Raw genomic sequence first — 228,838 nt, 5'->3', positions numbered from 1 at the left:
ATAGCCAGGGCGGAAGCTGTAGCTCCTGGTACAGGGGATCCCCGACAACACGGCGCGGTAGTGTTCCGCGCGGCTGCTGCGGATAGTCATCTTCGTTATCAGAAAACCGGACTTAAACCCATCAGGGATGGGGCCTGTAGGGTTAAACATAATGCCCGGCTGAAGTTCGGGATCGCTGGTGGTTGCCCCCAGAACACTCTGGCTGTTCAGTAGACGCTCATAGCGCAACCTTGCGTAAAACGTAGCCGTTTCCGCCTCTGTGCCATAACAGTCACCATCAGTGAGATAGGGATCGGCGTAGTGATAGTGTTGCCCGAAAGTGATGCCCTGAGGAATGTCACTCATTTCAATGGTTTTATCCGCCTGCGGTGAATGCGGTTCGCGGTAGTTGTAGGTGCGAACCAGCACGTTTTTAGGGATCAGGTCGTGCTGTTCTTCCAGATCGGTTATGTATTCGGCATAACTGGTCATGCCAGAATGGCGGACATAAGGCACCTGTTTGTCGCAAAAGCGGTAACGGCGGTCAGAATCGCCGAAAATAACCACAGTTTCAGCCTTCACTTTGTCGTGATTCTCTAAGCGGAACCAGATCCCCACTTCAGCCAACAGCCGGCGGATAAACTGCAGATCGGTTTCTTTCCACTGAACGATCATTTCCCGACGCAGATAGTTGTGGCTCAGTTGGTCAAAATCGATGTTGTAGCCTTCAAAGTGACCACTGTCCTTCATTAGCTTTGTGACAAGCTCCGGGACCGTCATGTTCATGTACACGGCGGAACGATAGTTCTTATCCAGCAGCGCCAGCTCATGCTCCAGCACACATTCATACAGGGCTTCATCACCTGAAGACTTAAGGCGGGAAAATTTGGTGATCGTGCCATTGATCTGCCGTACCGGCAGCCAGGGCGTTTGCCCTTGCCAGGCGGCTTTTGGATTGGGGGCACGCAGAATAAATTCAGCCATCTGGTTAAGGACGGCATCAATGGCAATGTTCTGATCCGGACTGGTAAAGCGGATAGTATAGCGCCAGGACTCGCTCAATCCCTCTGTTCCAGTAAATGAATGAACATCAGGAATAACGTTTTGATTATGGGGAAAGTACAGTAAATATCGGTTTAAGGTCGTCTGTTGCTGGAGTAATTCGGATTGCCCTTCCATTGTCAAACATCCTTTTAATTAACGGTGGCTTTATTTCAATATTACACCCCTATTGATAATTAAAATATGATTCAACCCAGCAAAACCAGGCGCCAAAAACTTAATAACATTCACCAAAGAAATTAATAAATATAAAGCAATCAACAAGCAAATATAAAATGGATTATTTATTTACAAAAGGAAAATGAAAGTGAAGCCGAATTATATAAGCACCATGATAAAAAATTATTAATCATTATTCTAATAAGCAGCAGAACGCCTGAGGAAATGACATGGCAACAAAATACAGTATTTTACCAAATTACCCTGTTCATCGGGTGGCAACTAGGCCTCATCCGGCCGATGGATGCCGCGCGATTATCGCCGGGCAAGCGCAGCGCCGCCCGGCAAAACAGTGCGCTCTGATCCACTCCCCCACAGCAGAGAGAGCAAACGCACGCAACGGTAACCTGAGTTACCGTTTTGCCTTTACATCGAATATCCCGGCTTCTTAATCAACTCGTCCAGCTTCGGGCCAATCTCCGTATCCCACACCTGCGTTTTCCAGTCGGCTTCCTGAACCTCGTTCAGGGCCACAGAAATAGAACGATCTTTACTGTTCAGATGGCGGGTAATCACCTCGGCGATATCTGCGGCCAGGGCGGTTTTTTGCTCGTCGTTCAGGTCACGGGGAAAACATTTAATATCTACGTGTGGCATGTGCAGGCTCCTTTTGAGTAAGCGTTTCAGACTAGCAGAGAATATCGTTCGCTTTTAGCACCTTGTGCAGTTTCGGGAGCTTGCACACGCTATCGGCAATTGCCGTGATGTTCGGCGTATTAGCGGCAAACCAGTCCGGGCGTGGCCCCCAGGTACGCATCACACACAGATAACAGTCGATAAGGGTAATCTGCTCGCCAAAGGTATAGGGCGTGGCTTTAAGGTGATTATCCAGCCACAGGTAGAGCGATTTGCGGTATTCGCGGCAGCTTTGTTGCAGCTGTTCCGGGGCGTCTGGCGCCCAGCGTTCCGGGTAATCGGCATAGGTAAAGGTGGGATAGACGTTGGCCACCAGCCAGATCAGCAGGCGCTGGAACTGCTGGCGATCCGCGTGCCCGACGGGCGGTGCCAGATCGGGACAGCGATCCAGCACCAGCAGCGCAATGGCTGCCGTTTCCGTCATGATCTCGCCGTTTTCCAGCTCCAGGGTCGGCACCTGGCACAAGGGGTTGAGTTTTTCGAGAAGTTCACGGGTTTCGCCGGGCTTATCAAACCCGTCAACGTTGATGAACTGATAGGGAATGTCGGCCAGGGTCAGCATGACTTCACTGATGGCTGAACCCCAGCCAGGGACGCCATAGACTTTGATCATCGGTAACACCTCAGTCAAAGCCTTAAGTGTAGAGCAGCCTCAGTAGGTTATCCCGGGCGGGTTGACCACCGATTGCGCCACCGCTTCGCCCTGCTCGCCCCAGCGCGCCAGCACCTTCTGGTAATCACCCCGCTGGATGGCGCCGTCGAGCGCGGCCTGCAAGGCATACACCAACTCATTCCCCTTTTTGGTGGTGGTGGCGACGTACGCTTTTTTCGGCCCTAAGCCCACCACACGGGTTTTGCCGGTCAGGGCCTCTTTATAGGCCGAGACCGACTGCGGGCCGAAGAACACATCTGCCCTGCCGGACTGAATATAGAGATTGCCGGAGGCGTCGTCAGTCAGGTAGACCGGCAGCGCAGGCTCGCGCCCGGCATTTTTATTCTCTTCGTTCCAGCCCAACAGAATGCGCTCCTGATTGGTGCCAGAGCCGACAATCACCGTTTTACCCGCCAGATCGGCGGCCCCCTTAATCGACTGCACCTCGCTGGTAGACTTTACCGAAAAGGCCAGCGAATCGACGCGATAGGTGGCGAAATCAAACTTCTGTTTACGCTGCTCGGTCACCGCAATGTTCACCAGCGCCACATCATAGCGCCCGGAGGTAATGCCGAGCGGCCAGTCCTCCCACGCCGTCGGCACCAGCTTAAGCTTCAGCCCGAGACTGCCCGCCAGCAGTCGGGCGATATCCGGGTCACTGCCAATGCGGGTGCGGTTATCGCTGGCCAGCAACGCCAGCGGCGGTGAGTTCAGGGCTGAAATGGCGACGGTTAATGTACCCGGTTCGACAAATTTGTAGTTCGCCGGGATCTTCGCCACCGCCTGCGGGTCTACCGATACCGGCAGCGGCTGCTCGTTAGCTTTAAAATCGATGGCGGCGTGGCTGGTCGACGCCGCCATGAATAGCGCCAGTAATCCTTTTTTCATCTTCTCTCCTTAGAGCACTTTCGACAGGAACTGCCGTGTTCGGGCGTGGGATGGGCGGTTCAACACCTCGTCGCTGCTGCCCTGTTCCACGATTTTGCCATCCACCATAAACACCACCTGGTCGGCCACTTCCCGGGCGAAGCCAATCTCGTGCGTGACCACCACCAGCGTCGTGCCGGAGCGGGCCAGCTTTTTGATCACGTCCAGCACCTCGCCCACCAGTTCGGGATCGAGCGCCGAGGTCGGCTCATCAAACAGCATCACTCGCGGGCGCAGCGCCAGCGCGCGGGCAATGGCGATGCGCTGCTGCTGCCCGCCGGAAAGATGGCGTGACCAGGCATCGGCTTTATCGCGTAGCCCCACCACGTCCAGCAGATCGTAAGCCCGCTCTACCGCCTCTTTACGGCTCAGCTGTTTATGCGCGATGGGCGCTTCGATCAGGTTCTCCAGCACCGTCAGGTGCGGGAACAGGTTGAAGTTCTGGAACACGTAGCCGACGTTAACCCGCTGTTTGAGGATCGCGTTCTCCTTCAGCTCGTACAGCGTGTTGCCCTCCCGCCGATAGCCAATGTAATCCCCGTCAATCTGGATAAAGCCTTCATCGACCCGCTCCAGGTGGTTAATGGTGCGCAGCAGCGTGGATTTACCGGAGCCGGACGGGCCGAGGATCACCGTTACCGAGCCGGGCGGGATCTCCAGCGAGACGTTATCCAGCGCCTTGTGGCGACCAAAGAATTTGCTGACGCCAGTTATCGAAATATGTCCTTCAGGAGAGGCTTGCATGGACAGGCTCCTGTGTGGTTTGGGTGGTAACGGAACGGGTGCGGGTTGCGCGGGTGGAGTTCACCGCCGAGCGGCGCTCGCTGCGGGCCAGGGCGCGCTCAACCAGATGTTGGATGGCGGAAAGGACGGTAGTGATCACCAGATACCAGACGGCCCCCACCATCAGCAGCGGGATCACCTCCTGGGTGCGGTTGTAGATCATCTGGATGGTGTAGAACAGCTCCGGCATCGCCAGGACGTAAACCATCGCCGTGCCCTTGGCGAGACTGATGATTTCGTTAAATCCGGCCGGCAGAATGGTGCGCAGCGCCTGCGGCAAAATAATCCGCAGAGTGCGACGCGAGGCCGGTAAGCCCAGGGCCGCTGCCGCTTCATACTGGCCGTGATCGACCCCGAGGAAGCCGCCGCGAATGATCTCCGCCGTATAGGCGCTCTGCACCAGCGTCAGCCCGACCACCGCGGTGGAGAATTGCCCCAGCACATTGATGGTCTCAAAGCTGCCCCAGGTAATGCCGGTGAACGGCACGCCGAGGGACAGGGTGTCGTACAGATAGGAGAAGTTATAGAGGATGATCAGCACCACAATCAGCGGTAGGGAGCGGAACAGCCAGATGTAACCCCAGGCGAGACTGCTCAACAGCCAGGATGACGAGAGCCGCGCCAGCGCTAACAGGCCGCCGATCACCACGCTGAGCGCGGTGCCAATCAGGGTCAGCAGCAGCGTCTGCCCCACCCCTTCCAGGATCACCGGGTCGAAGAACCAGCGCGCAAACACGCTCCACTCCCAGCGGGGGTTAAAGGCCACTGACTGGATCACCACCGCCAGTACAAACAGCGCCACGATCGCGCCCACCGTGCGCAGCGGGTAGCGCGCCGGGACCACTTTGATGGTTTCAACGTTGTTCATGGTCGTTCCTCATGCCGATTTACTGAACGTTTCACGTACCAGCGTTTTGGTGAAGCGCAGCCGTCCGTCGAACGGCGGCTGGCTGTACTCTTCCGGGTCGCGGGACAGGTCGAACTGGGCCGTGTAGCCCTGGCTTAGATAGAGTCGCACCGCCTCCGGCTGGCGAAAGCCGGTGGTGAGGTAGATCTGGCTGTATCCGGCCAGTATCGCCCGGCGCTCCAACTCCTGTACCACCCGGGCGGCAAGCCCCTGCTGGCGCAGGGATTTGTCGGTCCAGATCCGTTTGATCTCGGCGGTCTGGGCATCGAAGGGTTTATAGGCCCCGGTGGCGATGATTTTTCCGTCGCGCTCCAGCACAATAAACAGCCCCTGCGGCGCCAGATACCACTCGGTCAGTTCGACCTCCGCATCTTTAGAGAAATAGTCGCCGTAGCGCGCCGCGTACTCTCCGAACAGCCCATTAATGATGGGTTGAAGATCGGCGTCTTCCGGCGAAACATCACGAAAAAGGTCGCGCATAGGTTCTCCTTAGTCACCAAGGCCAGCCGGGTTAACTTCGGAACTCGGGATACGCTCCACGCCTTCACCCCAGCGGTTCAGCACCTTGTCGTAGTCACCGTTCTTGATTACGCCGTTGAGGGCAGTCTGCACCGGCTCCGCCAGGCCGCTGCCTTTTTTCAGGGTCACGGCGATGTGCGCCGCTTTCGGCCAGCCGCCATCCACGCTGCCCACCAGCTTCGTTTTGCCGTTGAGGGCCGCTTTCCATGCGCCGATCACGTTCGGGCCAAAGTAGGCGTCAGCCCGACCGGACTGTAGCGCCAGGGTCTGGGCGGCATCGTCTTTGGTGTAGATCGGGGTGAAGGGCTTCAGCCCATTCTTTCGGTTTTCCGCATCCCACGCCAGCAGGATCGCCTCCTGGTTGGTGCCGGAACCCACGATAATGCGCAGCCCGGCGATGTCTTCCGCCGTCTCCAGTTTCTTGATCGGGCTGGAGGATTTCACGTAGAAGCCCAGCGAATCCTTCCGGTAGGTGGCGAAATCGAACTTCTCTTTACGCTCTTTGGTCACGGTGATGTTGCTGATCGCCGCGTCATATTTCCCGGAGGTCACCCCCAGCGGCCAGTCCTCCCAGGAGGTGGGCACCACGTTCAGCTCCAGCCCGAGGCTATCCGCCACCAGACGGGCAATGTCAGCCTCGCTGCCGATCAGGGTTTTGTTGTCATCGGCAAACACCGTCAGCGGCGGCTGGCTCAACCCGGCAATCGCCACGGTGAATTTCCCCGGCACCACCGGCTTAAAGCTGGCGGGCAGCTGGGCGATGGCCTGCGGGTTTTTGGCGGTGTTGATCGGCGTTTTGTTAGCCTCAAGGCTGACCCCGGTGCCGTTAATATTGACGTTCTCTGCCCAGACGGCAGGGGTAAAGGCCAGCGCGAGCGCCAGAATAAGCGATGATTTTTGCATGGCAGGTTCTCTTATTGTTGTGTGAACTGATTGGCGGGTTGCTCTAATCCCAGGCTCTCACGCAGCGTGGTGCCGGGGTATTCGGTGCGGAACAGACCGCGCGCCTGCAACAGCGGTACCACCTGGTCAACGAAACGCGGGAAGGTATCCGGGGTGCCGCCCTGGATGATGAAACCATCTGCGGCATAGCCTTCAAACCACTGCTGAAGGCCGTCCGCCACCTGTTCCGGAGTGCCGGAAAAACGTGGGCGCGGCGAGGCGGCTTCCAGCGCCACCTGGCGCAGGGTTAAATTGCGCTCCCGGGCGTTGCGCTTGATCTCATCGGTAGTGCTGCGGAAGCTGTTTTTCCCCAGGTCGCCAATGTCCGGGAAGGGTTCATCCAGCGGGTACTGGCTGAAGTCATGGTGCTCAAAATAGCGGCCGAGATAGTTCAGGGCATCGTTGATGGAGACCAGCGCCGCCGTGGTCTGGTACTGCTGCTCCACGTCGTCGGCGTCCTTCCCGACGATCACGCTCACCCCCTGGAAGATGTGCAGCTCATCATTGCTTCGCCCATGCTGTTTCAGCTGGCTTTTCACGTCGTGCCAGAACGCCTGGGCTTCTTCGTAGGTGTCATGATGGGTAAAGATGGCGTCGGCATGTTTTGCCGCCAGCTTTTTGCCGTCGTCCGAGGCACCGGCCTGGAAGACAATCGGTCTGCCCTGCGGCGTGCGGCCGATATTCAGCGGCCCGGCCACCTTAAAGAAATCGCCATGGTGATCGAGGGTGTGCAGCTTTTGCGGATCGAAGAACTGCCCGGTCTCTTTGTTGCGCACAAAGGCATCGCCCTCCCAGGAGTCCCACAGCCCTTTCACCACGTCGAGATATTCATCGGCGATGCGGTAACGCAAGGCATGCTCCGGGTGCGTGTCGCGGGAGAAGTTCTTAGCGGAGCCTTCCAGCGGCGAGGTCACCACGTTCCAGCCCGCCCGGCCATTGCTCAGGTGATCGAGGCTGGCAAACTGGCGCGCCACGGTAAACGGCTCGCTGTAAGAGGTGGACAGCGTCCCCACCAGCCCCAGCCGTGAGGTGACGGTCGCCAGCGCCGACAGCACGGTCAGCGGCTCAAAGCGGTTGAGAAAATGCGGGATCGACTTTTCGTTGATGTAGAGGCCATCGGCGACAAAGATAAAGTCGAGCTTCCCCGCTTCGGCCTTCAGGGCCGTCTCTTTAACAAAATTGAAATTGATGCTGGCATCGGCAGGTGCCGCCGGATGACGCCAGGCCGACATGTTCCCGGAGGCGCCATGCAATATCGTGCCCAGTCGCAGCTGTCGTGTTGCGGACATATTCACTCCTTACCCTTAAAGTTGATTCAGTGCTTTTTCCGCAAGTCGGGCGAAATAGCGCGCGGCGGGTGCAATTAATGCCTCGTCCGGGTTAAAGGCCGGATGATGCAAACCATACTGGCTGGCGCTGCCGATGCTGACGAAGGCCCCGGGGATCTGCTGCAAATAGACGGCGAAATCCTCCCCACCCATGTGCAGCTCGGCCTGCCGGGTTTCATAGCCGCTCTCGCTGGCCACTGAGGTGGCAAATTCCGCCCAGTTGGCGTCATTGACCAGCGCGGTGGGCCCGGCATACCAGGTGATATCAATTTGCGCGTTGAAGGCGCTGGCAAACCCGGCGGCGATTTCAGCCACCCGGGCCTTCACGTTTTGCTGCACTTGCGTGCGATGCGTGCGCAAGGTGCCCTCCAGCTCGACGCTCTCGGGCAACACGTTCCAGGTATTGCCGCCGGTAATGCGCGTCACGCTCAGCACCACCGAGTCGAGGGTGTTGACGTTGCGGCTGGCAACGCTTTGCAGGGCGGTCACCAGCTGGCTGGCGAGCAGAATGGCGTCGTTGCCTTCATGTGGACGGGCGGCGTGCGCCCCTTTGCCGGTAATACGGAACACGAAGCGATCGACGTTGGCGTAAAAAGGGCCGCCGCGTGTGGCGAAACTGCCCACCGGCAGACCAGGTTCGTTATGCATGCCGAAGATGGCGCTAACGTCGCGCAAAGCCCCGGCGCGCACCAGGCTTTTGGCACCGCCGAAGTTCTCTTCCGCAGGCTGGAACAGGATCCGCACCCGGCCATTAAGTGAGGCCTCCCGCGCTTTAAGCGTTAAGGCCGCGCCGAGGATCACGCTGGTATGGATGTCATGGCCGCAGGCATGCATCACGCCAGGACGTTGAGAGGTAAAGGCTACGCCGCTGCGCTCCTCAATCGGCAAGGCGTCGATATCGGCGCGCAGGGCAATCTGTTTTTCGCCCTTGCCCACTTCCGCAACCACCCCGGTTGCCAGGTCATAAGGCAGGACGGTGATCCCGGCCTCCCCCAGCCACTGGCGCAGGCGGGCGGTGGTTTGCACCTCTTCGCCGGAGAGTTCAGGGTTCTGGTGCAGCTCGCGACGCCAGGCGATCAGCTGTTGTTCGAGGCTCATACCGCCACCTCCCGCTATTCCCGGGCCTGGGCCAGCAGGCGCAGAGATTGCACCCGGGCAGCCCCGTCAGCCACCGGGGTATCAATGATGAACTCATCAATGCCCCACTGCTGATGCAGCGCCTCCAGTTGCCCGATCACCGACTCCGCGGTGCCCACCAGCAGAGACTGGGCGCGGCGGGCGATGCGTAGCGGCTCGCTGCCTGCCTGACGGGCAAAGGCGTAAGCCTGCTCTTCGCTGGCGACCGTCACGCGCTGGCCATTGGTCAATTCTACGCCCCACACTTCGACAGATTTCGCCAGTGCCTCGGCCTGCGCCTGGGTCGGGGCGACGATGGCCTGCACCGCGACAATCACCTCTCTGAGGCTATGCTCGCGCCAGGTGCCGATCACGTCCCGCAGCAGTTCAGGATCGCCATTCAGATGAGCGGCGAAAACGAAGTCCCAGTCGAGGCTGGCAGCAAGGCGCGCGCTCTCCGCGCTGGCACCCAGCAGAAAGCCAGCCGCCGCCACCTGCGGTAACGGCGTGGCGCGAACGTCCTCGTCTGGTGAGCCCGGGGAGATCCAGCCTTTCAGCTGCGCCAGTTGGGCGGCAAAATCGCCCTTCTCCTGCTGGCTGAGGCCGATTTGAAGCGCCCGGGTTGAAAGCGGCAGACCGCCAGGCGCTTTGCCGACGCCCAGATCCACACGACCGGGGGCAATGGCGGCCAGCAGGTTGAAGTTTTCGGCGACTTTGTAGGGGCTGTAGTGTTGCAGCATTACCCCGCCGGAGCCGACGCGAATGCGTTTGGTCTGCCCTAGGATCCAGGCGATCAGCAGTTCGGGCGACGGGCTGGCCAGTTGCGGGGTGTTGTGGTGTTCGGCAATCCAGAAACGGTGATACCCCAGGGTTTCTGCCTGCTGAGCCAGGCTCAGCGTACGTGCTAACGCATCGGCGGCCGTTTCGTTTTCTGCGACAGGACTTTTATCCAGGATGCTGATTCGCCATGACATGTTGCAATCTCGTTTGACTAAACATGTCGCCATTATTAAGGGGCGATTTCACCGCTGAGAAACAATTAATTTACATTTGGTTTGCCGGATTTCAGATATAAGGCGCCAGGTTAGCGTGAGGCACGAAGCTCTGCGATCAGCGCGTCAGCCTGATGACGGGAGGTGATACGCACGAAGCGAATATGGGCAAAGGCGGGGTTTTCCATGTCCGCTTCATAACGTGCGCGATTGCTGCGCCAGGTTTTCATCGTCCACAGCAGGATCGACTCGCGGCTGAAAAAGGAGCGCCGAAAACTTTCCCGGTTGCCAGTGCCGGGCCACAGCTCCTGTTGGGTCCAGGCGCGTTTTGCCGCCCGCGTCACCGCCTGGCACAGGGTACGGACAAAGCCGTAATCCACCCACACCACCAGATCGACGTTGCGCCATTTTACCGGACGGGTGCGGTTGTAGTTGCCGTCCAGCACCCAGCCAGGGCTGGCGTTGAGCACTGTTTCGAGCCTGGCGAACAGGAAGTGATCCGGTGTGCCCTGCCAGTCAGGCAGCCAGTACAGGGTGTCCATTTCGATATAAGGGAGCGCCAGTTCGGCGGCCATTCTGCGGGCCAGCGTACTCTTACCGCTGCCGCTGGTGCCAACAATATTGATTTTCATCACATTTCCTGCTGAGATGGAAAAACCGGGCCAACAATCATAATGTTTTATGAATGTTAATGAAACACGATATCGGCAGTCTGGTTTTTGCCACGGATTCATTATTTCCTTAATATTTACCTTAAGTCACATTAATTCCCGCCCGCGCTGTTTTTTATCCCACGCGCATTGCAATTTGATTACATAAGCACAGATTAATACGAAAAAATAGTTAATTCCGGCGCTTTCTAATTCATTGAAGATTGTGGAGAATACGCCAGCCGTAATATTAAAGAATAAAACCTTAACCTTGCCTGACTCTTTTTCGGGCGGCTTCTCTTTTACTCAGACATCACCATGGAGTTATTCATGAGGCGTAACAATCACGTTACACAAAACGAGTATTTGCTTAACGAAGGTTCGACGCTAATGTCGACCACCACTATTCAGAGTCATATTACTTACGCCAACTCTGCCTTTATTGATGCCAGTGGTTATAAAGAAGAACACCTTATCGGTGAACCGCATAATGTGATTCGCCATCCTGATATGCCCGCAGAAGCCTTTGGCGATATGTGGTATACCCTGCAACAGGGCGAGAGCTGGACCGGGCTGGTTAAAAATCGCCGTCGCAACGGCGATCACTACTGGGTGCGGGCCAACGTTACGCCGGTCTACCAGAACGATACGCTCACCGGCTATATTTCGGTGCGTAATATTCCCGAGCGCCATGAAATTGATGCCAGTGAGGCGCTTTATCAGCGGGTGCGAAATAACGAAATAAAAGGCCATCGTTTTTATAAAGGCGTGCTGGTGCGTCGGGGAATACTCTCTTTTCTTTCAATATTCAAACGGCTCAGCACCGCGAAGCGGGTTAATTACTCCGTTGGTATTACCGCCCTGCTCGCCCTGGCGCTTCCTTTATTACTTCCGGGCGGGGTAATACAGAGTGTTGGCCTGGCGCTGCTGTTTATTTTGCTGGCGTTATTTCTTAATGCCCAGATATGCCGCCCGGTGAAAACCATCGTCAAACAGATGCAGCGCGTGGTCTCGGGCCGCAAAACCGACTATACCCATTTCGATCGGGTCGATGAGATTGGCTTGATGATGCGGCTGGTCAATCAGTCCGGCTTAAACCTCAACTCGCTGGTGGATGATGTCGGGACGCAAATCAGCGGCATCCGCGAGATTAGCCAGCAGGTCGCCAGAGAAGGTGATGCCCTGCAGACCCGCTCGGAAGAAACTTCTGGGGATCTGCAGCAGACGGCCGCAGCGGTGGAAGAAATTGCCAGCGCGGTCAAACAGACCGCCCAGACGGCGGAAGAGGCGATCACGATGGCCGACCAGACCAGCGCCAGCGCGTACCGCGGCGAAGCGGTGTTGAAGCAGACCATCGACGTGATGCAGTCGGTGTCACGGGATAACGGCCAGATTGTCGATATCATCGCCGTAATCGACCGTATCGCCTTCCAGACCAATATTCTGGCCCTGAACGCCGCGGTGGAAGCCGCCCGTGCCGGAGAGGCAGGACGCGGTTTTGCCGTGGTCGCCGCCGAGGTGCGTAATCTGGCCCAACACTCTGCTTCTGCGGCAAAGGAGATCGCGTCACTTATCGAGAAAAACGTCGCCAGCGTTAACGCCGGGGTAAATATGGTCGAGCAGACCGAAACCCAGTTGACCGCCATGATGGGTAATGTGTTGAATATGTCGGCTCTGATTAAGGAGATCGGCCACGCAACCCAGGAACAGACTCAGGCGCTGTCCCTGATTAACGAGTCGATTTCACGTATCGGGGTGATGACCCATAACAACGCCGGGATGGTGGAGCACGTCACCCAGGCGGCAAATCATCTCACCCAGCGCACCACCCGTCTGCAACAGGCGATTGCGGTGTTCGGCGGCTAACGCCGCAGCAAAAATGGCTAACCCGGCGAAAAGGTCATATCTTTTTAAAGCGATAGTCGCTGCCGGGAGGCCTGGATGAAAGCAGATAAGAAAACCTTAGCTGTCTCGTTACTCGCCTGGGGCGCACTCTATTATCTGCTGGGCTGGATCTCATTAAACCTTGACGGCCCGGAAAGCCGGGTGGCCTTTATCTGGCTGCCGTCGGGCGTGGCCGTCGCCGCCTTCCTGATCACCGCGCGAAAGCAGTGGCTCGCGCTGTTGCTCACCCTGTTCCTCGCCCGCCTGATGCTGGGGCTGACCTTTCACCATACGTTTCACGTCTCGCTGGTGCTGGCGCTGTTTTCCCTGACCAGTCACCTGGGCATCGCCTGGTGCGTGCAGCGGTTTTCCCGCGGCTACGATCGGTTGCATCACATCGTCACCTGGGTGATCTCCACGATTGTTATCAGCGCCCTGGCCGCACTGGCGGGCGTAGGCTGGCTTTCCCTGCTGGCCGGGAACTGGCAAATGCAGTGGCTGTGGATCGCCTGGAGCGCCAACGTCACTGGCACGCTGTTTGTCACCCCGCCGCTGATGGGCCTGCTGGCACCGACGAATAAAGAGATGCGGCAAGCATCGTTACCCGGTGTTTGTCTGGTGTTCGCCGTGTTGCTGGCGACCCTGTGGATCTTCAGCGATGTGCCTGACCGCAGCGACAACATCGCCCTGATCTACGCCCTGGCCTGCCTGCCGTTGGTTCTGCTGACGGCCGCCACCGTTATCTGCAGTAATCGCCTGGCCTCACTGGCGTTTATTCTTTTTAGCGCCGTGGTGCTCTATGCCTCCTGGCGCGAAACCGGCCCCTTCTATTTTGCCCGGCTGGCAGCGGAAGAGTCGGTTTTACTGGCGCAGTCTTATCTTTCCGCCGCCGCTCTGCTGCTGGTGTTTATTCGCGCCCAGAAAACGCAGAGCACCGCGATGCGTCAAACCCGGACGATGGCGTACTCCCTTGATCCCGAAACGGGCCGCCTCGCCTGGGATCCCGATGCGGACCCTTCCCTTACTGCCGCCTTAGCCCCGGTTAACAGCCGGGACGCGCTGCTGGCGTGCCTACCCGATGCGCAACAGCAGGCCCGGATGGCCGCGCGCTGGCAGGCGGTCGCGAATGGCCAGCCTGTCGCTGAGACGTTTCATTTTACGCTGGCGATTCCCGGTCATTCGCCCATCACCTTAACAGAGCGAAATATGCTGATGATGACCGACAAAGATCGCCCGGTGATTGTCGCCTTCTGGGCTGAAGACAAGGGAAGCCTGTTTCACCCAGCGCCGCAGGAGGAAGGTTAACCATGCTACAGATCGCTTTTTTACTTGCCGGGGCGACATTTGTCCGCAAAGCGGCCCCCTTTTTTATGGTGGCAGGGTTGCTCTGGGGCGGGCTGGGGCTGGCCATTTTTCTTGATGGTTTGCAGGGCGGGCTGCACTTCCCCCTGCACGTTTTTGGTCTGTTTTTGCTGCTCGACAGCCTGGTGTCGCTGGCGCTCGGCTCCGCGGCCAAAGGCACTCAGCGGGGGATTTTTTACTTTAAGGGCGGCGTATTTCTGCTGATCGCCATTCTGATTTTATCGGGTCGCCATGACGGTACCCTTGTGCTGGCCATCGTGTTTGGGATTGCGTATTTCATTACCGGCCTGTTTACCATCGCCTCTGCGGTGGTGGTACGCTTCACCCACTGGCGTCGCGCCCTGCTGTCCGGGGTGTTGCAAATCCTGTTTGCCATTTTCCTGTTCCTGCCTTTTCCGACAGAACATGACGGCACCGTGTCGCAGTTTATCGGTATGGTGATGCTCACCGGCGGAGTGCATTCCGTGATCCTCTCCTTACGGATGCGCCAGATCCGCCACGGCCGCTCGGTGTTCGATATTCTCGCCCCGCAGACCCTGATGATCGGCCCGCGTGAGGCCCTGCCGCAGGATGTACAGCGCACGCCAGGGGATCAACTGATCGTCCACGTCTGGACCCCGGAAGGGTCCGCTAAACAACAGACGCTCCCGCGCCCGGTGATCAACCGCTACATCGCTGCGGTCGATGCCAACGGGGTGATCTCCACCGGTCATGCGGCGCTGGAAGTCCCGCCGACGCTCTATATCAGCCTCTACCCGGCGGCCGAGATCGACCGTTCGCCGTCGGAGTTTTTTAACCTGCTGAAGGCGGTGGAAGCCAATACGGTGGCGGGCAAGTATCAACCGGACTACCGCTTTGAAGCCAATATGTGGTGCGAGTCCGACCGCAAAATCCACTTCTCCACCTTCAATGCGGCCTCATTGACCAGCTTCTGGACGCAATACCGACAAACCGAAACCTACAACCTGACCTGGCGCAACTGTTCCAGCAGCGTGGCCTACGCCCTGGAAGCCGCTCTGGACGGTGCGCTGAAAGAGCGCTGCTCCCGGGGCGGCTTTATGCGGCTGCTGTTTATCCCTGAGTTGTGGATTGCCGCGCAGTTGCGTAAGCGCGCCACCAACATGGCCTGGACGCCCGGGCTGGTGCTGGACTATACCCGGGCGCTGCATGCCGTGGTTCACCCCACAGACGTGTCGCTGATCCACCTGCTCAAAAAGCGCTGGTTTACGGCTGCGGATACTGGTCGTCAGTGACCTTCTCCAGCCAGTCCACCGGGCTGCCGTCCACCGCTTCCGCGATGGCGATGTGGGTCATTGCGGTTTGCGCGCAGGCACCGTGCCAGTGTTTGACACCCGGGGGGATCCACGCGATATCACCCTGATTGAGCGCTTCTGCCTCTTTGCCCCACTCCTGCAGCCAGCCGCGTCCCTGGGTGACGATCAGCGTTTGTCCCAGCGGGTGGGTATGCCATGCGGTACGCGCCCCCGGCTCAAAGGTAACGGTCGCCCCGCCCACTTTCGCCGGCTCGGTGGCCTGAAATGGCGCGTCGATGCGCACGGTGCCGGTAAACCAGGCCTCGGGGCCACGGACTGAGGGTAATGAACCACTGCGGATAATTTTCATGCTACCTCCTCGTTTGCTGTGGACTAAACAGTAGCCTAAGACCGGGACGAGGATTAGACTGCATAATCAGAAAGGAACCATGAGCCAGATTCATATATCGGGAGCGCTGCGATGCTTAAAGATAATTTTAACGACCTGCTGTCATTTATGGTGGTCGCCCGGGAGCGCAGTTTCACCCGCGCAGCGGCCCAACTGGGCGTATCGCAGTCAGCCCTCAGCCACGCCATGCGGAACCTTGAAGCTCGTCTTGATATGCGCCTGTTGACCCGGACCACCCGCAGCGTGGTGCCCACCGAAGCGGGCGAACAGCTGTTTACGCGCCTCAGCCCGCACCTGCTGGAGATTGAACAGGAGCTAACCGCCTTGCGCGACATGCGCGACAAACCGGCAGGCAATATCCGTATTACTGCCGGAGAGCACGCCATGACTGCGGTCCTGTGGCCGGTGTTGAAACCCTTTATGCTTCAGTACCCGGATATCAATGTGGAAGTGACGGTGGATAACGGCCTGACGGATATTGTCGACGGGCGTTTCGATGCCGGGGTGCGCCTGGGCGAACAGGTGGCGAAGGATATGATTGCGGTGCGGATTGCCCCGGACATGCGGATGGCCGTTGTCGGCTCCCCGGGTTATTTCGCCCGGCACGGAGAGCCGCAAACCCCCGAGCAACTGGCCGATCATCGCTGCATTAATATGCGTCTGCCCACGCGCGGGGGTCTTTATGCCTGGGAGTTCACCCGTGATGGGCGGGAGATCCGTGTGCGGGTGGACGGGCAGTTAACCCTGAATAACCTGCCCCAGCGCCTGGATGCTGCTGAGGCTGGCCTGGGTCTGGCTTACGTCCCGGAAGATACGGTCCAGGACGCTATCAGCCAGGGCCGACTGGTGCGGGTGCTGGAAGCCTTCTGCCCGGCGTTTGATGGCTACCGTCTTTACTACCCCAGCCGCCGCCAGCACACCACCGCCTTTTCCCTGCTGGTCGACGCGTTACGTCGAACCTAGTTTATTTCCCGACCCGTGCCTGCAAGTGTTGCGGATAACGATCGCCTACCACGTCAATGTTCGCCAGCGTCTGGTTGATGTGGTTCAGCGCTTCTGGTGACAACGTCACGCCTGCCGCGCCGAGGTTCTCTTCCAGTCGGTGCAATTTTGTGGTGCCGGGGATCGGCACAATCCATGGCGCTTTCGCCAGCAGCCATGCGAGGGCCACTTGCGCAGGCGTCGCGCCCTGCTCTGCTGCCAGCTGCTGCACCACCTCTACCAACTGCTGGTTGGCCTGACGCGCGGCTTCACTAAAGCGCGGCACCTGGTTACGAAAATCACTGCTGTCAAAGGTCGTGGCAGCGTTAATCGTCCCGGTCAAAAAACCTTTCCCGAGTGGGCTGAACGGCACGAAGCCGATATTCAACTCTTGCAGCAGCGGCAGAATGGCCTGCTCCGGCTCGCGCCACCACAGGGAATATTCACTTTGCAAAGCGCTCACCGGATAGATCGCGTGGGCGCGGCGGATGGTTTCCACGCCGGCTTCCGACAGGCCAAAGTGCTTCACTTTGCCTTCAGCAATCAGATCGGCAATGGTACCCGCCACCTCTTCAATCGGCACATCAGGATCGACACGATGCTGGTAATAGAGATCGATAACGTCCGTTTTCAGTCGTTTTAACGACCCTTCCACCGCCGCGCGGATATGTTCTGGCCGGCTGTTAAGCACCTGGCCGGGCTGTTCGCAATCAAACCCGAACTTCGTCGCAATCACTACCTGGTCACGCACCGGGGCCAGGGCTTCCCCCACGACATCCTCGTTGAGATACGGGCCATAGATCTCGGCGGTATCAAAGAAGGTCACGCCTTTATCCACCGCGGCACGAATCAGGGCGATGGCCTGCTGTTTATCCGTGGCCGGACCGTAGCCGTGGCTCAGTCCCATGCAGCCGAAGCCAAGCGCTGAGACCGTTAAGCCATTTTTACCCAGTTGCCGTTGTTGCATTTTTCACCTCAAGGGTCGTTGTCTGATCGTCTCTACTGTAGGCACATTTATTTATGCGTACTACAGCCGACAAATGCTTGTGGTTATGAGCAGGATTCATAAATCGTGGCGGCGAAAAATTTAGTTCGATACATATCACTTTCACTCCGTTATTTTTTGCGTCGATCATTAATTGCAGGTAGGATGCTTCGCCATGTTTTTGCCTTATCCATACGCAGAATGACTGGAAAGGCAGCGCATTTCCGTGCATGAGCAATCGTTTGTATTGCGACTGCCGGGTACGGACATCATGAGAGTGATTTTGACAGGTAAACAGGTAACTCAATGAAAACAAGCAATAAAAGCGCAGCCGATCATCACGCTGCGAAACGTCGCTGGCTGAATGCCCACGAAGAGGGCTACCACAAGGCGATGGGCAACCGTCAGGTGCAGATGATCGCCATCGGCGGCGCTATCGGTACGGGGCTGTTTTTAGGTGCAGGCGCCCGTCTGCAAATGGCTGGCCCGGCCCTCGCACTGGTCTATCTGGTGTGCGGTATCTTCTCCTTCTTTATCCTGCGTGCCCTGGGCGAACTGGTGTTACACCGTCCCTCCAGCGGCAGCTTCGTCTCCTACGCCCGTGAGTTCCTCGGTGAAAAAGCGGCCTATGTTGCAGGTTGGATGTACTTCGTTAACTGGGCGATGACCGGGATCGTGGATATCACCGCGGTAGCGCTGTACATGCACTACTGGGGCGCGTTTGGCGATGTGCCGCAGTGGGTGTTTGCCCTTGGCGCGCTGGCGATTGTCGGCACCATGAACATGATCGGCGTGAAATGGTTCGCCGAGATGGAGTTCTGGTTTGCGCTGGTTAAGGTGCTGGCGATTGTCATCTTCCTGGTCGTCGGTACGGTATTCCTCGGTAGCGGCAAACCGCTCGACGGTAACATGACCGGCTTCCACCTGATCACCGATAACGGCGGTTTCTTCCCGCACGGCCTGTTGCCAGCGCTGGTATTGGTCCAGGGCGTGGTGTTCGCCTTTGCCTCCATCGAGCTGGTGGGTACGGCGGCGGGCGAATGTAAAGATCCAGAGAACATGGTGCCAAAAGCGATCAACAGCGTGATCTGGCGTATCGGCCTGTTCTATGTCGGCTCCGTCGTGCTGCTGGTGCTGCTTCTGCCGTGGAACGCCTATCAGGCGGGACAAAGCCCGTTCGTCACCTTCTTCTCGAAGCTCGGCGTGCCTTACGTAGGCAGCATCATGAACATCGTGGTCCTGACCGCGGCACTCTCCAGCCTGAACTCCGGCCTGTACTCTACTGGCCGTATCCTGCGCTCCATGTCGATGGGCGGCTCTGCGCCGAAGTTTATGTCGAAGATGAGCAAGCAGCAGGTGCCGTATGCGGGCATTCTGGCGACCCTGGTGGTCTACGTCTTTGGCGTGTTCCTGAACTATCTGGTGCCATCGCAGGTATTTGAGATTGTACTGAACGTTGCGGCACTGGGCATCATCGCCTCCTGGGCCTTTATCGTGGTGTGCCAGATGCGTCTGCGCAAAGCGATTAAAGCAGGCACCGCGGCGGAAGTGAGCTTCAAAATGCCGGGCGCCCCGGTGACCTCCTGGCTGACCCTGCTGTTCCTGTTCAGCGTCCTGGTTCTGATGGCGTTCGACTACCCGAACGGCACCTATACCATCGCCACTATCCCTCTGCTGGCCGTCCTGCTGGTGGCTGGCTGGTTTGGCGTGCGTAAGCGCGTGCATGAGATCCACAGCACCGCGCCGAAACACCCGGACGATGAAAATCGTGACAGTCCGCTGGTGGAAGAGACGTCCAGATAAAAAACAAAACGGTCACTCAGGTGACCGTTTTTTATATGTGCTCCCCGCTTTTCCCGGCGGCGCTGCGCTTGCCCGGCCCTAACGGGCCTGCGCAGGAACCCGGGCAATCACCTTAATTTCGAAATCAAATCCAGCCAGCCAGGTTACGCCCACGGCTGTCCAGTTCGGGTATGGCGGATGGGGGAAAATGGCCTGTTTGACCTGCATGATGGTTGCAAACTGATTTTGCGGATCGGTATGGAAGGTGGTGACATCGATCAGATCATCAAACGTACACCCCGCCGCGGCCAGCGTCGCTTTCAGGTTATCGAACGCAAGTTGCACCTGAGCGGCAAAGTCCGGCTCCGGCGTGCCATCGGCGCGGCTGCCCACCTGGCCGGACACAAACAGTAAATCGCCGGAACGGATGGCGGCAGAATAACCGTGTTCTTCATAAAGAGCATGTCGGTTGGCGGGGAAAACCGGTTCGCGCTGGATCATAAGGTATCCTGTACATTATCAAGGGTGAAAAACGTAAAGCGCAGCGCATACGAATGCTTTAATATACGCGGCGTATGTCAAATTAATCACACATACGCCGCGTATGTCAAATGAAGATGGAGAACCTATGGTTGTTAAACGCCGCAGCGAAAAGATGGAAGAGAACCGCGCAAAACTGCTTATGGCAGCGCGAAAAGCCTTTGCCGAGAAGGGCTTTGCCGCGGCATCCATGGATGAACTCACCGCCAGCGTGGGCCTTACCCGCGGGGCGCTCTACCACAATTTTGGAGATAAAAAGGGGCTTCTCGCCGCCGTTGTCGCCCAGATGGACGGCGAAATGGCGCAACAGGCGAAGGCTGAGGCCGCTGATGCGGGAGATGACTGGGAGAAACTGCTAGCGGAAGGCGTCGCCTATATCAAAATGGCGCTCGACCCTGAAGTGCGACGAATCGTTCTGCTTGATGGTCCGGCGTTTCTGGGCGATCCCGCTCAATGGCCGGGGCAGTTGAGCTGCCTTGAATCCACCCGCCAGACCCTTACCCAACTGCTCGAACGCGGCGTGATCAAAACCGTGGACGCTGACGCCGCGGCCTATATGTTAAACAGCGCCGCCATGAATGCCGCGCTTTGGATAGCAGCCAGCCCGGACCCGCAGAAGGCGCTACCGGCGATCATTGCGGTGTTCACGGAGCTGGCAAGCGGCCTGTGCCAGCGTCCGCAATAACATGAGTGTATATCGGCACTCTTTGCCCGGCGGCAGGCGGTCCTGGCTCTCTCCCTAACCCACCGGGCTGAAAGATCCCCAGTAATTTTACTGCCCTCAAAGCAATAAAATCATCACAGTATTTTAAAAGACTTACAGCGACTCCCCTGTCCGGCTGAAAATCGACGAAGCGTTTCCGTAAGGCCGGGGCGAGGCGCAGGGACGCGCCGAGAGGGCATAGCCTGCAGGGATGCAGGCTGGTGCCCGACCCGAAAGCCTGGAGGAATAAGCTGAGTGCACCGCGAAGCGGCGATTTTCCTGGCCGGGAGCCGGGATTGTGAAGGGGGCGGCGGCGAGCCCCCTTCACACGTTCACGGGTGACGCGGCTGGCAGAGAAGTGCAGAACCTAAGGTGAACGGAACCGCCACCTGAGGCGCATGTTCCCCTCACCCCAACCCTCTCCCCATAGGGGAGAGGGAGCTGACCGTGCCAATATCAGGAGAGGGAGCCGACTGTGCCAGTATCAGGAGAGAGAGCCTATCGTGCCAGTATCAGCAGAGGGTACCGACCGTGCCAATATCAGGAGAGGCAGCCGACTGTGCCAGTATCAGGAGAGAGAGCCGACTGTGCCAGTATCAGGAAAGGCAGCCGACCGTGCCAATATCAGGAGAGGCAGCCGACCGTGCCAGTATCAGGAGAGGCAGCCGACCGTGCCAGTATCAGGAGAGGCAGCCGACCGTGCCAGTATCAGGAGAGGGAGCCAATCGTGCCATTTTTTTGGGGGGGATCCCTCTCCCAACGGGAGAGGGAAAACAGGCCTTACAGCGCGATACGGATCACGTCATCCGGCTGGGTGGCTTCCTGCTGGCGGGAAGATTTCTGCTTCACCGTAACGAACAGGGTTTTACCGTCGGCGGAGAGCGCCAGGCTGTTCGGGAAGGTCGGGGTGTCGAGGGTTTTGGTCACTTTGTAGGTTTTCGCATCGATCACGCTCACCTTGCCCGCTTCACGGTGGGTGACGTAGGCTTCATCGCGAGCCGGGTTAAACAGCACCGCCAGGGATTCCGGGGCGGACACTTTGCTGATGACGCTGCCGTCTTTCAGGGAGATCACCAGCACTTCCGGCTGCTTAGAGTCGGTAATGAAGGCGCGCTGGCCTTTCACATCGAGGCTCAGGTTCAGGTAGAAGTGCTCTTTCCCGTCGTCCTGCAGTTTTTTGCGCGCGATGATTTTGTGGGTCGCGGTGTCGATGGTTAGCAGCTCGCCGTCACCGTTGGTGGTGTACAGGCGCTTAGCCTGCGCATCCAGCGCCAGGCCGGTGCTGAACTTGCCGGTGCCGGTAATGGTCTCTTTCAGCTTCAGCGTTTCGCCGTCCACTGCCCAGATCACGCTCTCTTTACCGATGCCGGTGATATAGACGGTATTGGTGGTGTCATCTGCCACCAGCTCACGCGGCTGCAGCGGTTTAACGGTTTCGCTGCGCTTACGCTCGTCGAGCACCAGACGGCCCTTCACGTCACCGGTTTTCGCGTCAATCGCCGTTACGGCACTGTTGGTAGTGTTACCGAACCACAGCGTCTGGGTGGCGTTGTTGATGGTCGCGCCAAAAGGTTTCAGATCGCTATGAATGGCCTGTGTCACTTCCAGCGTCAGCGGATCGAGACGGTAAACCACCCCACCCTTGTCGGTTTTGCGGCTCTGCGTGGTGGCGACCCACAGCGCGTTCTCCTGCTGGCTGACGGCCATCTCATACGCGCCTTTACCAACCGCTTTACGCAGCATCTCTTCGGCGGCATGAACATTAAAGGTCCCGGCAATCAGCAGCGAACCTAATAACAGTGAGCCACGCAGACGCGGCGAGCACAGGTGACGTAAATTCATAACAACTCCCTTTTAACGTAAATGGTATCGCTGACATCGCTTCCGGCCGACAAAGTCATCGCTTCGCCTGATTATGGATGAGAATAGTAATCATTATTTATCGCAATGTGGAGTAATTCTTGATCGTCACAGGCCTATCCGCTGATTTAACCTACACTTTGCTTAACGCTATGTGCTGTTATGGTTTTCAATATATTTACAAAAGATTTACCATACAGGCACATGTTCCATTTGGTTCGTTCTTTCCTTAACCGGTTGTATTCATGAAAATCATTTCTGCCCGTAAGGTTTCACTTCCTCTGTTGTTGGTTCCCGTTATTTTTTCTCCCGTCGCCGCTATGGCGGCAGAAGAGCAAACCATGATCGTCAGCGCGTCGCCGCAAACGCTCTCTGAGTTGGATACCCCTGCTGCGGTTAGCGTCGTCAATGGCGATGATATACGCCAGGCCACGCCGCGTATTAACCTCTCCGAATCACTCGGCAGCGTGCCGGGGCTGCAGATCCAGAACCGCCAGAACTACGCTCAGGATCTCCAGCTTTCCACCCGCGGTTTCGGCGCCCGCTCCACCTTCGGGGTGCGCGGCATTCGTCTTTATGTGGACGGTATTCCGGCCACCATGCCAGACGGTCAGGGGCAAACCTCGAATATCGATCTCAACAGCATCGAAAGCGTGGAAGTCCTGCGCGGGCCGTTTTCCGCTCTGTACGGCAACGCCTCGGGCGGCGTGATTAATATGACCACCGAAACCGGACGTCAGCCCACCACCGTGGAGGCCAGCAGCTATTACGGCAGTTACGGTAGCTGGCGCTACGGCATGAAGGCCACCGGCGCGATGGGCGACGGCACCCAGCCTGGGGATGTGGATTACACCGTCTCCACCACCCGCTTCACCACCCACGGCTATCGCGATCACAGCGGAGCGCGTAAAAACCTCGCCAACGCCAAACTGGGCGTGCGCATCGATGACGCCAGCAAGCTGAGCCTGATCTTTAACAGCGTCGATATGAAAGCCAACGATCCCGGCGGACTGGACTATCAGGAGTGGCGGGATAACCCACGCCAGTCCCCGCGCGGGGATCAGTACAACACCCGCAAAACTATTAAGCAGACCCAGGCGGGCCTGCGCTATGAGCGTCAGCTGAGCGCGCAGGACGACCTCAGCGTGATGGCCTACGCGGGCGAACGTGAGATGACCCAGTACCAGTCAATCCCCTACCAGCCGCAGCTGCGGCCAACGCATGCTGGCGGCGTGATCGACATGCAGCGCCACTATCAGGGGATCGACACCCGCTGGACCCACCGTGGGGAGTTGCTGGTGCCGATGACGTTCACCACCGGCCTGAACTACGAAAACCTGAGCGAAAATCGTCGCGGGTATGAAAACTTCGTGATGAACAACGGCGCGCCGGATTATGGCGTTAAAGGGGCGAAACGCCGCGATGAGCGCAACCTCATGTGGAACGTCGATCCCTACCTGCAAACGAACTGGCAGCTGACGCAAAAGCTCTCCCTCGACGCGGGTGTACGCTACAGCTCCGTGTGGTTCGACTCAAACGATCACTATGTGCAAGGAGCCAACGGGGATGACAGCGGTGAGGCCAGCTACCACAAGTGGCTCCCGGCAGGCGCGCTGAAATATCGCGTCACCGATGCCTGGAACGTCTATGCCGCTGCTGGCCGTGGTTTTGAAACCCCGACCATCAACGAACTCTCCTACCGTTCCGACAACCAGAGCGGCCTGAACTTCGGCCTGAAGCCATCCACCAACAATACTTATGAGGTGGGAAGCAAAACGCGGATCGGCAATGGCCTGTTCACTGCGGCGCTGTTCCGCACCGACACTGACGATGAGATCGTTGTCGACGCCAGCTCAGGCGGGCGCACCAGCTACAAAAACGCCGGTAAAACCCGTCGCCAGGGGATGGAACTTTCTCTTGACCAGCAGTTTGCCGAAAACTGGAAGCTGAAAATGGCCTGGACCTGGCTGGATGCGACCTACCGCAGCAACGTGTGCGGTGCTGCAGACTGTGAGGGCAACCGGATGCCAGGCATTGCGCGCAATATGGGCTATGCTTCCTTTGGCTGGCAGCCTGAAGAGGGCTGGTATGCAGGATCGGATGTGCGTTACATGAGCGATATCGAGGCCGATGACGAAAACACCGCCAAAGCGCCCTCTTATACTGTCGTAGGGCTGAACACCGGTTATAAGCTGAATGTGGGTAACTGGGGAATGGACGTCTTTGGCCGCGTGGATAATCTGTTCGACAAAGAATATATCGGTTCGGTCATCGTTAATGAGTCTAACGGACGTTATTACGAGCCAGCGCCAGGACGTAATTATGGCGTCGGTTTGGCAATCTCTTACCGCTTTGAGTAATTAATTTTCCCGGCAGGCGATCGTCTGCCGGGAATAAACAAGCGAAGCGGTAATATTAAAAAAGAGCGTTTCGCGGACGGTTGCGTATTACGCTAAATATTGCTGCATGATCAGGCTGTTCGCTTTGTCCACGACGTCGGCGACAGCCGCGCGGCACCGTTCCACATCACGTTTTTCCAGCGCGTCGAGTAATTCATCGTAGCGATAGCTGGCAGCGGGCAGGTCGATGTCCTGATCGTGAAAGTAATTAAAGCAGGGTCCGATCCGCATCCACAGCTGTTCGATCAGCGCGCACAGGGTAGGCATTTCTGCCTGCTTGTACAGGGTAAAGCGGAAGATGCGGTTTGCCTCCAGGGATTTCTCCACATCGTTGCTGCTCATGGCGTCGTGAAACGCCTCACTGAGTTTACGAAGCTCATCAAGCTTGCTGTCCGTCATGCGTTCGCAGGCTGCGGCAACCGCCATCATCTCCAGCTCCCGACGGATCCTGTTGACTTCGTCATACCCTACCTGAGTCACTTCTGGCACCAGAAAAGCCTGAGCCGGTGCAGCGTGTAAGACGCCTGCGGAGACCAACCGCAGTAATGCTTCACGAACCGGAGTGATACTGGTGCCTAATTTATCGGCAATCTCTTTCGTCACAAGACGTGACCCTGGCCTGAGTGAACCGGCAATTAACGCCCCTTTAAGCGCCACTTCAACCTGAGTCGTCAGACTCATGCGCTGCGCTTTTTCTATATTATCCAAATCAAGCATGTTCAATTCCTGTAACAGATGCAAAACGCCTTTTCCCAATGGGCAAAAGGCGTGAAGCGACGCGTGATGATATATCCTGTATCTGCATGCCTGGTATTCTTGACCGCATAAAAACAGAACTAAAATTAATAAATTTCTTTAGGTATCTCATCCGTCTTTTTTGCGGATGAGTTATTGTAGACATGTATTATTAAAGACGTTATTCGGATTTTTGCATAGCCCTTAAGGGCGGTTTTACCCGCCCTTACAAGTACTATTCGTTATCCTTCGCGACGCGTATCACGACTTTGCCGAAATTCTTACCTTCCAGCAGGCCGATTAGCGATTCTGGTGCATTGTCAAGCCCATCAACCACTTGCTCCCGATAGTGGATTTTGCCTTCGTTAACCCAGCGGCCCATCTCCTTTTGGAACTCTTCAATGCGATGTCCATAGTCCTGGTTGATGATAAAGCCCTGCATACGAATACGTTTTTTCAGTATCGTCCCCATCAGCAAGGGCAGTCTGTCCGGGCCTTCCGGCAAATCGGTCGCGTTATATCCACTCACCAGACCGCACACCGGAACGCGCGCGCCGGTGTTTAACAGCGGCAGCACGGCGTCGAACACCTTCCCGCCGACGTTTTCGTAATAGACGTCGATCCCGTCCTGGCAGGCCTGCGCCAGCTGGTCGGCGAAATCGTCGGCATGGTGGTCGATACACTGGTCAAAGCCCAGCACCTCGGTTGCGTGGCGGCATTTCTCCGCCCCACCGGCAACACCCACGACCCGGCAGCCTTTCAGCTTGCCAATCTGCCCGACAGTTGCGCCCACCGGACCGGTCGCGGCAGCCACCACCAGCGTTTCGCCCTCTTTTGGCTGGCCAATATCCAGCAGACCCATGTAGGCCGTAAATCCCGGCATGCCCAGCACGCCTAACGCCCAGGAGGGGTGCTGCGGGTTATCACCCAGCTTGACCAACCCGCTGCCGTCGGAGACGTCATACTCCTGCCAGCCGCTGTAGCCGAGTACCCATTCACCGGCGGTGTAGTCCGGGTGGTTCGACTGCTCGACGCGGCTGACCGTGCCGCCCACCATCACCGCGCCAATCTCAACCGGTGGCGAGTAGGACGGCGCATCGCTCATGCGGCCACGCATATAAGGGTCCAGCGACAACCAGATGGTACGAAGCAGGATCTGCCCGTCAGCAAGCGCAGGCACAGGTTGTTCTTCCAGACGGAAATTGTCGGCAACCGGCGCGCCCTGTGGACGCGAGGCGAGAACCCAACGACGGTTTGATACAGAAGGCTGACTCATAACTCACTCCATTTTACACAAATGTCCTTAGAGACTAGCTGTAGATCCCTCTGCCTGCCTTTGCATTATGAGCCGGATTGATTGAGCCGCACGACCAGATACACGCAGGGTTCAGGGCTTTCATTGATAAAACGGCAGTCGTTCGGCGGACCCAGTTCCAGGCAGTCCCCGGCACGCATTTCGTGCCGGGTATCGCCTTCCTGAAAGACCAGTTCGCCCGACTGCAGCCAGATCAGCTGACGTGCAAGGGCATAAGAAGAGGCAGGCATGGGCACATCGCTGCCAGCGGGAAGTTCAACCTGCACCAGGTCGATAGGGAGATCGCTGCGCGGTGAGACGTGACGCCGCAGATAGTGCGTTTGCGGGTCGCGCCAGACCGGTTGGTTGGCAAAACGCAACAGCTTACCTTCCTGCAGTTCCGCACGGGCAATAAGCGTAGACATGCTGATGCCAAACGCGCCGGAGAGCCGGGCCAGCATCGTGGCCGTCGGGCTGCTCCCTGAGCGTTCAATTTTATGGATCATCGCCCGGGAGACACCGGCGCGTTCCGCCAGCTCGCTCAGCGACCAGCCGCGGGATTCGCGTTCCAGTCGGATGCGGGCGCTGATCCGTTCATTGATATTGTCTGGCATAGTATTCATCGCGTAATACTATAGTGTAAGTAATGGATTACAAGGTGCTTTTTTCATAACAAAAAGATATGGCTTATAGCGTAGCGATAAGTCAGCCAACCTGTGTAATATTGTGACGTTATGTACCACTATAGTGAACACACCCACCCAGAGGATCTCCATGATTATTCGTCACGCCTGCAAAGAGGATTGCGCCGCCATCGGTGAAATCTACAACCATGCGGTTCTGCACACCGCCGCGATCTGGAACGATGCCACGGTCGATACCGATAACCGTATTGCATGGTTTGAAGCGCGTCAGCTGGCCGGCTATCCGGTGCTGGTGAGCGTGGAGAACGAGGTGGTGACGGGCTATGCCTCATTCGGTGACTGGCGCGCATTTGATGGCTTCCGTCATACCGTTGAGCACTCGGTATATGTTCACCCCGGTCATCAGGGCAAAGGCATTGGCCGCGCGCTGATGAAGGCTTTGATCGCGGAGGCGCGCCACATTGGCAAACACGTGATGGTGGCGGGCATTGAAGCGCAGAATAGCGCCTCCATTCATCTGCATGAGACCCTGGGGTTTGTGACCACCGGCCAGATGCCGCAGGTGGGCACCAAGTTTGGCCGCTGGCTCGACCTGACCTTTATGCAGCTGCAGCTGGACGATCGCACCGACCCGGACGCCATCGGATGAATCAGTCCCTGACGCTGGTGTTTCTGGTGGCGGCAGGCATTGGCCTGGTGGTGCAGAATACCCTGATGGTGCGCATCACCCAGACCTCAAGCACCATTCTTATCGCCATGCTGCTTAACTCGCTGGTGGGGATTGTGCTCTTTGTGTCGATCCTGCTGATTAAAAACGGTGTTGCCGGGTTCAGCGAGCTGGTGCATACGGTGCGCTGGTGGACTTTAATTCCCGGCCTGCTGGGATCGTTTTTCGTTTTTGCCAGCATCAGCGGGTATCAGTATGTCGGGGCGGCCACGACCATTGCGGTGCTGGTTGCCAGCCAGTTGATTGGTGGCCTGGTGATGGACGTGGTGCGCAGCCAGGGCGTGCCACTGAGGGCGCTGATTGGGCCGGTGTGTGGCGCAGTATTGCTGGTGATTGGCGCCTGGCTAGTTGCACGGCGCCAGTTCTGACGTCAGAGGATCACCCCGCCTTTGGTCAGGCCCTCCTGGCGGGCTTCCTGCTCCTCTTTATAGTGTTTGCCGTGATGGGCGATGGTCGTGCGCAGACGTTGCTGCTGAACATAGCGATCTTCACGGCTGAGTTCGTTGTCTTCGCTTAATTCAATCAGCAGTTCGTTCATATGCACGATCACGCTTTCGGCTACCGCCGCATCCACGCGGGCAATGACGTCCTCTAAATGTGACATTGTCACTCCTTAGTTGTTGGCCCGGCGGGTTACGCTGGCCGGGCCTGGGATTTATGCCCTCTCCCCGAGGGGAAGAGGGGTCAGAGTGAAGGGTTAAGACCGCACTCCACTCAGTTTAATTTCGCCTTCGAGAAATCGCTTCCCATCAGGCTCACGCTATATCCGCTGACGTTGCTGCGGGTAGCATAGAAGGTTTTGCCGTTAGCCAGAGCAATCCACGGGGCCTGCTGGTAGAAGATCTCCTGCGCCTGGCTGTAAAGTTTCGCACGGTCTGCCGGATCGCTGGTGAGCTTCGCTTTTTTCACCAGGTCATCATAGCCCTTGTCGCACCAGCGTGCGGCATTGGAGCCGGTTTTAATACTGTCGCAGCCCAGCAGCACATCGGCAAAGTTATCCGGGTCGCCGTTATCCGACATCCAGCCAAACAGCGCGCTGTCGTGCTCGCCTTTACGCATCCCGGAGAGATATTCGCCCCATTCATACGAAACGATTTTCGCTTTAATGCCCACCTTCGCCCAGTCGTTCTGGATCATCTCGGCAATGCGGCGTGAGTTCGGGTTGTACGGACGTTGCACCGGCATTGACCAGAGCGTCACTTCCGCCCCCTGCTCCAGCCCGGCCTGTTTCAGCAGCGCTTTCGCTTTTTCAGGATCGTAACCGTAGTCTTTTAAATCTTTATTAAAGCCCATCATATTCGGCGGGATCGGCGATTTCGCGACCGTACCGGAACCGAGGAATACCGCATTGATAATGGCGTTTTTGTCGGTGGCGTAGTTCAGCGCCTGGCGCACCAGTACGTTATCAAACGGCTTTTTCTCGGTGTTAAACGCCAGATAGCCGACGTTCAGCGCATCCACCGAGTGCAGGGTCAGATCTTTATTCTTCTTGATCACATCAAACTGCACCGGCGATGGCGCAGGAATGATTTGGCACTCATTGGTCTGCAGCTTCGCCAGACGGGTTTCGACGTTAGGCGTAATGGAGAAGATCAGATGTTTGGTTGGCACCGCGCCATCCCAGTAGTTCGGGTTAGCCAGATAACGGATCAGCGAGTCGGTTTTATACTGCTGAAGCACGTAAGGGCCGGTACCGATCGGCCAGGTATCGACATTCTCCGGGGTGCCTTTCTTCATCATCGCGTCGGCATATTCCGCAGACAGGATCGAGGCGAAGTCCATCCCCCAGTCGGCAAGGAACGCGGCATTTGGTTCACTCAGCACAAACTGGACGTGGGTGTCATCCACCTTCTTCACCTCCTGGATCAGTTTATCCAGGCCGACGTCATTGAAGTATTCGTAGTTGCCCTGTGACACCTTGTGATACGGATGATTAGGGTCTTTCTGACGCAGCACCGAGAAAATAACATCATCGGCATTGAAGTCGCGGGTCGGTTTAAAGAATTTGTTGCTGTTGAACTTCACCCCTTTGCGCAGGGTAAAGGTATAGGTTTTGCCATCCGGTGAGATGGTCCAGGATTCCGCCAGCGACGGCACCGGCGTATTTTTCACCGGATCAAAATTAATCAGACGGTTATAAAGCACCTGCGAGCTGGCGACAAAGGTCGGGCCGGAGCTGGCAATCTGCGGGTTAAACGACTCAGGCGAGGCCTCTGAGCAGTAGATAATGGTGTCGTTATTGGCCGCCCATGCGGCACCTGCCGGCAACAGCGCGCTTAATGCCAGCGCGAGGAGAGTTTTCCCTGTGGACATAGTTATTACCTGTTTGGTTTTATTATATGGAATGGTAATAACAGCACAGCCACTGTTCCCTGGCAAATAACGAAACACTATCAGGTTATTCTAAAGCAGTTATTTCCGCTGATTTTCTCACCAGCAGCGAAACAGTGATTTGCCTTAAGGTACATTCAACGTCAAGCACTTTCCGCGGCCTCAATGCTGTAAGAAATCGCCCCTTTTGCCGTCTCTTCTGCCGTTTGCTTGCCCTCAGATTTCGTAAAGTAGACGCGTGAAAAAGTCTATGGGACCAAATCGTGGCAAAAACCCTTTTACGCAGCGGCAATCTTGATGATTTTCAGGCCGTTGGCGGCGGCGGACAGGCCGTATTTGAATCAGCATTGCAAATCCGTGAGGCCCTGCGCCTGCGCAAACAGCAGTCGATCGTCGAAACCCTGGCGATCCCGCAGGTCAATGATGAAGGCGACCGGGTTGACTGGTACTCCCCCACGGAAGGCACCGTTATCAGCTGGAAAGCCGCCGATGAAGATGCGCGCTTCCGGGCGCTGCGCCTGCTGGAAAGCACCCTGTCCAGCGTGGAGTCCCTGAGCAAAAAATCGCTCCAGTCGCCAAAAACCGCCCAGCAACTGTTTGGTTCCCTGCTGTCAAAAGCGTTTCAGTTCCCGGGGGAGAACTTCCTGTTCCTGGTGGATGGCAAACCGGTGATCACCTTCTGGGGTTTTGTAAATCTCAATGAAAATGCGCGCGAGGATGTTCTCGACTGCCTGCGCGCCTCCCTGCTGCCGGTTCCAATGCCTGCCCCGGTTGAGGAGCCAGAACCCGAGCCGGAACCGGCTCTCGTCTTTGAAAAAGCCGATGAACCGCTGGTTGCCGCCCCGGCGAAGGTCCATATCACCACTGACGATCTCTACGAGGCGCATCCCGCCCCGGTGATGACCCCTCGCGAGCCAGCGCCAGAGCCGGAACCGACCCCGGTGGCCGTAGCGGCCAAAAAACGCCGCGTTCCGCTGTGGTCCCTGCCGGTCGCCGCCGTGGTGATGGCCGCCGTTGCCGCCCCATTGATGTGGCCGAAGCACGCACCCGCCCCAGAGCCGGTTAAAACCGTGGCGGCCGCCCCGGTGGCCATCGAGCCTGAACCGGTCGCCGTCGTTGAACCCCTGCCGCTGAATTTACCCCTGCATCAGGCGGAAGTGGTCGCAGCAAAAGATCCGACCCCAGTCGCGGCTGAGCCGGTGGTGATTACCGCGATCCCGAGAGAGGCGATGGTAATGGAGGCCAGTCAGGTGAAATCCGGCTCGACCCGTTTTCTTAACGGCAGCTGGCGGGTAATGCTGGATGTGACTGACCCGATCACCGGCAAGCCACCGTCACTGCGCTATCAGATTCAAAACAATAAAGGGACGGCCCGCGTCGTTCACGGTGACAACATCGTCTGCCGCGTGGAGGTCTTCTCCGGGCTGCACAGCAACGGTGAGCTGCTGATTAAAACCCGTGGCAATGCCCGCTGCACCGATGGCTCCCGCTATCCGATGCCGGAAATTACCTGTAAAGCCGGTACGAATGATGTGGCGGAATGCAGCGCGCGCTACGACGCAAAAACCGTGGTTCCATTGACATTCAGGAAGGCAGGTGCGTGATCCTATGCTGGTAAATCTTTGCGACTACAAACAGAGCGTCACGCTGATTGCGAACAGTGGCGTGCAGTTTCTTGATTTTGGCCTGACGCCGCAAGACTCCGCCCAGAGTGGACGCTTCGTGCGTAAAACGGCCAACGGCCCCCTGCTGCGCCTGGATTTCGATCTGGTGAATGGCCGCTACACCCTGCCTGCCACAGGCGGTGGACAACCGGAAGTGGTTAAACCCGAAAGCACTATCCTACTCCAGCAGTCGCTGGCGGTGCTGGACGGCGTCTGGCTGCCGCTGCCGTTTTTCCGCTTTAACCCGCCACGCACCTTTGTTGATGGCCCGGATAACTGGGCACGGGTGCAGGTGCGCAAGCTCGATACCCCGGACAACGCCGGGAACAGCCACCGTGTGACCCTGGCGCTAGACAGCCAGATTGCCGCGCACGCCACCAGCGCCCTGTCGCCGGTGGAGAACGACATTCTCAATGGCACCCGCTTCGCACTTGCCTGGCGCGATGATGAGGTGGCGAACTTCCTCGATCAAACCTGGATTGACGGCTGGCTGCGTGAAGCCTTTACCCAGTACGCCACTGGTGTGGAGAACCGCGCCGAACGCGAGCTACAGCTGGCGATGCGTAACTTTGAGTATCAGGCGCACTGGCTAAACATCCTGGCCATGCTGGGCGAACAGCTCACGGTGCCGGAAGTGAAATTCGTTACCCATACCCTCAGCACCCCGGCTATCCCGGTGGATCTGATTCTGGATGTGGGTAACACCCATACTTGCGGCGTGATCATCGAAGATCACGGCGACGCCAACGACGGCCTGCGTCAGACCGCCGAGCTGCAGGTGCGCTCCCTGAGCGAGCCGCAGTTCCTTAATGAACCGCTGTTTACCAGCCGTCTGGAGTTTTCCGAAGCCCGCTTCGGCAAGCAGCACTTCTCGGTGGAGAGCGGCCGCGAAGATGCCTTTGTCTGGCCGTCCATCGTGCGCGTCGGCGACGAAGCGCGGAAGCTGGCGACCCAGCGTCTGGGCACGGAAGGCAACAGCGGCATTTCCAGCCCGCGCCGCTACCTGTGGGATGAAACCCCGGTGGTGCAGGACTGGCGCTTCAGCCAGATGAACAGCAAAACCCAGCGCGAGCCGCTGGCGACCGCCTTCCCGCTGATGAACCTGATGAACGATGATGGCCAGCCGCTGTTCACCCTGCCACAGGATGAGCGTCTGCCGGTCTTCTCGCCGCAGTACAGCCGCAGCACCCTGATGACCCATATGCTGTGCGAACTGCTGGCGCAAGCGCTGGGGCAGATCAACAGCGTGGCTACCCGTCTGCGTCTGGGCTTCCCGGCCTCGCCGCGTCAGCTGCGCACCCTGATCCTCACCCTGCCCTCGGCCATGCCGAAGCAGGAGCGTGAAATCTTCCGCCGCCGCATGTTCGAGGCGATTGCCATCGTCTGGAAAGCGATGGGCTGGCACCCGCAGGATGACGATTTCTCCAGCCGTAAGCAGCAGGAGAAGAGCGTGGTTCCGGTGCCGGAGATCCAGATGGAGTGGGACGAAGCCAGCTGCGGCCAACTGGTCTGGCTCTATAACGAAGCCATTTCCCATTACAACGGCCAGACCGAAGACTTCTTCGCGGCCGTGGCCCGCCCGGATCGCGAACCAGAGCCAGGCTGTGCGCCGGGTCGCGCCCTGCGCGTGGCCTCGATTGATATCGGCGGCGGGACGACCGATATGGCGATCACCCACTACCAGCTCGACGACGGTTCTGGCAGTAACGTCAAAATCACGCCGCAGCTGCTGTTCCGCGAAGGCTTTAAGGTGGCGGGCGATGACACCCTGCTGGATGTGATCCAGCGTTACGTATTGCCTGCCCTGCAAACGCAGCTGCAAAAATCCGGCATTGCTGATGCCTCGTTGCTGATGGCCTCGCTGTTTGGCGACTCGGGGCGCATCGACACCCAGGCAGTGCTGCGCCAGCAGACGGCGTTGCAGCTGTTTATGCCGATTGGACATGCGATCCTCGCAGCCTGGGAAGCCAGCGATATCGACGATCCGCTCGACGGGCTGCACGCCACCTTTGGCGATCTGCTGACCCGCAAGCCCACGCGCAACGTGATGAACTATCTGCAGCAGGCCATCGAACACGCCCTGCCTGCTGGCGCTGAGCCGTTCGACCTGTTCGCCGTGCCGCTGCATGTCAACTTCCGCGAGATGCAGGATGCGATGCTGGCCGGGCACTTTACCCTGGCCGCGCCGCTGCACGCCGTGGCGGAAGCCATTTCCCATTACGCCTGCGATATTCTGCTGATCACCGGGCGTCCTGGCTGTCTGCCAGGGGTACAGGCGCTGATCCGCCATCTGCAGCCGGTGCCTGTCAGCCGGATAGTGTGGCTGGATAAGTACCGGGTGCATGAGTGGTACCCGTTCAGCCAGCAGGGGCGCATCGGCAACCCGAAATCCACTGCGGCTGTCGGGGCGATGCTCTGTAGCCTGGCGCTTGATCTGCGCCTGCCGCGCTTTAACTTTAAGGCGGCGGATATCGGCGCGTACTCGACCGTGCGCTACTTAGGGGTGCTGGATAACACTATTAACACCCTGCGCGACGAGAACGTCTGGTATCAGGATATTGATCTCGACAAGCCGGGAGCGAAGCTGGATACCCGCCTGCACTTCCCGCTGCGCGGCAACGTGACCCTCGGGTTCCGCCAGCTGGCAAACGCCCGCTGGCCGGCCACCCCGCTCTATACGCTGAGCATTAACTCGGCGGAACTGGCAAAATCCATCGCCGGAGACGGCGTGCTGAACGTGCGCCTGCAGCTGCGCGGCGGCACCCGACACGAAGGCCCGGAAGCCTTTGAGCTGAGCGATGCCTGGCTGCAGGACGGTACGCCGGTGCCGCCTGATGCCCTGACCTTTAAACTGAATACCCTGGCCGACCGCAGACACAGCGGGAGCCATTACTGGATCGACAGCGGGAGCGTATACCTGAAATGACAGCCACGACGACCACAACTCAGGCGTTAATCGGGTGGATCAACACAACGCGCCAGCACGCTCCGATCCTCGATAAAGACGCCGATGCCCTGCTGGCGAGCCTGGCAGTGGCCAACGCGCGGGAGCACGCGATTGCGCGGGCGCTGACCACCGGGAGCACCATCGGGTTATATGGTCACTCCCAGGCGGCGAAAGCCCACCTGCTCACGACGCTGTGCGGTAGCGATAATCAGCGCATGAACGTGATTATCGGCCAGCGCACCTTTGACTACTTTTCGCATATCAATCCGGGCCATGCCCTGACCAACATGGCGCTGCGCTTCAGCCCGACGGCGGCAGAGGTGGTTGACGACGCCTTTCCGCTGCGCCTGAGCCTGCTTACCGAGGCGGAACTGGTGCAGGTATTCCTTGCCCGCGCCACGCTGCCCGCGGTGGACAAGACCGTGATCGAAGCGCGACTGGAGAAGTGGCGCGCCCTGCGTCAACCCCAGAGCGTACCGGGGATCACCGCCGCCGACGTTGGGACTATCGCCGACTACTGGCGTGATACGGTACCCGCCGCGTCCCGGCAGATGGACGATGCCCTGTGGCACCAGTTTGCCCTGCTGCTGCCGTCGCTGGATCTGAGCACCCGCGCCAGCGTCTGGTCGCTGCTGTGGGGCGAACAGCAGGAGCTGACGCAGCAGTGGCTGAAGCTGGCGCATATTCTGCACCAGACCAGTCATGCACAGGTGCTGGCTGCGCCGCTGAGCCTGCTGGTGGACAATTTTGGCCTGCCGACCGAAGGTTTCCTCACCCGGGGGGATATCGCCCTGCCGGACGTGCAACAGGCGGTGCTGCATCCCCTGCACAACGGCGAGTTACTTAACGCCATCAGCATTCCGCTGGACGTGCTGGCCCTGCTAACCCGGGAGCTGATCCTGCCCGTCGAAAACAGCGCGTTGTCAGGCGTGGATATCATTGATATTCCCGCCCCCTCGGCCCAGCCCGATCAGCCGCTGGCTCAGGCGAAGCAGGCGTGGTTACTGGAACACTATCGCCAGCATCTGCAGCCGGATGTGCTGGTGATCTGCAACGCCACCGCCCATCACAGCCAGACGGCAAAAACCGCCAAAACGCTACTGAACTGGGTGAAAGCGACCCAACCGGGAGACGATGCAGCCCTGCCAGGGCTGGTGTGGGCGATTACGCCGCAGGATACGCGCTTTACCCGCCGCACTAACCTCGACGAAGCGACGCAACAGCTGCTCGGCAAACCCGGCCAGCACTGGGGCACTCTGCAGGCGCTGGACAGCAGTAGCATGCAGCGAGTGATCGAGTGGCTGTCCCAGGCGACCTTGCCCTCCCAGCGCCAGAAGCGCCTGTTGGCGCTGCGCCAGCGCCAGCAGCGGGAACTGCATCAGCTTATGCAGGGATATCTGATGCCATTGACCCAGGAGCCTGCCGCGCAGCGCAGCGCCGCCGAAGCCATGGTGCGTACCCTGCAAGGAAGCGCTGCCCGCCACGGGGAGCTGCTGGAAGGGTTACTCCCACCGCTGCGCGCGTTTGAAACGCTGCTCGCCGTACAGCAGCCGCGGGAAGAGCAGGTCAATGGCCTGTTTACCGATGCCATCGACCTGTTTGCTGACAGCGCTCAGGAAACGGATGAGATATGGCAGCCGACGGACAAAGCGCGTCTCGCCCATCTCGTCTGGGTGAATCACCTGCGTCAGTGGAGCCGGGATGAGGCTGTCGCCAGCCGTCTCGGCCTGGATAACGCGGTGCTGCAACAGATTAGCGATGTCCTGGTGATCGCCAGCTACCGTCTGAATCTGCTCGCCCAGCTGAAGAAAATTGTCGATACCGATAAAAGCAGCGCCGCGCAGCTGCATGCCGCGCTGGGGAATTTCATCGGTTGGGTTGGCTATGCCCAGACGCCTGCTTCTGATCGTCCAGCCAGCCGCATCCGCAAGGGGCAGCCGGTATTTGTGACGCCAACGGTCAACAGCAGCGCACCCCGCTTAACCCGTCTGGGAGAGCAGCCGGTGCATGCCGCGACCGCTTATGTCTATGACTGGCTGGTGGCGTTGTATACCCAGGCGATTGAGAACATCGGGTATCAGCATCCCCACGATATAACGATGGCGGATCGCCAGGCGTTGCAGAGCTTGCTCGCCTGATACTGAGGCCTGATGGCGCTACGCTTATCAGGCCTGGAATACCGGCCCGTATCAATGCGGGTCGTTTCTCTCTGACAGGCAATCAGATAACACCTTCGCCAGCGCCGACGGATTCTCCCAGGACATCGAATGGCCTGCATCGCGGATGATTTTTACCTCAACACCCTGCTGACGCATCTCGTCTACATCGGGATCGGGCAGCGAAAGTTCACCAAAAATCAGCCATACCGGGCAAGGTAACGTTAGATAACGTGCGCTCCAGCTGGGGTGTACCCCTTCGACCAGACTGGCTGCACCGCGCCACACTGCCCAGGGGGCAGTGCTTTGCAAGCATCCCTTCCAGGGTGAGGTTTCAGCCTCCAGCATGGCCTGATAACCGTTACGCACAAAATCCTCTTCCGTTCGGGCGGCAATGCCCCGACTAAAGGTGCCACCGCCACCGTGGAAATTGGGTTCGGAAACAATCAGACCCAGCAGGCGGCTATCGGCCAGCTCTGCCGCTTCGATTGCGATGCTGCCGCCCATGCTGTGCCCGTACAGCCAGAATGACGTTATCGCTAAATGATCGAGCAGCTCGATGACCACCTTCGCCTGCGCCGAGGTCTGATAGCTGAATGTTTCAGGTTTATCGCTGTAACCACTGCCAGGAAGATCGATAAGAATGGCCCGGCGGGAACCGAACTGAGGATCGCAGACGATACGAGGATATTCGTAAGAAGAAGCACAGCCGAGACCATGAATAAAAACCAGCGGTTCGCCGTGCCCGGGCAATTCCTGCCAGCGCACCGTGCAACGGGCCTGGTGGGAATAGAAGCTGTTCATAAGCACTCCTTTTCTGATGACTGATTATTTATACAGTTCATCACCGAAGGATGCTATCGCCAGATGTTGTAGGCCAGATAAGGCACCTGCCCCGCATCCGGCAAAAAGCCGCGCCGGAGCAGCATTCAGAAGAGGGAAATCAGCAGTGCAACCGGAAAACTCATCGGCCAGGTAGACCCCACCAGGAAGGCGCTCAGAAAGCGGATGCGTTTGCGATCTTTGGAGAGAAACCAGGTGATAAGGGCACTAATGGCCGCCATGACGGCATAAAACATTAACATTTTTTGATACAACGTCATCTCATTCACCTTGTCTGCTGCGCAATAACCGCGCGCAATATGCGGCAAATGTTGAGACAGATCAAGTTTTTCGTTACAAATTAGCCACATTGATTTTATGGTTACTAACAAAAGAGTAGCTTTTGCTACATCTTTTAACCCGAACTGCCTTCCCCTACAAACAAAAAGGGCCGCATTATGCGGCCCTGGATCCCGGGACTACTTCTTCACCGGCTGAGGCTTTTTATTACCCGAGTCGGGCACTTTACGGGATTTGTCTTTATCAACGTGTAACATCAGACTCTCCTTTGTGACCTTCGGAATAAGTAAGTATAGCCTGCTTCGGGAGTACCACTTTAAAGTGCATTTTAAATGCACATTCTGCCAAATCTGCGTTGTCCTTTAGTGCTGTAATAGTCCCAGGTTTTACAGGGAGAACATTATGCTGCCTATTCCGAAAAGTTGTATTCACACCCGCTCAACGCCCTTCTGGAACAAAGACACCGCGCCTGCGGGAATTTTCAAACGCCATCTGGATACCGGCACCCAACCCGGCGTCTATCCCCGTCTCAGCGTGATGCAGGGCGCGGTGCGTTACCTCGGCTATGCCGACGAAACCTCGCCTGAGCCGGACAGCGTCCTGGTCATTGAGGCCGGGCATTTTGGCGTATTTCCACCTGAACGCTGGCACCACATCGAAGTGATGACCGACGATACCTATTTCAATATCGACTTTTTCGTTGAACCCGACGTTTTGAGAAAGTCGTAAACAGAGAAGGAGTAACTTCATGGGCAAGGCAACCTATACCGTCACCGTCACTAACAATAGCAACGGTGTGTCGGTGGATTACGAGACGGACGCCCCGATGGAGCTGATGATCCCGGACGTCGCCGCGCAGGTGGTCAAAGACCTGGTGAATACCGTGCGCGCGTACGACACTGAAAATGAGCACGAGGTCTGCGGCTGGTAGCCGCCCCCGTCACCCTTTCAGCAGTTCCAACACCGTCTGCGGCACCTGATTGGCCATTTTCAGGGCCGCATTCTGGCTTTGATCCAGAATCTGCGCCCGGGCCAGTTGGCTGGCCTCGGCGGCGTAGTCGGCATCCTGTATCCGGCTGCGGGCCGCTTGCAGGGAGATGTTCTGCTGGGACAGCACGGCCTTGCTGGATTCGAACCGGTTGATCACCGCGCCATACTGCGCGCGATAGCCGCTCACTTTTTCCAGCGCGGCATCCAGTAACCCCATACACTTTTTGGCCCCCGCCTCGGTGATCATATCAGTGCTTTCCAGTTGCAGCGTCTTCAGATCCGTTGGCGTCGGCTCAATGGTGGTGGACTGCATGGCTTCACCGAAATTGGCGCTGGTCGCCACTTCTATAGGGCGGCTCTGTTTTGGCGGCACGGTAGGCGTAATCGACGGTGTCGGCAAATTACCCCAGGTGATGTTGCTGGTAAAAGAACCGCTGCCCACCACCATCACCAGCAAATCTTCCGTCACGGTATCCAGCGTGATGCGTTCAAGGCGGTTCGAACCGTTGGCACCGTCGTTCCAGGCCCCGGACGCCTTATCTTCATAGCGATCGCCATCCCCGCTATAGGAGATGTTCATCCCGTTATAGTTAAGCGTTTCACCGCTGTAACTCCAGCTGGGACCGCCGTCAATCAGCTGCGAGTCATCATAGACCGCCCCGCTGCTGAAACCGTTTTTGGCCGTCAGCACCGATGCGGTCGCTTTCGCGCCATCGGTGATGCCGCGGCTCACCCAGGTATAATCCGCATCCGGTCCGTTTAATGGCGTGCCCGCGAGATGTTTACCATCCCGGGTAAATATCTGCAGATCGTCATCCAGACCCAGCGAATCAATGTTAATAGTGATATTGGTCGACCCGGCCGGAATATAGGCCAGCGGAATAACACCGGAACTGAAAGAATAATCGGTGCCCGCTACCGGGAATTTACGATCCAGCGGCATAACATCGCCAATTAATTGCGGCGGTAATACCGGCTTATCGGTCGCCAGCGGATATTGCCCGAAGATCTCGGTTTGCTCGGAGATTTGGGTAATTGTCCCCAGTATCTGCTGATATTCCTGGTTGATACTGTCCCGGTCGGACTGCGATAAGGTGCCGTTTGCCGCCTGAATGGCCAGGCTTTTGGCTTTGATCAGCATCGCGCTGACGTCGCTCAGGCTCCCTTCTGCCGTCTGCGCCAGGCTTATCGCGTCATCCAGCCCACGTGAGATCGCCTTGTCCGCATTGATGTTGGCGAACATCCGGTTGCCAATGGCCTGCCCGGCGGCATCATCCTTCGCGCTGTTAATACGCAAGCCGGATGAGAGCCGTTCAATCGTCTGGGCCAGTAAAGTACTGTTAGCATTCCGGGACTTAAGTGAGAGCCCGGCAATCTCGTTATGATTAATTGCAAGCATGGTCAGGGCGATTTTATTATGGATTTACTTCGGTATCGGCGGCCAGGCGATTTAATTTAGGGCGACAGGTGAAAAAAGCTGACGATATATTCTTGCGGGGATAAGAATGTTAAATATTTAATATATTCACAAAAAGAATATATTTATCACCGCCGGTGAGATTTCTTTCTACCGGCGGTGATAAGTCATTAATGTTTAAACATTACATGTCTGACCACGGTGTAATCCTCCAGCCCATACACCGACATATCCTTGCCGTAGCCCGACATTTTCATCCCGCCGTGGGGCATTTCGCTGACCAGCATAAAGTGAGTATTCACCCAGGTGCAGCCATACTGCAGGTGCGCGCTGACGCGGTGTGCGCGGCCCACGTCCTGGGTCCACACCGAGGAGGCCAACCCGTATTGCGACGCGTTGGCCCAGGCCAGAACCTGCTCCTCATCGTCGAATTCCGTCACACTCACTACCGGGCCAAACACTTCCCGCTGGACAATGGCATCTTCCTGTTTCGCGCCTGCCAACAGGGTCGGCTGGAACCAGTAGCCTTTGCCGTCGTGCTTGCTGCCGCCGGTGATGACCTGCACATGCCCGAGGGCTTTGGCTTCATCCACGGCTTTGCATACCCGGTCGAGATGCGCCTGCGAACTTAGCGGGCCAAGCTCGGTGCTTTCGTCATCCGGGGCGCCGATTTTCAGGCTGGCGACCGCGGCACCCAGTTTCTCCACCAGCGCCGGATAAATGCCCTTTTGCGCGTAGATACGACAGGCGGCGGTACAGTCCTGACCGGCGTTGTAGAAGCCAAAGGTGCGTACCCCCTCCACCACCGCGTCGAGATCCGCGTCATCAAAGACGATCACCGGCGCTTTACCGCCCAGCTCCATATGGGTGCGCTTGATGGACGAGGCGGTATGTCCAATGATGTGTTCCCCCGTGGCGATAGAGCCGGTAAGCGACACCATCCGCACCTTTTCATGCCCGGTCAGCGGGTCACCCACAGTTTTGCCCCGCCCGAACAGCACATTAAGCACCCCGGCCGGGAAGATGGTTTTTGCCAGTTCAGCCAGTTTCAGGGCGGTGAGCGGCGTTATCTCAGAGGGTTTAAGCACCACGCAGTTCCCGGCGGCCAGCGCCGGGGCCAGCTTCCACGCCGCCATCATCAGCGGATAGTTCCAGGGGGCAATCGACGCGACAACGCCCACCGGGTCGCGACGGATCAACGAGGTGTGTCCCTCCAGATATTCCCCCGCCGCCGAACCGTTCAGGGTACGCGCCGCGCCAGCAAAGAAGCGAAACACGTCGGCTATGGCCGGAATTTCATCCCCCAGTACGCAGTGCAGGGGTTTGCCGCAGTTTTGCGACTCCAGCCGCGCCAGGGTGTCGGCATTAGCCTCGATGGTATCCGCTAGCCTGAGCAGGCACTCAGCACGGCTTTTTGGTGTGGTACGCCCCCAGCTGGCGAAGGCCCGGTCGGCGGCCTGTACGGCAGCATCCACCTGGGCGGCTGAGGCTTCTGCGATCTCCAGCAGCACCTCGCCAGTCGCAGGGTTATAGACCGGCTGCTTTTCCCCTTCGCCGTTGACCAGTTCACCATTAATCAGCAGTTGCGTTTGCATAGTATTGTCCTGTTTGAATCAACGTTATTTCCCGCTTCCGGCAACATCTTCGCCGTCGCGGGTTAGCCACCAGGCCCCCAGAATGGGAATGGCGGTCACCAGCATGACCAGCAGGGCCACCACGTTAGTCACCGGCACATCGCGCGGGCGGCCGAGCTGGTTTAACAGCCACAGCGGCAAGGTGCGCTCATGTCCGGCGGTAAAGGTCGTGACGATGATCTCGTCAAACGACAGGGCGAACGCCAGCATTCCCCCCGCCAGCAGCGCCGACCCCAGATTGGGCAGCACCACATAGCGGAAGGTTTGCCAGCCGTTAGCGCCCAGATCCATTGACGCCTCGATCAGGCTCCACGAGGTACGCCGGAAACGGGCAATCACATTATTGAACACCACCACCACGCAGAACGTGGCGTGACCGAGAATGATGGTGAAGAAACCTGGCTCCAGATTGATGGTTTTGAACGCCGTCAGCAGCGCCAGACCGGTGATGATCCCTGGCAGCGCAATCGGCAGGATCAGCATCAGCGATACCGCGTTCTTACCAAAAAATTCCCGCCGCCATAATGCCGCTGCCGCCAGGGTACCCAGTACCAGGGCAATCACCGTTGAGAGGGCAGCGATTTTCAGTGACAAGATGACCGATTCGATAATGTCGCTGCGCCCTGCCGCCGCGCTAAACCACTTCAGCGTCAGCCCCTGCGGCGGAAAACTGAACGCCGCATCCTCAGTATTAAAAGCATAGATGGCAATAATCAGCAGCGGGAAGTGCAGGAAGATCACCCCGCCCCAGGTGGCGATTTTCAGAAACAACGGTGCGCGTTCAGAGTGCATCAAACGCTCCCAGGCGCTTCACGAACGCCAGATAGACAGTAATGAGAACAATCGGCACCAGCGTAAAGGCGGCTGCCATCGGCATATTGCCGATCGCCCCCTGCTGGGAGTAAACCATCTGCCCAATAAAGTATCCCGGCGGGCCGACGAGCTGCGGCACGATAAAATCGCCCAGCGTCAGTGAAAAGGTGAAGATCGACCCAGCGGCAATGCCCGGGATCGCCAGCGGCAGGACGACATAGCGGAAGGTCTGACGCGGTCTGGCCCCGAGATCGGCAGAGGCTTGCAGCATTGAGGCGGGCAGACGTTCAAGTGCCGCCTGCACCGGCAGGATCATAAACGGCAGCCAGATATAGACGAACACCAGAAACCGCCCCAGCCCGGAGGTCGAAAGCGTACTGCCCCCGATGCCCGGCACCGTCAACAGCGACGTCAGCAGCGGCTCCAGCCCCATATGGCTCAGAAACCACTGCGCCACGCCGTCTTTCGCCAGCAGCAGCGTCCAGGCGTAGGCTTTAACGATATAGCTGGCCCACATCGGCAGCATCACCGCGATATAGAAAAAGGCTTTCCACTTGCCACGGGTGTACCGCGCCATATACCAGGCCATGGGGAACGCCAGAATCGCGCAGCCAAGGGTGACGGCAATCGCCATCGTCAGGGTGCGGAGAATGATGTCGTAGTTGGCCGGGTTAAAGAGCGCGCGGATGTTGGCGAAAGTCAGGTCAGGCGTCACCGACATGGTGAAGTCATCGAAGGTGTAGAATCCCTGCCACAGCAGGGCAAACAATGACCCTAGATAGACAATGCCAAACCACATCAGCGGGCCGAGCAGGAGTAAGAACAGCCCCAGCGCCGGTCTGCGCCAGAACAGCGCCGACAGACGCCCTGAAAGACCGTGCGATGCCGGCGGAGGTGAAACGCTCATGTCCATTTCACCCCTCCTCATGCAGCGGCACCATGGCGTCGCGCGCCCACGAGGCGGTGACCATCTGCCCTGGTTCCAGCCCCGTCCCCGGCGTGGTTCCGGCCAGGTTCGCCTGACTTACCAGCAGTTTTTCGCCTTCGGCAAGGCGTAGCTCGAAACGGGTGGCCGCCCCCTGGAACTGTACGGCCTGCACCCGGCCCTGAACCTGAATTTCACCTTCCCCATCGAGGCGAATATGTTCCGGGCGCAGGGAGTAGCTTCCCGACAGGCCGCAGACACGTTGCGCCAGGGCATCGGTGAAGACGTTCGACGTGCCAACGAAGCTGGCCACGAACGGCGTGCGCGGGCGGAGATAGAGTTCGTGTGGGGTATCCACCTGCTCGATACGGCCATTGTTGAACACCGCCACCCGATCCGACATCGACAGCGCTTCGCCCTGGTCGTGGGTCACGAAAATAAAGGTGATGCCCAGCTCCTGCTGCAATTTTTTCAGTTCAAACTGCATCTGCTCGCGCAATTTCAGGTCCAGCGCCCCGAGGGGTTCATCCAGCAGCAGAACCCGGGGTTGATTGACCAGCGCCCGGGCTATCGCCACCCGTTGACGCTGGCCGCCCGACAGCTGCGAGGGTTTGCGGGTTTCCGCGAAGCTTAAGCCGACCTTCTCCAGGGCTTCCCGCGCCTGGGCCTGACGGGTGGTTTTGTTGATCCCTTTTACCATCAACCCATAGGCGACGTTCTCGAGGATTGTCATGTGGGGAAAGAGCGCGTAGTCCTGAAAGACGGTATTGACGTCGCGCTCCCAGGGCGGGAGTTCGCTGGCATCTTTGCCAAAGATAGCGATGGAACCACCGCTGAGCTGTTCAAAGCCCGCAATCAGGCGCAGGCAGGTGGTTTTGCCGGAGCCGGAAGGCCCCAGCATCGAGAAAAACTCGCCGTCACGAATCCGGATCGTTACCCCGTCCACCGCACGCACGTCGCCATACAGGCGTGAGACATCATTAAACTCTACTGCGTACGTCATAATCCGCTCCCTGGCGCTTAACGACCACCCATGATGGCGATGTAGTCCTGAACCCAGCGGCTGTAAGGCACAAATTTGCCGCCGTTGGCGACAGGCGTTTTCCAGAACATGATCTTGTCGAAGTAGTTGTAGCCGTTGGTTTCGCAGCCTTTATCCCCCAGCAGGGTGCTGGCTTTACAGCCTTCCGCCACCACCGGCAGCGATCCGAACCAGCCAGCCAGATCGCCCTGCACTTTTGGCGTCAGCGACCAGTTCATCCACTTGTAGGCACACATCGGGTGTTTGGCATCGGCGTGCAGCATGGTGGTATCGGCCCAGCCCGTCACGCCCTCTTTCGGGAAGACGGTGCCAATCGGCTGATTCTCGCCTTTCAGGGCGTTGGCCTGGTACGGCCAGGCGCTGGAGGCGACCACCCCTTCGTTTTTGAAATCACTCATCTGGACGGTGGTGTCATGCCAGTAGCGATGGATAAGCGGATGCTGGTCTTTCAACACTTTGACCACCGCCGCGTACTGCTCTTCCGTCAGCTGATAAGGGTCGGTGATCCCCAGTTCCGGCTGCGTGGCTTTGACGTACAGCGCCGCATCGGCGACATAGATCGGGCCATCGTAGGCCTGAACCCGCCCTTTGTTGGATTTACCGTCCGGGAGATTTTGTTGTTTGAACACCACGCCCCAGGTATCCGGCGGGGTCGGGAAGGTTTTGGTGTTGTACATCAGCAGGTTGGGCCCCCACTGATAAGGCGTGCCGTAGGCTTTGCCGTCGACGTTAAACCACTCTCCCTTAACGATCCGCGGGTCGAGGGTTTTCCAGTTGGGGATTAAGTCAGGGTTAATCGGCTGAACGCGTTTACCCATGATCAGGCGCAGAGAGGCATCGCCGGAGGCAGTGACCAGGTCATACCCGCCCTTCGCCATCAGGCTGACCATCTCATCAGAGGTGGCTGCGGTTTTGACGTTGACCTTACAGCCGGTCTCTTTTTCAAACGCGGTCACCCAGTCGTAGGCTTTGTCGGTCTCGCCACGTTCGATATAGCCCGGCCAGGCAATGATATCCAGTCGCCCTTCGCCCTGACCGATCGCTTTTGGAGGCTCTGCCGCCTGCGCAGTCAAAACAGTCATACCGAGCGCGCACAGGCTGCTACGGGCAAATTTTTTGCTCATACCTATTACTCCTGTCGTAATGAAATCAGAAGGCAGCCGTGCCGATAAGAATATCTCCTTAATTAAACGTAGACCGCGCCATTGCCGCCCACCCGGCGGGCTGTAGAAATTTCACCAGGTTGTGACCGGGGGCGCATTCCCCGGTAACTGGATTATAGACAAGGGGTTAGCCGTTGCGGGCAATATGCATATTTCCTATGGGCGACAATAAAAAAACGCCGAAAATTAATTGCGGCGTTATTAACAGGATAAGAAACAATTATTCTGCGGCGATAATCAATAGCGAGAAAATACTATTTTTGCGTTTTTAACATCCCGCGAATTATGTGTGCTAACTGGATCACCGCCTGCTCCTCTCGCTCTCCCCAGGCCCAGGAGGTATTAAAGCGGAAAAACGGCGTCCAGGTATTGGAGGTGGAAAACATCTTGCCCGGCGCAATGCTGATGTGATGCCCCAGCGCGCGGGCGCTAAGCTCTCCGGCATCCAGCGGCGCGGGCAGTTCCAGCCATAAGAAGTAGCCGCTGTCGCTGTGGTGGATTTTCACTTCAGCGGGCAGATGGCGCAGCAGCGCCTGCCACGCCAGCTGTTTACGTTCGGCCAGCGTGCGGCGCAAGCGTCTCAGATGGGCGTCGTAGCGTTTGGTGGCGAGATAGTCCACCAGCGCCAGCTGCATCGGGGAGCTGGTGGATAAGGTGCTCATCAGCTGGAGCTGCTGAATGCGACGGGCATGTTTCCCGGCGGCCACCCAGCCAATGCGAAACCCGGCCACCAGACATTTAGAGAATGACGAGCAGTGTAGCGTCATGTCGCTGCGATCCCAGGCTTTCGCCGGGAGCGGCTTTTCGCGCCCGTAGTAAAGCTCGCTATAGACATCGTCCTCGATCAGGGTGACGTTATGTTCGGCAAGCAAGGCGATAAGCTGCGCTTTTTTGTCGGCGCTGAGGGTAAAGCCCAGCGGGTTTTGCCCGTTCGTCATCAGCCAGCAGGCTTTTACCGGGTAGTCGTTCAGCGCCTGCGCCAGCGCGTTGAGATCGATCCCCTCACGCACGTCGGTTGCCACTGACAGCGCTTTCAGCTTCAGCCTCTCCAGCGCCTGTAGTGCGCCATAGAAACAGGGGTTCTCAACGATCACCCAGTCACCCGGTTCGGTCACTGCCTGCAGGCTGAGGTTCAGCGCTTCGAGGGCACCGGCGGTAATCACAATTTCATCCGGGGAGATATTCATCCCCTGCTGGGCATAGCGGCGGGCAATGGCGTGACGCAGATCGACGTTGCCCGGCGGCAGGTTCTCAATCACGCTCATGGCGGTCGCGGTTTTACTGACGTTCGCCAGAGAGCGGTTTAATTGTTGTAAGGGAAAGAGACGGGGATCGGGAAAGGCTGAGGCAAAGGGCACGACCGAGGGATCGCGGCTGGCCTGCAGAACATCAAAGATATAGGTGTTGATATCCACGGCTTCATCGCGCATCACCTGCGCGGGCGGCATGGGTTGTTGACCGGTTGGACGGGCCGCCACGTAGTAGCCTGACTGCGGACGCGCCACAATGCGGCCCTGGCTTTCCAGCATCTGGTACGCATGACCGACGGTCATAAAGCTCATTCCGCTGCTGGTCACCTGCTCACGCAGGGAAGGCAGTTTATCGCCGGGCTGCCAGACACCAAGCTCGATCTGCGAAATGATTTGCTGCGCCAGGCGCTGGTATTTTTTCATCGGGTTCTCCTTGCTGCATCACATAGTATATCAGCAGGAGAAAAAAGGCAGGATTAATAAACTGTTATAGATAGAGGTGTGAATTTCAGCAGGCGTGACGGCGCCCGACTGACTTACTTACGAAGCTCAAACGGCACCCGGCGCGCATGGCGTGAGGCGGCTAAATGATCGAGCGTGATCATGGATGATTTGCAGAAAATGCATTTCGCACCGTGCGGATTTTTTTCAGACACGTCAAATGCGGAAGTACGGAACTGCGAACCATGACAGCATGGGCAACGAAAATGAATATTAGAACTCATGTAAATCTCCAGAACGTAAAAACGTTAAATACTAATGGGCCTTTGAAGGCAATAATGGTCTGAGACAAAACTAATCAGAACGTTCAGAGCGTAAAGAAAAAACCCAAGAGAGGCTGCGGAGAGGCACAACGTGATGAGAATGCTTTAAGAAACTGCGACGGATATTTTTTGGATTCAAACCGATAGATCATTAACGCACGGCTTCGTACAGGATGCAAGCGGTTTTCACGTTAATATTCTTTCTATTACGCGACTCTCTGTATTCATTCAAATTTTTTGACAGCTTCTGTGAAATAAACGGCATTTCTTCTCAACCGGTAATCCGTAAAGTAGAGATCATTGTCTTTCTTCGAACCCAGGAATTCCCGCCATGAAAAAGATCGGATTTTTGTCATTTGGTCACTGGACGCCATCGCCGCAGTCCGGGACCCGCACCGCATCCGACGCCCTGCTGCAATCCATCGATCTGGCGGTTGCCGCCGAAGAGCTGGGCGCGGATGGCGCGTACTTCCGCGTACACCATTTTGCCCGCCAGCTGGCCTCCCCCTTCCCGCTGCTGGCCGCGATTGGCGCGAAAACCAGCCGGATTGAGATCGGTACTGGCGTTATTGATATGCGCTATGAAAATCCGCTCTACATGGCAGAAGATGCCGGTTCAGCCGATCTGATCGCCGGGGGACGTCTACAGCTGGGCATCAGCCGCGGCTCCCCTGAGCAGGTGATCGACGGCTGGCGCTACTTTGGTTACGTGCCGGGCGAAGGTGAAAACGAATCTGATATGGCGCGCCGCCATACCGAAGTGCTATTAGAGGCCCTGCGCGGCGAAGGTTTTGCCAAACCCAATCCGCAACCGATGTTCCCTAACCCACCGGGACTATTGCGCGTGGAGCCGCATTCCGAAGGGCTGCGGGACAGGATCTGGTGGGGGGCAGGTTCGAACGCCACCGCGGTATGGGCCGCAAAGCTCGGGATGAACCTGCAAAGCTCCACCCTGAAGGACGATGAAACCGGCGAGCCGTTCCACATCCAGCAGGCGAAACAGATCCGCGCCTACCGCGACGCCTGGGCCGAAGCGGGACATACCCGCACGCCGCGCGTCTCGGTCAGCCGCAGCATTTTTGCCCTGATGGACGACCGCGATCGGATGTATTTCGGCTCCAGCCGTAACGAAAGCGATAGCGTCGGTTACCTGGATGAGAAAACCCGCGCCATTTTCGGACGCAGCTATGCCGCCGAGCCTGACAAGCTGATTGCCCAGCTGAAACAGGACGAAGCGATCGCCGAAGCAGATACCTTGTTACTGACCGTGCCGAACCAGCTGGGCGTGGAGTATAACGTGCATGTGATTGAGTCGATTCTGAAGCACGTTGCGCCGGAGATGGGCTGGCGCGACGCGTAAATAGCGGTCTCGCGTGGGGGGCTACGCGAGACGTTTCGCACCTGAACGAATCAATATCACGTATATAAACGCATTATATATTTGCAATAACTATGGCACGTTATGCCTGGCCTTTGTCAGAGATCCGATGTTAAGACATGCATGTTTTAGCTAACTGACAAAAGGAGTTTGTTATGGCCATTCCGGCGTATCTGTGGTTAAAAGACGATGGTGGAGCGGATATCCGTGGTTCTGTAGATGTTCGCCAACGTGAAGGCAGTATTGAAATATTAGGATTTGGTCACGGTCTTCATTTACCTACTGACAGCAATACGGGCAAAATAACCGGTACACGTGTTCACAGTGCCCTTGTTTTTGAGAAAGAGTTCGACGCTTCAAGCCCTTATCTCTATAAAGCTGTTGCTCACGGTCAAACGCTGAAATCTGCAGAATTTAAATGGTATCGCATCAATGATGCAGGGTTAGAACAGGAGTATTTTAATATGCTCCTTGAAGGTGTGAAAGTCGTTTCCGTTTGTCCTCTTATGCATGACGTGAAAAATCCCTCCACTGAAAAACATAATGATCTCGAGTCTATTGCTTTGCGGTATGAAAAAATCACCTGGAAGCATTGTGATGGGAACATTATATTTTCTGATACATGGAATGACAGATGATCCGTTGCACATTTCATTTGAACGGTGGTCAAATGTCTACCTTAAGTTGTCCTGGAGTGGGCTTCTTTCCAGCCTATTCTGGACATTCAGGCATTAACAGAAATAATCCAGACGCTATAGCTCTTAAAAAGAAAGGTCCTTTGCCTCCCGGGAAATAATACATTGTCACTCGTTCTCGCGGTGGGATGAGATCCCGATGGCACGATATGCTCAAAGAACTGGAAAGCGGTTCAAATCGCGATTTTTGGTTTGCGCTTTACCGGGACGATGGCGCTTTAGACGACTTAACTTTTATTGATAACGTAGAGCGTGGCGCTTTCCGTTTACATCCGGCAGGCACTTCTGGTATCAGTGAAGGATGTATTACGTTGCCAGTCCATTCTCATTATCGAATCCTCCATCATGCATTATTAAGCACCGGTTCTTTACACATTACCGCGGAGCTTAAAGCATTTGGCACTATCCAGATATATTGATGAAACCCAGCACAAGTGTAGTGATTTGGTTGTCGGAGCTAGCTCTTCTGTGTCTTGTTTATTCGTTATTATGCATCACTATGCCCGACATCTATCTCTATGACATTTACACAGATAAGTTTGGTTTTCTGACCGAAGCACAATGGTACGACCGTTACATATTCACTTTATCGGTTTTATCCCTTCTCTTAACCACTTTGTTAATCTGGCTATTCGCCCGATATTTGTATAAAAACAAAACCCAATAACATGACGGGGCCTTTGCCCCTTCTTAATATTTCCTCATAACAGTGCAGGACCGCCAGCGCGATCTCATCCGCTCACGGTTGCTCAGAGATATAACAGTCCAGGGATTTCATCTGATTAAGGCAAACTGTTATACATAAATTCCCCTTTTCTGTCTCTGATACTCAGTTTCCCTTCCCTTTACCATAACAGCCACACCGATTGACCTTGAGGTTGTGCATGTTTGGTTTAGATGCGTTTCATCTGGCGAGGATCCAGTTTGCTTTTACTGTCTCCTTCCACATTATTTTCCCGGCGATCACCATTGGCCTCGCCAGCTATCTGGCCGTGCTGGAGGGGTTATGGCTGAAAAGCAAAAACCCCGTCTGGCGCTCGCTGTACCATTTCTGGTCGAAGATTTTCGCCGTCAACTTTGGCATGGGCGTGGTCTCGGGGCTGGTAATGGCCTACCAGTTCGGCACCAACTGGAGCGGTTTTTCACAGTTTGCCGGCAGCATTACCGGCCCGCTGCTGACCTACGAAGTGTTGACCGCCTTCTTCCTCGAAGCCGGTTTTCTCGGCGTGATGCTGTTCGGCTGGAATAAAGTCGGGCCGGGACTGCACTTCTTTGCCACCTGCATGGTGGCGTTGGGCACCATTATCTCGACCTTCTGGATCCTCGCCTCCAACAGCTGGATGCAGACCCCGCAGGGCTTTGAGATCGTTAATGGCCAGGTGGTGCCGGTGGACTGGTTTGCGGTGGTATTCAATCCCTCCTTCCCGTATCGCCTGCTGCATATGTCCATCGCCGCGTTTCTCAGCAGCGCGCTCTTTGTCGCGGCCTCGGCAGCGTGGCACCTGCTGCGCGGAAATAATACCGCCGCCATTCGTCGTATGTTCTCCATGGCACTGTGGATGACGCTGATCGTGGCCCCTATTCAGGCGATGGTCGGGGATATGCACGGCCTGAACACCCTGAAACATCAACCTGCCAAAATTGCCGCCATCGAAGGCCACTGGGAGAACCCGCACGGCGAGCCGACCCCGCTGCTGCTGTTTGGCTGGCCGGATATGGAGCAGGAGCGCACCCGCTACGGGCTGGAAATCCCGGCGCTCGGCAGCCTGATCCTCACCCACAGTCTTGATAAGCAAGTGCCTGCGCTGAAGGAGTTCCCGAAAGAGGACCGTCCTAACGCCACCATCGTCTTCTGGTCGTTCCGCATTATGGCCGGGCTGGGGATGTTGATGCTGTTGCTGGGCGCCGTTGCCCTGTGGCTGCGCTATAAGCAGCGGCTCTATCACTCCCGGCCATTCCTGTGGTTTGCCCTGCTGATGGGGCCATCGGGCTTGATTGCCATTCTCGCCGGGTGGATCACCACCGAAGTGGGCCGCCAGCCGTGGGTGGTGTACGGGCTGCAAAGAACCAAAGATGCGGTGTCGGCGCATGGCGATCTGCACATGAGCGTCAGCCTGCTGGCCTTTATTGTGGTCTACACCTCGGTGTTTGGCGTCGGTTACAGCTATATGGTGCGCCTGATTAAAAAGGGGCCGCAGGAAGAAGAGTCTTTCCCGACCGAACACGATGGCCGTCCGGCACGCCCGCTCTCGGCAGCAAGCACTGAATTTACTACCAAGGAGACACCATAATGGGTATCGATCTTTCCCTGATCTGGTTTGTAATTATCGTCTTCGCTACCCTGATGTATATCGTGATGGACGGGTTTGATTTGGGCATTGGCATTCTGTTTCCTGCCATCCAGGATGCCGACGACCGGGATGTTATGGTCAACAGCGTCGCCCCAGTGTGGGACGGCAATGAAACCTGGCTGGTGCTGGGGGGCGCGGCGCTGTTTGGTGCCTTTCCGCTGGCCTATGCGGTGATCATCGATGCCCTGACCATTCCCTTGACGTTAATGCTGATCGGCCTGATTTTCCGCGGCGTGGCGTTTGAGTTCCGCTTCAAGGCGGCGCCCGCGCATCGCCCCTTCTGGGATAAGGCCTTTATCGGCGGGTCGGTGCTGGCCACCTTTACTCAGGGCATGGTGGTGGGCGCGGTGATCAACGGCTTTGCGGTCAGCGGCCGCGCCTTCGCCGGTGGCCCGTTCGACTGGTTTACCCCCTTCAACCTGTTCTGCGGCCTGGGGCTGGTGGTGGCCTATGCCTTTTTAGGTGCCACCTGGCTGGTGATGAAAAGTGAAAACCCGTTGCAGGGGCGCATGCGTCAGGTGTCAAAACGTCTGCTGCTGGCCCTGCTGGGCATTATCGCCGTCATCAGCATCTGGACCCCGCTTTCACAACCCGCTATCGCCGGGCGCTGGTTCAGCCTGCCGAACCTGTTCTTCCTGCTGCCGGTTCCGGTGCTGGTGGTCGTGTTGGGCCTGTGGCAGTGGCGCAGCCTGAATAACCCGCACAGCCACCATTTGCCCTTTGTGTTGACCCTCGGGCTAATCTTCCTCGGCTTTAGCGGGCTTGGGATCAGCATCTGGCCGCATATCATTCCGCCATCGATCACCCTGTGGCAGGCTGCCGCGCCAGCACAGAGCCAGGGCTTCATGTTAGTGGGGGCGTTATTCATTATCCCGATCATCCTTGTCTACACTTTCTGGAGCTATTACGTGTTTCGCGGCAAAGTCCAGCCTGGGGAGGGCTATCACTGATGAATCAACCTGTCTGGAAACGTCTGATGTGGATGGTGATTATCTGGGGCGGCAGCGTACTGGCACTGGCGCTGGTGGGGATGTTCTTCCGTGTGCTGATGACCGCAGCGGGGTTCAAGTCGCATTGATAAGGGCAGCAGAATCACAGTATGAGCCGCCTGTTTCCCCTCACCCTAACCCTCTCCCCACAGGGGAGAGGGAACAGTCCGGTGCGCTATTCACCGGCAAATGCTGAGAAAACCTTTTCGCGCCTTTGAAGGGGCTGGTATTAACATCGCTGAGCTATCGGCATGATGTCCCCTCACCCTGGCCCTCTCCTCACAGGGGAGAGGGAACAGTCCGGTACGCTATTCATCGGCAAATGCTGAGAAGACCTTTTCGCGCCTCTGAAGGGGCTGGTATTAACATCGCTGAGCTATCGGCATGATGTCCCCTCACCCTGGCCCTCTCCTCACAGAGGAGAGAAGACAGTCCGCTGCCCCACTCACCGACAAAATCTGACAAAACCTTTTCGTGCCTTTGAAGATCCTAATAATAACCTCACTGAACTATCGGCATGATGTTCCCTCAACGTAACCGGGTGGTGGCAGAATGTTTACAAAAACGTTATCGATGGTGATGCTGACCTGCGCGCTGTTTTCCGGTCAGTTGATGGCGGGACACAAAGGACATGAGTTTTATTGGGTGAAGAACGTGGATCATCAGCTGCGCCATGAGGCGGACAGCGATGAACTGCGCGCCGTGGCGGAAGAGTCAGCAGAAGGTTTGCGCGAACATCATTACTGGCAGAAGTCGCGCAAACCGGATACTCACTTGCGTTAATTAGCTGCTTTTGCGCTTCGGCAGCGTTTTCAGCAGATCGTCAGGGCTGACGGAGGCCACAATGCTGCCCGGCTGTGGCATTTTGAGGATGTGGTTTTTCATCTTGCCGATTACGTGCATTTCGCAGGGACGACAATCAAATTTCAGGGTTAACACCTCATCGCCGTTCACCAGCTGCATCGGCGTGGCCTTCCAGCTCTTGATGCTGCCTTTAGCCTGCTTCGGACAGAGGTTAAAGGCAAAGCGCAGGCAGTGCTTGGTGATCATCACCGGTACGTCGCCCTTCTCTTCGTGTGCTTCATAAGCAGCATCGATCAGCTCAACGCCATAGCGCTGATAAAACGCCCTCGCCTTGTGGTTGTAGACGTTCGCCAGGAACGAGAGATGCGTATCCGGGTAGACCGGCGGCGGTACAGAGACGGCTTTGCGGCTGCCGCGCGGGTAATTTGCCAGACGGGCTTCGTCGAGCATGTCGGCGGTTTCACGACGGAACTGGTTCAACAGACTGTTCGGCACAAACAGCGCGCCAGGTAGGTTGACCTGAATATCCCGGGCGTAATAGATGGTCTGGCCCAGTTTGGCGATGCCGTCCTTGAGGTTGTTGAGCGCTTTTTCGGCGTTGTTCGCCACCTCAAATTGCCCGTCCAGAGTGTGAGTCACGCTGGTGCCATCTTCACTGGTCATGGTGAGGATCAGCTGCTCTTCCCAACCACCCAGCTCGATATCCACCGCGATACGACGCTCGCTGGAGGTTTTCAGCAGCGCCTGCTGCCAGTTATGGTCGAGGTTGCGGTTCAGCGCGGCATGCGGACGCGCTTTATACAGGTCAGCAGGCATTTCGTTCGGCCAGACGCGATAACGGTTTTCAGCGGTTTTCTCTACCGTATTGGCGCGGAATCCCACCACTTCACGTTTGATCATCACATTCAGGCCATCGCCATTGGCCAGCGGTTCGGTCACTTCAACATCGAGGTAATCTTTCGCCACCTTCAGCACCTCGCCCACCGGCAGGCCGATAAATTTCGGTGAATCGAACGCGCCAATGTCGTCTTTACGCGCATTCACGAAGTAGTCAGTGCTGCCGCGATGGAAAGTCTTGTCGGTGGAGGGAATAAAGAAGTGCTCGGTGCGGCCGGCAGAGCTGCGCGCCAGACCGCCGCGATCCTCAATGATGGCATCGAGCATCTGACGGTAATGGGCGGTGATGTTCTTCACGTAGCTCATGTCTTTGTAACGTCCTTCAATTTTGAAGGATTGCACGCCCGCGTCGATCAGTGCCCCCAGGTTGGCCGTCTGGTCGTTGTCTTTCATCGACAGAAGGTGTTTTTCGAAAGCGACCACGCGCCCCTGATCGTCTTTCAGCGTATACGGCAGACGGCAGGCCTGTGAGCAGTCGCCGCGGTTGGCACTGCGCCCGGTCTGAGCATGGGAGATATTGCACTGGCCGGAATAGGCCACGCACAGGGCACCGTGGATAAAGAATTCGATGGTGGCATCGGTGGCCTGCCGAATGTCGCGGATCTGGTTGAGATTCAGCTCGCGCGCCAGCACGATCTGGGTGAAACCGGCATCCGAGAGGAACTTCGCTTTCTCCACGCTGCGGATATCGCACTGGGTACTGGCGTGCAGCTCAATCGGTGGGATATCCATCTCAAGCACACCCATATCCTGCACGATCAGCGCATCGACGCCGGTCTGATACAGGTCAGTGATCAGACGCTGCGCAGGCTCCAGTTCATCATCATGAAGAATGGTGTTCAGGGTCACAAACACCTTCGCCCCGAAACGGTGGGCGAATGGCACCAGTTCAGCGATATCGCGCAGGCTGTTGCTGGCATTATGGCGGGCGCCAAAACCAGGTCCGCCGATATAGACCGCGTCGGCACCATGAAGGATCGCTTCACGGGCAATGGCGGCGTCACGAGCCGGGCTTAAGAGTTCAAGATGATGGGATGGCAGGCGCATACTTCGTCGTTATCCGTTATGGTCAAAATGGCGGCTATTGTAGTCAGAAGTATGGGCTAACGGAACTGTTTTGCGCGCCTTTAGCGGGGATAATGGATAAGCGAGTGAAAGTGCACCGGCTGGCCGCTGCTGTTGCGGTAGGCGTGGGGTTTATCCCCGGCAAAACGCAGGCCGGTATCAGGGAAAAGCGTCTGCCAGGTACCGTCGATCTGCATCTCCAGTTCGCCGCTGATCACCACCACATGCTCAATCACGCCGGTTTCGTGTGGCGTGGATTCACTGAGTGCGCCCGGTGCGAGGGTAATCGAAAAGTGGTCGTACTTAAGTGCCTCATCCCAGGGGAACAGGGGTTTAACCACCATCGCCTGCTGCTGCGGGTCAAAAAGCGGCGGGTTCTCGGCATCAGGGGTGATAAAGGTGGAGAATGGCACGTTTAGCCCGGTGGCGATTTTCCACAGCGTCGACACTGTCGGGCTGGATTCATTACGTTCCACCTGGCCGAGCATCGCTTTCGATACCCCGGTCTCTTCTGCCAGCTTCGACAAACTCCAGCCGCGTGCCTGACGCAGCGTTTTCAGTGTGATGGCAAGATGTTGTGTGATGTCCATGGACCCTCCCGTTGCCGCGAGTGTACCACTTGTATGCTATAGCGCACAGTGATACATTTTTGGCTGTTATAACGCACAACGGAGTTCCCATGCGTCTCTCCACGATCGCTTTTCCCACTCTGCTTTCAGGTTTCGTTGCCGTACTGGTGGGCTATGCCAGCTCCGCTGCCATCATCTGGCAGGCCGCGTCGGCGGCAGGTGCGACGGCACCACAGATTGCAGGCTGGATGACCTCGCTCGGGATCGGCATGGGGATCAGCACCCTGGCGCTGTCCTGGTGGTATAAAGCGCCGGTACTTACCGCCTGGTCAACGCCCGGCGCTGCCCTGCTGGCCACCAGCTTACAGGGGGTCACGTTGTCCGAAACCATCGGCATCTTTATCTTTGCCAATGCCCTGATTCTGATCTGCGGCGTGAGTGGCCTGTTTGCCCGGCTGATGAAGATCATTCCCCATTCGCTGGCGGCGGCGATGCTTGCGGGCGTTCTGTTACGCTTCGGCCTGCAGGCGTTTAGCAATCTGGAGGGGCATCTGCTGCTGTGCGGAAGTATGCTACTGGCATGGCTGTTGACCAAAGCCTTCGCGCCGCGGTATGCCATCGTTGCAACCCTGCTGGTGGGCGGTGCGGTGGCAGCACTAAAAGGTGACGTTGTCACGGAAAAGTTAACGCTCGCCGTAGTGATGCCGGAATTTATCGCCCCGACCTTCACGCTCACGACGCTGGTGAGTATCGGTCTGCCCTTCTTCCTGGTCACCATGGCCTCGCAGAATGCTCCGGGGTTCGCCACCCTTAAAGCCTCCGGTTATCCGGTGGCCGTCTCGCCGCTGATTGTCTTCACCGGCGGGCTGGCGCTGCTGTTATCGCCGTTTGGGGTCTATTCCATCTGCATCGCGGCAATCACGGCAGCCATCTGTCAAAGCCCGGATGCGCACCCGGATGCCAGTAAACGCTGGCTGGCTGCAGCGGCGGCAGGCGTTTTTTATCTGTTGGCAGGTATTTTCGGCGGCTCCATCAGCGGGTTGATGGCGGCCCTGCCGTTAAGCTGGATCCAGACCTTAGCAGGGCTGGCGTTACTGGGCACCATCGGTGGCAGCCTGCATCAGGCGCTGCACAATGAGGCCGAACGCGATGCTGCGATTGTGACGTTTTTGCTTACCGCCAGCGGGGCTACGCTTGCCGGGATCGGTTCGGCGTTCTGGGGATTAGTGGCGGGCGGGGTCTGCTACGCCCTGCTGTCACGCACCCGACGCGCGTAGCTGAGACGGCGTCAGCCCGGTGGCGGCGCGAAAGCGGTTACTGAAATGGCTGGCGGAGCTGAATCCGCAGGCCAGGGCGATTTCGGTCAACGGCTTGCCGGTATGCCGCACCAGACTTTTAGCCCTCTCCATCCGGCGCTGCATCACGTACTGATGCGGAGCCATCTGCATCGACTGACGGAACATGCGGGCAAAATGAAACTCGCTCAGGCTTGCCTGCGCCGCCAGATCCGCCAGCGTTAACGGCTGGGCCAGATTCTCCTCAATAAACCCCAGCACGTTACGCAGCACGAACGGCGACAGGCCGCCCGTTACCGTTGGCAGCGTCCACTGCACGTTGCTGTAATGCTGCACCAGATGAGTCAGAAGCAGCGTCGAAGCGGTGCTCAGCGTCAGCTGGTTGGCCGACTGCTGCCAGTCGCAGCCGAGGATAAAATGGCGGTACAGGGCGGTAATGCTGGCATCGTCACCAAACAGGTTTTCGTCCAGGGTAAAGCTGTACGGGCTTTTGTCCCAGATCTGCTCGCCGACGTGACGCAGGTGCGCATCGGTACAGTAGAGGTGGATAAACGACAGGTCGTCGCGGATATCCCAGGTTGACTCGCTCTCCTTAGGCATCAGGCAGAAACGGTCCGGGCCGCCGCCGTTTTTCCAGCCCGCTGAGGTTTTGTGATAGCTCTCATAGCCGTCGGCAATGTAGAGGCTCAGGGTATGGTGATCGCAATATTGCGTAATGGTGTCGCGTTTATTTGACCAGGCCGCCAGCTGGATCCCCGAATTCAGCGCCACGGCATTGTGCAGCACCGCTTTATGTTTGCGCAGATTTTCAAAGGCACCGTACATCTCAGCCATAACGACTCACACCCTGATGAATAAGAATTAATAAGTCTAAAAAGATCTGCCATTCAGTACCAGCCCTGTCGCCTCTCCGCCGGGAAAAAAGCGCAAGAATATGCAAGTCCACCGCAAGTCTGTGAAAGAAAGCCACTCTTCCTGACGCCATACTACCCCCAGACTTTGCTGATAAGAGAAAAAACGATGAATGCATTACTGTATGCGCTGGTGGTGGTGATCTGGGGAACCACCTGGATTGCCATCTTCCTCCAACAGGGGCCGGTGCCTGCGCCGGTCTCGATTTTCTGGCGCTTTGCCGTCGCCACCGCCGCCATCATGACGGTGCTGCTGATCCTGCGCCGCCTGCGCCCGTTGGCCTTTCGCGACCATCTGTTTTGCATCCTGCAAGGCTGCTGTGTCTTCTGCTTTAACTTTTGGTGCTTCTATACCGCGGCGGCCCATATCAACACCGGCCTCGAATCGGTAATTTTTTCGATGGCGGTACTGTATAACGCCCTGAACAGCTTCCTCTTCTTTGGCCAGCGTCCTCCCGCGCGCTTTTATCTGGCGGCGGCGCTGGGGCTGCTCGGTATTATTACCCTGTTCTGGAACGACCTGTTAGCCAGCGGCTGGAGCACCAGTCTGCTGTTCGGCATTGCCCTCTCGGCTCTGGGTACTTACGGCTTCTCGCTGGGGAATATGATCAGCCTGCGCCACCAGCGTAACGGGCTGGAAACCATGACCACCAATGCCTGGGCAATGCTCTACGGCACCCTGGTGATGGGGGCAATTGCGCTGATCCGCGGAGATGACTTTACGCCGGTCTGGTCGGTGAGCTACATGGGCGCCCTGCTCTATCTGGCACTGTTTGGCTCGGTGATTGCCTTTGGTGCTTACTTCACGCTGGTCGGGCGTATCGGCGCGGGCAAAGCGGCGTATAGCACCCTGCTGTTCCCGCTGGTGGCGCTCTCATTCTCGACGGTGTACGAGGGGTACGTGTGGCACAGTAATGGAATTGCGGGGCTGCTGCTGATATTAACCGGGAATCTGGTGATGTTCGCCCGCCCGGAAAACTGGTTTAGACGGCTGCGCACGGCATAAAAAAAACCGGCCTGTGGAATACAGGCCGGTCCCGATATTATTTTGCTGCGGTTTTATGAACATCAAACATGGTGGCATCGGCCGCCATATCATCAACAACTTGTTTCAGAGTAGCGAAGGTCATTGGCGTAGTTTCGTTACTCAGCTCTTTACCTTCACCCTTACGTACCACTTTAATGACTGGCTTATTGGTCTTAGCGTCGATCAGCTCGCCTTCAAAGAAGAGGTGGGTATCCATGGTTCGGTGCCCGGTTGCCATCTGCGTACCCGCCACGACCAGCGCAACAGGAACCACTTCATAGAATTGCAGGCCTTCTTTCTGCGAACTCACACCGGTGATCGCGCCACGGAAAATCAGGCTGCGTTGTCCAGGCGTTGTCACAATCGGCTTACGCTGGCCGATAGCGGTTTTCATTTTGGTGTTGGTGTAGTTTAACAATTCATCCAGAGTGCGTTGACCAATCTGGGTAGTTGGCTTTGGCTCGGGATAATAGGTGATATTGTTCCAGATAATGCTGTCGTAGTTTGCTTCGTTATAAGACGGGTCGACCCAACGCAGCGTGGGTTTCCCTGATGCAGACGTCGTTTCTTGTAGCCCGGAGTAGTCTTTTAAAAAGCCTGAATATTGATCAGGCGCAGCCACTTTTGACGCGCAGCCCGCGAGAAGCAACAGACCGGAAAGCGCGGCAACTTTAAATAAAGTATTAGTACGCATGATGGGTGTTTCCATGTGAAGTGCAAATATGCAATTGAAGTTATAGCAAAAGTTAGCTGAAAAAAAAGTGACTAAAAATGATGAAATTGTCGCAAAGAGAAAAAAAAATTGCCCGCCAAAATGGCGGGCAGAATCAAACGCTTATTTTATATCCACCTGCCAGAATAAGTGTTTACCGAAGGGATCTATTTCGTAACCCGTTACCTCTTTACGCACCGGCTCGAATATTGTGGAGTGCGCGATCATCACCGCAGGCATTTGATCGTGCATCATTTGCTGTGCCTGCTGATATAACGCCACGCGTTTATCGTGATCGGTAATAGATTTAGCTTCAGCAATAATTTTGTCGAATGGTTGATAACACCATTTCGCGGAATTCGATCCCCCATTGGCCGACGTACAGGTAAAGAGCGGGCCAAAGAAGTTATCCGGGTCGCCCGTTGCCGTCGTCCAGCCCATCAGCGCCGCCTGATGCTCACCGCCCTTCACCCGTTTAAGGTATTCCCCCCACTCGTAGGTGACGACTTTGGTCTTCACGCCAATTTTTGCCCAATCGGCCTGGATCATTTCGGCCATCCGTTTGGCATTGGGGTTATAGGGCCGCTGCACCGGCATGGCCCACAGGTCGATGGTCATCCCGTTGGCAAATCCGGCCTCTTTCAGCAAGGCTTTGGCTTTATCAGGATCGTAATCGTAGTCCTTCAGGTGGCTGTCTGCGCTCCAGACACCCGGCGGCAGCAGGTTTTTGGCGGCGGTACCGGTGCCCTGGAAGACGGCATCAATAATAGCCGGTTTGTTAATCGCCATCGCCAGCGCCTGGCGCACTTTGACATTATCCAGCGGCGCTTTTTGCGTATTAAACGCCAGGAAACCGGTATTCAGCCCCGCTTTGCTCATCAGGTTGATGTCTTTGTTTTCCTTCATCCGCGGCAGATCGGCGGGGTTTGGGAACGGCATCACCTGGCACTCGTTTTTCTCCAGCTTGGCGAGACGCACCGAGGCATCCGGGACGATGGTGAACACCAGCCGATCCAGCTTCGCTTTGCCCTGCCAGTATTCAGGGAAGGCGGTATAGAGGATCCGCGAGTCCTTCTGGTACTTCGCCAGTTTGAACGGCCCGGTGCCGATCGGCTCCATATCGACCTTCTCCGGGGTACCGGCTTTCAGCATCGCGTCGGCATATTCTGCTGACAGAATCGAGGCGAAATACCAGCCCAGGTCGGCAACGAACGGCGCTTCCGGGTGAGCCAGGGTGAAGCGCACCGTATGGTCGTCCACTTTATCAATAGCCGTGATCAACTTGCCGAACTCGAGGCTCTCAAAATTGGAGTAGTTACCGTTTGAGACGTTGTGATACGGATGGTTGGCGTCTTTCTGGCGCAAAAACGAGAAGATCACATCGTCGGCGTTAAAGTCTCGTGTTGGCGTGAAGAGTTTGTTGCTCTGGAACTTGACCCCCTTGCGCAGATGGAAGGTATAGACCTTACCATCCTTGCTGACGTCCCAGCTTTCGGCCAGGCTCGGCACCAGGTCGGTCGTGCCCGGGGTAAAATCCACCAGCCGGTTATAAATCGGTACGGCGCTGGCATCCACGCTGGTGCCCGAGGTATAGAGTTGCGGGTTAAAGTTCTCCGGCGATCCTTCCGAACAATAGACCAGCGTTTTCGCGGCAACGGTGGAACTGACCGTCAGCGCGGCTACGGTCAGAGCCAACGTTGTGAGGTTGCTTTTCATCGCGTTTTCCTGTCTTTTAATTTGACGGCTAATGAATTTTTGTCGTGCCAAACCATAAATAACATTAAAGTGATTTTGCAAACACCTGATAACTCAAATAAAGAAGGATCCACCATGGCTTCAGCACTCGCCAGACAATTAACCCAACGCTTCTTCCGCTACCTGGCCATCACCAGCCAGAGCGATCAGAAGGTGAAAACCTTGCCCTCCACACCCGGCCAACACGAGATGGCCCGGGCGCTGGCCATGGAGCTGCAAACGCTGGGTCTGGACGATATTGTGATCGACGAATTTGCCACCGTCACTGCGGTCAAAAAGGGGAATGTCCCCGGTGCGCCGAGGATCGGTTTTATCACCCATATCGATACCGTCGACGTCGGATTGTCACCGGATATTTATCCGCAAATCCTCACCTTTACGGGAGATGATCTCTGCCTGAACGCCGAAAAAGATATCTGGCTGCGGGTCAGCGAGCACCCGGAAATTCTGGCCTACCCTGGCGAAGAGATCATCTTCAGCGACGGCACCAGCGTGCTGGGGGCCGATAACAAATCGGCGGTGACCGTGGTGATGACGCTGCTTGAGAACCTCACCGCAGAGCATCAGCATGGCGATATCGTGGTGGCGTTTGTGCCGGACGAAGAGATCGGTCTGTGTGGCGCGAAGGCCCTGGATCTGGCCCGTTTTGACGTCGATTTTGCCTGGACCATCGACTGCTGCGAGCTAGGGGAGATTGTTTACGAGAACTTCAACGCGGCGGCGGCGGAAATTCGCTTTACCGGCGTGACGGCGCACCCGATGTCCGCCAAAGGGGTTCTGGTAAACCCGCTGCTGATGGCGACCGACTACATCAGCCACTTTGATCGCCTGCAAACCCCGGAGCATACCGAAGGCCGCGAAGGTTACATCTGGTTTAACGGCATCCAGGCCGGGCAAAACGAGGCGGTGCTAAAGGCCAATATTCGTGATTTCGATCGCGACAGCTTTGCCGCCCGGAAAGCACAAATTGGCGAGGTCGCGGAGAAGATCGCCGCCCAGCACCCTACGGCGAAGGTAAGCTGGCATATCGAAGATACCTACAGCAACATCAGCAACGCTGTGGGAGAAGATCGTCGCGCTATCGACCTGATGTTCGAGGCGATGGAAAGTTTAGGCATCACGCCAAAACCGACCCCGATGCGCGGCGGCACCGACGGCGCGGCACTCTCGGCGAAAGGGCTGTTGACCCCGAACTTCTTCACTGGCGCTCATAACTTCCACTCGAAGTTTGAGTTTTTACCGCTGAAATCGTTCGAGGCTTCGTACAATACGGCGCTGCAGCTCTGTTTGCTGGCGGCCCGTTAAGTCGGATGGCGGCTTCGCCTTGTTCGGTGCGGCCTGGTGCGGCCTGGTGCCCTCAACCCACCCCTCTCCCACAGGGGGGAATATCAAAACAATTGAACAAAGACCGGGGTAATTTAAGTAATAAGTTGTTGGGTTCATTTTGTTTTTAGCCCTTGCATGAGTTAGTTTTGCTCATTACGCGATAGTTTAAGAAACAGTTTTTTGAACTAGTTTTTGAACTTGAACTGCGAATAAGTATGCACTCATTATGCAAAGGAAATGAATAATGAAAATCAACTTTACTACGAAAGCAATTGAGAATTTGTCCCCTAAAGCTGCCGCTTACATAGCTTATCATGCAAGCGGCGAACGAGGCACAGGACGGGTCGGGGTGCGCGTCTATCCATCTGGACGTAAAACATTCGTCTATCGCCATTATGTAGGGGAAAACTACAAAATTTCAGACGCCAGGTGAATACCCGGTAATGTCTATCAGTAGCGCACTTGAGAAGTTCGAAAGCCTTTCTTCATGTTCGGATGTGATCAAAGTTACTAAAACAAGCGGTACGCTTGCAGAACTGTTTGAGGGTCACAAAACCGATTTTAATGCTTCTGGTAAACGCACATACCACCATTATAAAACTCTGCGCTCAACAATCGCAGCAAGCGGTCTGCTGCCGTAAACAACAATTGCGAAAAAAATCACTTCAAATGATGTAAGGTCAGTACTCAATTACGTTTATCAACACACACAAAAGCGAGCCTGGGTTAACCAGATCCGTTCATATATGCATACTCTTTTCGCATTCGGCGTTAAGTGCGACAAGTCACCGCTGATGGATAAGCCTGATATTGTGTTTGATATTCCGTTTAAGCCTGTCTCTGCATTACCAGTACTCATGGTTAGCGAGGAAGAACAATATATTGGTGAACGTTTCCTGAGTTTCGATGAACTGGCCCTGCTACTCAGAACAACTAACGAACATTTCTTTAATGCTGACGTTGCTGTACTTATTCAGCTAATCTTTTTTTGTGGCGGTCAGCGTCCTTATGAGATTATGGCCCTACCAAAGAAATACTATGATAAGAAAAACTGTATCCTTTCTGTGCCACCATCAATATCAAAAACAAAAAAATGGTATCACTTTATTCTTTGCGAAACAGCAAAATAATTAATAGACCTGATGATTTCACGATATCCAAACCATGAGTATTTGTTCCCTAACCGGAATTATGAGGAAAAACTATCCAAATGGGAAAAAAAGTAGCTACTGGTAAGCTGGATGAAGATTCCGTTGCCCCTAGAAAATTTATGCATAGCAATTTACTTTCGAATAATATTAAGCGCTTTTGTGAGAAAAAGGGTGCTAATTCATTTATTCCAAGATTTTCGCCGCACCTTTAAAACACTGGGCGGACAATTGAAAATAACAAAAGAAATTCGTGACAGAATTCAGCACCATGCTTTACATGACGTGTCATCTGTCCACTATGACAGATATGATTATAACGAGGAAAAGCTGGAAGCATTTTTGAAATGGGAAAATAAGCTGAAAGAAATAATGGACAACAATTAATTATATATAACATTCACCAGCTTTATTGTTTAAAGCCACCTATCTATCTAGTTAATATTAAGGTGGCTTTTTTTAAATATTTCCAGGAATTGAGAGCGCGATCACTTTGAACAAAGCAAAACGTATAAGATGATCAACGCATCCAATTACAGGAAAATATTATGTATTACAGTGAAGATATTATTAAAAAAATTGGGACCGATAAAGAATTAGCCGTGAGATTAGGTAAGGCTATGGCTGGTGTAAAAGATGGGTTTATCGATTATCTAAATAATCTAGGTGATGGTGCAACAAGAGCGCTTTATTACACTTCATACTTTACAGAAAATTATAAAGATGTTTGTAAACAGCTTAAAAATGAGGATAAACGCTTTCTACTGGGTTTGTATGAACTTGTTGAGCATAGAGATATAATTTTTAGGATGATATTAATTTATGTTCAAATAATGCTAATGAATAAAGATGAAGATGAAAAAACTACTATTCTTAGAAAAGTTGTGCCGCCTACGTCACACTATTCAATTATGCAAGCTTCAAGGTTTGCACTAGTCTATTCTGTTGTTAAATATATTTGCTACGGCAGTAAAATCAATGGAGTTATACAAAGTGCAATGATGAAAAAAATTGGAGGTCTGTCATCAGGGGGGCTGATAGCATTAAGCTCATACGGTACGGTTCAACATGCTGCTGATAGTGCAAACAATTTAAAATATTTTCTACCACAGTTCTATGACGCTCTTTACGCGCAAAACCTTGAAATGATGTACTTTATAATAGAGCCATTAGTATTAGACGTTGGTTATTTAAATATAAGTACAGCATCGAATGCTGAAATAATTGATGCATTAAAACGAATGGCTGGCTATGAGTAAGATATTAAAGCAAATATTTAGGCTTATCTTTGATGATTTAGCGCTTCAATTAAAAACATACTTAACAATTTTAGTTATAATTTTATTATCATATATACCTGTAAAGTATATTGATAACACAGCCATTACAATTTGTGTAGTCGGGATTATAATTATTATTGTACTATATTTATCATTTTTTTATGAGAGAAAAAAGTAAATGACTATCCCAGCACATCTTTGGCTTACAGATGAAAATAATTCACCTTTAATCGGTGAATGTTTAATGCCTACACGATTGGGCTCCACAGAACTTAAATCTTTCAATCATTCTGTTTGGATTCCTACAGATCATAACACTGGAAAACTTACAGGAACACGCCTGCATGTTCCGATTAAATTTGAAAAAGAAATAGACCGTCTCACCCCCTATTTATTTAGGGGGGTATGTAAAGGCAGGATATTTAAAGAAGCTATAATAAAAATGTATAGAATTAATGAGGCAGGAATAGAGGTAGAATATTTTAATATAAAACTGGAAAATGTGAAAATAACAAGAATATCTCCGGTTTTATTTCCTTTAGGATTTGCAGGTAGACATATGGAGGAAGTTGAAATTCGTTATGAATCTATCGAATGGAAATATTGTGATGGGAACATAATGTTTAAAGATACCTGGAATGAAAGAGTAGTAGCATAAAAAAAGGGACTCTTACGAGTCCCTTAACTATTTTACTTCAATGCCCCGTATATCGATCAACAATCCAGCCGTATTTCGCTGCGGGTAATAGTGCACTGATAAACACATTTGGATTGGTTCTCGGGTCAACTATAGGGGAATGCGGCCTGTTGCCAAGAATAAAGATAGCCATGTGACTAACAGGATCGATAGCCGTCAGCGTTCCTTTCCATCCAGTGTGTCCATGAGTCTCTTTACTGGCTAATACCCCGAATGTAGGAGTCATTGAAGCGTTGCCGTTCACACGCCAACCCAGGCCGAATGTAGCATCCTCTGCTGAACTTTCAGTAAACCCCTTGATGGTCTGCTTATCGAACAGCTTAACCTTCCCATAACCGCCCCCATTGAGCATAACCTGCATCAGTACAGCCATATCACTGGTGTTAGAAAACAGCCCTGCGTGACCAGACACCCTTCCCATCGAATACCAGGCCTTTCATCATGAACTTGCCCCCAAATCGTAGTTGTACGAATGTTAGGGAAACTGATCACACCGTCATGCGTATTACCGTTCAGTTATGTCGCTGCGATCTGCTGTTGTTTGAACCCTTTAACCAAAGGATTAAAGACCGTATGTTTAAGACCAAGTGGTTCATAAATATTATTTTTTTCACATATTTATCAAGCACCATCCCAGTGACTGACTCAATGATAAATCCAAGGATCATATAATCAACATCACTTTAAATGTGTGTGGTACCAGGCTGATATGCAAGTGGGGTTTTCTTGATCATTTCCAGCGTGGTTGTTTTATCCTGAGAGAATAATCCACCAGCTACTTTTTCATTTGGATATTGTGGATCGGCAGGGAAACCAGCTACGTGATGCAGAATGTCACTGATTCTTAGAGAATCTTTACCTTTTATTGAATCGTGAGAGGAATCTTTTAAAGCCGGTATATACTTTGAAACCAAATCATTTTGGTTGTTTTGTTTATTGAACTTAAACTTGAACTTTAAAAAACCGACCGTTACATGTGGCGTGTAACATAATGATTTTAAAGATTTTATTTTGAAAAAATCTAAAACCCCCTCTCTCTCACAGAGAGAGGGAGCAAGCAGGGTTAAGCCGGTTTCCGCGCCAGCAGCGTAGCAAAACGCAGTTTAATGCGGTTGCCCTGGGCGTCGGTGCGGTGTAACTCACCGACGTCCTCGTTGTATTTCAGCTGTTCCCAGCCCGCGTAGTAACCGCTCAGTTCCCCGGTTTTAAATGCAAACGGGAAGCCGACGTTGCAGGGATAATCTTCCGTATCCATCGCCGCGACAATCAGGTTGTAGCCGCCCGGTTTGGTGCAGCGCTGCATGTTGTCGATCAGGCCAGGAATGGTCTCTGCCTGCAGGAACATCAGCACCACCGTGGACAGGATAAAATCGTATTCGCCGTCAAAGCGCAGGGTGTTGAGATCCTGAATCGCCGTTTGAAGGTTGGTGATCCCCTCTTTGGCCTTGATACTCTCAATGTTACCGATGCTGTTGGCATTTTTATCCCAGGCGGTGACATCAAAGCCATTCGCCGCCAGATAGAGGCTGTTGCGCCCGTTGCCGCAGCCGAGATCCAGGGTTTTGCCCGGTTTAACAATTCCTGCGCTGTACACCACTTCGGAGTGGGTGCGGGTCATGCCATATTTTTCGGTAAAGTAGTTCTCATCAAACACAGTCATTCTCTTTCCTCAGCTTGCATAAGCGTTGCTTTATCTGCACGGACCAACAGTTTTCCCTGCATCAACAGGATAAACGTGCGCACCAGTAATAGTGCAATGATGGCATTGGTAAAAATAAACAGCGGGATGGCGATGGCGTGGAAAAAACCGGACGGGCTGCTCTGCCCCAGATGCAGACCGGTGGTGGCCAGCGCCGAGACGCCGAACGAAAAGCTCCAGAACGAGGCATTAAACGGCTGCGACAGATACCAGGGCATCAGGCGCAGGGTAAAGAGCAGTTGCAGCAGGCCGTAGCCGAACAGCATTTTGGCGAAGGTGTCAGCCTGGCCGCCATTGACGCTCAACCATGCGCTACAGGCCACCAGCGCGGGAGCGAGCTGAATCCCAAGGGAGGTGCGCATAGCCGCAGGCAGTTCTCCCGCGCTGCGCAGGCGCTGCAAAATCACCGGCTCCAGGCTCAGCCAGGAGAACACGCCCGCGCCGAGAAACACCAGCCCGGCATCGTGAAACCCGAGCGCGCCGCAGGCCATGGCACTAATAAAGTTATTCGCTACCGTCGGCAGATAAAGGCCCGGCGTGGTTGCCTCCTCGGGGTGCTTGCCGCGCCACAGTCCGGCAGACTGCCATGCCGCATAGCCCAGTTGCACCACCACACCGACGCTAAACAGAACCAGCGCCAGCGGGCGATACCAGGGCACGAAGCCAATCGCCACCAGCATCGTGGTGGCGGGAAACAGGCTGACAAAACTGCTCATCACCGGATGGCGCATCTCCGCCAGCACGCTGCGCGGAAAGCGCACCGCGCGGGTAATAAAGGCGAAGGTCAGTAATCCCCAGATCACCATTGCCAGCGTCACCAGGATCTCACCCGGCCAGCGGGTCACCGGCCAGATCGTGCTGGCGTAACGCCAGGCAAAGCCCATACCAATGGTCCCCAGGACCATGCCGTAGTAGCCTGCGGGCAAATTAAGAACGCGTTCGGTGGATGGCGTTTTGTACATATATTTTAATCTATAAATTATATTTGAAATGCTAGTTTAAGGACTTTCAATTTCAGATGCCACTGTTTCGATCACGCTAAAGTTTGCTACGTTTAGTGAAGAAGACAACTGCGGGCACAGTGATGAAAAAATATCGACTTAGCGATGAAAGCCGTTTGCACCACTGGCAGGACGGTGACATGAAAACAGCGGTAAAGGTGCGCCAGATTATCGCCGAACGTGATTTCAGTGATGTGAAGAGCGGCACCCGTGGCGGCTGGATCGATGACGAATCGGCACTGTCACAGGAGGATGATTGCTGGATCTACGATGAAAACAGCGTGGTGTTTGCCGGGGCGCAGGTCAGCGGCAACGCACGCATCACCCAGCCGTGCGTCATCAGCCATCAGGCTTCAATTGGCGATAACGTCTGGGTCGATGGGGCGCAGATCAGCCAGGGCGCGCGCATAAGTGACAACGTCACCGTTCAATCGTCGGTGGTGCGCGGCGAATGTCATCTTTTCGACAATGCCCGCATTCTGCATAACAGCCTGGTGATTGCCGCCAAAGGCCTGACCCCGGACCCGAATCAGATCCTGCGTATATTCGGCGAGGCCACCGTCAGCCAGTCGCGGGTGGTGCATCAGGCGCAGATCTACGGCAACGCCATTGTCAGCTACGCCTTTGTCGAGCATCGCGCCGAGGTGTTTGAGAATGCTTTACTCGAAGGCAACGAGGTGAACAACGTCTGGGTGTGCGACTGCGCCAAAGTCTATGGCAACGCCCGGCTGCTCGCCGGGCTGGAAGAGGATGCTATCCCCACCCTGCGCTACAGCTCCCAGGTGGCAGAGAATGCGCTGGTCGAGGGCAACTGCGTGATCAAACATCACGTCCTGATTGGCGGCGAAGCCTGGCTGCGCGGCGGGCCGATTCTGATTGACGATAAAGTGGTGATTCAGGGACGGGCGCGCATTCGTGGTGAAGTGCTGATCGAGCATCATATTGAAATTACTGACGACGCGGTGATCGAGGCGTCGGAAGGCGATGCAATTCATCTGCGCGGCGCGAAGATGATTAACGGCGCGCAGCACATTACGCGCACGCCGTTGCTGGGCGCATTATGAGGTGCAGATCCGGGCGTAGATATTCTGGTCATCATAGCGTCCGTTCAGGAACTCGGCCTCTTTGAGACACCCTTCCAGCAGGAAGCCGTTACGCCGCGCTACCTGATTACTGGCGGCATTGTCCACGCGACACTTAATGACGAAGCGGCGAATTTCGCCGCGTCCGGCATAGTGGCGGATAAAGGCTTCCAGCGCGCGGGATAAAATCCCCTGCCCCTGATGCCCTTCATCCAGCCAGTAGCCGATATAACCCGTTTTATTCAGTGGTTCGATGGCGTTGAACGACAGCACCCCTACCAGCGCGTTATCACTGAAGATAAGGAACATTTTGGCGTAACCGCGCTGATGCAGCATCTGGTTGCTCAGGATGTTCTGCCGGGTATCGTCTTCGGTGCCGACAAACTGTGGCCAGTTGAGAGAGTCCTGCAACCACGCCCGGTTTTTGACCACCAGATTGTGCAGCTCGGTGGTGTAACGCTCGTCCGTCGCCCGCAGTTCGATCCGCTCGTCGACGGGGATGATCTCTTCGGTTGTTGTGGTCATCGATCGGTCTCTCTCTTTTTGTGGTGTGATCCCGGTACGGCATACTCCCCCTCACCCCAGCCCTTACTTAAGGGAGAGGGGGCAATCCATTATGCCTTAACGCATGACGCGGTCATCAACGTACTGACGTTTATCAGGGGCCGGTGGGAAGTAGTGATACAGCCAGGTTTCGCTGATCGCTTCGCCCTGGCAGCGCAGGAACATCCGCATATCCACGGTATCGGTGGCGTCGCTGGTAGGATACCAGTCAAACAAGATGCGATAGCCGTCGAACGGCTCCACATAGAGGATCTCAATCTGCTTCGCTTCGCCACTGGAAAGAGTGATAACCGGTTCGATCCCTTTCGGCGCGGCGGCTTTCAGATCGCCGCCGACAAAATCGACCGCAAAACGACGCGCCCAGACTTTCGGGTAGTGCTCGCCAGGTGCCCAGCCTTCCGGGAAACCGCCCATGCCGGTGCGGGTCGCCAGCACGTTTGCCAGCGGTGAACGCACCGGGGGTTTGGCGCTCCAGTAAAGACGATACTGGAAGTCCAGCTTATCGCCCGCCTTCACCGGTTTTTCCGGCTGCCAGAAGCAGACCACGTTATCCAGGGTTTCACCGGTGGTCGGGATCTCCATCAGCGCCACGGTGCCATTGCCCCACTGGTTACGCGGTTCGACCCACAGGCTTGGGCGTTTGTTGTACCAGCCCATGATGTCCTGATAGTGCGTAAAGTCGCGATCGAGCTGCAGCAGACCAAACCCTTTCGGGTTCTTATCGGTGTAGGCATTGAACTGCAGTTTTTGCGGATTATTCAGCGGGCGACAGATCCACTCGCCATTGCCGCGCCACATCGCCAGACGATCGGAGTCGTGGATCTGCGGGTGAATGGTGTCGCACATGCGGCGCTCGTTATTGCCGCAGGCAAACATGCTGGTCATCGGCGAAATACCCAGCTGCTGGATGTCCTTACGGGCATACAGATGGTTTTCGACATCCATGATCACCTGGGTCTTCTCGCAATGGATCACGAACTTATAGGCACCGGTGATGCTCGGGCTGTCCAGCAGGGTGTAGACCGTAAAGGTGGTTGCGCCCGGTTTGACGGTTTCAAACCAGAAGGAGGTGAAGTCCGGGAACTCTTCCTGGCTATCGGCATAGGTGTTCAGCGCCAGGCCGCGCGCGGATAGCCCGTACTGGTATGTATCATCCACCGCGCGGAAGTAGCTGGCACCGAGGAAGGAGACAATATCGCGGCGCGCCAGTTCCGGGGATTTAAAGGCGCGGAAACCGGCAAAGCCTAAATCGCTCTGACCTTCCAGCTGTTTTGTATCGACGCCCGCGTCATGGTAGTTGAACAGCTCCGGGCGGAAGTGAATTTCACGCGCCTGCGAGGTCTGGCTGTCCAGCGAGAACATGCGCACCCGGCGGCGGAAGCCCATCCCGACGTGGAAGAACTGCACGTCAAGCTGGCGGTTTTCGATGTTGTTCCACAGCGACTGCTTCGCATCGTACTGAATGCTGTTATAGGCCTGCGGCGTCAGCGTCGCCAGCGTATCCGGCAGCGGACGCGGGGCCCCGCCCCAGGGAGTTTGCGCCAGGTCGTGCGCCATGGATTGCAGCACGGAAAAGTCGAAACGACGGCTCGTACCGTCCGCAATATCCGATTCGGCCGCATTGGCCGCCCGGGAAAAGAGCGCGGCGAGTCCGGTAGTCCCGCTCAGTGCGGCAACGGCCAGGGAGCCTTGTAAAAAACGTCTGCGATTCATGCCTGGGAAAACGTCCTTATGGTCGTGGGGTAGTGGGTTCCGCTCAGGGCGAAACAACGGCAAGAAAGAACATCATTAAGAGGCCACAGCCTAAACAAAAACGCTTAAGAATCCAATTATTGACAGGCGAGAAACTGCGCAAAGTGAGAAAGATTTTTCTGTCGAGGAGAATTGCCCGAATCGGCGGTAAAGAAACGTATATACCCCAATAATTCACGTTACACATACCCTGGAGTATGACGGGTATAAAAAAGCCCCTGCCGGACATCAACGGCAGGGGCTAAAAGGGTAATTGTTGTTATTTTACGCTGACATCGATCCCCGGGAAGTACTTCTTCGCCAGTTTATCGATCGTGCCGTCAGCGCGAACTTTATCAATGGCGGCATCAAGCTGCTTTTTGGTGGCCTCATCGCCCTTACGCAGGCCATAGCCAATCCCGCTGCCGAGAATAGTGTCATCCGATACGGGCTTGCCGATAAAGCCAAAGCCTTTCCCCTGCGGCTTGCTAAGGAAGCCAGCCTGTCCGGCGGCAGACATCACCAGCGAGGCGTCGATGCGCCCGTTCAGCAGGTCGCCCCAGGCCATATTCTGATCTTTATACGACACCACGGTGACACCCTGCTTTTCCCAATGCTCCTTGGCGTAAGTCTCCTGAATGGATCCCTGCAACACGCCAATGGTCTTGCCCTTCAGTCCTTCCGGCGTGGCGTCGACCGCACTGCCGGTTTTGCCCACCAGCTGCGATGGAATCCGGTAGATCGGCTGGGTAAAGTCGATGCTCTGGCGGCGCTGATCGGTAATGTTCATCGCCGAGTTGATGGCGTCGAATTTTTTCGCCACCAGCCCCGGGATCAGCGCGTCAAATGAGGTCTCCACCCAGCTGCATTTCAATGCGGCGGCAGCGCAAATGGCATTACCCAGCTCAATATCAAACCCTTCCAGCTCACCTGAGGCATTACGGCTCTCAAAAGGGGGATACTCCGCTTCTACGCCATAACGTAATTCTGTTGCCGCGAAGGAAGAAAACGAACACAGCAATCCCAGGCCGACAACGAAGGCTTTTAATTTCATAACTGAACTCCTTAGCGTGGTTTTACCCGACACAGGGCCTGCGCACCTGCCCGTAATGTCGCCTCATCTTTAGCAAAAGAGAGACGGATTAATTTGTTATCTGTCCCGTCGGTATAAAACGCCGATAACGGGATAGTGGCAACGCCGTAGTCAACGATCAGCCGTTTCACCATCTCGCTGTCCTGCTCGTCGCTGAAGTGGCTGTAATCCGCCAACAGGAAGAACGAGCCGGCGCTTGGCAGCAGACGGAACGGTGAATCTGCCAGCAGGTTGACCAGCAGATCGCGTTTGCGCTGGTAAAACGCCGCCAGCGACAGCCAGGTTTGCGGATCGGCCATATGCTCGGCAAAGGCGTACTGCATAGGTGTATCGGCAGAAAACATCAAAAACTGATGAATTTTGCAGATCTCTTCCATCAGTTCTGCCGGGGCAACGCAGTAGCCGACGCGCCAGCCGGTGACGTGAAACGTTTTGCCAAACGACGAGACGATCACGCTGCGCTCCGCCAGCCCGGGATGGGTGGCCATGCCGTGGTGCGGCACATCGTCAAACACCACGTGTTCGTATACTTCGTCAGAGAGAATAATGATATCGGTATTACGGGTGATGGCCGCGAGCTGTGCCAGATCGTCGGCAGAGAAAACCTGCCCGCTCGGGTTATGCGGCGTGTTGATAATGATCATCCGCGTGCGCGAGGTTATGGCGGCGCGGACGTCATCCCAGTTCACCGCGAAATCCGGCACCGTCAGCTTGATGGCGACCGGCGTTGCGCCCTGCAGACGCACAATTGGCGCGTAGCTGTCGAACGAGGGTTCAAAGTAGATCACCTCGTCGCCAGGATGGACCAGCCCGCTGATGGCGGAGTACAGCCCTTCGCTGGCGCTGGCGGTGATCAGCACTTCGCTGGCGGCATCGTAGCGGGTGCCATACAGCGAGGCGATTTTATCGGCGATACGCGCTTTTAGTGGTGCCAGCCCGGTCATCGACGCGTACTGGTTATGGCCCGCCTGCATTGCCCGGTGTACCCCCGCGATGAGCGCCGGATCGCACTCAAAGTTCGGCGCACCCTGGGAAAGGTTGATGGCATTGTGTTCAGCAGAGAGCTGACCGATAACGGTAAAAATTGTGGTGCCAACGTCCGGTAGTTTGGAGCGGAGTTGTATCGGAGTACGCAGTGTCATCCTGAATTCCTCTGGTAGAGAGTGCATAACTATTCAACCCGAACGCCATTGTGGCGACAATCGAATTGTTGTCATAATAGCCATGACAAAAAATCATACCTGGAGGTTCTGTGTCGCGTCGTTCGTTCCCGCTTACTGCCGTTGAGGCCTTTATCGTTACCGCGCGGCATCTGAATCTGACTCATGCCGCAAAAGAGCTGTGCCTGACCCAGGGTGCGGTAAGCCGCAAAATCGCCGCCCTCGAAAGCTGGTTCGGCTTTCCGTTGTTTGAGCGTCACGCCCGCGGGCTGCGCCTCTCCTCTCAGGGCAGCGCCCTGCTGCCGGATCTGCGCGCCTCGTATGAACATTTTCTGACAGTGGCAGACCAGGCCCGCGCCCAGCAAACCGTGGTCCGCCTTAAAGTACCGACCTGCGCCATGCGCTGGCTGGTGCCGCGACTGCTGCAGGTGGAACGCGAGCAGCCCGAACTGCAGATCGCCCTGACCACCACCAACGAGCACAGCGTCAATTTCAAAACCGAATCCTATGATGCCGCCATTGTGTTTGGCACCCAGCTCAGCGCCGGAGATCTGCTGTTCGAGGAGGCCTTAACCCCGGTAGTAAGCCCCCTACGCCAGGGTTCGGCGTTAGAGTCGCTGACCTTCCTGCATCCGACGCGGGATAAAACGGACTGGTCGCTGTGGCTGGAAAAACAGACCGCGCAGCCGCCTGTCATGCACAAAAATCAACACTTCGACACCATGGATCTGGCGATCACCGCTGCCATTCAGGGGCTGGGCGTCGCCATCGCAGACGAGACGCTGGTGGCAGAAGATATCCGCGCCGGGCGGCTGGTGCGGCCTTATGCCACCAGCGTGAGGACCGGCGCCAGCTACCGGCTGGTGTTGCGGGAGTCGCGTGGCAAAGCGGCCGGGCTGGCCGCCTTTCGCGAGTGTCTGCTCAATCCAGGCTGACGTGGTGCTTCATCACCCGTTTAAACAGCGCCATGCGGGCGCGCATAAAGCGGTTTTCAAGCTTAAATCCCGCATGTTTATTCAGTCCGATGCGCAATAATACGTCCCGCCTGTGATGACAGGCAGGCCAGCGCGTCGGGCCATTCAACGTATCGCACTGCTGGCTGGCATAACGGGCGAAGTTAACCCAGTAATCGGCAACCTGCGCGGAAAAGGCCAGGTCATTGTCATTCACGTAGCGCCGGGCAGGCTCGGCCAGAGTGAGCGTATCAAACACGTACGGCACCTCGTTGCCATGCCACGCCCCGTTGACGTAGGTGGCGTGCTCCGCTTCGGCTACGTAGTCAAACCAGTAGCGCCAGCATGGCTGCCCTACCCGTTGCTGGGCCTGCATCACCACAAACCCCAAGGTGGTGAAAGCCATATCGCGGCACACCTGACGCCCTAACTCGGTGTCGTCCTTAACGCCCGGATAGAGCAGCTTGATCAACCCCAGCCCCAGCCGTCGCTCCCGGCGTAGCTTCTGGATCTGCCCCGCGAGATCGATACCGAACACCGCCATCACGCTGGCTTCATCGCTGTTCGAACCGACCATGATGGGCATTGGATGGTGCCGAGCGGCAAAAAAAGTCTCCAGCATAGGCTCCGGCAGGACGCAATCTCCGACAATCGGCGCGGGCGCGACGTTCAGCGGGGCCGTCAGCGGCCAGAGCGCCTCGGGCGGGATCGCCCGTAACTGCTCTGCGGTAGCGTTCTGCAGTCCAAAATGCGCCGCCAGCGCCTCGCCTTTTTTGAGCGCCTGCTCCCGGGGGGTATCCGGCAGGGTGTAACCGCTCTGGATAATCGCCTTATGAAACACCCCCTTTGCCAGCGGCGAGGCCAACAATGACAGCACGCTACGCGCGCCGGCGGATTCACCAAACAGGGTGATGTTCTGCGGATCGCCACCAAACTGCGCGATGTTGTCCCGCACCCACGCCAGGGCGGCGATCTGATCCAGCAGAGCAAAGTTATGCACCACCCGATCCTCTTCCCCTTCCAGGGCCGGATGGGCAAAAAAGCCCAGATGGCCCAGCCGGTAGTTCAGCGTCACCACAATCACGCCGCGCTGCGCCAGCGCTTTGCCGTCATAGGGCGGTAATCCACCCGCGCCGATGGTAAAGCCGCCGCCATGCAGCCAGACCATCACCGGCAGGGGTTCCGGGCGCTGAACCGGGGACCAGACGTTCAGATACAGGCAATCTTCCGAGAAACGCCCCGGATCGCCGCCGCCCAGTTGCTGGCAATACTCGCTGCTCTGCCAGCTCGACGGCGAAAAGGCGGTCGCCTGTAACACGCCCTGCCAGTTCTGAACCGGCTGCGGTGAACGCCAGCGCAGTGCGCCCACCGGGGGCGCTGCGTAGGGAATGGCGCGCCAGACCTGCACATCGCCCTCCGTGATGCCGCAGAGCGCCCCCTGGCGCGTGGTAATTATCGGGGATGAGGCGTTTTCCATACTGACCTTAGGTTAATAGCACATCCCCGCAGAGTACCGTTTTCAGAGCAAACCGCAACGCCGCTTGCTGCGTTCTTCCGCCTCCCGGTAGAGGGTGAACTCATCCAGCACCGGACATCCCAGCGCCTCTTCAAAGGCATCGCGGCTTGCATTGCCGTGGGTACGGGCCTGGGTTTCATTGCCAAGGTTCGACTGGAAGATCCCGGCAGCGCTCACCGGAAGGAAGTCTTCATAGGTGATGGGCTGCGCCACCACCCAGCCGCGCTCAATCAGCGGCTGCGGATCGTCACCGGGGCCAAAGGAGTGACGGTGCGATTCTCCGGCCGGGGTCAGGCGGTAGCGGAACCACGCCAGCCCCTGACGGCGCAGGAAAATATCGCTGTCGGGAAAGGCCTGGAAGACTTCCTGCAGATGCAGCTGGTGGGTCAGGTTGTCCTTACCGGTGCCGGACTCGGCCAGCAGGCGATCGTACAGCTCGCGGCCTTTCGGCGTTAACGCCACCCCGCGCTGCTCAATCTCGCCAAAGCGTGCGGTATGGGTGCCGCGGTGTTCCCCCGCAAACAGAATCGGCTCTTCCAGCGCTTTAAAGCTGGTCTGGCGCAGCAGGAGCGGCATCTCCCGGCGCGGTGGCCCTTCAATCAGCATCTTCGGCTCAATGCCGTACTCCGGCATCAGGGCCTGCACGCGGTCAATATCCAGCGTACGCGGCGTCAGGTGATTGATGTGACAGCCAGGGAAGCAGACCACGTCGGCAATCAGCCGATGTTCGTTGTGCAGCGCCTGGTAGGTTTCATGGTCCACTGTGGCATGACGATGCCAGCGGAAGGTCTCCAGCGCCTCCTGGACAAACTCTTCGGCCTGCGCCGGGGTGAATACCCCTTCCGCTTCATGCAGGGCAATTAGCTCCAGACAGCGGGGGGTGAAGATCGTACGCCGGGCGAGGATTGCCGCCGCCTTTTCGCGCAGGGGGATGTTATCAATCAGATCCAGGCGCAGCAGCGAGGTGAAAATCCGAAAGGGATTGCGGCACAGGGCGGCATCGTCAACCGGACGAAACGCGGTTGAGTGAACCGGCACGCCAGCCTGAGAGAGATCGTAATAGCTGACCGGGAACATCCCCATAATGGCGAACATCCGCCGCAGGGTGGCCAGCTCCTGGGCCGTGCCGACACGGATCGCGCCGTGGCGTTCGAGGTTGAGGCGAGCCAGTTCATCCGCGTTGGCCAGTTGTTCATGCAGTTTCGGGTTATTTTCCAGTACCGCCAGGTTCACATCTGCGACCAGCTCCAGCAGCGTTCCGTATTGCGGAACTTCCTGCTGATACATTGCTGACATCGCCTGTGAAAAGTTCTCCCGAATATCATCAGCCGTGATGTTGTTCGCCATGATTTAATGCCTCCAGTGAATATTACCTGGAGTGTAGAGAAGGCCATTGAGGCTGTTTGGAAGAATTTACGATTTGTGATCCAGGTGGAGAGGTGCTCGTTTTCTGACGCGCCGTGAAGTGAACCGATTCCGGTCCCTGCCCCCCTTTTTCGGGCATTGCCAAAAACTGCTTGTTACTCAATTAGATTGGATGTTAATAATATTTTGCTAGCAGGTTATCAAAATTAAACAACTTCACTTGTCACTCCGCTATCACTGTTTTTAACATCGCCTATGGAAAAAAATGGTTTGTTTAGTCAGCGCATTCGTCTGCGCCATCTGCACACTTTTGTGGCCGTCGCTCAACAGGGAACGCTGGGGCGCGCGGCTGAAACTCTTAACCTGAGCCAGCCTGCGCTCTCAAAAACGTTGAACGAGCTGGAGCAGCTCACCGGCACGCGTCTGTTCGAACGTGGGCGGCTGGGGGCGCAACTCACTCTGGTAGGCGAGCAGTTTCTCACTCACGCGGTAAAAGTGCTCGACGCACTGAACACGGCGGGCCAGTCGCTGACGCGCCGTAACGACGTGCAGGGCGATGTGGTACGCATTGGTGCACTCCCTACTGCGGCGCTGGGCATTCTGCCTGCGGTTATCGGTCAGTTCCATAAGCAGCAGCGCAACATCACGTTGCAGGTGGCAACCATGAATAACACCATGCTGCTGGCGGGGCTGAAATCCGGGGAGCTGGATCTGGGGATCGGCAGAATGTCTGACCCGGAACTGATGAGCGGCCTCAATTATGAGCTGCTGTTCCTGGAGTCCCTGAAGCTGGTGGTGCGCCCGCGTCATCCGATCCTCAATGATACCGTGACCCTCAGCCGGGTAATGGAGTGGCCGGTGGTGGTGTCGCCGAAAGGCACTGTTCCGCGCCAGAACGCAGAAATGCTGCTGCAAACCCAGGGGTGTAAACTGCCGTCGGGCTGTATCGAAACCCTATCGGCCTCTCTGTCGCGCCAGCTGACGGTCGATTATGACTATGTCTGGTTCGTGCCTTCCGGCGCGGTGAAAGAAGATCTGCGTCAGGGCACGCTGGTGGCCCTGCCGGTCACGACCTCCAGCCCTGGCGAACCCATTGGGGTATTAACCCGCGTGGAAGCCCCGCTCTCCACCGCCACCCAGACGCTGCTCAGCGCGATACGTAAATCCATGCCGGTGTGATCACACTTCCTCTCTGCCCGTCTTGATGACGGGCTTTTTGTTTCCATTACTCAAATAATGCGAAATCATTCATTAACAATTGCGCTAAACAATTTAACAGATTTATCATACCCGCCGATTTCACCAAATGGTTCATTCAAATAACGCAGCGGTGATTTCTTTGGCGCTATAACGGCGTCACGTCCGACTTTTTCATCAAGGATCTTTTCTTCTGTTACCCATTTGGTTCGGGATGAATGCTGCCCGGCCAGTGAAGACAAGATTATTTCAGGAGACAGAAATGGCTTTAGGTAATTCGCTACGTGGGTTCCCCCGGATCCTGCAGTGGCTGCTGGTCGGTCTGATGGCACTCATCGGGCTGGCTGTCGGTGGACTGGGTTTTAAGCTCGTCACCGTGGGGGGAAGCTGGTACTTCCTGATCATGGGCGTGGTAATGCTGATCGCCGCGTTCCTCATTGCGCACGGCCGCACCAGCGGCATCATCCTTTATGCGGTGGCGTTTATCGCCTCCGTGATCTGGGCTATGAGCGACGCAGGCTGGGATTTCTGGCCGCTGTTCTCGCGCCTGTTTACCTTTGCGGTGCTGGCCTTCCTGGCTGCCATCGTCTGGCCGTACCTGCGTGGCGCAGGTCAGCCGGTCAACAAAGCCCCGGCGTTCGGCATTGCCGCCGTGCTGGCGGTGATGATGCTGGTGAGCTTCGGCTGGATGTTCAAACCGCAAACTTTAGTCGCGGCTAACGAACCTGTACCGGTTAAACCGGTGGCGGAAGGCCAACAGCAAAAAAACTGGGCGCACTGGGGTAACACTACTCACGGCGACCGTTTCGCTGCCCTCGATCAGATTAACAAGCAGAACGTTAACGAGCTTAAAGTAGCCTGGGTTGCCCATACTGGCGATATTCCGCAGAGCAACGGCTCCGGCGCGGAAGACCAGAACACCCCGCTGCAGATTGGCGACACGCTGTTTGTCTGCACCCCTTACAGCAAAGTGCTGGCTCTGGACGTGGACTCCGGTAAAGAGAAGTGGCGCTACGATTCGAAAGCCACCGCGCCAAACTGGCAGCGCTGCCGTGGGCTGGGTTACTTCGAAGATAACCAAAACGTGACAACGTCACCAACCGCAACGCAGCCTGCCGCCTGCGCGCGCCGTCTGTTCCTGCCGACCACCGATGCCCGTCTGATTGCGCTTAACGCCGACAACGGCCAGCTGTGTGAAGACTTTGGCGACCACGGCGTGGTTGACCTTGGCGTGGGCATGGGTGAAATCAAACCCGGCTACTATCAGCAAACCTCCACCCCGCTGGTGGCAGGCAATGTGGTAGTGGTGGGCGGCCGCGTAGCGGATAACTTCTCCACTGGCGAACCGCCGGGCGTGGTGCGTGCTTATGACGTCCATACCGGTAAACTGGCCTGGGCCTGGGATCCGGGCAATCCTAACCTGACCGGCCTGCCGCCAGAGGGACAGACCTATACCCGCGGGACGCCAAACGTCTGGTCAGCCATGTCGTATGACGCCAGGCTGAACCTGATCTACCTCCCGACCGGTAACGCCACGCCAGACTTCTACGCGGGCAAGCGTACCGAGCTGGACGATAAATACAGCTCCTCGATTGTGGCGGTAGATGCCGCGACCGGTCAGGTTCGCTGGCATTTCCAGACCACCCACCACGATCTGTGGGACTTTGACCTGCCTTCCCAGCCGCTGCTCTACGATCTGCCGGATGATAAAGGCGGTACAACCCCGGTGCTGGTACAGACCAGCAAGCAGGGCATGATCTTTATGCTCAACCGCGAAACCGGCGAGCCGGTCGCGAAGGTGGAAGAGCGTCCGGTGCCTGCCGGGAATGTCGAGGGCGAGCGTTACTCCCCTACCCAGCCGTACTCGGTCGGTATGCCGATGATTGGCAACCAGACCCTGCACGAATCGGATATGTGGGGCGCCACGCCGGTTGACCTGCTGCTGTGCCGCATCCAGTTTAAAGAGATGCGCCATCAGGGCGTCTACACCCCGCCAGGTCTGGACCGTTCCCTGCAGTTCCCAGGTTCGCTGGGCGGCATGAACTGGGGCAGCGTGTCGGTGGATCCGAACAATAGCCTGATGTTCGTTAACGATATGCGTCTGGGACTGGCTAACTACATGGTGCCGCGCGCGAATGTCGCGAAAAATGCCAGCGGGATTGAGATGGGGATTGTGCCGATGGACGGTACGCCGTTTGGTGCGATGCGCGAACGCTTCCTGTCGCCGCTGGGTATTCCCTGCCAGAAACCGCCGTTTGGCACCATGTCTGCCGTGGATCTGAAATCCGGCAAGCTGGTGTGGCAGGTTCCGGTGGGAACCGTAGAAGACACCGGCCCGCTGGGGATCCGCATGCATATGCCTATCCCGATTGGGATGCCAACGCTGGGGGCGTCGCTCTCCACGCAGTCCGGCCTGCTGTTCTTCGCCGGCACTCAGGATTTCTACCTGCGCGCGTTTGATACCGCTAACGGGAAAGAGATCTGGAAGGACCGCCTGCCGGTGGGCAGCCAGTCCGGGCCGATGACCTACGTGTCACCGAAGTCAGGGAAGCAGTACATTATCATCAATGCGGGTGGAGCACGTCAGTCACCGGATCGCGGGGATTACATCATCGCGTACGCCTTGCCTGATAAGCAGTAATCACTGAACCGGCCACTGATGTGGCCGGTTTTTTTATGTTCATGGCTGACTGGAAAGCGCGTTCTCAAGCCAGGTTGCGGTCTTGCCGTTCTGGTAACTGGCGACCAGATTCTGCCTGATGCCCGCAGGCCAGCAGCTGCGCATCACCGCCCGCTTCGTCTCTTCGAAGAAAGGCTTATCCCCCGCCGCCTCATAGTCTGCGGCACGCCCGTTCAGCTTAACGTTAAAGGATACGGTGACCCGACCGGAATAGTTCTGCGCCGCAGCCTGTTCAGGATAGCGTGGCTCTACCCGATAAACGTCCCCGTCGCAGTCCGCCTGGCTGTTATCCGCTACCGAAGTGCTGCCGCCTACCGGAAACGATAATCCGACGCCCACGCCGCTGCCGCCACTGCCCCCACCGATCCCCACACCGCCTATCCCCACGCTGCCGCCGGATGCACACCCGGCCAGTAGCCATGCGGCGCAAACCACCTGCGTAAATTGTTTCATCGCCCTGTTCCTCTTCAGCCCCTACAACCATCATAGCGGGGAATAAAAAAAGGGTTCATGTCGGAACATGAACCCTTTTGCCGGAAGAGGTTATCCGGCAACAGATGACAATATCAGAAGGTTTCCCAGTTATCCCCATCGGCAACGGCCGGGCGCAGTGGCGCGGCAGCGGTCACCGGCCCGGATTTGTTGCTGCTGCGGCTCTGGGTCATCCCGTGCAGACGGAAGGTGCCGACTGCTTCGGTCAGGCGGGCAGCCTGATCTTCCAGCGAGGCTGCCGCGGCAGAGGCCTCTTCCACCAGCGAGGCGTTCTGCTGGGTGACTTTATCCATCTCCGAGATCGCCTGGCTGACCTGCTCAATACCCCGGCTCTGCTCGTCGGAGGCGGCCGCGATTTCCAGCATGATGTCGGTAACACGTTTAACCGCTTCCACGATCTCGCTCATGGTGTTGCCTGCGGCGACCACTTCACCCGATCCCTGGTCAATGAGCGACACCGATTCGCTGATCAGCCCCTCAATCTCTTTCGCAGCATTGGCACTGCGGCTGGCCAGCGTACGCACTTCGCTGGCGACCACGGCAAACCCGCGTCCCTGCTCACCGGCACGGGCCGCTTCTACCGCGGCGTTCAGCGCCAGGATGTTGGTCTGGAAGGCGATGCTGTTGATCACCGCGGTGATCTCAGAGATTTTCTTCGAGCTGCTGGAGATATTCCCCATGGTTTTCACCACACCGGACACCATCTGGCCGCCGCGGCTGGCTTTACCGGAAGCATCTTCCGCCAGTTTGCTGGCATGATGCGCGTTATCGGCGTTCTGTTTCACCGTTGCGGTGAGCTGTTCCATGCTGGCTGCGGTCTGCTCGATGGCAGCGGCCTGCTGTTCAGTACGTGATGAGAGATCGGTGTTACCCGCAGAGATTTCGCTGGTCCCGCGATAGATCTCTTCCGCGCCCTGACGCACGGTGCCTACGGTCCCCACCAGCGAACGCTGCATGGTTTGTAGGTCGTGGGTCAGACGGCCAATTTCACTGCGTCCGGTCTGATCCTCGGCCAGCGTCAGATCGCCTTTGGCGATATGCGCAATGCGATTCGCTGCGCGTTGCAGCGGGTTAATCACCGTGCGACGCAGCACAACAAAGGTGATCACCGTCAGCACCAGCGCCAGACCAAAGGCACCGACCATGAACATCAGCCCCATTTGGGTGCGGGTATGTGCCTGTTCGGTCAGCATATTGGCGCGGTCGGTACGGATCTTGATCGCTTTGAGCAGAACCACGTTATAGGCATCATCCAGCGGACGCGCCGACTCATTTTCATGGTTGATGATAGCTTCAAACATGCCGTTTTTGGCATATTTCAGCATCGGCTTCATGCCATCGATATAGGCCTGGTAGCTCGTTTTCAGTTCGCCATCCAGCGCTTCATCCGCCGGGGTGCGCACACCCCGATCCATATAAGCGGCAAAGCCCGCCTGAGATTGTGTAATACGTTTCTCTGCTTCCGCGATGTTCTCTTTCATCGCATCCATTTCCGCAATACGACTGGCCGCACCCGCATGGATCATATTGATACGCGCCGTGCGCAGGTGGTTAGAGCTGTTTGATAATCCGGTACGCACCTGAATTTCAGCAGTTACATCCCGCAGATCGTTATCGGCCTGCAGTAAAAAATAGCCTGCCAGCCCGGCGCTCAGGGCAAACAGCAAAATAATGCCACCCAAAATCGAGGAGAAAAGTGGAAGCAGCCTGATGTGATGCAGGAAGCCCAGCTTATGTTGCGCCCGAACTGTTGTTGTTTTGTCCATAGCCGTTGACTCTCTCATAGGTAAGATGCGTGGAAACACGCCTGTAAAGTAGTCATCGGCACTGCACTGAATTTAATTACGGCTAAAATCGCAACACTGGTCACACTTTCGCAATGATTTTTAAAGAAATGTCGTCCCGCTGCCCCTGAAGGCGCAGCGGGAGAAAGATTTGATCAGTTATCGCCGAAATGGATAACGGTACGGATGGATTTACCTTCGTGCATCAGATCGAATGCTTCGTTGATCTGGTCCAGCGGCAGACGGTGGGTGATGAACGGATCGAGCTGAATTTTACCCGCCATTGCATCTTCTACCATGCCCGGCAGCTGGGTACGGCCTTTGACGCCGCCAAAAGCGGAGCCACGCCAGACGCGACCGGTGACCAGCTGGAACGGACGGGTCTTGATCTCCTGCCCGGCCCCGGCCACGCCGATGATCACGCTCTCGCCCCAACCCTTGTGGCAGCACTCCAGCGCTGCGCGCATCACATTGACGTTACCAATGCACTCAAAGCTGAAATCGACGCCACCGTCGGTGAGTTCAACAATCACCTCCTGCACCGGCTTGTCGTAGTCGTTCGGGTTGATGAAATCAGTCGCGCCCATTTCACCGGCCAGTTTGAATTTTTCCGGGTTGGTGTCCACCGCCAGAATACGCCCGGCTTTCGCCTGAACCGCACCCTGGATAACCGCCAGACCGATGCCGCCCAGACCGAATACCGCAACGGTATCGCCCTCTTTGACTTTAGCGGTGTTGTGGACTGCGCCAATGCCGGTTGTGACGCCGCAGCCCAGCAGACAGACCTTATCCAGTGGTGCCTGTGGGTTCACTTTTGCCAGCGAGATTTCGGCGCAAACGGTGTATTCGCTGAAGGTGCTGGTGCCCATGTAGTGATAGATCGGCTCGCCGTTGTAGGAGAAACGGGTGGTGCCGTCCGGCATCAGGCCTTTACCCTGGGTGGCGCGAACCGCCTGGCAGAGGTTGGTTTTGCCGGATTTACAGAACTTACACTCGCGACACTCTGCGGTGTACAGCGGGATGACGTGGTCGCCCGGCTGCAGGCTGGTAACGCCCTCGCCCACTTCCACCACCACGCCGCCGCCTTCATGGCCGAGCACCGCCGGGAAAACGCCTTCCGGATCATCACCCGACAGGGTAAACGCATCGGTGTGGCACACGCCGGTGTGGGTGATTTTGACCAGCACTTCGCCTTTCTTTGGCGGTGCCACATCAATTTCAACGATTTTCAGCGGCTGGCCTGGGCCAAATGCAACAGCAGCACGTGATTTCATCTTGCTTTCCTTTTAGTGATGTCAGGTTTTTATTTTAGATAAGAGCGCAGCAAATGACCGACTTCTGCCATTCTGACGGCCCGCTGATCGGCGGTGGTCTCGCCCGTCACCAGCTCATCTTTGAGGTGAATTTCAACCATCTCGCCCATTAACCCGTTTGCCGCCCCGCGCACTGCGGCGATTTGCTGGAGGATGGCAAGGCAGGGTTCGCCGGATTCGAGCGCCCGCTCCAGGGCATCGACCTGCCCGCGAATGCGGCGCACGCGCGTCAGGACACGTTTTTTATCTTCAGGTGAATGTGGCATAGAAGAGGCTCCTGGATACTGTAGGGGGGTATACTATTTTATTTTGCAGAGGTCTGTAAACGACAATGTTTGTGGGGTTGTGGCTAAGGTTGTTATTGGCGTTGTGACTGGAGGGGCAGACTGGAAGACACTTCAGGAGAGGTCACTGCCCTTGTTAAGGGCAGTTTGCGCGAACATTAATGCTTAAATATCATCCCGCGTAAAACCGACAACAATTTCAAGCGTATTTCGGATTACATCGGCAGCCTCTTGATCCGTCGTTTGTTCAAGCGCGTAAATTAACTGGAGAATAATTTGTTTATTGGTCAGGTTATCTCCACTGAGAATAATACATCTTATTGCTGAACCTAAGACGGCAGACTCAACGGATAAGGCACCGCCAGCTGAACTGAAGTACGATGCCAGCGCCTGATCCTGGAGTGCATTGAAATGCTGTGTGTGCTGAGAAATATTGGTTTTCATATCATTCACTCAAAGATTAGTGTTTTTTATCGTATTAATGCTGTTTAGGATTCACCGCCAGATACTGCATGTTACTGATAAAACTCTTCTTTATGACGTCAGAATGCATGTTTTCGCTGGACTTGACCTTTTGGTCCACCTCTGCGACTGCCGCCGATAAGGCGCTACGTCTTTCAGTATCACGTTCTGTACTGGCCATTTTCTTCAATTTAATGGCCAGAGACTTAAAATTTATTGGACCGTTGTCTTTTAAAATTAATAAAACAGCCTCACCAATAAGATCGTCTTTTAGTTTTTCAAATCTCGTTCTATGCATAACTTTTCTCACATTGCTATTGAGCTAAAGCAGCACGTTACGTGTTATCGCTCAAAAAAAAGACTGATTAGCGCATTATAGTGCGCTATTTCTGCTTCATCTTCCGTCTGTTCCACGCGCCGTAATAATTTGGTACAGATAGCCAGTCGGCTCAGATTACGTCCTTCATTCAGAATCTCCCCTACGATTAAACCCAGCGTCTCCTGCTGACTACGCATATGGGCTTTATTAAAGTAGGCCGTGATTGCCTGGGCTGAACTTTGGCGCGAACTGTAACCTCGCATAGATGCTCCGTGCTGATGGTGAGAGTTTTAAACATATGCAAAAAAAATATACCAATTTGCGATAGTTGTACACACCAGCTGTACAACTTTGTACGCTTTTAAATGGCGCACTATGTGGATTTTTTAAAAAATATATAATAAACAGCAAGTTAAAATGAGAATATATTTTAAGATTTACAAAAATATTTTATCCAGGTTTTTTTGAGTTAAATCTAAGTATTACCCATAAAACCGGGAACCTTGCCTCAAAATAAACCTTCCAACGCGTCCTGAACTTCAGTTTTAAAAACTCTGCCTAATTACGCCTGACATCCAGTCACCGCAGTCTATGCCTGTATACGGTTGTCAGGCGCAATTCTTTGCCTTATACCGGCCTGATATTCTGATTCATCCTGAACAAATTTGTCGGGTCGTACTTGCTCTTCAGCTCCACCAGCCGGTTCCAGGTGGCGCCATACGCGAAGGCGATACGGTCGGTCTCCTCCTGGGTGAGAAAGTTGATGTAGGCCCCGCTGCTGGCAAACGGCTGGGATTTCGCAAAAAATTCCCGCGCCCAGGCGATACATTGCTCATCCTCGGCGGCGGTTTCCCAGCGGCCGTGCACGTTCAGCACGTAGTTCGCGTCCCGGCTGGAGTACGCCATGGCCTCGGGCATAATGCGGGTCGTCTGGCCGCCAATCGTTCCGATGAAGATCTCGCAATGCGGTGACGGCAGTCTGGCCGCGTATTCGACAATGGCATCGATTACGCTGTCGCTGATGTGCACGAAGTTATGCGACTTCCAGTAATTACGCACGCCTTCCGCCAGCAGGGGATCGAATGCCTGCTGCCAGGCGACATAAGGCTGCACGCCAACGTGTTCGCCAATCACCGTGCCGAACCCGCGCAGCGGATCGATAAGTTGCTCCCCCATTTCAGGATGGCCTACATAGCACAGGGCAAGCGCTACCATCTCTTTGCCGTGAAACGTGTCGGGCAGGAAAGGCAGCGGCGGTGCTTTGCGCGTAATCATCCAGACGTTGAGTTCTTCCGGCATCGTACAGGTGAAGCGGGCAAACTGCGAAATCACCTGTTTCGCCTCATCAAAGGGAAAGACAATTAGCCCACTCAGCACATCCGGTCCAACGGGATGGAGCTGGAAGTCAAAGCGCGTCACCACGCCGAAGTTGCCTCCCCCACCCCGCAGGCCCCAAAAGAGATCCGCGTTTTCTGATTCACTGGCGTTGAGTTGTTGGCCGTCCGCCGTAATCACTTCGGCCGAAAGCAGATTGTCGATGGTCATGCCGTACTTACGGCTCAACCAGCCGAACCCGCCGCCCAGCGTCAGGCCCGCCACCCCGGTGGTGGAATTGATACCCAGCGGCGTGGCAAGGCCATGAGCCTGCACCACCCGATCAACCTCGCCCAGGGTGCAGCCTGGCCCGACGCTGGCCGTACGGGTGGTCGGGTCCACTTGCACGTCCTTCATCAGCGAGAGGTCGATCATCAGGCCGTCGTCGCACACGGCATTGCCTGCAATGTTGTGTCCACCCCCTCGGATGGAAATCAGGAGATGTTGCGTGCGGCCAAACTGGATGGCGCGAATGACATCCTCTGTGGATCTGCAGCGGGCAATGACCGCGGGTTTGCGGTCGATCATGGCATTCCAGATCTGGCGCACGTCGTCGTAGCCGGCATCGTCTGGCAGAAGCACTTCCCCCTGGAAGTGCGTTTTGAATTCATCGATTGTGACTTTCATGATTTTCACCTGGCGTGGTTTAACCCTACTAATTATGGTGGTTTTCATGCGCCATGATGACCTGAAGGGTGATTTATTCGGGCTTGGCCGTAAGAGAGAGGATTTTCAGCATAACCTTAAGGCAGCCCCCGCGGGGATCGGTCAGACTTAACCTTTTTGTTTATAAGGATGCCATGCGATGAGACGTCTGATTACGTCGATTTTCTCCAGCCCGGAGTCGCTGCTGCAGGTCATGAGTCAGCAGGAAATTATTGAGGCCGTCGAGGACGGCGACCGTATTATTATCGATCAGGACGGCAACGCCTCGGTCAACTACAAAAGCAAAGAGGTGCGAGAGGACTTCCTGCGCCATGTTAACGCGCTGAAGAGGGCCTGATATGGGAACGGCGATATTCATGGTGCTGATGGTGTGTGGCTACTGGTACACCAGTCGCGACCTCTCCACCCGCTTTAAAATTAAGCGTTCCTTCGGCTGGGATGTCTATTTTCTGGTTGCGCTGTACGGCTGTATCTTCGTACTGCAGGGGGTGATCGCCACCGGCCTGCTCTGGCTGCTCCTCCTCGGGTGCTCTTATGCTGCGAATACGTTCCACTTGATCCCGCAGGCCAACGCTAACTGGCAAGTGGATTTTATGAACTGGAGCTTTCTGGGTATCCAGGCGCCGGTGGTGGTGATGCTGGCCTTTGCCATTCTGTTTTGTCTCTATCGTTCTAACTGGGCAGGCAGCGCCAGGCTGGACGGTGAGGGCCGTAAACAGCTCTATAAGCGTCTGTCGCAATCCAGCGGTATCGAACAGTTGTTGTATCAGTGCATGGAGGAAGGCGAGCTGGCGCTGGTGACCCTGAAGTCGCGACGCATTTATGTCGGCATGATCCATACCGCGACCCTGGAGTATGAAAAAACCGCCAATATCGTGCTGATCCCGATGCTCAGCGGCTATCGCGACGGTACGACGCTTAATCTGTGCATTGAGCATAATTACAGCAAGTGGTATGCAGACCACGACATCACGCTTGATTCCCAGCCCCGCAGCGCGATGGCCTTCCGCAAGGTGATTATGTTGGATCAAATTGAAAGTCTTTCACTATTCGATCCTGCCAGCGCCAGCGCGCTGGATCTGGAGCAACGTTCGGAGAAAACAGACTGATCGGTTCTTCGATCATGAAGATGGCTCATGTTGTAGTGAAATTTAGTCGCTTTCCCTCGTACAGAGGCTCTGGCATAAAAGATGCATTAACGTATTAGCAACATAAAAAGTGAAATTCGTGACAACAACGAACATCACTTTTTATGCCAGAGCCGAGGAAGTGAGATGACGATCAATAAAGACTTCACCTTTACGATTAAGCACAGTCGTTTCGATGAAAATTATAACCCCTCCGAAAACACCCGTATTACCACCAACTTTGCGAACCTGGCCAGAGGCGACAACCGCCAGCAGAACCTGCGTAATACGTTAGTGATGATCGACAACCGATTCAATGCGTTAGCTCACTGGGACAATCCAAAAGCCGATCGTTATGCTGTTGAGCTGGATATTATCTCTGTGGAGATGAATATTGACACGGAAGCGGATCGCTTCACCTTCCCGGCCATTGAAATATTAAAAACCAACATTCTTGATAAAAAAACGCACGAGCGTGTTGAAGGCATTGTCGGGAATAATTTCTCTTCCTATGTGCGGGATTATGATTTCAGTGTCTTACTGCCGGATCATAATAAACAGCAGGACGCGTTCAGCATTCCGCATGATTTTGGCGCGTTACACGGCAATATCTTTAAGCATTTTGTCAACTCACCCGCGTACCAGCAGAACTTTAACAAGCCGCCGGTCATTTGCCTTAGCGTATCCAATAAAAATGTCTATCAACGCATCGGGAATGAACATCCGGTATTAGGCATTGAATACCAGCAACAGGGTTCGTCGTTGACGGAAGCCTACTTCAAAAAAATGGGTCTGCAGGTTCGCTATTTTATGCCGCCACACAGTGCCGCGCCGCTGGCGTTTTATTTCACCGGCGATTTACTGAGTGACTACACCTTTATTGAGTTGATCGGCACCATCAGCACCATGGAGACGTTCCAGAAAATTTATCGTCCTGAGATCTACAACGCTAACTCGGTCGCCGGGCAATACTACCAGCCCAGCCTGACGAACCAGGACCACTCCTTAACCAAAATTGTTTACGATCGCGAAGAGCGTAGCCAGTTAGCGATTGAGCAGGGAAAGTTTACTGAGGAACACTTCATTAAACCGTACAAAAATATTCTTGAGCAATGGTCTGCTCAGTACGCGCTTTGATTAATTAAAACAATAAGGTCACCTGTTATGAAAACATTGCTCCCCACGTCCACTGCTGGCAGCTTGCCTAAACCGTCCTGGCTTGCCCAACCGGAGACCCTCTGGTCCCCCTGGAAGCTGGAAAATGAAGAATTAATTGCCGGTAAGCAGGATGCGTTGCGTTTATCCCTGGACGATCAGCTGCGGGCTGGCATTGATATCGTCAGCGATGGTGAGCAAACGCGCCAGCATTTCGTCACCACCTTCATTGAGCACCTGAGTGGCGTCGATTTTGAGAAGCGCGAAGTCGTTAAAATCCGTAATCGCTATGATGCGAGCGTGCCGACCGTCGTGGGTGCCGTGGCCCGCCAGAAGCCGGTGTTTGTTGATGATGCCAAATACTTACGTCAGCTCACCACGCAGCCCATTAAATGGGCGCTGCCTGGCCCGATGACCATGATCGACACCCTCTATGACAACCACTATAAAAGCCGCGAAAAACTGGCGTGGGAGTTCGCAAAGATCCTCAACCAGGAAGCCAGAGAGTTAGAGGCCGCGGGTGTGGATATTATCCAGTTCGATGAGCCTGCCTTTAATGTGTTCTTCGATGAAGTGAATGACTGGGGCATCGCCGCGTTAGAGAGAGCCATCGAAGGGCTGAAATGCGAAACGGCGGTACACATTTGCTATGGCTATGGCATCAAAGCCAATACCGACTGGAAAAAGACGCTGGGGTCAGAGTGGCGGCAATATGAAGAGGCGTTTCCGAAACTGCAAACCTCTAATATCGACATTATCTCGCTTGAGTGTCATAACTCGCGCGTACCCATGGATCTGCTCGAACTGATCCGCGGTAAAAAGGTGATGGTGGGTGCCATTGACGTGGCAACCCATGCCATCGAGACGCCAGAAGAAGTTGCCAGTACGCTTCGCAAAGCGCTGCAGTTCGTGGATGCCGATAAGCTCTACCCTTCTACCAACTGTGGAATGGCGCCGTTATCCCGTCAGGTTGCCAACGGCAAGCTGAATGCCTTAAGCGCCGGGGCGGAGATTATCCGCAGAGAACTGAGCACCCGATAATCTGTCAGGCCGGGCAAGCGAAGCGTCCCCGGCCTCTCCTTTCACGCTATTTTTTGGCGTTTACTTTTGTCTGAAACCGACATCAGGATCTCTTTCCCGATAGCCACGCTGCACTTGCCGCGCCCCTTCCCCCGGATCCTTATTAAGAGTCAGATTAAATCCGCTGAAATAGTGCGCGGGTCTTCGCACTTGAGTTTATATCGACGTTACGTCTGTTTTTAAGCTATATGAAACTGCCGTGCCGCTCATCGCGAAAAGCAAACATTCATTGCGTGTCGACATTTTCACTATATGAAATGAGTCTAAAAGAAGGTAAGCAGAATAATGCGCAGGCTGCCCCTTCTCTGATAATTTCACGGGAAAAATACATCTGCATCAGACTGATACACTGAAATTGCACAGCGACTGGTTTCGGAAGTTGAGAGTCGTTAATCTGAATTTTTGTTATGTATTCTCGCACCTTAGCCATGCTGATAATGCGGATTAGTGCGCTACCTGCCTATTTCACTCCAGGACTGATAATGAAAAGACGTTATGTCATCGCAGATGTTTTTACTGATACCCCCTTTCTTGGTAACCCTGTCGCCGTGGTATTAGATGCTGAGGGAATGAGCACCGAACAAATGCAACGGATTGCCGTTGAGTTTGGTTACAGTGAAACAACATTCGTTCTTCCCCCAGCCGACCCGGCTAATACAGCGCAGGTCAGGATTTTTACCCCTTCCCGCGAAATCCCGTTTGCCGGGCATCCTAATGTCGGCACAGCCTACGTGCTGGCCTATTATGCCGCACTGGAGGGCGCGGACTTCCCTCAAACCATGCTGTTTGAAGAAATTGCCGGGCTCGTACCCGTAAAAATACTCAAAGAAGACGGCGTGATTACTGGCGCTGAATTGCTTGTTCCAGAGGCATTATCCTGTCGTTCTGAAGTCAGCCCGGAAAACGTCGCCGCCTGCCTGTCTTTAGCCCCAGAGGATATTTGTACCACTACCCATGTTCCGCTTGTCGCCTCGGTGGGTTTGCCGTTTCTGATCGTGAATCTCGCCTCACGAGACGCGTTGCGCCGATGCGTGCCGAATTTACAAGGTTTTCGCCATATTTTACCGCTTGATGGTGCGGTCTCTATTTACGCTTATATCGATGAATCAGATCCTGAGACGCAATGCGATCTTCAGGCCCGCATGTTTACTCCCCGGATGACTGAGGATCCGGCCACAGGTAGTGCAACCGCAGCAGTTACGGCATTGCTGGCAACCCTCAAAGATAAAAAGCAGCTTTCATTGCATATAAGACAGGGGGTTGATATGGGGCGGGCCAGCTCTCTGTATACCCGTTACGATGGTACCTCAGACACCCCGGTGATCAACGTAGGGGGTAAAAGTGTCATTACGATGGAAGGGACATTTAAACTCTGACGCGAATGTACCGTCTGGGAAAGACTGTTTCAGGGCGAGCGGTATTTGTTGAATGTCTCGCCCACTTTTTTGTTCGTTTGCACCGGTTTTTTAGTGGTCGGGGCGCTGAAAGTCCGCGATGAGCGAATAGCGGACATCTACCAGCTTAAACAGATGTCCGCAAAACATGTTGTTTATAAAGATAAGCAATAATCTTTGATTAATTAATCAGTAAGAACCAGCATTTAATACATATCCTTTACGAGCAGTGAGCCAGGCAAGATAAGCTAAGCCCAGAGCAATAAAGGACAGAATAGCGCCCGCCCAGTTAGGTGAGGCCAGACCAAATCCTGCGGCAATGGTTACCCCGCCAGCCCATGCTCCCAGCGCATTTCCCAGATTAAACATGCCAATATTGACCGATGCAGCCATCGTGGGGGCACCCGCCTGGCTTGCCCGTTCCATCACCAACTTCTGAATAGGCGAGACTGTCGCAAAGCCGAATGCCGCCATCAGGAATACTGACATTCCGGCAATCCACTGATTTTCCACTCCCATCCAAAATACCAGCAGTACCAGGCCCTGAGCCGCGAGGGTGACGAAAAGCGTGCCAAACAGGGAGCGATCGGCAAATCGTCCGCCAACCCAGTTGCCAACGGCAAGCCCGAGACCAAACAACACCATTAACCCCGCCACGCCGCCTTCGGAGAAACCGGCCTCCTGAACCATCATTGGGGCAATATAGGTGATAGAAGTGAAAAAGGCAGCCGGGCCGAAAATCGTAATCCCCATGACCAGCAGCACCTGCGGATCAACAAAAGCCCTAAGCTCGTTACGTAAAGCAATAGTCTTACCTTTTGCAATGTGTGGAACCAGTATGGCTACGCTTGCCATTGTTAGCAGACCGATACCAGCAATCACCCAGAATACCAGTCTCCAGCTAAATGTCTGAGCAAGCCACGTCCCGGCAGGCACGCCGAGAAGATTGGCTAATGTCAGCCCCGAAAACATAAAGGCGATGGCACTTGCCTGACGACCGGGCGCGACCAGCGATGCAGCAATTATTGAGCCTATACCGAAAAACGCTCCGTGATTAAAGGAGGTGATAATACGACCCACAACCGCTACCGCCATCGTCGGCGCGAGTGCAGTAATAACATTGCCCAGAGTAAAAATTCCCGCTAACGCGATTAGCATAGCCTTACGAGGAACTCTTGCGCCCAGCACGGTTAACAGCGGTGCGCCAACAAAGACGCCAAGCGCATAGGAGGTCGCCATCATTCCTGCTTTGGGAATACTGACACTAAGTTCTGAGGCAATTTGCGGGAGAATTCCGGCAATGACAAATTCAGTCAGACCGATACCGAATGCTCCGACAGCAAGGGCGAAAAGTGCGATAGGCATTGCAACTCCATTATCTGTTTTGTAGCTTAATAATATTAGGTTAAATAAAGTATATTCATATTTTCATTCAGAATGAGAACCCTTATGAGCGCATTTGATAAAGAAAAAGATGGTATTCGGCAGACAAGGCATAAACCAGCGGAGCTGGACGCCATTGACCGAAAAATATTAGGTGCCTTAGCGGAGGACGCAGGCCGTAGCTACACGGAGTTGAGCGAGATTGTGAATTTATCGGCCCCCGCTGTTCACGATCGCGTAAAGCGACTGAAGCGTGATGGGGTTATCAAGGGTACTGTGGCGGTACTGGATGGCTGCAAACTGGGACGGACTCTTTTAACGTTCCTTGTTATCGATACCAGCAGCTATCATGCGACACGGGCCCTTTTGCAGTTCACTAACCGCAAGGAAGTGGAAGAATTACATACCGTCGCCGGTGACGGCTGCGTCTTTATCAAAGTGCGGGCCGCCGATACCGAATCACTGGAGAATTTCCTGATGGAGATTCAGAGCCTTGAGGGCGTACGCTCTGTGCGCAGCTATATCGCGCTTTCTACGTTCCTGGAACGTGGCCCATCACCTGATTCAGCTTGATAAGAGCAGGCTTGTCAAAGTTAACTCAGTTCTTTTACAAATAAAGGTCCGCTTCTGGCACAAAGCGGACGATACGTTATTACTGTCATCCTGAAACAAGGCGACCCATTACAGGCCCCTCCTTTTTCATGCATGACATATTTGGTCCATTACTAAACCCGAATTGTTTCACAGGTTTATGCAGGTATATCGCGTGCATCCATGTTCTCGATTCTGTTTTGCAGAAAATCAATAAATGCCCTCACTTTTTCTGGCACATGGCGTGTATGAGGGTAAAGCGCGTAAATGCCTTGTCGGGGAAAATGATGATCTGGCAGTAAGCGAATCAAATTTCCTTTGGCTACCTCATCTTTTACCAGCCAGTCGGGCAAAATCGCAACGCCAGCGCCTTGCAGAGTAAAAGCCAGTAATGAGGAGGCGCTATCGGCCATTATCATTGCGGGGCTATCGGCACTGAAAATCACCTTTTCTTTCTCTGGTGTAGTTACCTGCCAGCTTAATGGCGTGGATAAACGGCTGTGAGCAATCCAGTTCGCCTTAGCAAGCTGTGCCAGTTCCACGACAACCTGCTCTCCCAACGTATTCAGATAGTCAGGGGAAGCGACCGGATAAATATCGAATCGATCAATAAGACGGGCGTGGTGGCTGGAGTCAGCAAGATGCCCCAGCCGTATCGCGACATCAAAACGGCCGGAAATGAGATCGTCATTTTGCGATGATGAAACATGCTGTATACGTAACTGCGGATGGCGAGCGCGGAAGGCCGCCAGTGCCGGGACAACCACGCGCACGCCATATTCTGCTGTTGTGGTAATTCTGAGTGAACCGCTTAATCCAGAGTGATCGCTACGAATGTCGTCCAGAACACGTTCGGCTTCCTGAAGAAGGCGCAGACAGTGCTGGTAAAATCGTTCACCGGTATCCGTAGTTGAAACGTGCCTGGTGCTTCTCGACAGTAATGAAACGCCCAACTCTTTCTCCAGCACTTTGATACTGGCGCTGACGACCGCTTTAGTCAGACCCAGCGTCTGGGCTGCGTCGGTGAAACTCCCCGCCTCAACCACCGCAACAAAGATTGCAGCGCGTTGCATATTGATCATTTTTTTGTGCTCGCCGAGATATCTACTGTCAAAATTTTTTTGACAGTGTAACAACAGAGAGGAAATTTATCCCGATTTCCGCAGCGCTTATACTGCGCGCCTGACGTACTTGTTTGAGAACAGAATGAATTATCGTGCACGCGTTACCACCCTCTATCTGCTGGGATTTTTTATTGATCTAGTCAATATGTTTATCGCCAACGTTGCATATCCCGATATTGCGCGACGTTTTGATGCCTCCGTCAGCGAGGTAGCCTGGATAAGTAATGGTTACATCTTAGGCCTGACACTGGTTATCCCCCTTAGCAGCTGGCTGGCAAGACGCGCTGGTGCTAAACGTCTTTTCCTGTTTTCGCTGCTTATTTTCATTGCTGGCACCTGTGGTGTTGGGGCGTCATCATCAATTTCACAACTGATTGCATGGCGCTGGATACAGGGTTTTGGTGGCGGATTACTCATCCCTGTCGGTCAGGCAATGACCTATGCACTCTATCAGAGTCATGAACGTGCAAAGCTCTCTTCAGTTGTGATGCTGATTGCCCTGCTGGCTCCGGCACTGTCACCGTTAGCAGGAGGGATTCTGGTCGACAACCTCAGTTGGCGCTGGGTATTTCTGGCAAGCCTGCCGTTAGCCGTTGTCGCCCTGATACTGGCCTGGGTCTGGCTTAAAACTGAGGCACGGGAGGGATCGCGCGAGCGGTTAGATCTGGTGGGTTTGCTGAGTGGCTGCACAGCGTTAACCCTTATACTCCTTGGGCTGACATATCTGGGTGAACCCAATCATCATTTTCATGGCGCCTTGATACTGACTGCCGGCCTGTTTTGTCTGGCTGGCTATGCGTGGCAGGCCCTGAAAAAAAGCAAACCCTTACTCAATTTGCACCTGATCAGAGATCCGCTTTTGCATACCGCCATGCTGATTTATCAGTTTGTACCAGGCGTATTTACCGGTGTGAATATGCTCTGCATGCTCTATCTGCAGAATCAGCTCGGCATGCGTGCCAGCGTTGTCGGCGCGATGATGCTGCCATGGTCACTGGCTTCGTTTGCAGCGATCGGCATGACAGGGAAAAAGTTCAACATATGGGGACCTCGCCCCCTGTTTATCACGGGTTGTCTGGTTAACGCTTTCGGTATGGCTCTACTGGTTCTGACGGGCCACACTATGGATGTGACCGTTTGTATCATAGCGTTCACGCTGATGGGTTTTGGCAGCAGCCTGTGCAGCAGCACAGCGCAAAGTTCCGCCTTCATCCAGATAGCAGATCGCGAGCTCGCTGATGCCAGCGCGTTGTGGAATATCAATCGCCAGCTCAGCTTCTGCCTGGGCGTTACCCTGCTTAATCTTCTGTTTAATCTGATCGCCAATACCGGCCTGCCCACAGAAGGGGCTTATCATCTTACCTTTGGATTAGCAGCATGCAGCGCCGTTATTCCCCTGCTGTGCTGTTATCGGCTCAACAATCACCGCGTACTTTATTTCGTTAATCAGGAGCAGCAATGAATCGTTATTTCAAAGAAGTGCTGGATACCCACGTATTGATCCAGGATTGGTTAGGCGATGCTGATGCGCATGCTGATATCTGTGACAAATTACTGTTACGCTTCAGCCTGACATTCTCGATGGTGACACCGGGTGGAGTCTTGCTCGATTTTGCCGCATTAAACGCTTTTTTCTCTACTCAGCGGGGTGCCCGCCAGGGACTGAATATTGAAATCATTGATATGCAGGTTATCGCTGAAAATGAAAGGGGAGCCACAGTCACCTATAAAGAAATACAGCAATTACCAGGGGAGGAAGCAACGCGCCGTTTTTCAACTGCTGTGTTTGAAATGAGGGGTGACGGTCATGCAATCTGGCGGCATCTTCACGAAACCTCTCTGCCTTAAAATCAGGCAGCAATGCAGAGAGCTGCTGGAAGTAACATGGCATCTTGTCAGCAAGGTCCGCCTTTGAGGAGGCGGACAATTAAAGGCCAGCATACGCTATGAGCCAAAAGTGAGTGTATCAATATGCCCTGGCCTGAAATGCTTCTCTTAGAAAAAGGTCTCTGTTTTGGCTGATTATTAAAGCTGATAAGCGAAAAATGTTTGAAAAGTTACTGAGGAGTGGCTTGCCTTTATTGATAGCGACAGCGACTTAGCAAGGGAAACCAGAAATGGCGATTATCATACTTTTTGGTCGGGGCCTTCCTCGTATAAAGAGACATGGCTTGACTGGAGTGACGGCAATATTTACACCAAATGGCCAGACACGCAGCTATATAGAAAGATGTTAGAAATCGCCGAGTGTCCTAAGGCCCGAGTGATGGACGATGATGGTAATATTTACAGCACCCCATCTGACCGGGAGTACAACCCAGGTAGACTTCTTAATGTCCGCTCCTGGCACATAGCAGACCCTGCATTAACATCCTTCAAGTTCCCTACAACTTACCGGCAAGCGTAATCATCAACGCATAGCTTAACTGGCAGCGTGAGGCTGTTCTGCCGAATCATCGAAAGCCAGGTCGCTCAGGCGATCACCATAAAGGGAATAATTCACCATGCTGTCATTTATCCTTCCTCCTAAAGACTGATAAAAATGGTTTGCTCGATGGTTTGATTTCTCGGCGTTCCAGCTGAGGTTATAACATCCCTGCTCAAGAGCGAGTTTCGCAATAAAGCGCATTATGGATTTCCCTGTACCCCTACTTCTCTCTCTTTGGGAGACATACAACTCTTTGATGTGAAGCTGACCACTGTATCGAGGAGAAGGATAGAGAATGCTACAGCAGGCCAGCCCAACAATATGAGCGCCACAGCGAGCCCTGACTACCAGGGTACTGGAAAGCTGGCTGAACAATTTATGTTGTAGGTAATCCTTCAACAGCGGTTCCTGAATGATTCCCTTACCATAATAGTGTTCTTCCATTTCGGTAAAAATTTCCACCATGGAATCCCATTCATCTTTAGGACAGAGTTCTATCGTTATTTCCATGTTTACTTCCTTTTGTTAACTCAACGCCCTGGCCGGGTCAGCTTGCCGCGTTGAGTCTGCCAACCCACCAGCAGCGCTGTTTTGATTTATCTGATGCAGATTGGTCACGTTAATCAGGAGCTTATCTGCCATGAGTAAATATGAATATGCAGTTTAGAGGTGTATGTAATAACCTGCAATTTATGCCAAAATGATTGATATTTAACGATTAATGGAAACGTACTATTAATGGCTGCGGTTGAAGAGTTAAAAATAAAATATCCAGGCGCAGACGCCTGGCAAGTGGGTGACAGCCCGGCACTGGCTAGCGAGCTTGCGAACCTGATTAAAAAAGGGATCAAAACGGCCTCCTGCGGATCGCTCACCTCTTACCAGCAGGAAGAGTCTGCCCCGAAGATTGGGAGCTATAACATCATCCTTGATGGCCAGGGTCTCCCGGTCTGCGTAATCAGACTGGTTTCAATGCGTCTGGTGCGTTTTTGTGATGTTACGGAGGCGTTTGCCCGTAAAGAAGGTGAAGGCGATTTAACCCTTGAATACTGGCAGAGAGAACATCAGCGGTTTTTCACCCGCGAAGGGCATTTTTCTGAAGATATGGAACTGATCGCAGAAGAATTTGAAGTGGTTGAGGTCGTCTAAGAGGAGATAACAGTCCGGGGTTTGATCTTCTGTCATTTATCACCCTATCCGCTCTGTGCCAGACGCAGACCTGCGTCATCATGCGGGTTAGCTGGCTATCAACCGTTATGCCCAAAATCAGGATTGCCAATTTTGGGCCTGGGATACCTTTCATATCACCAGGGGGCTGATTCAGACAGCCCCCCTCCTCAGGACGTTACGTTATGCTGATTTTTGCCTGCAGTTCTTTCACGATACCTATAAATGCAAGACCCACAGGCACAAGTGAACCCCACAAGACGGCGTTCCAGCCATAGAGACTGAGCAGCGCACCTGAAGAAAATGACCCGACGATCATCACCCCAAACACCACAAAGTCGTTCAGGGACTGGACCTGGGTTTTCTCTTCGGGACGGTGATATTCAATGATTTTCGCCGATGCGCCAGTGAAGCCAAAATTCCAGCCAAGGCCCAGTAAAATCAACGACAGCCAGTAATGGAAAATATCGGTTCCGCCGAGACCAGCCAGGACAGAGCATGCTGTGATCAGCAGACCCGTCGCGGCGATACGCATGGCACCAAAACGGCTGATTAACTTGCCGGTGAAAAATCCCGGGCCGTACATGGCAATAACGTGCCACTGAATCCCCAGATTGGACGCCTGCTGAGAAATGCCGTGCATGTGCATCGACAGCGGTGCAGCCGTCATCAGGAAGTTCATCACCATATAGGTGACCGCGCCGCTAAATACGGTTCTGGCAAAGCCCGGCTGGCGCACTATTTCGCGCAAAGGCCGCCCACCCGCGCTGGCTGCACTGGCAGGTTCGGCTGTTTTTACGCCTTTGAGGATAAACGCCGAGATGACGGCCACAAACGCCTGGGCAAGAAAGGTGACGGCAAATGTGTGAGGTGGCCAGAGATGCATTGTTGCGGAAACCAGCATGGGGCCCACCACACCGGCGATCACCCCTCCTCCCATCACCAGCGACAACGCTCGTGCCCGTCGTTCCGGTGTCACACCATCGGTGGCGGCAAAACGAAAGCTGAGCGCCACGGCTGCATATGCCCCCCCGATAAAGGCGGCAACGCAGAAGAGGATGAATGAGCCGATCAGGACGGCCAGGGCAGCGATCAGTCCGGTAATCACCCCCGCCCCGGTGCCGACCATAAAGACAGCCTTACGGCCATTTTTTCGCGCCAGTGAACCTAACGGCAGGATGCAGGCTGCCATGCCCAGAACAAACATGGTGATGGGCAGCGTAGCCAGAGAACTACTGGGCGCGATAGCGTTACCCACAATGGCCCCCGTGGCATAAAAAACCACCGAGTTAGCACCGGCGAGAGCCTGGGCGGCCGACAGGCGGATGATATTATTGTTCTGGTCTGCAACAGGCAGGAACTGTTCTGTGGACATGGAATTAATTATCCTGATTCATTGTGAGCACCATCCGGTAGCGCGCCTGACCCATCTTCAGCCTGTTGAGCGCCTCATTGGCCTGCTCAAGCGGCAGTTGTTCTGTGACGGGCAACGTCTGAAAGAGGTGGCTGAAACGCAGCGCACGTTCGGTTTGAGCAGGTGTGCTGACGAAGGAACCTGACAGCGCGCGTTCCGCGCCAATCATCATGCCCGGCATAATCTGCAGGGGCGTTCGTCCGGTCCCCAACAGGATCGCTTTCCCCTGGGGGGCCAGAGCAGGCAGCAGGCCTGAGACCGTTTCTGAATCCGAAGCCGTGGCCAGAATAAAATTCACCCCGCCGTCAGCTTTAAGGCGCGCTGATGCGTCTTCACTGAGCGCATCGATGTAGTGATGCGCGCCCAGCTGAAAGGCCGCACGTTCTTTTTCATGGCCACGCGCCACCGCCGTTACCTCAAAACCCATTTTACGGGCGTACTGAACGGCCATGTGGCCCAGTCCCCCCATCCCGAGAACAGCGACTCTGTCGCCTGCCCTGGCGCCGGAATGACGCAGCGCGTTAAAGGTAGCCGTACCGGCGCAGAGGATCGGAGCGGCATGCACGGTAGAGAGTTCTGCGGGAATAGCGATCAGCGCGGTATAACGCATGACAACGTACTCGGCATAGCCGCCATCGCAGCTGAGACCTGGCGTCAGCTGGTTTTCGCAAAGATGAAAAAGCCCGCTGCGACAGGGGTTGCAGTGCTGACAGTAACCGCCCAGACGCCCGACCCCGACTCGCTGGCCGGTTTGCCAGATATCGGGCACCCTGTCGCCTTTGCTCGCAATGTATCCAACGATTTCATGTCCCGGGATACGCCCGGGCTGGCCCTCCTGCGGCGCTTTTTCCGCGTCCCGGAGATCGGCACCGCATACTCTGCATGCTTCAATTTTGATAAGCACCTCATCCGGGCCGGGAGCGGGTATCGGCCGCTCTGTCATTTCCAGCACACCGGGGGCAACGATCTGCATAGCGCGATATTTTTTATTCATAAATTGCACCGGTAAAAAGGGGGATTATCAGATGGCAAGGGCGACAAGGAAACGCGACACCATGTTGTAGGCCGCGACGGTCGCGACAGCTTCCACGGTCTCTTTTTCCCCAAGCCGGCGTTTCAGTTCGTCGATGATGTCTGCATCCACGACCACTCCGTGCGTTGACTGGTCGGTAAGCCGAATAAGCAGAGTTTCGGTTTCATTAAACAGGGATGACACTGAGGCAGGCTCAAGCGCAGCCGCTTTTTCAGCCGTTCCGCCTGCATCCAGATAAGCAGGGTAATGCACGTTCCATTCAAATTCTGCTTTGTTGAGTGAGGCAACACGCAACATGATCAGTTCCCGGTATTCAAGGCTAAGGGAAAATTGCTGACGAACCCGGACCATCAGTTCGTTCCAGCCTGTAGCCAGCGGAAAGCTTTTAAGCAATATGCGGTCAATGCCAATCAGTTCCCCACCGGGACGTCGGGCTTTCATCGCGGTAAGCAGGTCCGCATCGACAGGCTCACCATCCTGCCAGGGGGTTACTCGTGGTGTGGTCATGGTGTTTTCTCCAGGTTAAACAGGGTATCCGGACCGCATCAGATAAGAATTAAATCACCCTCTATCGTCATGTTCTGAGCCAGTAACCACCGGTTAAGGGAGGCGTTAATGACCCGCTGATGGATGCATTCGAACTGATGGGCCGTCCCGTTCCCGCTGACGTGAATGACATACTGCAGCCTGCCAGCAGAGATATCTGTGGTTTTTTCACAGTGCCGGGATATTCCCGTCGGAAGCTCACCGCGGGTCTCAATATCAAGATGGGTCAGCGTGATGCCCGCAGCAATGGCTTCCTGAACAAAGGCAGCCGTCATGCAGGCGTTAAAAGCTGCCAGCAGCAGATCCTGAGGACCGGGCGCCCGCCCTTCGCCACCCAGCGCGACAGGCTCATCTGAATCGATAACGTGGCTTTGGCGCTTGTCACCCGTCATAGACTGGCAACGCGTGCGGCTGGCCATCCCCCCCTGCCATGTGGTGACAAGGTCATAGTTTGCGGTCTGGATTTGCATAAGTACTCCAGTGCCGCACACGGTCGCCCGCGTGCGGCAGAGTCATCAGGCGTTACGGCCAGCCATCACGCCGCCATCGATATCCCAGATGGCGCCGGTGACCCAGCCAGTCTTGTCCGAAAGCAGGAAGGCAACGGTCTCCGCGATATCGACAGGGGTACCCACGCGGCCAATCGGGTGGAAGCTGTCGAAGCTGTTCATCACGTCCTTCACGTCGTCTTTCGGAATGAAGCCTTCGTAAATCGGCGTGTGAACAACGGCCGGAGAAACGGCATTCACGCGGATCCCTTTTTCGCCCAGCTCAATCGCCAGGTTTTTGGTCAGTGCATGCAGACCGGCTTTCGCCATGGAGTAGGCAGAAGACGGTGTGGCACCAATGGCCTGCTGCGCCCACATGGAGCCGATATTGACGATAGAGCCTTTGATGCCGCCTTCAACCATGTTGCGCACCACGTCGCGGGTAATGAAGAAGGTCGCGCGGTTGATGTTCATGTACATGTCGTAATCAGACATCTCGTGTTCGGTGAACGATTTCGGGAAGAACACGCCAGCCGCATTGACCAGCAGGCTGATATCTTTGTGTTCGGCGTTAACAGTATCCACCACGTGCTGCATCCCTTCTTCTGTCATCAGGTCGGCAACGATGATAGAAACCTGACCGTCTGTAGCCAGCGCCTGGCGAGCCTGCTCGGCTTTGTCCTGGCGATTGCCAACAAGCACAACGCTGCCACCGTTTTTCAGAACCAGCTTCGCCGTTTCGAAGCCCATACCGCTTGTACCACCGACCACTAACAGTTTTTTACCGGCAAAAGATGCATTCATCGCTAACCTCTTTAAAATCATCTGGTTGTCATTGATGAAAAGCCCTGCTCCTCATCGTGTGAAACCAGAATGCCATCCGGAAGCCAGGCTGACGACTGAGAAGAAATTGCGACACAGGAAAGAAAATCTTTCTCGCTCAGGTATACTGAAAAAAACTCAATCAGGATACCTGCAATGCGATCGCTTAACCGACTGAAATGGCTGCATGCCTTTGAAGCCACTGCCCGGCACGGCAGCTTTACTGGCGCGGCCCGGGAGCTGGGCGTCACGCCAGCCGCCGTGGGCCAGCTTGTCCGCTCACTGGAGGACTGGGTGGGCCATCCCCTGCTCCACCGTACACGTTCAGGGAAGGAGCGCCTGACCCTGGTGGATGAGGCGAAGGAGGCTCTGCAGGACATCACTCAGGGGCTGGATAAACTGGAAACCGGGTTAAATAAACTGCGCGGCCGCCGGGCGCGATCCGTTGTGGTCGTCACCGCCTCACAGGTGCTGGTCATGAACTGGCTGATGGAACGCCTGAACCGCTTCTCAGAAACCCATGAAACAATCGACCTGCGTCTTAACGTGACGGAGAAGCTGATGGACGTGTCGCACGGCGAGGCGGATATCGGTATCCGCTGCGGCCAGGGAGACTGGCCCGGTGTGAACAAAAGTTGGCTGATGGATGAGGAGGCGGTACTGGTCTGCAGCCCGCAGCTAGTACCGGCAGAGAAAATCACCTGCGCTGAGTGGCTTGCCACCCAAAAATTGATCCACGATGACACACCGCATCCTGGCGCGAATTTTCCCTCCTGGGACGATGTCCTGAGCGCGGTTGGTGCGCCTGAAGCGCAGGAAAGTGGGCTGCATATTAACTCCACCTCCGCCGTCATTCTTTCAGCCCTCAGTGGTCGTGGGGTGGCCATTGTCCGTTACGCACTGGTCAAACAGTTGATTGAAACCGGTCAGTTGGTCCAGCTGCATTCCGATCATCGCTGGCCGCTGACCTGGTCTTACTACCTTGTGACCCCACGGCAGAACGCTCTGCGTCATGAAGTTAAAGTGTTCCACGACTGGCTTGTGCAGGACGTTAATTCTGAAAAGGCGTGATACCGCGCCGCAGGCATTATGCCTCATTTTTTCTTCTTCGCAGGCATGATGCTTTCCTGACCGCAAAACCAGGCGACATAGAATTTCTTCTCTGCTTCGCAAGATTATCTGATTTGTTGACGCTCGTGAGCTTTCTGATAATCCCCCTCAACGAATGGCAGTGGCCCCGACGGCATTGCCTTAACCTGAGCGAAGGAGAAAAAGATGGCTTATCTGCAAATCACCCTTGATATCAGCAATGAAAACCGTGCGGCAGCAGCGGGAATCTACCAGAAGTACAAAACCCCGTTTCTGACCACCATCGACGGTGCCACTTCGAAAGAACTGCTTATCCGCGATCAGGACGTGCAAGTACTGCACGGCTTCAAAACCGTCGCCCAGGCGCAGGCCTATCTTAACAGCCCGCTTTTTACCCAGGATGTGGTTGCAGGGCTGAAACCTTATCTGAAGAGCGCCCCAGACGTGCGCATTTACGACGCCATGTAATTAATTTTTTCTAAAATAAATAAACACCGGAGTTCTCAATGTTTTTAAACTGGAATGAATATCGCAGCGGCCTGCTCGCCACCATCGGCAAATTTGCCAAACTGCAGCCTGAATTTATGAAAGGCTTTCAGCAGATGGATAAAGGCGCGTCTGAAAATAAGCACCTCGATCCTAAAACGCATGAGCTGATCGCGCTGGCCGTGGCCGTCACCACCCGCTGCGACGGTTGTCTGGCTGTGCATGTGGACGCTGCGGTTAAGCACGGCGCCACGCGGGAAGAGATCGCCGAGGCGCTTGCCGTTGCCATTAACCTGAACACTGGTGCCGCGCTGACGTATACCGCGCGTGCTCTGGATGTTTACGATAACCTGCCGAATAAATAACCCTGACAACGGTACCTGCAAAGGTACCGTTTAACGACTGACTATGATGTTACTGAATGCTGATTTTTCGCAGCGAGCCATCATCACGCCGGATGACTATCGCTGGGTATCTTCCCCGCAGCCGGGGGTGGAACGCGTCATGCTCGACCGGATAGGTCGGGAGCAGGCCCGTGCAACCAGCCTTGTGCGCTATGCGCCGGCATCGGTGTTTCCTGAGCACAGCCACCCCGGTGGCGAAGAAATTCTGGTCCTGAGCGGGACGTTTACTGAAAACGGGGTGGATTACCCTGCTGGCTGGTATTTGCGCAGCCCGGACGGCTCGTCCCATCAACCTTCCAGCCGCGAAGGTACAACGATTTTCGTCAAGCTACGCCAGATGGCTGACGACGAACGCCAGCCCGTCAGAATCAATACAAAAGACGACAAAAACTGGCACGGCCACCCGCAACGAAAAATTTGCCCGCTGTTCTCGGACTCACGGGAAACAGTGGTGCTGCAGAAGCTGGCACCGGGCGAGCGCATCTTCTGTGCACCGCTTGCTGGCGGTGCCGAACTGCTGCTGATTGAAGGAGAGCTCAGCGCACCGGAAGGTCGCTACGAAACAGGAAGCTGGCTACGGTTTCCTCCGGGCGACATGCCCGCCCTGACAGCCACCGCCAGTGGCGCACTTTTTTATCTGAAAACCGGGCACCTCAGCCCGACCACCCTCACCGGAGCAGCATGATGACAGGCAGCGTTATTATCATTGGGGCAGGCCTCAGCGGACTGTATGCCGCCACGCTGCTTGAAAAAGCAGGCGTGGAGTATGTGATTCTGGAAGCGCGGGACAGGACGGGCGGCCGCGTGCTGTCCCCCGACGTTGCAGGGCTGCATGTGGATATGGGTGCAGCCTGGTTCTGGCCGCAGCTCCAGCCTGAATTTGCGCAGTTAATCGGGCAACTGGGACTGACCGTCATCCCACAGGGGCGACCGGGCGATATGTTATATGAGCGTCATCCCGATACCCCTGCGCAACGTTATCCGGCATATGAAACCTCACCGCCATCATTCAGGCTGAAAGGAGGAATGCAGGCCCTGACGACAGCACTCAGGCATCGGGTTCCGGCGAACAGAATTAAGCTGGATCAGCAGGTGAAATCCATTATTCGCACCGGAGAGGGCATGCAGGTCCTGGCGCAGACAGCGGCGGGTGAAGAAACCCTGTATACCGGCGAGCATATTTTTCTCGCCCTGCCGCCTGCACTGGCTGCAAATATTGCGTTTAGCCCGGCGCTGCCTGAGGCGCTGCTTTCACACTGGCGAATAATTCCGACATGGATGGCCCCCCATGCGAAGTATGTCGCGGTTTACAACACCGATTTTTTGCAAGCACAGCGGCTTTCCGGCGATGCCAGCAGTCAGACAGGCCCGATGGTCGAAATTCACGATGTCTCCGAGCCTGACTCAGGAAAAACGGTACTCTTTGGCTTTATCGGCGTACCGGCTAAATCGAGATGGACGGTCAGCGAAGACCTGCTGAAGCAGTTTTGTCGGGAACAGCTTGCGCGCCTGTTTGGTCCTGATGCAGCCGAACCTGAAGCGGAGTTTCTGAAAGACTGGGCAGCCGACCCGTTTACGGCCACAGAATATGATCTGCTTCAGGAAGTGGGACACGCGCTGCCTGAGCAAATCCCTGCTCACGACGCGTGGGCAGAAAAAATAACCGGGATTGCCAGTGAATGGTCACCCCAGTTTTCAGGCTATCTCGCTGGCGCAGTTAACTCTGCATCCGACGGCATTAAGAACTGGCTACAACAGCGATAACCCGTCCTGGTCTGTGCGAACCAGAGGTTAATGCCCGGAAAGCATGATGTCTGGTTCGACAATCCCTCACCTCTATGGCAACCATGGGTTCCAGCAAGCGCGCCGTTGATGTCAGGTTGAATAAATTAAACGCGATATACCGGGACTAATTGACACACTGGGGTTATAGAAATGTTTTAAGTATGGTTTTTTAATAATGTATAAGCATGGGCATTGAATAACGCTATAAAATCATCGAATAAGTCGAACCTTCAGTAAACTGATTGCTTATGGTAATTAATTAGTAAGGTATTTATTTCTTAATTAACAAGCGTGCAGGCAGGGAAAGTCAGGCGTTATTTGTTCATTAATTTAACAAATGCCTTTCCTTATTAACCGCCTGTTAAAGCAACATCTATAAATAACGATAATTGCACACAGGCATACTGACAAGGTTCACGGTATGCGAAAGCAAATCCTTCCCACCCGCGACGTGATAACTCTGGGCTTCATGACTCTGGCACTGTTCCTCGGTGCAGGTAACATCATCTATCCACCCATCGTTGGCAAGATGACTGGCGAATATTATTTAATTTCTTCGATCGGGTTCAATATTTCGGGCGTTGTTTTGCCAATGCTGGCCGTTATTGTGCTCGCCGAAAAGAAAGGTGATCCGCTGGCCGTTTGCGCGCCAATGGGTAAATTCTGGGGCGCGGTGCTGGCATCCAGTTTTTATTTATTCCTCGGCGTGTTTTTCGCCAGTCCCCGCACCGCGTCGGTCTCCTATGAAATGGGCGTGGTGAACTTCCTGGACGATACTCCGCTGCACCTGAGCATCTACAGTGGCATCTTCTTTGCGGTCGTGTGGGTTCTTGGCCTCTACCCGGGCCGCCTGCTGAAAACCATCGGCTATGTGCTGGCCCCGCTTAAGCTCCTGTGTCTGCTGTGCCTGGCGTTTTACGCCATCCGTTCACAGGTCGCGCCGCTGGGGGCAATCTCCTCCGGCGAGTCCCTGAAAACCTTCTCTGACGGCTTTATGAATGGCTACCTGACCATGGACACGCTCTCCGCACTGACCTTCGGCATGATCGTCATCAACAGCATGAAAGGTAAAGGCGTGACTGACCGCGAGCAGATCAAGCACTACGCCAAAACCTCCGTGCTCTTTGCCGGTATCGGGCTGGTGGCCATCTACCTGTGCCTGATGAAGATCGGCGCGGGCTTCGGTCAGACCGGTGATTTCCAGAACGGGGCGCAGATCCTGCGGGCGTTCATTGTTGAAAACATGGGTATGGCCGGGACCCTCTTCATGGCCGTGCTGATTTATCTGGCCTGTACCGTCACAGCGGTCGGCCTGACCTCGGCCACGGCGACCCTGTTCAGCCAGATGTCCGGCATCAGTTACAAAATCCTGCTGCCGTTGGTTGTGGTTGCCTCGTTCCTGATAGCCAACATCGGCCTGACCCGCCTGATCGGGGTTTCCGTTCCAGCCCTGTCCGTTATCTGCCCGGCTTGCACCACGCTGATTCTGCTGTCTATCCTGCGCTGGCCGACGCATGCGATCGCCCTGCCGGTATGGGTGAGCATTGTATTCAGCACCTACACCGCGGTACTGAACCCCCTGGGCTTCTCTGTCACTCTCCTGGATAAACTCCCGCTCACCAGCGTCTCGCTGGGCTGGGTGCTGCCGACTGCGCTGGCGGTGCTACTACTACTGCTAAAAGACAAAGCATCAAACAAAGTCGTCGTAGCCTCTCATTAACAACACGCGGTAAACCACTATGAATACAGCTTCAATCACCACTGGCAACATCACAACGCGCCACAGCTGGCGCTGGCAGGACAATATCTGGGCGCTGGGCCTGTATGGCACGGCGGTTGGGGCGGGAACGCTGTTTCTCCCCGTTGAAATCGGCACCCGTGGCCCGGTCATCTTTCTGATCATGCTGCTGCTGGGCCTGCCATTGTCCCTGCTGCCGCATCTGCTCCTGTGCCGGGTGTACATGCGGGAGGAAGAGACAGCAACGGGTACGCTGCCGATCTTCGGCTCTTTCTTCAGCGGACGCGGCGAAAAGCTGATGACCCTGTTCTACTGCGTCACCTTTTTCCCGGTAACCCTGGTGTACGGGGTCGCGCTGGTTAACGCGATGGATAATTTCCTGACAGAACACCTGCACATCACCGGCATCAGCCGTGGCCCCCTGTCGTTTATTGTGGTGGCCGCGCTTTATGTAGTGCTGAGCAAGGGACGCGATAAGGTAGTGGCCACCATGAGTGCGCTGGCGCTGCCGTTTGCCGCGTCAGTGCTGCTGATCGGCGTTTCACTCATTCCGGACTGGCATCTGTCGAATTTTACCAGTGCGATTACTGAGGTGAAGAGCACCCCGCTTTCTACAACAATGAAGGGCATCTGGCTGACGCTGCCGCTGATCACCTTTTCGTTCTGCTGTGCCCCGATGGTATCCCCCCTTACCTCTTACTACCGGGAGAAGAGAGCCGAGGGCGAGAGCAAGGCCTTGTTCGTGATCCGCGTGGCCTATGTGGCTATCTTCACCAGCATCATCTTCTTTGTGCTGAGTTGCGTGCTGAGCATCCCCCACGACAGCTTTGTGCAGGCGAAAGCGCAGAACCTGAACGTGCTGTCTGTCATGAAGGGAAACGGCGATTTCAGCCTGATTTATTACCTGGCCCCGTTCATCGCCATCATCGGCATGACCAAATCCTTCCTGGGGGTCGGTCTTTCGGTTGCGGAGACATTCGGTCAGTTGGCGGCCAGCGTATCGGGTAAAAAGGCCGCCACCAGCAAGCGCGTGGCCTCGCTGGTGCTTTTCCTGCTGACCTTTGGCATCGTTTACGCAAACCCGGACGTGATTAACCTGATTGAAACCTTTTGCGGACCACTGATCGCGGTGATCCTGTTCCTGATCCCCGCGTACCTGATTTATACCCGCGCTGCGCTGGCGCAACTGCGTGGCGTGACGGTATTTCTGGTGGTGCTGGGAGGGCTGGCAACCCTGTCCGCGCTGCTGTGGCCGTTAATTTAAGACACACAATGACGCACCGTCCATGGCAGGCGAGCGGGCTGTGCGGAATTGACTATTAACTGAACAGGGGATGTCCGCTTCTGTCACGAAGCGGACATCCCGTGAATTAACGCGCTGGTGGATAACATTTTGTCCAGTTGTAGTTAATTTTCGCTAACGTTAATTCCCCGGCAACATCCCCGAAATCGATATTCTGACGTTTTATAAAAAACTGACGCACTTCTGCCGGTAAAAAATCGGCGTTGTAACGCAGAAGCGTACTGTGCCAGAACGGTGCAGGTAATGGACTATTGGCATGACGCACCAGCAATTCATTTTTCCAGGACGACGCCAGAATCTTCTCGCAGAAGGACTGGCGCATGGCTATCGCCGGTTCATCAGGAATACCCGCCAGCAACAACTGGCTGGGTAAAGCCACTAAGCGAAGGTTTCTGATGACAATCTTTTTCGCCTGATATTCAGCCCAGATCGTGCTTAATTGCTCGACTTTCGCAGGCAATGGCTCGTCAACCCTATACAGTGGCTGCGTCAGGGGCAGGAAGGTGAAATGGAAGCCCTGCGCTGGCAGGGTATCGGCAAGGGGATCATCCCCTGTGAGTTTTTTCAGTTCATCAAGGAGACGTGATACAGGAGCGGATATGGGCGGTTGTAGACCTGTCGCAAGCGCGAATTTTACCGGATCGTAGTAGTTTTCTTTTCTGACGTCCCCGATCCCTGCATTTTCCTCCCACATGGCGAGGGTGTTTGCATTTGTTGAACGATAAACATCTGGCAGACTCATTAATGTCATGACTGACCTTATGGCGTTAACAGGAACACGGGCTATCAATTACATGTCAGTCAGGTATTTTAGGCCATTCGATAACTTTTTCAGTGATAATTTGTTATGGCGGGAATCGCGTCTGATGAGGTATATCCTTTTGTCTGAGCCAGCAGGATACATTATGCTGAGCAAACTCACCTCGCAGGATATGACCATGATAACCGTCGAAATAGCCGATCCCTTCTCTTCAGAATCCCAGCGTTTAATAGAAACGCTGTCAGCGGAACTTGCCGCGATTACCGGTGATAATGGCAAAAGCAATTTCAACGTTGAAGCAATGAATAATGCCAACGCGTTATGGGTATTAGCAAAGAATAGCCATGGCGAAGCCATAGGCTGCGGTGCGATACGCCCCTTGACGCAAAATATCGCCGAGCTTAAAAGAATGTTTTCAGACCGAAGTGTGCCGGGGATTGGTGGAGCATTACTCGCTTTTCTGGAAACCTCTGCAAAAGAGAGGGGATATAGCGAACTCAGACTGGAAACCCGATGCATCAACCATCGGGCGGTAAATTTCTATGAGAAACAGGGTTATCGCCGCATCGAGAATTACGGCCCCTACACAGGCAGGCCAGAAGCCGCCTGTTTTTCAAAAGACTTGCGCTGATTCTCTTCATCGGACCGGCCACCCGCTGATGGCACTCAGCAGACCGACGTCGTTATCTAATCGGTTATGAGCGACAAGCGCAAATTGCATACCCGGATTACAGGCAGCTCAGGATTATCTACAAGGCCCGGAACTGCCGTATACCCGTTGCGAACTTTATTAAGTGGAAAACGCGCGTTCAGAGTTGGATGGACATATCCATGCAGCGTAAATCTGTTTGGGCAAGTCTTGATGGCGAGGTACTTTCTTTGATAAACACAAAGCCGTGCTTTTCATAAAAGGTTTGTGCGTTAGGGGTTGCGGACAGGGTTAACTGTTTCAGTCCTCGTTTCATTGCCTCGTCTTTAATCGTTTCAATAATCAGGCTGGCCAAACCCTTACCAAAATAGTCCGGCAATGTAAAAATCGCCTCTACGCTTGCAGCGGCCAGATCCAGATATCCCGTAGCGACCAATCCGACACCCGGTTTTTCGACAACAAAGAAAGGATTTTCCTTTATCACCTCCCTGTAATGTTCAGGCATAGCGTCAGGCGTCCAGGCCTCAAGCACCCTGGCGCTATAACTGGGTTTACACCCCTCCCGGATAGAAAGATTTCTGATATTCCAGCATTCCTCTGCCTCTTCAGGTACCGCAAGTCTGATCTTCATTTTCTTCTTCCTTTTCGTCTTATTATCTTTCCAGATTTATCACGAAACGGGTTCGTTTCAACCTCTTTGTTTACCCCCCTGCCACAACGCGGCCTTCAAGGGCGGCCACGCTGTCAACGTTCACGACGGACATTGCAGGTTAAGAGAATGAGTGCCACGCCACCCGTTGGGTTTACTGATTTACGTCGAGCAATAATGAGCGGCTTTTTATTCCGCCAGTCTGCGGGTAAAAGAGCGCCTGAGTGAGGAAGGAAACCGACCTGCCGAACCGCTCTGGTTGGCATTACTTTACAAATTGCCGCTTGCCCGGAGCCGGGTCGCTCACTATCCTCATTGCCCATGACTATCCTGACGGGTTCGACTCACCATAAGAACAGGCAACTGAGCGCTTTGGCGCTGCTATTCGTTGCCGGTCTTGTCATGCTGGTTTGTCTGACCCAGCGGGCCAGTATCCTGCATCACATGCAGGTCAAAGCTGCCGCGCTCTCCCTGACGGTTGAAAACAGCACGCAGGAGCAAGCAACGCCGGGGATATCCCCCTGTGAGTTAAGCGCCCACTCGCTTCTGGCTGCCCAGCCTCTCCACTTTGATAACCTTCTGCTTTTCACTGGTCTGTTGGTGCTGGTGCTGGCGGTGCTGCTCAAAATCAGCGTCCTGCCGAGACCGGTGATCCTCTTTCGTCCTCCGCTCCTTCGAATACACCTCAAAAACTGCGTTTTCCGTGAATGACTGAACCGGACGTTCCTGTTTAGTTAATTTTTCACGGAGAAAATATATGAAAGCCTTTTTCAGGAGCCTGTGGTTCCTGTTATTCAGCCTGTCTGCGGCCTCAGCTGCAGTACCGGGCTGGCCGATGAAGCCTGACAATTCCCATGCACAGGTTCATGTCTGGCACGATGCGCCTGCGAACGGGAAAGTTCGCCTGCTGCTTGACGTCACCCCTGATGAAGGGTGGAAAACTTACTGGCGAACCCCCGGTGACGGCGGATTCCGGCCCGCGATCGCCTGGGCGTCGCAGGCAAAAACGCAGTGGCACTGGCCCCGCCCCGTCCGGTTTGATTCCGCCGGTTTCACCTCAGTCGGCTATGACCGACGCGTGGTGTTTCCGCTGGAAGTCACCACCCAGGAACTGCAACGACTGCGCGGGAAACTGACGCTTTCGCTCTGCAGCAATCTCTGCGTGGTCAATACTTTCCCGCTGGATATCAACCTGGCATCCGGTCCGTCAGCCCACTTTGCCGACGCCTGGCAGAACGCGATGCGCGCTGTTCCCCCGGAAAGCGGCACTGTGGCGGTTCAATCCGTTACCGCTGACGATGATACGCTGACCGTGAAACTGACCTCCCCGGAGGGCTGGTCCCGGCCGGATCTTTTTACTGACAACCCTACGGGAGCGACTCTGTCGCCACCGCAGGCGGAGATCCGCGGTGACACGCTGACCGCCCGGTTTAGCGTCAGTGATACGCAGGGAAAACCGCTGGATGCCTTCCGGTTGCAACAGCTTTCTCTGCTGGTCAGCAATGGCGCGCAGAGCCAGCAACTCACGGTCGATATCACCCCGTCCACGGCGCTGTGGCAGATATTGGCCGTGGCGTTAGCGGGTGGTCTTGTTCTTAACCTGATGCCCTGTGTTCTGCCGGTTCTCGGGATCAAACTCGCTTCGCTGATGACACTGGCAGAGAGCACCCGCCGTCAGACGCGGCTGCGTTTTCTGGCAACGGCGGCCGGGATAGTATTCTCGTTTCTGGTGCTTGCGGCGGTGGTTACCGGGCTGCGTCTGTCCGGTGCCTGGATTGGCTGGGGCTTTCAGTTCCAGAACCCCTGGTTCATTGCCGCCATGGTTGTGGTGACGTGGATTTTTTGTTTCAGCCTGGCGGGCCTGCTTGAGATCCGACTGCCTTCCGGCTTGTCCACCCGGCTGGCAACCGCCGGTGGCAACGGCATCGGCGGGAGTTTTCTTGAAGGCGCATTTGCCACCCTGCTTGCCACACCCTGCACGGCACCTTTCCTCGGCACGGCCGTGACGTTCGCGCTTGCGGCACCCGTGCATCAGCTGTGGCTCATCTTTTTAGTCCTGGGTGTCGGGATGAGCCTTCCCTGGCTGGCGATAAGCCTTGTTCCGGGCGTGGCACGCTGGCTGCCGAAGCCCGGCCCCTGGATGGGAAAACTGCGTCTGGTGCTGGTGCTCCTTATGCTGGGTTCCTGTCTCTGGCTGATGTCGCTGCTGGTAAACGCGTGGGGTGCCCGCTATGTGCTGATTGGCGGGGGTTTGATGGTGGCGTTTTTCCTGTACCGCTGCGCGAAAGCCATGCCGGACCATCAGGAAAACCTGCGCAGCCTGGCGTTTGGCGTGCTGTTCGGTGCCGGGTTATATGCTTTCCTGGCTCCCCAGCCCCAGGGGAAGGACGACTCTCCCCTCAACTGGCAGCCGCTCAGTGAAGCGGCATTAAGCGAGGCGCTGGATGCGAAAAAACGCGTACTGGTTGATATTACCGCCGACTGGTGTCTGAACTGCCGGGTTAATGAGGTCCTGGTCCTTCATCGCCCTGAGGTGATTGCCGCCTTAAACCGCGACGACGTTGTGCTATTGCAGGGAAACTGGAGTCAGCCATCTGCTGAAATCGAACAGTTCCTGCGCCGCTACGGTGCCAGCGGCATTCCTTTTAACGCTATATTTGGCCCTTCACTGCCGCAGGGGCATGTTCTGCCCTCTCTTCTGAGCAAAGATGCGCTGCTAACCACACTGACGAAGGCGAATGCCTCCCCGTCGCCTGATTTCACTGAGGAAAAATAATGAAGAAGATACTGTCACTGTTAACGCTGCTGATGAGCGCCACCACGCAGGCGCAGACCGCTGACCTGCCCGAACCGGTTAAACAAATGGAGAAACAGGGCATTGAAATCATTAAGCCATTTAGCGCCCCCGGCGGTGTGGAAGGATGGCTGGGTAAATATCAGGACATGGGCGTAACGCTTTATCTCACCCCGGATAAAAAGCATGTTATCTCAGGCTATATGTATGATGCGCAGGGAAATAACCTCAGCGAGAAGACCATTAATGACGAGATTTATATTCCTGCTGGTCGCGAGATGTGGAAGCAGCTTACCGCTGCGCCGGGAATTACAGAAGGCAGCCCAGAGGCAAAATGTCAGGTGGTTGTCTTTGCCGATCCCTTCTGCCCTTACTGTAATAAGTTCTGGCACCAGGCCCAGCCTTTCATCAAAGATAAAAGCATCAGCACCAAAACCTTGCTGGTTGGCGTGATCCGCCCGGACAGCGCGCAGTATGCGGCGGCAGTCCTCTCCGCGAAGGATCCGGCTAAAGTGTGGTATGACCTTGAGAGTAGCGACGGAAAAATCAAACCGGCGCTGAAAGGCAACACCCCGCCTGACGTCTTTAAGCAGATACAGCACAATCAGCAGCTTATGGAGCAATTAGGTGCCAGCGGTACACCTGCTATTTATTACCTGAATAAAGCGCGCACCCTGCAACAAATCATCGGCTTGCCTGATGCTAATCAAATGGCCGATCTGGTGGCCTGTAAATAAACCGCGTTAACCTATAGCAAAACAGCAGCTGTATCAGCTGCTGTTTTGCACTTTTTACCTGCTCACCGCCTTATCCCGGTAACGCAGGTGCTTTATATCATCGGTTATTCAGGGAGCGCATACACCACAACCTGATCACCCACCTGATCCTTGAGGATAGTGTTCCCCCCTGCGACGAACGCGACATACTGGCGGCCTTTGTATTCATAGACCGACGGATTCGCTACCGCAGGGGCTTCAGCCTGATCGGACCAAAGCTCTTCACCAGTCTCTACGGAATAGGCGCGCACTTTGGCATCCATGGAGGCACCGATAAAGATCACACCGCCCGCCGTCACCGCCGGACCACCAATTGTCGGTGAACCCCAGCTTTCCGGCATAAAGAAGCCGTACTGCTGCGATGCGCCAACCGGACGACGCCACTTCACATCTCCCGTATGCATATCCAGCGCCACGATTTCACCAAACGGCGGCTTCCAGCACGGCATACCCAGCCAGTTATTGGCGACCATCAGGCGCAGGCCGTAAGGCGCACCTTCCTGAGGCGCAAAGCCGCTCTCGTTGCCAGCGCTTTTATCGGCTTTATCGTAATCTTCACGGCTGTAGAGCTTCACGTACTGCACGATATGCGAGGTGTTGACGATAGCGATCTGTTTATTGGGATCAAAGGCTACACCGCCCCACTGCACGCCACCGGCGCTGTCCGGGTAGGTCAGCGCACCCTCGCCTTTGGTGGTCGGCGGCGTGTACATTCCCTCATAGGTCAGGTTATCCCACAGGCGGGAGCACTGCCCGGCACCGACCATATCGGCCAGCTTCCAGATCTCTGGTTTTTTCGACTGATCGAGCAGCGGCGCGGGTTTGGTCGGGAATGGCTGGGTTGGCGAAAGCACTTCCCCCTGTACCGAACCGTCACCCTGCGGTACCGGACGCTCTTCGATAGGCCAGACATCCTCCCCCGTCAGGCGGTTAACCACAAACAGGAAGCCCTGCTTGGTGGCCTGAATCAGGGCCGGGATCTGTTTGCCGTTTACGGTGATATCCATCAGCGTTGGGGCGGAGTTGATATCGTAATCCCACACGTCGTGATGCACCCACTGGCGAGACCAGACCACTTTACCGGTATTGATATCCAGCGCCGTTGTCGAGGTGCCAAGCGGGATCTCCTCTACACGATTGCCGCCCCAGTAGTTCGGAGATGGCGATGAGACCGGCAGATAGACCAGGCCATTCGCCTCGTCGGCAGACATATGCGTCCAGACGTTGGCTGTCCCGGTGCGTTTGCGGATGTCAGCTGGGATCGCTTCGAAAGCCCATTCACGTTCGCCGGTCTGTGCATTGATGGAAAATACGGTGCCCGGAGGCGCTTCAGCATAGGCCCAGTCCTTACCGGCCCAGCCCACCAGCAGATGGTTCCCGACTACCGTTGGCGGCTGAAGAATGGACAGCGGATATTTGGCGTTAAGCGTGTTCCACTGATTGATATCCAGGACGCCCTTGTCCGCAAAGTTGCCACATGGCTTTCCTGAATCGGCATCCAGCGCATAGAGCTTGCCATCAACGGTGCCCATATAAACGATTTTCTGACAGGCTTCTCCGGCCACCGGATTTTTTGCCTGCCAGTAGGAGACGCCACGGTTTTTCAGCACTGGCTGCGTGAGGGCTTTTCGCGAAGATTTCGTGTCATAGTGCCACTTCTCTTTACCCGTTCCCGGATCCAGCGCAATCAGGCGATCGAAAGGCGTGCCGATATAAATCGTCTCGTTAGCAAAAATCGGTGTCGCGGACCAGACGGTTGCCGGGGTGTCGCCTTTACCATCCGAGACATCACCCGTGTGAAACTCCCAGACTTTTTTTAATTTGCCCACGTTCTCGGCGGTGATCTGCTTCAGCGGGCTGTATTTCTGTGCGTTAAGTTGTCCGTGGAAGCTGTCCCAGGTGGCAGCAGAAGGCACCAGCGGCGTCGCCGGCTGGCTGGCAGATGCGACTTTCTGGCCGCTGCTGTTATCGGTTGAGGCTTCATCCGTGGTTTTTGTGGTGCCCGGCGCCTGATGATCGGCCGCATCCACATTGAGTTCTTCCTGCGTCCCCTGAGAGGCCTCCGCGGCTTTATCCTGCGCCTGCAGGGTAAGCGGAGTGACCAGCAATGCCAGTGCCGTCAGGCTGACTTTCATTAATGGGTTGTGTTTATCGTTATGCACGGGTGGGGCTCCTCAGGCTCTGACGCGGGGATTGTGGTGAACGGAATTGCTGCTCAGCATAATCAGACCAATCAGGCCGACCACCATGGCTGCAGTAATGATGTACTGGTGCAGCAGCGCGGCTGCAAAACCAATACCCGCCAGTGCCACAAGGGTGACAATAATTAAGAAGATGCGCGCGCCACGGCCAGATGCGGCACGTAGCATAAAGGTCAGTATCGCCAGTACCGCGCAGGCAATGGCAACGCCCAACGCACCAATGGTACCCGTGACACCCGTAAGCGGCGTCAGCCAGGCGTATAACGCTACCGCGAAGCCAATCACGGCAGCAAGCAGCAGCAATAGCGTGCCAGCCCGTGAGGGATGAGAATGCAACATACCAGGAAGTCCCCTATCAAAAAAAGAAAGATGAAAAAGCCATCAGGATGGCGTTTATGCGCGTCCAGCAAGCGCGGACAGATAGCCAGCCTGAGACAATTCACAGCTGCAACATGCATTAAACGTAAGAAAGTATAGAAGATATTTTTTGGCTGGGTCGTTGAGTCGTCTTTCTCCTCAAAAAGAGAGGCATTGCATGGCAATGGGCAGTTACTGCTTCCGTATATGGTTGATAATATGATCCAGAAAAACGCGCGTTTTGGCCGGGATTAATCTACCTGGAGGCATAAGGGCATAAACTCCCCCTTTCTGATTCCCCTGCCAGTCAGGAAGGACATGCTGTAGTTTCCCATCACGCAGTTCCGCAGCCGCCAGCCATTCCGGCACAAGGGCGATACCTATTCCATCCAGCGCCGCCTGTAACAGCGCTTCTGAATTATCCGACTGTAGGGGGCCATCCGGCCTGACGGTGACGTTTGCTGATCCGTTCGTCAGCACCCAGTGAGGCTTAGCGGCGCTGCTGATAAACTTCAGACAGCTGTGAGAACTCAGATCCTGTGGCCGTAAGGGAGCGGTTTTTTGCCTGAGATATTCCGGCGAGGCAACCAGTTGATAACCAAATTTGATAATCGTACGGGATATCAGCGCGCTGTCGGTCAGCGTGCCTACCCGGACGGCCATATCAATATTCTCAGCGACCAGGTCTGTCATGCGATCGGTAAACCGGACATCCAGCCTTATACCCGGACAGGCGGAGATAAAATCCCGGATAGCCGGTACGATCCAGCGACGCCCGTATGTCACCGGTAAAGAGATCCTCAGTAGCCCTTTGGGTGCCGCCGCAAACTCGCTGACTTCCAGACGCGCGCTGCGCATTTCATCAAGCAGCCTACGGACACGGCCGTAGAACAGTTCACCGGCTTCTGTCAGCGTAACGTGGCGGGTAGAACGCGCGAGCAGCCGGATGCCCAGCTGCGTTTCCAACTGCTGAATGCGGCGGGAAATAACGGTGGCGTCTCGCCCCAGGACACGCGAAGCGCCTGAGAAACCATTGTTTTCCACAACGGCTACGAAAGCCGTCAGTTCTTCAGTTTTCAGTCCTTCACTGTATTCCTGCGTTTTTTGCATGACTAATATTCTTCTAGTGGTGATTATCATAAATTTTGCAGATGATATCGTACCCGGACTGACAAAACAGGAGCAGATTATGAAAACTTTCCTCAGCATTGGTATCGGTCCGGGTATTGGCTTTGCAACCGCAGAGCGCTTTGCCCGTGAAGGTTTCCGCGTTGTACTGGCAGCCCGCAATGAAGCACGCGTCAACGAACTGGTTAAACGCCTGACTGATAAAGGCTATGAAGCTGTTGGCCGTACGGTTGATGCGGCTAACCCTGAAGCAGTGACCGCACTGGTCCGTGGCACCGAAGCTGATTTTGACGGTCTGGATGTGCTGCATTACAACGCTGCCCGTCTGCATCAGGCCACTCTGCAGCAGCAGGCCGCAGACACCTTCAACATGGATCTTGCCGTAAATATCGGCGGCGCAATGACGGCGTCACAGGCCGCACTGAATGTAATGGCAGCGCGCACGACCGGTACCATTCTGATCACTGGCGGTGGCTGGGGAATCTACCCAAACCCTGACTTCATTTCAGTCAGCGTCGGTAAAGCCGGTACCCGTGCACTGGCACTGGGTCTCTTTGAACCGGCCCGTGCTGTCGGTGTACACGTGGGAACAGTTACCGTTGCCACACTGGTTCAGCCAGAATCGGCTGAAGCTGCCGGCATTGCGCAGGCATTCTGGGAGCTGTACGCGCAGCCTGTCAGCGACTGGACCGCAGAAAGCGTGTTTCAGGGCTGATAAAAAAGGCCGTTCAGTTCCGGCCTCGGGTAATGTGTAACGCGTTTCAAAACAGCAGCAGCCCCAACTGCTGCTGTTTTATTCTTTTTACCCACTCACAAAACTATCCCAGTGGCGCATGTAATTTATAAAATCATTACTGAGTCCATTTTGCCTGAGATACGCTTCGGTAACCGGAAGGGATGGCGAAGTATGATGGGGGTCGTTTTTGACCTTTTCGGGAAAATCTGTTTCCAGGATAGCGGCCCGTCCAATCATAACGAAATCAAGCCCTGCCTCCAGAACCCCTCTGGCATCATTCGCGCTCATCAGCTTTCCCGATGCGCCCAGCTTCACCCTGCCGCGGGGCAGGCCTGCAAATACATCTATCGCCCGTTTTCCGGCATAAGCGCCGCTCTCCAGGGTTAATCTCACATCCCATGGCGCAAGGTCGAGATAATCAATCAGCTCTTCTGCCAGACACTTTCTGGCGACGAAGAGGATATCTTCAAAGTCCATCCCATAACGTTCGAACGACAGTCTGAGTCCGATCTGAAAATCCTGGCCGCATTCCCTGCGGATGCCCTCGATGATCTCAAAAATAAGCCGGGCCCGGTTTTCACGGCTCCCGCCGTATTCATCCGTGCGTGGATTAAGGGTGAAAGAGAGAAACTGACTCAGAATCCAGCCAAACGCGCCGTGAACTTCCGCTCCGTCGAACCCTGCTTTTTTGGCCCGGCATGCTGCAGCGATAAAATCATCACGCAGCTGATGTACCTCTGCCCGGGTAAGGCCGCGGGCGTTATAAGTGAAGTTATCCGAAGGGCCAACGCTTCTTCCTCCCTTAAGGTTAAACCCCGCCCGGAAACCACCGTGATGCAGCTGAATGGAGGAGACGGCACCTTGCTTACGGATAATATCAGCCATCCGGCGAAGACCCGGCAACTGATCGTCATTCCAGATCCCCAGCTGGTTTTTGAACGTTTTCCCGTTTTCCTGAACATTGGCTGCACATGCCATAATCATGCTATAGCCGCCGCGTGCAACACGTTCTATCCAGTCAAAATCCGCCTGTGATGCAGTGCCGTCAACTTCACTTTGCTGGTTGGTTAACGGAGCGAGGAGCAGTCGGTTTTTAAGCTCTGGTCCCCGCATTAATGAAAGGGTGTGGAATAATGGATCATTCACGATTGCATCTCCTGTGGATGCGAGAATTTAACTCTTTCAAGGAGAGGCGCGAAGTACTCAATTCCTTCAGGCACCTCTTCGCTACCATTGGGATCAAGCAGCCATTCAATCATGCGATGCGGCCACTGCAGGCTTTCCGCCATTGCGGTAGATGTGATAGCAGTGATGATTTCGCTTTCCCGGCCTTCATTAATTTTGTCGGCAAACTCAGGTTCGATAAGGCATGCCCGTGCCAGGGAAACCATATCAGCATGTTCCAGTTCTTTCTGGGTGTCGGACGCTGAGAACGTGTGTGGCACGGTGATGAAAACCGTGCGCCCATTAATAGTGTTGTATATCGCTTCATTGAAGCTGTTATCACAGGCCTGAATGTAATCCAGCTCCTTACCCGCAAGCGCATCAATCAGCTGTAACGTCTCCTCGATGCCGTAGCCGTCACCATTCGCATGCCGTTTCTCTTCGGTAAGCCGGTATCCAACGATATAGTTATCACCCCAGCAGTCACGGGCAACTTTCTGCACTTCATCCACTATTGCCAGGGCAAAGTTCATCCGCTTCTTCAGTGTTCCGCCGAAAAAATCAGTCCGTTTGTTCGAATAAGGAGAGAAAAACTGCTGAATAAGGTGGCTGTAAGCACCGTGAATCTCCACGCCATCAAAGCCCGCAAGGTATGCTCGCCTGGTCGCATCACCGAACATGCGCACCACGTCCCAGACTTCATCTTCGGTAAGCTCAGTGATTTCATAAGGGATCTCACCGAATTTAACATTGCTCGGCCCGAATACCCTGCCGTGCTTTTCCAGCGACACAACCGAACGCAAACCCGAGTGATAGATTTGCACCAGGGCTTTATTACCGTGCCGCTTCATCCGCTCGGCAAGTTGACGCATCCCCGGTATAAAACTGTCGTCATAGATGGACATCTGAAACGAAAATTTTTCACCGTACTTGCTCACTGCTGTCGCCCCCGTCACCAGAATGGAGGCGGCTTTAGAACGATGGCCAAAGAACGCCAGATCCTCATCAACAATGTGTCCTTCCCAGGATGCCGCTTTTGATGTCATGGGGGCCATCATCACACGATTAGGGATCTCAATGCCGTGCCGGAAGGCCAGAGGGGAGTTAAGTTTACGCATAATCATAATTGCCTTGCTAAATTAAACATCTACATATCGCGAATTATCAATATGTTTGGGTAAATTAAAGATCGTGGGAAATGTATCGGGCAAACTGTTTGATAACCGCCTCATTTCTACGGTAGTACGTCCATTTGCCAATACGGGTAGCGATTACCAGATCGGCTTTTTGCAACGTATTGAGATAAATCGACGCGGTTGACTGAGTCATATCCAGTTTTTTGGTTATCTGACTTACACATACACCTGTTGTTACCAGATCCACATCGGCCTGGGTGACAGGTGTGAAGTGCTCAAGTGGATGCTTGAGCCAGCCAAGGATCTGCCGTCGGGCATCGTTGGATATAGCTTTAAGTATCGCAGATACATTCATAGGTACATCTCGTGAGAATTTTGCAGTGACTTTACGGTATCAACATATTTAAATATGTCAATATGTGGGTGTCAGCCATTTTCTGACAAAAGTGAATATTGGCAATGTCCGCTGTCGGTTCAACGCGGATAGACTCATAAAGCGCAAGCGCTACTCTGAGCAAAGAACGGACATTTCTCGCAAAATGACGTTGAGCAGGCGCAGGACGCTGCTGCGACAGTTATCTGCTGGCGTTATTGATGATGTTTTCATCGGCAGCGTGAGGCGGACGTCTCATTCAGGCCAGAGGGCAGCTGATCATTCATGCCATGGGCGGACGACCACCCATGATAGACATGGCGCGCCAGTATCAAATTACCCCTGATGCTGTGCCGCGGGTCTGCAGTTAATAGAATTTTTGTTCATGAAAGTTAATTTCTGATGTGTAATAACTTTCTGGCGGAGAGTACGTAAGCCCAAAGGGACAATGTTTAAACTGGCACGGTAATTCACGATCGCATCTCTGGCTCCCATCACGGCGATTTCCAGGGCACTCATTTTTCATCCGAAAACCTAACCAACGTATTGATTAATAAAGCATTGCCTGTGCTATCCAGACGCGTTGTCGGCGATGATTAATCAGCATGCCTGTTTCAGTCATCGTGACGACTTCCCCTGGCCGCACGTAATAACCCCCCTTGAACCACAGGATATAATTCAGCCCATAGGGTGTTTCTACTTTGCCAAAAATCGTCCCCGAGTCAGGGCTGGCAACAATTTCGACTATTTTCCACTCCATAAACCCCTCTTTCATTGCTGTTGTGTTGTTATGCCGGCATTCCATACGGCACATATACGTGTTTTGTAATTTTTCGGTGTAAAATAAGTTTAGGCATAAAAGAGGTTAAACTCAAACAACCTTACAAAGAAAATGGGAATCTTTACAATTCCCATTTACGTCATGCAAAAACCCGTCGCAGAGCGGGATAGCGAGATGTTTTAGGGAGGCGTATAGGGCAAGGCAATTGCAAGGCGTCAGGCACGCCGTACGTAGATATCTTCAGGCGTTCAAAATCCACTCGCCCCTTCTTACTTCCGCCATTTTCTGCCGCCCTTCCTTTAGGACAATAGCTTAATCTGCTGTCGTAACCTGTCGTTCCACTATACTGACCAGTGCAGTTGTAATTTAGTCAGAAGGATATGCACGGTTAATGACCTGGCACCAACCCTACCCATGACCATCAGGAGAACAACATGCAAAAGCGTAACAACTTGAAAGTCGTGCTGATTGCATCAGCAGTCGCAGCGATGTTCAGCACTGCCGCTGTGCAAGCCCAGAGCACCAGCGCCGCGCAGAGTGATACGTCAGCCCAGACCAGTTCGACCGGATCGATGGCGAAGCTCAGCTCCGGCGACGAAAAAGCGTTAAAGGACATGGCCCAGGCTAATATCAATGAAATTGCCGCTGCCAAAATCGCGCTGAACAAGGCCGAAAGCAGTGAAGTCAAAGCCTTTGCGCAAAAGATGGTCGATGACCATGGTGATGCCCTGACCAAAGTCCAGACGGTCGCCAAACAGAAGGACGTGACACTGCCGACTGAGCCAGACGCTCAACACAAGGCCATGGCCGACAAGCTGGAAAAAGAGAGCGGCGCCGCATTCGACAAAATGTATATGGAAAACGCCGGTACCAAAGATCACAAGATGGTCCTGTCTAAACTGCAAAGTGATGCCAAAAACATCAAAGATCCTGATGTGAAGGCTCTGGCCGACGCGCATACCCCGGTCGTTGAGCAGCACCTGAAGTCTGCTGAGCAGATGAAGATGTAAACAGGTTGTTTGTGGGTCGCAAGCCTCTGTGACCCGCACCAACGGCAGGCAGCATGGCGCGAATAGTGCGAAGGATCGCTTCTGGCATAGTACAGCCAGGCCCAGGGTATATGCTGTCTTCCTCACTCTCTCCCCTGCCAGCCCCCCCGCCTGTTAGCGGGATGAATTCTCAAATACGCCTCCTGAAAGCGCGATATCCGTCACGTTATGCCAGGCTTTATGTGCACGACCACAACGTGATGTTAACGCGGCCTGCTGCGCCAGACTAAAGGGAGGACTCATTTGAAAAATGCTAAATACACGATGCCTTTACGCGAGGAAGGGTTCATTGGTCTGGGAGATTATGCGGCGATCGGTGAGGGCCGTTCCGTTGCACTCATTGCCCCGGATGGTTCCATCGACTGGTGGAGCGCGCCCAATCTCGACTCCCCGCCCCTATTTGATCGGCTGCTAGATCCGAAGATCGGTGGTTTTTTCAGCCTGACACCCGCCGTCGACTATACCGTCTCGCGCGCCTACCGCGAGGACAGCAACATACTGGAAACCCGCTTTGAGACAGATGACGGCACGGTACTGTTAACCGAATCGATTAACAGCACCCTGGCGGGACGCCTGCCCTGGAGTGAACTGGCGCGACGGCTGGAAGGCGTTCGCGGCACCGTGCCTTTCCGGCTCCATTTGCGGTTCGGCACCATGATTGAAACCCGCTCGCCCTGGCGGTCAGACACCTTCAAGGGCAGCGTTTATCATATCGGCGATCTGATGGCGATGCTGCACACCAGCGAAAACGTTGTTATCACTCGTGCCGATGATGAGGAGATCGAAGCGGAGATCACCCTAAAGAAGGGTAGCCGGGAAGTGGTGGCGCTGCTCGTGACCCAGAGCGAACCCCTGGCCGTACCGGACATTGAAACGATTGATAACCGCATTGAAACCAGCCACACCGCCTGGCAAGGCTGGGTGAAGGGGCTCAAATATGATGGCCTCTATAAAGATCACGTGATTCGTTCCGCGCTGGCGCTGAAGTTCCTCTGGTATTCGCCAACCGGCGCGCTGGCGGCGGCGGCCACCACCTCTCTTCCGGAAGGGATCGGCGGCAAGAAAAACTACGACTATCGCTTTGCCTGGGTGAGAGATGCCTGCCTGATTATCAAAGCCTTTACCTTTTTGGGCACCCTCGAAGAGTGTAAAGCGGCGTTTTCCTGGCTGTCGAAAACCATTATTAAACATGGCCCGGATATGCAGGCCTGCTACACCCTCGAAGGCGAACTGGTCCCGGAGGAGCAGTATGCGGAACTCCAGGGCTACCGGGATTCACAGCCGGTACGCATCGGCAATAACGCCCGTAACCAGCGCCAGTTGAGCATGTATGCCGATATGCTTGGCGTGGCAAAACTCTTTGTCGAAGCGGGTCATATTCTGGATACGGGCACTTCGCGCTTCCTTGGGCACCTTGCCAATCAGTGTGCAGACCGCTGGCGCATGAAAGACTCGGGGATCTGGGAATTGCCGGAAGAACAACATTACACGCATTCCAAAATGTCCTGCTGGCTGGCACTGGACTGCGCGGTAGTGTTGGCGGACGCCAGTCATATCGAACCGACCTGGAAGGCACGCTGGGCGCGCGAGCGGGACCGGATCCGCGACTGGGTTGAAGAGCACTGCTGGTCGGAAACCCATCAGTCCTACTGTTTTTATGAGGGAGATGGTGGTCAGCTGGACGCCTCGCTGGCCCTGGTTTCTCGTTACGGTATGAAAGTGGATCCGAAACGCATGAAGCTGACCTATCAGGCTATCCACCGCGAGCTGGGCCATAACAGCGCGATGGTCTACCGATACAGCGGCGTTGAGCAGGAGGAGAGCACCTTCATCGCCTGTTCATTCTGGCTGGCAGAAGCCTGGGCCTCGATGGGCGAGCCGGAGAGGGCCGCAGAGAGCATGGATGAAATTCTGAAGACCCTGTGCCACCGCGGCAATGTTGAAACCTTCAATGAAATGTTTGATACCCGAACCGGCGAGTGGGTCGGCAACATGCCCCAGGGCCTGAGCCATCTCGCGCTGATTTGTGCGGCGCAGGCCATCAGCGAGCATCAACGGAAAGGAAAATAACGTCACCGGTTCGACTCAGGCGCGGCCCGCCCGGATAACCATCGTTATGCCGAGCAGCACGGCACACATCGACAGCAGCATGCGCAGGCTGAGTGTTTCGCCAAGCAGCACCACGCCTCCCAGGGTGGCAAGGCAAGGCACACTCAGTTGCACCGTGCTTGCTGTCATGGCTTTCATCCTCGGCAGCAAGGTGTACCACAGGGCATAAGCCGCGCCTGAGGCCACCGCCCCCGACAGGCTCGCTAATAACATCCCCTGCGCACTGGCAAATCTTTCCGCAGCGGGCAAAAACGAGAGGATCAGGGTGAAGGGAACGGCCAGAATAAAATTACCCGTCGTCGCGGGTATAGCCTCCGGCATGCTTTTCCCTTTCACCGAGTAGTAGGCCCAGGCCAGCCCGGAGCCAATCATCATCAACGCGCTGGTCGGTTCCGGGGCATGCGCGCCCGGTAGCAGTAGCAGCACCGTTCCTGCCACCGCCAGCAGCAGTCCCACCCCCTTCAGCACACCGATTTTTTCTCCCTGTCGCCAGCCATAGATGACCATGGCCGTCTGAACCGTTCCGAACAGTAACAGCGCCCCCGTTCCGGTATCGATCTGCAGATAGGACCAGGACATCGCCAGCACATAGAGCGCCAGCGCCAGGCCGCTCCGCCAGTCATAGTGTATTTTTGAGGCAGGCTTTTTTCTGAGGCTCATCAGCATAACCAGGAACAGCGCGCCGCTGATGATCCGTACATCGCTGAAGGTCGCCGGATCGATATGTTTGCCGGTCAGCGCCACTCTGCACAGGACAGAGTTGGCGGCGAACGCCAGCATGGTGAGTATTATTTTTCCTGTCATACCTGCCCTCACGAATCAAGCCCGGCCGAAGGCACGCCCTTCTCCTTCCGCTATGCCTCGTATCCTATACTTAAGTAAACACCTGGAGGTAACTATGTGTGGACGTTTTGCCCAGGCCCAGACCCGGCAAGAGTACCTTGCCTTTCTCGCCGATGAAGCGGATTGCGATATTCCCTACGACCCGGAACCGATCGGGCGCTATAACGTCGCCCCCGGCACCAAAGTGTTGTTGCTCAGCGAGCGCGACGATCTGTTGCATCTCGACCCGGTATTCTGGGGCTACGCCCCGGGCTGGTGGGATAAGCCGCCGCTGATCAATGCCCGTCAGGAGACCGCCGCCACCAGCCGGATGTTCAAACCGCTGTGGCATCATGGTCGGGCGATTGTCTTTGCCGACGGCTGGTTCGAGTGGAAAAAGGAAGGGGATAAAAAGCAGCCTTACTTTATCTATCGCGCAGACGGACAACCCATTTTTATGGCCGCTATTGGCAGCACGCCATTTGAGCGTGGCGATGAAGCTGAGGGGTTCCTGATTGTGACCGCTGCGGCGGATAAAGGTCTGGTGGATATTCAAGATCGGTGCCCGCTGGTGTTAACGCCACAGGCGGCACGGGAATGGCTGCGCGAGACGGTAAGTGGACAAGAAGCGGAAGCGATCGCGCAGACGGGTGCTGTACCCGCAGACCAGTTTCACTGGCATGCCGTTACCCGGGCGGTGGGCAATGTGAAAAATCAACGTGCAGAACTTATCAGTAAAGTCAGCGAGACGTAAAAATAAAAGCAAGGGTACTGACCGCTATTATTTTCTGGCATTTGCTAATACCTAATAAATATAAAAGCGGAAGTAAGCGAAGCGGCAAAATAAACAAGGAGGCCAAAAGCAGGCCCCCTTTACACTTATACAACCTGTTTTAACCAGCGTCTCCTTTTCGGGAGTGGCACGCATGAGTGGGTAGTGAGTCGGGTTCCGCAAACGGAACAAACAGCACCATGAGGGTGGGTTTGCGTTGGGCTGAACGTGGTAAAACGAAATCGTTTACTTGTGCAAACCGGGCACTCAAATTTTAGGTTGGGAATAGCCCCTCCGGGCAGGTGAGTAGAAACACCACCATACAGGAATAAGTCATCAAACGGGGATATATCGTTTAAAAACTTACTTTTCGCCTGTATTATTTTTTTATCTCCAGACTATTTTCGGGATAAAGATTTATCTTACCCGCAGTAAATCAGAAAAGCGCGTTGTATAGCGCGGCGATAGCATCTCTCTTTTCATTTGCCATTGCTGTGCAATGCCCTGCCCCGCAAACCAGAGCGTTCCGCGCCCTTTTTTATTAAGGTCGTCGATGACGGCCATTAATTCTGCGCTGTTACGCCGGGGAGGGTTTTCATCAAACAAATTGAGCTGCGCGACGCCGGAGCTAAAAAAATCCCCCAGCATCACCCCGGCTTTTTGATAACGTAGCCCTTCTCTCCAGATGGCGTCCAGACAGCGTGTCGCCGCGTTAATAATATCCCGGCTGTCTTCGGTGGGCGTCAGCAATTTAACGGAAGCGCTATTGCCATAGTAAGGCTCGTTCAGCGCGAAGGGCGAGGTCTTCACAAAGACGGAGATAAATCGACAATACTGGTGCTCGGCGCGCATTTTCTCCGCCGCGCGGGCGGCATAGCTGCAGATGGCCTGGCGCATCGCCTCGTAGTCACTGACCCGCTCACCGAACGAGCGGGAGCAAATTATCTCCTGCTTGTGCGCGGGAAACTCTTCAAACCCGAGGCAGGATTCGCCGCGCAGCTCCCGGACGGTGCGCTCCAGCACCACGCTGAAATGTTTGCGGATAACGGCAATGTGGGTATCTGCCAGATCCAGCACGGTGTTAATTCCCATGGCATTGAGCTTTTTACTTATCCGCCGCCCAACGCCCCACACCTCTTCCACAGGCAGTGCTGCCATCAGTTTACGCTGCCGCTCGACGCTGGATAAATCGAGCACGCCGCCGGTCTGCCGCTGCCATTTTTTTGCCGCGAAATTCGCTAATTTGGCGAGGGTTTTAGTAGGGGCAATGCCGACCCCGACGGTCAGGTGCGTACGTTGCAGCAGCGTCTGGCGGATTTCACGGCCAAAAGCTTCAAGGTTAAGACAATTGCTGACCCCGGTGAGATCGCAAAAGGCCTCATCAATAGAGTAGATCTCGACCCGCGGGGTTAGCTCCTCCAGGGTGGTCATTACCCGGTGACTCATATCGGCGTAGAGTTCGTAGTTACTGCTGAAGGTCACAATACCGTGGCGGCGAAAAATATCTTTCTGCTTGAAATAAGGTGCCCCCATGGTCACCAGCCCTTTCGCTTCGGCGCTGCGGGCAATGACACAGCCATCGTTATTCGACAGCACCACTACCGGGCGCCCCTTCAGGTCCGGGCGAAACACAGTTTCGCAGGAAGCATAAAAACTATTCACGTCTACAAGCGCAAACATGGTTATTTACGCCCTTTAGCAGGCGCGGTGAAGCGCATGGGGATGAACGGCATAGTATCAAATCCATTTAACTGTATATATATACAGTATCAATGAATTCAGAGAGAAATCAAGGGGCCGCTGGGAACATGCGCCGGGCAGCCACCTGACCGCAACATTGCGCCAAAGGCGAGCGCCCGACAGTTTGCCGTCACTGACCGTCTTTACCGCACAGCCGCCAGGGTTGATTTTGAAAGCCATCGCCCCAGGGCTTTACCCTACATACACCTCGACACGCCTGCCTAATCGCCGGGCTAACCCTTTTGCGCCGTCGCGCATCACCCTGTGGTGGTTCCAGCGAAAAACGGGGCCTGCCAGCGGCGCAAGGAGGTTCATCCAGCGGGTATTGGTGCGGATATCCCAGTCATACCGGACGAGCGTCTCCCGACCATGAGCAGACAAAGACCACACGCCCCGCCCTTCCACCTCGCCGCTGGCTTCTCCTTCCAGCAGGCATAAAGGCTGAATTGTTAACACATGAATATCAAAGGTGATGTGATACGGGAGTGCGCCCTTCCAGGTATAACGATGCAGGGCGCCAATCCCCCGCCCATCCCCTTTTCTTAACTCGATAATCTGCACCAGGCTTCCCCACCATTCGGGCCACAAATCAGGATGAGAGAGGATCTCCCAGACTTCCTGGACAGACGCTTCAACCCGCCAGACGGTGGAAAATTGATAGTCAGCCATAGCGCTCGTCTCCGTCAGGGTGCGAAAAAATCAGGCGGGAAACGCACGTTGACAGACATGGCCTCCATCATCACGGTTTCCAGTAATTTGCCATCCAGCCCGTAGCTAACCACTTTAGTGGGCAAGCCGGATTGCTTATCGAACCAAACCTCATAGCGATGCACCGCATCGACGGTCTTGCCTTCTGCGCCAACCACCGACAGATGCACCGCCGGTTTCCCGGCGATCATCTCTTCACCCGGAAGCCGGGTTGCGCCCCCCTGTTGCAGACGACGAATGTTATTCAGCAACACGCCAATGTCGGATTGATCCACCCGGTGACCATTTTCATCCGTTATCAGTGAATCCGTGGGCGACAGTTTCAGCACCGGAAATGTCCCCGCGCCGAAGGGCCACAGCGTTACTTTGCCATTCGAAGGGTTATAGATGAGCACAGCCCCGGCATGGGGCGTGGAAAAATCCATCCGTACATAACCCGGTTTACGGTAGCTATAGCGAATGACTTTGGTTTCATCCTGCGAAGAGACGGAACGCACCATCACCTGATAAGACGCGATCCGGGCAAAACGTTGCAGGGCGTTCGCAAGGGGATCGGAGGGGGTGGAACTTTGCAAAAAAGCGGCGGCCACAGCGATCTTGTCCGCGGCATGCGCAGGTTCGTGAAAGCTTAAGAGCAGTAATGTTGCCAGCATTACCGCCACAGAGAGGAAGCCGCTGATGATGGTCTCCTGCAATAACATGGCCGGGAACATGATCAGTATGTCGGATAACCGTTAAACCTGCTGGATTGGCCATTGCAATGGCTTGCCTGCCCTCATCCGGGCATCGGTGGATGAGGGCTCCAGTATTAGCCATCTGCGGTCAGCGAGCGCCGGTGTATGCCGGTTAATCCGCCGATTTGACGATATAGGTCACCACGCCAAAGATATCGAGTGAATCTTCGCTGTTCACGAGGATGGGCGAATAGGCGCTGTTCATCGGATTAAGCTGCACCCGGGGTCTGAGCTGAAGGCGCTTTACCGTAAATTCGCCCTCCACCGCCGCAATCACAATATCTCCGTGTTGCGCCGTTCTGGCGCTGTCAACGATCAGCAGATCGCCGTCGCCAATCCCGGCATCAATCATCGAATCCCCGGCCGCTTTCACGAAATACGTTGAGCTGGGGTGCTGGATCAGCAATTTGTTCAGGTCGATACGTTGTTCCACGTAGTCCTGGGCCGGGCTGGGGAAGCCGCACTGCACGACCTCGCCAAAAAGGGGTAGCGCGATCACCTCGCGCAGCGCTGCAAGTTGGTAAAACACCATGATTCGTTCCTCGAATACTGTTTTTATATACAGTAGTATTAGCGAGGAGCGCAGGCAAGTCACGGGGCGACGGCGACTGTTTATTGCGTAACCGCTTCGCTTATAAGTGATTAATGTGGTTAAGAATATTTATTTTGTAAATATTTCAGGGCGTTGCGTGAACAACGCCCTGACCCTCAAGGGAGAGGCTGGTATGAGGAGGAACTGAACAGCCCGTCCAGACGTGATTAACCCTCAGCCCGTAAAGGCAGTTGCGCCAGCGTCGCCTGCAGAGCATCGCGCTCGTCCCCTGTCAGCGTTTGTAACGGGAAAGGCAGGCAAGGCGCGACGACCCTTCCCGTCAGCTCCGCCACCGTCGCGATGGTTCGCAGGCTGCCGTGACGACGGAAGAAGACCCATAGCGGCTCCAGCGCGCTGTTGAGCTGCCGGGTTTCGTCAACGTCTCCCCGCAGGGCCGCCAGTGTAAGGCGCAGGGCGTCGTACGGGAACAGCCCACCGAGCACGGAGTACCAGACGTCACACCCCGCCAGCAACCCCATCGCAGACTGCGCATCCCCACTGATGCCAATCGTAACGCCCTTCGCAACCTGGCTTTTCAGCTTCGCCACACGGGCTGACGCCCCAGCCAGATCGGCCGGCAGATCGCCAAGTTTGATAGAACCCATGTTGCGCAGAAACGACAACGCCACCAGCAGTTCATCGGTGAATTCAAATCCGCTGGTCGCCGGGTTATCGTAGATACAGAGCGGGACAGAGATTTCTCCTGCGACGCGCTCGTACAGGCGAAAAACTTCATCCGCCGTCAGTTTTTGATAGGAAAGCGGCGCCAGCAGAAGCCCCTTCACCCCGGCGCTCTGCGCATCTTCAGCCAGCCGCAGGATCATCTCAGCGTTGACGCTGCCGATACTGGTCATCACTGGCACACCCGCGGCGGCACTCACCGCCAGCTTTGTGACGGCAAAACGCTGCTCCCGGGTGAGATAGGCATAGCTCCCCGTGGAACCCAGCGCCCCGACAGAATTCACGCCTGCCGCCACCAGCGTCTCAATCAACGCACCAAAGGCTTTCTCATCGGGTTCACCCTGCACCAGGGGCGTCAGGGGAAATGCACTCAGACCGTTAAACATTTTGGTTCCCTTTTAACATTCAGCGGGCATATTTCCGCGAAGCAATAACACACAGAATGACACCCAAAGTGATAAACAACATAAGTGGGCTGACCCGCTCATGCAGCAACGTGGCGGACAGTCCCAGCCCCAGAAACGGCTGCAGCAGTTGCAGCTGCCCGACGGCGGCGATCCCGCCCCGCGCCAGCCCTTTGTACCAGAAGATAAACCCGATCAGCATGCTGAAGAGCGACACATAGCCGAGCGCGGCCCAGGCCGGAAAACCAATGCCGCTGAAGGATACAGGCATCATCAGCACGGAGGCCACCACCATAAAAGGCAGCGCAAGGATCAGCGCCCAACTGATCACCTGCCAGCCGCCTGACTCGCGGGTAAGCGCGGCCCCTTCGGCATAGCCCAGGCCGCAGACGATCACCGCCGCGAGCATCAGCAGATCGCCCGTCAGGGAAAAAGAGGCATCTTGCGAAAAAGCGAACCCCGCCACCAGCAGGCTGCCCATGATCGAGAAGAACCAAAAAGCCCGGGCAGGACGTTCCTTGCCGCGCAGCACCGCGAAAATGGCGGTCATCAGCGGCAGTAATCCGAGAAACACAATGGAGTGGGCAGCGGTGACATGCTGCAATGCCAGGGCGGTGAAGAGCGGAAAGCCGATCACCACGCCCAGCGAGACCATCATCAGCGGCACGATCCGGGCCGCTGGCGGGCGTTTTTCTCGTAACCCGAGGATCAGGATGAGCGCCAGCACCCCGGCCAGGGAAGCCCGGACAAAGGTCAGGAAAAAGGGATCAAAATCCTGCACCGCAAGGCGCGTAGCGGGCAAAGAACCGCTGAAAATCACGACCCCCAGCAGGCCATTGAGCCAGCCTGAAAGCGAGGTTTTATCTGTCACAACACCCATTACCGTTCCCATCTTGAGCCTCTGTTGAGCGGATGGTAATCTCGCCCATTCAATACAATCAAATTATTGTCATGGATACATTTGATGAAAGCGCGCTACAAAGGGATCGTGGATCGCTACGCCGGGTTGATTCGCTCCGCACAGATCCCGGCAGGCACGCGTCTGCCCACCCACCGTACGCTCGCCGCCCGGGAACATATCTCTCTTGCCACCGCGACGCGGGTCTATGCCGAACTGGAGAAGATGGGGTTGGTCAGCGGCGAAACAGGACGCGGAACCTTCGTCAGGGAGATCCTGTTGCCGTCGGGCCAGGGGATCGATCAGCATGCGGTCGCCACCGATGTACTGGATCTGAACTTCAACTATCCCGCCCTGCCGGGCCAGGGGGAGCTGCTGCGGGAGGCGCTCAGGCAGGTCGCCTCCGGGGGCGATATCGAATCGCACCTGCGCTATCAGCCCCATGCCGGCAGGCAGACCGAGCGGGAGATTATCGCCGCGCACCTCGCGGGGGCGCATTTTCAACCCACCGGGGACAACGTGCTGATCGTAAACGGTGCCCAGCATGGCCTGACCATAACGGTGATGGGTCTGCTCCGGCCCGGCGACGTGGTGGCAGTAGACGCCCTCACCTACCCGGGCTTTAAGGCGCTGGCGGCGCTATATCATCTGGAGCTGCTCGCCATTCCCTGCACGGAAAATGGCCCGGATCTGGCGGCGTTACGCCAGCTCTGCCAGAGACGCCACGTGCGGGCGGTGTACACCATGCCGACCCTGCATAACCCGTTGGGCTGGGTGCTGAGCCGCGAGCAGCGCAGGACGCTGGCGGACATTGCCCGCCAGCACGATCTGCTGATCATCGAAGACACAGCTTACGGCTGGCTGATCCGCCGCCCTCCGCCGCCCGTCGCCAGCTTCGCCCCGGAACGAACGGTATATGTCACCGGCTTTTCCAAAAATGTCGCAACCGGTCTGCGGGTCGGTGCAGTGATCTGCCCACCCGATCTGCGCCCGGCGCTGGAGCGGGCTATCCGGGCCACCACCTGGAATACCCCGTCGGTCATGACCGCCATGGTGTGTCACTGGATCCAGGACGGCACCGTGGCCCGGTTTGAAACGCTGAAAAGACGCGACGCCCGGCAACGGCAGGCCATCCTGAAAGCTGTGCTGGGGGATCTACCCTGCATCACCCATCCCGACTCGTACTTTGCGTGGCTGCCGCTGGTGGACGACGCCAGAGCCGATCGGGTGGTGAAAGCGCTGATGGATAACCACATCTCCGTTTCGACCGCCGAGCCGTTCTCGACCTCCGGTACGGTGCCGCAGGCGATCCGCATTGCCCTCGGGTCAGTGACGATGGAAACATTACGCCAGGCGTTATCGCAGGTCAGAGCGGCGATAGAACTGGAGCAGAGCCGTTAGGCGGGTTCCCGGCGGGCGGGCTTATTAAGAGTTGTCTTAATCTTGCGCAAAAGGGTTATTTTTATCGATCTTCATCACAGTAAAAATTGCCGCTAAATTTACTCGAACCGCATGTAACTTTTGCTAACTTATTTATTAGCGCGGATATATTCTCCTTAACCACCGCAAATGCCTAAAATTAAATCAGACAGGAGACAGAAAGTCGCCAAATGGCTTATTGAACTTTTTGCCGTTCTGTCTACATTTATTTATGCACATATTTGAAGAGGTTAATTTCCTCTCAATGAATATTTTTAACGAAACACTGGAGACATGTTATGACTAAACATCGAGGCGGTTCCGGCAATTTCGCAGAAGACCGGGAACGTGCATCCCAGGCGGGCCGCAAAGGTGGACAGAGCAGCGGCGGGAATTTTAAAAATGACCCGCAACGTGCCTCTGAAGCCGGAAAAAAAGGCGGACAAAATAGCCGGGGCGGCGGTCGCAAACCGGCGGAGTAATTTTCATAATATATTCTCTGTCTGGCTTCTTTTGTCAGACAATAAAGTTGAGACAGCGAGGGCGGTAAAAATACCGCATCATTAACGGGGTAGTTCGATGAATTATACGGAGGTTATATGCTGCATTTGAGAAGAAGAGTGCGTAACGCACGTAATAATCATCGCACCAGTGATGATGTTGGCTGGATTATTCCGGCGGATGCAGAGCGTACCCGTTCACCGGATAGCGGCCCGGCACTCCAGCTCAGCAGAAATAATGACACCAGCAGTGAGGTGAGGCTCAGTCAGCGTCAGTCGTACCTGGTCAATGCCATGGCGCGTCGCGACCTGAAGTAAGCAGCGGTTAAGTGATGTAAAATGTGTTGTGGTTTGTTGTTCGCCCGGCCTTCCCCGCCGGGCTTTTTTATGTCCGCAGCCGCTGCCCTGCGGTCTCTCTGGCCCGCAGCACCGTCAGGAGGGTCACCAGCGCCGCCATCATTACGTACAGCGCCGGGGAAAGTGGATTGCCGGTGACGGTCAGTAGCCAGGCCAGCGACCAGGGCGTCACGCCGCCAAAGAACGCTACCGCAAGGTTATAGGCAATCGCCACGCCGCCAAAGCGGATGCGGGTGGGAAACAGCTCCGCCATCGCCGCGTTGCTGGCCCCGTCAAAGGCGGCAATGCATAACCCCAGCAGCCCCAGCCCCAGCATCGCAGAGAATACCTCCCCGCTTGTCAGTAGCTTCATGGCTGGCCAGGCGAAAAGGATCAACCCGAGACAGCCTGCCAGCATGAGTGGCTTACGGCCAATACGGTCCGACAGATAGCCCATAAAAGGCACCAGCACGGCGACGAACAGCAGCCCGAGGGTGGTAATGGTATAGGCATCCAACGCCGGATAGTGCAGCGTCGTCACCAGGTAGGCTGGAATGAAGGCTTGCAGCATCCAGTGCATCACCGCCTTGATCACCACAAACCCGATGCAGAAGCCCAGCGCCCGCCTGCCGGTGATGACGGCCCGGCGCAGTGGCGCAGCTTCCGTTTGACGGCTGTTCAGCAGTGCCTGAAATTCGGGGGAGTCCTGAAGATGGTTTCGCAGATAGAGGCCAATCCAGCCCAGCGGACCGGCCAGCAGAAACGGAATGCGCCAGCCCCAGTCGTTCATGGCCGTCTCTCCCAGCCATGCGGTCAACAGCAGTACCAGACCCGACCCGGCGACAAACGCCATAAAGCCGAAGCTGTCTATCCAGCAGGTGAAGTAGCCCCGGCGCGCGGCCGGGGCATATTCGGCCAGAAAGGTGGTGGCGCCAGGGCTTTCGCCCCCGGCGGCAAATCCCTGGATCATCCGCACCAGCACCAGCATAACGGTGGCGAGAAGCCCGACCTGCGAATAGGTGGGCAGTAGCCCGATAATAAAAGTCGCGCCGGAGGTCCACAGGATCACGGTGGAGAGCACCTTGCGTCGGCCGATCCTGTCGCCGAGAGAGCCAAACCACAGCCCGCCGAGCGGGCGTATCATAAACCCGGCGGCAAAGACCGCGAAGGATGCGAGCAGCGCCGAGGCCGGGTTGTCAGTATGAAAAAAATGCATCCCGATGATGGTTGCCAGCGTACCGTAAAGCCCAAAATCGAACCATTCGACAAAATGGCCAAGGCCGGTGGCTAACAGCACCTTACGCCGTTGAGGGGACACAGGCAGCCCTTAACGCTTTTTCGGCATCATGCGCAACAGCGTGTTGTCCTTCCAGAAGTAGTGATGAAGCAGCGCGGCAAAAGCATGAATACCGATGATAAAGTAACCGAGGTTCGCCAGGGTGACGTGCCAGGCTTTCAGCGTATCCACCAGGTCAAAATTCGACTCGGCGGCGTGCGGCATCCCCAGGCCAAAGGCAAACCAGGTGCTGCCCCGGTTATACATCATCACCAGACCAATCAGCGGCAGGGCAATAAACAGCAGATAGATAGCAAGGTGACCTAAATGGGATAACCCGATATACATCGGTTTTGGCTTAGGCACGATGGGCGGCGCAGGATACTTAAGGCGCACCAGCAGACGCGCCACCATCAACACCAGAATAGAAATACCGCAGGAGACATGGATCATGTTGATCAGCGGGCGGTCGCTGCGGGGGAAAAAGCCGCGAAACTCCATGGCACAGTAGGCCACGATCACCAGCAGAAAAACCAGCCAGTGAATGGTAATTTGCAGGCCGGTGTATTTATTGCGCATAGTCTTTCCTGAATAGAAGACGAATAAAAAGGTAAAATAACCAGCTTCAGTTAAAAATTCATTAAATTTTGTTCCCGACTTTTCAAAAACTTCCGTGCAGATGAGCCATCTTCAATTGCCTCGCTGGGCTGCATGGTCTAATCCTGGATGAGTTTAACGTCCCGTATACCACACAGGAGAACATCATGAGTAAGATTGGCATTAACGGATTTGGTCGTATTGGCCGACTGGTGCTTCGTCGGTTGCTGGAAACCCAGGACAGTAACAGCGTGGTGGCAATTAACGATTTAACGTCACCGAAAGTGCTGGCCTACCTGTTAAAACATGACTCCAACTATGGCCCCTTCCCCTGGAGCGTGGACTTTACGGAAGATTCGCTGATCGTCGACGGGAAATCCATTTCGGTCTACGCCGAAAAAGAGGCAAAACAGATCCCGTGGAAAGCCGCCGGGGTGGATCTGGTGGTGGAGTGCACCGGGTTCTACACCTCTCAGGAGAAGTCGCAGGCGCATCTGGACGCCGGGGCGAAAAAAGTGCTCATCTCCGCCCCTGCTGGCGAGATGAAAACCATCGTCTTTAACGTCAATGACGACACCATCGAAGCCAGTGACACCATTATTTCCGTGGCCTCCTGCACCACTAACTGCCTGGCGCCGCTGGCGAAGGTACTGCACGATGCCTTTGGCATCCGGGCGGGCACCATGACCACCATCCACGCCTATACCGGCACCCAGGCGCTGGTAGATGGCCCGCGCGGCAAAGATCTGCGCGCCTCACGCGCCGCAGCGGAAAACATCATCCCGCACACCACCGGCGCAGCCAAGGCTATCGGGCTGGTGATCCCCGAACTGAGCGGCAAGCTGAAGGGCCATGCCCAGCGTGTGCCGGTCAAAACCGGCTCCGTGACCGAGCTGGTCTCGATTCTGGAGAAGAAAGTGAGCGTGGATGAGATCCATCAGGCGCTGAAAAAGGCCACCGAGGGCAACGAGTCATTTGGCTATACCGATGAAGAGATTGTCTCGTCGGATATCATCGGCTCGCACTTTGGTTCCGTCTTTGATGCCACCCAGACAGAAGTCACCGACGCGGGCGACGTCCAACTGGTGAAAACCGTGGCCTGGTACGATAACGAGTACGGTTTTGTCACTCAGCTGGTGCGTACTTTAGATAAGTTCGCCGCCCTGTAATCACACCGCGGACAGCCCTGCTGTCCGCAACCTGTGAGGCGTTGCTGGTTTTAATTTCGTTAACGCTGGTATAACAAACGCTTTCCAGAGAGGGAGCGTTATCATGGAAGCACTCAGCCGCGACACACTCGAACAAAATATGGCGCACGCCGTCGGCCGTTCGGCCACCTTTACCCTCTGGCCCGATAATGAAGCCCCGGGCGCACGCACCAGCGATGCCGTTTTCACCCCTGAACCCCGCCATACCGGCACCTCTGACTACGATCGCGCCGTCACCGGTGTTCGCGCACCCGCGATTACCGTTTATGCCCCCAGCCGACCGAATGGGGTCGGCATTCTGGTCACGCCTGGCGGCTCCTATCGCCGCGTGGTGCTGGATAAAGAGGGCAGCGCGCTGGCCTCTTTCTTTAATGCCCGTGGCTATACCCTGTTTGTGATGACCTACCGCATGCCGGGGGATGGTCATGAAGAGGGAGCTGACGCGCCGCTGGCTGATGTTCAGCGCGCAATGCGCATGATCCGCGCCAGTGCCACAGAGTGGAAGCTGGATCCGGCCCGCATTGGGGTGCTGGGCTTCTCCGCGGGCGGACACGTGGCGGCAAGCCTCGGCACCCGACATGATGAAGCGGTCTATGCCCCGCTGGACGCTATTGACGCGCTCCCTGCCCGTCCGGCCTTTATGGCGCTGGTCTATCCGGTGATCACCATGCGTGACGAGCACCACCACGCTGGCTCGCGCCATGAGCTGATGGGGGATAAGCCGTCAGAAGAGGAGATCCGTCGCTATTCGCTGGAGGAACGCGTCACCCGTGACGCCCCGCCGACCTTCCTGCTGCATGCCGCAGACGATCCGGCGGTAAAAGTCGAGAACAGCCTGGCGATGTTCAGCGCCCTGCGCCGCCTGGGGGTGCCCGTTGAGATGCACCTGTTCGAGCGAGGAAAGCACGGCTTTGGTATTCGCGATGCCCAGGGATTACCGGTGGCCGTCTGGCCGGAATTGATGATGAACTGGATTGCGACGAAGGTGTAAGCCTGTTTTACCGGTGTATTGCCGGGTAGCGGCGACGCTTTACCCGGCCTATAAAAATACAAACCCTTTTTTGAGTAAAAATATTCATTTAATCTTTATATCCAGCGATATCTATAATTATTCTAAATGAACCATTCATTTTTTATAATTATATCTCAGCCAGAAAAATAACTATTATGCATCCAACCCGGCAAACACTCCCATTAACGGAATTCGCTTTGCCGCTTAATGCAATTAAATAAATCACGGAAGGATTAAAAAATGAAAAAAGTTATTCTGGCTACGGCTATCGCGCTCTGCACCACATCTGCTTTTGCGGGTGAAACGGCTGTACTGAAGGTACAAGGTACATTAACTAACTCATCCTGCTCGGCTGAATTGGGTCAGGGTGGTGTGATTGATTACGGCAATATTCGTCTCGGTAGTTTATCCGCTGATGCAAACAATACTATCGGTCAAAAACAGATCCCGGTAAGTATTACCTGTACTGCTGCGACCAAAGTCGGTTTCACCATTACCGATAACCGTAGCGACAGCAATGCACAGTTACCTGTAGATGTTAAGACCACCCCTAACGTGACAGATAAATATTATACCTATGGCGTGGGCAAAACCGCGGGCCAGGTAAATATCGGTAACTACAGTATGTGGATGACGGATGTCACCGCCAATGGCAATACTGTAGACCCTATTATTCAAAACAAAGACTGGACTGACGGCCACTGGATAAAAGGCTCCGTTCCTCGCAGCGATACGTTTGCTACCACGTCATTTGCAGACACAGGAACAAAAACCCCTATTGCAATCACTACCGCGACCTTTAATTTCGTGACCAATCTGGTCATCCGCGATACGAAAACCCTGGCGATCACTGACGACACGCCTCTCGACGGTCAGGCAACCATGACGCTGGTTTACCTCTAACCGTCATGCTCTATAACGCACCGGACCCTTTCTCGCCCGGTGCGATTTTATTATGACGGCAAATACACCTGCGAGCTTATAATTATTCATGATATAAATAGCCAAGGCCTAATTTAGATGCCAGCGGAATCATAATTTCTCCTACAATATCCATTCTTTTTTTGTAAATATACCGCGAAGCCAAAATACGTATTATATTGAGCCGGTGAGTAAGGTCCCGGTCATGTGGATCCCTCTGCTCGAACTTCACAATCCACTTAAAAAAAGGTTCAAGGATGAAAAAAGTCATTCTGGCTACGGCTATCGCGCTCTGCACCACTTCTGCTTTTGCCGGTGAAACTGCGGAACTGAAAGTAAAAGGCTTATTAACTAACTCTGCCTGCTCAGTTGAAATGGATAAGGGTGGCGTTATTAATTACGGTACTATTCATCTCGGCACCTTATCTGCAGATAAAAACAATGTTCTCGGCCAAAACCAGCTGCCGGTAAATATCTCCTGTACTGCTGCAACCAAAGTCGGTTTCACCATTACCGATAACCATGCTGACAGCAATGCACGTTTACCTGTAGATGTTAATACTACCACTAACGTGACAGACGCCTATTATACCTATGGCGTGGGCAAAACCGCGGGCGGTGTAAATATCGGTAACTACAGTATGTGGATGGCGGATGTCACCGCCAATGGCAATACTGTAGACCCTATTGTTCAAAACAAAGACTGGTCTGCCAGTACTTGGATAAAAAGCAGCACTCCTCGTAGCGATACGTTTACTACCACTTCATTTGCAACCACAGGGACTATAGAACCTATTGCAATCACCAACGCTACCTTTAATTTCGTGACCAACCTGGTTATTCAGGGTACGAGCACTCTGGCTATCACCGACGACACGCCTTTCGAAGGTCAGGCAACCATGACGCTGGTTTACCTCTAATCGTCATGCTGTGATTATACCGGGCCAATAACTGGCCCGGTTTTTTTATCTTATGACTGCAAATAGACCACCTGCGTTTGCAGATACTCATGCAGACCGTGTTTGCCGTCCGCCCCACCGATCCCGGATTTACGCCAGCCCGCATGGAAGCCCTGCATCGCTTCAAAGTTCTCGCGGTTAATGTAGGTTTCGCCGAACTTCAGCCCTTTAATGGCTTTCATCGCCACGTTCAGATCCTGCGTGTAGAGAGAAGAGGTTAAACCGTAGTCACTGTCGTTGGCCATTTTCAATGCCTCTTCCAGCGTCTCGAAAACAACCACCGGCAGAACCGGCCCGAAGGTCTCTTCGTGCATAATGGTCATATCCTGGCGGACATCCAGCAGCAGCGTTGGCGGATAGAAATACCCTTTCCCCTCCACCGCTTTACCACCGAGGACCACTTTTGCCCCTTGCTGCACGGCAAGTGCCACTTTCTGCTCCACGCGCTCCAGTGCCGCAGCGTTGATCAGCGGCCCCATGGCAATATCATTGCGCTCGGCAGGATTGCCAAACTGCACCGCTTTCATCGCTTCGCCCAGACGGTTCACAAAGCGGTCGTAAATGCCCTTCTGCACATACACACGCTCGGCGCAGTTACAGACCTGCCCGGTGTTAATCACGCGGGAGTCAACAATCGCTTTCACCGCCAGCTCCAGATCCGCATCGTCCATGACGATGGCCGGGGCTTTACCGCCCAGCTCCAGGCACACTTTGGTAATGTTCTTCGCGGCGGCGGCCATGATCTTCTCCCCCGCCCCCACGCTGCCGGTCATGCTGACCAGTGCCACTTTTGGGTTGCCCGCCAGCTCCTGACCTACAGTTTCGCCGCGCCCCAGCACCAGGTTGAAGACCCCCTTCGGCAGACCAATCTCGTCAACGATTTTGGCAAAAGCAATGGCGTTGTTCGGCGTGAATTCGCTCGGTTTAATGACGATGGTGTTACCGGTCAGCAGCGCCGGACCCAGCTTGCGGGCGATCAGGAAGAACGGGAAGTTCCACGGCAGAATGCCGGTGGTCACGCCGAGGGCGCGTTTGAACAGCAGAATGTTTTCGCCCGGGCGATCGCTCTGGATAATTTCGCCTTCGTAGCGGCGCGCCCACTCGGCCATATAGTCGAGATAATCAGCGGTGAAAGCCACTTCCACCTCCGCGAGCTGCTGGATCTTGCCACCTTCAGCCACGATCAGGGCGCTGATTTCGCTGGCGCGTTCGCGGATACCCGCCGCAATTTTACGCAGCCAACCCGCGCGCTGGATGGCAGGCAGTGCCTCCCAGCCGGCCTGAGCGCGCTCGGCGGCGTCGATGGCCTTGCGGGCATCGTCGGCACTGCCGTCGGGAATACGGGAAATGACCTCTTCGGTGGCCGGGTTGATCACATCAATCCAGGCTTCACCCTGCCAGGCAACAAACTGTCCATCAATATACATAGGATGTTGTACGGGTACTGTCATAACCTGCTCCTGTAATTGCACTGTTTTTAACAAGTAAAATTATTGTTAAAAACTACAGTTCCCGATCCGCAATCCCAGCCTATCGCGCTGTTTTTGTGAGATATCTCATAAAAGAAACGGGTCAGCAGGCGGAAATAATTACAACCTGACAACAAAGATTGCCCGTTTGCGGGAAAGTCATCGCAAACGGGCAATGCATTACAACAGAGAGCGGCTGGCCAGCGCCTCGGTGAGGATGACATCGTTACGCAGGATCTGCCAGGCGGTCTCCACCTCAGCAGGAATATCGACATGAACGATAAAATCGCGCCCAAGCGGACCATAGCCATTAATGTCATCGCGCAGGCGTGGAAGCTCGCCCAGTAACAACGACAGATAGCGCTCGACGGGCCACAATCCTTCGCCGCCGCCGCGGAACACCAGCCCGTCCTCGCTGTTTTGCAGGTGCGGCACAATGCCGGGATGGCTGGTCCACTCCGGGGCATCGGGCTTATCACGCCAGACCCGGGCAAAGGTAGCCATCGTGCGACGCTGCATGGTCGGATCCTGTACCACAATCCCGCGTTTCACCCGCAGCTGATGATGGGTGATGGCCGCGGCGCTGAACCGGGCATTTTCACCACAGTTAGTGGACTGATCTTCCACCAGCAGGTGTTCCGGTGGAATCTGCCAGAACGCCCGGGCAATCTCCGCCAGGATGGTGGCTTCGGCTTTGCCGGTGGTTCGTATTCTGTTGTAACGCGGATGACGCGCAATGGCAGCGTATAAGAAGGTGGTCGAATGGCCAATGCCGCCGCTGATCAGCAAAGGAATGCCAAGCTCAGACGCCAGACGGCAGGCCGCATCAATGGAGGGGATCACCGCATTACCGGCCAGCACCACCAAATCCGGCAGCAGTGCGGGCGGATTATAGGGCAAGTTATCTTCAGCGAGCCAGGCGCCGACGGTATTGACCGCAGCCAGCGTTTTATCCGGCAGAGACGGGAAGATTGTGAGACTCATCGTTACCTCCTTCCAGCAATTACGTTAAGGGTAACGCGCGGGCCGTGACTTAACAGAGGATCCCTCTGAAAGCGAAATCGGCAGTTACCTTATAAGGATAGTCATTAAACTGAAATAACCAGAAAAGTCTAAAAATCAGGCGGTTGCACCTGCATTATATGCTGTGACTTGCGACATTAAAAAAATTAAGCGCCAGAATACCTGCTATTAAAAGCATCGATTGCTGCTTATTTCACCGTGATCTGACCAGTTTTAGCCCCCTCTCGCTTGCCAAACGTAACAGCCCTCCCTAAGTTGCTTAACAATTCGACAACCTTTTCCTTTATCGGTTGCACCCGAAGCGCGCCGGGTGTCACCCGATTCATCCTCCACTAAGCGGGATCACGGGTATGACACAACAACACGAAAGCAGTACCGCAGTTTTACGCAAAAACAAAAAGGTGCTGGTCGCCAGCCTGACGGGCAGTGCTATTGAATGGTTTGACTATTTTCTCTACGGCACGGCCGCCGCGTTGGTGTTCAACAAGATCTTCTTTCCGATGGTCGACCCGGTCATCGGCCTGATTTTATCCTATCTCTCGTTCTCGTTGACCTTCTTTATCCGACCCATTGGGGGCGTGATCTTCGCCCACATCGGAGATCGGATCGGGCGCAAAAAAACATTGGTATTAACCCTGTCGCTGATGGGGGGTGCAACCGTCATGATTGGGCTGTTACCGACCTATGAGCAGATTGGCCTCTGGGCGCCCGCCCTGCTGATCCTGATGCGTATTATTCAAGGGATGGGGATCGGTGGCGAATGGGGCGGTGCCCTGCTGCTGGCCTATGAGTATGCCCCCGAGAAGCGCAAAGGCTTCTTCGGCAGCATCCCGCAGGCGGGGGTGACTATTGGCATGCTGATGGCGACCTTTATCGTCTCGCTGATGACGATGTTCAGTGAAGAGGATTTTCTCTCGTGGGGCTGGCGTATTCCGTTCCTGTTAAGCTCGGTGCTGGTGCTGCTGGGCCTGTGGATCCGCAAGGATATCGACGAAACGCCCGAGTTTAAAAAGGTCAAATCCTCCGGCAAGGTGGCCAAAGCTCCGCTGCGCGACACCCTTAAATACCACTGGCGAGAAGTTCTGATCGCCGCCGGGCTGAAAGTGGTTGAGACCGCGCCGTTCTACATTTTTTCCACCTTTGTGGTCAGCTATGCCACCACTACGCTCAGCTATCAAAAATCGCAGGCGCTGGAGGCCGTGACCCTCGGGGCGCTGGTGGCGACCATCATGATCCCATTGATGGGTCTGCTGTCAGATAAGGTTGGTCGTCAGCGCATGTATGCCGTCAGCGTATTTACCCTCGGCCTGTTTATCGTTCCCTGGTTTATGCTGCTCAACACCGGCACGACCTGGGGGATCGTACTGGCGACGGTCATCGCTTTCGGCGTGCTGTGGGCACCGGTAACCGCGGTGCTCGGCACGCTCTGTTCAGAAATTTTCACCGCCAATGTGCGCTATACCGGCATCACTCTCGGCTATCAGCTGGGTGCTGCACTGGCGGGCGGCACCGCGCCGCTGATTGCCACCGGCCTGCTGGCAAAATATAACGGCGACTGGGTACCGGTGGCCTGGTATCTGGCGGTGACGGTGACCATCTCCCTGATTGCCATCTTCTTCGCCAGCCGGGTAAAACGTGCCGCCCCGGCCATCAACGCACAAACCAACGAACTGTGATCCCCAGGTGGCCAGCGTCGCTGGCCGCTATCATACTTATCCCTCACATTTGCTTAACCCGCTATTATCATATTCACTTGAAACAGACTTTGCGTCAGACGTAGAATCATTAGCCCTCTAACTATTCACTAATTCAATAGGTAATAACCGCTATGCGACTGCCCCAACGCGACCCCTATGCTCCTCGCGAGTGGCAGCCTCACGAAAAGCCGATGCTGTTAGGCTCCCCGTCCACGCCGGTGCACAGCACCCCGAAACGCATTGCCTACGGGGTGGTGGGTTTGCTGGTGTGTCTGACCGGGGCGCTGGGCAATGCGATGGTCGCCGCCAACCTGCAAAATTTACAGGGTACCTTTGCAGCCTGGTCCACCGAAATCGCCTGGCTGCCCGCGGTGTACGTCATGACCAACGTGTCGATAAACCTGCTGCTGGTAAAGTTTCGCCAGCAGTTTGGCCTGCGCGCCTTCACCGAAGGCTTCCTGGTACTGTATGTCCTGGTGACCTTCTTTCACCTGTTCGTTAACGATCTCAGCTCGGCCCTGATGGTGCGCGCCGCCCACGGCATGGTGGCTGCGGCCCTCAGTTCGCTGGGGATCTACTATCAGATCCAGGCCTGGCCGGCGAAACACCGCCTGAAAGCGCTGACTATCGGCATCACCGGCTCGTCGCTGGCGATCCCCATTGCGCGGCTGTTCTCCACCGAGCTGCTGCAGCTGGACGAATGGCGCGGGCTGTACCTCTTTGAGTTAGGACTGGCGCTGATTTCGTTGGGCTGCGTCATTGCCCTTAAGCTGCCTCCCGGCGATCGGCGCAAAGTGTTCGAGAAGAAAGATTTCATCACCTTTATTCTGCTGGCCCCGGGAATGGCCCTGCTGTGCGCAGTGCTGTCACTTGGGCGGGTTGACTGGTGGTTTGAAGCGCCGTGGATCGGCTGGGCGCTGGCGGGTTCGCTGGTGCTGATTGTCTCCGCGATTGTCTTCGAGCATAACCGCAGCAACCCGCTGCTGAACACCCGCTGGCTCTCCAGCGGCAGCATCCTGCGCCTGGGGCTGATCATGCTGCTGATCCGCATCGTGCTGGCGGAGCAGAATACCGGGGTGATCGGCTGGCTACAGTACGTTGGCCTGCAAAACGAACAGATGACCCATCTGGCATGGTCGATTTTTGCCGGGATCGTCTGCGGCATTGCCGCGAGCTGCCTGACCATCAAACCCACTAAACTTGCCTGGCCGATTATCACCTCGCTGGTGCTAATGATTATCGCCTCACTGCTCGACAGCCAGTCCACCAGCCTCACCCGCCCGGATCAGCTGATGCTGAGCCAGTTCCTGCTCGGGTTTGGCAGCGCCTTCTTCCTTGCCCCGGCGATGCTGGCGGGAATTGGCGGGGTCATTGCCGATCCCCGTAACCTTGTCAGCTTTTCGGTGCTGTTCGGTATGAGCCAGAACATCGGCGGCCTGCTGGGTTCCGCCATTCTGGGCACCTTTCAGACGTGGCGCGAGAAGTATCACTCCGGCCTGCTGGCCGAGCAGCTCACCAGCCTCAATCCGCTGGTGAATGAACGGTTGCAGATCTACAGCCAGATGTTCCAGAGCCAGATTAACGACAGCGCCCTGGTGAGCGTCCAGTCAGCGCTCCAGCTGCAGAACGCCAGCACGCTGCAGGCAAATATCCTGGCTTACAACGATACTTATCTTCTGACGGCAGGCATTGCCACCGCCACGCTGGTCTGGATTTTATGGCGCTTGCTGCGCCTGCGCATCACTGCCCGTCTGGCGCTGAAAAAGGCCACGGGCAGTCAGTAATGGATAAAAATAAATGATGTTTCTGGAGAAGTTATGAGTCAGCAGGATGCCGCTAAAGAGCAGGCCAATACCCGTAATAATCTGCGCGTGGTGTCAGTGTTCGCCGCCGCCGCGATCGGCATCGTTGGCGTGCTGGTGATCCTCTATGCCTGGCAGCTACCGCCCTTTACCCGCCACGTCCAGTTCACCGATAACGCCTACGTGCGCGGCCAGACCACCTTTATCAGCCCGCAGGTGAACGGCTATATCACCGAGGTCAAGGTGCAGGATTTTGAACAGGTGAAGAAAGGCGACCTGCTGTTGCAGATAGACGATCGTATCTACCGCCAGCGGGTGCACCAGGCCGAGGCGCAGCTGGCGATGAAAATTGCCACCCTCAACAACAACCTGCAACAACGTAAAAGCGCCGAAGCGGTGATCCAGCGTAACGAGGCGGCGCTGAAAAACGCCCGCGCGCAGAGCCAGAAAACCCAGGCCGACCTGAAGCGCGTGAAGGATCTGACCGCCGACGGCTCGCTGTCGATCCGTGAGCGGGATGCCGCCCTGGCGAGCGCCGCCCAGGGCAGCGCCAATATCGACCAGGCAAAAGCCACGCTGGAGATGTCGCGCCAGGATCTGCAAACCGCTATCGTCAATCGCGCCGCATTGGAGGCCGATGTCGAAAATGCCAGGGCGGCTCTCGAACTGGCGCAGATCGATCTGCAAAACACCCGCATCGTCGCCCCGCGCGATGGACAACTTGGACAGGTCACCGTGCGCTTGGGCGCGTATGTGACGGCCGGAACCCACCTCACCACCCTGGTGCCCCCGCAGCACTGGGTGATCGCCAATATTAAAGAGACCCAGCTGGCGAACCTGCGCGTCGGCCAGCCGGTGAAATTCACCGTCGACGCCCTGAACGACAAAGCCTATGAGGGCCGGGTGCAGAGCATTTCCCCGGCCACCGGGGTGGAGTTCAGCGCCATTACCCCGGATAACGCCACGGGCAACTTCGTCAAGATCGCCCAGCGTATTCCGGTGCGCATCGAGGTGCTCGGAAACGCCGAAGAGGCGGCGCGGCTGCGCCCGGGGATGTCGGTACAGGTGACTATTGATACCCGGGAGGCAGAATGATACGCCGCCCGCTCACCGCCCTGCTGATGACCGCCGCCCTGAGCGCCTGCCAGTCGGTGGATGTCGTGCCGGCGAAGCCCACCCTCCAGATCCCCGCCCAGTGGCGCGCCAGCACCGGCCCCGCCAGCCCGGCAGAGCAGATGTGGTGGCGCAATTTTCATGACAGCCAGCTTAACGCCTACGTGGACCAGGCCCTGCGCAACAATAGCGATGTGCTCATTGCCCGGGAGCGAATCAACGAATATCAGGCGCGGGTATATGCCAGCGAGGGCAGCCTGTTTCCGACCCTGGATGCCGGTTTGAATGCCGGTCGCACCCGGTCCCAGTCTGCCGCCACCGGTTTACCCGTCTACGGCGCGCTGTACAAAGGCAGCCTGACGGCCAGCTATGATGTGGATCTCTGGGGCGTCAATCGCCGCACCGCCGATGCCGCAGAGGCGACACTCGAAGCGCAAAAAGCCGCCGCCGCCGCCGCGGATCTGACGGTGGCCTCCTCGGTGGCTTCAGGTTACGTCACCCTGCTGGCGCTGGACGAGCAGCTCAGGGTCACGCAATCGACGCTGAAGGCGCGGGAAGAGGCGTTTAAACTGGCGCAACGGCAGTATCAGACCGGCTACAGTTCGCGCCTGGAGCTGATGCAGTCCGACTCAGAGCTGCGCTCGACGCGGGCGCAGATCCCGCAGGTGCAGAATCAGATTGCCCGCCAGGAGAATGCATTAACCCTGCTGCTGGGGGGTAACCCGGGCGCGATTGCCCGCAATGCGGATTTCGACACCCTGACACCGCTGCGCCTGCCGTCGCAGCTGCCTTCCTCGCTCCTGAATCGCCGCCCGGATATCGTGCAGGCAGAACGCCAGTTGATTGCGGCCGATGCCTCGCTCGCGGCCTCCCGCGCCAGCCTGCTGCCGTCGATCAACCTGACCGCGACCGGATCGATCCAGGATCGCACCCTGCCCGGCCTGCTGAACAACCCACTGGAGCTGTGGAGCATCGGCGGCAGTATTCTCGCCCCGCTCCTGAACCGCCAGGCGCTGAACGCCCAGGTGGATATCGGCCAGTCGCAGCGTAACCAGGCGCTTTACAGCTATGAAAAAACCGTGCGTAACGCCTTTAAAGAGGTGAATGACAGTCTCGACGCCATCACCCGTTACGGCGAGCAGTTGACCGAGTTAGCGGCCCAGCAGGAGGTCGCGCAGGAGACACTGCGTATCGCGCAGAACCGCTATAACAACGGTTATTCGTCCTATCTGGACGTGCTGGACGCCCAGCGCACGCTGTTCTCGGTGCAGACCAGTGTGGTGCAGGCGAAAAACAATCTGCTGCTGGCGCAGATCGATTTGTATAAAGCGCTGGGCGGAGGATGGTCGGCATCGTAAACGCCGGGCGATGTGCGGCCTGATGTCCTCACCCCGGCCCTCTCTCACAGGGAGAGGGAGAAAACATTCGTAGGCCCGCGCAAGCGTAACGCCGCCGGGTAACGCTCTCACTAAGGGGTCAATCTATGCAACAACAGTGGTCTGCCGTAGATAATTACATGATTTCCGAGCTTATTCCGCAGGATGAGGTGCTCCAGCAGGTGCTGGAAAATAACCAGCGCGCCGGTTTACCGGCCCACGATGTCGCCGCCAATCAGGGCCAGCTGCTGGCGCTCTTTGTGCGTATGACTCAGGCCCGGCGCATTCTGGAAATTGGCACCCTGGGGGCCTACAGCAGCATCTGGATGGCGCGCGCCCTGCCGCCGGACGGAAAGCTGATCACCCTTGAGGCCGATCCGGTACATGCTAAGGTGGCGCGCCAGAACATCCATCTGGCGGGTCTGGATCAGCGCATCGAGCTAATCGAAGGCCCGGCGCTGCTCTCCCTTGAACATTTCGGCGACACGCCGCCTTTTGATCTGATCTTTATTGACGCCGACAAACCCAATAACCCGGGCTATCTGGAGTGGGCGCTGCACTACTCCCGCCCCGGGACGCTTATCATCGGCGATAACGTGGTGCGTGACGGGGAAGTGATTAACGGCCAGAGCGACGATGCTCGCGTACACGGCGTGCGACGGTTTATCGAGATGATCGGGGATAACCCGCGCCTGACCGCGACGGCGTTGCAGACGGTGGGCATAAAGGGGTGGGATGGATTTACGCTGGCGATGGTGAACGGTTAAACCCCGTCGGGCGGCGCTACGCTTGCCCGACCCAGGGTCCGGTGTTCTCCCTCGCCCCTTTGATATGCTTGCCCGACTCAGGGTCCGGTGTTCTCCCTCGCCCCTTTGATATGCTTGCCCGACCCAGGGTCCGGTGTTCTCCCTCGCCCCTTTGGTATGCTTGCCCGACCTGCTGTCCGGTGTTCTCTATGCTTACCCGACCTACAGTCCGGTGTTCTCCCTCGCCCCTTTGGTATGCTTACCCGACCTACAGTCCGGTATTCTCCCTCGCCCCTTTGGTACGCTTGCCTGACCCAGGGTCCGGTGTTCTCCCTCACCCCTTTGGTATGCTTGCCCGACCTGCGGTCCGGTGTTCTCCCTCGCCCCTTTGCTATGCTTGCCCGACCTGCGGTCCGGTGTTCTCCCTCGCCCCTTTGGGGAGAGGGCTGGGGTGAGGGGAACATACCGCACGCTACGCCGAAATCTGCTCCATCGCCTGCAAGATACGCTTGTCGGAGATCGGGTATGGTGTCCCCAGCTGCTGCGCGAAGAAGCTGACGCGCAGCTCTTCGATCATCCAGCGGATCTCCTGGACATCTTCGTCATCGCGGCGGGCAGGTGGCAGCTTATTCAGCCACTGCTGCCAGCGCTGCTGCACCGCTTCCACCTTCAGCATCTGCGCCCGGTCACGGTGCGGATCGATGGCCATCTTCTCGAGACGTTTTTCAATCGCCTGCAAGTAGCGCAGCGTATCCCCCAGACGCTTGTAGCCGTTCCCGGTGACAAACCCGCGATAGACCAGCCCGGCCATCTGGGCCTTCACGTCCGACAGCCCCAGCGCCATGGTCATATCCACCCGCCCTTTGAGGCGTTTGTTGATATTGAACACCGCGGTGAGGATCTGCTCGACCTGTTTCGCAATGTTCACCACCGTCTCGTTAAGCTCGGCGCGCACTTTTTCGTGCAGCTTCGCAAAGCCCTCTTCTGTCCACACCGGGCCACCCGCGGCGTTGATCAGCTGATCCACGCCGCAGGAGATGCAGTCGTCGATCAGATCCAGCACCTTGCCGTACGGGTTAAAGTACAGCCCCAGCTTGGCTTTGTTCGGCAACTTCTCGTGCAGATACTTGATCGGTGACGGGATGTTCAACAGCAGCAAGCGGCGCAGCCCGCGCCACATCGCCTGCTGCTGCTCCTGCGGATTATCAAACAGCTTGATTGACACGCTGTCGCGCTCGTCCACCAGCGCCGGCCAGGCTTTCACCTTGTAGTTGCCGCGCTTCTGCTCGTAGCTTTCCGGCAGTTGACCGAAGCTCCAGATATGCAGCCCGCTCTGCTCGATACCATCGTCGGCCACGGCAGATAAGGTCTCCTGCACTTTCCCTTTCAGGGCATCTTTCAGTTCGGTAAGGGAACGGCCTTCCTGCAGCTTTTTGTTCTTCTCGTCCACCACCCGGAAGCTGATTTTCAGGTGATCGGGCACCTGATCCCAGTGCCAGTCTTCACGGTCTATGGTGACACCGGTCATCCGGCGCAGCTCGCGCTCCAGCGAATCCAGCAGCGGCAGCTCCAGCGGCGTCGCGCGACCTAAAAACGCCTCGGCGTAGTTCGGCGCAGGGACAAAGTTGCGGCGTACCGGCTTCGGCAGCGATTTAATCAGGGCGATAACCAGCTCGCGGCGCAGGCCGGGGATTTGCCACTCAAACCCGCTTTCTTCCACCTGGTTGAGCAGCGGCAGCGGGATATGGACGGTCACGCCGTCGGCATCGGTGCCCGGCTCAAACTGGTAGCTCAGGCGCAGCTTGAGGTTGCCCTGATGCCAGAAGTTCGGGTAATCGAGCTTGCTGACCTGCTCCGCCCCCTCTTTGATCAACATGCTCTTTTCAAAGTTGAGCAGATCCGGGGTTTCACGGCTGACCTTTTTCCACCAGCTGTCGAAATGGCGGGCCGACACCACATCATGGCTGATGCGCTGGTCGTAAAATTCAAACAGCGTTTCGTCATCCACCAGGATGTCGCGCCGACGGGTTTTGTGCTCCAGCTCTTCCACTTCGCTGCGCAGCTTCAGGTTCTCCCGGAAGAAGGCGTGACGGGTCTGCCAGTCGCCCTCCACCAGCGCGTGACGGATAAACAGTTCACGGCTGAGGACCGGATCGATCTGGCTGTAGTTGACCTTACGCGCGGCCACCACCGGCAGGCCATAAACGGTGACCTTTTCGGTCGCCATTACCGCGCCCTGCGCCCGCTCCCAGTGCGGTTCGCTGTACGAACGTTTCAGCAGATGCTGCGCCACCGGCTCCACCCATTCCGGGTCGATACGTGCGGCAATGCGGCCCCACAGGCGGCTGGTCTCCACCAGCTCGGCAACCATTGTCCACTTCGGCGGCTTCTTGAACAGCCCGGAGCCTGGGAAGATGGAGAAACGGGCGTTACGCGCGCCGGTAAATTCCTGTTTATCGGCATCTTTCATCCCGATATGCGACAGCAGACCGGTCAGCAGCGCGATGTGAATTTCGCGGTACTCTGCCGGTTCGCTGTTCACCGGAATGCCCAGCTCCTTCACCACCTGACGCAGTTGAGTGTAGATATCCTGCCACTCGCGCACCCGCAGGTAGTTCAGGAAATCCAGCTTGCACTGGCGACGGAACTGGTTCGATGACAGCGCTTTCTGCTGTTCGCCGATATAGTTCCACAGGTTTACAAAGGCGAGGAAATCGGACTCTTTATCGTGGAAACGGCGATGTTTTTCGTCGGAGGCCTGCTGTTTGTCCATCGGACGCTCACGCGGATCCTGAATGGAGAGCGCCGAGGTGATGATCATCGCCTCACGCACGCAGCCGTGTTTTTGCGCCTCCAGCACCATCCGCGCCAGACGCGGATCCACCGGCAGCTGGCTGAGTTGACGGCCCTGCGCCGTCAGTTTGTAGGCCGTGGCCTGTTCGTCGGTCGTGATCGCCCCCAGCTCTTCCAGCAGGCGCACACCGTCCTGGATATTGCGTTTATCCGGCGCTTCGACGAACGGGAAGGCGGCGATATCCCCCAGCCCGAGGGCAGTCATCTGCAGAATGACCGACGCCAGGTTGGTACGCAGAATTTCGGGATCGGTAAATTCCGGGCGCGACAGGAAATCGTCTTCTGAATAGAGACGAATACAGATCCCTTCCGAAACACGCCCGCAGCGACCTTTACGCTGGTTGGCCGAGGCCTGTGACACCGGCTCAATCGGCAGACGCTGCACCTTGGTGCGGTAGCTGTAGCGGCTGATACGCGCCGTGCCGGGGTCAATCACATATTTAATACCCGGCACGGTGAGGGAGGTTTCCGCCACGTTGGTCGCCAGCACGATGCGGCGGCCGCTGTGGGACTGGAAGACGCGGTTTTGCTCGCTGTTGGACAGACGCGCGTACAGCGGCAAAATTTCGGTGTGGCGCAGGTCGCGCTTGCTCAGCGCGTCGGCGGTATCGCGGATTTCGCGCTCGCCGCTCATAAAGATCAGAATATCGCCCGGGCTTTCGTTGCCCAGCTCGTCCACGGCATCAAAAATGGCCTGCAGCTGATCGCGCTCGGTGTCGTCGGCGTCTTCCACCATCGGACGGTAGCGTACTTCTACCGGGTACGTGCGGCCTGAAACCTCAATAATTGGGGCATTATTAAAGTGGCGCGAAAAACGTTCCGGGTCGATGGTGGCCGAGGTGATGATGACTTTCAGATCCGGGCGACGCGGCAGCAACTCCCGCAGATACCCGAGCAGGAAGTCGATATTCAGGCTGCGCTCGTGCGCTTCATCGATGATGATGGTGTCGTACTGCATCAACAGCCGATCCTGCTGGATCTCGGCCAGCAGGATCCCGTCGGTCATCAGCTTGACCATGGTGTTGTCGCTGACGTGATCGCTGAAACGCACCTTATAGCCGATGCAGCCGCCCGGCTCGGTTTGCAGCTCTTCAGCAATACGGTTTGCCACCGTTCGCGCTGCCAGACGACGCGGCTGGGTATGGCCAATCAGGCCTTTTAGCCCGCGTCCCAGCTCCATACAAATTTTTGGCAGCTGGGTGGTTTTACCCGACCCGGTCTCCCCCGCCACAATCACCACCTGGTGGTCGCGTACGGCTTCAAGAATTTCCTGTTTCTTCTGGCTGACGGGCAGGTTTTCCGGGTAGGTGATCGCCGGACGCGCCGCTTCGCGCAGCACGACTTTACCCGCCGCCTGTTCGATCTCTTTTGCCATCTCCTGGTAGATGGCCTGTTGTGCATCAGGATTTTTAACCTTCTTAACCCCGTGCAGACGGCGGGCAAACCGCTGTTTGTCACGTAACATCAGCGCATCCAGCTGTTGCATCAGCATTGGAAAGGTTAATTTCTGTTGTTCTGTCATAGCGTTAACGGGCAGTGCACTGCCGGATAAAATCTCTTTTTAATGATTGCTATAGAGTACCACATCGCTGGTTTTTACGCCTTATTCAAAAAATTCGAACATAGGCTTCGATATATTGCGCTATCCCTGCGACAGGATTGTGAATAGAGTGTCAACAAGCAACGGGGCAAGCCCCCTCATCAAATACAACAAAGGAATCACCCATGAGCAAAGTATTAGTTCTTAAATCCAGTATTCTGGCAGGGTACTCTCAGTCTGGTCAGCTGTCTGATTATTTCGTTGAACAGTGGCGTGAACAGCACAGCGGTGACGAAATCACCGTCCGCGATCTGGCCGCTCAGCCAATCCCGGTACTGGATGGTGAACTGGTTGGTGCCCTGCGTCCGAGCGATGCACCACTGACTCCACGTCAGCAGGAAGCGCTGGCACTGTCTGATGAGCTGATTGCCGAGCTGCAGGCGCACGACGTGATCGTGATTAACGCCCCGATGTATAACTTCAACATCCCGACGCAGCTGAAAAACTACTTCGACCTGGTGGCGCGCGCTGGCGTAACCTTCCGTTACACCGAAAAAGGCCCTGAAGGTCTGGTCACCGGTAAACGTGCGATCGTGCTGACAAGCCGTGGTGGTATTCACAAAGATACCCCAACCGACCTGATTGCCCCGTACCTGTCCGTGTTCCTGGGCTTTATCGGCATCACCGACGTGAACTTCGTGTTTGCTGAAGGTATCGCTTACGGCCCGGAAGTGGCGACCAAAGCGCAGAACGATGCGAAAGCTGCCATCGACAGCCTGGTAGCGGCATAAGATTTCGCCCTCTCACCGCCCGGTGGGAGGGTTTTTGTTTTTCAGCTCTGGCCACTCTTTTTCCAGGGTAGCAATATTCTTCCCGTCCCGGCATTCAACATCAAACCTGTCAACCGACAGCAGGATCAGCTTCAGACCACGCCCGCTTTCCGCCAGCAGCGCGTCATCATCAAACGTCTCTTTACGTGCCGTAGCCAGGCGCTCTGAAGGAAAGATCGCGCCCGCGTCGGTAAACCGCAGGCGCACGCCCACGTCGGTGGTGATAAATTCCACCCTGAAAAGGCTGCGCGCATCCTCGTGCAGCGCATAGCGAATAATATTGGTCGCCGTCTCACAGGCGGCGAGATCGAGCGCAAAGCGCCATCCCTCATCGACAGGCAGCGAAGCAAGCTGGTGTGCCAGCCACTCCGCCAGCGGCGAGAGCGAGGTTAACGCGGCCGGTAGCGCGATATCGTTAGCCACGGACATATCACGGATTCAGCTGCGCAAGCGCCGCGGCACGATCCGGGCAGATGCGGAAAATGCGGTCCATCCGGGTCAGGGTGAACATATTGCGGATCCCCGGGTTCAGGGCGCACAGCACCATGTCGCCTTTACCGTTCATCATTTTCAGCAGAGACACCAGCATTCCCAGCCCGCTACTGTCGATAAAATCAATTTTACTGAAGTCGATGATCAGGGCTTTGCGATCCTCGCCTGTCTCGCGAATGATGGCCTCCTTAAAAACCGCTGCCACCGAGGCATCCAGCCTGCGCACCGCGGGGGTCATAATGTTCACGTTGGGCTGCCGCTCTGTATCAATATTCATGGTTCTTCTCCTGTACGCTCAATCACTAAAAGTGAGACATCATCAGCCATCGCCAGCGGTTCTTTATTATCCCCACTGCGCCAGTGAACAAGGTGCCGGGCAAACTGCGGCAGGAGTTCATTCAGCGTGAGGCCCGCGCCCGCCTGTAGCGACGCCTGGAGTCGCATCTGGCCAAATTGTTCACCGACGAGGTTTTCGCATTCGGTAATACCATCGCTGAACAGGCAGAGCCGCTCACCGGCCGCCAGCGAGAAGTTAACATCCGTCCAGCAGAGATCCGGCATCAGCCCTACCGGCGCGCCGCCGTTGCCGACTGTCCTCGCCTCGCCTTCCGGCGTGACGATAAAGGGAGTGGGATGTCCGGCCTGGCACAGCCTGCCCTCGCCCGTCGCCAGATCGATAACACCGTAAATCATGGTGAAATAGCTCACGATCTCCACCTCGTCGCTGCAAAAACGACCGTTGAGGATCCGCACCACCTCGGCGGGAGATGCCACCTCGTTGTCAGCGGTAAACAAAAAACGCTCCACCGCCCTGCCGTGCAAAAACTGGCGGGCCACGGCGAGAGACATCATTGCCGCGCCGACGCCGTGGCCGGAGACATCCACGCAGTAGAACCCCAGATGGTTATCCAGCGGGAAGACGTTAAAAATATCGCCGGAAACCCAGGCCGACGGCAGAAAGATCCAGTCGGAGAAGTAGTCCTGGTGACGCTGCTGGTGTGCAGGCAAGACTGACTGCTGAATACGCGCGGCGACCTCCAGATCCTGTTCAATCTGGCGCAGGGCCTCACTCAGACGTGCGTTGCGCGCAGCGAGAGTAGACTCCAGGGACAGCACTCGCGCCCCCGCGTGCAGCCGCGCCCGCAGCTCGCTCTGCTCCACGGGCTTACTGAGAAAATCATCCGCCCCGGCGTCAAACCCCAGCGTTAAATCGTCCGGCGCTTCGCGGGCGGTCAGCAGAATAACGTAAACATAGTGCCCAAACTGACGGCTGCGAATTTCCCGGCACAGGCTAAGGCCGTCCATCTCCGGCATCTCCCAGTCACTAATCACCAGACTGACCGGCTGGTTTGCCAGGATGTCCAGCGCGGCGACGCCGTTTTCCGCCTCGCTGACGGTATAGCCCCACTGGGCAAGCATCCGCGCAAGCAAACGACGGTAGACCGGCGAATCTTCAACAATCAGGACGTGCTGTGCTGACATAGCGCCCCCCTAAAGCGGTAAGAACCAGACAAGGCTGACCGTGCCTTCACGAAACTTGCCGTTGCCGCTCTCGTGGCCGGGATAACGGGTGCCAGAGTAATTGGCATACTGAACGGAGAAGGAGCCGGGCGTATATCCTGCGTAGCCAAAGCTGTAGCTGTAGTCGCCGTTCCAGGGCTGCTGCTGGCTGCTGTCCGGGTACCAGAAGGCCGTGGCGCGCACAAAGAAATGTTGCTTAAAGGTGTACCCACACCCGCCCAGCATCACATTCTTATTGCTGCGGATATCATTGCTCTCAAGGTCGTAATAGCGCGGCACCCAGCTGTAGCCCACCTGGCAGATGATGGAATCACCTTTGTTAATCAGCAGGCTGTTTTCCAGGGGTTTCGGCAGCGAGAACTTATAGGCCAGGGTCACGGCCCCCTGTTCAAAGTAGGTGTGGCGCTGGTTCCCGGACGTCCAGAAACGGTTATCGCCGTAATTACTGTAAACCAGACTCAGGGTGTTGGCGTGCCAGTCATCGTAGCCAAAGCTGTAGCGGAAATCGGCCGTGTAGCGGCTGGTATCGGTGACTGGCAGACGCGATGTCACATTGGCAAACCAGTAGCTGTAGGGGGAATATTGCAGGCTGAGATTCAGCGTCTGGTTATATTTGCGCTTTTGCTCTGCGCTGTCAGAGCTGTTGGGGATGGACATCCACTGCTCTTTTAAACCCGAGCTAAAGCTCAGGGCACCGGAAAACACATCGTCATTACCGGAGAAAAGCCGTCCCCAGCGGCTGGTGAAAACCCCCGCCTGCACCGGCTCGCCGTTCTTGTCGCGCAGCGGCTCCTCACCCTCTTTCTGAGCGGCCTGTGCCCCCGCAGCGGCGCATAACAGCACGCAGGCCAGTAGATATTTCTCCCGCATTTGCCCTTCCTTAGTTAGGTATCCAGCGTGCGGCGACGTTATATTTCGCCAGTAACCACAGTACGCCCAGTGCTGTCGCGTGAACGAGGGTGTTCACCATCCAGTCCTGACGCCAGAGATCGAAGGTCACGAACTGGCTTACCGCGAGCACGACGTAAACATGCAAAATAAAGGTATAAAGTGAGCGCTGGCCGAGCGGGATCAGAAACCAGCCTGCCAGCCGGTACAGGGGCTGCCAGCACCATGTCAGCAGCAGATAGACCGTCACCATCAGGCAGATATCGTTAAGCACGCGTATCGGCCCGAGACCGTTCTTCGCCGCCCAGGTGTGGTAAAAGGCATTAAACTCCGCCGGCGGGATAACGTGCATCAGGAGCGCAGGCGGCATAAAGGGGTTGGTATGGTTCTGGGCGACAAAGCCGAGGACGAGCGCAACGATCACCAGCGCCACCACCACCACTTTGCCCGGGGAGGTGCGGGCGAAGGAGATGAGTTCCTCTTTGTACCAGCCGCTCGCCATGCCCAGCACAAAAATAAATTGCCAGGCCAACAGCGGGAACGCGAATTCGAACTCAGAGGGCGTGACACGCACCGGCCAACGCTGCCAGCAACCATAAACCAGCAGTGAAAGACCCAGCAGCCAGTAGACGTGTCCCCTTTGCAGCATCCCTAAAAACAGGGGGCTTAACAGCAGAAGAAAAATATAGAGGCCGAGGATTTGTGTCTGATGGGGACCGATTTGCAGGTACAGAATAATGTTAAACCAGGTCTCTTTTATTTGCGGCGTAACCGGATAGAGCGACCAACTGGTACCTGAAAAACGATCGGTAAAATGGGTCACTTCAAAAACATCAATAAAGGGCAAATACCCCAATAACAGAAAGGATACAATGATAATAATATTAACCCGGTATATTTTCCATGCCCTGAGATAAAGCCCCCAGGAAATAGTGAGTAAGACCGCTTTCTGTAATCTGGCGCGATTTAACATGCCTAGCATAAATCCGGAAAGAATAACAAAGCCTTCGGCACCGGTCGTCAGGCCAAAACGTTCCCAGGTAAATATATTAAATATCGACATCACTTCCGTATGCGCGACCACCATCATCACCAGCGCAATGCCACGCATAAAATCAATACGCAGATCGCGATTCCCTGCCAGAGAATAACGCCATGTTATTGATAATATGCCTTTATTCTGCGTTAACGCAGGCGCAATCTGGCTCATAGGGAGTCCTGTTCATGATCCTGAAAAAGCGTCGTGCCAATTATTTAGATAGCGTAAATGTATTCATCTGGCAATTATTGCGGCGCGCTGAATAAAGCTTATTAATAATTAACCTTCATTTAAGCCACCCTAAACTGTTGCAATTTCCCCTGCTGGAATAATTTTTCCCGCGTTCTACACTTACCTTAAATTTTGTTTTTGTGGACGTTATTTTACGTGGCGCTCTGATCGTCGGTAGCAGGCCTTTAATTAATCGTCATCGTGGAATCAGGATATCCTTCGCTATGGATTTTTATTTTTCCCGTTTTGAACATCGCAAGCCGCCTGAACCGCTAAAGACGCCGCGCTGGGTAATGATGACCTGGCAGGTATTAGCGGTTGCCGCACTGATTCTTGGGGCCAATTATATTTACTGGCGCTGGACCGCTTCGTTAAATACCGACGCACTCTGGTATGCCATTCCGCTGGTGCTGGCGGAAACCCTGGCCTGGATCGGCACGGTGCTGTTTACCATCAATCTGTGGAAGGAAGAAGATCCGCCGCAAAACCCGCCTCCGGGCGAAATTAACGACTGTCTGCGACCGGAGGATGCGGAAGCGTCGAGACCGATAAAGGTCGATCTCTTTATCGCCACCTATTCAGAAGACGTGGAGTTGGTCAGGCTCTCCATTCGCGACGCCATGAAAGTGGTCTACCCCGGGCCGCTGGATTTTAAGGTGCATGTGCTGGATGACGGCCGCCGCCCGGAGATGAAAGCCGTGTGCGAGGAAGAAGGCGCCAATTACATTACCCGTCAGACTAACATTGGCTTCAAGGCTGGCAACCTGCGTAATGGACTCGAGCAGACCGACGGCGACTTTCTGGTGATCTGCGATGCCGATACCCGCGTCTTCCCCACGCTGCTCAGCCACACGCTGGGCTATTTCCGTGACCCGGACGTGGCATGGGTTCAGACTCCTCAGTGGTTTTTCGACCTGCCGGAAGGGGAAAGTTTGCCGCGCTGGCTCGGCCGCAAGGTGGGCAAAGCGGGATACGGGCTGGGCTGGCTGGCCCAGAAATTCATCGGGCCGGTAACCGTCGGGCGTGACCCCTTTTTCAACGATCCGCGTATGTTTTATGACGTGATCTTACGCCGCCGTAACTGGGCCAACGCCGCCTTCTGCTGCGGCGCGGCCTCCATTCACCGGCGCGAGGCGGTGATGCAGGCGGCCCTGCGCAGCTACGTCTGGACCGTTGAAGAGGAGATCGACCGCCATACCCGGGACATCCGCGATCCCGCGATGCGTGAAACGCTACAGGACGCCATGCGTCCCCATGTGGCCTTCGATACCGAACTGACCCCCTATAAGTTTCACGTCTCCGAAGATATTTATACCTCCATCCTGCTGCACGGGGACGCCGCACGCCGCTGGCGCTCGGTAATGCACCCGCGTATCGAATCTAAAATGCTCTCCCCGCAGGATATGCTGACGTGGATGATCCAGCGTTTTAAATATGCCGCAGGGTCGCTGGATATTCTGTTCCACGACAATATTTTTAGCCGCCGCCGCTTTAAGCTCTCTTTGCCGCAGACGTTGATGTATGCCACCACCTTCTGGTCTTACATGGCCTGCGTATGGAATACCATTTTCCTGATTTCGCCCATTATCTATCTGTTCACCGGCATCCCCCCGGTGTCAGCCTGGTCTGAGCCGTTTTACCTGCATTTTTTGCCCTTTTTTATTATGTCCGAGCTGGCCTTTATGTTCGGTACCTGGGGGATTTCGGCCTGGGACGGCAGGGCTTCTTACCTCTCCTTCTTCTCCATGAACCTGCGGGCGCTGGATACCGTTCTGCGCGGGGAGCAGATCAAATTTCACGTCACCCCGAAAGAGCGCCAGACGGGCCGGTTTCTCTATCTTGTTAAACCGCAGATCGCCATCGTCGTGCTTACCCTGGCGGGGCTTATCTGGGGTGGGATTCAGGTGGCGCGTGGCCAGGTTGACGACCCTTCCGGCTACGTGATCAATATCTTCTGGGGTGCGGTGAATATCGCCGCCATGCTGCCCCTGATCCTCGCCGCCATGTGGACGCCAGCCGACGAGGAGGCGAGCCAATGAGCAAACGCGACGCGCTGCTGTCTGCCCGCAGCTATCTCACCATTTTGATCGGTTTTCTGCTGGGTTTCGCCATTGTCGTCTGGGTCGAGAAGCAGATGCCCACGCGTATTGAGAGCAGCGCGGGCATGACGTTAAGTCAGGATTTTCCGCCCCTGCCCACTTCGCGCGAGCTGACCTTTGACGAGGCGATCTGGGCGCGGGTGGCCTGGCAGTATTATGTCAACAATACCCAGCCGAACGGGCTGGCGAATGCACACGACGGCGAACCCTGGCTCAGTCTGTGGAGTACCGGAAGCTATCTGTTTGCCCTGGTGGCGGCAAAACAGCTCACCATTCTGACAACCGACGAATTTGACGAGCGGATCACCGCGGCGCTCTTTACTCTGGGGCGGCTACCGCTCAATGCCGAGGGGCTGCCCGCCGCCTATTACCACGCAGATTCCCTGGAAATTCTGGGTAAAGCGGACTCCTCCGCTATCGGGATGGGTCGCCTGCTTAACGCCCTGCAAACCCTGCTGTGGCGATACCCTCAGCATGCCGCCGGGGTACGCGATCTCTTTAACCAGTGGAAAGTGGGCGGCCTGGTCGCCAATAACACCGCCACCCAGGCCGCAGCCCCGCTTCACCACTGGGCGCTGGCCGTGGATGAACCGCGCAACAGCTTCGGCTATCGCCTGTATGCCAGCCACACGCTTCGGCTGATCGACAGCGCGGCGGGCCTGGCAGTCACCAACCCGCCGGAAGGGCAACAGATGATCGATATCGACGGCATCATGGTGCCTGACGAGGGACTGCGCACGCCCTGGGGACGACAACCCTCGCTGATTAGCCTTCCCTATCTCTTAACCGGCCTTGAGCTGGGCTTTGATGCCCAGAGCGCGGAGATTGCCTGGCGCATTATGCAGATCCAGCAGCGTCGGCACGGCCTTCGGGTCAGCAAGCCCCCCATCAGCACCGACTACGCCGAGCCTGCGCCCGATTACGTGAACGATCTGCCTGACCGTCAGCCGCTGCAAAATAGCGCCCTGCACGATGCCCCCCCGGAGCAATTAGCGATCACCTCCACCCGCACCGCCTTTGCCTGGTATGCCCTGTTCCGCAACGGCTGGAGCAAAGCGCTTCGCCAGCAGGTCCAGAAGCTGCAGGTGCCCGGCAAGGGCTGGCAGCGTGGGCTTAACCCTGACAGCAGCGTCAACGATGTCGTTGACGCCGATACCAATGCCGTTGTTCTCGAAAGCCTGGCCTATATCGCCCGGGGCCAGATGCTCTGTCTGGCCTGTCTTGGGCCTATAACACCACCCACTTCTTCAGCAGGAGCTACGCCATGAAGCTGAAATCTTTACTCTATTTTCCTCTTCTGGCCGGGCTCATGGCGATCTGGCTTTCGCTCGCGGCGGCTGAAGCCGCGACCGGGCTGCCGGCCTCAGAGTACGAGCCTCGCAGCGGCGAACTCACCCCGAGAGAGATGGCGATTGCCAAAAATGCCTGGCAATATTTCGTCTCGAACTTTCAGCCCACCACCGGGCTGGTCAATGCGGTAAATAAATACCCCTCCACCACCATGTGGGACAGCGCCTCTTACATGGCAGCCATGACGGCGGCGCGGGAGCTGGGGATTATTGATAAAGCCGAGTTTGACCGCAGGATGCTGAAGTTACTCGCCACCCTGAACAAGCTTGATCTCTTCCGTAACGAGCTGCCCAACAAGGCCTATAACACCATTTCAGGGCAGAAGGTGAACTACCAGAACAAGCCCGGCGAGATTGGGTTTTCGGCGCTGGACATCGGCAGGATGCTGGTCTGGCTGAAGGTGATAAAAGAGCGCTATCCCGAGTACAGCAACAGCATCGATAACGTGGTATTGGGATGGGATTTTAGCCACGCGGTGGATCCCTGCGGCACCTTGTACGGTGCCTATCTGGAAAACGGCCAGCCGAAATACGTGCAGGAGGGGCGTCTGGGGTATGAGGAGTACGGCGCGGCGGGCTTTGCCCTGTGGGGGTTCAGTACCTGTCAGTCCAGCCGTCCCCAGCCCTATGAACTGGCGGAAATTTACTGCGTGATGGTGCCCTATGATTCCCGCGATCCGCGTCAAACCAGTCAGCATAACTATGTGGTGAGCGAATCTTACGTCCTGTACGGCATGGAGTTTGGTTTTGATAATCCGACAGACCGCAATAACAGCCCGCGCGATTACTCCCATCCGTGGATGAAGAACTTCGCCGACCGGGTATACCAGGCCCAGGAGAACCGCTACGCCATCACCGGTATACTAACCGCCCGCTCTGAGCACCAGCTCGATAAATCCCCCTACTTCGTTTATGACACCGTCTTCAGCGACGGTTTTAACTGGAACACCATTACCGACAAAGGTCAGTTCGTTCCGAATACCGCCGCCGTCTCGCTGAAAGCCGCCCTGGGCATGTGGGTTCTCTGGGATTCTCCTTATACCGATCGCCTGCTGGACACCATCGAAAACGCCAATGAGGAGGGGAAAGGTTATTACGAGGGTCTGTATGAAAACGGCGACGGCCCGATCAAGGAGTTCACGGCCAATAACAACGGCATCATGCTGGAAGCGCTGTTGTTCAAAAAAGAGGGCAAATTGCTGCGCTTCAACACCGACAATCCCAAAAACCGCGATTTCGCCCCCTCCCTGTGGGACAAAAAGCTGGTGGATCTTTTTGAGCCGAATAACACCCCGCGCAACCGTCCTTTCCTGAACAGCACGCCAGCCGTCAAAACCTGGTGTGAACAGACCGGGACCACGCAGCGCACCAGACCGGCCTGTCAGGCCTGCCAGTGCGCCACCTGCAACGCGGATGAACCCGTTAAACTGCCGCCGGTGACCGCGCAATGCTTAAAACCCTAGCTCGCTGGCTGGCCGTCGCCGCTCTCGTTCTGCTTATCGCCTTCGCCCTGTTCAGTCGGGAAGGTGCCGGGTGGCGCTGGCTGACCAAAGGCGGCTGGCACTCCACCGCGCGCATAAGCAGTCTGTCGCCGCAGGAAGAAGAGTGGGCGCGCATCGCCTGGCGCTATTTCGAGAATAACACCCAGCCGCAGACCGGGCTGGTCAACGGCAGCGACAAGCAGCCGCGCGTCACCCTGTGGCAGATGGGCGATACCCTGATTGCCCTGCTCGCCGCCCGGGAGCTGGATCTGGTCAAAGAAGCCGAGTTTGACGCCCGGCTGACGCGCCTGCTCGGCACCCTGAATCGCCTGACGCTCACCGATACCCGTACCCCGGGGCGGCTTTACTCCAGCCGGACGGCAACCCCCATCGACTTCAGCGGCAAACCGGTGAAAAGCGGCTGGTCAGCAAAAGATATGGCGCGTTTGATGCTTGCCCTGCGCCTCACCGCCGAGCGTGCCCCCCAGTATCGTGAGTACCTGGATAAAATTATCCTGCGCTGGAATTTCTGTCCGGTGATGGATAACGAGGGGGAGCTGCGATCTGCTTCGCTGCAGGACGGCCAGACGGTCGTGCGCGACGAGCTGCGGCTGGGTGAGAGCGAATACGCCGCCACGGCCTTTCACCTGTGGGGTTTTCCGGTGGGTAAAGCGCTTATCCCCCCTTCCCGCAACGTCATTATCTATCAGCGCAGCCTGGCCGTTGACGCCCGCGACCCGCGCACGACCTGGCAGCCTTCGCTGCTGAGCACCCTGCCCGCCATGCTGCCGGGGCTGGAGTTCGGCTGGCAACCGCCCGGCGTGCCCTCTGATGTGCAGAAGACGCTGCGCGAGCGGGCCGAAGGGGTATGGCTTAGCCAGAAAACGCGCTGGGAGCGTGACAAAGTGCTTACCGCACGCGCCGACTTCTATCTCGCCCAGGCTCCCTGGCACGTCGAAGACACCGTCTGGGGTAACGGTTATGCGTGGAACACCCTGGGAGACGACGGCCGGTATTATCCCCGGCTGGCTCAGGTCACCACCAAAGCGGTCTTTGTGCTCTGGACGCTGTGGGAGACCGAGTACACCGACGCTCTGATGGCGGTGACTACGCATCTTAACAACCCTGAGCAGGGCTGGTTTGAGGGGCGCGTGGAGGCGACCGGGGACATCAACCCGACCCTGACCCTCTCCACGAATGCCATGGTGCTGGAAGCCCTGCTGTACAAACACAACGCCGGGCCGCTGTTTGAAAACGGTCTGGCGGATGACAACAGCTATTTCTCCCGCCGCACGACGGATCAATTCAACCCACCCGGCCTCTGTCTGCCGGGCGAAAAAGCCGTGAGGACCGCACCATGAAATTTTATCGCGATCTCTTCGAGGCAAGCCTGAACCGGGTCATACCCGAGCACGACAAAAAGCGCTTTTTCGATATCTTCTGGGACACCTTTAGCCATATGTCCCCCGAAACAGAGCAGCATTTCGCCCGGCGTCCGGGTAAAGAAGGCCAGCAGATGATCTTCAAAAGCTTTTTCGCCATGCTCGCCGTTGATGGCGTGCTGTTCGTGCCGGACTTTCTTGAGCGCCTGGCACGGGAGCAGAGCGATGAAGGCCTGCGTCTGCCGCCGCGATTCTTCGCCATGTGGCGGGAGGCGATGCTCAACACCGTGCGCGCCTGCGATCCTCTCTGCGATGAGGAGATCATTACCGCCTGGGCGATGGCAATCGCGCCCGGTCTGGAGTATTTGCGTCGCCAGGCGGAGCTGCACTATCAGCCCGGAGGCGATTAGCTATGCAATCCACATCCCATTTCGACCTCAACGCGCTGCCCATGGGCGTGATGATCTACGATCCGGCCGAGTGCCTGCTGGCCTGGAATGACCAGATGACGCGCTTCTATCCGGTGATCGCTCCCTGGCTGACTGTTGGCGCAACGCTGGAGAGCCTGGCAGAGAAATTTATTGATGCTGGCTATAACATCGACCCCGGCCGCCGCCAGACGCTGCGCGAGGCGATTATCCGCAACTGCCGTCAGGCGAGCCATCGTGAAGTACGGCATTCGGGCAAACGGCGGCTCTACGTGCAGCATCAGCGGCTGGCGGACGGCGGCATTGCCAGCCTGCATACGGACATTACCGAGCTTGATGAGGCGCAGCGCTCACGCCACCAGCTGCATGACGATTTTTTATTGACCGCGGAGTCGATCCAGATCGGCATCTGGGACTGGCAGGTCTCTCACGACAGTCTGCAGGTGAACGATACCCTGCTGGCCATGGTCGGCCAGTCGCGGGTGCAGTTGCACTATCCGCTGCGCTTTTTGCTTAACCTCGTCCACGAGGCGGATCGCACCACCCTGCGCCAGGCAATGATCGCCTCTAAGCAAGACCATATGCCGGTGTTTGAGTGTGAGATCCGCGTCCAGCACCCGACTCAGGGCTGGCGCTGGATGTTGATCTCCGGCCAGGTAGTGACTCTTACTATTCAGCAGCAGGCTGAACGGGTGATCGGCACCCTACAGGATATTACCCGCCGCAAGGAGGCCGAGCTGCTGGCGATTGAGGCGGCAAAAGTGGCCCGCGAGGCAAACGAGGCGAAAAGCGCCTTCCTCGCCAACATGAGCCATGAGATCCGCACCCCGATGAACGGTATCCTGGGCATGACCCAGCTCTGTCTGGACACCCAGCTCAACCCGGAGCAGCGGGAATACCTCTCTCTGGTGATGAGCTCTGCCCAGTCGCTGCTGCATATTATCAATGACATTCTCGACTTTTCCCGCATTGAATCGGGCAAGATGTTGGTGGACGAAGAGCCGCTGGAGATCCGCCCTTTCGTTCAGTCGCTGATCCGCCCGCACATGCCTGCCGCCAGCGAAAAAGGCATCGAGCTGCTGGTGGATATCTCGCCCGCGGTGCCGGAGGTGCTCATTGTGGATGGCCCCCGGCTACGTCAAATCCTCACCAACCTGCTGGGCAATGCCCTGAAGTTTACCCATCAGGGCGAGGTCCTGCTGGCGATTGAGCCCGGTAACGCCGAGGGGGAGTGGCGTTTTCGCATTCGCGACAGCGGTATCGGGATCCCGCCTGAGAAGCAAAAGGCCATCTTCGAGGCCTTCAGCCAGGCCGACAGCTCCACCACCCGCCGCTATGGCGGTACCGGCCTGGGGCTGACCATCTCGGCCCGGCTGGTCAGTCTGATGGGCGGAGAGCTGACGGTGCAGAGCGAACCCGGAGCAGGCAGCGAGTTTGCCTTCACCCTGCCGCTGGAGAACCCGCAAACAGCGTCAGCGACGGGCACTCCCATGGCTCGCTTCAACGGCGAACGGGTGTTGGTCGTGGATGACAACAGCACTAACCTGCGCCTGCTTGATACTATGCTTCGCCAGATGGGCCTGACGCCAACCTGTGTGAACAACGCCGGGGAGGCGTTACGGCGGGTCGCCGAAGGTGCCCACTGGCCGCTGATCCTGCTGGATGCACAAATGCCGGACATGGACGGCGTTTCGCTGGCCCTTGAGCTTTCGGTTCTGCCGCAGGCCAGTCAGAGTCATATCATCATGTTGAGTTCAATGAGCCGCCATTTTGATGCCAACATGCTTAAACGCATAGGTATTGCGCACTATCTTCACAAACCGGTTGCCCAGCGCGAACTCTACCAGACCATTACCCGTGTCCTTGCACCTGCCCCCCTTGCGGATCCGACCCCTGTCCCGGTGGCTGCTCCCACACGCGCACAGGCCGAACTGCACATTCTGCTGGCTGAAGATAACCTGGTGAACCAGAAAGTCGCCAGACGCCTGCTGGAGCGGCTCGGTCACCAGTGCGAAGTGGTCAACAATGGCCGTGAGGCGCTGGCGCGCTGGCGCGAGCAGACCTGGGACGTGCTGCTTATCGACCTGCAAATGCCAGAGATGGACGGTGAAACCGCCATCCGGCTGCTGCGGGAAGAGACGGTAGCGCGTGGCCTTAGCCACCAGCCCGCCATTGCCATGACGGCTCACGCCATGCAGGGCGACAAGGAGCGCTGCCTGGCGATGGGTTTCGACGGCTATATCGCCAAGCCGGTGAGCCAGGAGGCGCTGCAGGATGAAATAGCCCGCGTCGGCCAGCCACAAGACCAGGGCATGCCAGACGAAGCGCGTCTGTTGAAACAGTGCGCTGACGATCCCAGCCTTGTTCAGGAGCTATTGGAACTGTTCGGCGAAGGACTCGACGAGGCGATAGCCGCCATCGTCCAGGCTATCGATAATGACGATCGTGAGGCTCTGCGCCGGGCGGCGCACCGGCTTCGCGGCGAAGCCGTCACCCTTGGTTTTACCGGCCTTACCGGGCTGCTCGAGGAGCTTGAGAGCCAGGCGGTGTCCCTGGACCAGACCAGACTTAGCCTGCTGCGCCGGGAGCTGACCGCTGAGGCCGGGCGCAGCGTCGCGTGGCTGCGCCACAGAGCGCAGGAGGTAAAGCATGATCTCTAAACTTGGTCTGCTGCTGATGTTCAGCACGCCGCTGGCGCTGGCGAGCCAGCCGGTCACCTGGTCTCTGGCGGGGATGTGGCGGGTACATGACGCCAACGATACCGCCTTTAACGGGGCCAGCGCTTCTGACCAGGGCTGGCGTACGCTTCGGGTACCTGCCAACTGGTACAGCGCCGGATACGATCATCAGGGTGCGCTGTGGTACCGGCACGAATTTACGCTGCCCGAACGTGCCCCGGATACCATGGCTACCCTGGTATTTGATGGCGTGGACTATTTTGCCGGGGTGACGCTTAACGGCAAAAATCTCGCCCGTCACGAGGGCTATTTCCAGCGATTCTCTGTAGATGTCACAGAGACGCTGCGCCGCCACAATCGGCTCGCCGTTCGGGTAGACAGCCCCCGGGAAGATCCCAAAACAATCTGGCCGCTACACAAAACGCTGTTCAAAGGGATTCTTAATCAACATGACACCCGCCCCGGTGGTGCCTGGTCTGAGCAGGGTCAGGATGCTAACTCCGGCGGGATCTGGGCTCCGGTGAAACTGCATCTGAGCCGCGGCGTCACCATCGACGACGTGATCCTCCGCCCGGACTGGCGCGAGGGGCTGGAAAACCCGGTGTTGCGTGCCGACATTCGCTACCGGGCGCAGACGCACGGGCCAGTGACCCTGCGCCTGTCGGCTGCGCCGGATAATTTTAACGGCCAGCGTATTCAGCAGGACTTTCCGGTAAACCTGACAAAGTCGTATGGTCAGGTCCAGACCCTGAGCGTCACGCTGCCGATGAAAGGTGCCAGGCTCTGGTGGCCGGCAGGCTATGGCAAGCCGAACCTGTACCGGATCCGCGCCACACTGGTGGATGACCAGGGGGTAATGGACACCGCCGTCACCCGGACGGGTCTGCGCAAACTGGAGGAACAGCCGGATAACAAGGGCTGGCGAATCAATGACAGACGACTGTTTATTAAAGGCAGCAACTACATCGGTTCCCCCTGGCTCGGCACCATGACGCGGGATAAGTATCGTCAGGATTTCGCGCTAGTGGAGAAGATGAACGCCAACGCGATCCGGGTTCACGGGCATGTGGCAGGCCGCGCGCTTTATGAGGTGGCCGACGAGATGGGGCTGATGATCTGGCAGGATGTCCCCCTCCAGTGGGGCTACGATAACAGCGTTGCATTTGCTGACAACGCGGTGCGTCAGACCCGCGACATGGTTGAACAGTTCGGTAATTCCCCGGCCATTATCGTCTGGGGCGGGCACAACGAGCCGCCCTGGAACTCGCCGTGGATGGAAAAACGCTTCCCCGACTGGAATAAAACCTTAAACCAGTCTCTGACAAAACGGGTAGGTGATACCCTGGCTGAAGATAGCTCCCGCATCGTGCATCGTTTTTCTGCCGTGGAGGAGCACTACTGGGCGGGATGGTATTTCGGCACCATGCGCGATCTGCTCGCCCCCGCCAAAACCGGGATCATCACCGAGTTTGGCGCCCAGGCCCTGCCGCGCCTCTCAACCCTGAAAACCATTGTGCCTGCCCACCTTATGTGGCCGAAGAGTACAGCGGCAGACGATCCCGGCTGGACGCTCTGGAAGTACCATAATTTTCAGCCGTTCCAGACCTTTAAGTTCGCCAACATCCCGCGCGGGAAGAACATTCAGGAGATGATTGATAACACCCAGGCGTATCAGGCGGAGCTGGTGGCTATGGCGGCGGAGAGTTATCGTCGGCAGCGTTATCAGCCCGTGACCGCCCTCTTCCACTTTATGTTTGTCGAGACCTGGCCCTCGATCAACTGGGGTGTTGTGGATTACCTGCGCAAACCGAAAGCGGGCTATTACGCGCTGCAACAAGCCTATCAGCCGATCCTGCCCTCGATTGAACCCGTGACCGCCGTCTGGCGTCAGGGAAGCGAGGCGACGGTACGCCTGTGGGCAATCAACGATACCTGGTCTGCCTGCGAGGATTGCCGTCTTACGTGGCAGGTGAAGCAAAGTGGACAGCGTCTTGCAGAAGGCGAGACGGTCATGACTCTGCCGCCCGACTCGGGCAACAAGATAAAAGAGATTAACGTCACCCCGACCCGCAGTGAGCCTGTGACCATTGAGTATCGCATTGAAGATAAAGCGGGCAAGACGGTGGGTAAAAACCGGCGCGAAGAGCCTGTGGAGCCGCCGTCTACGGGGACGTAAAGCGTCATCGTGTGGCAAACCCTCTTGTCTGAGAGGGTTCACACCTTCTGGTATCGCCAGCGAGTTGACGAGACGCCTGCTGGCGTCAAAAGCGGAACGTGAAATACTGGCTACAGCAAATGAAAAGGCCCCAGCAAATAATTGCCAGGGCCTTCAGGTTACGAACAAATTAATAATTAACATTCATCAACTTAATTACACACTACAACTTCAAAGATGTACGTATTCTCACAGGATTACCGTTTAAACCAGTTAACGCTACCTCCTCTGATAAGTATGTGAAATAACATCATTTCCTGTCGTGTACATCACCCACGCGATATATACTCTTGATGCGTTGCCTTAATTGCCCCGCGATATTCTTGACGCCATACTTACGTCCCCTAATCGCGGCCATTACTCTTTGAAACAAGGCCTTACATCATCGCGTGTACTTCCCCACTATGCGATCGTACTTATTTACTGCATGGCCTGAAAGCATGTTCTAACTGGTATTCACTTATTTACCAGGACCCAAACTACACTACTTCGTGGCCTTTATCGCATCTCGTTACTGCTATATTACCGCACCGTGAAACCTTTATTTCGCTGTGGTGCTGAGTTCTAATTTACTCATTATAGATGCAGAGTCAACACCCTAATTACGCACTGTTAGACTTTCTTGTTTAATATCATGAAAACAGATAATTACGTGATCCCGATCCCGTTTGTTCAGGGGGTTGCCGCTCAGCTGGACGATTTTGGTCGCAGGTTTTCGTCAAACACCAGCCGCTTACGATCCGGCTCCACCTCATGTAGCGGCTCCACCTGATGCATCGTCTGTTTGCAGCGTTCCACCAGGGTTTGATACTCACGGGTGCCCTGCTTCTTCCATTCCATCTCCTGCTCGCTCAGCGCCCGAATCGCTTTCGCCGGGCTGCCCAGGATAAGATGGTCAGCAGGCATTTCCGCTTTCGCTTTCACAAACGCGGCCGCGCCGACAATGCTGTTCTCGCCAATTACCGCCCCGTCCATGATCACCGCATTCATTCCCACCAGCGCATTCCGGCGGATGACGCAGCCGTGAAGGATAGCGCCATGACCAATATGGCCCTCTTCTTCCACTACCGTGTCCTGTTCGGGGAAACCGTGCATGATGCAGTTATCCTGGATGTTAGCCCCGTCTTTCACCACGATACGGCCAAAATCACCGCGCAGGCTGGCGTTGGGGCCGACGTAGACCCCCTTGCCGAGGATCACATCGCCAATCAGCACCGCCGTCGGATGCACATAACTCTCTTGCGGAACAACCGGGGTCAAACCATCAATTTGATATACAGGCACATTACCTCCTTTACGCAGGCGTCAGGCCGCCGAAGCGTTGCCAGTAGGAAGAGCCAGGCGACGGCAGTTCACCGACGGAGGTCTCCCCTTTCTCACTGACAAACGCCAGCGCACCCGGCGCGACGCGCTGATAAATGTTGATGCACAGCTGGCGGGCCGTCTGGCCTGCCCAGTGCGACGGGAGTAACTCTTCCGGCAGGAGCGGATCCTTGAGCACCACCCGGCGATAAAAATGGATCAACAGCAGCTGGATCTGGAAGCAGCGTTCCGGCGTTAGCTCTGCCGGGGTGGCCTCGCGCAGTAGCGGAAGGAGCGGTCGGAACGAGTCGATAAAGGTTTCGTACATCAGGTTCTGCTCGCTAAGCTGCCAGCACTCTTCAACCCGGGAGCGCAGCGCGGCGCGGGAGAGCGCCAGCGGCGAATGCGCCTCAAAGCAGATGACGTTCTCGGCCACGCCCGCTTCGTGCAGCAGGGTCTGGACATCCGCCAGCTGTTGCGACGGGGAGGCCATCAGGCTGGGGGCAAGCGTACCGAAGCCTTGCCAGATCAGCTGCTTTTTCACATCCGCCAGCGTGGCTTTATCCATTCCTTCGGAGAGCAACAGCAACCATTTTCCGTCCCAGGCCGGCAGCTCCGCGCGATAAATTTTTGCCTCAGCCCGCCGGGTTAAGCGCAACCCTTTGTCACTTAGCCGGTAAAAGCTGCGTCTGCCGATGCGAACCACATCCAGCCAGCCCTCTTTGTTCAGGCGGAACAGCGCGGTACGTACAAAGCGTTCGCCAAAGCCCATCCCTTCCAGCAGTGCCGCCAGGCTACCCAGCCAGACTTCGCCGCCGCGATGGGACAACGCATCGCCGTATAAGGAGGAGATCAACGACGTGCCGCTGACGGGAACGGAGCTGACCGCGTGCTGAATAAAGGCGTCGAGTTTACTCATGTGATTCATTCTGTTGTGATTATTTTGTCGGATGAATCATAGCATAGCACCAGACGCGTGACCCTCCCCAATAGGGAGAGGGTCAGCAGGCCGGGGTTAGCCGTTGGCGGCGACCTTACGCAGGTCGAAGACGCGGCAGGCTTTGCCTTCGGAACGCGGGATACTGCCGCAGTTCACAATGGTGACGTCGGTGGAGATCCCCACCATCGATTTGATGCGGTGGCGCAGCTCATGGCACACATGACAACGCTGTTCGTGGGTCAGGGTTAAGCTGCTCTGTTTCAGCTCCACTTTGACCGAAAGCGAATCAAGATGGCCCCGACGATTCACCTCCAGCTGGTAGTGCGGCGACAGGTGCTCAAACTTGACGATCTCCTCTTCCAGTTGTGAGGGGAAGACGTTCACGCCGCGGATGATGAGCATGTCGTCGCTGCGACCGCTGATGCGATCCATCCGGCGCATGGTGCGGGCGGTGCCCGGCAGCAGACGCGTCAGGTCGCGGGTGCGGTAGCGGATCACCGGCAGCGCCTCTTTGGTCAGGGTGGTGAAGAGCAGTTCGCCCTGCTCGCCATCCGCCAGCGGCGTGCCGTCGTTCGGGTTGACGATCTCCGGGTAGAAGTGATCTTCCCAGATAGTCGGCCCGTCGGCGGTTTCGATACACTCCATCGCCACGCCCGGACCCATCACTTCGGACAGGCCGTAAATGTCCAGGGCGGTAATGCCGAGACGTTTCTCGATTTCGCGGCGCATCGCCAGGGTCCAGGGTTCAGCCCCAAAAACACCGACGCGCAGGGAGCATTGGCTGGCATCGCCACCCATCTGGCGCTCAAGCTCTTCGATCAGGTTAAGGCAGTAGGATGGCGTCACCATGATCATGTCCGGCTGGAAATCGCGGATCAGCTGGGCCTGTTTCTCGGTCTGGCCGCCGGACATGGGGATCACCGTCGCGCCTAAACGCTCGGCACCGTAGTGTGCGCCCAGCCCGCCAGTAAACAGGCCATAGCCGTAGGCCACGTGAATTTTGTCTTTCGCACTGCCACCGGCGGCACGCAGGGAGCGCGCCACAATGTTGGCCCAGTTATCAATGTCGTTTTGCGTGTAGCCGACCACGGTCGGTTTGCCGGTGGTGCCGGAGGAGGCGTGAATACGCACCACCTGTTCCATCGGCACCGCGAAGGTATCAAACGGATAGTTGTCGCGCAGATCCTGTTTGGTGGTGCACGGGAACTTGCGGATATCCGCTAACTCTTTGAAATCGTCAGGGTGTACGCCCGCAGCATCAAACTTGCGCTTGTACATCGGCACGTTGTTGTAGGCGTGTTCTAGCGTCCACTTCATGCGCTGAGTTTGCAGGGCCTGCAGTTCATCCAGGGACGCGGTTTCGATCGAATCAAGCTTCGTTGTCATTGTGATTGTCATTGTAGGGTACTCACATTTTTATAATTGTTCAGACACGCTCAAGGATCATGGCAATGCCCTGACCGACACCAATGCACATCGTACAGAGCGCATAACGCCCTTTACGACGATGCAGCTCGTTGCTGGCGGCCAGCGCCAGACGCGCCCCGCTCATGCCCAGCGGGTGGCCCAGGGCAATAGCGCCACCGTTGGGGTTAACATGCGGAGCATCGTCCGGCAGCCCCAGCTCGCGCAGCACGCCCAGCGCCTGCGAAGCAAAGGCTTCGTTCAGTTCGATAACGTCCATATCAGTTATGCTCAGGCCAGCGCGCTCCAGCACGCGGCGGGTTGCCGGGACGGGGCCGAGTCCCATCAGACGCGGCTCGACACCGGCGGTCGCCATCGCCACAATGCGGGTACGTGGGGTTAACCCCTGCGCCGCCGCCATCTCTTCACTGGCGATAATCAGCGCCGCGGCACCGTCGTTTACACCAGAGGCATTGCCTGCGGTCACTACACCATTGGCGCGGAACGGGGCTTTCAGCCCGGCCAGCATCTCCAGCGTGGTGTCCGGGCGCAGGTGTTCGTCATGCACCACTTCGGTAACGGCCCCTTTTTTGCCTTTAACCATGACCGGCACGATCTCCTGGGCCAGGATGCCGTTGGCCTGCGCCCGGGCGGTACGCTGCTGGCTGCGGAACGCGAAGGCATCCTGGTCTTCACGGGAAATCCGTAACAATTCTGCTACATTCTCTGCCGTTTCCGGCATGCTGTCAGTACCAAATTGCTGCGCCATGAGCGGGTTCACAAAACGCCAGCCAATGGTGGTATCGAAAATTTCATTCTGGCGCTGGAAAGCGCTGGTGGCTTTGCCCATCACGAAAGGCGCGCGGGACATGGACTCCACGCCACCGGCAATCATCAGGTCGCCATCACCGGCGCGGATAGCGCGGGCGGCAAAGCCCAGCGCATCCAGACCGGAACCGCAGAGGCGGTTCAGGGTGGTGCCGGAAACGGTCTGCGGCAGCCCGGCTAACAGGAGGGACATCCGCGCCACGTTGCGGTTGTCTTCCCCCGCCTGGTTCGCGCAGCCAAAAATCACGTCATCAATACGTTCCGCATCCAGACCCGGATTACGCAGCAATAGCTCGCGCAGGGGGATCGCGCCCAGATCGTCTGCGCGCACGCCAGACAATGCCCCGGCATAACGGCCAATGGGGGTACGGATCCCGTCACAAATAAAGGCGTCACGCATCATGCTTCTCCTGTAATAGTGCCGCCGATGCGGTGGGATTTCCCACGGAACAGGGCAACGGTTTTGTGCTCTTGGTTAACAATTTCGATGTCATACACGCCGGTCTGTTTCCCCTGATGACGCACCTGCGCGGTGGCAGTGAGTTTGTCCTGGGCAAAGGCCGGGCGAACAAAATCGATGGTGCAGCCCGAGGCCACCGCAGCCAGCCCCTGGCTGTTGCAGGCGTAGGCGAAGGCGGTATCCGCGAGGGTAAAGAGCTGGCCGCCGTGGCAGCTCTTATGGCCGTTAAGCATCTGTGGCGTGACGGTCATGGTCAGGACTGCGACGCCCTCATCCATCTCAATAATGTCGATGCCATAGGCCTGGGCGCAGGCATCGTTTTCATACATGGCGCGGGCGTTGCGCCAGGCGTTATGACTCATAGCTACTCTCCAGAAGCGCGCGCTGGCGCAGCAGGGACGACGGACGGTAACGCTCTTCACCGTAGTGACGTTGCAGGTTTTCCAGAAGGCGTAGCAGACGCTGCCAGCCAAGCTGTTCTCCCCAGGCCAGCGGGCCGCGCGGATAGTTCACCCCGAGGCGCATAGCGGTATCGATATCCTGTTCGCTGGCGACCCCTTTTTGCAGGGCGTCGAGCGCTTCATTGACGATCATCGCCACCGTGCGCCAGATCAGCAGGCCGGGATAATCGGCTACCTGCAACACGCGCTTGCCCTGCTGCTGCAGATGCCACACCGCTTTGCGGTTGGCAGAGGCCGGGTTGCTGGCGGCAACGGCGATCACCGCGACATCCCCTTCCTGACGATCGCACACCACCACGGGCTGACCGTAACGGTTCGCCAGTGCCTGGGCGGTTTCGCCCTGGGTCTCAATCAGCAGCAGGCCATCTATTTCGGTGACACCGTCACTTCTTCTCTGCACGCTTATGGCGCTGTCCGCGTCGCTGACGGTCTCCAGCCAGCTTGCCGCAGGCCTGTCGCTGCGCCAGTTGTAGACCCCCTGGCCGCTCTTTTTGCCGAAGCGCCCGGCCAGCACCAGCTCCTGCTGTACCAGTGACGGCAGGAAACGGCGCTCCTGCCAGAAGGCGTTGAATACTGAACAGGTGACGGCGAAGTTCACGTCCTGGCCGATCATGTCGGTCAGCTCCAGCGGCCCCATCGGGAAGCCCGCACCTTCACGCAGCGCGGCATCGATCGTTTCCGGGGCGGCAACCTGCTCTTCGAGCGCGCGCCAGGCCTCGGCGTAGTACGGACGCGCCACGCGGTTAACGATAAAGCCCGGCGTGGACTGGCAGCGCACCGGCTGTTTACCCCATTTCACCGCCAGCGCGCTCAGTTGCTCAACCACCACTTCCGAGGTCGCCAGCCCGCTCACCACTTCCACCAGCTTCATCACCGGTGCCGGGTTAAAAAAGTGCAGCCCGGCCACGCGTTCGGGGTGGCTCAGGTCCGCGGCAATCGCGGTAAGCGAAATTGACGAGGTGTTGCTGGTCAGCAGGGTTTTGGCCGGGCAGATCTCTGCCAGTTGGGCAAACAACGCTTTTTTGACCGCCATCTGCTCAGACGCGGCTTCGATGACCAGATCGGCCCTCGCCAGCGCCTGAATGTCGGTCACCGGGACCAGGCGCTGGAGCGTCTGCTCGCACGCCTCGCCACTCAACTTGCCCCGCGCCACACGGGATTCCAGACGGGTGCGGATCCCGTCGATGGCGCGGGAGATGGCGTCGGCATTGATGTCATACACCAGCACCGGATGCCCGTGGCTGGCCGCCACTTCGGCGATCCCTGCGCCCATGATGCCGCTACCAATCACCGCTACGGTATGAATCGTCATCTTATTTCCCCGTAAACTGCGGCGCGCGTTTGTTAAGGAAAGCGCTGACCCCTTCGCGGTAGTCGGCGCTGCGCCCGGCCAGGCGCTGATAGTCGCGCTCCAGATCCAGTTGCGCATCAAGGGTGTTGGTTTCTGCGGCGTTAATGGCCTGCTTGATAAGCCCTAAGCCAAAGGTAGGCTGTGAGGCCAGATGCACCGCCAGCTGACGTGCGGTGTCGGTCAGTTCGGCATCATCCACCACCTGCCAGATCATTCCCCAGGCATGGGCCTGCTCAGCGCTGATCTTCTCCCCGAGCAGAGCCAGCCCCATCGCCCGGGCGCGGCCCGTGAGACGCGGCAGCAGCCAGGTGCCACCGGAATCCGGCACCAGCCCCAGCTTGCTGAAAGCCATCACAAAGTTAACCGAACGCGCGGCAATCACGATGTCGCAGCCCAGCGCCAGCGTGGCACCGGCTCCGGCAGCCACGCCGTTCACCGCACAGATCACCGGCTTAGGCAGTTTTGCCAGACGGCGCACCAGCGGGTTGTAGAATTTCTCCACCGACATCCCGAGATCGGGCGCAGGGCTGTTCGGGTCCACGTTACGGTCGTTAAGATCCTGCCCGGCGCAAAAACCGCGTCCGGCTCCGGTCACCAGCAGGCAACGCACGCGGTCATCGCGCTCGGCCTGCTTCAGGCACTCGGCCAGCTGCAGGTGCATCTCCTCGTTAAAGCTGTTGAGTCGCTCCGGGCGGTTCAGGGTGAGGGTCATCACGCCCTGCTCAACATGACTCAGAATGAAATCCATGGTTAGCGTCCTTTAAAATCGGGGGTGCGTTTTTGCAGGAAGGCATCGATCCCTTCCCGGCGATCGTCGGTGGCGGCCAGCAGCGTAAAAAGCTGGCGTTCCTGCGCCAGCCCGGCTTGCAGGGCCACTTCCTGGGACTGACGCAACGCCTGCTTCGCCGCCTGCAAAGCCAGCGGCGAATGGCGTGCCATCAGTGCCGCCTGCTGCAGGGCATATTCCAGGGTTAAGGCTTCGGGATAAACGTCGCTAACCAGCCCGGCCGCCAGTGCCTGACGGGCGGTGATGCTTTCGCCGGTCAACACCATTTTGCTGGCAAGGGATTTCCCGACGCTGCGGATCAGTCGTTGCGTGCCGCCAGCCCCCGGCATAATGCCTAAGGTGATCTCCGGCAGACCGAAGCGGGCGTTTTCCCCGGCGATGACCAGATCGCACAGCAGCGCCAGCTCGCACCCGGCACCCAGCGCGTAACCATTAACCGCGGCTATCAGCGGTTTGTTAAAGGCATTGATCCGCGCCCACAGCTGGGGGCGAATGTCGTTGAGGGTGGCGGCCAGATCTTTTTCGGCCATCTCATTGAGATCGGCCCCGGCGGCAAAGAAACGTTCGTTACCGGCAATCACGCACACTGAAATCTCGCAGTCAGAGGCAGCGGCTTCCAGGGTGGCGGCCAGCTCGCTCAACAGGGCGTTATTCAGTGCATTACGGGCCGCCGGGCGATTCAGGGTCAGGTGCAGCACCCGGCCGTGGCGGGTGACAATCAGGTCGCTCATGCCATCCCCTTCGCATCAAAGTCCACCACGACGTCGTGGGTCAGCGGCAGCGCCTGGCAGCTCAGGACGTAACCTGCCGCCAGTTCATCCGGCTCCAGGCTGTAGTTGGTGGCCATGTCCACTTTGCCGCGCACCACTTTGCATTTGCAGGTGGCACAGACCCCGCCTTTACACGCGTAAGGCAGATCGGCCCCCTGACGCAGCGCAGCGTCGAGAATGCTTTCGTCATCGGCGGTGAGGGTGATTTGGCGGTCGCGTCCGTCCTGGCGCACCGTCACTTTCTGCCCCTCGGCCTGGACGGCGTGAGCACGTTTCACCGTGGTGCCTGGGGTGTTAAAACGTTCAAGGTGCAGCGATTTTTCCGGCATCCCCAGCGCTTTCAGCGTCAGTTCAGCTTCATCCATCATCGCCGCCGGGCCGCAGATAAAGGCTTCGTCAAACTGGCTAAAGTCGATGAGGTGTTTTGCCAGGGCCTGCAGTTTTTCGCCGTCGATACGCCCGTGCAGCAGCTCGCTGTCCAGCGTCTCCTGACTAAAGATGTTGACCACCTGCAGGCGCGTCGGATAGCTATCTTTCAGGTCGGCCAGCGCCTGGCGGAACATCATGCTCTGGCTGCTGCGGTTGCCGTAAATCAGAGTGAACTGGCTGTACGGTTCGGTTTTAAGCGTGCTGGAGATGATGGCCAGCATCGGTGTGATGCCTGAACCGGCGGCAATCGCCAGATAGCAGCCTTCCCGCTCGGCCAGCGGCTGATAGCCAAAATGGCCCTGCGGTACCATCACATCCAGCGCCATTCCCTGTTTGATCTCATCCCGGGCATAGCGCGAGAAGCGCCCGCCGTCGATGGCCTTAACCGCCACGCTGATCTCGCCCGGCTGCACGCTGCGGCAGATGGAGTAACAGCGGCGCAGCTCTTCGCCAGCCAGATGGGCTTTCAGCGTCAGGTGCTGGCCTGGACGGAAGCGATACGCCTCCTGCAACGTCTGGGGAACCGCGAAGGTGATGGTCACCGCATCGCGGGTTTCGGGTTCTACTTTTGCCACCGTTAAGGAATGAAACGTTGTCATGGCGACCTCAAATACATTTGAAATAATCGAAGGGTTCGCGGCAGCTGTCGCAGCGATAAAGCGCTTTGCAGGCCGTGGAACCAAATTCACTGATCATAGTGGTGCGGGTGCTGGCACAGCGTGGACAGGTTACCCCGGCAGGCAGATGCGCATGGCAGCTGTGTCCGGCAGGTGGGCTGATGCCGTACTGGCGCAGACGCTCACGGGCGTCCGGCGTCATCCAGTCGGTGGTCCACGCGGGATCCAGCTGGATGGCAATGTGAACCGGTGCATAGCCATGCGCCGTCAGCGTGTCGCGTATCGCCCCCATCAGATGGTCGGTGGCCGGGCAGCCGGAATAGGTCGGCGTGAAGCCGATCGCCCAGCCTTCACCCTGTGGGGTCACGCTGCGCACCATCCCTAAATCGGTAATGGTCAACACCGGGATCTCCGGGTCCGGGATCTGGCTCAACAGGGACCAGATCTGCGGGACGGCGGCGGGGGCGAGGTCAGCAAAACGTTGCATGGCGATCTCCTGCGTTACCACTGCTGGCCGGGGTAGACGCGCTGCAGATACTGCATCTCTGCCAGCATCGGCCCCAGATGTTCGGTGTGCAGCCCTTTACGACCGCCGCTGCGGTAGGCCGACTCGTCCGGCACGCTCAGCGTTGCCTCGCTCAGCCCGGCAAAGACTTCGGCTTCCCATTCGGCACGCAGGCTGCGTGGATCCACGGCGATACCCTCGGCCACCAGCGCCAGGTCGATCTCATCGGCTTCGAACAGTTCGGCAGTGAAGCGCCACAGGTCGTTAACCGCCTGCTGCATTTTTTGCGTGGAGAGCGCGGTGCCGTTACCCAGACGTTCCAGCCAGCCGCGGCTAAAGCGCAGGTGATAGCGTGCTTCTTTAATGGATTTGGCGGCGATGGCGGCCAGCTGCCGATCCTGGCTCTGGGTCAGACGGGTAAACAGCGCCACATGCCAGGCGTCGATAAAGTACTGACGGGCAATGGTGTCGGCGAAGTTGCCGTTCGGCTGCTCCACCAGCAGCAGGTTGCTGAACTGACGTTCGTCGCGCTGGAAGGCCAGCGTATCTTCGTCGCCCTCACCTTCCAGTTCGGCGGCATAGGTCAAAAAGTTGCGCGCCTGGCCCAGCAGGTCGAGGCCGATGTTGGCCAGCGCGAGGTCGATCTCCAGCTCCGGGGCGTGGCCACACCAGGCCCCCAGACGCTGGGAGAGCACCAGGCCGTTATCACCCAGGCGCAGAACATAATGCGTTAACGTTTTCATCCCGGACCTCACATGTGCTCGATGCCATCAGGGATGGTGTAGAAAGTGGGATGGCGGTAGACCTTGCTTTCCGCCGGGTCGAAAAACTCACCGCGCTCTTCCGGCTGCGAGGCTACGATTTCGCTCGCCTTCACCACCCAGATGGAGCAGCCTTCGCTGCGGCGGGTGTATGCATCCCGCGCGTTTTCCAGCGCCATGCGATCGTCGGCGGCGTGCAGGCTGCCCACGTGACGGTGGGATAAACCCTGTTTGCTGCGGACGAACACTTCGTATAACGGCCAGTAGGTTTTGCTCATCTTGATTCCCCTTACGCGACTTTGCGGGCGTGTTGTTTTTCTGCGTGCGCCAGGGCGGCTTCGCGCACCCACGTCCCCTCTTCCCAGGCTTTATTCTTGGCGGCCAGGCGTTCGTGATTGCAGACACCGCGTCCGTTGATCACCTCATCAAACTCCTGCCAGTCGATCTCGCCAAAACGGTAGTGACCGCTTTCGGCATCAAAGTGCAGATCGGCATCCGGGACGGTCATCCCCAGCATCTCCACCTGCGGTACGGTGTTGTCCACAAAGCGCTGACGCAGTTCGTCATTGCCAAAACGTTTGATTTTCCAGGCCAGGCTGCGGGCGCTGTTCGGCGAGTTGTCGTCGTTTGGGCCAAACATCATCAGCGCTGGCCACCAGAAGCGGTTGATGGCGTCCTGCAACATCTGACGCTGGGCCTCGCTGCCCTGCGCCAGGGCCATGCAGGCTTCAAAGCCCTGACGCTGGTGGAAGCTCTCTTCTTTACAGATTTTCACCATCGCCCGGGCGTAGGGGCCGTAGGAGGTACGGCACAGCGCCACCTGGTTAACGATGGCCGCGCCATCCACCAGCCAGCCAATTACGCCGATATCGGCCCAGCTCAGGGTCGGGTAGTTGAAGATGGAGGAGTATTTCATCTTGCCGTCGAGCATCTTCTGGTAGATGTCTTCCCGGGCACAGCCCAGCGTTTCCGCTGCGCTGTAGAGGTAGAGACCGTGCCCGGCTTCATCCTGCACTTTCGCCAGCAGAATGGCCTTGCGGCGCAGCGTCGGGGCGCGCGTGATCCAGTTACCTTCCGGCAGCATGCCGACAATTTCAGAGTGGGCATGCTGACCAATCTGGCGGATCAGCGTCTTGCGATACGCGTCAGGCATCCAGTCCTGCGGCTCGATGGCCGTCTCTTGCGCGATTCGCTGTTCAAAGCGTTGTTCTTCGGTCACGTCATTACCCTTATGATTCGTTTAACAAGCAAATATCATTCAATCATGAATCACTTCGTTTCTTAAAAGTTACACAAAGGTTAAATATAACCCCAAGGAGTGTTTGCTTATTTTGTGATGTAGCTCGCAAGCCTTTTGCTAAGCCCCCGTTGATAGCGGGCAGCAAAGGGCAGGAATAGTCAGACAAGATCACAATGTTAACAAATCATTAAAACATCACTTGCTTTTTATGATTCATAATCAAACTATCTATAGCGATATCACGAACCACCTGGAGAGAAAAATGCAGCAGTTAGCCAGCTTTTTGTCCGGCACCTGGCAGTCTGGCCGGGGCCGTGAGCGCACGATTCAGCACGCCATCAGCGGCGAAGCCCTCTGGCAGGTCACCAGCGAAGGGCTGGATATGGCCGCCGCGCGTCGTTACGCCATTGAGAAAGGCGGCGAATCACTTCATGCCATGACCTTTATCGAACGTGCCGCCATGCTGAAAGCGGTAGCAAAACATCTGTTGAGCCAGAAAGAGGTGTTTTATGCCCTGTCCGCGCAAACGGGGGCGACCCGCGCTGACAGCTGGGTCGATATCGAAGGGGGGATCGGCACGCTGTTCACCTTCGCCAGCCTCGGCAGCCGTGAACTGCCGGACGACACCCTGTGGCCGGAAGATGAACTGATCCCGCTATCAAAAGAAGGCGGTTTTGCCGCGCGTCACGTCCTGACCTCTAAATCCGGCGTAGCCGTGCACATCAACGCCTTCAACTTCCCCTGCTGGGGGATGCTGGAAAAACTGGCGCCCACCTGGCTTGCCGGGATGCCCGCGATCATTAAACCGGCGACGGCCACCGCGCAGGTGACTCAGGCCATGGTCAAAGCGATTGTTGACAGCGGCCTGGTGCCTGAGGGTGCGATCAGCCTCATCTGCGGCGGCGCGGGCGATCTGCTCGACCAACTGGATCATCAGGATGTGGTGACCTTCACGGGCTCCGCCGTTACCGGCCAGATGCTGCGCGTCCACCCGAACATCGTGGCAAAATCGATTCCCTTCACCATGGAAGCCGACTCCCTGAACTGCTGCGTGCTGGGTGATGACGTGACGCCAGAGCAGCCAGAATTTGCCCTGTTTATCCGCGAAGTGGTGCGTGAGATGACGGCCAAAGCCGGACAGAAATGTACTGCTATCCGCCGGATTATTGTGCCGCAGGCGCAGGTGGAGGCTGTCAGCCAGGCGCTCATCGCCCGCCTGGAAAAAGTGGCATATGGCGATCCGGCTCAGGAAGGCATCAAAATGGGATCGCTGGTCAATGCTGAACAGCGTGCTGACGTGCAGGAGAAAGTGGATGCTTTAGTCACGGCGGGTTGCCAGATCCGTCTCGGCGGTAAAGCCGACCTGAATGCCGCCGGGGCGTTCTTCCCGCCGACGCTGCTGTTCTGCCCGCAGCCGGATGAAACCCCGGCCGTGCATGCCACCGAAGCTTTTGGCCCGGTCGCCACCCTGATGCCGTATCAGAGCCGCGAACATGCGATGGCCCTCGCCCGGGCCGGTGAAGGTAGCCTCGCCGGGACGCTGGTGACGGCCGATCTGCGCCTGGCGCGTCAGTTTATCGCCGGGGCCGCACGCGCGCATGGCCGTATTCAGATCCTTAACGAAGAGTCTGCCAAAGAGTCTACCGGTCACGGCTCCCCACTGCCGCAACTGGTTCACGGTGGCCCGGGCCGCGCAGGGGGCGGCGAAGAGTTGGGTGGCCTGCGGGCGGTGAAACACTATCTGCAACGCACCGCGATCCAGGGCAGCCCGAGCATGCTGGCCGCCATCAGCCAGCAGTGGGTACGTGGCGCTCAGGTACAGGAGGACCGCGTCCATCCGTTCCGCAAATACTTTGAAGAGCTACAGCCGGGCGACAGCCTGTTGACGCCGCGCCGCACCCTGACCGAGACCGACATCGTGAACTTTGCCTGTCTGAGCGGGGATCATTTCTACGCCCATATGGACAAGATTGGCGCAGCGGAGTCGATTTTTGGCGAGCGCGTGGTGCACGGTTACTTCCTGATCTCCGCGGCAGCCGGGCTGTTCGTCGATGCGGGCGTCGGACCGGTGATTGCTAACTACGGTATGGAAAACCTGCGCTTTATCGAGCCGGTCAAACCGGGCGATACCATCCAGGTGCGTTTGACCTGTAAGCGCAAGACGCTGAAGAAACAGCGCACGGCGGAAGAGAAACCGACCGGTGTGGTCGAATGGGCGGTGGAGATCTTCAACCAGCATCAGCAGCCGGTGGCCCTGTACTCCATCCTGACCCTCGTCTCACGTCAACACGGGGATTTTGACGCCTGATCCCTCTCCCTCCGGGTAACGTCGCGCACGTTACCCGGCTTCTGGCACATCTGACAAAACATCTGGCAAATGCAGGCAAACGGTACGCACAGCGTTATTGCTATGTTGGCAATGAATAAACCGCGCGCAGAACAGCGGTCCCGAGTGGATAACAACACATACAACAGAGGTTAATCATGGGAAGCTCCTTACTCTTTTCTCCACGTAAAACGGTGCTGGCGTTGGCCGTTGCTTGTCTCTTTTCAGGCCAGGCGCTGGCGCACGGTAGCGCAGCGCATATGGTCGAGCTGGATAAAACCCTGACCGAGTTTGGTGCTGATGTGAAATGGGACGACTACGCCCAGATCTACACCATCAGCAAAGACGGGGCCTTCATCAAAGTGAAGCCGGGCGCGACCACTGCCATCGTCAACGGCAAACCGCTGACCTTGCAGGTGCCGGTAGTGATAAAAGATAACAAGGCCTGGATCTCCGATACCTTTGTTAACGATGTGTTCCAGTCCGGCCTCGACCAGACCTTCCAGGTGGAAAAGACTCCGCATCCCCTGAATGCGCTATCCGCAGATGAAATTAAACAGGCCGTCGAGATTGTGAAAGCCTCGCCGGACTTTAAACCGAATACCCGCTTTACCCAGATTGCGCTAGCCGAGCCGCAAAAAGCCAAAGTGTGGGATTTTGTGCTGAATGGCACGGCGGTGGATGCGCCGCGTCAGGCGAATATCACCATGCTGGACGGTAAATTTGTTATCGAAGCGCTGGTGGATTTGCAAGATAAGAAGATCCTGCACTGGGAGCCGATCAAAGATGCCCACGGCATGGTACTGCTGGATGACTTTATGGCGGTGCAGAAGATCGTCACCGGCAGCCAGGAGTATGCCGACGCGTTGAAAAAACGCGGTATCAATGACCCAAGCAAAGTGATGACCACCCCGCTGACGGTCGGCTACTTTGACGGCAAAGATGGCCTGAAACAGGAAGATCGCCTGCTGAAAGTGGTGAGCTATCTGGATACCGGGGACGGTAACTACTGGGCGCACCCGATTGAAAACCTGGTGGCGGTGGTTGACCTGATCGAGAAGAAAATCGTCAAAATCGAAGAAGGTGCGATCGTTCCGGTGCCGATGCAATCGCGTCCTTATGATGGCCGCGACCGCGAACCGGTCGCCCATAAGCCACTGGATATTACGGAGCCGGAAGGCAAGAACTACACCATCACCGGCAATATGATCCACTGGCAAAACTGGGACTTCCACCTGAGCCTCGACTCACGCGTCGGGCCTGTTATCTCCACCGTCACCTTCAACGATAACGGTAAAAAACGTCAGGTGATGTACGAAGGATCCCTGGGAGGAATGATCGTTCCTTACGGTGACCCGGACGTGGGCTGGTACTTCAAGGCCTATCTTGACTCTGGCGACTACGGCATGGGGACCCTTACTTCACCGCTGGTGCGCGGCAAAGATGTGCCATCCAACGCCGTGCTGCTGAATCAGACCATCCCGGACTACACCGGTGCGCCTATGGAGATCCCGCGAGCCATCGCAATCTTCGAACGCTACGCCGGGCCGGAGTATAAACACCAGGAGATGAATCAGCCGAACGTCAGCACCGAGCGTCGGGAGCTGGTGGTGCGCTGGATCAGTACCGTAGGGAACTACGACTACATCTTCGACTGGGTGTTCCACGAAAACGGCACCATCGGCATTGATGCCGGGGCGACCGGTATCGAAGCGGTGAAAGGCGTGATGGCGAAAACCATGCACGACCCGAGCGCGAAAGACGATACAAAATACGGCACGCTGATTGACCACAACATCGTCGGCACGACCCACCAGCATATTTATAACTTCCGTCTGGATCTGGACGTGGATGGCACCAGCAACAGCCTGGTGGCGATGGACCCGGAAGTGAAGCCGAATACCGCAGGCGGCCCGCGGACCAGTACCCTGCAGATCAACCAGTACAACATTGATTCTGAGCAGCAGGCCGCGCAGAAATTTGACCCGGGCACCATTCGTCTGCTGAGCAACACCAGCAAAGAGAACCGCATGGGCAACCCGGTCTCCTACCAGATCATCCCTTATGCAGGCGGTACGCACCCGGTGGCGACCGGCGCCAAATTTGCCCCGGATGAGTGGATCTATCATCGCCTGAGCTTTATGGATAAACAGCTGTGGGTGACCCGCTACCATCCAAACGAGATGTACCCGGAAGGCAAATTCCCGAACCGCTCCGCCCAAGATAAGGGGCTGGGCCAGTTCAGCAAGGATAATGAATCGCTGGATAACCAGGATGACGTCGTGTGGATGACCACGGGGACTACGCACGTGGCCCGTGCGGAGGAGTGGCCAATCATGCCGACCGAGTGGGTCCATACCCTGCTCAAACCCTGGAACTTCTTCGACGAAACGCCGTCGTTGGGTAAGAAGAAAGAGGCGCAGTAAGCGTTAAAACGCCGGGCGGATTACCTTAATGCCCGTCAGTTAAGCCCGGCAGATTACCTTAATGCCAGTCAGTTAAGCCCGGCGGATTGTTCCGTTCACCTCATGTTCATTAGAACATGGCATTACACAACCCGTGAACGTGACAAGGGGGGCCGCCGGGCCCCCCTTGTCAATCCCCGCGGCCCCGCAATGAAACCGGTGCTTCGCACTGCGCTCACCTCCCGACCGCCTGCCTGCGGTCGGCTCAACTCGACATCCTGTCTCGATTCGCCTCTGGCCGCCATCCCTGGCGTCCAGCCCTTGTCATCCGGTCTCCGGTTCGCCGGTTTCAGCGGGGACTCAACACCGGTGCCACATTCAGGCGACTGAGAAGCATGAGGGGGAAGAGTCCGGCTGAAAATCGCCGAAGCGTTGACCGCAGCGGAAGGGGCATAAAGCAGAGGTATTTTAGTGAATGGAACTCTTCCACTTCAGTCATTGAGAAATACCGAAGCGTTTAACTGTCTGGCATCAGGGCAGATGCCCGGCTTATTTGTGCCTGTGCGGTTTGCATTGTCGGGTGGCGGCTAACAACGGGCATTGTGCGGCCTGATGCCCTCACCCCGGCCCTCTCCCACAGGGAGAGGGTGCAAACCACACTGCGCACGGTCTGTTCCCTCTTCCACAAGGAGAGGGAGAAAACCACACCGCGCACGGTCTGTTCCCTCTTCTACAAGGAGAAGGAGAAAACCACACCGCGCACGGTCTGTTCCCTCTTCCACAAGGAGAGGGAGAAAACCACACCGCGCACGGTCTGTCCCCTCTCCCCTTTGGGGAGAGGGTTAGGGTGAGGGGAAATCGCTGCGGCCTGATACCCTCGCCCCGGTCTTCTCCCACGGGCAGAGAGTGCAAAAACTAAAAACGGTCACCTCGGTGACCGTTTTGCTTTTACCTAATACCGCACGCACACCGACTTGGTTTCACACCAGCCATCCAGCCAGTCCGGGCCGAAATCGCGGCCGGTGCCGGACTGCTTCATGCCGCCGAACGGCAGGTTGGCGTCGATCAGGGTATGGCTGTTGACCCACACGGTGCCGGCCTGCAGGCGATCGGTGTACTCCAGGGCCTGGCTGATGTTTTGCGTCCAGACGCTGGCGGTCAGGCCGTATTCGGTGTCGTTCGCCAGGCGCAGCGCCTCTTCACCGTCGGCGACGCGCACCAGGTTCACCACCGGACCAAACACCTCTTCGCGGGTCAGGCGCAGACTGGCATCCGGGTTGACCACCAGCGTTGGCGAAACGTAGTAACCCTCGCCGTTCGGGCCATGATTACCGGTGATAAGCTCAGCCTGACGTGACTGCGCCTCGTCGAGGAAGGTCTGCACTTTGTCACAGTGGGCGCGGGACACCAGCGGGTTAATGTGCGCCTCCTGGGACATGCCCGGGCCGACGCTCAGGGATTTCACCGCCTGCTCAAAACCACTGACCACAGTATCAAACAGCGGGGCTTCGATATAAATCCGCGAGCTTGCCGCACAGACCTGGCCCTGGTTCAGGAAGCTGCCGGTCATCAGTCCTTCAACAACCCACGACGGATCCGCGTCTTTCAGAACGATAGCCGGGTTTTTACCCCCCAGTTCCAGAGTCACGCCCATCAGCCGATCGGCCGCGGCGCGTGCAATCTGTTTGCCAGTGGCGGTCGAGCCGGTAAAGCTCACTTTGGCGATATGCGGATGGGTGGTCAGGGCGGCACCACACACGGCACCGCTGCCGGTCACCACGTTGAAGACGCCGTCCGGGATCCCGGCCTCACTTGCCAGTTCCGCCACGCGCAGCAGGGTCAGTGGCGTGGTTTCAGAAGGTTTGATAACGATTGAACAGCCTGCCGCCAGGGCGGGCATCACTTTCCACATGCCGATCAGCAGCGGGAAGTTCCACGGCACGATCCCGGCCACCACGCCGATAGGCTCTTTACGGGTCCACGCCTGATAGCGGGCGCCCTGCGGCATCGGAATGGAAAGATCCAGCGTCTTGCCCGAAATTTTCGTCGTCAGCCCGGCGGTGTAGCGCATCCAGTTAAGGGTGCAGCCCACTTCAAAGGCGCGGGAGATGTTAATGGATTTACCCTGCTCCAGCGTTTCGAGCTGGGCCAGTTCTTCGGTGTGCTGCTCCACCAGATCGGCAAAACGCAGCAGAATACGTTCACGTTCCGCAGGCAGTTTTCCCGACCAGCTGCGGGCGACAAAGGCGCGCCAGCCGGACATCACCGCGCGATCCACATCCTGCGCGCTGGCATCAGCCGTGGAGGCAATCACCTGGCCGGTGGCCGGGTTAAAAATCTCCAGACGCTTCTCGCTGTCGGAGGCGGACTGGCGTCCTTCAATCCAGAGGCCATGCTGGCGATCCAGAAATTGCTGCACGCTGTGCAGTACGGCGACCTGTGTATCAGACATAGCGATTCCTTATTATTCGCAGGGTGTCAACGCAGTCTAAGATGGCTTTGCAGATTGCGCTTTTATCTCTGTGACATTCGCTTTGTCGGCTGTGACAGGCACCGCAAAACGCGACAATACCGCCGTTTCGCTCTGTCGTGCAGCGCAGTTCTTGCCTATATTTCGCCCCATGTCACGGGTAATTCGAAACATAAATGCAACAATGTTTAAACATTGACGACGTAGCGGGTATGACATGCGTGCAAATGAACAGGACAACTACCAGCGCTGGCTGGCGCAGATTAACCAGGTTTGCGGCAGTTTTGCCGCCCGGCCCATGACCGGCGAATTTTATGGCGAGCTGGACGCGACCTGGACCGGCAACCTGAAACTCAGCACCGTTACCGCGGGCGGCGTAAACCTGTTTCGCACCCGTCAGGAGATCAAAAACAGCAACGATGCCTGGTTCTATACCGTGTTTCAGCTGGAAGGCGAAGCGGGGCTGGAGCAGGACGACCGGCAGATTGTGCTGAACGCGGGGGACATCACGCTGATTGACGCCTCCCGCCCTTGCTCGATCTACTGGCCGGAAAAATCACGTCAGATCTCGCTCCTGCTGCCGCGTCAGATCCTCGAGCAACACTTTCGTTTTCAGGAAGTCAGCTGCGCGCAGAAACTCTCCCACAGCCTGCCTACCGTCCAGCTCAGCTACCGTCTGCTGCAGGACAGCATGAACAACCCGGCATTAAGCGAAACCGAAAGCGAAGCCGCGCTGGAAGCGATGGTCTGCCTGCTGCGCCCGGTGTTGCAGCAGCGGGAAAGCGTGCAGCCGCGCAAGGCGCGTCAGTTCACTAACGTGCTGACCCTGATTGACGATCATATTCAGGCCGAACACCTGCGCCCGGAGTGGATCGCCTCGGAGTGTGGCATGTCAGTGCGGAGTCTGTACCGGATGTTTGCCGAGAAGGGGCTGGTGGTGGCGCAGTACATCAAAAATCGTCGTCTGGATCTCTGTGCGCAGATGCTGCGCAGCACCCGCGACGACGAAAAGCTGGCGGGCATTGGTTACAGCTGGGGATTTACCGATCACAGCCACTTCTCCACGGCTTTTAAGCAGCGTTTTGGGGTTTCGCCGGGCGAATACCGTAAACGCCACCGCTGATCATTTCTGCATCCACTTGCCGTTGATCCCCTGGACATATTCGCCGGGGTTAGCGCGCGCCACCAGCTTTGTCCCGGCCATTTTTGCCACTTCATCCACCGGAATGTTATTGCTGTCGGCAAGCTGCTGATAGCTGTCGGTGCGGGCTTTATTGATCTGCTCCACCAGCGCCAGGGTTTCGCGATCATGACTGCGCGGCGCAATATAACCACTCAGGGTTTCGCCGACCCGACCAGCACTGCGGGCCTCGTTGAGGGTCAACGCCAGCGCGGGTGCGCACAGCCCCAGCGTCAATATCATCAGCGGGATAAGTTTTCTCATGGCAGCCTCAGAACAGATCGCTGCGTGATTTCAGCAGCGTCTCTACGTCTTTATCCACTTTGATATGGATTTCATGTTCAATTTTGACGTTCATGTTGATGGTGATCGGCTCTTTCGACGCCGCCACTTCGATCCTCGGCGTACAGCCTGTCAGCGTCAGGATCACAATCGCGGTGAACCCACCGGCCAGCTTTTTCATGGTTGTTCCTTACATTCCTTGCCTGTCGGGCAGCGGTTATCCGGTAATGCTGCGTGTTGCTCCAGCCAGGTCTGCAGATTGTCGCCAAAACGCAGGCTGCGCCAGAGGGTAAACAGGTTCTCCTGATGGGTATAGTTGAGGTTGACCGCCTGAGTCTGGCCCTCGACGCGGCTGGCGCCGCGGATTGTCGACGCCAGGGTTAATTCACCCAGGTTATCTAAATTGAGTTTCGTCCACGACTGCGAAATTTCCATATAGCGAAGCCAGTTAATCGCCCCTGCCGCACTGTTATCTTCGACCAGCGCATCGGCCGTGTCTTTGTCGAGACGCAGGGTCATCGGCCCTGAATTCGTCAGCCAGCCATCTTTGATGATCCATTTATTGTTGTCCAGCCAGAACGGCAGCGCCCCGCTGAACGGCCCGGACATAGCGAACTGTTTCGGATTAATTGCGCTGATCAGCTCGCTGGAGGAGATGTTATTCACCCGCAGCAGCGCCGCATCGTGCTGCGGCATGCGCAGCTGCTGCATGGTCACTTTGCCGCCCAGCAGATCCACGCTCACGTCGGTGAGCAGCAGCGGATTCGCCTCGCTCCAGGGGTAGTCGCCCTGCAGGTCGGCGGTGATGTTGCGGGCCGTAAATTGATTGATCACTTCGCCGATGCGCAGCGTCACCGGGCCATGGGTGCCCAGCGACCAGGTGCCCTGGCTGAAGCGGAACGGTAAGACGAAATCAACACCATTGATTTTGTTGTCCGGCATCCAGACGCTGCCACTTTTTACCACGCCATGCCCACCGGCCTCAAAGCCCTGGTCGGCCGCTGCGGAGAAGGCGACCTGAGCATACAGCTCCCCTTCGCGGAGGGTCATTTTCCAGTCCGGCGGGATCAGCGGCTGGAACACGGTCAGGGACTGCTTCGGCCACCAGGCCTGGCCACGCAGCCGCTCCCCATCCCAGCGTCCGTTCAACTGCACCGGGCCAATCGCTTCGGCATTAAGGGTGCCTTTAAACCGGAACAGGGTCGGATCGCTGCCATCAACACTGAATTTGACCGTCGAGGGTGGCAATACGCTGCCGCCAGTGAAGGTGGTTTCCCCGGCCTCAAAGGATAATGCGCCGCTAAAGTGTGGCCGGGCGGGATCGCGCTGCCAGCGGATCGGGCTTTCCAGCACCATACGCGGTGCGCTGGCGTGCAGGGTGCCGTACTTCAGTTGGTCAAACCCGGTTGAGAGTTCGCTAAGCTCAATCACGCTGTCACGCCACTCCCCTCTCCCTGCCACGTCCCAGCGGGCCTGCATTGGGGTGAAGTTGCCCTCTCCCCAGTAGCGCCACTGCCATAACCCGCTGTCCGGCAGGAAGTCACTGGCCCGGCCGTCAAGATGCAGGGTGAAATCCCCCATCTCCCGTTCATGGGCGCGAAGAATGGCCTGCAGGCGACCATCAATGCCCTTGCGGGTCAGCACCACCCCGGCCAGCGGCCAGCGCACCTCGTCAATGTTGAGGGAGTCGATGATTCGGCCCCGGGAGCGCAGCAGCGCCCCTGGCGCAAAGGCCAGCCGTGGCTCGGCCAGACTCCCGGTCAGCATAGCGGGCAACCCGACATAGAGGATGAGATCGTTCTGCTTGGCAACGCCGGTGAGCTGCAGCGGCATGGCGCTGTTATCCATGCTCAGCTTGCCGGGGCCAAAGGTGAGTACCGCGTTGCCTTTCCCGGCATCGCCCTGAGTCAGAACGTTCATTCGCCCACTGATGACGGCGTTCTCCGTGCCCTGTTGCCAGTTGTCGATCTTCAGCCCCAGGCGGCCGCTCAGGGGAATACCGGCCTGGTCCCAGTGCCAGCGTCCGTCGCTGATGGTCAGCTGTTCAGGGGTGATCTGCCAGGGAAGATCTAACAACGGCTCGCCGCTCTCCCGCTCAACCATCACCAGCTGACCCTGATTGTCCTGCCACGCCAGATCGGCATCCACCAGCGACGTAAGCTGCGGCACCGAGAAGGTCGCTTCCGCATGTCCTTGCACCGGCAGGCCGTCCGGCACCAGCGGCAGGGTAAATTCCCCTACCAGCGTCACCGGCTGTGGGTTGTCGGGCAGATGCAGCGTGACGTCGCTGACGGTCAGGGAACGTCCCCGGAGGGTGCCGTGCAGGCTGAACTGATCCCCGTGGTAAGTAATGTCCTGTCGCGACGGCGTCAGCGAGGCGGTTAATTTTCCCTGCCACTGCTGCCAGGGAGAAAGCGTCAGGCGGTCGATGGTCAGCCAGGTATTGGGCAGCAGCGACTGCCATTCAGCCAGGGTTTTTGGTGCGGAGGGCGTGGACTCGCTCGCAGGGATTTTACTCAGGCAGGCGCTGTTGAGATCCAGCGCGGCGATGTCGATTTTCCAGCGGCTCGGGTGGCTGAGGGTGGCGTTTTCAATGCGGGCGATTTCGCAGTCTTCGACCAGGTAGCGCAGATCGGCAATCACCAGGGCGTTGCGGGTCAGGCGTGGGCTTTTTTCAAACGCGATCCGGGTGCCGGCAGGCAGCCAGATGCCAGCAAGCGTGGGAACCCACTGCGCAAGGGTCAGCAGCAGCGTCAACGGTAAAAGAATGATCAGCAGCAGCAGTGCGATCGCGGCTTTGTATTTACCCCTCATGGGCAGTTAATATCCTGATTTAGCGAAAAAATTAGCCGACAGTACCGAATAGTGTGGCATGTTTCGTCAGGCAGGTGAAGCGAAGGCCTGTTTAAGGATAGATGCGATCACCCTGAATGTGAGCGTTTTTACGCTTTGCGCCTGCCGGTTCAGGACCACAAAAAAACCGCCCGGAGGCGGTTTAGAAAAGGCTTTCTCACGCTATTTTCTGATCACGTCAGGGTCATCAGGATCCAGCGGGTCATTGACATCAGGGATGTCATCATCAGTCAGGGGATCATCTTCACCAGGAAGCGGATCGCTACTGCCAGGAAGCGGTTCATCATCAGGAACAGGATCAATATAATCTGGACGATCAGCCATAAAGCCTCCGTCAAACGCTGTTATGAGAGGTTATTTCGATTTACCCGGTTTCTGTTTGGTCTGCTCATCTTGATTCTTTTGCGGCTGCTTAGGTTGTTCTTTAGAGACATGTTGGACGGTGGATTTCATTTTGAAAACTCCGAGGTTAGATGCAGCAAGTCGCCACCCTAAAACTATAAGTTACGCTTATAGTTATTTCGAGCGGGGCGGCAGGAAATTCTGTTTATCGCCTTGTTTTGAAGAGGATTATTTGATCATGCCGGGCCTGCTCTCCCCCTCTCACCGGCTGGCAGCGGAGTGGCGCTACACAAAAAAGCGCGTCAGGTTAAAGAACATAGGGTTATTGTGCCGGGATGTTGTAAAATTATTATCAGAACTTATTGAATTCAATAATATTTTAAAATTTGTATGATTATTTTAATCATGCTAACGTAGTTCCAAAACCACTGGAGAAAGTCTTATGAAACTCGCGGTATATAGCACAAAGCAGTACGACAAAAAGTATCTGCAACATGTTAACGAGGGATATGGATTCGAACTTGAATTTTTCGACTTTCTGCTTAACGAAAAAACAGCGAAAACCGCGCATGGGTTCGACGCGGTCTGTATTTTTGTTAACGATGACGGCAGTCGTCCAGTGCTGGAAGAGTTAAAAAAACAGGGCGTGAAGTATATCGCGCTGCGCTGCGCGGGCTTTAACAATGTCGATCTCGACGCGGCTAAAGAGCTGGGCTTGCAGGTAGTACGCGTTCCGGCCTACTCACCGGAAGCGGTGGCAGAGCATGCTATTGGCATGATGATGTCCTTAAACCGCCGTATTCATCGCGCTTATCAACGTACCCGTGATGCGAACTTCTCGCTGGAAGGCCTAACCGGTTTCACCATGTACGGTAAAACCGCCGGGGTGATCGGCACCGGTAAAATTGGGGTCGCGGCGCTGCGGATCCTGAAAGGCTTTGGTATGCGTCTGCTGGCGTTTGACCCCTATCCGAGCGCTGCCGCACTGGAGATGGGCGTGGAGTATGTGGACCTGCCGACGCTGTATGCCGAGTCAGACGTTATCTCTCTGCACTGCCCGCTCACCGCAGACAATTACCATCTGCTGAACCAGAGCGCATTTGATCAGATGAAAGATGGCGTGATGATCATCAACACCAGCCGCGGTGGCCTGGTGGACTCTCAGGCCGCCATTGAAGCACTGAAAACACAAAAAATCGGCGCGCTGGGGATGGACGTCTACGAGAACGAACGCGATCTGTTCTTTGAAGATAAATCTAACGACGTGATTCAGGATGACGTGTTCCGTCGCCTCTCGGCCTGCCACAACGTATTGTTTACCGGGCATCAGGCATTTTTGACCGCCGAGGCGCTGATCAGCATTTCGGAAACCACGCTGGGCAACCTGAGCCAGCTGGAGAAAGGTGAAGCAAGTCCGAACGCGCTATAAACGCATAAACGCCAGGGGAACGGAGCCCATACTTTAGCCGTATGTTCCCCCTTACCTTAACCCTCTCCCCCTTGGGAGAGGGTTAAGCATCCCACCCTGTTTTCAGATTATCCCGCAAGACAATCCCCGCCAGCGCAATACACTATGCATTAGCTATTTATGAAGTGAATATATTGAGAAGAACCATGAAAACGCTCGTCGCAGTAACACTCCTGAGCATGGCGCTGGCAGGCTGTGTCAATCCAGGAAAAGCCTCCGTGCAGGAAGAACAGCTTCAGCAGCACCGCTTTGTGCTGCAAAGTATTGACGGCACCGCCATCAACCCGACCACTACGCCGCCGGAAATCGCCTTTGGTGAAGACCTGGCAGTATCAGGTGTGATGTGTAACCGCTTCAGCGGCCAGGGCAAGCTGTCGGACGGCGAGCTGAAGGTGAAAGCGCTCGCCATGACGCGCAAACTGTGCGCCGAGCCACAGCTCAATGACCTGGACCACGCGATCGGCACGATGCTACGCAACGGCACCCAGGTCGATCTGACGGAAGACGTGTTAACCCTGGCGACGGCAGAGACGACGCTGGTCTTTAAACGCGCAGAGTAATCAGTAAGACCCGCAGGATCCTACGGCAAGCGACTGTTCACTGCAGCGTTTGCCGTTAGGCAGCGCACACATGCCGATGGCCGAACCATCCAGCTGACGCGCAACGGACAGCGCCCCGCCAACCATAGCGCAATTTGCCTGCCCGGAACTGGACATTGCCGCCTTCAGACCCGGCGCTACGTGCGCGGCGGTGGCCTGCTGAACAGGTTCATTGCTGCAGGCCGACAGTAACAAAGCGGCACACCCTACCCAAAATGCTGCGCGCATAATCTCTCCCCATGTTGAATTGCAAAACCTATGCATAATAGGCACCCCACGCCCTGCCGTCGAGAGCCGAAGCGCGGTTTTCTGCGCTGTCAACGAAATTGCAGAGCAGTTTCAGGCAAAAGTTTGATCAAACCATTGATGGCATTAATAAGCAGGACACAAAAGCGAAAATCGTTTCAGCGGGCCTTTGCTAAAATAAAAAGATAATTACAGGACTCGCCGATGTGTCACGGGTCCCTCTTTTTTTGCGCAATGTAAGGGTGTCATATGCAAACTATTGACGGGAATGGCGCAGTTGCGTCCGTCGCGTTTCGCACCAGTGAAGTGATCGCCATCTACCCCATTACGCCCAGCTCAACGATGGCTGAACAGGCCGATGCCTGGGCCGGGAATGGGCTGAAAAACGTCTGGGGAGATGTCCCTCGCGTGGTCGAAATGCAGTCTGAAGCCGGAGCGATTGCTACCGTCCACGGCGCGTTGCAGACCGGGGCGCTGTCCACCTCCTTTACGTCATCGCAGGGGCTGCTGCTGATGATCCCGACGCTGTACAAGCTGGCGGGACAGCTCACGCCCTTCGTCCTCCACGTCGCGGCGCGCACCATCGCCACCCACGCGCTGTCGATTTTTGGCGATCACTCTGACGTGATGGCCGTACGCCAGACCGGCTGCGCCCTGCTCTGTTCCGGCAGCGTGCAAGAGGCGCAGGATTTCGCCCTCATCTCCCACATGGCGACGCTGAAAAGCCGGGTGCCCTTTATTCACTTCTTCGATGGGTTCCGCACCTCGCACGAAATCAACAAGATTGTGTCGATTTCCGATGACACCATCCGCAGTTTGCTCCCGCAGGCCGAGATTGACGCCCACCGCGCCCGCGCGCTGAACCCGGAACATCCGGTGATCCGCGGCACCTCCGCCAACCCGGATACCTATTTCCAGTCCCGCGAGGCCACTAACCCGTGGTACAACGCGGTTTATGACCATGTGGATCAGGCGATGGCCGATTTTGCCGCCGCTACCGGACGCGAGTACAAACCGTTCGAGTATTATGGCCATCCGCAGGCGGAGCGCGTGATTGTGATCATGGGTTCCGCGATTGGCACCTGTGAAGAGGTGGTAGATGAACTGCTGAGCCGGGGCGAAAAAGTGGGTGTGCTGAAAGTTCGCCTTTATCGCCCGTTCTCCGCAAAACACCTGCTGGCGGTATTGCCAGAGAGTGCGCGGACGGTAGCGGTGCTGGATCGTACCAAAGAGCCGGGCGCGCATGCCGAGCCGCTTTATCTGGATGTGATGACCGCCCTGGCCGAAGCCTTTAACAACGGCGAGCGCGAGACGCTGCCGCGGGTCATTGGCGGGCGTTATGGCCTGTCGTCAAAAGAGTTTGGCCCGGAGTGCGTGCTGGCCATCTTCAACGAACTGAGCGCCGGAAAGCCGAAGCCGCGCTTCACCGTTGGCATCTATGACGATGTGACCAATCTGTCCCTGACGCTGCCGGAAAATACCCTGCCCTCCACCGCGAAACTGGAGGCGCTGTTTTATGGTCTGGGCAGCGACGGCAGCGTGTCGGCCACCAAGAACAACATCAAGATTATCGGTAACTCAACCCCGTGGTATGCCCAGGGCTATTTCGTCTATGACTCGAAGAAAGCCGGTGGTCTGACGGTTTCTCACTTGCGTGTCAGCGAGCAACCCATCCGCTCGGCGTATCTGGTGTCGCAGGCCGATTTCGTCGGTTGCCACCAGCTGCAGTTTATCGACAAATACCAGATGGCCGAGCGCCTGAAGCCGGGGGGCATTTTCCTGCTTAACACCCCGTACAGCGTCGATGAAGTCTGGGGGCGGCTGCCGCAGGAAGTGCAGGCGGTGCTGAACCAGAAAAAGGCGAAATTCTATATCGTTAATGCGGCGAAAATTGCCCGCGAATGTGGCCTGGCGGCGCGTATCAACACCGTCATGCAGATGGCGTTTTTCCACCTGACGAAAATCCTGCCGGGTGACAGCGCCCTGATGGAACTCCAGGGGGCGATCGCCAAAAGCTATAGCAGCAAAGGCCAGGAGCTGGTGGAGCGCAACTGGCAAGCGCTGGCGCTGGCGCGGGAATCGCTGGCGGAGGTGCCGTTGCAGCCGGTGAATGCCCACAGCCCGAACCGCCCACCGGTGGTCTCCGACGCTGCCCCGGACTTTGTCAAAACCGTTACCGCTGCGATGCTGGCGGGCCTGGGTGATGCCCTGCCTGTCTCTGCCCTGCCGCCGGACGGTACCTGGCCTATGGGTACCACTCGCTGGGAAAAACGCAATATTGCTGAGGCAATCCCGATCTGGAAAGAGGAACTGTGTACCCAGTGTAACCACTGCGTGGCAGCCTGCCCGCACTCGGCGATCCGCGCAAAAGTGGTCTCTCCTGAAGCGATGGAGCATGCCCCGGCCAGCCTGCACTCGCTGGATGTAAAATCCCGGGACATGCGCGGCCAGAAATATGTCCTGCAGGTGGCGCCGGAAGATTGCACCGGCTGTAATCTGTGCGTTGAAGTCTGCCCGGCGAAAGATCGCCAGAACCCGGAGATCAAGGCCATCAATATGATGTCGCGCCTTGAGCATGTGGAAGAGGAGAAAGTGAATTACGACTTCTTCCTCGACCTGCCGGAAATCGATCGCAACAGCCTCGAGCGTATTGATATCCGTACCTCGCAGCTGATCACCCCGCTGTTCGAATACTCCGGCGCCTGTTCCGGCTGCGGCGAAACGCCATATATCAAGCTGCTGACCCAGCTGTATGGCGACCGGATGCTGATCGCTAACGCCACTGGCTGTTCATCGATCTATGGCGGCAACCTGCCATCCACACCTTACACCACCGATGCCAATGGCCGCGGGCCAGCATGGGCGAACTCGCTTTTTGAAGATAACGCCGAGTTTGGTCTGGGCTTCCGCCTGACGGTCGATCAGCACCGTGTGCGCGTGATGCGACTGCTGGAACAGTTTGCCGACCGGATCCCGGCTGAGCTGAATAGCGCCCTGCACAGCGAGGCGACACCTGACGTACGTCGCCAGCAGGTGGCGGAACTGCGCCAGCATCTGACTGGGGTGGAAGGGGCAGAACAGCTGTTAACCGATGCCGATGCCCTGGTCGAGAAATCGATCTGGTTGATTGGCGGTGACGGCTGGGCCTATGACATTGGCTTTGGCGGACTGGATCATGTTCTCAGCCTGACCGAGAACGTCAATATTCTGGTGCTGGATACCCAATGTTACTCCAACACCGGCGGCCAGGCGTCAAAAGCCACTCCGCTGGGGGCGGTAACCAAATTTGGCGAGCACGGTAAACGTAAGGCGCGCAAAGATTTGGGGGTCAGCATGATGATGTACGGTCATGTGTATGTGGCGCAGATCTCGCTAGGGGCGCAGCTCAATCAGACGGTGAAAGCGATTCAGGAGGCAGAAGCTTATCCTGGCCCATCGCTGATTATCGCCTACAGCCCTTGCGAGGAGCATGGCTACGATCTGGCGCTGAGTCACGATCAGATGCGCCAGCTGACGGCCACCGGCTTCTGGCCGCTGTACCGCTTCGACCCGCGTCGTGCCGATGAGGGTAAACTGCCGCTGGCGCTGGACTCCAGGCCACCGTCAGATGCGCTGGCAGAAACGTTGATGCAGGAGCAACGCTTCCGTCGCCTCAACGCCCAACAGCCCGAAGTGGCCGAGCAACTGTGGAAAGATGCCGCCGCCGATCTGCAAAAACGCTACGACTTCCTGGCGCAGTTAGCCGGAAAAGCCGAAAAAACGGCCAGCGAATAACCTATTACAGCCCGGCATGTCCGGGCTTTTTATTGGCTATAAAAAAACCCGCCAGTAATGTACTGGCGGGCGATCCTGTTTACCAATAAATAACAGATGTGAATCTGAACGTATTTATTAAATAAATGGATAAAAATACTGCAGGCATATAACAGGCCTGAGTTTACTGAGTTTATCGGCAAATGAGTAATTTTTGTTTTATATACTTTTGATTAATTCATTCACTGAACTTATGACTGTTTCACTGGCAGTAAATACTTGAGATTCCACTTAATTGGTAACAATTATGTTTTATCTCTGGAAGGAAGAGTGATTTAGCATGTGACCACTTTCCAAAGCAGAAAGTTCCACGGAAAGTTTAAAAATATTAAATATAAAAACAGCATAAGGAATAGTCACAATGCAAAGAAAAGTACTGGCTCTGATGATCCCTGCGCTTTTAATGGCAGGCGCAGCACATGCCGCTGAAATTTATAATAAAGACGGCAACAAATTAGATCTCTACGGTAAAGTTGACGGTCTGCACTATTTCTCCGACGACAGCGGTGCTGACGGCGACCAGACTTATGTCCGTCTCGGCTTTAAAGGCGAAACCCAAATTAACGATATGCTCACCGGTTACGGCCAGTGGGAATATAACATCCAGGCTAACAACACCGAAGGTTCTGACAATCAGTCCTGGACACGTCTGGCGTTTGCCGGTCTGAAATTTAACCAGTACGGCTCCTTCGATTATGGCCGTAACTACGGCGTTCTGTACGACGTGGAAGGCTGGACCGATATGCTGCCAGAATTCGGCGGTGACTCTTACAGCAAAGCGGATAACTTTATGACCGGCCGTGCGAACGGTGTGGCGACCTACCGCAACGCTGATTTCTTTGGCATGGTCGAAGGCCTGAACTTCGCCCTGCAGTATCAGGGTAACAACGAAGGCAGCGGTAACGGTAACGAAGGCACCAATAACGGCCGTGACGTGCGTCATGAGAACGGCGACGGCTTCGGCATCTCCACGTCTTACGACTTTGGTATGGGCATCAGCGCAGCCGCCGCCTACGCTTCTTCTGACCGTACTAACGCGCAGATTAACGAAACCAGCGCAGGCGGCGACAAAGCAGACGCCTGGACCACCGGTCTTAAATATGACGCCAACAACATTTACCTGGCGGCCATGTACTCCGAAACCCGTAACATGACCCCATACGGCGACCATGATTATGCGGTGGCGAACAAAACCCAAAACGTTGAAATGACGGCTCAGTACCAGTTTGATTCAGGTCTGCGCCCGGTGGTCTCTTACCTGCAATCTAAAGGTAAAGACCTGGGCAACGGTCAGGATGATAAGGATCTGGTTAAATATGCTGAAGTGGGAGCGACTTACTACTTCAACAAAAATATGTCCACCTACGTTGATTATAAAATTAACCTGCTGGACGAAGACGATCAGTTCTACAAAGACAATGGCATCGGCACCGATGACATCGTGGCTGTCGGTCTGGTTTATCAGTTCTGATGAAAATAGCCCGCGTTACGACGCGGGCTAACATTTTATATTCTTATCTCTCTTTTTGTATCCGTTCAGATATTCGCTTCTTACTCTCGCCTCTTTTGCACACTTTTAGTTGCGCCGCCCTGACCATCTGAGACAAGATAAATCTCATGTCTGCCCGGCTGTAGAGGAATCGCTATTGTGAATCATCATGCTGTTAAATCTTCGCGTATCGCCTCGATTGCCTATGATAAATGCAACGAAACACTGGAAGTCCGTTTTCGGGATCATAGCACCTGGCAATATCAGTCTGTGCCAGTGCGGATTTTTAACGATTTTCTGAACGTGGTGTCCAAGGGGCGTTTCTATGACGGGGTGGTGAAAGGCAAATTTAAAGCGAAAAAAATTACCTGAACGCACATCCTCTGTGCCCATTCCCTGTCCTGATAAATGGCTGCGCTAGCGTTCAGTCTCGCGATAACTCAGCACGCCGGCCACGCCCCCACCACCATCATTGGGATGATGACGTCCCTCCATCACCAGCACCTCCGGGAAATCAAACGGCGAAACGCCCTCGATGCATGCGACGTTGACGCCATACTGCTCAGGATTTGAACGCCGCTGGTGGAAGGTGTAAATCCCGCAGACCGAACAAAAATAGTGTACGGCTGCCTGAGTGTTGAAACGGTATTCGGTCAACAGTGATTCGCCCTGAATAATGTTGATCCCGGATAAAGGCGCGGAGACCGCGATCGCCCCGCGCATCCGGCAGAACGAGCAGTTGCAGCGCCGGATGGTGTTGAACCCGTCCGAGAGTTCAACGGTAAACCTGACCGCGCCGCAGTGACACTGCGCAGAAACCTTGTTCCCCATAACAGACTCCTCTCCGATAAGCATGACTTACACGGGCGGCAAAACGCCGCGTACCGGCTAAGTGTAAGCCAGCCTCTCTTGTAGCGCTGTTATCAACGGCGGCTAAATTCCTCCGCGCTCTTTTTCAGCCAGGCTTCCTGAAAGAGTTGCTCTGAATAGGTGAGTTTCATAACAGGGGCTAAATACGGGGCATCAAGCTCAATTAAGTCATTTTCATTCTGGTATTTGGCGTATTTGTCCCCGGCGAAAGAGATCTGTTTTTTCACCGCGACATATTTATGCTCCAGCATACTCTCGACCTCATCAAAGCGGGTTTTATCCAGCTCAAGCATAATGGCGGTGATCCTGCCCGCCGTATTGAAGATAACCGCGTTATTTTTTGCGCCCTCTAATCCCAGCTCGTTATTCGGAATAGAAAAAATATCGCCGTCACTCCACTTACTGCGCCCCTCGTGCTGGGCGGTAGGATAGGCTTTGATAAACTGCTGTAGCGTGGTTTTACCTAATGTCAGCCCCATCGCCGTGGTATTTGCCTTTGCGGATGAAAACACTGCTATCAAAACAAAAAGACTTACCAGTAATTGCCACTGTTTACCCATCGTTAGCACCTCATCGTATCAGTCGTGTTTTTGCTGACCATCGTCTTCAGTACCTGTCTCGTCTCTAGCGTACAGAATTGTTCTTCAACAACCTATGCGCCTTTTTAGTGAGTGAACCAGGTCGATACAGCACTACTTACTGAGTCGCCGTTATGGTGAAACGGCCGGGGTGCAGGCAATAAAAAGCCACCAGCGAAGGCCGGTGGCGTGGGCATGACTCGCGGTCAGCTATTTTTTGACGGGTTGGGGCTTTTTATCGCCCGACTCCGGGGCCTCGCGTGGGTCATCTTTTTCAACATACAGCATGACTACCTCCCGTTTTCGTGGATGGACTACAACTATAGCGTGTGTTGCGAAAACACAGCCAGGCGGCAAAGGGTAAAAAACCCATGGAATGGAAGACGATGCGTACTTGCCGGTGCGTTTGCTGTAAAACGTGCTGACATTCACTGCCGTAATCCGTACCATACACGCCATACTTTTTCATGTTGACCTGCTGCCCCCCATCGTAACGGTGGGCCGCCTGGGCGGCTTTAGCCATAAACGAATTGAGCCACTATTAAATGTCGCAAAATCAAGAAATTACTAAGAAAGACCAGTACAACCTCAACAAACTGCAAAAGCGTCTGCGCCGCAACGTCGGTGAAGCCATTGCGGATTTCAACATGATTGAAGAAGGCGACCGCATCATGGTCTGCCTGTCTGGCGGCAAAGACAGCTACACCCTGCTTGAAATACTGCGCAATCTTCAGCAAAGCGCACCGGTCAGTTTTTCGTTAGTGGCCGTCAACCTGGATCAGAAGCAGCCGGGCTTCCCGGCGCATATCCTGCCGGAATACCTCGAGAAGCTGGGCGTTGAGTACAAAATTGTCGAAGAGAACACCTACGGCATTGTTAAAGAGAAGATCCCGGAAGGTAAAACCACCTGCTCGCTCTGCTCTCGTCTGCGTCGGGGCATTCTCTATCGCACGGCCACCGAGCTGGGCGCGACCAAGATTGCGCTCGGTCACCACCGCGATGACATCTTACAGACGCTGTTCCTGAATATGTTCTACGGCGGCAAAATGAAAGGCATGCCACCGAAGCTGATGAGCGACGACGGGAAGCACATTGTGATCCGTCCCCTCGCCTACTGCCGCGAAAAGGATATCGAGCGTTTCTCCGAGGCGAAAGCCTTCCCGATCATTCCGTGCAACCTGTGCGGCTCCCAGCCGAACCTGCAGCGTCAGGTGATTGGCGATATGTTGCGTGACTGGGATAAACGCTATCCGGGCCGCATCGAGACCATGTTCAGCGCGATGCAGAACGTGGTGCCTTCGCACCTGAGCGATATCAACCTGTTTGATTTCAAAGGTATTAAGCACGGTTCAGAAGTGGTGAACGGCGGTGATCTGGCATTTGATCGCGAAGAGATCCCGATGCAGCCAGCGGGCTGGCAGCCCGAAGAAGATGACACTCAGCTGGATGAGATGCGTCTGAACGTGATTGAAGTGAAGTAATTGTTAAGCGTCTCAGCGCCAGCGCTGAGACGCTCTCCCCCGCCCGCTTATTTCAGCAGACGAACCTTGCAGTTTTTGCCTTTGATCTTGCCGTTTTGCAGCTGCTTCCAGGCTTTATGCGCCACCGACTGACGCACCGCCACATACACATGCGCCGGATGCACCGCGATTTTACCAATATCAGCACCGTCCAGCCCGATATCACCCGTCAGCGCACCTAATACATCACCGGGACGCATTTTGGCTTTTTTCCCGCCGTCGATACAGAGCGTGGCCATCTCGGCAGCCAGCGGCACGATGCTGACATTTGCCGGAGCATCCACCCAGTTCAGTTTGATTTGCAGCATTTCCGCCAGGATGTTAGCGCGCTGCGCCTCTTCCGGTGCGCAGAAGCTGATGGCCAGACCGCTGTTACCGGCACGGGCAGTACGGCCGATACGGTGAACGTGAACTTCAGGATCCCATGCCAGCTCGTAGTTCACCACCAGCTCCAGGGATTTGATGTCCAGGCCGCGAGCGGCGACGTCGGTCGCAACCAGCACGCGAGCACTGCCGTTAGCGAAACGCACCAGGGTTTGATCGCGATCGCGCTGTTCGAGGTCGCCATGCAGCGACAGCGCGCTCTGACCGGCTTCGGTCAGGGCATCGCACACGGCCTGACAATCTTTCTTGGTGTTACAGAACACCACGCAGGAAGCGGGCTGGTGCACGCTAAGCAGCTTTTGCAGTAGCGGAATTTTGCCCCGTTGGGTGGTATCGAAGAACTGCTGTTCGATCGCGGGCAGTGCGTCAACAGTATCAATTTCGATGGCGATCGGGTTTTGCTGCACACGGCCGCTGATGGCGGCAATCGCCTCTGGCCAGGTAGCAGAGAAGAGCATGGTTTGACGCGATGGCGGGGCAAAACGGGTCACCTCGTCGATGGCCTCGCTAAAGCCCATGTCCAGCATCCGGTCAGCTTCGTCCAGCACCAGGGTTTGCAGCGCGTCGAGAGAGACCGTCCCCTTTTGCAGGTGATCGAGCAAACGACCCGGCGTGGCAACGATGATATGCGGCGCATGCTGCAAGGAATCACGCTGGGCGCCGAACGGCTGGCCGCCGCACAGAGTTAAAATTTTGGTGTTTGGCAGAAAACGTGCCAGACGACGTAACTCAGCCGCGACCTGGTCCGCCAGCTCGCGCGTCGGGCAAAGCACCAGCGACTGCGTCTTATAAAGGCTGGCATCAATATGCTGTAACAGCCCAAGACCAAAAGTCGCCGTTTTGCCACTGCCGGTTTTCGCCTGCACACGAACATCACGTCCTTCCAGGATCGCTGGCAAGGCGGCAGCTTGTACGGGGGTCATCGTCAGGTAACCCAACTCGTTGAGATTATCGAGTTGGGCGGCAGGCAGTACGTTCAGCGTTGAAAAAGCAGTCACAGTTATTCTCGCGGTAAAAGTCACACAGTCAGCAGGCGCGTATCCTCGCAGATCTCTGCCTCTGATGCGACATTTTAATCGGGACTTCATCCGGCGGCGGGTCCGGCATCGGCTGTGGGCGTGGGATCGGCTCGGGTACGGGCACCGGATCGGTAGGTATCGGGTCCGATTGCCGTGTTTGCAGCAGCAGTGTTAAGAGCATGGTCATATTACCCTCCAGAAGAACGGGTTGTCTCTTTTAGGGTAGTCGCTGCTGGGTTGCAGGCAAAAAAAAGCCGACTTATTTAAGTCGGCGTCGTACGAATCAATTTTGCTATGCAGTAATTCAAAAAAGGAAGTAAGACAATATGGAGCGCAACGCCCATCGCTTGACGTTGCATTCACCTGCGGAAGGAATATTGCACCTTATGGGTAATCAGTTTATTGACTTCGCTCAATTAAAATAGCGTTTCAGGTCTATGGAAACCTCAAAATAGTGTAAATTTACAACCATTTACTACGATGTAACCACCACGCAACACCGCCAATTAAAATCACTAACATGATACAGAACAGCGAAAAACCAAAGCGGAACTCCCCGCCGGGGATGCCACCCAGGTTGACGCCAAACAGCCCGGTTAAAAAGGTGCTGGGCAGAAACACCATCGCCATCAGCGACATGGTGTAGGTTCTGCGGGAGAGCGACTCCTGCATGACCTGGGCGATTTCATCGGTCATGATCGCCGTACGGGCAATACAGGCGTCAATTTCATCCAGGCCACGTCCGAGTCGGTCGGCAATATCCTGCATTCTGCGCCGCTGATCGTCATTCATCCAGGGGAAACGTTCACTCGCCAGCCGGGCATAGACATCGCGCTGCGGGGCCATGTAGCGGCGCATCACGATCAGTTGCTTACGCAGCAGCGCCAGAAATCCGCGAGGTGGAATAACCTGATCGATCAGGTTATCTTCGAGATCGATAATCTTATCGTGCAGCTCTTCGATAAACTCGCTGGCATGGTCGGTGAGTGCGTCGCAGACATCCACCAGCCAGCTACCGCAATCTTCCGGGCCTGTGCCCTCTTTTAAATCCCCGACAACATCGTCCAGCGCCAGCACTTTTCGTTGACGGGTCGAGACAATCAGCCGTTCATCCATGTAGAGGCGCATCGCCACCAGCTGATCCGGCCGCTCATCGGTGCTGCCATTGATACAACGCAGGGTAATGAGCGTCCCCTCGCCCATGCGGGTCACGCGCGGGCGCAGGCTTTCCCCGGCCAGCGCGTCGCGCACGTTGTTAGGCAATAACGGGGTTGAGGCCAGCCAGTGAGCGCTCTCCGGCTGGGTATAATTCAGGTGCAGCCAGCAAGGATGTTGCTGATCGATAGTATCGTTGTTCGTGAGGGGTCTCGCCCCGCCCTTGCCATCAAGTAACCACGCAAAAACTGCGTCAGGAACGTTAACTTCCGATCCTTTTATGCCTTCCACAGCGCCTCCGCCAGTAGCTGTTCTTTGCTGTCAGTCTAGTCACCCTGGCAGGTTAAGCAACCATTTACCGGGCCATCGCGCTGAATTTATTCATAAAAGAGACTATTCCTGAACCCTGGCTGGCACACAAAAAAGCCTGGCGAACCAGGCTTTTATCTCGGATGCGCTGTCAGGTACGCGCCGGGCTGAGTTGCCCGTCGTACAACGGCGCAGAGGATGCCGGTTCCAGATGGAAGTTTCGCGTGCGGGCCTGCAATTCATCCACCTGATTTTTCAGTACCGCTGAAGAGCCAGACAGCTCTTCCACCATCCCCACGTTACTCTGGGTCACGTTTTCCAGATCGGTCAACGCCTGGGTGATTTGCGCGATGCCTTTTTCCTGTTCATACGTCGAGGTAGAAATCTCATCCATCAGCTTACTGACCTGCCCGGAACCGCTGACGATCTCGTGCATGTTCTTTTCAGCTTCGGCCACTACCATTGCGCCCTGACTGACGTTGCTACTGGTCACGGCGATAAGGGATTTAATGCTTTTTGCCGCCTCGGCGCTGCGATGCGCCAGGCTGCGCACTTCCCCGGCCACGACAGAGAAGCCTTTACCATGGTCACCTGCCCGGGCCGCCTCGACCGCCGCATTGAGTGCCAGAATATTGGTCTGGAACGCGATACCGTCGATCATGGTGATGATCTCGGTCATCTGCTGAGCGCATTCGGTAATGGAAAGCATATTGTTAGCAACCTGCCCCATCAGCTCGCCGCCTTTTTTTGCCTGTTGAGTTGCCACGTTTGCCTTCTCATTGGCGAGGCGAGTGTTGTCAGCGGTATTTTTCGTGGTGGCGGCCATCTGCTCCATACTGGCAGAGGTCTGGATCAGCGATGCTGACTGCAGCTCAGTTTTCGCCGCCAGCGCCGAACTGCGGGCGGCCAATTGTTCAGAAAGACGCATTGCGGTGGCGGAGGAGGAGCGGATCTCACGCACCAGGGTGGCGATGTTGTGCGACAACGTGTTGATACCCGGAATCAGTCGGCCAGCACAGTTATCACCAAATTCGGGGATGGTGACGCCCAGATTGCCGGCCACCACCTCTTCAATACTTCTTTTCACCGTATTGATGGGCACCACAAGATACAGGGTCATGTAAACCCGCAGAAACACAAACGCGACGACAAACAAAAGATTAAGTGAAATTAACAGAGATGTTTGCGGCGCTAAAAAAAAGACCAGTCCATCAATTAAAAGAAGCACAACCGCCAGATAAGAAAGAATAAACGTTCTTACGCTAATGTTTCTGAGCATAATATATACCACGACGGAATTTTCAGACGATATGGAATATATAACACTCTGCTTTTTATTTTTCACCCTCATTTCATCAAGACTATTCATTAACCTTAAAGGGCTAACAATTTAACTTAAAGTGACATTAAACACCTATGAATGGCCAAGTATTCGCATTAAATTCCAATAAAAGCAATGTTAAGCTCTCTATGTAATGAATTATTGTTGTTCTGGAAAATGTGATACTTAAGCCGCACGCTCACTCTGAAGCAGTATTGATTAGCCGGGCTTAAACCTTTTAATCGTACATTAGTTTTTATGGCTTTAATGAAAAAAGCGTTAATGTTTTCTCAACGTTAATCCGATACTAGAAATATTTTTGCATAACACGGCGCTTTTTCTCAGTAACCAGATGAGAAAATTTATTTATTACCGCTGTCACAGAAGCGATTAATAAAACTATTCCAGTTGGTAAAATTAATACGAATTTCATACGAATATCACAAAAAAATCCTGCCTGACGGTATGAAGTAGAGTATGTTTCAAAGAAGCCCACGCGTGCCGCTCCGCCGTGGGTCTCAGACATTTAACTTTCTGATAAATGAGACTGAGCTATGTCGTCTACAGGGTTTGCTGCACTGGATATGCTTAAAACGCCCATATGGGTCGTATCACCGGTTACGGAGGATCTCCTGTTCGCCAATACGGCAGCAAAAAAGATTATGCAGGACGCGACGCTGGACAGTCTGCGCAAAGGCGTCTGCTCGGCACATGCGCAGGCGACGCTTGCGATGTATGTGCCCGATTTAAAAACCCAACAAGAGATCATCGAAATCTGGAGCGTGCTGGTTAATCACCAGCAGACCAGCCTCAGCTGTCGGCTCTCGCTGGCTGTTTTTGATACCTACGGCGAGGTGATTATTTTTGAGGGTATTGCCCGCCAGCCGGTACAGGGGCTTAAAGCCACCAGTTCGGGCACCTATCAGCGCAAAAAACAGGGGTTCTATGCCCGGTTTTTCCAGACCAACAGTGCACCAATGCTGTTAATCGATCCTGCCCGGGACGGCCTGCTGGTCGATGCCAATCTCGCGGCGCTCAATTTTTATGGCTATACCCATGAGGAGATGTGCAGCAAGCACACCTGGGAGATCAATACGCTTGGGCGCAACGTGTTGCCGGTGATGACCGAGATCGCGCGTCTGCCGGGGGGGCATAAGCCGCTTAACTTTATCCATCGCCTCGCGGACGGCACCACCCGACACGTACAGACCTATGCCGGCCCCATTGAAATCTACGGTGATAAACTGATGCTCTGCATCATTCATGATATTACCGAGCAAAAACGGCTTGAGCAGGAGCTTGAACACGCCGCGCTACGTGATTCGTTAACCGGCCTGCTCAATCGCCGCCAGTTTTATCACCTCACCGATCACACCTCACCGAACCACCTTCCGGCCCAGCAGGAGTTCAGCCTTCTGCTGGTGGATACGGACCACTTCAAGCGCATCAATGACATGTTTGGGCACCAAAAAGGCGACGAGGTGTTGATTGCTCTTTCGCGCACGCTGGAAACCTGTTGTCGTAAAGACGATTACGTTTTCCGCTGGGGCGGTGAGGAGTTTGTGCTGCTGCTGCCGCGCACGTCACTGGACGCCGCGATGCAGATCGCTGAAACCCTGCGCGTGGCGATTGCCCGCATTGCTATCCCGGGCCTGCCCCGCTTCACCGTTAGCATTGGGGTAGCCCGGCATAACCCGGATGAGAGTATTGACGATCTCTTTAAGCGCGTGGACGATGCCCTGTATCGCGCCAAGAATGATGGTCGTAATAAAGTGCTGGCGGCGTGATGCCGCCATCTGTCATTCCATTTATTCCTTGAGGAGTGGTTAAGATGAGCAAGAAAATTTTGATGCTGGTCGGAGATTACGCGGAGGATTACGAAACCATGGTGCCGTTTCAGGCACTGCAGATGATTGGTCATCAGGTTGACGCCGTCTGTCCTGACAAAGCCAAAGGCGACTTTATCATGACGGCGATCCATGATTTTGACGGCGCCCAGACTTACAGTGAAAAACCCGGCCACCGCTTTGTTCTTAATGCCGATTTTGCTGCGGCGCAAGAAGAGGATTATGACGCCCTGCTCATCCCCGGTGGACGAGCGCCTGAATATCTGCGCCTGAACGAAAAAGTCCTCGAACTGGTGCGGGCTTTTGACCAGGCACGCAAACCTATTGCCGCCGTCTGCCACGGCGCGCAACTCCTGGCCGCTGCGGATGTGCTGAAAGGACGAACCTGTAGCGCCTACCCCGCCTGTGCGCCGGAAGTGCGACTTAGCGGCGGGTATTTCGCTGACATTGGCATCGATGAAGCGTACGTCGATGACAATCTGGTCACCGCCCCCGCCTGGCCCGCGCATCCGCAGTGGCTGGCGAAATTTGCCGAGCTGTTGCAGAGGTAAATCGATAGTGAAACCCTGGACAGGCTCGTCGGTTTCAGGCCAGCCTGTCTACAGCCCTGAAAAAACGCTCCTCCGTCATGATTGCGTTATCCTTTGGGCTTTGATGCTCGCCTCGGATAAACCAGCCCGTTTCAGGTGCCATGCTCAAATAAAATACCTGATGGATACCGGGCGCATCGACATGCATTATTACAAAGCCCAATTCCGCGCCCTTACAGAGCTGTTCAGGGATAATGCGCACAAAGCGATCGCCGTTCTGTAAGTGTATGGTAGTGATATCATAACGGCATATGCCGCTGCTGAGGCTATAGCCTACCGTACTCAAATCATGGAGATATTTTGTCGATAACGTGACGCCAATGGCAGTGCCTGCAAACCACTGGCTAATCTGCTCCGCAAAGTCATCCATTCTTGAGGTGAACTCCCGAATTTCTGCTTCAGCCGATTTTTGGCCGAACGTTACAATACTATTATTGCGCTGCACTTTTTTAAAAAAACGATCTTTGGCTGACACTCTGACTCCATGAGTTACCGTATTAATTTTTTCACCTGGCTTTAGCGCACCATGCGTTTAGCCACCCTTTTCTTCTTTTTCTTTTCGCTCTCGCCTTTTCCCTGACTACTTACTCTGGCGCGGCAATGCATCATATTCAATCAAGTGCTTTTTGCTTCAGAAGCGCATAGCGAGCGATAAGCTGTTGCAGATGCAGCTCCGCCAGATTCTGCTGTGCTACTGGCCAGGGCTGCTCATCATTTACTGCGGACAGCTGGCGGAGTTGTTCTTCCACCGGAATAGCGCGATTAAATGACTGCATGATGGTAAATACCTGCGATTTCAGTTCACTGACCGTCATATACTTGCCGCGCTTTTCATCCAGCGCATTGAGCTGGTTCGCTAGCTGTTGCAGCCGCGCCATCCCTTGATACCAGCCGCTCAGATTTTCTGAAGGCAGTGCCTGTGCCGCAATCTGCTGCTGCCACTGTAGCGCCAGCGGTTTTGCCTGTTCCGGCCACAGAGTTAACGCCTGTTGCACCAGTTGCCCGCCATAGCTGACGACCCAGTCGGGTTTTAGTTGAGCCAGCCGCGCTAAATGCTGTGCCGTCTGGCTGAGACCTGTTTCCGCTGAGAGAGGGTTATTCTGCATTGCCTGCAACTGCGCCGGGGAAAGCGCAACGGATAACGGTGCCAGCGAGGCGGTAAATTGCGCCTGAACCGGATCCGGCTGGTGCATTGCCTGCCATCCCCAGACCGCTGCACCTGCCACCACCAGCATGGTCAGCATCCCGGCGGCAAAAGACATCCAGTGTTTTGTGGGCTGCGATGGTGCTGACACAGCGTCACTATCGCGTTGCGTGACATACACCCATTTTGTTCTTTCCGGCGGGTCGATGGCAGTATCCGGGATAACAATCGCCTCCGTTTCCGCCGCCTCATACGCGCTATTCTCCAGCCGCACCGCCGCGTTGTGGACTTGCGTTAGCAGCGCGTCCAGTTGACTGACATGCTTCAACTCCAGGCGCTCTAATACCTTTTCCAGTGTTTTCAGGTGCGCTTCCACCTGGTAGAGCTGGCTCTGATCACTGCGTATCAGGGGCAGCGTGCGCATCACCTGTTGAAGGCGTTTACTCAGGCTGCTCAGTATTTCCATCCGCGCATTTACTGGCCGCGGCCAGAGGTTTTCCCACTGCCGGGAGACCAATGCTGCCAGTATCGCCAGCCCTTCGTTCAATCCGTACATTCCGGCACGTTGTGTGCGGACAAGCGTATACCAGGCGGCGGTCTGCAGCTCCACACCGTTCTGTTCAAACAGCGACAGGCAGAGTTTTTCGGCATACGGCCAGTCCACATCCGGGCGAGCCGGATGGGTCAGTTTGCTCATTTCTTCGCGCAGGGCGACGTAATCCGCAACCGCGCGCGGATCTCCACCGGTTTTGAGGTGGCGTTCAGGGGAGGTTGTCATGGTAGTTTCTGTCAGAAAAATCGCTAAATTGCGGCGCGGACATCCAGGTACTGCTGCTGTTTCATATGACGGATTAGGATTTTGCCCTCCGGCATAAACTCGGTGCCGTAACGCACCAGCCCGACGCCTTTCAGCTCGGCATCAATGGCGTAGCGCAATTCGCCAGGCCGGGTCTGCTCGAGCATCACGACCGTGATTTTGCGCAGGCGTGGCTCGTATTTCAGCAACACCGCCGACAGGGTGGATATCAGCTGGTGCGCAGTTCCGGGCATCCCCTGAAGAATTTTCGTCATATCCGGCAGACCGTAGTCCGGCAAATGCGCCAGCGTCCCGGCGCGGCAGTTGATAATACGCTGCATATTGTCCAGCACGGAGAGGATTGCCTGATTTTCTTCATTGACCTGATGCAGATCGAGGCCGCCTGCAAAATTGCCGAACAGGGTTTCGTATAACGACGGGCGCGGCATTTCAGTCATCCTTCAGCGGTTGCAGGGTCAAACTGTTATTGCTGGCTTCAATAATACGTGGTGTGTCCGGATCCAGTTCATCGCGGGTGATGACCAGACGCCAGGTATTGTTTTCCTGATCGGGTGCCATAAACATACCGGCCACCGCCACAAACTGCGCCGCCTCCTCCATTGGCATATCCAGCGAGAAAGATTCTCCCGGGCGCAGGCGGATATCTTTTTCTGCCACTAAATCTGCTTTAATGGCCTGGCTGTCCATGGCAAATAGCGACGGATAATCGGTGCTGTCGAAGGCCTTGCGGTCTTTCAGCTGGTAAATACGTACTACTGTCGCCAGCGACGCCCCTTTTGCGTTGTTATTCACACCTTCCCGTGCGCGGATATCCATATGCAGGGTTTTTACCTGTTTGTAAAAAATGGATTTGGTCGCCGCAACCGTGCCATCGGATATCTTCTGCGTCAGCCCACAGCCGGTTAATGTTGCCGCCAGGCACAATGCCAGCAGCGTGGCGGAGGTGTTACCCGCGGTAATCGCCATCTTCATCGCTCTCCCTTCGGTGAATGTTTTCCCGGACGCACTGATATCGCCCCAGGTTAATGGTTATCATGTCATCCCTGTTCTGCTGCGGAACCAATGGTCGCAACACTGCGGTACGCCCCACCCGGGGAGCATCTACGCTGCATGCCAGTCGTGCATCCGGCAGTAAATGCCGTGCCACGCACAGCTGCAGTCGCACATCCAGGTGTGAGCCCAGATAGACGTGCAGCAGCGCCATCAGGTCCTGATGCAGTTCGCCCCCTGGTAGCCAACCGCGTACTTCATCGGGATTGTTGGTTGTCAGCCGCAACAGAATCTGACCGTTTACATCCGTCCCATAATTGCCCATTACAGGACGATGTTTCAGGCTGACGGGCTGCCGGGCACTCATGGCAACCTGCTGCTTCAGCGGAACCCGGCAGCGGTCATGGTGATACACCGCTGCACCGGTATCGGGTGCAAGCAACGTAACCAGCGAGACCGTTCCTTCCGCTGTCCTCCCCGGCAGCAGTAGCGCAGGTAGCAGCGCCAGAAAGCGTGACAGCGGCGTACCTGCCGTTGCCGCACATCCCCGAATCCCCAACCCAGCCAGCCCCAGCAGATACTGTGAGGTGTTATCCGCGCCTCCCGCCTCATAAGTCGCCGGATACGAATATTTGCGCCAGATACGGTAATACTGGGTAATCAATCGGTGGTTGAAGATGTCCAGAAAATCGCGTGCAGCTTCATACCCTTCCCGCCGTTGGGCGATATCATCGATATAGTGCGTCGGCAGCGGCGACTCCACGCCGTACAGCCCCATAAAATTGACGCGCACTGTCGGCGGGAGATGCGAATGTTCCGGCTCAGGGTCTTCCATTCCCCGAATTTCACTGGACGGGAAACCCATCCCCGGGTGAGGCCGAAACCGGATCGGCTCCTGACGCACCTGCCAGCCACTGCCCGGCACCGGCGCATCCGGATCGATCTGCTCAAGCAGTTGGCAGAAGCGATAAAAATTCATATACGGCAGTTGCTGCCGTATCTGCGACATCATCCGGGCAGGCGCGGACTGTGATTCTCTTTCCACCGGATACACTTCCCTTCTGGCTGAACAATCAGCGTGAGCTGGTTAAACTGATTCATGTCGGCATACAGCGCGAAAAAGCGGTTGAGCATTTCGCCAAACAGATGCACATCCCCTTCGCCGGTAAAACCGTTGCTGTCGAGCGTGACCTCTACGTCCAGGCCGCGCAGCAGGAAGCCATCTTCAAAGCGCTGGATCCGGTGGTGCCTGACGTCCAGAATGGCATCCAGACGACGGTTGTTGAGTTCATCACCGAGCCAGTTGTAAAGCGACAGCGTGCCACGCAGCACCTCCGCGCTACTCATCATGTTCAGAAAACGGGTCCCCAGATGGCTCATCACCCGCCAGTGGAAGCGGTCTTCTGTCGGCGGATAGGCGGGCAACGTCGGTTTGCACAGATTACGCACCGTAAACGGCGTTTCGCTTATCTGTTCGCAGCGGTCCAGCAGCGTACTCTGCAGTGCACGGCGCGGCAGCTGACCATTGGTCCCGGTGATGCGCAGCGATACAGTCTCCCGAGTCAGCAGCCGGTCAGCCTCCCACTGCTGGCCACCGAGAACAAGCCAGGTGTCGTGCATACCGGTAACGCCCCGCTTCACGCGGGTATGGTAATAGCGCTCCGGTGCGTGGCGGCGCATCATCCCGCCCCGGTGACGGAAGCTGGTAAAGGGCACGTAACGCGCATCACCAGTTCGCCCGGAGCCGGTTACGCTGTCGACGGAATAAATTTCCGTGTGTCCGTCCTGAAGCCGTTTTGGTCGCAGTAAATATTCGCTTTCCAGTCCGCTGATGGTCAGCGGGTCAGCTTCCAGGGTGAAAAGGTTAATCACCGGTACGCAGTGCAGGCGCAGGGCGCTGTCCGTGACCGGCAAATCACTCTGCCACATCTGGCTGAACACCACTTCGATGTCAAAATGGGTGATACCCGTCGGAAGCGTCATGTTTTCCAGCCCGTTGAGGTGCACGAACATAAACTTCTCGCGGAAGGAAAAATACTCCAGCAGCAACTGCCAGCCGCTGAACGCGCTATCGCCTTTAGGCCACAACCGATCTTGTTCTCCGAATCCACTCGGCGAAAAATAACCGTCCAGCTTTATACGGTCGTCCTGTCCCGGCAGCCGGATGTACAGCGCCACCAGGCGCTTCGTCAGCCACAGATGCAGGGCGCTGCCTGTTACGGCATCTTCTCCCAGATAAATCGGCAGCCGCGTCAGGTCTGTCTGCTGCCAGTCTGCCTGACCGCTACAGGAAAAGCGGACGCGCAGGACTGAGCGTCCGTCCGGTTCCGCGGTCATGGTGACAGCCGATACCGCAACCGGGTTCAGCGTCACGTCCCGGGTGGTGCGGTAGCGGCAGACGGTGTTCTTCGGCCCCACAGGACGGGAACTGATTTCCAGCCCGGCGGGGATAACTTCGGCCATTTTCATGGCTGGCAGGTCCGGCGTCAGCGCCACCACCGACAGCGATGGGATGGTGCGTAAATAATGCGGCCACAGCATGCTAACCAGCCCTTCCGTCAGCTCCGGCAGATCGTCATCAATCTTTTCGCGCAGGCGGCCAACGGAAAACGCGAAGCCTTCAAACAGGCGCTCCACATACGGGTCGGGCGTGCCCGCCTTGTCGAGGTCGAGCATCGCCGCCCGGTCGGGGTGAGTTTGTGCAAATTCTTTTGCCGCTTCACGCAGGTAGCGCATTTCGGCGTCGAAATAGCGCAGGGTTAAATCGTCCATTGAGTTTCCTGGGTATTGCAGAATAAGGGTCAGCTACAGAGCACGGCGGCCCTGCCGGGATCGATGGCAATCAGCCCGGCCAGCAGGTGATCCATTTCTGGTTGAAGGCGAGCTTTGTCGGTTTCACTGCGTGCAGCTTTTGTGCGCAGCAATTTTAGCCGCCTGGCCTTTACCTCAAACAGCAGTTCAGGCTCCCAGTGGGTGAGCGTCAGGGTTGTCGAATGAATGTCCAGTTCAGCCAGCAGATGCAGTGCCAGCTCGTTTTTGCCAGTCTGTTCGGCAATGCGCGCCATCAGCAGGCGCAGTAGCCAGCGTTCGCGTGAGGTGGTCATACCAGGGCGGTTTTGCAGCCAGGCCAGCGCTGCCTCCGTCCCTTCGCTGTCGGCAAGCGTTAGCGCTTCCGGCTCAAGTTGCAGGATGTCTTCCCCTGCCGGAGCTATGGCCACGTGATTCTCCTGCCAGCCCGACGGATCATCCGTTACCTGCTGTCTTATCCAGTTCAGGGTCACCTGATCGGCGAACGGCGTGCCGTCGTTAAACGCCAGCGTCTCCAGCCCCGGCAGGCGGGAGAGCAGTGCCTTCAGGTCAGACTGGATTAGCGCGGCTTCCGCTTCCTGCCCAGATTTCTCCAGCGCCTGATGCAGGTACCACTGCACATCCAGCCACAGATGGTTCGCCCCGCGCGATAGCAGGCTGTCCGCCTCCTCCATTAGCTCGCGCCAGCTCTGCTGCAGGTACAGCCGTTTCAGCTGTGCACGCTGGTCCGGCTTTGGCGGCTCAATGCGGGTTTTACCGTCAGATGAGAGGGGCGGTAACTGGTGCAGGGTGTCGTGACGCAGGTTCTTTATAAGCCGATGGGCAGAGAGCCAGCCATCCGGCTGGCTTCGCAGGTATTCCGCCAGAATGCGCGCCTGCGACAGTAGCTCCTGGCCTGATGCAATTCCCGTCAGTGACGGTACGCTGCCGGATGACGGTGTGACGTGGTGACTCCCGCTGACGTTTTGCGGTACTACCGCGTCCATGCCGCCGGATTTCTGCAGGCGGCTTTCCAGCGCGCCATATAGCGCGCCGTACTGCGGGCGTTCTACCTCATCAGTTTGTGCGGAACACTGCTCCAGCAACCACAGCGCACCGGCGGTGCGTTCAGCTTCGCGCTTTATTACCTCAGGATAAAGAGAAAGGCTGTCCAGCATCCGGCTGCTCCCCAGCCATTCCAGCGCCGCCTTTCGGCTGCGCCCACGCCGCGGGTGAAGCTGTGCGCCATATCGCTTCATCAGGGCGGCAAGCAGCTCCAGTCCGTCAGCCAGTCCCGCCTCGCCGTCACGGTGCAGCCGCGCCCAGGCGTAATACGTGGCCACGCGGATATCCTTTGTGGCCGTGATAAGCAGCTTTTCAGCAAGCTGGCAAATAAGCTCCGTGTCCATGCCGGAGAGCTTACCCACCTCTTCGCGCATCAGCTGAAAATCGTCGTCATAGCCGGGGTCATCGCCGGTGGAGTTGTCGTCAGAGACGGGCAGCAGCCAGTTGTTCCACAGAGCAAGCCGGGACTGCACCTGCGCCGCCATCGTATCTTTCTCCAGCTGGCAGGCCGCCATCAGGGTTGTAATGGATGCCATTACCAGTCCTCCTTTGCGATATCATTGTCATCAGAAAATACCGTCACATCTTCCATCGGGTTTGTAACAGTAAAAATGGCCTCTGGCAGCGTAAAATTACGCAGCTTTAGCAGCGCCAGCGGGCCTTCTCCGGCCTCCGTGCGCAACGTATAGTTCAACGCTCTGCCGTCCGGCGCTTTCCAGTTCAGGCTCCAGCTGCTGCCCGCCCCGGCATACGCGCTGACCGTGGCCTTGTCCAGCAGCCGAATCCAACCCCACGCCCCTGACATATCCGCGTACTGCCGGGTGCCAGCCTGCGTACTTATCCAGCTCAGGGCCGCCCCCGGTGCTTCGGTGTCCGCCGGCCAGCTGAAGCGCTTCCAGGCAGGCATCTGGTTCATGTAGACCAGCTTCTGGCTGTCTATAACAAGGTCCGTCTGCATCACGCCATCCGCCGTGCCCGGGCGCAGCTCAAAGTGCAGCCCTGCCTCACCATTGGTAAACACCACGTCCGAGATATGACTCAGGGTGTTTATCGCCTTAAGAAATGCCGGGTCAAAGGTCAGACCCTGCGCATTGATGCTATCCGCCGTCCAGCGGCTCCCTTCCTTATGGAGCACACCGTTGAGCCGGGTCTGTAAAAAGCGGGCGATGCGCCCGGAATCGCCGTTCAGGTATTTCGCCAGTAGCGGCAACGAGACTTCGCTGCTGACATCCTTAAATGGATAGCGTCCGCCAAAGGCAGTATTCCAGTCGTCCACCACCGCGCTGCGCCACTGGGCGTTAAGGCTTTCAGCTGCGGGCGCGAGCACTTGCTGCCAGGCCTGCTCCATCGGGCGGACAAACACCGTCTGCCCGAATCCACTCCACTCCTGCCCCAAGCCTGCCGCCACCAGGCTGCCATAATCCCGGGTTTCGGTTAAGTCCACCGCTTTACCCTGGAAAACCGTCTGCGCCAGCGCCTGAGTCATCGCCTGCGGGTCGGTGGCATTTGTGACCTGCTGAAGGCGCAGGCGCACCTGGGTGATACGGGTCAGGAAAGTCTGGAAGCTTAGGTCAGTATTCCCGGCCCCTTTCGTCTGACTGCCCATCAGCGCCAGTACCGGACCAAAGGTTGCATCCAGCGGGCCATGTGCGCCAACCTGCTGGTCTATAGCGGCCTGCTCATCACGGTTAAACAGGTTCTTCGCCGATTTCACCAGCGAGTCGGAAAGGGCCTCGCCAGTCTGTCCGGTGCGCCCCTGCACGCTTACCGTGTTCATCAGTGCCACTAACGGTGACTGGCGCACATCGGCCATCAGGGTAAGCTGGTCAATGGCGTCCGACAGCGTGGCCGCGGGCTGGAGCCGCAGGCTGTTGAGGAAGTCGAGCCAGACACCGCCGAAATCAGCAAAGTAGCGCTCTGTCAGGCGGGCCTTTAGCGCCTCCGGAGAGGTCTGCTGCGCAGCTGGCTGCCTGCTGTCGCTCAGCACCCAGTCCATCTCATCACGGCGCTCCGCAACCACTTTTTCAATGGCGGGCTGAACGGCCTGCTCCCAGGCCTGACGAGTGAACATTCCCGGCACCACTTCATTGGTGGTGAACAGGCGCGACACATCCGTATCGCCGGTCATATCCGACAGATGCAAGTCGGCATACTGGTTCGCTACTTGTGCCAGCATTTTCTGATACAGCGTGGATTCGCTGTTGCGCATCCCCATCTGGCGGACCAGCAGCGTGCGCACCTGGCTTACCAGCCCGTCATCAGAATGCAGGCGCCACGCCGGATGGGCTGGCAGATTAGCCCCGTAAAACCGCAGCAGCGAGGCACCGGTACCCTGCCAGACACCGTCCTTCACTCCTGGACGCTGGGGCCAGTTCTGCATCAGCGCCCCGGAGAACCAGGCCGCATCCATCCGCTCTGGGCGCGCAAGCATCAGGTACAGCTTCAACTGTTCCCAGGCCGTTCGGGTCATTTTCTCCCGCAGCGGACTGTCCGGTGGCAGCTGTACATAGGCATTCAGCTGCTGCTGAAGATGAACCGCAGCCGCATCGCGTAGCAGCGGTATCGCATTTTCGGCATAGCGCGGAAAGAGTGCCGCCATCAGGGCATCATTCTGGCTGAGGCCGCCGCGCGTATACCAGGGTGCGCCGCGATCAGCACGATACTGAAGGCGGGAAAGGGTTTTCTGCAACTCTGAGAGTGCATGCAGACGTGTCGCCAGGGGTTGCTTCTCCGCGGAAACCAGCTGGACCTGCTCCTGTGCCGTCGCCACCAGGCTACGGTTGACGGTAAAGGAGACCGCCATGGTTATAGCCCATCCGGCCATCACAAGAATCACAGCCCCTGCGAGTACCTTCCGGGCGATGATGCCGGGCTTACGCGGGCGCAGACCCGACGGGAGCGACTGCACCGAATCAGTAATAATGTCCCAGCGGTTATCCTTACCCCAGTGGTGTTTCACGCTGCGTGCGGCTCCCACTGACGGCGGGCTGAACACCACGCCCGCCAGCGGAAGCGGACGGTACGGGTTAAGCAGGATCGATAGCGGCTCTGTCACCGTTTCCGGCACGCGTGAGAGCTGGTCGGCCAGGCCCAACAGGAAGTTGTGCTGCACTTTCGTGCATATCTGCTGAATGCCCTGCGTGACAAGTCCTGGCGTCAGGGTGGCAAGCTGGTTGTTCAGCCCTTCGGCACGACAGCCGGGCTGTAATAGGCAGCCGACGGGCTGGGTGACCCGATCGACCTGCTGCCCGGCGCGGGAGTGCAGCGACCAGACGTACAACGGCAGTTGCCAGCCTAGGGCGGTATAGCGCGTACTGAGCGATGCGGCAAGCATGTCCATCGCATCTGGCGTGAGTACCGGCGCGGCATTGTCAGTCGGGTAGTCCAGCTGTGATGTGACCCACACGATCCCGTCGACCGGGCAGCGGCGCAGTTTACGCAGTGCGGCCAGCCAGTCGGTGTCTGCCGGGGTGTTCAGGTCACCGCCCCATAGCAGCAGCGTGCCCTGGTCTTCCTGCCAGAGTTCCTGCGTGAGTTTTGGGGCGAGCTGTTCGGCATCGGTGACGCTGCCGGTTACGAGCAGGATGCGGAGCCTGCGGGACCGGGTGCGGCCATAAGTATGATGAAGATACAAATGAATACTCTTGAGTACCTCACAATGCTTTTTTCTGTCAATAAATAATATTTCCTCCCGATGATGAGTTTTATCTGATAATTTCCGAAGCTGCTGGATAAAGCTCTGCGAGATGAGCCACTGCCATAATCGGACAAATAGATCGTCACAGAGCAAAATAAATAAGCAAACCCCAGCTACAGCCAGAGATACAATCAGTTTTTTCTCTGTAGTAAGAAGATGAACGACAGGATTTTCAGTCCATATAAGAAATCCACCGATGATCGCAATCAGAAGGATAATTAACCATGTACTGAGCCGCTTTTTCTTTTCCACATCACAATCCTTGCATGATATTAAGCCGGACGGATAATCGCCATTTGCGTGCTTTTAGCGCTAGTTATCAGCCATTGAGCCAGCCCCGATGCGACAGCGTGTTCACAGGCGCAAATTAATGTGATATTCCCCACTGCTGCCCCCGGTCTGCCAAAAGTATCCTCCAGTACCATTTCTCCTTTTTTTTCAGACAGGAGTGCCGATTTATCCATTGCAATGAGAGCCTCAGCAAGTACGCTACTTTTTACCTGAGCCCGCCAGAAGAACCAGGGTACCGCTGGAGTTATTTTTCCCCAAAGGGCTACTTCTGCCACGTCCTCTTCCGGAGTGGAGATCCTAACCGGACGATGTATCCACGTTTGCGGCATTACACGACAGCGCGTCAGCCATGCCGAAGAGGCCAGCAACAAAGCTGATACAGATTCTGCCTGCTGATCGCGTGCTTGAAGAAATAAATTACTTTCAACAGAAAGGACAAACGCATCATCCTGTCTGTCCAGCCATTCATCGATCCACATCAACCCATTGTTGTCAGTACTGACATTGATATCAGTGACGGGACATGAAGCGGGAAAAACCTTCTGCCAGACGGCGAGAATTTGTTCACTGTCCAACACGCCATCATGATGAATACGAACAAATAATTTTCCGGTAAACTGAATCAACTCACTATGCAATTGCCCGATAACAGTTGTTAATATTGATTCCAGTCGAGTCAGGTAATCTTCTTTAGGTAATAGAGGAAGAGATGCAGTTGTTATCGTAGACTGAATTTCTGGCAAATAGTGCGTCTGAAGCCCACGTCCTCCTCGTAAAAGCGCTTCAGCAAGTTTATTGTTGGCAACTGGCGTGACGTAACTCATTCCCAGCATACCCACAGCCTTCTGACCCAGTGAAATTTGCGCTTCATACTGTTTTTGATATAGACGGTTCCAACAGAGCACGCTATCGCGTTTATTCTCATAGCGGCGTAACCGTATGATGTATCCTGTAACCCCAATGGATAAAGGCAACATCAACGTACAAAACCAGAACCATTCAGAACGTGTAGGAAGATATTTAGGCCACAGAGTCGGAACTACAACCACGCCAGCAATTACACACAGAACAATCGCAAAGAGCCAACGTAATTTATTTGGAGCAACAGGCAAGGGTTTTTCTTCTGGAATTTTTTTTATATTAACAGGCACGAATTAACATTTTCCTGCGTTGTATAATGACGAAATCAACGTGCAACCACAACTGCAACGATGGCCATGCAGAGCTATTGGCTTACCATTAATCTTTGAAATTTCATCACCTTCGATAATGTATGTTTTACCATGCACAGGACAAAATACCTTATCCATAAGACAAGAGACTTCTAACCCCATAAACTTCACACCAGCACTCCCTTCAAGCACAGTGCCACCATGAGTTGTTTTATCATTAATGCGAATAACACCCAGCATATAAACCTCCTTATTAATTACATATGGGTCTTACAAACAAAAGAATAATGAATGATGTTTTTATGAAAACGTGCCAGAACGTAATAAAAATAACTTAAAGCAAATGAGGGGTGGCTATTTTAAAGGACTCGAACTATTAACAGCACAACGTACCGTCTTGTTGCCGGGAAGATATCCCTTATTGGCAGGATCAGAATCAAAACGGAAAATAGTTGCGCCACGTCTTGGCCCGGAAAAATCCTGAGAGCGTATCACTCTTGTATAATTACCCTCAGTATCTTTAAACATGGGTTTTTCCGGCCCCTGCGGATCTTTTACCGGTGAGTATTTATAATAATCAGGATCGTACCAGTCCTTTATCCACTCCCAGCCATTACCTGCCATGTCGTAAATACCTAAAGGATTTGGCGGATAAAGATTACCGGGCAATGGTGAAAATACACCCAGTGACGTACCCATTTTTTTTGCATACTCTTTGCTATCGCTCTCCCAGGCCACATTACTTTTATCACCTTGTTCAATACGTATAGTGCCATCGTTAG

Annotated in this window: 212 protein-coding genes and 2 pseudogenes (1 of these 214 cut by a window edge); 89 read left to right on the top strand and 125 right to left on the bottom strand. The window is 56.1% G+C overall.

The window, feature by feature from the left end:
• The 11 genes and pseudogenes from ABIE02_RS18775 to ABIE02_RS18725 all read right to left on the bottom strand — a co-directional run.
• Positions 1–1,158, bottom strand: the 5' end (the start) of a protein-coding gene (locus ABIE02_RS18775; protein WP_429211410.1) for a DUF2345 domain-containing protein. Its footprint begins 1,356 nt before the window's first position; 1,158 of the gene's 2,514 nt are visible here — the first part of the coding sequence; it begins with the start codon at positions 1,156–1,158; its stop codon lies off the left edge, out of view.
• Between the two features lie 468 nt (positions 1,159–1,626).
• Positions 1,627–1,857, bottom strand: a complete 231-nt coding sequence (gene pptA / locus ABIE02_RS18770) for a tautomerase PptA (RefSeq protein WP_059307881.1) — start codon at positions 1,855–1,857, stop codon at positions 1,627–1,629.
• Positions 1,858–1,888: 31 nt separating this feature from the next.
• The gene (locus ABIE02_RS18765; RefSeq protein ID WP_032618168.1) at positions 1,889–2,509 is read right to left on the bottom strand and encodes a glutathione S-transferase family protein; all 621 of its coding nucleotides are present in this window, start codon (positions 2,507–2,509) and stop codon (positions 1,889–1,891) included.
• A gap of 39 nt (positions 2,510–2,548) precedes the next feature.
• Positions 2,549–3,436, bottom strand: a complete 888-nt coding sequence (locus tag ABIE02_RS18760) for a transporter substrate-binding domain-containing protein (protein WP_336994587.1) — start codon at positions 3,434–3,436, stop codon at positions 2,549–2,551.
• Between the two features lie 9 nt (positions 3,437–3,445).
• A complete protein-coding gene (locus tag ABIE02_RS18755) occupies positions 3,446–4,219 on the bottom strand; it encodes an amino acid ABC transporter ATP-binding protein (RefSeq protein ID WP_059307879.1) in 774 nt (257 codons plus the stop codon).
• Positions 4,203–5,126, bottom strand: a complete 924-nt coding sequence (locus ABIE02_RS18750) for an amino acid ABC transporter permease (RefSeq protein ID WP_032618165.1) — start codon at positions 5,124–5,126, stop codon at positions 4,203–4,205. The genes ABIE02_RS18755 and ABIE02_RS18750 overlap by 17 nt, the downstream gene beginning before the upstream one ends.
• Positions 5,127–5,135: 9 nt before the next feature.
• Positions 5,136–5,645 (bottom strand): GNAT family N-acetyltransferase, encoded by a 510-nt coding sequence (locus ABIE02_RS18745; RefSeq protein ID WP_150870979.1) that lies wholly within the window; start codon positions 5,643–5,645, stop codon positions 5,136–5,138.
• 9 nt (positions 5,646–5,654) lie between these two features.
• Positions 5,655–7,915 (bottom strand): annotated as a pseudogene (locus ABIE02_RS18740) (NtaA/DmoA family FMN-dependent monooxygenase).
• A gap of 15 nt (positions 7,916–7,930) precedes the next feature.
• Positions 7,931–9,052, bottom strand: coding sequence for an amidohydrolase (locus tag ABIE02_RS18735; RefSeq protein ID WP_032618161.1), 1,122 nt, complete (start codon positions 9,050–9,052; stop codon positions 7,931–7,933).
• 14 nt (positions 9,053–9,066) lie between these two features.
• Positions 9,067–10,044, bottom strand: a complete 978-nt coding sequence (locus tag ABIE02_RS18730) for an LLM class flavin-dependent oxidoreductase (RefSeq protein WP_336994586.1) — start codon at positions 10,042–10,044, stop codon at positions 9,067–9,069.
• Positions 10,045–10,154: 110 nt separating this feature from the next.
• Positions 10,155–10,694: an adenylate kinase gene (locus tag ABIE02_RS18725; protein ID WP_336994585.1), complete on the bottom strand. Its 540-nt coding sequence runs from the start codon at positions 10,692–10,694 to the stop codon at positions 10,155–10,157.
• Positions 10,695–11,042: 348 nt separating this feature from the next.
• Here ABIE02_RS18725 and ABIE02_RS18720 point away from each other — a divergent pair, with 348 nt between their 5' ends.
• The 3 genes from ABIE02_RS18720 to ABIE02_RS18710 all read left to right on the top strand — a co-directional run bounded on the left by ABIE02_RS18720 (position 11,043) and on the right by ABIE02_RS18710 (position 15,211).
• On the top strand, positions 11,043–12,578 hold the full coding sequence (locus ABIE02_RS18720; protein ID WP_336994584.1) for a methyl-accepting chemotaxis protein: 1,536 nt from the start codon (positions 11,043–11,045) through the stop codon (positions 12,576–12,578).
• Between the two features lie 75 nt (positions 12,579–12,653).
• Complete coding sequence (locus ABIE02_RS18715; RefSeq protein ID WP_336994583.1) at positions 12,654–13,901, top strand: MASE1 domain-containing protein; 1,248 nt, start codon at positions 12,654–12,656, stop codon at positions 13,899–13,901.
• Positions 13,902–13,903: 2 nt separating this feature from the next.
• Positions 13,904–15,211: an HdeD family acid-resistance protein gene (locus tag ABIE02_RS18710; RefSeq protein WP_059307871.1), complete on the top strand. Its 1,308-nt coding sequence runs from the start codon at positions 13,904–13,906 to the stop codon at positions 15,209–15,211.
• Here ABIE02_RS18710 and ABIE02_RS18705 read toward each other — a convergent pair.
• A complete protein-coding gene (locus tag ABIE02_RS18705; protein WP_191152298.1) occupies positions 15,183–15,581 on the bottom strand; it encodes a (R)-mandelonitrile lyase in 399 nt (132 codons plus the stop codon). The two genes, ABIE02_RS18710 and ABIE02_RS18705, sit on opposite strands and share 29 nt — an antisense overlap.
• Before the next feature lie 111 nt (positions 15,582–15,692).
• Here ABIE02_RS18705 and ABIE02_RS18700 point away from each other — a divergent pair, with 111 nt between their 5' ends.
• Entirely contained in the window at positions 15,693–16,583 is an 891-nt protein-coding gene (locus tag ABIE02_RS18700) for a LysR family transcriptional regulator (RefSeq protein WP_336994582.1), read from the top strand.
• A gap of 1 nt (position 16,584) precedes the next feature.
• On the opposite strand, the gene ABIE02_RS18695 is transcribed toward ABIE02_RS18700, so the two are convergent.
• A complete protein-coding gene (locus tag ABIE02_RS18695; protein WP_336994581.1) occupies positions 16,585–17,568 on the bottom strand; it encodes an aldo/keto reductase in 984 nt (327 codons plus the stop codon).
• A gap of 324 nt (positions 17,569–17,892) precedes the next feature.
• Between ABIE02_RS18695 and ansP the strand changes: the two genes are divergently transcribed.
• A complete protein-coding gene (gene ansP / locus ABIE02_RS18690) occupies positions 17,893–19,389 on the top strand; it encodes an L-asparagine permease (RefSeq protein ID WP_032618152.1) in 1,497 nt (498 codons plus the stop codon).
• Positions 19,390–19,467: 78 nt separating this feature from the next.
• Here the strand turns inward: ansP and ABIE02_RS18685 are convergent, their stop codons facing one another.
• On the bottom strand, positions 19,468–19,869 hold the full coding sequence (locus ABIE02_RS18685; protein ID WP_032618151.1) for a RidA family protein: 402 nt from the start codon (positions 19,867–19,869) through the stop codon (positions 19,468–19,470).
• 127 nt (positions 19,870–19,996) lie between these two features.
• On the opposite strand from ABIE02_RS18685, the gene ABIE02_RS18680 reads away from it, so the two are divergent.
• Positions 19,997–20,593, top strand: a complete 597-nt coding sequence (locus ABIE02_RS18680) for a TetR/AcrR family transcriptional regulator (protein ID WP_144838006.1) — start codon at positions 19,997–19,999, stop codon at positions 20,591–20,593.
• 798 nt (positions 20,594–21,391) lie between these two features.
• Here the strand turns inward: ABIE02_RS18680 and ABIE02_RS18675 are convergent.
• Positions 21,392–22,453 (bottom strand): YncE family protein, encoded by a 1,062-nt coding sequence (locus tag ABIE02_RS18675; protein WP_150871004.1) that lies wholly within the window; start codon positions 22,451–22,453, stop codon positions 21,392–21,394.
• Positions 22,454–22,716: 263 nt separating this feature from the next.
• On the opposite strand from ABIE02_RS18675, the gene pqqU reads away from it, so the two are divergent.
• Positions 22,717–24,831: a TonB-dependent receptor PqqU gene (pqqU, locus tag ABIE02_RS18670; RefSeq protein WP_032618147.1), complete on the top strand. Its 2,115-nt coding sequence runs from the start codon at positions 22,717–22,719 to the stop codon at positions 24,829–24,831.
• Positions 24,832–24,918: 87 nt separating this feature from the next.
• On the opposite strand, the gene ABIE02_RS18665 is transcribed toward pqqU, so the two are convergent.
• The 3 genes from ABIE02_RS18665 to ABIE02_RS18655 form a co-directional block, all read right to left on the bottom strand.
• A complete protein-coding gene (locus tag ABIE02_RS18665) occupies positions 24,919–25,587 on the bottom strand; it encodes a GntR family transcriptional regulator (RefSeq protein ID WP_032618146.1) in 669 nt (222 codons plus the stop codon).
• Positions 25,588–25,840: 253 nt separating this feature from the next.
• Entirely contained in the window at positions 25,841–26,881 is a 1,041-nt protein-coding gene (locus ABIE02_RS18660) for an NADP-dependent oxidoreductase (protein ID WP_077227833.1), read from the bottom strand.
• 65 nt (positions 26,882–26,946) lie between these two features.
• Entirely contained in the window at positions 26,947–27,522 is a 576-nt protein-coding gene (locus ABIE02_RS18655; RefSeq protein ID WP_032618144.1) for a helix-turn-helix domain-containing protein, read from the bottom strand.
• Between the two features lie 151 nt (positions 27,523–27,673).
• On the opposite strand from ABIE02_RS18655, the gene ABIE02_RS18650 reads away from it, so the two are divergent.
• Together ABIE02_RS18650 and ABIE02_RS18645 are read left to right on the top strand one after the other, a co-directional pair.
• Positions 27,674–28,192: a GNAT family N-acetyltransferase gene (locus tag ABIE02_RS18650; protein ID WP_059307866.1), complete on the top strand. Its 519-nt coding sequence runs from the start codon at positions 27,674–27,676 to the stop codon at positions 28,190–28,192.
• Entirely contained in the window at positions 28,189–28,638 is a 450-nt protein-coding gene (locus tag ABIE02_RS18645; protein WP_059307865.1) for a DMT family transporter, read from the top strand. The genes ABIE02_RS18650 and ABIE02_RS18645 overlap by 4 nt, the downstream gene beginning before the upstream one ends.
• A gap of 2 nt (positions 28,639–28,640) precedes the next feature.
• Here ABIE02_RS18645 and ABIE02_RS18640 read toward each other — a convergent pair whose 3' ends face one another.
• Both ABIE02_RS18640 and ABIE02_RS18635 read right to left on the bottom strand, forming a co-directional pair.
• Positions 28,641–28,874 carry a YdcY family protein gene (locus ABIE02_RS18640; protein ID WP_200142557.1) on the bottom strand — a complete coding sequence of 78 codons (234 nt, stop codon included), beginning with the start codon at positions 28,872–28,874 and terminating at the stop codon, positions 28,641–28,643.
• Positions 28,875–28,984: 110 nt separating this feature from the next.
• Positions 28,985–30,583, bottom strand: a complete 1,599-nt coding sequence (locus ABIE02_RS18635; RefSeq protein WP_032618140.1) for an ABC transporter substrate-binding protein — start codon at positions 30,581–30,583, stop codon at positions 28,985–28,987.
• Between the two features lie 281 nt (positions 30,584–30,864).
• Here ABIE02_RS18635 and ABIE02_RS18630 point away from each other — a divergent pair, with 281 nt between their 5' ends.
• From ABIE02_RS18630 to ABIE02_RS18620, 3 genes are read left to right on the top strand one after another with little or no spacing between them, the layout of a single operon-like run.
• Positions 30,865–32,205: an SrfA family protein gene (locus ABIE02_RS18630; protein WP_200142559.1), complete on the top strand. Its 1,341-nt coding sequence runs from the start codon at positions 30,865–30,867 to the stop codon at positions 32,203–32,205.
• Between the two features lie 4 nt (positions 32,206–32,209).
• Positions 32,210–35,191 (top strand): virulence factor SrfB, encoded by a 2,982-nt coding sequence (locus ABIE02_RS18625; RefSeq protein WP_077227846.1) that lies wholly within the window; start codon positions 32,210–32,212, stop codon positions 35,189–35,191.
• Complete coding sequence (locus ABIE02_RS18620; RefSeq protein WP_429211408.1) at positions 35,188–37,350, top strand: virulence factor SrfC family protein; 2,163 nt, start codon at positions 35,188–35,190, stop codon at positions 37,348–37,350. The genes ABIE02_RS18625 and ABIE02_RS18620 overlap by 4 nt, the downstream gene beginning before the upstream one ends.
• Positions 37,351–37,401: 51 nt before the next feature.
• On the opposite strand, the gene ABIE02_RS18615 is transcribed toward ABIE02_RS18620, so the two are convergent.
• Together ABIE02_RS18615 and ABIE02_RS18610 are read right to left on the bottom strand one after the other, a co-directional pair.
• The gene (locus tag ABIE02_RS18615; RefSeq protein ID WP_077227836.1) at positions 37,402–38,172 is read right to left on the bottom strand and encodes an alpha/beta fold hydrolase; all 771 of its coding nucleotides are present in this window, start codon (positions 38,170–38,172) and stop codon (positions 37,402–37,404) included.
• A gap of 125 nt (positions 38,173–38,297) precedes the next feature.
• Positions 38,298–38,471: a GhoT/OrtT family toxin gene (locus ABIE02_RS18610; RefSeq protein WP_032610845.1), complete on the bottom strand. Its 174-nt coding sequence runs from the start codon at positions 38,469–38,471 to the stop codon at positions 38,298–38,300.
• 421 nt (positions 38,472–38,892) lie between these two features.
• Here ABIE02_RS18610 and ABIE02_RS18605 point away from each other — a divergent pair, with 421 nt between their 5' ends.
• Together ABIE02_RS18605 and ABIE02_RS18600 are read left to right on the top strand one after the other, a co-directional pair.
• Complete coding sequence (locus ABIE02_RS18605; RefSeq protein WP_032610847.1) at positions 38,893–39,219, top strand: DUF1971 domain-containing protein; 327 nt, start codon at positions 38,893–38,895, stop codon at positions 39,217–39,219.
• Between the two features lie 19 nt (positions 39,220–39,238).
• A complete protein-coding gene (locus tag ABIE02_RS18600) occupies positions 39,239–39,421 on the top strand; it encodes a DUF1869 domain-containing protein (protein ID WP_059307860.1) in 183 nt (60 codons plus the stop codon).
• A gap of 9 nt (positions 39,422–39,430) precedes the next feature.
• On the opposite strand, the gene ABIE02_RS18595 is transcribed toward ABIE02_RS18600, so the two are convergent.
• The 8 genes from ABIE02_RS18595 to ABIE02_RS18560 form a co-directional block, all read right to left on the bottom strand.
• A complete protein-coding gene (locus ABIE02_RS18595) occupies positions 39,431–40,879 on the bottom strand; it encodes a flagellin (RefSeq protein WP_071886449.1) in 1,449 nt (482 codons plus the stop codon).
• Between the two features lie 188 nt (positions 40,880–41,067).
• Positions 41,068–42,492 (bottom strand): aminobutyraldehyde dehydrogenase, encoded by a 1,425-nt coding sequence (patD, locus tag ABIE02_RS18590; protein WP_163604490.1) that lies wholly within the window; start codon positions 42,490–42,492, stop codon positions 41,068–41,070.
• A 24-nt stretch (positions 42,493–42,516) separates the two neighbouring features.
• Positions 42,517–43,323, bottom strand: a complete 807-nt coding sequence (locus ABIE02_RS18585) for an ABC transporter permease (protein WP_032610856.1) — start codon at positions 43,321–43,323, stop codon at positions 42,517–42,519.
• On the bottom strand, positions 43,313–44,257 hold the full coding sequence (locus tag ABIE02_RS18580) for an ABC transporter permease (protein WP_144838020.1): 945 nt from the start codon (positions 44,255–44,257) through the stop codon (positions 43,313–43,315). The genes ABIE02_RS18585 and ABIE02_RS18580 overlap by 11 nt, the downstream gene beginning before the upstream one ends.
• Before the next feature lies 1 nt (position 44,258).
• Positions 44,259–45,272, bottom strand: a complete 1,014-nt coding sequence (locus ABIE02_RS18575; protein WP_103792301.1) for an ABC transporter ATP-binding protein — start codon at positions 45,270–45,272, stop codon at positions 44,259–44,261.
• A gap of 17 nt (positions 45,273–45,289) precedes the next feature.
• Positions 45,290–46,435 (bottom strand): putative ABC transporter substrate-binding protein YdcS, encoded by a 1,146-nt coding sequence (ydcS, locus tag ABIE02_RS18570; protein WP_059307857.1) that lies wholly within the window; start codon positions 46,433–46,435, stop codon positions 45,290–45,292.
• A 293-nt stretch (positions 46,436–46,728) separates the two neighbouring features.
• Entirely contained in the window at positions 46,729–48,147 is a 1,419-nt protein-coding gene (locus tag ABIE02_RS18565) for a PLP-dependent aminotransferase family protein (protein ID WP_059307856.1), read from the bottom strand.
• A gap of 113 nt (positions 48,148–48,260) precedes the next feature.
• Positions 48,261–48,449 (bottom strand): hypothetical protein, encoded by a 189-nt coding sequence (locus ABIE02_RS18560; protein WP_032610866.1) that lies wholly within the window; start codon positions 48,447–48,449, stop codon positions 48,261–48,263.
• A gap of 370 nt (positions 48,450–48,819) precedes the next feature.
• Between ABIE02_RS18560 and ABIE02_RS18555 the strand changes: the two genes are divergently transcribed.
• From ABIE02_RS18555 to ABIE02_RS18525, 7 genes are all read left to right on the top strand, one after another.
• A complete protein-coding gene (locus ABIE02_RS18555; protein ID WP_117386461.1) occupies positions 48,820–49,848 on the top strand; it encodes an LLM class flavin-dependent oxidoreductase in 1,029 nt (342 codons plus the stop codon).
• Between the two features lie 173 nt (positions 49,849–50,021).
• Positions 50,022–50,504: an Hcp family type VI secretion system effector gene (locus ABIE02_RS18550; RefSeq protein ID WP_336994578.1), complete on the top strand. Its 483-nt coding sequence runs from the start codon at positions 50,022–50,024 to the stop codon at positions 50,502–50,504.
• A gap of 161 nt (positions 50,505–50,665) precedes the next feature.
• Complete coding sequence (locus ABIE02_RS18545; RefSeq protein WP_336994746.1) at positions 50,666–50,980, top strand: tlde1 domain-containing protein; 315 nt, start codon at positions 50,666–50,668, stop codon at positions 50,978–50,980.
• Positions 50,981–51,445: 465 nt separating this feature from the next.
• Positions 51,446–52,852, top strand: a complete 1,407-nt coding sequence (locus ABIE02_RS18540; protein ID WP_336994577.1) for a cytochrome ubiquinol oxidase subunit I — start codon at positions 51,446–51,448, stop codon at positions 52,850–52,852.
• Positions 52,852–53,862, top strand: coding sequence for a cytochrome d ubiquinol oxidase subunit II (gene cydB / locus ABIE02_RS18535; protein ID WP_032610875.1), 1,011 nt, complete (start codon positions 52,852–52,854; stop codon positions 53,860–53,862). Before ABIE02_RS18540 ends, cydB begins: the two co-directional genes overlap by 1 nt.
• Entirely contained in the window at positions 53,862–53,990 is a 129-nt protein-coding gene (locus ABIE02_RS18530) for a DUF2474 domain-containing protein (RefSeq protein WP_032610877.1), read from the top strand. The genes cydB and ABIE02_RS18530 overlap by 1 nt, the downstream gene beginning before the upstream one ends.
• Before the next feature lie 463 nt (positions 53,991–54,453).
• The gene (locus ABIE02_RS18525; protein WP_032610879.1) at positions 54,454–54,684 is read left to right on the top strand and encodes a DUF2554 family protein; all 231 of its coding nucleotides are present in this window, start codon (positions 54,454–54,456) and stop codon (positions 54,682–54,684) included.
• Here ABIE02_RS18525 and ABIE02_RS18520 read toward each other — a convergent pair whose 3' ends face one another.
• Entirely contained in the window at positions 54,685–56,649 is a 1,965-nt protein-coding gene (locus ABIE02_RS18520) for a peptidase U32 family protein (RefSeq protein ID WP_032610880.1), read from the bottom strand.
• 80 nt (positions 56,650–56,729) lie between these two features.
• The gene (locus ABIE02_RS18515; RefSeq protein WP_223610726.1) at positions 56,730–57,257 is read right to left on the bottom strand and encodes a helix-turn-helix domain-containing protein; all 528 of its coding nucleotides are present in this window, start codon (positions 57,255–57,257) and stop codon (positions 56,730–56,732) included.
• Positions 57,258–57,325: 68 nt separating this feature from the next.
• Here ABIE02_RS18515 and ABIE02_RS18510 point away from each other — a divergent pair, with 68 nt between their 5' ends.
• Positions 57,326–58,513 carry a benzoate/H(+) symporter BenE family transporter gene (locus ABIE02_RS18510; protein ID WP_270735492.1) on the top strand — a complete coding sequence of 396 codons (1,188 nt, stop codon included), beginning with the start codon at positions 57,326–57,328 and terminating at the stop codon, positions 58,511–58,513.
• On the opposite strand, the gene ABIE02_RS18505 is transcribed toward ABIE02_RS18510, so the two are convergent.
• Positions 58,493–59,365, bottom strand: a complete 873-nt coding sequence (locus ABIE02_RS18505) for a helix-turn-helix domain-containing protein (protein ID WP_103792296.1) — start codon at positions 59,363–59,365, stop codon at positions 58,493–58,495. The two genes, ABIE02_RS18510 and ABIE02_RS18505, sit on opposite strands and share 21 nt — an antisense overlap.
• Before the next feature lie 186 nt (positions 59,366–59,551).
• On the opposite strand from ABIE02_RS18505, the gene ABIE02_RS18500 reads away from it, so the two are divergent.
• On the top strand, positions 59,552–60,448 hold the full coding sequence (locus tag ABIE02_RS18500) for a DMT family transporter (protein ID WP_059307849.1): 897 nt from the start codon (positions 59,552–59,554) through the stop codon (positions 60,446–60,448).
• A 37-nt stretch (positions 60,449–60,485) separates the two neighbouring features.
• Here the strand turns inward: ABIE02_RS18500 and ABIE02_RS18495 are convergent, their stop codons facing one another.
• Entirely contained in the window at positions 60,486–61,163 is a 678-nt protein-coding gene (locus ABIE02_RS18495) for a DUF3313 domain-containing protein (RefSeq protein ID WP_155166823.1), read from the bottom strand.
• Between the two features lie 141 nt (positions 61,164–61,304).
• The gene (locus ABIE02_RS18490; RefSeq protein WP_336994576.1) at positions 61,305–62,897 is read right to left on the bottom strand and encodes an ABC transporter substrate-binding protein; all 1,593 of its coding nucleotides are present in this window, start codon (positions 62,895–62,897) and stop codon (positions 61,305–61,307) included.
• Positions 62,898–63,011: 114 nt separating this feature from the next.
• Between ABIE02_RS18490 and pepT the strand changes: the two genes are divergently transcribed.
• From pepT to ABIE02_RS18455, 7 genes are all read left to right on the top strand, one after another.
• Entirely contained in the window at positions 63,012–64,241 is a 1,230-nt protein-coding gene (gene pepT, locus ABIE02_RS18485) for a peptidase T (RefSeq protein ID WP_336994575.1), read from the top strand.
• Positions 64,242–64,506: 265 nt separating this feature from the next.
• Positions 64,507–64,695, top strand: coding sequence for an Arm DNA-binding domain-containing protein (locus tag ABIE02_RS18480; protein WP_130588793.1), 189 nt, complete (start codon positions 64,507–64,509; stop codon positions 64,693–64,695).
• 10 nt (positions 64,696–64,705) lie between these two features.
• Positions 64,706–64,903 carry a hypothetical protein gene (locus ABIE02_RS18475; protein WP_336994574.1) on the top strand — a complete coding sequence of 66 codons (198 nt, stop codon included), beginning with the start codon at positions 64,706–64,708 and terminating at the stop codon, positions 64,901–64,903.
• A 153-nt stretch (positions 64,904–65,056) separates the two neighbouring features.
• On the top strand, positions 65,057–65,392 hold the full coding sequence (locus ABIE02_RS18470; protein WP_130588792.1) for a hypothetical protein: 336 nt from the start codon (positions 65,057–65,059) through the stop codon (positions 65,390–65,392).
• Positions 65,393–65,503: 111 nt separating this feature from the next.
• Positions 65,504–65,797, top strand: coding sequence for a hypothetical protein (locus ABIE02_RS18465; RefSeq protein WP_077228093.1), 294 nt, complete (start codon positions 65,504–65,506; stop codon positions 65,795–65,797).
• A gap of 161 nt (positions 65,798–65,958) precedes the next feature.
• Entirely contained in the window at positions 65,959–66,669 is a 711-nt protein-coding gene (locus ABIE02_RS18460) for a hypothetical protein (protein ID WP_336994572.1), read from the top strand.
• Positions 66,670–66,868: 199 nt separating this feature from the next.
• Positions 66,869–67,348 carry an Hcp family type VI secretion system effector gene (locus tag ABIE02_RS18455; protein WP_336994571.1) on the top strand — a complete coding sequence of 160 codons (480 nt, stop codon included), beginning with the start codon at positions 66,869–66,871 and terminating at the stop codon, positions 67,346–67,348.
• A 32-nt stretch (positions 67,349–67,380) separates the two neighbouring features.
• Here ABIE02_RS18455 and pbp4b read toward each other — a convergent pair.
• The 3 genes and pseudogenes from pbp4b to tehA all read right to left on the bottom strand — a co-directional run.
• A pseudogene (gene pbp4b, locus ABIE02_RS18450) lies at positions 67,381–68,310 on the bottom strand (penicillin binding protein PBP4B); the annotation flags it as partial.
• Between the two features lie 140 nt (positions 68,311–68,450).
• Complete coding sequence (tehB, locus tag ABIE02_RS18445; protein WP_150871043.1) at positions 68,451–69,047, bottom strand: tellurite resistance methyltransferase TehB; 597 nt, start codon at positions 69,045–69,047, stop codon at positions 68,451–68,453.
• Positions 69,044–70,048, bottom strand: a complete 1,005-nt coding sequence (tehA, locus tag ABIE02_RS18440) for a dicarboxylate transporter/tellurite-resistance protein TehA (protein ID WP_032610903.1) — start codon at positions 70,046–70,048, stop codon at positions 69,044–69,046. Before tehA ends, tehB begins: the two co-directional genes overlap by 4 nt.
• Positions 70,049–70,170: 122 nt before the next feature.
• On the opposite strand from tehA, the gene ydcK reads away from it, so the two are divergent.
• On the top strand, positions 70,171–71,151 hold the full coding sequence (gene ydcK, locus ABIE02_RS18435) for a YdcK family protein (RefSeq protein WP_429211407.1): 981 nt from the start codon (positions 70,171–70,173) through the stop codon (positions 71,149–71,151).
• Here the strand turns inward: ydcK and rimL are convergent.
• The 4 genes from rimL to ABIE02_RS18415 all read right to left on the bottom strand — a co-directional run bounded on the left by rimL (position 71,146) and on the right by ABIE02_RS18415 (position 75,699).
• A complete protein-coding gene (gene rimL, locus ABIE02_RS18430) occupies positions 71,146–71,694 on the bottom strand; it encodes a 50S ribosomal protein L7/L12-serine acetyltransferase (RefSeq protein WP_032610907.1) in 549 nt (182 codons plus the stop codon). The two genes, ydcK and rimL, sit on opposite strands and share 6 nt — an antisense overlap.
• 96 nt (positions 71,695–71,790) lie before the next feature.
• Positions 71,791–73,446 (bottom strand): glucan biosynthesis protein D, encoded by a 1,656-nt coding sequence (locus tag ABIE02_RS18425; RefSeq protein ID WP_032610910.1) that lies wholly within the window; start codon positions 73,444–73,446, stop codon positions 71,791–71,793.
• Positions 73,447–73,744: 298 nt separating this feature from the next.
• A complete protein-coding gene (locus tag ABIE02_RS18420) occupies positions 73,745–74,518 on the bottom strand; it encodes an ABC transporter substrate-binding protein (RefSeq protein ID WP_059307840.1) in 774 nt (257 codons plus the stop codon).
• Positions 74,519–74,529: 11 nt separating this feature from the next.
• Positions 74,530–75,699: a pyridoxal phosphate-dependent aminotransferase gene (locus ABIE02_RS18415; RefSeq protein ID WP_336994570.1), complete on the bottom strand. Its 1,170-nt coding sequence runs from the start codon at positions 75,697–75,699 to the stop codon at positions 74,530–74,532.
• A 110-nt stretch (positions 75,700–75,809) separates the two neighbouring features.
• On the opposite strand from ABIE02_RS18415, the gene ABIE02_RS18410 reads away from it, so the two are divergent.
• Positions 75,810–76,652, top strand: a complete 843-nt coding sequence (locus ABIE02_RS18410; protein ID WP_059307839.1) for a LysR substrate-binding domain-containing protein — start codon at positions 75,810–75,812, stop codon at positions 76,650–76,652.
• On the opposite strand, the gene ABIE02_RS18405 is transcribed toward ABIE02_RS18410, so the two are convergent.
• Together ABIE02_RS18405 and hglS are read right to left on the bottom strand one after the other, a co-directional pair.
• Complete coding sequence (locus ABIE02_RS18405) at positions 76,639–78,147, bottom strand: carboxylesterase/lipase family protein (RefSeq protein WP_336994569.1); 1,509 nt, start codon at positions 78,145–78,147, stop codon at positions 76,639–76,641. The genes ABIE02_RS18410 and ABIE02_RS18405 overlap by 14 nt on opposite strands.
• Positions 78,148–78,189: 42 nt before the next feature.
• Positions 78,190–79,533, bottom strand: coding sequence for a 2-oxoadipate dioxygenase/decarboxylase HglS (gene hglS / locus ABIE02_RS18400; protein WP_163604503.1), 1,344 nt, complete (start codon positions 79,531–79,533; stop codon positions 78,190–78,192).
• Between the two features lie 273 nt (positions 79,534–79,806).
• Between hglS and ABIE02_RS18395 the strand changes: the two genes are divergently transcribed.
• Positions 79,807–80,730, top strand: coding sequence for a LysR substrate-binding domain-containing protein (locus ABIE02_RS18395; protein ID WP_148569451.1), 924 nt, complete (start codon positions 79,807–79,809; stop codon positions 80,728–80,730).
• A gap of 65 nt (positions 80,731–80,795) precedes the next feature.
• Here ABIE02_RS18395 and ABIE02_RS18390 read toward each other — a convergent pair whose 3' ends face one another.
• On the bottom strand, positions 80,796–80,990 hold the full coding sequence (locus ABIE02_RS18390) for a hypothetical protein (protein WP_164529840.1): 195 nt from the start codon (positions 80,988–80,990) through the stop codon (positions 80,796–80,798).
• Positions 80,991–81,010: 20 nt separating this feature from the next.
• On the opposite strand from ABIE02_RS18390, the gene ABIE02_RS18385 reads away from it, so the two are divergent.
• Positions 81,011–83,389 carry a glucose/quinate/shikimate family membrane-bound PQQ-dependent dehydrogenase gene (locus ABIE02_RS18385; protein ID WP_336994568.1) on the top strand — a complete coding sequence of 793 codons (2,379 nt, stop codon included), beginning with the start codon at positions 81,011–81,013 and terminating at the stop codon, positions 83,387–83,389.
• Positions 83,390–83,428: 39 nt separating this feature from the next.
• Here ABIE02_RS18385 and ABIE02_RS18380 read toward each other — a convergent pair whose 3' ends face one another.
• The 8 genes from ABIE02_RS18380 to ABIE02_RS18345 form a co-directional block, all read right to left on the bottom strand.
• Positions 83,429–83,881 carry an energy transducer TonB gene (locus ABIE02_RS18380; protein ID WP_150871059.1) on the bottom strand — a complete coding sequence of 151 codons (453 nt, stop codon included), beginning with the start codon at positions 83,879–83,881 and terminating at the stop codon, positions 83,429–83,431.
• Between the two features lie 113 nt (positions 83,882–83,994).
• Entirely contained in the window at positions 83,995–85,686 is a 1,692-nt protein-coding gene (locus ABIE02_RS18375) for a methyl-accepting chemotaxis protein (RefSeq protein ID WP_336994567.1), read from the bottom strand.
• A gap of 173 nt (positions 85,687–85,859) precedes the next feature.
• Positions 85,860–86,978, bottom strand: a complete 1,119-nt coding sequence (locus tag ABIE02_RS18370; RefSeq protein ID WP_059307835.1) for an S-(hydroxymethyl)glutathione dehydrogenase/class III alcohol dehydrogenase — start codon at positions 86,976–86,978, stop codon at positions 85,860–85,862.
• A 29-nt stretch (positions 86,979–87,007) separates the two neighbouring features.
• Positions 87,008–87,283, bottom strand: a complete 276-nt coding sequence (locus tag ABIE02_RS18365) for a metal/formaldehyde-sensitive transcriptional repressor (protein WP_032610935.1) — start codon at positions 87,281–87,283, stop codon at positions 87,008–87,010.
• Between the two features lie 183 nt (positions 87,284–87,466).
• Positions 87,467–87,745 (bottom strand): biofilm development regulator YmgB/AriR family protein, encoded by a 279-nt coding sequence (locus ABIE02_RS18360; RefSeq protein WP_032610937.1) that lies wholly within the window; start codon positions 87,743–87,745, stop codon positions 87,467–87,469.
• A gap of 34 nt (positions 87,746–87,779) precedes the next feature.
• Positions 87,780–88,061 carry a hypothetical protein gene (locus ABIE02_RS18355; protein WP_163603771.1) on the bottom strand — a complete coding sequence of 94 codons (282 nt, stop codon included), beginning with the start codon at positions 88,059–88,061 and terminating at the stop codon, positions 87,780–87,782.
• Positions 88,062–88,105: 44 nt separating this feature from the next.
• Positions 88,106–88,345, bottom strand: coding sequence for a regulatory protein YcgZ (gene ycgZ, locus ABIE02_RS18350; protein WP_032610938.1), 240 nt, complete (start codon positions 88,343–88,345; stop codon positions 88,106–88,108).
• A gap of 364 nt (positions 88,346–88,709) precedes the next feature.
• A complete protein-coding gene (locus ABIE02_RS18345; RefSeq protein ID WP_336994566.1) occupies positions 88,710–90,083 on the bottom strand; it encodes an FAD-binding oxidoreductase in 1,374 nt (457 codons plus the stop codon).
• A gap of 178 nt (positions 90,084–90,261) precedes the next feature.
• On the opposite strand from ABIE02_RS18345, the gene ABIE02_RS18340 reads away from it, so the two are divergent.
• The 5 genes from ABIE02_RS18340 (at position 90,262) to ABIE02_RS18320 (ending at position 94,860) form a co-directional block, all read left to right on the top strand.
• Complete coding sequence (locus ABIE02_RS18340; protein WP_032610941.1) at positions 90,262–90,459, top strand: hypothetical protein; 198 nt, start codon at positions 90,262–90,264, stop codon at positions 90,457–90,459.
• Between the two features lies 1 nt (position 90,460).
• The gene (locus tag ABIE02_RS18335; RefSeq protein WP_032610942.1) at positions 90,461–91,231 is read left to right on the top strand and encodes a hypothetical protein; all 771 of its coding nucleotides are present in this window, start codon (positions 90,461–90,463) and stop codon (positions 91,229–91,231) included.
• Between the two features lie 171 nt (positions 91,232–91,402).
• Positions 91,403–92,386 (top strand): DUF1852 domain-containing protein, encoded by a 984-nt coding sequence (locus tag ABIE02_RS18330; protein WP_059309104.1) that lies wholly within the window; start codon positions 91,403–91,405, stop codon positions 92,384–92,386.
• Between the two features lie 27 nt (positions 92,387–92,413).
• Positions 92,414–93,445 (top strand): methionine synthase, encoded by a 1,032-nt coding sequence (locus ABIE02_RS18325; protein WP_117385597.1) that lies wholly within the window; start codon positions 92,414–92,416, stop codon positions 93,443–93,445.
• Positions 93,446–93,966: 521 nt separating this feature from the next.
• Positions 93,967–94,860, top strand: coding sequence for a PhzF family phenazine biosynthesis protein (locus ABIE02_RS18320; protein ID WP_163603772.1), 894 nt, complete (start codon positions 93,967–93,969; stop codon positions 94,858–94,860).
• Positions 94,861–95,067: 207 nt separating this feature from the next.
• On the opposite strand, the gene ABIE02_RS18315 is transcribed toward ABIE02_RS18320, so the two are convergent.
• A complete protein-coding gene (locus ABIE02_RS18315; RefSeq protein WP_032610945.1) occupies positions 95,068–96,243 on the bottom strand; it encodes an MFS transporter in 1,176 nt (391 codons plus the stop codon).
• A gap of 84 nt (positions 96,244–96,327) precedes the next feature.
• Between ABIE02_RS18315 and ABIE02_RS18310 the strand changes: the two genes are divergently transcribed.
• Complete coding sequence (locus ABIE02_RS18310; protein WP_174521474.1) at positions 96,328–96,834, top strand: Lrp/AsnC family transcriptional regulator; 507 nt, start codon at positions 96,328–96,330, stop codon at positions 96,832–96,834.
• Between the two features lie 176 nt (positions 96,835–97,010).
• On the opposite strand, the gene ABIE02_RS18305 is transcribed toward ABIE02_RS18310, so the two are convergent.
• Positions 97,011–97,934 carry a LysR family transcriptional regulator gene (locus ABIE02_RS18305; protein WP_032610948.1) on the bottom strand — a complete coding sequence of 308 codons (924 nt, stop codon included), beginning with the start codon at positions 97,932–97,934 and terminating at the stop codon, positions 97,011–97,013.
• 124 nt (positions 97,935–98,058) lie between these two features.
• On the opposite strand from ABIE02_RS18305, the gene ABIE02_RS18300 reads away from it, so the two are divergent.
• Complete coding sequence (locus ABIE02_RS18300; RefSeq protein WP_336994565.1) at positions 98,059–99,438, top strand: MFS transporter; 1,380 nt, start codon at positions 98,059–98,061, stop codon at positions 99,436–99,438.
• Positions 99,435–99,824, top strand: a complete 390-nt coding sequence (locus ABIE02_RS18295; RefSeq protein WP_200142578.1) for a DUF4440 domain-containing protein — start codon at positions 99,435–99,437, stop codon at positions 99,822–99,824. Before ABIE02_RS18300 ends, ABIE02_RS18295 begins: the two co-directional genes overlap by 4 nt.
• 574 nt (positions 99,825–100,398) lie before the next feature.
• On the opposite strand, the gene ABIE02_RS18290 is transcribed toward ABIE02_RS18295, so the two are convergent.
• Positions 100,399–100,848, bottom strand: coding sequence for a GNAT family N-acetyltransferase (locus ABIE02_RS18290; RefSeq protein ID WP_429211414.1), 450 nt, complete (start codon positions 100,846–100,848; stop codon positions 100,399–100,401).
• 294 nt (positions 100,849–101,142) lie between these two features.
• On the opposite strand from ABIE02_RS18290, the gene ABIE02_RS18285 reads away from it, so the two are divergent.
• Entirely contained in the window at positions 101,143–101,553 is a 411-nt protein-coding gene (locus tag ABIE02_RS18285; protein WP_032610951.1) for an ASCH domain-containing protein, read from the top strand.
• A 196-nt stretch (positions 101,554–101,749) separates the two neighbouring features.
• On the opposite strand, the gene ABIE02_RS18280 is transcribed toward ABIE02_RS18285, so the two are convergent.
• The 5 genes from ABIE02_RS18280 to ABIE02_RS18260 are packed head-to-tail and all read right to left on the bottom strand — an operon-like array spanning position 101,750 to position 105,856.
• A complete protein-coding gene (locus ABIE02_RS18280; RefSeq protein ID WP_336994564.1) occupies positions 101,750–102,946 on the bottom strand; it encodes an MFS transporter in 1,197 nt (398 codons plus the stop codon).
• Between the two features lie 4 nt (positions 102,947–102,950).
• Positions 102,951–103,979 carry an alcohol dehydrogenase catalytic domain-containing protein gene (locus tag ABIE02_RS18275; protein ID WP_429211403.1) on the bottom strand — a complete coding sequence of 343 codons (1,029 nt, stop codon included), beginning with the start codon at positions 103,977–103,979 and terminating at the stop codon, positions 102,951–102,953.
• A 27-nt stretch (positions 103,980–104,006) separates the two neighbouring features.
• Positions 104,007–104,525, bottom strand: a complete 519-nt coding sequence (locus ABIE02_RS18270; protein WP_144838063.1) for a carboxymuconolactone decarboxylase family protein — start codon at positions 104,523–104,525, stop codon at positions 104,007–104,009.
• A gap of 38 nt (positions 104,526–104,563) precedes the next feature.
• A complete protein-coding gene (locus ABIE02_RS18265) occupies positions 104,564–105,034 on the bottom strand; it encodes an OsmC family protein (protein WP_336994562.1) in 471 nt (156 codons plus the stop codon).
• A 45-nt stretch (positions 105,035–105,079) separates the two neighbouring features.
• A complete protein-coding gene (locus ABIE02_RS18260) occupies positions 105,080–105,856 on the bottom strand; it encodes an SDR family NAD(P)-dependent oxidoreductase (RefSeq protein ID WP_230430699.1) in 777 nt (258 codons plus the stop codon).
• Positions 105,857–106,030: 174 nt separating this feature from the next.
• Here ABIE02_RS18260 and ABIE02_RS18255 point away from each other — a divergent pair, with 174 nt between their 5' ends.
• From ABIE02_RS18255 to ABIE02_RS18225, 7 genes are all read left to right on the top strand, one after another.
• Positions 106,031–106,945, top strand: coding sequence for a LysR substrate-binding domain-containing protein (locus ABIE02_RS18255; RefSeq protein ID WP_336994561.1), 915 nt, complete (start codon positions 106,031–106,033; stop codon positions 106,943–106,945).
• A gap of 204 nt (positions 106,946–107,149) precedes the next feature.
• Complete coding sequence (locus ABIE02_RS18250; RefSeq protein WP_230430700.1) at positions 107,150–107,431, top strand: hypothetical protein; 282 nt, start codon at positions 107,150–107,152, stop codon at positions 107,429–107,431.
• A gap of 38 nt (positions 107,432–107,469) precedes the next feature.
• Positions 107,470–107,814 carry a carboxymuconolactone decarboxylase family protein gene (locus tag ABIE02_RS18245; protein ID WP_007712977.1) on the top strand — a complete coding sequence of 115 codons (345 nt, stop codon included), beginning with the start codon at positions 107,470–107,472 and terminating at the stop codon, positions 107,812–107,814.
• A 43-nt stretch (positions 107,815–107,857) separates the two neighbouring features.
• A complete protein-coding gene (locus tag ABIE02_RS18240; protein ID WP_081921576.1) occupies positions 107,858–108,538 on the top strand; it encodes a cupin domain-containing protein in 681 nt (226 codons plus the stop codon).
• On the top strand, positions 108,535–109,617 hold the full coding sequence (locus ABIE02_RS18235) for a flavin monoamine oxidase family protein (RefSeq protein ID WP_224214509.1): 1,083 nt from the start codon (positions 108,535–108,537) through the stop codon (positions 109,615–109,617). The genes ABIE02_RS18240 and ABIE02_RS18235 overlap by 4 nt, the downstream gene beginning before the upstream one ends.
• Positions 109,618–110,059: 442 nt before the next feature.
• Entirely contained in the window at positions 110,060–111,358 is a 1,299-nt protein-coding gene (gene brnQ / locus ABIE02_RS18230) for a branched-chain amino acid transport system II carrier protein (RefSeq protein WP_336994560.1), read from the top strand.
• A gap of 19 nt (positions 111,359–111,377) precedes the next feature.
• A complete protein-coding gene (locus ABIE02_RS18225) occupies positions 111,378–112,640 on the top strand; it encodes an amino acid permease (RefSeq protein ID WP_117385574.1) in 1,263 nt (420 codons plus the stop codon).
• 106 nt (positions 112,641–112,746) lie between these two features.
• Here the strand turns inward: ABIE02_RS18225 and ABIE02_RS18220 are convergent, their stop codons facing one another.
• Positions 112,747–113,430, bottom strand: coding sequence for a hypothetical protein (locus ABIE02_RS18220; RefSeq protein ID WP_336994559.1), 684 nt, complete (start codon positions 113,428–113,430; stop codon positions 112,747–112,749).
• Between the two features lie 187 nt (positions 113,431–113,617).
• On the opposite strand from ABIE02_RS18220, the gene ABIE02_RS18215 reads away from it, so the two are divergent.
• On the top strand, positions 113,618–114,070 hold the full coding sequence (locus ABIE02_RS18215) for a GNAT family N-acetyltransferase (protein WP_098946291.1): 453 nt from the start codon (positions 113,618–113,620) through the stop codon (positions 114,068–114,070).
• 178 nt (positions 114,071–114,248) lie between these two features.
• On the opposite strand, the gene ABIE02_RS18210 is transcribed toward ABIE02_RS18215, so the two are convergent.
• The gene (locus ABIE02_RS18210) at positions 114,249–114,719 is read right to left on the bottom strand and encodes a GNAT family N-acetyltransferase (RefSeq protein WP_032610971.1); all 471 of its coding nucleotides are present in this window, start codon (positions 114,717–114,719) and stop codon (positions 114,249–114,251) included.
• A 339-nt stretch (positions 114,720–115,058) separates the two neighbouring features.
• Between ABIE02_RS18210 and ABIE02_RS18205 the strand changes: the two genes are divergently transcribed.
• The 3 genes from ABIE02_RS18205 to dsbG are packed head-to-tail and all read left to right on the top strand — an operon-like array spanning position 115,059 to position 118,268.
• On the top strand, positions 115,059–115,448 hold the full coding sequence (locus ABIE02_RS18205; protein WP_032610973.1) for a hypothetical protein: 390 nt from the start codon (positions 115,059–115,061) through the stop codon (positions 115,446–115,448).
• Positions 115,449–115,494: 46 nt separating this feature from the next.
• The gene (locus ABIE02_RS18200; protein ID WP_336994558.1) at positions 115,495–117,513 is read left to right on the top strand and encodes a protein-disulfide reductase DsbD family protein; all 2,019 of its coding nucleotides are present in this window, start codon (positions 115,495–115,497) and stop codon (positions 117,511–117,513) included.
• A complete protein-coding gene (dsbG, locus tag ABIE02_RS18195; RefSeq protein WP_336994557.1) occupies positions 117,513–118,268 on the top strand; it encodes a thiol:disulfide interchange protein DsbG in 756 nt (251 codons plus the stop codon). Before ABIE02_RS18200 ends, dsbG begins: the two co-directional genes overlap by 1 nt.
• Before the next feature lie 104 nt (positions 118,269–118,372).
• Here dsbG and ABIE02_RS18190 read toward each other — a convergent pair whose 3' ends face one another.
• The 3 genes from ABIE02_RS18190 to ABIE02_RS18180 form a co-directional block, all read right to left on the bottom strand.
• On the bottom strand, positions 118,373–120,469 hold the full coding sequence (locus ABIE02_RS18190) for a pyrroloquinoline quinone-dependent dehydrogenase (protein WP_032610976.1): 2,097 nt from the start codon (positions 120,467–120,469) through the stop codon (positions 118,373–118,375).
• Between the two features lie 12 nt (positions 120,470–120,481).
• Positions 120,482–120,847: a hypothetical protein gene (locus tag ABIE02_RS18185; RefSeq protein ID WP_032610977.1), complete on the bottom strand. Its 366-nt coding sequence runs from the start codon at positions 120,845–120,847 to the stop codon at positions 120,482–120,484.
• 210 nt (positions 120,848–121,057) lie between these two features.
• Complete coding sequence (locus tag ABIE02_RS18180; protein WP_225321511.1) at positions 121,058–122,074, bottom strand: LysR family transcriptional regulator; 1,017 nt, start codon at positions 122,072–122,074, stop codon at positions 121,058–121,060.
• Between ABIE02_RS18180 and ABIE02_RS18175 the strand changes: the two genes are divergently transcribed.
• Complete coding sequence (locus ABIE02_RS18175) at positions 122,055–122,708, top strand: SDR family oxidoreductase (RefSeq protein ID WP_059307810.1); 654 nt, start codon at positions 122,055–122,057, stop codon at positions 122,706–122,708. The genes ABIE02_RS18180 and ABIE02_RS18175 overlap by 20 nt on opposite strands.
• An 87-nt stretch (positions 122,709–122,795) precedes the next feature.
• Here ABIE02_RS18175 and ABIE02_RS18170 read toward each other — a convergent pair whose 3' ends face one another.
• The 4 genes from ABIE02_RS18170 to ABIE02_RS18155 all read right to left on the bottom strand — a co-directional run bounded on the left by ABIE02_RS18170 (position 122,796) and on the right by ABIE02_RS18155 (position 126,162).
• Positions 122,796–123,875, bottom strand: coding sequence for an NADH:flavin oxidoreductase (locus tag ABIE02_RS18170; RefSeq protein WP_230430707.1), 1,080 nt, complete (start codon positions 123,873–123,875; stop codon positions 122,796–122,798).
• The gene (locus tag ABIE02_RS18165) at positions 123,872–125,011 is read right to left on the bottom strand and encodes a hypothetical protein (RefSeq protein ID WP_167347881.1); all 1,140 of its coding nucleotides are present in this window, start codon (positions 125,009–125,011) and stop codon (positions 123,872–123,874) included. The genes ABIE02_RS18170 and ABIE02_RS18165 overlap by 4 nt, the downstream gene beginning before the upstream one ends.
• Positions 125,012–125,075: 64 nt before the next feature.
• Positions 125,076–125,384 carry an ArsR/SmtB family transcription factor gene (locus tag ABIE02_RS18160; protein WP_059307808.1) on the bottom strand — a complete coding sequence of 103 codons (309 nt, stop codon included), beginning with the start codon at positions 125,382–125,384 and terminating at the stop codon, positions 125,076–125,078.
• Positions 125,385–125,952: 568 nt separating this feature from the next.
• A complete protein-coding gene (locus ABIE02_RS18155) occupies positions 125,953–126,162 on the bottom strand; it encodes a hypothetical protein (RefSeq protein WP_429211401.1) in 210 nt (69 codons plus the stop codon).
• A gap of 455 nt (positions 126,163–126,617) precedes the next feature.
• Between ABIE02_RS18155 and ABIE02_RS18150 the strand changes: the two genes are divergently transcribed.
• On the top strand, positions 126,618–127,193 hold the full coding sequence (locus ABIE02_RS18150) for a DUF4142 domain-containing protein (protein WP_230430708.1): 576 nt from the start codon (positions 126,618–126,620) through the stop codon (positions 127,191–127,193).
• A gap of 282 nt (positions 127,194–127,475) precedes the next feature.
• The gene (locus tag ABIE02_RS18145) at positions 127,476–129,302 is read left to right on the top strand and encodes a glycoside hydrolase family 15 protein (protein WP_144882792.1); all 1,827 of its coding nucleotides are present in this window, start codon (positions 127,476–127,478) and stop codon (positions 129,300–129,302) included.
• A 15-nt stretch (positions 129,303–129,317) separates the two neighbouring features.
• Here the strand turns inward: ABIE02_RS18145 and ABIE02_RS18140 are convergent, their stop codons facing one another.
• On the bottom strand, positions 129,318–130,145 hold the full coding sequence (locus tag ABIE02_RS18140) for a DMT family transporter (RefSeq protein WP_336994555.1): 828 nt from the start codon (positions 130,143–130,145) through the stop codon (positions 129,318–129,320).
• Between the two features lie 94 nt (positions 130,146–130,239).
• On the opposite strand from ABIE02_RS18140, the gene ABIE02_RS18135 reads away from it, so the two are divergent.
• Entirely contained in the window at positions 130,240–130,917 is a 678-nt protein-coding gene (locus ABIE02_RS18135) for an SOS response-associated peptidase (protein WP_230430711.1), read from the top strand.
• Positions 130,918–131,352: 435 nt separating this feature from the next.
• Here the strand turns inward: ABIE02_RS18135 and ABIE02_RS18130 are convergent, their stop codons facing one another.
• The 6 genes from ABIE02_RS18130 to ABIE02_RS18105 all read right to left on the bottom strand — a co-directional run bounded on the left by ABIE02_RS18130 (position 131,353) and on the right by ABIE02_RS18105 (position 136,674).
• Positions 131,353–132,615, bottom strand: coding sequence for a Y-family DNA polymerase (locus ABIE02_RS18130; protein ID WP_230430712.1), 1,263 nt, complete (start codon positions 132,613–132,615; stop codon positions 131,353–131,355).
• A 252-nt stretch (positions 132,616–132,867) separates the two neighbouring features.
• Entirely contained in the window at positions 132,868–133,344 is a 477-nt protein-coding gene (locus ABIE02_RS18125) for an SRPBCC family protein (RefSeq protein ID WP_144838094.1), read from the bottom strand.
• Positions 133,345–133,358: 14 nt separating this feature from the next.
• Positions 133,359–134,096 (bottom strand): sigma-E factor regulatory protein RseB domain-containing protein, encoded by a 738-nt coding sequence (locus ABIE02_RS18120; protein ID WP_270735440.1) that lies wholly within the window; start codon positions 134,094–134,096, stop codon positions 133,359–133,361.
• 133 nt (positions 134,097–134,229) lie between these two features.
• The gene (locus ABIE02_RS18115; RefSeq protein ID WP_032610985.1) at positions 134,230–134,649 is read right to left on the bottom strand and encodes a translesion error-prone DNA polymerase V autoproteolytic subunit; all 420 of its coding nucleotides are present in this window, start codon (positions 134,647–134,649) and stop codon (positions 134,230–134,232) included.
• A 227-nt stretch (positions 134,650–134,876) separates the two neighbouring features.
• The gene (locus tag ABIE02_RS18110; RefSeq protein WP_150871250.1) at positions 134,877–135,776 is read right to left on the bottom strand and encodes a dihydrodipicolinate synthase family protein; all 900 of its coding nucleotides are present in this window, start codon (positions 135,774–135,776) and stop codon (positions 134,877–134,879) included.
• 19 nt (positions 135,777–135,795) lie between these two features.
• Positions 135,796–136,674, bottom strand: a complete 879-nt coding sequence (locus ABIE02_RS18105) for a DMT family transporter (protein WP_224750704.1) — start codon at positions 136,672–136,674, stop codon at positions 135,796–135,798.
• 84 nt (positions 136,675–136,758) lie between these two features.
• On the opposite strand from ABIE02_RS18105, the gene ABIE02_RS18100 reads away from it, so the two are divergent.
• The 3 genes from ABIE02_RS18100 to ABIE02_RS18090 all read left to right on the top strand — a co-directional run bounded on the left by ABIE02_RS18100 (position 136,759) and on the right by ABIE02_RS18090 (position 138,929).
• A complete protein-coding gene (locus ABIE02_RS18100) occupies positions 136,759–138,093 on the top strand; it encodes a PLP-dependent aminotransferase family protein (RefSeq protein WP_059307801.1) in 1,335 nt (444 codons plus the stop codon).
• Positions 138,094–138,410: 317 nt separating this feature from the next.
• Positions 138,411–138,593, top strand: a complete 183-nt coding sequence (locus tag ABIE02_RS18095; protein ID WP_032610990.1) for a general stress protein — start codon at positions 138,411–138,413, stop codon at positions 138,591–138,593.
• 117 nt (positions 138,594–138,710) lie between these two features.
• Positions 138,711–138,929: a hypothetical protein gene (locus ABIE02_RS18090; RefSeq protein ID WP_127472164.1), complete on the top strand. Its 219-nt coding sequence runs from the start codon at positions 138,711–138,713 to the stop codon at positions 138,927–138,929.
• Between the two features lie 67 nt (positions 138,930–138,996).
• Here ABIE02_RS18090 and ABIE02_RS18085 read toward each other — a convergent pair whose 3' ends face one another.
• Together ABIE02_RS18085 and cybB are read right to left on the bottom strand one after the other, a co-directional pair.
• Positions 138,997–140,265 (bottom strand): MFS transporter, encoded by a 1,269-nt coding sequence (locus ABIE02_RS18085; RefSeq protein ID WP_419720603.1) that lies wholly within the window; start codon positions 140,263–140,265, stop codon positions 138,997–138,999.
• 9 nt (positions 140,266–140,274) lie between these two features.
• Positions 140,275–140,802 carry a cytochrome b561 gene (gene cybB / locus ABIE02_RS18080; protein WP_077227261.1) on the bottom strand — a complete coding sequence of 176 codons (528 nt, stop codon included), beginning with the start codon at positions 140,800–140,802 and terminating at the stop codon, positions 140,275–140,277.
• Between the two features lie 185 nt (positions 140,803–140,987).
• Between cybB and gap the strand changes: the two genes are divergently transcribed.
• The 4 genes from gap (at position 140,988) to ABIE02_RS18060 (ending at position 144,881) form a co-directional block, all read left to right on the top strand.
• Positions 140,988–141,989: a type I glyceraldehyde-3-phosphate dehydrogenase gene (gap, locus tag ABIE02_RS18075; protein ID WP_103792257.1), complete on the top strand. Its 1,002-nt coding sequence runs from the start codon at positions 140,988–140,990 to the stop codon at positions 141,987–141,989.
• A gap of 103 nt (positions 141,990–142,092) precedes the next feature.
• Complete coding sequence (locus ABIE02_RS18070; RefSeq protein ID WP_336994554.1) at positions 142,093–143,019, top strand: alpha/beta hydrolase; 927 nt, start codon at positions 142,093–142,095, stop codon at positions 143,017–143,019.
• A gap of 261 nt (positions 143,020–143,280) precedes the next feature.
• Entirely contained in the window at positions 143,281–143,943 is a 663-nt protein-coding gene (locus tag ABIE02_RS18065; RefSeq protein WP_032610996.1) for a DUF1120 domain-containing protein, read from the top strand.
• A gap of 275 nt (positions 143,944–144,218) precedes the next feature.
• On the top strand, positions 144,219–144,881 hold the full coding sequence (locus ABIE02_RS18060; RefSeq protein WP_032610997.1) for a DUF1120 domain-containing protein: 663 nt from the start codon (positions 144,219–144,221) through the stop codon (positions 144,879–144,881).
• A gap of 50 nt (positions 144,882–144,931) precedes the next feature.
• Here ABIE02_RS18060 and aldA read toward each other — a convergent pair whose 3' ends face one another.
• Both aldA and ABIE02_RS18050 read right to left on the bottom strand, forming a co-directional pair.
• On the bottom strand, positions 144,932–146,371 hold the full coding sequence (gene aldA, locus ABIE02_RS18055; protein WP_429211399.1) for an aldehyde dehydrogenase: 1,440 nt from the start codon (positions 146,369–146,371) through the stop codon (positions 144,932–144,934).
• Positions 146,372–146,569: 198 nt separating this feature from the next.
• Complete coding sequence (locus ABIE02_RS18050; protein ID WP_144882799.1) at positions 146,570–147,373, bottom strand: YdcF family protein; 804 nt, start codon at positions 147,371–147,373, stop codon at positions 146,570–146,572.
• A 389-nt stretch (positions 147,374–147,762) separates the two neighbouring features.
• Here ABIE02_RS18050 and ABIE02_RS18045 point away from each other — a divergent pair, with 389 nt between their 5' ends.
• From ABIE02_RS18045 to ABIE02_RS18025, 5 genes are all read left to right on the top strand, one after another.
• Entirely contained in the window at positions 147,763–149,088 is a 1,326-nt protein-coding gene (locus tag ABIE02_RS18045; protein WP_032611002.1) for an MFS transporter, read from the top strand.
• 152 nt (positions 149,089–149,240) lie between these two features.
• Positions 149,241–150,893 (top strand): MFS transporter, encoded by a 1,653-nt coding sequence (locus ABIE02_RS18040; protein WP_163603798.1) that lies wholly within the window; start codon positions 149,241–149,243, stop codon positions 150,891–150,893.
• A 33-nt stretch (positions 150,894–150,926) separates the two neighbouring features.
• Positions 150,927–152,006 carry an HlyD family secretion protein gene (locus ABIE02_RS18035; protein ID WP_059307790.1) on the top strand — a complete coding sequence of 360 codons (1,080 nt, stop codon included), beginning with the start codon at positions 150,927–150,929 and terminating at the stop codon, positions 152,004–152,006.
• Positions 152,003–153,382, top strand: a complete 1,380-nt coding sequence (locus tag ABIE02_RS18030) for an efflux transporter outer membrane subunit (protein WP_336994552.1) — start codon at positions 152,003–152,005, stop codon at positions 153,380–153,382. Before ABIE02_RS18035 ends, ABIE02_RS18030 begins: the two co-directional genes overlap by 4 nt.
• A gap of 125 nt (positions 153,383–153,507) precedes the next feature.
• On the top strand, positions 153,508–154,167 hold the full coding sequence (locus ABIE02_RS18025) for an O-methyltransferase (protein ID WP_032611007.1): 660 nt from the start codon (positions 153,508–153,510) through the stop codon (positions 154,165–154,167).
• A gap of 451 nt (positions 154,168–154,618) precedes the next feature.
• Here ABIE02_RS18025 and hrpA read toward each other — a convergent pair whose 3' ends face one another.
• Positions 154,619–158,521 carry an ATP-dependent RNA helicase HrpA gene (hrpA, locus tag ABIE02_RS18020; protein ID WP_336994551.1) on the bottom strand — a complete coding sequence of 1,301 codons (3,903 nt, stop codon included), beginning with the start codon at positions 158,519–158,521 and terminating at the stop codon, positions 154,619–154,621.
• Positions 158,522–158,724: 203 nt separating this feature from the next.
• Here hrpA and azoR point away from each other — a divergent pair, with 203 nt between their 5' ends.
• Positions 158,725–159,330 (top strand): FMN-dependent NADH-azoreductase, encoded by a 606-nt coding sequence (gene azoR, locus ABIE02_RS18015; RefSeq protein WP_032611010.1) that lies wholly within the window; start codon positions 158,725–158,727, stop codon positions 159,328–159,330.
• A gap of 12 nt (positions 159,331–159,342) precedes the next feature.
• Here the strand turns inward: azoR and ABIE02_RS18010 are convergent, their stop codons facing one another.
• From ABIE02_RS18010 to opgC, 5 genes are read right to left on the bottom strand one after another with little or no spacing between them, the layout of a single operon-like run.
• A complete protein-coding gene (locus ABIE02_RS18010) occupies positions 159,343–159,798 on the bottom strand; it encodes an ATP-binding protein (RefSeq protein WP_117385556.1) in 456 nt (151 codons plus the stop codon).
• Position 159,799: 1 nt separating this feature from the next.
• Complete coding sequence (locus ABIE02_RS18005; RefSeq protein WP_032611013.1) at positions 159,800–160,138, bottom strand: STAS domain-containing protein; 339 nt, start codon at positions 160,136–160,138, stop codon at positions 159,800–159,802.
• On the bottom strand, positions 160,135–161,343 hold the full coding sequence (locus ABIE02_RS18000; RefSeq protein ID WP_117385555.1) for a PP2C family protein-serine/threonine phosphatase: 1,209 nt from the start codon (positions 161,341–161,343) through the stop codon (positions 160,135–160,137). Before ABIE02_RS18000 ends, ABIE02_RS18005 begins: the two co-directional genes overlap by 4 nt.
• A 9-nt stretch (positions 161,344–161,352) precedes the next feature.
• The gene (locus tag ABIE02_RS17995) at positions 161,353–162,252 is read right to left on the bottom strand and encodes a hypothetical protein (RefSeq protein ID WP_032611015.1); all 900 of its coding nucleotides are present in this window, start codon (positions 162,250–162,252) and stop codon (positions 161,353–161,355) included.
• A 10-nt stretch (positions 162,253–162,262) separates the two neighbouring features.
• Positions 162,263–163,480, bottom strand: a complete 1,218-nt coding sequence (gene opgC / locus ABIE02_RS17990) for an OpgC domain-containing protein (RefSeq protein ID WP_336994550.1) — start codon at positions 163,478–163,480, stop codon at positions 162,263–162,265.
• A gap of 284 nt (positions 163,481–163,764) precedes the next feature.
• Between opgC and ABIE02_RS17985 the strand changes: the two genes are divergently transcribed.
• Genes ABIE02_RS17985 through ABIE02_RS17955 form a run of 7 tightly spaced genes read left to right on the top strand, consistent with a single transcriptional unit; the run spans position 163,765 to position 175,133 of the window.
• Positions 163,765–165,579, top strand: a complete 1,815-nt coding sequence (locus ABIE02_RS17985; protein ID WP_059307783.1) for a glycosyltransferase family 2 protein — start codon at positions 163,765–163,767, stop codon at positions 165,577–165,579.
• Positions 165,576–166,907: a DUF3131 domain-containing protein gene (locus tag ABIE02_RS17980; RefSeq protein ID WP_336994549.1), complete on the top strand. Its 1,332-nt coding sequence runs from the start codon at positions 165,576–165,578 to the stop codon at positions 166,905–166,907. Before ABIE02_RS17985 ends, ABIE02_RS17980 begins: the two co-directional genes overlap by 4 nt.
• A 41-nt stretch (positions 166,908–166,948) precedes the next feature.
• Positions 166,949–168,451, top strand: a complete 1,503-nt coding sequence (locus ABIE02_RS17975) for a DUF3131 domain-containing protein (protein WP_223610593.1) — start codon at positions 166,949–166,951, stop codon at positions 168,449–168,451.
• Positions 168,436–169,830: a DUF3131 domain-containing protein gene (locus ABIE02_RS17970; protein ID WP_144882805.1), complete on the top strand. Its 1,395-nt coding sequence runs from the start codon at positions 168,436–168,438 to the stop codon at positions 169,828–169,830. The genes ABIE02_RS17975 and ABIE02_RS17970 overlap by 16 nt, the downstream gene beginning before the upstream one ends.
• A complete protein-coding gene (locus ABIE02_RS17965) occupies positions 169,827–170,261 on the top strand; it encodes a hypothetical protein (RefSeq protein WP_032611042.1) in 435 nt (144 codons plus the stop codon). The genes ABIE02_RS17970 and ABIE02_RS17965 overlap by 4 nt, the downstream gene beginning before the upstream one ends.
• A gap of 2 nt (positions 170,262–170,263) precedes the next feature.
• A complete protein-coding gene (locus ABIE02_RS17960; RefSeq protein WP_223610587.1) occupies positions 170,264–172,939 on the top strand; it encodes a hybrid sensor histidine kinase/response regulator in 2,676 nt (891 codons plus the stop codon).
• The gene (locus ABIE02_RS17955; RefSeq protein WP_223610588.1) at positions 172,929–175,133 is read left to right on the top strand and encodes a glycoside hydrolase family 2 protein; all 2,205 of its coding nucleotides are present in this window, start codon (positions 172,929–172,931) and stop codon (positions 175,131–175,133) included. Before ABIE02_RS17960 ends, ABIE02_RS17955 begins: the two co-directional genes overlap by 11 nt.
• Positions 175,134–175,859: 726 nt before the next feature.
• Here ABIE02_RS17955 and paaY read toward each other — a convergent pair.
• The 13 genes from paaY to paaA form a co-directional block, all read right to left on the bottom strand.
• On the bottom strand, positions 175,860–176,456 hold the full coding sequence (gene paaY / locus ABIE02_RS17950; RefSeq protein ID WP_032611045.1) for a phenylacetic acid degradation protein PaaY: 597 nt from the start codon (positions 176,454–176,456) through the stop codon (positions 175,860–175,862).
• Positions 176,457–176,466: 10 nt separating this feature from the next.
• Complete coding sequence (paaX, locus tag ABIE02_RS17945; protein WP_059307777.1) at positions 176,467–177,402, bottom strand: phenylacetic acid degradation operon negative regulatory protein PaaX; 936 nt, start codon at positions 177,400–177,402, stop codon at positions 176,467–176,469.
• An 87-nt stretch (positions 177,403–177,489) separates the two neighbouring features.
• A complete protein-coding gene (gene paaK / locus ABIE02_RS17940; protein WP_077227297.1) occupies positions 177,490–178,806 on the bottom strand; it encodes a phenylacetate--CoA ligase PaaK in 1,317 nt (438 codons plus the stop codon).
• A gap of 34 nt (positions 178,807–178,840) precedes the next feature.
• Positions 178,841–180,046 (bottom strand): 3-oxoadipyl-CoA thiolase, encoded by a 1,206-nt coding sequence (gene pcaF / locus ABIE02_RS17935; RefSeq protein ID WP_032611048.1) that lies wholly within the window; start codon positions 180,044–180,046, stop codon positions 178,841–178,843.
• Positions 180,046–180,468, bottom strand: coding sequence for a hydroxyphenylacetyl-CoA thioesterase PaaI (paaI, locus tag ABIE02_RS17930; protein WP_032611049.1), 423 nt, complete (start codon positions 180,466–180,468; stop codon positions 180,046–180,048). Before paaI ends, pcaF begins: the two co-directional genes overlap by 1 nt.
• Entirely contained in the window at positions 180,458–181,879 is a 1,422-nt protein-coding gene (gene paaH / locus ABIE02_RS17925) for a 3-hydroxyacyl-CoA dehydrogenase PaaH (protein ID WP_336994548.1), read from the bottom strand. Before paaH ends, paaI begins: the two co-directional genes overlap by 11 nt.
• Before the next feature lies 1 nt (position 181,880).
• On the bottom strand, positions 181,881–182,666 hold the full coding sequence (gene paaG / locus ABIE02_RS17920; RefSeq protein WP_032611052.1) for a 2-(1,2-epoxy-1,2-dihydrophenyl)acetyl-CoA isomerase PaaG: 786 nt from the start codon (positions 182,664–182,666) through the stop codon (positions 181,881–181,883).
• 2 nt (positions 182,667–182,668) lie between these two features.
• Entirely contained in the window at positions 182,669–183,436 is a 768-nt protein-coding gene (gene paaF / locus ABIE02_RS17915) for a 2,3-dehydroadipyl-CoA hydratase PaaF (protein ID WP_164540510.1), read from the bottom strand.
• Positions 183,433–184,503, bottom strand: coding sequence for a 1,2-phenylacetyl-CoA epoxidase subunit PaaE (paaE, locus tag ABIE02_RS17910; protein WP_336994547.1), 1,071 nt, complete (start codon positions 184,501–184,503; stop codon positions 183,433–183,435). The genes paaF and paaE overlap by 4 nt, the downstream gene beginning before the upstream one ends.
• A 7-nt stretch (positions 184,504–184,510) precedes the next feature.
• Positions 184,511–185,008: a 1,2-phenylacetyl-CoA epoxidase subunit PaaD gene (gene paaD / locus ABIE02_RS17905; protein ID WP_032611055.1), complete on the bottom strand. Its 498-nt coding sequence runs from the start codon at positions 185,006–185,008 to the stop codon at positions 184,511–184,513.
• 14 nt (positions 185,009–185,022) lie between these two features.
• On the bottom strand, positions 185,023–185,769 hold the full coding sequence (gene paaC / locus ABIE02_RS17900; RefSeq protein WP_032611056.1) for a 1,2-phenylacetyl-CoA epoxidase subunit PaaC: 747 nt from the start codon (positions 185,767–185,769) through the stop codon (positions 185,023–185,025).
• An 8-nt stretch (positions 185,770–185,777) separates the two neighbouring features.
• The gene (gene paaB / locus ABIE02_RS17895; RefSeq protein ID WP_032611057.1) at positions 185,778–186,065 is read right to left on the bottom strand and encodes a 1,2-phenylacetyl-CoA epoxidase subunit PaaB; all 288 of its coding nucleotides are present in this window, start codon (positions 186,063–186,065) and stop codon (positions 185,778–185,780) included.
• A gap of 11 nt (positions 186,066–186,076) precedes the next feature.
• Positions 186,077–187,006, bottom strand: coding sequence for a 1,2-phenylacetyl-CoA epoxidase subunit PaaA (paaA, locus tag ABIE02_RS17890; RefSeq protein WP_059307771.1), 930 nt, complete (start codon positions 187,004–187,006; stop codon positions 186,077–186,079).
• Positions 187,007–187,289: 283 nt separating this feature from the next.
• Between paaA and paaZ the strand changes: the two genes are divergently transcribed.
• Positions 187,290–189,335 (top strand): phenylacetic acid degradation bifunctional protein PaaZ, encoded by a 2,046-nt coding sequence (gene paaZ / locus ABIE02_RS17885; protein WP_336994546.1) that lies wholly within the window; start codon positions 187,290–187,292, stop codon positions 189,333–189,335.
• Between the two features lie 176 nt (positions 189,336–189,511).
• Positions 189,512–191,779: a primary-amine oxidase gene (tynA, locus tag ABIE02_RS17880; protein WP_117385543.1), complete on the top strand. Its 2,268-nt coding sequence runs from the start codon at positions 189,512–189,514 to the stop codon at positions 191,777–191,779.
• A 931-nt stretch (positions 191,780–192,710) separates the two neighbouring features.
• Here tynA and ABIE02_RS17875 read toward each other — a convergent pair.
• A complete protein-coding gene (locus ABIE02_RS17875; RefSeq protein ID WP_336994545.1) occupies positions 192,711–194,210 on the bottom strand; it encodes an aldehyde dehydrogenase family protein in 1,500 nt (499 codons plus the stop codon).
• 235 nt (positions 194,211–194,445) lie between these two features.
• Here ABIE02_RS17875 and feaR point away from each other — a divergent pair, with 235 nt between their 5' ends.
• A complete protein-coding gene (gene feaR, locus ABIE02_RS17870) occupies positions 194,446–195,351 on the top strand; it encodes a transcriptional regulator FeaR (protein ID WP_059307768.1) in 906 nt (301 codons plus the stop codon).
• On the opposite strand, the gene ABIE02_RS17865 is transcribed toward feaR, so the two are convergent.
• From ABIE02_RS17865 to ABIE02_RS17850, 4 genes are all read right to left on the bottom strand, one after another.
• Positions 195,352–195,672: a YdbL family protein gene (locus ABIE02_RS17865; protein ID WP_059307767.1), complete on the bottom strand. Its 321-nt coding sequence runs from the start codon at positions 195,670–195,672 to the stop codon at positions 195,352–195,354.
• 7 nt (positions 195,673–195,679) lie between these two features.
• Positions 195,680–195,871, bottom strand: coding sequence for a YnbE family lipoprotein (locus ABIE02_RS17860; protein ID WP_059307766.1), 192 nt, complete (start codon positions 195,869–195,871; stop codon positions 195,680–195,682).
• The gene (locus tag ABIE02_RS17855) at positions 195,868–198,504 is read right to left on the bottom strand and encodes a YdbH family protein (RefSeq protein WP_336994544.1); all 2,637 of its coding nucleotides are present in this window, start codon (positions 198,502–198,504) and stop codon (positions 195,868–195,870) included. Before ABIE02_RS17855 ends, ABIE02_RS17860 begins: the two co-directional genes overlap by 4 nt.
• A gap of 201 nt (positions 198,505–198,705) precedes the next feature.
• Positions 198,706–198,867 carry a hypothetical protein gene (locus tag ABIE02_RS17850; RefSeq protein WP_164529851.1) on the bottom strand — a complete coding sequence of 54 codons (162 nt, stop codon included), beginning with the start codon at positions 198,865–198,867 and terminating at the stop codon, positions 198,706–198,708.
• A gap of 460 nt (positions 198,868–199,327) precedes the next feature.
• Here ABIE02_RS17850 and ABIE02_RS17845 point away from each other — a divergent pair, with 460 nt between their 5' ends.
• Entirely contained in the window at positions 199,328–200,314 is a 987-nt protein-coding gene (locus ABIE02_RS17845) for a 2-hydroxyacid dehydrogenase (protein WP_032611068.1), read from the top strand.
• A 185-nt stretch (positions 200,315–200,499) separates the two neighbouring features.
• Positions 200,500–200,913 carry a heat shock protein HslJ gene (gene hslJ, locus ABIE02_RS17840; protein ID WP_032611069.1) on the top strand — a complete coding sequence of 138 codons (414 nt, stop codon included), beginning with the start codon at positions 200,500–200,502 and terminating at the stop codon, positions 200,911–200,913.
• Here hslJ and ABIE02_RS17835 read toward each other — a convergent pair whose 3' ends face one another.
• Positions 200,914–201,180, bottom strand: coding sequence for a putative hemolysin (locus ABIE02_RS17835; RefSeq protein WP_032611070.1), 267 nt, complete (start codon positions 201,178–201,180; stop codon positions 200,914–200,916).
• 267 nt (positions 201,181–201,447) lie between these two features.
• On the opposite strand from ABIE02_RS17835, the gene nifJ reads away from it, so the two are divergent.
• From nifJ to ABIE02_RS17820, 3 genes are all read left to right on the top strand, one after another.
• Positions 201,448–204,972, top strand: coding sequence for a pyruvate:ferredoxin (flavodoxin) oxidoreductase (nifJ, locus tag ABIE02_RS17830; RefSeq protein WP_117385539.1), 3,525 nt, complete (start codon positions 201,448–201,450; stop codon positions 204,970–204,972).
• A gap of 400 nt (positions 204,973–205,372) precedes the next feature.
• Positions 205,373–206,482 carry a porin OmpC gene (ompC, locus tag ABIE02_RS17825; RefSeq protein WP_059307762.1) on the top strand — a complete coding sequence of 370 codons (1,110 nt, stop codon included), beginning with the start codon at positions 205,373–205,375 and terminating at the stop codon, positions 206,480–206,482.
• A gap of 177 nt (positions 206,483–206,659) precedes the next feature.
• Positions 206,660–206,872 (top strand): KTSC domain-containing protein, encoded by a 213-nt coding sequence (locus ABIE02_RS17820; protein WP_032611075.1) that lies wholly within the window; start codon positions 206,660–206,662, stop codon positions 206,870–206,872.
• A gap of 45 nt (positions 206,873–206,917) precedes the next feature.
• Here ABIE02_RS17820 and ABIE02_RS17815 read toward each other — a convergent pair whose 3' ends face one another.
• The 3 genes from ABIE02_RS17815 to ABIE02_RS17805 all read right to left on the bottom strand — a co-directional run bounded on the left by ABIE02_RS17815 (position 206,918) and on the right by ABIE02_RS17805 (position 208,236).
• The gene (locus tag ABIE02_RS17815) at positions 206,918–207,331 is read right to left on the bottom strand and encodes a GFA family protein (RefSeq protein WP_059307761.1); all 414 of its coding nucleotides are present in this window, start codon (positions 207,329–207,331) and stop codon (positions 206,918–206,920) included.
• Between the two features lie 92 nt (positions 207,332–207,423).
• Positions 207,424–207,930, bottom strand: coding sequence for a hypothetical protein (locus tag ABIE02_RS17810; RefSeq protein ID WP_032611078.1), 507 nt, complete (start codon positions 207,928–207,930; stop codon positions 207,424–207,426).
• A 228-nt stretch (positions 207,931–208,158) separates the two neighbouring features.
• Entirely contained in the window at positions 208,159–208,236 is a 78-nt protein-coding gene (locus ABIE02_RS17805; RefSeq protein ID WP_223263916.1) for a hypothetical protein, read from the bottom strand.
• A gap of 257 nt (positions 208,237–208,493) precedes the next feature.
• Here ABIE02_RS17805 and ttcA point away from each other — a divergent pair, with 257 nt between their 5' ends.
• Complete coding sequence (ttcA, locus tag ABIE02_RS17800; RefSeq protein ID WP_151584882.1) at positions 208,494–209,429, top strand: tRNA 2-thiocytidine(32) synthetase TtcA; 936 nt, start codon at positions 208,494–208,496, stop codon at positions 209,427–209,429.
• Between the two features lie 47 nt (positions 209,430–209,476).
• Here the strand turns inward: ttcA and dbpA are convergent, their stop codons facing one another.
• From dbpA to ABIE02_RS17775, 5 genes are all read right to left on the bottom strand, one after another.
• On the bottom strand, positions 209,477–210,850 hold the full coding sequence (gene dbpA / locus ABIE02_RS17795; protein ID WP_032611082.1) for an ATP-dependent RNA helicase DbpA: 1,374 nt from the start codon (positions 210,848–210,850) through the stop codon (positions 209,477–209,479).
• 28 nt (positions 210,851–210,878) lie between these two features.
• Positions 210,879–211,052, bottom strand: coding sequence for a hypothetical protein (locus ABIE02_RS17790; RefSeq protein ID WP_275891611.1), 174 nt, complete (start codon positions 211,050–211,052; stop codon positions 210,879–210,881).
• 281 nt (positions 211,053–211,333) lie between these two features.
• Positions 211,334–212,317, bottom strand: a complete 984-nt coding sequence (gene zntB / locus ABIE02_RS17785; protein WP_032611083.1) for a zinc transporter ZntB — start codon at positions 212,315–212,317, stop codon at positions 211,334–211,336.
• Between the two features lie 169 nt (positions 212,318–212,486).
• Positions 212,487–213,455: a methyl-accepting chemotaxis protein gene (locus ABIE02_RS17780; RefSeq protein WP_336994543.1), complete on the bottom strand. Its 969-nt coding sequence runs from the start codon at positions 213,453–213,455 to the stop codon at positions 212,487–212,489.
• A 508-nt stretch (positions 213,456–213,963) separates the two neighbouring features.
• Complete coding sequence (locus ABIE02_RS17775) at positions 213,964–214,182, bottom strand: hypothetical protein (protein WP_336994542.1); 219 nt, start codon at positions 214,180–214,182, stop codon at positions 213,964–213,966.
• 28 nt (positions 214,183–214,210) lie between these two features.
• Between ABIE02_RS17775 and ABIE02_RS17770 the strand changes: the two genes are divergently transcribed.
• Positions 214,211–215,443 carry a sensor domain-containing diguanylate cyclase gene (locus ABIE02_RS17770; protein ID WP_144882819.1) on the top strand — a complete coding sequence of 411 codons (1,233 nt, stop codon included), beginning with the start codon at positions 214,211–214,213 and terminating at the stop codon, positions 215,441–215,443.
• A 44-nt stretch (positions 215,444–215,487) separates the two neighbouring features.
• Positions 215,488–216,054, top strand: a complete 567-nt coding sequence (locus ABIE02_RS17765) for a DJ-1/PfpI family protein (RefSeq protein WP_223610193.1) — start codon at positions 215,488–215,490, stop codon at positions 216,052–216,054.
• Between the two features lie 34 nt (positions 216,055–216,088).
• Here the strand turns inward: ABIE02_RS17765 and ABIE02_RS17760 are convergent, their stop codons facing one another.
• The 11 genes from ABIE02_RS17760 to ABIE02_RS17710 all read right to left on the bottom strand — a co-directional run.
• The gene (locus ABIE02_RS17760; protein ID WP_223610196.1) at positions 216,089–216,568 is read right to left on the bottom strand and encodes a hypothetical protein; all 480 of its coding nucleotides are present in this window, start codon (positions 216,566–216,568) and stop codon (positions 216,089–216,091) included.
• A 136-nt stretch (positions 216,569–216,704) separates the two neighbouring features.
• Positions 216,705–218,015: a VasL domain-containing protein gene (locus tag ABIE02_RS17755; RefSeq protein ID WP_336994541.1), complete on the bottom strand. Its 1,311-nt coding sequence runs from the start codon at positions 218,013–218,015 to the stop codon at positions 216,705–216,707.
• A 23-nt stretch (positions 218,016–218,038) separates the two neighbouring features.
• Complete coding sequence (tssE, locus tag ABIE02_RS17750) at positions 218,039–218,482, bottom strand: type VI secretion system baseplate subunit TssE (RefSeq protein WP_032611091.1); 444 nt, start codon at positions 218,480–218,482, stop codon at positions 218,039–218,041.
• A 1-nt stretch (position 218,483) separates the two neighbouring features.
• Entirely contained in the window at positions 218,484–219,020 is a 537-nt protein-coding gene (gene tssJ / locus ABIE02_RS17745; RefSeq protein ID WP_186279184.1) for a type VI secretion system lipoprotein TssJ, read from the bottom strand.
• Positions 219,001–220,098, bottom strand: coding sequence for a type VI secretion system baseplate subunit TssG (gene tssG, locus ABIE02_RS17740; RefSeq protein ID WP_336994540.1), 1,098 nt, complete (start codon positions 220,096–220,098; stop codon positions 219,001–219,003). Before tssG ends, tssJ begins: the two co-directional genes overlap by 20 nt.
• The gene (gene tssF / locus ABIE02_RS17735; RefSeq protein ID WP_077226591.1) at positions 220,053–221,816 is read right to left on the bottom strand and encodes a type VI secretion system baseplate subunit TssF; all 1,764 of its coding nucleotides are present in this window, start codon (positions 221,814–221,816) and stop codon (positions 220,053–220,055) included. Before tssF ends, tssG begins: the two co-directional genes overlap by 46 nt.
• 29 nt (positions 221,817–221,845) lie before the next feature.
• Entirely contained in the window at positions 221,846–223,432 is a 1,587-nt protein-coding gene (gene tssA / locus ABIE02_RS17730) for a type VI secretion system protein TssA (protein ID WP_429211389.1), read from the bottom strand.
• Positions 223,432–226,809: an ImcF-related family protein gene (locus ABIE02_RS17725; RefSeq protein WP_419720653.1), complete on the bottom strand. Its 3,378-nt coding sequence runs from the start codon at positions 226,807–226,809 to the stop codon at positions 223,432–223,434. Before ABIE02_RS17725 ends, tssA begins: the two co-directional genes overlap by 1 nt.
• A 56-nt stretch (positions 226,810–226,865) precedes the next feature.
• Entirely contained in the window at positions 226,866–228,035 is a 1,170-nt protein-coding gene (locus tag ABIE02_RS17720) for a hypothetical protein (RefSeq protein WP_336994537.1), read from the bottom strand.
• Positions 228,036–228,038: 3 nt separating this feature from the next.
• Positions 228,039–228,296: a PAAR domain-containing protein gene (locus ABIE02_RS17715; protein WP_071886443.1), complete on the bottom strand. Its 258-nt coding sequence runs from the start codon at positions 228,294–228,296 to the stop codon at positions 228,039–228,041.
• A 114-nt stretch (positions 228,297–228,410) separates the two neighbouring features.
• Positions 228,411–228,838: formylglycine-generating enzyme family protein (locus ABIE02_RS17710; protein WP_429211386.1), on the bottom strand; the 428-nt coding region annotated here is incomplete at its 5' end.

It is taken from the genome of Leclercia sp. 1548, from assembly GCF_050435045.1.
GTDB lineage: Bacteria > Pseudomonadota > Gammaproteobacteria > Enterobacterales > Enterobacteriaceae > Enterobacter > Enterobacter adecarboxylatus.
Note: the sequence above shows the minus strand (reverse complement) of the source record. Positions and strands in the feature narration are given on the sequence as shown.

What these genes read in the sequence shown, in the direction of transcription:
- ABIE02_RS18315 (WP_032610945.1), bottom strand. Translation starts at nt 96,243, where the DNA reads ATGCCTATCGCACTTTTCGCCCTTGCTGTCGGAGCATTCGGTATCGGT.
- ABIE02_RS18370 (WP_059307835.1), bottom strand. Translation starts at nt 86,978, where the DNA reads ATGAAATCACGTGCTGCTGTTGCATTTGGCCCAGGCCAGCCGCTGAAA.
- cydB (WP_032610875.1), top strand. Translation starts at nt 52,852, where the DNA reads ATGGGTATCGATCTTTCCCTGATCTGGTTTGTAATTATCGTCTTCGCT.
- ABIE02_RS18385 (WP_336994568.1), top strand. Translation starts at nt 81,011, where the DNA reads ATGGCTTTAGGTAATTCGCTACGTGGGTTCCCCCGGATCCTGCAGTGG.
- ABIE02_RS18185 (WP_032610977.1), bottom strand. Translation starts at nt 120,847, where the DNA reads ATGTTGCATTCTCATCCCTCACGGGCTGGCACGCTATTGCTGCTGCTT.
- ansP (WP_032618152.1), top strand. Translation starts at nt 17,893, where the DNA reads ATGAAAACAAGCAATAAAAGCGCAGCCGATCATCACGCTGCGAAACGT.
- ABIE02_RS18095 (WP_032610990.1), top strand. Translation starts at nt 138,411, where the DNA reads ATGACTAAACATCGAGGCGGTTCCGGCAATTTCGCAGAAGACCGGGAA.
- ABIE02_RS18610 (WP_032610845.1), bottom strand. Translation starts at nt 38,471, where the DNA reads ATGACGTTGTATCAAAAAATGTTAATGTTTTATGCCGTCATGGCGGCC.
- patD (WP_163604490.1), bottom strand. Translation starts at nt 42,492, where the DNA reads ATGCAAACGCAACTGCTGATTAATGGTGAACTGGTCAACGGCGAAGGG.
- ABIE02_RS18065 (WP_032610996.1), top strand. Translation starts at nt 143,281, where the DNA reads ATGAAAAAAGTTATTCTGGCTACGGCTATCGCGCTCTGCACCACATCT.
- ABIE02_RS17715 (WP_071886443.1), bottom strand. Translation starts at nt 228,296, where the DNA reads ATGCTGGGTGTTATTCGCATTAATGATAAAACAACTCATGGTGGCACT.
- tssE (WP_032611091.1), bottom strand. Translation starts at nt 218,482, where the DNA reads ATGCCGCGCCCGTCGTTATACGAAACCCTGTTCGGCAATTTTGCAGGC.
- ABIE02_RS18405 (WP_336994569.1), bottom strand. Translation starts at nt 78,147, where the DNA reads ATGGAAAACGCCTCATCCCCGATAATTACCACGCGCCAGGGGGCGCTC.
- pqqU (WP_032618147.1), top strand. Translation starts at nt 22,717, where the DNA reads ATGAAAATCATTTCTGCCCGTAAGGTTTCACTTCCTCTGTTGTTGGTT.
- ABIE02_RS17815 (WP_059307761.1), bottom strand. Translation starts at nt 207,331, where the DNA reads ATGGGGAACAAGGTTTCTGCGCAGTGTCACTGCGGCGCGGTCAGGTTT.
- ABIE02_RS18050 (WP_144882799.1), bottom strand. Translation starts at nt 147,373, where the DNA reads ATGAGTCTCACAATCTTCCCGTCTCTGCCGGATAAAACGCTGGCTGCG.
- ABIE02_RS17855 (WP_336994544.1), bottom strand. Translation starts at nt 198,504, where the DNA reads ATGAGGGGTAAATACAAAGCCGCGATCGCACTGCTGCTGCTGATCATT.
- tehB (WP_150871043.1), bottom strand. Translation starts at nt 69,047, where the DNA reads ATGACTGTGTTTGATGAGAACTACTTTACCGAAAAATATGGCATGACC.
- ABIE02_RS18265 (WP_336994562.1), bottom strand. Translation starts at nt 105,034, where the DNA reads ATGCAAATCCAGACCGCAAACTATGACCTTGTCACCACATGGCAGGGG.
- ABIE02_RS18135 (WP_230430711.1), top strand. Translation starts at nt 130,240, where the DNA reads ATGTGTGGACGTTTTGCCCAGGCCCAGACCCGGCAAGAGTACCTTGCC.
- ABIE02_RS18290 (WP_429211414.1), bottom strand. Translation starts at nt 100,848, where the DNA reads ATGGAAGAACACTATTATGGTAAGGGAATCATTCAGGAACCGCTGTTG.
- ABIE02_RS17780 (WP_336994543.1), bottom strand. Translation starts at nt 213,455, where the DNA reads ATGACCCTGTATCTTGTGGTGCCCATCAATACGGTGAAAAGAAGTATT.
- ABIE02_RS18235 (WP_224214509.1), top strand. Translation starts at nt 108,535, where the DNA reads ATGATGACAGGCAGCGTTATTATCATTGGGGCAGGCCTCAGCGGACTG.
- ABIE02_RS18600 (WP_059307860.1), top strand. Translation starts at nt 39,239, where the DNA reads ATGGGCAAGGCAACCTATACCGTCACCGTCACTAACAATAGCAACGGT.
- paaE (WP_336994547.1), bottom strand. Translation starts at nt 184,503, where the DNA reads ATGACAACGTTTCATTCCTTAACGGTGGCAAAAGTAGAACCCGAAACC.
- ABIE02_RS18505 (WP_103792296.1), bottom strand. Translation starts at nt 59,365, where the DNA reads ATGGCTGAGATGTACGGTGCCTTTGAAAATCTGCGCAAACATAAAGCG.
- ABIE02_RS18355 (WP_163603771.1), bottom strand. Translation starts at nt 88,061, where the DNA reads ATGCATAGAACGAGATTTGAAAAACTAAAAGACGATCTTATTGGTGAG.
- ABIE02_RS17980 (WP_336994549.1), top strand. Translation starts at nt 165,576, where the DNA reads ATGAGCAAACGCGACGCGCTGCTGTCTGCCCGCAGCTATCTCACCATT.
- ABIE02_RS18755 (WP_059307879.1), bottom strand. Translation starts at nt 4,219, where the DNA reads ATGCAAGCCTCTCCTGAAGGACATATTTCGATAACTGGCGTCAGCAAA.
- ABIE02_RS18490 (WP_336994576.1), bottom strand. Translation starts at nt 62,897, where the DNA reads ATGAAAAGCAACCTCACAACGTTGGCTCTGACCGTAGCCGCGCTGACG.
- ABIE02_RS18565 (WP_059307856.1), bottom strand. Translation starts at nt 48,147, where the DNA reads ATGAAAAAATACCAGCGCCTGGCGCAGCAAATCATTTCGCAGATCGAG.
- ABIE02_RS18325 (WP_117385597.1), top strand. Translation starts at nt 92,414, where the DNA reads ATGAAAACATTGCTCCCCACGTCCACTGCTGGCAGCTTGCCTAAACCG.
- ABIE02_RS18615 (WP_077227836.1), bottom strand. Translation starts at nt 38,172, where the DNA reads ATGAACAGCTTCTATTCCCACCAGGCCCGTTGCACGGTGCGCTGGCAG.
- tssJ (WP_186279184.1), bottom strand. Translation starts at nt 219,020, where the DNA reads ATGGCGATTACCGCGGGTAACACCTCCGCCACGCTGCTGGCATTGTGC.
- ABIE02_RS18305 (WP_032610948.1), bottom strand. Translation starts at nt 97,934, where the DNA reads ATGATCAATATGCAACGCGCTGCAATCTTTGTTGCGGTGGTTGAGGCG.
- ABIE02_RS18660 (WP_077227833.1), bottom strand. Translation starts at nt 26,881, where the DNA reads ATGAGTCAGCCTTCTGTATCAAACCGTCGTTGGGTTCTCGCCTCGCGT.
- ABIE02_RS18340 (WP_032610941.1), top strand. Translation starts at nt 90,262, where the DNA reads ATGAGACGTCTGATTACGTCGATTTTCTCCAGCCCGGAGTCGCTGCTG.
- ABIE02_RS18725 (WP_336994585.1), bottom strand. Translation starts at nt 10,694, where the DNA reads ATGAAAATCAATATTGTTGGCACCAGCGGCAGCGGTAAGAGTACGCTG.
- ABIE02_RS18005 (WP_032611013.1), bottom strand. Translation starts at nt 160,138, where the DNA reads ATGAATATTGATACAGAGCGGCAGCCCAACGTGAACATTATGACCCCC.
- aldA (WP_429211399.1), bottom strand. Translation starts at nt 146,371, where the DNA reads ATGACAGTACCCGTACAACATCCTATGTATATTGATGGACAGTTTGTT.
- paaG (WP_032611052.1), bottom strand. Translation starts at nt 182,666, where the DNA reads ATGGATTTCATTCTGAGTCATGTTGAGCAGGGCGTGATGACCCTCACC.
- ABIE02_RS18025 (WP_032611007.1), top strand. Translation starts at nt 153,508, where the DNA reads ATGCAACAACAGTGGTCTGCCGTAGATAATTACATGATTTCCGAGCTT.
- pptA (WP_059307881.1), bottom strand. Translation starts at nt 1,857, where the DNA reads ATGCCACACGTAGATATTAAATGTTTTCCCCGTGACCTGAACGACGAG.
- ABIE02_RS18605 (WP_032610847.1), top strand. Translation starts at nt 38,893, where the DNA reads ATGCTGCCTATTCCGAAAAGTTGTATTCACACCCGCTCAACGCCCTTC.
- ABIE02_RS18665 (WP_032618146.1), bottom strand. Translation starts at nt 25,587, where the DNA reads ATGCTTGATTTGGATAATATAGAAAAAGCGCAGCGCATGAGTCTGACG.
- ABIE02_RS18035 (WP_059307790.1), top strand. Translation starts at nt 150,927, where the DNA reads ATGAGTCAGCAGGATGCCGCTAAAGAGCAGGCCAATACCCGTAATAAT.
- ABIE02_RS18685 (WP_032618151.1), bottom strand. Translation starts at nt 19,869, where the DNA reads ATGATCCAGCGCGAACCGGTTTTCCCCGCCAACCGACATGCTCTTTAT.
- ABIE02_RS18520 (WP_032610880.1), bottom strand. Translation starts at nt 56,649, where the DNA reads ATGCGCCTGCCATCCCATCATCTTGAACTCTTAAGCCCGGCTCGTGAC.
- ABIE02_RS18735 (WP_032618161.1), bottom strand. Translation starts at nt 9,052, where the DNA reads ATGAGCCTCGAACAACAGCTGATCGCCTGGCGTCGCGAGCTGCACCAG.
- ABIE02_RS18140 (WP_336994555.1), bottom strand. Translation starts at nt 130,145, where the DNA reads ATGACAGGAAAAATAATACTCACCATGCTGGCGTTCGCCGCCAACTCT.
- ABIE02_RS18395 (WP_148569451.1), top strand. Translation starts at nt 79,807, where the DNA reads ATGGAAAAAAATGGTTTGTTTAGTCAGCGCATTCGTCTGCGCCATCTG.
- ABIE02_RS18680 (WP_144838006.1), top strand. Translation starts at nt 19,997, where the DNA reads ATGGTTGTTAAACGCCGCAGCGAAAAGATGGAAGAGAACCGCGCAAAA.
- ABIE02_RS18530 (WP_032610877.1), top strand. Translation starts at nt 53,862, where the DNA reads ATGAATCAACCTGTCTGGAAACGTCTGATGTGGATGGTGATTATCTGG.
- ABIE02_RS18360 (WP_032610937.1), bottom strand. Translation starts at nt 87,745, where the DNA reads ATGAAAACCAATATTTCTCAGCACACACAGCATTTCAATGCACTCCAG.
- paaX (WP_059307777.1), bottom strand. Translation starts at nt 177,402, where the DNA reads ATGAATCACATGAGTAAACTCGACGCCTTTATTCAGCACGCGGTCAGC.
- ABIE02_RS17775 (WP_336994542.1), bottom strand. Translation starts at nt 214,182, where the DNA reads ATGTCTGAGACCCACGGCGGAGCGGCACGCGTGGGCTTCTTTGAAACA.
- ABIE02_RS18200 (WP_336994558.1), top strand. Translation starts at nt 115,495, where the DNA reads ATGAAAGCCTTTTTCAGGAGCCTGTGGTTCCTGTTATTCAGCCTGTCT.
- ABIE02_RS17805 (WP_223263916.1), bottom strand. Translation starts at nt 208,236, where the DNA reads ATGCTGTATGTTGAAAAAGATGACCCACGCGAGGCCCCGGAGTCGGGC.
- opgC (WP_336994550.1), bottom strand. Translation starts at nt 163,480, where the DNA reads ATGAGCCAGATTGCGCCTGCGTTAACGCAGAATAAAGGCATATTATCA.
- ABIE02_RS18500 (WP_059307849.1), top strand. Translation starts at nt 59,552, where the DNA reads ATGAATGCATTACTGTATGCGCTGGTGGTGGTGATCTGGGGAACCACC.
- paaI (WP_032611049.1), bottom strand. Translation starts at nt 180,468, where the DNA reads ATGAGTCATAACGCCTGGCGCAACGCCCGCGCCATGTATGAAAACGAT.
- ABIE02_RS18070 (WP_336994554.1), top strand. Translation starts at nt 142,093, where the DNA reads ATGGAAGCACTCAGCCGCGACACACTCGAACAAAATATGGCGCACGCC.
- ABIE02_RS18495 (WP_155166823.1), bottom strand. Translation starts at nt 61,163, where the DNA reads ATGCGTACTAATACTTTATTTAAAGTTGCCGCGCTTTCCGGTCTGTTG.
- ABIE02_RS18625 (WP_077227846.1), top strand. Translation starts at nt 32,210, where the DNA reads ATGCTGGTAAATCTTTGCGACTACAAACAGAGCGTCACGCTGATTGCG.
- ABIE02_RS18180 (WP_225321511.1), bottom strand. Translation starts at nt 122,074, where the DNA reads ATGCTGAGGAAAGTTTTCATAATCTGCTCCTGTTTTGTCAGTCCGGGT.
- ABIE02_RS18750 (WP_032618165.1), bottom strand. Translation starts at nt 5,126, where the DNA reads ATGAACAACGTTGAAACCATCAAAGTGGTCCCGGCGCGCTACCCGCTG.
- ABIE02_RS17765 (WP_223610193.1), top strand. Translation starts at nt 215,488, where the DNA reads ATGAGCAAGAAAATTTTGATGCTGGTCGGAGATTACGCGGAGGATTAC.
- tynA (WP_117385543.1), top strand. Translation starts at nt 189,512, where the DNA reads ATGGGAAGCTCCTTACTCTTTTCTCCACGTAAAACGGTGCTGGCGTTG.
- ABIE02_RS18240 (WP_081921576.1), top strand. Translation starts at nt 107,858, where the DNA reads ATGATGTTACTGAATGCTGATTTTTCGCAGCGAGCCATCATCACGCCG.
- ABIE02_RS17810 (WP_032611078.1), bottom strand. Translation starts at nt 207,930, where the DNA reads ATGGGTAAACAGTGGCAATTACTGGTAAGTCTTTTTGTTTTGATAGCA.
- gap (WP_103792257.1), top strand. Translation starts at nt 140,988, where the DNA reads ATGAGTAAGATTGGCATTAACGGATTTGGTCGTATTGGCCGACTGGTG.
- ABIE02_RS18375 (WP_336994567.1), bottom strand. Translation starts at nt 85,686, where the DNA reads ATGGACAAAACAACAACAGTTCGGGCGCAACATAAGCTGGGCTTCCTG.
- ABIE02_RS18155 (WP_429211401.1), bottom strand. Translation starts at nt 126,162, where the DNA reads ATGGAGTGGAAAATAGTCGAAATTGTTGCCAGCCCTGACTCGGGGACG.
- ABIE02_RS18640 (WP_200142557.1), bottom strand. Translation starts at nt 28,874, where the DNA reads ATGTCACATTTAGAGGACGTCATTGCCCGCGTGGATGCGGCGGTAGCC.
- dsbG (WP_336994557.1), top strand. Translation starts at nt 117,513, where the DNA reads ATGAAGAAGATACTGTCACTGTTAACGCTGCTGATGAGCGCCACCACG.
- ABIE02_RS18335 (WP_032610942.1), top strand. Translation starts at nt 90,461, where the DNA reads ATGGGAACGGCGATATTCATGGTGCTGATGGTGTGTGGCTACTGGTAC.
- ABIE02_RS17955 (WP_223610588.1), top strand. Translation starts at nt 172,929, where the DNA reads ATGATCTCTAAACTTGGTCTGCTGCTGATGTTCAGCACGCCGCTGGCG.
- ABIE02_RS17835 (WP_032611070.1), bottom strand. Translation starts at nt 201,180, where the DNA reads ATGCGCGCAGCATTTTGGGTAGGGTGTGCCGCTTTGTTACTGTCGGCC.
- ttcA (WP_151584882.1), top strand. Translation starts at nt 208,494, where the DNA reads ATGTCGCAAAATCAAGAAATTACTAAGAAAGACCAGTACAACCTCAAC.
- cybB (WP_077227261.1), bottom strand. Translation starts at nt 140,802, where the DNA reads ATGCGCAATAAATACACCGGCCTGCAAATTACCATTCACTGGCTGGTT.
- paaF (WP_164540510.1), bottom strand. Translation starts at nt 183,436, where the DNA reads ATGAGCGACCTGATTGTCACCCGCCACGGCCGGGTGCTGCACCTGACC.
- ABIE02_RS18030 (WP_336994552.1), top strand. Translation starts at nt 152,003, where the DNA reads ATGATACGCCGCCCGCTCACCGCCCTGCTGATGACCGCCGCCCTGAGC.
- ABIE02_RS18720 (WP_336994584.1), top strand. Translation starts at nt 11,043, where the DNA reads ATGAGGCGTAACAATCACGTTACACAAAACGAGTATTTGCTTAACGAA.
- pepT (WP_336994575.1), top strand. Translation starts at nt 63,012, where the DNA reads ATGGCTTCAGCACTCGCCAGACAATTAACCCAACGCTTCTTCCGCTAC.
- ompC (WP_059307762.1), top strand. Translation starts at nt 205,373, where the DNA reads ATGCAAAGAAAAGTACTGGCTCTGATGATCCCTGCGCTTTTAATGGCA.
- hslJ (WP_032611069.1), top strand. Translation starts at nt 200,500, where the DNA reads ATGAAAACGCTCGTCGCAGTAACACTCCTGAGCATGGCGCTGGCAGGC.
- feaR (WP_059307768.1), top strand. Translation starts at nt 194,446, where the DNA reads ATGCGTGCAAATGAACAGGACAACTACCAGCGCTGGCTGGCGCAGATT.
- paaZ (WP_336994546.1), top strand. Translation starts at nt 187,290, where the DNA reads ATGCAGCAGTTAGCCAGCTTTTTGTCCGGCACCTGGCAGTCTGGCCGG.
- ABIE02_RS18210 (WP_032610971.1), bottom strand. Translation starts at nt 114,719, where the DNA reads ATGAAGATCAGACTTGCGGTACCTGAAGAGGCAGAGGAATGCTGGAAT.
- ABIE02_RS18300 (WP_336994565.1), top strand. Translation starts at nt 98,059, where the DNA reads ATGAATTATCGTGCACGCGTTACCACCCTCTATCTGCTGGGATTTTTT.
- ABIE02_RS18525 (WP_032610879.1), top strand. Translation starts at nt 54,454, where the DNA reads ATGTTTACAAAAACGTTATCGATGGTGATGCTGACCTGCGCGCTGTTT.
- ABIE02_RS18165 (WP_167347881.1), bottom strand. Translation starts at nt 125,011, where the DNA reads ATGCGTAAACTTAACTCCCCTCTGGCCTTCCGGCACGGCATTGAGATC.
- ABIE02_RS18130 (WP_230430712.1), bottom strand. Translation starts at nt 132,615, where the DNA reads ATGTTTGCGCTTGTAGACGTGAATAGTTTTTATGCTTCCTGCGAAACT.
- tssA (WP_429211389.1), bottom strand. Translation starts at nt 223,432, where the DNA reads ATGGCATCCATTACAACCCTGATGGCGGCCTGCCAGCTGGAGAAAGAT.
- ABIE02_RS17845 (WP_032611068.1), top strand. Translation starts at nt 199,328, where the DNA reads ATGAAACTCGCGGTATATAGCACAAAGCAGTACGACAAAAAGTATCTG.
- paaB (WP_032611057.1), bottom strand. Translation starts at nt 186,065, where the DNA reads ATGAGCAAAACCTACTGGCCGTTATACGAAGTGTTCGTCCGCAGCAAA.
- paaC (WP_032611056.1), bottom strand. Translation starts at nt 185,769, where the DNA reads ATGAAAACGTTAACGCATTATGTTCTGCGCCTGGGTGATAACGGCCTG.
- ABIE02_RS18705 (WP_191152298.1), bottom strand. Translation starts at nt 15,581, where the DNA reads ATGAAAATTATCCGCAGTGGTTCATTACCCTCAGTCCGTGGCCCCGAG.
- ABIE02_RS17860 (WP_059307766.1), bottom strand. Translation starts at nt 195,871, where the DNA reads ATGAAAAAGCTGGCCGGTGGGTTCACCGCGATTGTGATCCTGACGCTG.
- ABIE02_RS17850 (WP_164529851.1), bottom strand. Translation starts at nt 198,867, where the DNA reads ATGGCTGATCGTCCAGATTATATTGATCCTGTTCCTGATGATGAACCG.
- ABIE02_RS18280 (WP_336994564.1), bottom strand. Translation starts at nt 102,946, where the DNA reads ATGTCCACAGAACAGTTCCTGCCTGTTGCAGACCAGAACAATAATATC.
- ABIE02_RS18220 (WP_336994559.1), bottom strand. Translation starts at nt 113,430, where the DNA reads ATGACATTAATGAGTCTGCCAGATGTTTATCGTTCAACAAATGCAAAC.
- ABIE02_RS18715 (WP_336994583.1), top strand. Translation starts at nt 12,654, where the DNA reads ATGAAAGCAGATAAGAAAACCTTAGCTGTCTCGTTACTCGCCTGGGGC.
- ABIE02_RS18245 (WP_007712977.1), top strand. Translation starts at nt 107,470, where the DNA reads ATGTTTTTAAACTGGAATGAATATCGCAGCGGCCTGCTCGCCACCATC.
- ABIE02_RS18695 (WP_336994581.1), bottom strand. Translation starts at nt 17,568, where the DNA reads ATGCAACAACGGCAACTGGGTAAAAATGGCTTAACGGTCTCAGCGCTT.
- ABIE02_RS18480 (WP_130588793.1), top strand. Translation starts at nt 64,507, where the DNA reads ATGAAAATCAACTTTACTACGAAAGCAATTGAGAATTTGTCCCCTAAA.
- azoR (WP_032611010.1), top strand. Translation starts at nt 158,725, where the DNA reads ATGAGCAAAGTATTAGTTCTTAAATCCAGTATTCTGGCAGGGTACTCT.
- ABIE02_RS18595 (WP_071886449.1), bottom strand. Translation starts at nt 40,879, where the DNA reads ATGCTTGCAATTAATCATAACGAGATTGCCGGGCTCTCACTTAAGTCC.
- ABIE02_RS18270 (WP_144838063.1), bottom strand. Translation starts at nt 104,525, where the DNA reads ATGACCACACCACGAGTAACCCCCTGGCAGGATGGTGAGCCTGTCGAT.
- ABIE02_RS17965 (WP_032611042.1), top strand. Translation starts at nt 169,827, where the DNA reads ATGAAATTTTATCGCGATCTCTTCGAGGCAAGCCTGAACCGGGTCATA.
- ABIE02_RS18275 (WP_429211403.1), bottom strand. Translation starts at nt 103,979, where the DNA reads ATGAATAAAAAATATCGCGCTATGCAGATCGTTGCCCCCGGTGTGCTG.
- ABIE02_RS17960 (WP_223610587.1), top strand. Translation starts at nt 170,264, where the DNA reads ATGCAATCCACATCCCATTTCGACCTCAACGCGCTGCCCATGGGCGTG.
- ABIE02_RS18000 (WP_117385555.1), bottom strand. Translation starts at nt 161,343, where the DNA reads ATGTCAGCACAGCACGTCCTGATTGTTGAAGATTCGCCGGTCTACCGT.
- ABIE02_RS18465 (WP_077228093.1), top strand. Translation starts at nt 65,504, where the DNA reads ATGAAGATTCCGTTGCCCCTAGAAAATTTATGCATAGCAATTTACTTT.
- ABIE02_RS18475 (WP_336994574.1), top strand. Translation starts at nt 64,706, where the DNA reads ATGTCTATCAGTAGCGCACTTGAGAAGTTCGAAAGCCTTTCTTCATGT.
- ABIE02_RS18420 (WP_059307840.1), bottom strand. Translation starts at nt 74,518, where the DNA reads ATGAAATTAAAAGCCTTCGTTGTCGGCCTGGGATTGCTGTGTTCGTTT.
- ABIE02_RS18255 (WP_336994561.1), top strand. Translation starts at nt 106,031, where the DNA reads ATGCGATCGCTTAACCGACTGAAATGGCTGCATGCCTTTGAAGCCACT.
- paaH (WP_336994548.1), bottom strand. Translation starts at nt 181,879, where the DNA reads ATGACGATTCATACCGTAGCGGTGATTGGTAGCGGCATCATGGGCGCA.
- ABIE02_RS18175 (WP_059307810.1), top strand. Translation starts at nt 122,055, where the DNA reads ATGAAAACTTTCCTCAGCATTGGTATCGGTCCGGGTATTGGCTTTGCA.
- ABIE02_RS18540 (WP_336994577.1), top strand. Translation starts at nt 51,446, where the DNA reads ATGTTTGGTTTAGATGCGTTTCATCTGGCGAGGATCCAGTTTGCTTTT.
- ABIE02_RS18645 (WP_059307865.1), top strand. Translation starts at nt 28,189, where the DNA reads ATGAATCAGTCCCTGACGCTGGTGTTTCTGGTGGCGGCAGGCATTGGC.
- ydcK (WP_429211407.1), top strand. Translation starts at nt 70,171, where the DNA reads ATGAAAAAATATCGACTTAGCGATGAAAGCCGTTTGCACCACTGGCAG.
- ABIE02_RS18760 (WP_336994587.1), bottom strand. Translation starts at nt 3,436, where the DNA reads ATGAAAAAAGGATTACTGGCGCTATTCATGGCGGCGTCGACCAGCCAC.
- ABIE02_RS17790 (WP_275891611.1), bottom strand. Translation starts at nt 211,052, where the DNA reads ATGCTCTTAACACTGCTGCTGCAAACACGGCAATCGGACCCGATACCT.
- ABIE02_RS18105 (WP_224750704.1), bottom strand. Translation starts at nt 136,674, where the DNA reads ATGGGTGTTGTGACAGATAAAACCTCGCTTTCAGGCTGGCTCAATGGC.
- ABIE02_RS18045 (WP_032611002.1), top strand. Translation starts at nt 147,763, where the DNA reads ATGACACAACAACACGAAAGCAGTACCGCAGTTTTACGCAAAAACAAA.
- ABIE02_RS18110 (WP_150871250.1), bottom strand. Translation starts at nt 135,776, where the DNA reads ATGTTTAACGGTCTGAGTGCATTTCCCCTGACGCCCCTGGTGCAGGGT.
- ABIE02_RS18260 (WP_230430699.1), bottom strand. Translation starts at nt 105,856, where the DNA reads ATGAATGCATCTTTTGCCGGTAAAAAACTGTTAGTGGTCGGTGGTACA.
- ABIE02_RS17770 (WP_144882819.1), top strand. Translation starts at nt 214,211, where the DNA reads ATGTCGTCTACAGGGTTTGCTGCACTGGATATGCTTAAAACGCCCATA.
- ABIE02_RS18295 (WP_200142578.1), top strand. Translation starts at nt 99,435, where the DNA reads ATGAATCGTTATTTCAAAGAAGTGCTGGATACCCACGTATTGATCCAG.
- ABIE02_RS18425 (WP_032610910.1), bottom strand. Translation starts at nt 73,446, where the DNA reads ATGAATCGCAGACGTTTTTTACAAGGCTCCCTGGCCGTTGCCGCACTG.
- ycgZ (WP_032610938.1), bottom strand. Translation starts at nt 88,345, where the DNA reads ATGCGAGGTTACAGTTCGCGCCAAAGTTCAGCCCAGGCAATCACGGCC.
- ABIE02_RS18345 (WP_336994566.1), bottom strand. Translation starts at nt 90,083, where the DNA reads ATGAAAGTCACAATCGATGAATTCAAAACGCACTTCCAGGGGGAAGTG.
- ABIE02_RS17875 (WP_336994545.1), bottom strand. Translation starts at nt 194,210, where the DNA reads ATGTCTGATACACAGGTCGCCGTACTGCACAGCGTGCAGCAATTTCTG.
- pcaF (WP_032611048.1), bottom strand. Translation starts at nt 180,046, where the DNA reads ATGCGTGACGCCTTTATTTGTGACGGGATCCGTACCCCCATTGGCCGT.
- ABIE02_RS18160 (WP_059307808.1), bottom strand. Translation starts at nt 125,384, where the DNA reads ATGAATGTATCTGCGATACTTAAAGCTATATCCAACGATGCCCGACGG.
- ABIE02_RS18650 (WP_059307866.1), top strand. Translation starts at nt 27,674, where the DNA reads ATGATTATTCGTCACGCCTGCAAAGAGGATTGCGCCGCCATCGGTGAA.
- ABIE02_RS18100 (WP_059307801.1), top strand. Translation starts at nt 136,759, where the DNA reads ATGAAAGCGCGCTACAAAGGGATCGTGGATCGCTACGCCGGGTTGATT.
- ABIE02_RS18380 (WP_150871059.1), bottom strand. Translation starts at nt 83,881, where the DNA reads ATGAAACAATTTACGCAGGTGGTTTGCGCCGCATGGCTACTGGCCGGG.
- ABIE02_RS17975 (WP_223610593.1), top strand. Translation starts at nt 166,949, where the DNA reads ATGGCGATCTGGCTTTCGCTCGCGGCGGCTGAAGCCGCGACCGGGCTG.
- ABIE02_RS18285 (WP_032610951.1), top strand. Translation starts at nt 101,143, where the DNA reads ATGGCTGCGGTTGAAGAGTTAAAAATAAAATATCCAGGCGCAGACGCC.
- brnQ (WP_336994560.1), top strand. Translation starts at nt 110,060, where the DNA reads ATGCGAAAGCAAATCCTTCCCACCCGCGACGTGATAACTCTGGGCTTC.
- nifJ (WP_117385539.1), top strand. Translation starts at nt 201,448, where the DNA reads ATGCAAACTATTGACGGGAATGGCGCAGTTGCGTCCGTCGCGTTTCGC.
- ABIE02_RS18215 (WP_098946291.1), top strand. Translation starts at nt 113,618, where the DNA reads ATGATAACCGTCGAAATAGCCGATCCCTTCTCTTCAGAATCCCAGCGT.
- paaD (WP_032611055.1), bottom strand. Translation starts at nt 185,008, where the DNA reads ATGCAACGTTTTGCTGACCTCGCCCCCGCCGCCGTCCCGCAGATCTGG.
- ABIE02_RS18745 (WP_150870979.1), bottom strand. Translation starts at nt 5,645, where the DNA reads ATGCGCGACCTTTTTCGTGATGTTTCGCCGGAAGACGCCGATCTTCAA.
- ABIE02_RS18120 (WP_270735440.1), bottom strand. Translation starts at nt 134,096, where the DNA reads ATGTTCCCGGCCATGTTATTGCAGGAGACCATCATCAGCGGCTTCCTC.
- ABIE02_RS18460 (WP_336994572.1), top strand. Translation starts at nt 65,959, where the DNA reads ATGTATTACAGTGAAGATATTATTAAAAAAATTGGGACCGATAAAGAA.
- ABIE02_RS17865 (WP_059307767.1), bottom strand. Translation starts at nt 195,672, where the DNA reads ATGAGAAAACTTATCCCGCTGATGATATTGACGCTGGGGCTGTGCGCA.
- ABIE02_RS18560 (WP_032610866.1), bottom strand. Translation starts at nt 48,449, where the DNA reads ATGAGTTCTAATATTCATTTTCGTTGCCCATGCTGTCATGGTTCGCAG.
- ABIE02_RS18470 (WP_130588792.1), top strand. Translation starts at nt 65,057, where the DNA reads ATGGATAAGCCTGATATTGTGTTTGATATTCCGTTTAAGCCTGTCTCT.
- ABIE02_RS18730 (WP_336994586.1), bottom strand. Translation starts at nt 10,044, where the DNA reads ATGTCATGGCGAATCAGCATCCTGGATAAAAGTCCTGTCGCAGAAAAC.
- ABIE02_RS18225 (WP_117385574.1), top strand. Translation starts at nt 111,378, where the DNA reads ATGAATACAGCTTCAATCACCACTGGCAACATCACAACGCGCCACAGC.
- ABIE02_RS18205 (WP_032610973.1), top strand. Translation starts at nt 115,059, where the DNA reads ATGACTATCCTGACGGGTTCGACTCACCATAAGAACAGGCAACTGAGC.
- ABIE02_RS18310 (WP_174521474.1), top strand. Translation starts at nt 96,328, where the DNA reads ATGAGCGCATTTGATAAAGAAAAAGATGGTATTCGGCAGACAAGGCAT.
- ABIE02_RS18620 (WP_429211408.1), top strand. Translation starts at nt 35,188, where the DNA reads ATGACAGCCACGACGACCACAACTCAGGCGTTAATCGGGTGGATCAAC.
- ABIE02_RS18585 (WP_032610856.1), bottom strand. Translation starts at nt 43,323, where the DNA reads ATGCACTCTGAACGCGCACCGTTGTTTCTGAAAATCGCCACCTGGGGC.
- tehA (WP_032610903.1), bottom strand. Translation starts at nt 70,048, where the DNA reads ATGTACAAAACGCCATCCACCGAACGCGTTCTTAATTTGCCCGCAGGC.
- ABIE02_RS18455 (WP_336994571.1), top strand. Translation starts at nt 66,869, where the DNA reads ATGACTATCCCAGCACATCTTTGGCTTACAGATGAAAATAATTCACCT.
- ABIE02_RS18550 (WP_336994578.1), top strand. Translation starts at nt 50,022, where the DNA reads ATGGCCATTCCGGCGTATCTGTGGTTAAAAGACGATGGTGGAGCGGAT.
- ABIE02_RS18040 (WP_163603798.1), top strand. Translation starts at nt 149,241, where the DNA reads ATGCGACTGCCCCAACGCGACCCCTATGCTCCTCGCGAGTGGCAGCCT.
- ABIE02_RS17755 (WP_336994541.1), bottom strand. Translation starts at nt 218,015, where the DNA reads ATGACAACCTCCCCTGAACGCCACCTCAAAACCGGTGGAGATCCGCGC.
- ABIE02_RS18060 (WP_032610997.1), top strand. Translation starts at nt 144,219, where the DNA reads ATGAAAAAAGTCATTCTGGCTACGGCTATCGCGCTCTGCACCACTTCT.
- ABIE02_RS18635 (WP_032618140.1), bottom strand. Translation starts at nt 30,583, where the DNA reads ATGTCCACAGGGAAAACTCTCCTCGCGCTGGCATTAAGCGCGCTGTTG.
- ABIE02_RS17970 (WP_144882805.1), top strand. Translation starts at nt 168,436, where the DNA reads ATGCTTAAAACCCTAGCTCGCTGGCTGGCCGTCGCCGCTCTCGTTCTG.
- ABIE02_RS18415 (WP_336994570.1), bottom strand. Translation starts at nt 75,699, where the DNA reads ATGACACTGCGTACTCCGATACAACTCCGCTCCAAACTACCGGACGTT.
- hrpA (WP_336994551.1), bottom strand. Translation starts at nt 158,521, where the DNA reads ATGACAGAACAACAGAAATTAACCTTTCCAATGCTGATGCAACAGCTG.
- ABIE02_RS18010 (WP_117385556.1), bottom strand. Translation starts at nt 159,798, where the DNA reads ATGTCCGTGGCTAACGATATCGCGCTACCGGCCGCGTTAACCTCGCTC.
- ABIE02_RS18320 (WP_163603772.1), top strand. Translation starts at nt 93,967, where the DNA reads ATGAAAAGACGTTATGTCATCGCAGATGTTTTTACTGATACCCCCTTT.
- ABIE02_RS18575 (WP_103792301.1), bottom strand. Translation starts at nt 45,272, where the DNA reads ATGACGTACGCAGTAGAGTTTAATGATGTCTCACGCCTGTATGGCGAC.
- ABIE02_RS17995 (WP_032611015.1), bottom strand. Translation starts at nt 162,252, where the DNA reads ATGCGGGAGAAATATCTACTGGCCTGCGTGCTGTTATGCGCCGCTGCG.
- ABIE02_RS18090 (WP_127472164.1), top strand. Translation starts at nt 138,711, where the DNA reads ATGCTGCATTTGAGAAGAAGAGTGCGTAACGCACGTAATAATCATCGC.
- ABIE02_RS18515 (WP_223610726.1), bottom strand. Translation starts at nt 57,257, where the DNA reads ATGGACATCACACAACATCTTGCCATCACACTGAAAACGCTGCGTCAG.
- ABIE02_RS18710 (WP_059307871.1), top strand. Translation starts at nt 13,904, where the DNA reads ATGCTACAGATCGCTTTTTTACTTGCCGGGGCGACATTTGTCCGCAAA.
- ABIE02_RS18655 (WP_032618144.1), bottom strand. Translation starts at nt 27,522, where the DNA reads ATGAATACTATGCCAGACAATATCAATGAACGGATCAGCGCCCGCATC.
- tssF (WP_077226591.1), bottom strand. Translation starts at nt 221,816, where the DNA reads ATGGACGATTTAACCCTGCGCTATTTCGACGCCGAAATGCGCTACCTG.
- ABIE02_RS18250 (WP_230430700.1), top strand. Translation starts at nt 107,150, where the DNA reads ATGGCTTATCTGCAAATCACCCTTGATATCAGCAATGAAAACCGTGCG.
- ABIE02_RS18700 (WP_336994582.1), top strand. Translation starts at nt 15,693, where the DNA reads ATGCTTAAAGATAATTTTAACGACCTGCTGTCATTTATGGTGGTCGCC.
- ABIE02_RS18125 (WP_144838094.1), bottom strand. Translation starts at nt 133,344, where the DNA reads ATGGCTGACTATCAATTTTCCACCGTCTGGCGGGTTGAAGCGTCTGTC.
- ABIE02_RS18765 (WP_032618168.1), bottom strand. Translation starts at nt 2,509, where the DNA reads ATGATCAAAGTCTATGGCGTCCCTGGCTGGGGTTCAGCCATCAGTGAA.
- ABIE02_RS18150 (WP_230430708.1), top strand. Translation starts at nt 126,618, where the DNA reads ATGCAAAAGCGTAACAACTTGAAAGTCGTGCTGATTGCATCAGCAGTC.
- ABIE02_RS18115 (WP_032610985.1), bottom strand. Translation starts at nt 134,649, where the DNA reads ATGGTGTTTTACCAACTTGCAGCGCTGCGCGAGGTGATCGCGCTACCC.
- rimL (WP_032610907.1), bottom strand. Translation starts at nt 71,694, where the DNA reads ATGACCACAACAACCGAAGAGATCATCCCCGTCGACGAGCGGATCGAA.
- hglS (WP_163604503.1), bottom strand. Translation starts at nt 79,533, where the DNA reads ATGGCGAACAACATCACGGCTGATGATATTCGGGAGAACTTTTCACAG.
- ABIE02_RS18555 (WP_117386461.1), top strand. Translation starts at nt 48,820, where the DNA reads ATGAAAAAGATCGGATTTTTGTCATTTGGTCACTGGACGCCATCGCCG.
- ydcS (WP_059307857.1), bottom strand. Translation starts at nt 46,435, where the DNA reads ATGAGCAAAAAATTTGCCCGTAGCAGCCTGTGCGCGCTCGGTATGACT.
- ABIE02_RS18675 (WP_150871004.1), bottom strand. Translation starts at nt 22,453, where the DNA reads ATGAATTTACGTCACCTGTGCTCGCCGCGTCTGCGTGGCTCACTGTTA.
- ABIE02_RS17985 (WP_059307783.1), top strand. Translation starts at nt 163,765, where the DNA reads ATGGATTTTTATTTTTCCCGTTTTGAACATCGCAAGCCGCCTGAACCG.
- ABIE02_RS18365 (WP_032610935.1), bottom strand. Translation starts at nt 87,283, where the DNA reads ATGCCACATTCACCTGAAGATAAAAAACGTGTCCTGACGCGCGTGCGC.
- ABIE02_RS18580 (WP_144838020.1), bottom strand. Translation starts at nt 44,257, where the DNA reads ATGGACATGAGCGTTTCACCTCCGCCGGCATCGCACGGTCTTTCAGGG.